This window comes from Streptomyces sp. NPDC021115 (assembly GCF_044333065.1).
Classification (GTDB): domain Bacteria; phylum Actinomycetota; class Actinomycetes; order Streptomycetales; family Streptomycetaceae; genus Streptomyces.
This window is the reverse complement of sequence record NZ_JBIRQF010000013.1, coordinates 1-227322: the sequence shown is the minus strand read 5'-3', so window position 1 is coordinate 227322 and position 227322 is coordinate 1. Positions and strand designations below refer to the sequence as shown.

The 227322-nt window shown below is 70.8% G+C and carries 206 protein-coding genes and 7 pseudogenes (1 of these 213 only partly in view); 93 read left to right on the top strand and 120 right to left on the bottom strand.

Annotated elements, in window-relative coordinates:
* From ACH4TL_RS32440 to ACH4TL_RS32395, 10 genes are all read right to left on the bottom strand, one after another.
* On the bottom strand, positions 1 to 898 hold the start of the coding sequence (locus ACH4TL_RS32440; protein ID WP_398325968.1) for an FAD-dependent monooxygenase. It extends 971 nt beyond the left edge of the window; only the first 898 of its 1869 coding nucleotides appear in the window; it begins with the start codon at positions 896 to 898; its stop codon lies beyond the left edge, outside the window.
* A 56-nt stretch (positions 899 to 954) separates the two neighbouring features.
* A complete protein-coding gene (locus tag ACH4TL_RS32435; protein WP_398325965.1) occupies positions 955 to 1962 on the bottom strand; it encodes a methyltransferase in 1008 nt (335 codons plus the stop codon).
* Between the two features lie 99 nt (positions 1963 to 2061).
* Complete coding sequence (locus ACH4TL_RS32430; RefSeq protein ID WP_398326005.1) at positions 2062 to 3771, bottom strand: class I adenylate-forming enzyme family protein; 1710 nt, start codon at positions 3769 to 3771, stop codon at positions 2062 to 2064.
* 13 nt (positions 3772 to 3784) lie between these two features.
* The gene (locus ACH4TL_RS32425; RefSeq protein WP_398325962.1) at positions 3785 to 4669 is read right to left on the bottom strand and encodes a bifunctional transcriptional activator/DNA repair enzyme AdaA; all 885 of its coding nucleotides are present in this window, start codon (positions 4667 to 4669) and stop codon (positions 3785 to 3787) included.
* A gap of 140 nt (positions 4670 to 4809) precedes the next feature.
* Entirely contained in the window at positions 4810 to 5913 is a 1104-nt protein-coding gene (locus tag ACH4TL_RS32420; protein ID WP_398325959.1) for a 3-dehydroquinate synthase II family protein, read from the bottom strand.
* The gene (locus ACH4TL_RS32415) at positions 5910 to 6728 is read right to left on the bottom strand and encodes a 2-amino-3,7-dideoxy-D-threo-hept-6-ulosonate synthase (RefSeq protein WP_398325956.1); all 819 of its coding nucleotides are present in this window, start codon (positions 6726 to 6728) and stop codon (positions 5910 to 5912) included. The genes ACH4TL_RS32420 and ACH4TL_RS32415 overlap by 4 nt, the downstream gene beginning before the upstream one ends.
* A gap of 33 nt (positions 6729 to 6761) precedes the next feature.
* Complete coding sequence (locus tag ACH4TL_RS32410; RefSeq protein WP_398325953.1) at positions 6762 to 7409, bottom strand: O-methyltransferase; 648 nt, start codon at positions 7407 to 7409, stop codon at positions 6762 to 6764.
* Positions 7410 to 7609: 200 nt separating this feature from the next.
* Positions 7610 to 8236 carry a cupin domain-containing protein gene (locus tag ACH4TL_RS32405; RefSeq protein WP_398325950.1) on the bottom strand — a complete coding sequence of 209 codons (627 nt, stop codon included), beginning with the start codon at positions 8234 to 8236 and terminating at the stop codon, positions 7610 to 7612.
* 106 nt (positions 8237 to 8342) lie between these two features.
* Positions 8343 to 8783 (bottom strand): heme-binding protein, encoded by a 441-nt coding sequence (locus ACH4TL_RS32400; protein WP_398325947.1) that lies wholly within the window; start codon positions 8781 to 8783, stop codon positions 8343 to 8345.
* Between the two features lie 81 nt (positions 8784 to 8864).
* The gene (locus tag ACH4TL_RS32395; RefSeq protein ID WP_398325944.1) at positions 8865 to 10319 is read right to left on the bottom strand and encodes an MFS transporter; all 1455 of its coding nucleotides are present in this window, start codon (positions 10317 to 10319) and stop codon (positions 8865 to 8867) included.
* Positions 10320 to 10664: 345 nt separating this feature from the next.
* Here ACH4TL_RS32395 and ACH4TL_RS32390 point away from each other — a divergent pair, with 345 nt between their 5' ends.
* The 6 genes from ACH4TL_RS32390 to ACH4TL_RS32365 all read left to right on the top strand — a co-directional run bounded on the left by ACH4TL_RS32390 (position 10665) and on the right by ACH4TL_RS32365 (position 16773).
* Complete coding sequence (locus ACH4TL_RS32390; RefSeq protein ID WP_398325941.1) at positions 10665 to 12317, top strand: FAD-binding protein; 1653 nt, start codon at positions 10665 to 10667, stop codon at positions 12315 to 12317.
* A 128-nt stretch (positions 12318 to 12445) separates the two neighbouring features.
* The gene (locus ACH4TL_RS32385; RefSeq protein ID WP_398325938.1) at positions 12446 to 13033 is read left to right on the top strand and encodes an RNA polymerase sigma factor; all 588 of its coding nucleotides are present in this window, start codon (positions 12446 to 12448) and stop codon (positions 13031 to 13033) included.
* Positions 13030 to 13845, top strand: coding sequence for an MGMT family protein (locus ACH4TL_RS32380; RefSeq protein ID WP_398425396.1), 816 nt, complete (start codon positions 13030 to 13032; stop codon positions 13843 to 13845). Before ACH4TL_RS32385 ends, ACH4TL_RS32380 begins: the two co-directional genes overlap by 4 nt.
* A gap of 30 nt (positions 13846 to 13875) precedes the next feature.
* Positions 13876 to 14430, top strand: a complete 555-nt coding sequence (locus tag ACH4TL_RS32375) for a methylated-DNA--[protein]-cysteine S-methyltransferase (protein ID WP_398325932.1) — start codon at positions 13876 to 13878, stop codon at positions 14428 to 14430.
* A gap of 202 nt (positions 14431 to 14632) precedes the next feature.
* Positions 14633 to 15865 carry a class I adenylate-forming enzyme family protein gene (locus ACH4TL_RS32370; protein ID WP_398325929.1) on the top strand — a complete coding sequence of 411 codons (1233 nt, stop codon included), beginning with the start codon at positions 14633 to 14635 and terminating at the stop codon, positions 15863 to 15865.
* A gap of 170 nt (positions 15866 to 16035) precedes the next feature.
* A complete protein-coding gene (locus ACH4TL_RS32365; RefSeq protein WP_398325926.1) occupies positions 16036 to 16773 on the top strand; it encodes an SDR family NAD(P)-dependent oxidoreductase in 738 nt (245 codons plus the stop codon).
* Between the two features lie 48 nt (positions 16774 to 16821).
* On the opposite strand, the gene ACH4TL_RS32360 is transcribed toward ACH4TL_RS32365, so the two are convergent.
* Together ACH4TL_RS32360 and ACH4TL_RS32355 are read right to left on the bottom strand one after the other, a co-directional pair.
* On the bottom strand, positions 16822 to 17580 hold the full coding sequence (locus tag ACH4TL_RS32360; protein WP_398325923.1) for a BTAD domain-containing putative transcriptional regulator: 759 nt from the start codon (positions 17578 to 17580) through the stop codon (positions 16822 to 16824).
* A 390-nt stretch (positions 17581 to 17970) separates the two neighbouring features.
* On the bottom strand, positions 17971 to 18912 hold the full coding sequence (locus ACH4TL_RS32355) for a helix-turn-helix transcriptional regulator (RefSeq protein WP_398325920.1): 942 nt from the start codon (positions 18910 to 18912) through the stop codon (positions 17971 to 17973).
* A gap of 136 nt (positions 18913 to 19048) precedes the next feature.
* Here ACH4TL_RS32355 and ACH4TL_RS32350 point away from each other — a divergent pair, with 136 nt between their 5' ends.
* On the top strand, positions 19049 to 20293 hold the full coding sequence (locus ACH4TL_RS32350) for an MFS transporter (RefSeq protein ID WP_398325917.1): 1245 nt from the start codon (positions 19049 to 19051) through the stop codon (positions 20291 to 20293).
* Between the two features lie 75 nt (positions 20294 to 20368).
* A complete protein-coding gene (locus ACH4TL_RS32345) occupies positions 20369 to 21391 on the top strand; it encodes a zinc-dependent alcohol dehydrogenase family protein (protein WP_398325914.1) in 1023 nt (340 codons plus the stop codon).
* 17 nt (positions 21392 to 21408) lie between these two features.
* On the opposite strand, the gene ACH4TL_RS32340 is transcribed toward ACH4TL_RS32345, so the two are convergent.
* The 4 genes from ACH4TL_RS32340 to ACH4TL_RS32325 all read right to left on the bottom strand — a co-directional run bounded on the left by ACH4TL_RS32340 (position 21409) and on the right by ACH4TL_RS32325 (position 30026).
* Positions 21409 to 23028, bottom strand: a complete 1620-nt coding sequence (locus ACH4TL_RS32340) for an ATP-binding cassette domain-containing protein (protein ID WP_398325911.1) — start codon at positions 23026 to 23028, stop codon at positions 21409 to 21411.
* A gap of 66 nt (positions 23029 to 23094) precedes the next feature.
* Complete coding sequence (locus tag ACH4TL_RS32335; RefSeq protein WP_398325908.1) at positions 23095 to 23484, bottom strand: ATP-binding protein; 390 nt, start codon at positions 23482 to 23484, stop codon at positions 23095 to 23097.
* Between the two features lie 114 nt (positions 23485 to 23598).
* Positions 23599 to 25956: a GAF domain-containing SpoIIE family protein phosphatase gene (locus tag ACH4TL_RS32330; RefSeq protein ID WP_398325905.1), complete on the bottom strand. Its 2358-nt coding sequence runs from the start codon at positions 25954 to 25956 to the stop codon at positions 23599 to 23601.
* Positions 25957 to 26015: 59 nt separating this feature from the next.
* Complete coding sequence (locus ACH4TL_RS32325) at positions 26016 to 30026, bottom strand: HAMP domain-containing protein (protein ID WP_398325902.1); 4011 nt, start codon at positions 30024 to 30026, stop codon at positions 26016 to 26018.
* Positions 30027 to 30380: 354 nt separating this feature from the next.
* On the opposite strand from ACH4TL_RS32325, the gene ACH4TL_RS32320 reads away from it, so the two are divergent.
* Positions 30381 to 31559: a PP2C family protein-serine/threonine phosphatase gene (locus ACH4TL_RS32320; RefSeq protein WP_398326002.1), complete on the top strand. Its 1179-nt coding sequence runs from the start codon at positions 30381 to 30383 to the stop codon at positions 31557 to 31559.
* On the opposite strand, the gene ACH4TL_RS32315 is transcribed toward ACH4TL_RS32320, so the two are convergent.
* Complete coding sequence (locus tag ACH4TL_RS32315) at positions 31560 to 32075, bottom strand: MarR family winged helix-turn-helix transcriptional regulator (RefSeq protein WP_398325899.1); 516 nt, start codon at positions 32073 to 32075, stop codon at positions 31560 to 31562.
* Positions 32076 to 32415: 340 nt separating this feature from the next.
* Between ACH4TL_RS32315 and alc the strand changes: the two genes are divergently transcribed.
* The 6 genes from alc to ACH4TL_RS32285 all read left to right on the top strand — a co-directional run bounded on the left by alc (position 32416) and on the right by ACH4TL_RS32285 (position 38493).
* Complete coding sequence (gene alc / locus ACH4TL_RS32310) at positions 32416 to 33531, top strand: allantoicase (RefSeq protein ID WP_398325896.1); 1116 nt, start codon at positions 32416 to 32418, stop codon at positions 33529 to 33531.
* Positions 33532 to 33616: 85 nt separating this feature from the next.
* Positions 33617 to 34957 (top strand): allantoinase AllB, encoded by a 1341-nt coding sequence (gene allB, locus ACH4TL_RS32305; RefSeq protein ID WP_398325893.1) that lies wholly within the window; start codon positions 33617 to 33619, stop codon positions 34955 to 34957.
* 252 nt (positions 34958 to 35209) lie between these two features.
* Positions 35210 to 36655, top strand: coding sequence for an NCS1 family nucleobase:cation symporter-1 (locus ACH4TL_RS32300; RefSeq protein WP_398325890.1), 1446 nt, complete (start codon positions 35210 to 35212; stop codon positions 36653 to 36655).
* Between the two features lie 43 nt (positions 36656 to 36698).
* Positions 36699 to 37421 carry an aspartate/glutamate racemase family protein gene (locus ACH4TL_RS32295; RefSeq protein WP_398325887.1) on the top strand — a complete coding sequence of 241 codons (723 nt, stop codon included), beginning with the start codon at positions 36699 to 36701 and terminating at the stop codon, positions 37419 to 37421.
* A 129-nt stretch (positions 37422 to 37550) separates the two neighbouring features.
* Positions 37551 to 37763: a hypothetical protein gene (locus tag ACH4TL_RS32290; RefSeq protein WP_398325884.1), complete on the top strand. Its 213-nt coding sequence runs from the start codon at positions 37551 to 37553 to the stop codon at positions 37761 to 37763.
* A 169-nt stretch (positions 37764 to 37932) separates the two neighbouring features.
* Complete coding sequence (locus ACH4TL_RS32285) at positions 37933 to 38493, top strand: GNAT family N-acetyltransferase (protein WP_398325881.1); 561 nt, start codon at positions 37933 to 37935, stop codon at positions 38491 to 38493.
* Positions 38494 to 38506: 13 nt separating this feature from the next.
* Here the strand turns inward: ACH4TL_RS32285 and ACH4TL_RS32280 are convergent, their stop codons facing one another.
* The 7 genes from ACH4TL_RS32280 to ACH4TL_RS32250 form a co-directional block, all read right to left on the bottom strand.
* Complete coding sequence (locus tag ACH4TL_RS32280) at positions 38507 to 39649, bottom strand: FAD-dependent oxidoreductase (protein ID WP_398325878.1); 1143 nt, start codon at positions 39647 to 39649, stop codon at positions 38507 to 38509.
* Between the two features lie 165 nt (positions 39650 to 39814).
* Positions 39815 to 41266 (bottom strand): MFS transporter, encoded by a 1452-nt coding sequence (locus ACH4TL_RS32275; RefSeq protein ID WP_398325875.1) that lies wholly within the window; start codon positions 41264 to 41266, stop codon positions 39815 to 39817.
* Positions 41263 to 42207 (bottom strand): nucleoside hydrolase, encoded by a 945-nt coding sequence (locus ACH4TL_RS32270; protein WP_398325872.1) that lies wholly within the window; start codon positions 42205 to 42207, stop codon positions 41263 to 41265. Before ACH4TL_RS32270 ends, ACH4TL_RS32275 begins: the two co-directional genes overlap by 4 nt.
* Before the next feature lie 149 nt (positions 42208 to 42356).
* Positions 42357 to 44141, bottom strand: coding sequence for a beta-glucuronidase (uidA, locus tag ACH4TL_RS32265; RefSeq protein ID WP_398325869.1), 1785 nt, complete (start codon positions 44139 to 44141; stop codon positions 42357 to 42359).
* A gap of 45 nt (positions 44142 to 44186) precedes the next feature.
* A complete protein-coding gene (locus ACH4TL_RS32260) occupies positions 44187 to 44996 on the bottom strand; it encodes a carbohydrate ABC transporter permease (RefSeq protein ID WP_398325866.1) in 810 nt (269 codons plus the stop codon).
* Between the two features lie 13 nt (positions 44997 to 45009).
* Entirely contained in the window at positions 45010 to 45891 is an 882-nt protein-coding gene (locus tag ACH4TL_RS32255; protein WP_398325863.1) for a carbohydrate ABC transporter permease, read from the bottom strand.
* A complete protein-coding gene (locus ACH4TL_RS32250; protein ID WP_398325860.1) occupies positions 45888 to 47180 on the bottom strand; it encodes a sugar ABC transporter substrate-binding protein in 1293 nt (430 codons plus the stop codon). Before ACH4TL_RS32250 ends, ACH4TL_RS32255 begins: the two co-directional genes overlap by 4 nt.
* Positions 47181 to 47328: 148 nt before the next feature.
* Between ACH4TL_RS32250 and ACH4TL_RS32245 the strand changes: the two genes are divergently transcribed.
* Together ACH4TL_RS32245 and ACH4TL_RS32240 are read left to right on the top strand one after the other, a co-directional pair.
* Positions 47329 to 47946 (top strand): TetR/AcrR family transcriptional regulator, encoded by a 618-nt coding sequence (locus ACH4TL_RS32245; protein ID WP_398325857.1) that lies wholly within the window; start codon positions 47329 to 47331, stop codon positions 47944 to 47946.
* Positions 47947 to 47979: 33 nt separating this feature from the next.
* Positions 47980 to 48375 carry a molybdopterin-binding protein gene (locus tag ACH4TL_RS32240; protein WP_398325854.1) on the top strand — a complete coding sequence of 132 codons (396 nt, stop codon included), beginning with the start codon at positions 47980 to 47982 and terminating at the stop codon, positions 48373 to 48375.
* Between the two features lie 44 nt (positions 48376 to 48419).
* Here the strand turns inward: ACH4TL_RS32240 and ACH4TL_RS32235 are convergent, their stop codons facing one another.
* Together ACH4TL_RS32235 and ACH4TL_RS32230 are read right to left on the bottom strand one after the other, a co-directional pair.
* Positions 48420 to 49130 (bottom strand): M24 family metallopeptidase, encoded by a 711-nt coding sequence (locus tag ACH4TL_RS32235; protein ID WP_398325851.1) that lies wholly within the window; start codon positions 49128 to 49130, stop codon positions 48420 to 48422.
* Between the two features lie 26 nt (positions 49131 to 49156).
* Positions 49157 to 49639 carry a molybdopterin-dependent oxidoreductase gene (locus ACH4TL_RS32230; protein ID WP_398325848.1) on the bottom strand — a complete coding sequence of 161 codons (483 nt, stop codon included), beginning with the start codon at positions 49637 to 49639 and terminating at the stop codon, positions 49157 to 49159.
* Between the two features lie 190 nt (positions 49640 to 49829).
* Here ACH4TL_RS32230 and modA point away from each other — a divergent pair, with 190 nt between their 5' ends.
* From modA to ACH4TL_RS32215, 3 genes are read left to right on the top strand one after another with little or no spacing between them, the layout of a single operon-like run.
* The gene (gene modA / locus ACH4TL_RS32225; protein ID WP_398325845.1) at positions 49830 to 50654 is read left to right on the top strand and encodes a molybdate ABC transporter substrate-binding protein; all 825 of its coding nucleotides are present in this window, start codon (positions 49830 to 49832) and stop codon (positions 50652 to 50654) included.
* A 23-nt stretch (positions 50655 to 50677) separates the two neighbouring features.
* Positions 50678 to 51514: a molybdate ABC transporter permease subunit gene (modB, locus tag ACH4TL_RS32220; protein ID WP_398325842.1), complete on the top strand. Its 837-nt coding sequence runs from the start codon at positions 50678 to 50680 to the stop codon at positions 51512 to 51514.
* Positions 51511 to 52608, top strand: a complete 1098-nt coding sequence (locus ACH4TL_RS32215) for an ABC transporter ATP-binding protein (protein ID WP_398325839.1) — start codon at positions 51511 to 51513, stop codon at positions 52606 to 52608. The genes modB and ACH4TL_RS32215 overlap by 4 nt, the downstream gene beginning before the upstream one ends.
* 7 nt (positions 52609 to 52615) lie before the next feature.
* On the opposite strand, the gene ACH4TL_RS32210 is transcribed toward ACH4TL_RS32215, so the two are convergent.
* The 11 genes and pseudogenes from ACH4TL_RS32210 to ACH4TL_RS32160 form a co-directional block, all read right to left on the bottom strand.
* Entirely contained in the window at positions 52616 to 53371 is a 756-nt protein-coding gene (locus tag ACH4TL_RS32210; protein WP_398325837.1) for a FadR/GntR family transcriptional regulator, read from the bottom strand.
* Between the two features lie 5 nt (positions 53372 to 53376).
* Positions 53377 to 54420 (bottom strand): D-erythronate dehydrogenase, encoded by a 1044-nt coding sequence (gene denD / locus ACH4TL_RS32205; RefSeq protein ID WP_398325834.1) that lies wholly within the window; start codon positions 54418 to 54420, stop codon positions 53377 to 53379.
* The gene (otnI, locus tag ACH4TL_RS32200) at positions 54417 to 55208 is read right to left on the bottom strand and encodes a 2-oxo-tetronate isomerase (RefSeq protein ID WP_398325830.1); all 792 of its coding nucleotides are present in this window, start codon (positions 55206 to 55208) and stop codon (positions 54417 to 54419) included. Before otnI ends, denD begins: the two co-directional genes overlap by 4 nt.
* A 34-nt stretch (positions 55209 to 55242) precedes the next feature.
* Positions 55243 to 56550: an MFS transporter gene (locus tag ACH4TL_RS32195; RefSeq protein ID WP_398325827.1), complete on the bottom strand. Its 1308-nt coding sequence runs from the start codon at positions 56548 to 56550 to the stop codon at positions 55243 to 55245.
* Between the two features lie 58 nt (positions 56551 to 56608).
* Positions 56609 to 57283, bottom strand: a complete 675-nt coding sequence (locus tag ACH4TL_RS32190; RefSeq protein ID WP_398325824.1) for an aldolase — start codon at positions 57281 to 57283, stop codon at positions 56609 to 56611.
* The gene (otnK, locus tag ACH4TL_RS32185) at positions 57280 to 58560 is read right to left on the bottom strand and encodes a 3-oxo-tetronate kinase (protein ID WP_398325820.1); all 1281 of its coding nucleotides are present in this window, start codon (positions 58558 to 58560) and stop codon (positions 57280 to 57282) included. Before otnK ends, ACH4TL_RS32190 begins: the two co-directional genes overlap by 4 nt.
* Before the next feature lies 1 nt (position 58561).
* A complete protein-coding gene (ltnD, locus tag ACH4TL_RS32180) occupies positions 58562 to 59479 on the bottom strand; it encodes an L-threonate dehydrogenase (protein ID WP_398325817.1) in 918 nt (305 codons plus the stop codon).
* 130 nt (positions 59480 to 59609) lie between these two features.
* The gene (locus tag ACH4TL_RS32175; protein WP_398325814.1) at positions 59610 to 60395 is read right to left on the bottom strand and encodes a phosphatase PAP2 family protein; all 786 of its coding nucleotides are present in this window, start codon (positions 60393 to 60395) and stop codon (positions 59610 to 59612) included.
* Between the two features lie 15 nt (positions 60396 to 60410).
* Positions 60411 to 61144 (bottom strand): annotated as a pseudogene (locus ACH4TL_RS32170) (hypothetical protein).
* Positions 61141 to 61482 carry a PadR family transcriptional regulator gene (locus ACH4TL_RS32165; protein ID WP_398325811.1) on the bottom strand — a complete coding sequence of 114 codons (342 nt, stop codon included), beginning with the start codon at positions 61480 to 61482 and terminating at the stop codon, positions 61141 to 61143. The pseudogene ACH4TL_RS32170 and the gene ACH4TL_RS32165 overlap by 4 nt, the downstream one beginning before the upstream one ends.
* A gap of 54 nt (positions 61483 to 61536) precedes the next feature.
* Entirely contained in the window at positions 61537 to 62289 is a 753-nt protein-coding gene (locus ACH4TL_RS32160) for a cytochrome c biogenesis CcdA family protein (RefSeq protein WP_398325998.1), read from the bottom strand.
* Between the two features lie 282 nt (positions 62290 to 62571).
* On the opposite strand from ACH4TL_RS32160, the gene ACH4TL_RS32155 reads away from it, so the two are divergent.
* The 10 genes from ACH4TL_RS32155 to ACH4TL_RS32110 all read left to right on the top strand — a co-directional run bounded on the left by ACH4TL_RS32155 (position 62572) and on the right by ACH4TL_RS32110 (position 74059).
* On the top strand, positions 62572 to 63705 hold the full coding sequence (locus ACH4TL_RS32155) for an FAD-dependent oxidoreductase (protein ID WP_398325808.1): 1134 nt from the start codon (positions 62572 to 62574) through the stop codon (positions 63703 to 63705).
* 146 nt (positions 63706 to 63851) lie between these two features.
* Positions 63852 to 64463 carry a hypothetical protein gene (locus ACH4TL_RS32150; protein ID WP_398325805.1) on the top strand — a complete coding sequence of 204 codons (612 nt, stop codon included), beginning with the start codon at positions 63852 to 63854 and terminating at the stop codon, positions 64461 to 64463.
* Between the two features lie 72 nt (positions 64464 to 64535).
* Complete coding sequence (locus tag ACH4TL_RS32145; protein ID WP_398325802.1) at positions 64536 to 65087, top strand: copper resistance protein CopC; 552 nt, start codon at positions 64536 to 64538, stop codon at positions 65085 to 65087.
* Positions 65077 to 67185, top strand: a complete 2109-nt coding sequence (locus ACH4TL_RS32140; protein ID WP_398325799.1) for a cytochrome c oxidase assembly protein — start codon at positions 65077 to 65079, stop codon at positions 67183 to 67185. The genes ACH4TL_RS32145 and ACH4TL_RS32140 overlap by 11 nt, the downstream gene beginning before the upstream one ends.
* A gap of 95 nt (positions 67186 to 67280) precedes the next feature.
* Entirely contained in the window at positions 67281 to 68786 is a 1506-nt protein-coding gene (gene lnt, locus ACH4TL_RS32135; RefSeq protein WP_398325796.1) for an apolipoprotein N-acyltransferase, read from the top strand.
* Between the two features lie 27 nt (positions 68787 to 68813).
* On the top strand, positions 68814 to 69230 hold the full coding sequence (locus tag ACH4TL_RS32130) for an ArsR/SmtB family transcription factor (RefSeq protein WP_398325792.1): 417 nt from the start codon (positions 68814 to 68816) through the stop codon (positions 69228 to 69230).
* Complete coding sequence (locus tag ACH4TL_RS32125) at positions 69223 to 71271, top strand: heavy metal translocating P-type ATPase (RefSeq protein WP_398325789.1); 2049 nt, start codon at positions 69223 to 69225, stop codon at positions 71269 to 71271. The genes ACH4TL_RS32130 and ACH4TL_RS32125 overlap by 8 nt, the downstream gene beginning before the upstream one ends.
* A gap of 136 nt (positions 71272 to 71407) precedes the next feature.
* Positions 71408 to 72145: a methyltransferase gene (locus tag ACH4TL_RS32120; protein WP_398325786.1), complete on the top strand. Its 738-nt coding sequence runs from the start codon at positions 71408 to 71410 to the stop codon at positions 72143 to 72145.
* A 58-nt stretch (positions 72146 to 72203) separates the two neighbouring features.
* Positions 72204 to 73529 (top strand): MFS transporter, encoded by a 1326-nt coding sequence (locus ACH4TL_RS32115; RefSeq protein WP_398325783.1) that lies wholly within the window; start codon positions 72204 to 72206, stop codon positions 73527 to 73529.
* Entirely contained in the window at positions 73526 to 74059 is a 534-nt protein-coding gene (locus ACH4TL_RS32110; RefSeq protein ID WP_398325780.1) for an SDR family NAD(P)-dependent oxidoreductase, read from the top strand. The genes ACH4TL_RS32115 and ACH4TL_RS32110 overlap by 4 nt, the downstream gene beginning before the upstream one ends.
* A gap of 49 nt (positions 74060 to 74108) precedes the next feature.
* On the opposite strand, the gene ACH4TL_RS32105 is transcribed toward ACH4TL_RS32110, so the two are convergent.
* A complete protein-coding gene (locus tag ACH4TL_RS32105) occupies positions 74109 to 74405 on the bottom strand; it encodes an antibiotic biosynthesis monooxygenase family protein (protein ID WP_398325777.1) in 297 nt (98 codons plus the stop codon).
* 110 nt (positions 74406 to 74515) lie between these two features.
* On the bottom strand, positions 74516 to 74965 hold the full coding sequence (locus tag ACH4TL_RS32100) for a cupin domain-containing protein (RefSeq protein ID WP_398325774.1): 450 nt from the start codon (positions 74963 to 74965) through the stop codon (positions 74516 to 74518).
* A 303-nt stretch (positions 74966 to 75268) separates the two neighbouring features.
* Between ACH4TL_RS32100 and ACH4TL_RS32095 the strand changes: the two genes are divergently transcribed.
* Positions 75269 to 76660 (top strand): PHB depolymerase family esterase, encoded by a 1392-nt coding sequence (locus ACH4TL_RS32095; RefSeq protein ID WP_398325771.1) that lies wholly within the window; start codon positions 75269 to 75271, stop codon positions 76658 to 76660.
* Between the two features lie 8 nt (positions 76661 to 76668).
* Here the strand turns inward: ACH4TL_RS32095 and ACH4TL_RS32090 are convergent, their stop codons facing one another.
* The gene (locus ACH4TL_RS32090; RefSeq protein ID WP_398325768.1) at positions 76669 to 77592 is read right to left on the bottom strand and encodes a VOC family protein; all 924 of its coding nucleotides are present in this window, start codon (positions 77590 to 77592) and stop codon (positions 76669 to 76671) included.
* Between the two features lie 319 nt (positions 77593 to 77911).
* Between ACH4TL_RS32090 and ACH4TL_RS32085 the strand changes: the two genes are divergently transcribed.
* Entirely contained in the window at positions 77912 to 79039 is a 1128-nt protein-coding gene (locus ACH4TL_RS32085) for an alpha/beta hydrolase (RefSeq protein WP_398325765.1), read from the top strand.
* Between the two features lie 204 nt (positions 79040 to 79243).
* On the opposite strand, the gene ACH4TL_RS32080 is transcribed toward ACH4TL_RS32085, so the two are convergent.
* The 3 genes from ACH4TL_RS32080 to ACH4TL_RS32070 all read right to left on the bottom strand — a co-directional run bounded on the left by ACH4TL_RS32080 (position 79244) and on the right by ACH4TL_RS32070 (position 83925).
* On the bottom strand, positions 79244 to 80506 hold the full coding sequence (locus tag ACH4TL_RS32080) for a YncE family protein (RefSeq protein WP_398325762.1): 1263 nt from the start codon (positions 80504 to 80506) through the stop codon (positions 79244 to 79246).
* A gap of 214 nt (positions 80507 to 80720) precedes the next feature.
* The gene (locus tag ACH4TL_RS32075; protein ID WP_398325759.1) at positions 80721 to 82376 is read right to left on the bottom strand and encodes an amidohydrolase; all 1656 of its coding nucleotides are present in this window, start codon (positions 82374 to 82376) and stop codon (positions 80721 to 80723) included.
* A gap of 55 nt (positions 82377 to 82431) precedes the next feature.
* Positions 82432 to 83925, bottom strand: a complete 1494-nt coding sequence (locus ACH4TL_RS32070; protein WP_398325756.1) for an APC family permease — start codon at positions 83923 to 83925, stop codon at positions 82432 to 82434.
* 168 nt (positions 83926 to 84093) lie between these two features.
* Here ACH4TL_RS32070 and ACH4TL_RS32065 point away from each other — a divergent pair, with 168 nt between their 5' ends.
* The 5 genes and pseudogenes from ACH4TL_RS32065 to ACH4TL_RS32045 all read left to right on the top strand — a co-directional run bounded on the left by ACH4TL_RS32065 (position 84094) and on the right by ACH4TL_RS32045 (position 88726).
* Positions 84094 to 84828 (top strand): TetR/AcrR family transcriptional regulator, encoded by a 735-nt coding sequence (locus ACH4TL_RS32065; protein ID WP_398325753.1) that lies wholly within the window; start codon positions 84094 to 84096, stop codon positions 84826 to 84828.
* Between the two features lie 67 nt (positions 84829 to 84895).
* Positions 84896 to 85423, top strand: a complete 528-nt coding sequence (locus tag ACH4TL_RS32060) for a DUF2231 domain-containing protein (RefSeq protein ID WP_398325750.1) — start codon at positions 84896 to 84898, stop codon at positions 85421 to 85423.
* A gap of 197 nt (positions 85424 to 85620) precedes the next feature.
* Positions 85621 to 86847, top strand: a complete 1227-nt coding sequence (locus tag ACH4TL_RS32055; RefSeq protein WP_398325747.1) for a right-handed parallel beta-helix repeat-containing protein — start codon at positions 85621 to 85623, stop codon at positions 86845 to 86847.
* Between the two features lie 41 nt (positions 86848 to 86888).
* Positions 86889 to 87950 (top strand): annotated as a pseudogene (locus tag ACH4TL_RS32050) (polysaccharide lyase family 1 protein); the annotation flags it as partial.
* Between the two features lie 62 nt (positions 87951 to 88012).
* Positions 88013 to 88726 carry a ribonuclease H gene (locus ACH4TL_RS32045; RefSeq protein WP_398325744.1) on the top strand — a complete coding sequence of 238 codons (714 nt, stop codon included), beginning with the start codon at positions 88013 to 88015 and terminating at the stop codon, positions 88724 to 88726.
* A gap of 16 nt (positions 88727 to 88742) precedes the next feature.
* Here the strand turns inward: ACH4TL_RS32045 and ACH4TL_RS32040 are convergent, their stop codons facing one another.
* The gene (locus tag ACH4TL_RS32040) at positions 88743 to 89702 is read right to left on the bottom strand and encodes an AraC family transcriptional regulator (protein WP_398325741.1); all 960 of its coding nucleotides are present in this window, start codon (positions 89700 to 89702) and stop codon (positions 88743 to 88745) included.
* A gap of 95 nt (positions 89703 to 89797) precedes the next feature.
* Between ACH4TL_RS32040 and ACH4TL_RS32035 the strand changes: the two genes are divergently transcribed.
* The 3 genes from ACH4TL_RS32035 (at position 89798) to ACH4TL_RS32025 (ending at position 91854) form a co-directional block, all read left to right on the top strand.
* A complete protein-coding gene (locus ACH4TL_RS32035) occupies positions 89798 to 90634 on the top strand; it encodes an NAD(P)H-binding protein (protein ID WP_398325739.1) in 837 nt (278 codons plus the stop codon).
* A 46-nt stretch (positions 90635 to 90680) separates the two neighbouring features.
* On the top strand, positions 90681 to 91109 hold the full coding sequence (locus tag ACH4TL_RS32030) for a pyridoxamine 5'-phosphate oxidase family protein (RefSeq protein ID WP_398325736.1): 429 nt from the start codon (positions 90681 to 90683) through the stop codon (positions 91107 to 91109).
* Between the two features lie 70 nt (positions 91110 to 91179).
* Positions 91180 to 91854: a phosphatase PAP2 family protein gene (locus ACH4TL_RS32025; RefSeq protein ID WP_398325995.1), complete on the top strand. Its 675-nt coding sequence runs from the start codon at positions 91180 to 91182 to the stop codon at positions 91852 to 91854.
* Between the two features lie 7 nt (positions 91855 to 91861).
* On the opposite strand, the gene ACH4TL_RS32020 is transcribed toward ACH4TL_RS32025, so the two are convergent.
* From ACH4TL_RS32020 to rpmB, 23 genes are all read right to left on the bottom strand, one after another.
* Positions 91862 to 93205: a glutamate-1-semialdehyde 2,1-aminomutase gene (locus ACH4TL_RS32020; RefSeq protein ID WP_398325733.1), complete on the bottom strand. Its 1344-nt coding sequence runs from the start codon at positions 93203 to 93205 to the stop codon at positions 91862 to 91864.
* Between the two features lie 7 nt (positions 93206 to 93212).
* Positions 93213 to 93764 carry a dTDP-4-dehydrorhamnose 3,5-epimerase gene (gene rfbC, locus ACH4TL_RS32015; protein ID WP_398325730.1) on the bottom strand — a complete coding sequence of 184 codons (552 nt, stop codon included), beginning with the start codon at positions 93762 to 93764 and terminating at the stop codon, positions 93213 to 93215.
* The gene (locus ACH4TL_RS32010; RefSeq protein WP_398325727.1) at positions 93761 to 95023 is read right to left on the bottom strand and encodes a polysaccharide pyruvyl transferase family protein; all 1263 of its coding nucleotides are present in this window, start codon (positions 95021 to 95023) and stop codon (positions 93761 to 93763) included. Before ACH4TL_RS32010 ends, rfbC begins: the two co-directional genes overlap by 4 nt.
* Positions 95020 to 95967 (bottom strand): glycosyltransferase family 2 protein, encoded by a 948-nt coding sequence (locus ACH4TL_RS32005; protein ID WP_398325724.1) that lies wholly within the window; start codon positions 95965 to 95967, stop codon positions 95020 to 95022. Before ACH4TL_RS32005 ends, ACH4TL_RS32010 begins: the two co-directional genes overlap by 4 nt.
* The gene (locus ACH4TL_RS32000; protein WP_398325721.1) at positions 95964 to 97262 is read right to left on the bottom strand and encodes a hypothetical protein; all 1299 of its coding nucleotides are present in this window, start codon (positions 97260 to 97262) and stop codon (positions 95964 to 95966) included. The genes ACH4TL_RS32005 and ACH4TL_RS32000 overlap by 4 nt, the downstream gene beginning before the upstream one ends.
* Positions 97259 to 98512 carry a DUF4910 domain-containing protein gene (locus ACH4TL_RS31995; protein ID WP_398325992.1) on the bottom strand — a complete coding sequence of 418 codons (1254 nt, stop codon included), beginning with the start codon at positions 98510 to 98512 and terminating at the stop codon, positions 97259 to 97261. The genes ACH4TL_RS32000 and ACH4TL_RS31995 overlap by 4 nt, the downstream gene beginning before the upstream one ends.
* 32 nt (positions 98513 to 98544) lie before the next feature.
* A complete protein-coding gene (locus tag ACH4TL_RS31990) occupies positions 98545 to 99606 on the bottom strand; it encodes an NAD-dependent epimerase/dehydratase family protein (RefSeq protein WP_398325718.1) in 1062 nt (353 codons plus the stop codon).
* Between the two features lie 3 nt (positions 99607 to 99609).
* Positions 99610 to 100257, bottom strand: a complete 648-nt coding sequence (locus tag ACH4TL_RS31985) for a PIG-L deacetylase family protein (protein ID WP_398325715.1) — start codon at positions 100255 to 100257, stop codon at positions 99610 to 99612.
* Positions 100254 to 101048, bottom strand: coding sequence for a glucose-1-phosphate cytidylyltransferase (locus ACH4TL_RS31980; RefSeq protein WP_398325712.1), 795 nt, complete (start codon positions 101046 to 101048; stop codon positions 100254 to 100256). Before ACH4TL_RS31980 ends, ACH4TL_RS31985 begins: the two co-directional genes overlap by 4 nt.
* Positions 101045 to 102334: a class I SAM-dependent methyltransferase gene (locus ACH4TL_RS31975; RefSeq protein WP_398325709.1), complete on the bottom strand. Its 1290-nt coding sequence runs from the start codon at positions 102332 to 102334 to the stop codon at positions 101045 to 101047. Before ACH4TL_RS31975 ends, ACH4TL_RS31980 begins: the two co-directional genes overlap by 4 nt.
* Positions 102331 to 103575 carry a glycosyltransferase gene (locus ACH4TL_RS31970; protein ID WP_398325989.1) on the bottom strand — a complete coding sequence of 415 codons (1245 nt, stop codon included), beginning with the start codon at positions 103573 to 103575 and terminating at the stop codon, positions 102331 to 102333. Before ACH4TL_RS31970 ends, ACH4TL_RS31975 begins: the two co-directional genes overlap by 4 nt.
* Before the next feature lie 2 nt (positions 103576 to 103577).
* Positions 103578 to 104828 (bottom strand): O-antigen ligase domain-containing protein, encoded by a 1251-nt coding sequence (locus ACH4TL_RS31965; RefSeq protein WP_398325706.1) that lies wholly within the window; start codon positions 104826 to 104828, stop codon positions 103578 to 103580.
* 1 nt (position 104829) lies between these two features.
* Positions 104830 to 106359 carry a right-handed parallel beta-helix repeat-containing protein gene (locus ACH4TL_RS31960; RefSeq protein ID WP_398325703.1) on the bottom strand — a complete coding sequence of 510 codons (1530 nt, stop codon included), beginning with the start codon at positions 106357 to 106359 and terminating at the stop codon, positions 104830 to 104832.
* Between the two features lie 12 nt (positions 106360 to 106371).
* Complete coding sequence (locus ACH4TL_RS31955) at positions 106372 to 108315, bottom strand: alginate lyase family protein (protein ID WP_398325700.1); 1944 nt, start codon at positions 108313 to 108315, stop codon at positions 106372 to 106374.
* A complete protein-coding gene (locus tag ACH4TL_RS31950; RefSeq protein ID WP_398325697.1) occupies positions 108312 to 110501 on the bottom strand; it encodes a bi-domain-containing oxidoreductase in 2190 nt (729 codons plus the stop codon). The genes ACH4TL_RS31955 and ACH4TL_RS31950 overlap by 4 nt, the downstream gene beginning before the upstream one ends.
* Positions 110498 to 112414 carry an asparagine synthase (glutamine-hydrolyzing) gene (asnB, locus tag ACH4TL_RS31945; protein WP_398325694.1) on the bottom strand — a complete coding sequence of 639 codons (1917 nt, stop codon included), beginning with the start codon at positions 112412 to 112414 and terminating at the stop codon, positions 110498 to 110500. Before asnB (ACH4TL_RS31945) ends, ACH4TL_RS31950 begins: the two co-directional genes overlap by 4 nt.
* Before the next feature lie 3 nt (positions 112415 to 112417).
* Positions 112418 to 113938 (bottom strand): Wzz/FepE/Etk N-terminal domain-containing protein, encoded by a 1521-nt coding sequence (locus ACH4TL_RS31940; protein WP_398325691.1) that lies wholly within the window; start codon positions 113936 to 113938, stop codon positions 112418 to 112420.
* Positions 113935 to 115332, bottom strand: a complete 1398-nt coding sequence (locus tag ACH4TL_RS31935) for a Wzz/FepE/Etk N-terminal domain-containing protein (RefSeq protein WP_398325688.1) — start codon at positions 115330 to 115332, stop codon at positions 113935 to 113937. The genes ACH4TL_RS31940 and ACH4TL_RS31935 overlap by 4 nt, the downstream gene beginning before the upstream one ends.
* On the bottom strand, positions 115329 to 116582 hold the full coding sequence (locus tag ACH4TL_RS31930; RefSeq protein WP_398325685.1) for a glycosyltransferase family 4 protein: 1254 nt from the start codon (positions 116580 to 116582) through the stop codon (positions 115329 to 115331). Before ACH4TL_RS31930 ends, ACH4TL_RS31935 begins: the two co-directional genes overlap by 4 nt.
* Entirely contained in the window at positions 116572 to 117891 is a 1320-nt protein-coding gene (locus tag ACH4TL_RS31925) for a nucleotide sugar dehydrogenase (protein WP_398325682.1), read from the bottom strand. The genes ACH4TL_RS31930 and ACH4TL_RS31925 overlap by 11 nt, the downstream gene beginning before the upstream one ends.
* A 76-nt stretch (positions 117892 to 117967) precedes the next feature.
* Positions 117968 to 119446: a sugar transferase gene (locus ACH4TL_RS31920; protein WP_398325677.1), complete on the bottom strand. Its 1479-nt coding sequence runs from the start codon at positions 119444 to 119446 to the stop codon at positions 117968 to 117970.
* Between the two features lie 561 nt (positions 119447 to 120007).
* On the bottom strand, positions 120008 to 120313 hold the full coding sequence (gene rpsN, locus ACH4TL_RS31915; RefSeq protein ID WP_398325674.1) for a 30S ribosomal protein S14: 306 nt from the start codon (positions 120311 to 120313) through the stop codon (positions 120008 to 120010).
* A complete protein-coding gene (gene rpmB / locus ACH4TL_RS31910; protein WP_398325671.1) occupies positions 120313 to 120549 on the bottom strand; it encodes a 50S ribosomal protein L28 in 237 nt (78 codons plus the stop codon). The genes rpsN and rpmB overlap by 1 nt, the downstream gene beginning before the upstream one ends.
* Positions 120550 to 120637: 88 nt before the next feature.
* Between rpmB and rpmG the strand changes: the two genes are divergently transcribed.
* Genes rpmG through ACH4TL_RS31895 form a run of 3 tightly spaced genes read left to right on the top strand, consistent with a single transcriptional unit; the run spans position 120638 to position 122228 of the window.
* Entirely contained in the window at positions 120638 to 120802 is a 165-nt protein-coding gene (rpmG, locus tag ACH4TL_RS31905) for a 50S ribosomal protein L33 (protein ID WP_009719228.1), read from the top strand.
* Between the two features lie 5 nt (positions 120803 to 120807).
* Complete coding sequence (locus ACH4TL_RS31900) at positions 120808 to 121065, top strand: type B 50S ribosomal protein L31 (protein ID WP_398325668.1); 258 nt, start codon at positions 120808 to 120810, stop codon at positions 121063 to 121065.
* Positions 121062 to 122228 carry a GTP-binding protein gene (locus ACH4TL_RS31895; RefSeq protein WP_398325665.1) on the top strand — a complete coding sequence of 389 codons (1167 nt, stop codon included), beginning with the start codon at positions 121062 to 121064 and terminating at the stop codon, positions 122226 to 122228. Before ACH4TL_RS31900 ends, ACH4TL_RS31895 begins: the two co-directional genes overlap by 4 nt.
* Before the next feature lie 23 nt (positions 122229 to 122251).
* Here the strand turns inward: ACH4TL_RS31895 and ACH4TL_RS31890 are convergent, their stop codons facing one another.
* Both ACH4TL_RS31890 and ACH4TL_RS31885 read right to left on the bottom strand, forming a co-directional pair.
* Entirely contained in the window at positions 122252 to 122695 is a 444-nt protein-coding gene (locus ACH4TL_RS31890; protein WP_398325662.1) for a hypothetical protein, read from the bottom strand.
* Positions 122696 to 122733: 38 nt separating this feature from the next.
* On the bottom strand, positions 122734 to 123909 hold the full coding sequence (locus tag ACH4TL_RS31885) for an AbrB family transcriptional regulator (RefSeq protein ID WP_398325659.1): 1176 nt from the start codon (positions 123907 to 123909) through the stop codon (positions 122734 to 122736).
* 237 nt (positions 123910 to 124146) lie between these two features.
* Here ACH4TL_RS31885 and ACH4TL_RS31880 point away from each other — a divergent pair, with 237 nt between their 5' ends.
* The 10 genes from ACH4TL_RS31880 to ACH4TL_RS31835 all read left to right on the top strand — a co-directional run bounded on the left by ACH4TL_RS31880 (position 124147) and on the right by ACH4TL_RS31835 (position 134238).
* Positions 124147 to 124824 (top strand): response regulator transcription factor, encoded by a 678-nt coding sequence (locus tag ACH4TL_RS31880; RefSeq protein ID WP_398325656.1) that lies wholly within the window; start codon positions 124147 to 124149, stop codon positions 124822 to 124824.
* Complete coding sequence (locus ACH4TL_RS31875) at positions 124825 to 126276, top strand: ATP-binding protein (RefSeq protein WP_398325653.1); 1452 nt, start codon at positions 124825 to 124827, stop codon at positions 126274 to 126276.
* A gap of 196 nt (positions 126277 to 126472) precedes the next feature.
* Positions 126473 to 127561: a spermidine/putrescine ABC transporter substrate-binding protein gene (locus ACH4TL_RS31870; RefSeq protein WP_398325650.1), complete on the top strand. Its 1089-nt coding sequence runs from the start codon at positions 126473 to 126475 to the stop codon at positions 127559 to 127561.
* The gene (locus tag ACH4TL_RS31865; RefSeq protein WP_398325646.1) at positions 127561 to 128436 is read left to right on the top strand and encodes an ABC transporter permease; all 876 of its coding nucleotides are present in this window, start codon (positions 127561 to 127563) and stop codon (positions 128434 to 128436) included. Before ACH4TL_RS31870 ends, ACH4TL_RS31865 begins: the two co-directional genes overlap by 1 nt.
* Complete coding sequence (locus tag ACH4TL_RS31860) at positions 128436 to 129203, top strand: ABC transporter permease (protein ID WP_398325642.1); 768 nt, start codon at positions 128436 to 128438, stop codon at positions 129201 to 129203. Before ACH4TL_RS31865 ends, ACH4TL_RS31860 begins: the two co-directional genes overlap by 1 nt.
* Positions 129200 to 130255: an ABC transporter ATP-binding protein gene (locus tag ACH4TL_RS31855; protein WP_398325638.1), complete on the top strand. Its 1056-nt coding sequence runs from the start codon at positions 129200 to 129202 to the stop codon at positions 130253 to 130255. Before ACH4TL_RS31860 ends, ACH4TL_RS31855 begins: the two co-directional genes overlap by 4 nt.
* Positions 130252 to 131550, top strand: coding sequence for a glycosyltransferase (locus ACH4TL_RS31850; protein ID WP_398325635.1), 1299 nt, complete (start codon positions 130252 to 130254; stop codon positions 131548 to 131550). Before ACH4TL_RS31855 ends, ACH4TL_RS31850 begins: the two co-directional genes overlap by 4 nt.
* Positions 131547 to 132653, top strand: coding sequence for an ABC transporter substrate-binding protein (locus ACH4TL_RS31845; RefSeq protein WP_398325632.1), 1107 nt, complete (start codon positions 131547 to 131549; stop codon positions 132651 to 132653). Before ACH4TL_RS31850 ends, ACH4TL_RS31845 begins: the two co-directional genes overlap by 4 nt.
* Positions 132650 to 133432: an ABC transporter ATP-binding protein gene (locus ACH4TL_RS31840; RefSeq protein WP_398325629.1), complete on the top strand. Its 783-nt coding sequence runs from the start codon at positions 132650 to 132652 to the stop codon at positions 133430 to 133432. Before ACH4TL_RS31845 ends, ACH4TL_RS31840 begins: the two co-directional genes overlap by 4 nt.
* Positions 133429 to 134238, top strand: a complete 810-nt coding sequence (locus tag ACH4TL_RS31835) for an ABC transporter permease (protein WP_398325626.1) — start codon at positions 133429 to 133431, stop codon at positions 134236 to 134238. The genes ACH4TL_RS31840 and ACH4TL_RS31835 overlap by 4 nt, the downstream gene beginning before the upstream one ends.
* A 56-nt stretch (positions 134239 to 134294) precedes the next feature.
* On the opposite strand, the gene ACH4TL_RS31830 is transcribed toward ACH4TL_RS31835, so the two are convergent.
* Both ACH4TL_RS31830 and ACH4TL_RS31825 read right to left on the bottom strand, forming a co-directional pair.
* On the bottom strand, positions 134295 to 134903 hold the full coding sequence (locus ACH4TL_RS31830; protein WP_398325623.1) for a hypothetical protein: 609 nt from the start codon (positions 134901 to 134903) through the stop codon (positions 134295 to 134297).
* 31 nt (positions 134904 to 134934) lie between these two features.
* Positions 134935 to 135330, bottom strand: a complete 396-nt coding sequence (locus ACH4TL_RS31825; protein WP_398325620.1) for a peptidase inhibitor family I36 protein — start codon at positions 135328 to 135330, stop codon at positions 134935 to 134937.
* Positions 135331 to 135564: 234 nt separating this feature from the next.
* Here ACH4TL_RS31825 and ACH4TL_RS31820 point away from each other — a divergent pair, with 234 nt between their 5' ends.
* Complete coding sequence (locus ACH4TL_RS31820) at positions 135565 to 136554, top strand: ArsR/SmtB family transcription factor (RefSeq protein WP_398325617.1); 990 nt, start codon at positions 135565 to 135567, stop codon at positions 136552 to 136554.
* On the opposite strand, the gene ACH4TL_RS31815 is transcribed toward ACH4TL_RS31820, so the two are convergent.
* Entirely contained in the window at positions 136555 to 137121 is a 567-nt protein-coding gene (locus tag ACH4TL_RS31815; RefSeq protein WP_398325614.1) for a dihydrofolate reductase family protein, read from the bottom strand.
* Between the two features lie 357 nt (positions 137122 to 137478).
* On the opposite strand from ACH4TL_RS31815, the pseudogene ACH4TL_RS31810 reads away from it, so the two are divergent.
* A pseudogene (locus tag ACH4TL_RS31810) lies at positions 137479 to 138214 on the top strand (dienelactone hydrolase family protein).
* Positions 138215 to 138492: 278 nt separating this feature from the next.
* Here the strand turns inward: ACH4TL_RS31810 and ACH4TL_RS31805 are convergent.
* The 7 genes from ACH4TL_RS31805 to ACH4TL_RS31775 form a co-directional block, all read right to left on the bottom strand.
* On the bottom strand, positions 138493 to 138723 hold the full coding sequence (locus tag ACH4TL_RS31805; RefSeq protein WP_398325611.1) for a TetR-like C-terminal domain-containing protein: 231 nt from the start codon (positions 138721 to 138723) through the stop codon (positions 138493 to 138495).
* 10 nt (positions 138724 to 138733) lie between these two features.
* Positions 138734 to 141850, bottom strand: coding sequence for an amino acid adenylation domain-containing protein (locus tag ACH4TL_RS31800; RefSeq protein ID WP_398325608.1), 3117 nt, complete (start codon positions 141848 to 141850; stop codon positions 138734 to 138736).
* 363 nt (positions 141851 to 142213) lie between these two features.
* Positions 142214 to 143629 carry a cytochrome P450 gene (locus tag ACH4TL_RS31795; RefSeq protein WP_398325604.1) on the bottom strand — a complete coding sequence of 472 codons (1416 nt, stop codon included), beginning with the start codon at positions 143627 to 143629 and terminating at the stop codon, positions 142214 to 142216.
* Positions 143626 to 144246, bottom strand: a complete 621-nt coding sequence (locus ACH4TL_RS31790; protein WP_398325601.1) for a GTP-binding protein — start codon at positions 144244 to 144246, stop codon at positions 143626 to 143628. Before ACH4TL_RS31790 ends, ACH4TL_RS31795 begins: the two co-directional genes overlap by 4 nt.
* Positions 144227 to 144580, bottom strand: coding sequence for a DUF742 domain-containing protein (locus ACH4TL_RS31785; protein ID WP_398325598.1), 354 nt, complete (start codon positions 144578 to 144580; stop codon positions 144227 to 144229). Before ACH4TL_RS31785 ends, ACH4TL_RS31790 begins: the two co-directional genes overlap by 20 nt.
* Entirely contained in the window at positions 144577 to 144981 is a 405-nt protein-coding gene (locus ACH4TL_RS31780) for a roadblock/LC7 domain-containing protein (RefSeq protein WP_398325595.1), read from the bottom strand. The genes ACH4TL_RS31785 and ACH4TL_RS31780 overlap by 4 nt, the downstream gene beginning before the upstream one ends.
* A gap of 3 nt (positions 144982 to 144984) precedes the next feature.
* Positions 144985 to 146499 (bottom strand): ATP-binding protein, encoded by a 1515-nt coding sequence (locus ACH4TL_RS31775; RefSeq protein ID WP_398325592.1) that lies wholly within the window; start codon positions 146497 to 146499, stop codon positions 144985 to 144987.
* A 604-nt stretch (positions 146500 to 147103) separates the two neighbouring features.
* Here ACH4TL_RS31775 and ACH4TL_RS31770 point away from each other — a divergent pair.
* Positions 147104 to 147550, top strand: coding sequence for an SPW repeat protein (locus tag ACH4TL_RS31770; RefSeq protein WP_398325589.1), 447 nt, complete (start codon positions 147104 to 147106; stop codon positions 147548 to 147550).
* Positions 147551 to 147592: 42 nt separating this feature from the next.
* Here the strand turns inward: ACH4TL_RS31770 and ACH4TL_RS31765 are convergent, their stop codons facing one another.
* Both ACH4TL_RS31765 and ACH4TL_RS31760 read right to left on the bottom strand, forming a co-directional pair.
* Positions 147593 to 148042 (bottom strand): hypothetical protein, encoded by a 450-nt coding sequence (locus ACH4TL_RS31765; RefSeq protein WP_398325586.1) that lies wholly within the window; start codon positions 148040 to 148042, stop codon positions 147593 to 147595.
* 54 nt (positions 148043 to 148096) lie between these two features.
* Entirely contained in the window at positions 148097 to 148645 is a 549-nt protein-coding gene (locus ACH4TL_RS31760; RefSeq protein WP_398325583.1) for a DUF2231 domain-containing protein, read from the bottom strand.
* 122 nt (positions 148646 to 148767) lie between these two features.
* Here ACH4TL_RS31760 and ACH4TL_RS31755 point away from each other — a divergent pair, with 122 nt between their 5' ends.
* Together ACH4TL_RS31755 and ACH4TL_RS31750 are read left to right on the top strand one after the other, a co-directional pair.
* The gene (locus tag ACH4TL_RS31755; RefSeq protein WP_398325580.1) at positions 148768 to 149520 is read left to right on the top strand and encodes a helix-turn-helix transcriptional regulator; all 753 of its coding nucleotides are present in this window, start codon (positions 148768 to 148770) and stop codon (positions 149518 to 149520) included.
* Positions 149521 to 149603: 83 nt separating this feature from the next.
* Positions 149604 to 150251 carry a class I SAM-dependent methyltransferase gene (locus ACH4TL_RS31750; RefSeq protein WP_398325577.1) on the top strand — a complete coding sequence of 216 codons (648 nt, stop codon included), beginning with the start codon at positions 149604 to 149606 and terminating at the stop codon, positions 150249 to 150251.
* Positions 150252 to 150327: 76 nt separating this feature from the next.
* On the opposite strand, the gene ACH4TL_RS31745 is transcribed toward ACH4TL_RS31750, so the two are convergent.
* Both ACH4TL_RS31745 and ACH4TL_RS31740 read right to left on the bottom strand, forming a co-directional pair.
* Positions 150328 to 150999 (bottom strand): DUF5134 domain-containing protein, encoded by a 672-nt coding sequence (locus ACH4TL_RS31745; protein WP_398325574.1) that lies wholly within the window; start codon positions 150997 to 150999, stop codon positions 150328 to 150330.
* Positions 151000 to 151102: 103 nt separating this feature from the next.
* Positions 151103 to 151318 carry a heavy-metal-associated domain-containing protein gene (locus tag ACH4TL_RS31740; RefSeq protein ID WP_398325571.1) on the bottom strand — a complete coding sequence of 72 codons (216 nt, stop codon included), beginning with the start codon at positions 151316 to 151318 and terminating at the stop codon, positions 151103 to 151105.
* A gap of 541 nt (positions 151319 to 151859) precedes the next feature.
* On the opposite strand from ACH4TL_RS31740, the gene ACH4TL_RS31735 reads away from it, so the two are divergent.
* From ACH4TL_RS31735 to ACH4TL_RS31720, 4 genes are all read left to right on the top strand, one after another.
* Positions 151860 to 152132 (top strand): hypothetical protein, encoded by a 273-nt coding sequence (locus ACH4TL_RS31735; protein ID WP_398325568.1) that lies wholly within the window; start codon positions 151860 to 151862, stop codon positions 152130 to 152132.
* The gene (locus tag ACH4TL_RS31730; protein WP_398325563.1) at positions 152132 to 154507 is read left to right on the top strand and encodes a heavy metal translocating P-type ATPase; all 2376 of its coding nucleotides are present in this window, start codon (positions 152132 to 152134) and stop codon (positions 154505 to 154507) included. Before ACH4TL_RS31735 ends, ACH4TL_RS31730 begins: the two co-directional genes overlap by 1 nt.
* Positions 154488 to 155027 carry a copper chaperone PCu(A)C gene (locus ACH4TL_RS31725; protein WP_398325560.1) on the top strand — a complete coding sequence of 180 codons (540 nt, stop codon included), beginning with the start codon at positions 154488 to 154490 and terminating at the stop codon, positions 155025 to 155027. Before ACH4TL_RS31730 ends, ACH4TL_RS31725 begins: the two co-directional genes overlap by 20 nt.
* 344 nt (positions 155028 to 155371) lie before the next feature.
* On the top strand, positions 155372 to 155674 hold the full coding sequence (locus tag ACH4TL_RS31720) for a hypothetical protein (RefSeq protein ID WP_398325557.1): 303 nt from the start codon (positions 155372 to 155374) through the stop codon (positions 155672 to 155674).
* Here ACH4TL_RS31720 and ACH4TL_RS31715 read toward each other — a convergent pair.
* The 15 genes from ACH4TL_RS31715 to ACH4TL_RS31645 all read right to left on the bottom strand — a co-directional run bounded on the left by ACH4TL_RS31715 (position 155671) and on the right by ACH4TL_RS31645 (position 174991).
* Complete coding sequence (locus ACH4TL_RS31715) at positions 155671 to 156612, bottom strand: NADP-dependent oxidoreductase (protein ID WP_398325554.1); 942 nt, start codon at positions 156610 to 156612, stop codon at positions 155671 to 155673. The genes ACH4TL_RS31720 and ACH4TL_RS31715 overlap by 4 nt on opposite strands.
* A gap of 204 nt (positions 156613 to 156816) precedes the next feature.
* Entirely contained in the window at positions 156817 to 159564 is a 2748-nt protein-coding gene (locus ACH4TL_RS31710; protein WP_398325551.1) for an alkaline phosphatase family protein, read from the bottom strand.
* A gap of 6 nt (positions 159565 to 159570) precedes the next feature.
* Positions 159571 to 160953 carry an ABC transporter permease gene (locus ACH4TL_RS31705; RefSeq protein ID WP_398325547.1) on the bottom strand — a complete coding sequence of 461 codons (1383 nt, stop codon included), beginning with the start codon at positions 160951 to 160953 and terminating at the stop codon, positions 159571 to 159573.
* Positions 160950 to 161891 carry an ABC transporter ATP-binding protein gene (locus ACH4TL_RS31700; RefSeq protein ID WP_398325544.1) on the bottom strand — a complete coding sequence of 314 codons (942 nt, stop codon included), beginning with the start codon at positions 161889 to 161891 and terminating at the stop codon, positions 160950 to 160952. Before ACH4TL_RS31700 ends, ACH4TL_RS31705 begins: the two co-directional genes overlap by 4 nt.
* A 174-nt stretch (positions 161892 to 162065) precedes the next feature.
* Positions 162066 to 163919, bottom strand: a complete 1854-nt coding sequence (gene asnB, locus ACH4TL_RS31695) for an asparagine synthase (glutamine-hydrolyzing) (RefSeq protein WP_398325541.1) — start codon at positions 163917 to 163919, stop codon at positions 162066 to 162068.
* 68 nt (positions 163920 to 163987) lie between these two features.
* Positions 163988 to 165229, bottom strand: coding sequence for a cytochrome P450 (locus ACH4TL_RS31690; RefSeq protein WP_398325538.1), 1242 nt, complete (start codon positions 165227 to 165229; stop codon positions 163988 to 163990).
* A complete protein-coding gene (locus tag ACH4TL_RS31685; RefSeq protein WP_398325535.1) occupies positions 165226 to 166302 on the bottom strand; it encodes a fatty acid desaturase in 1077 nt (358 codons plus the stop codon). Before ACH4TL_RS31685 ends, ACH4TL_RS31690 begins: the two co-directional genes overlap by 4 nt.
* Positions 166303 to 166321: 19 nt before the next feature.
* Complete coding sequence (locus ACH4TL_RS31680; RefSeq protein ID WP_398325532.1) at positions 166322 to 166618, bottom strand: acyl carrier protein; 297 nt, start codon at positions 166616 to 166618, stop codon at positions 166322 to 166324.
* A complete protein-coding gene (locus tag ACH4TL_RS31675) occupies positions 166605 to 167558 on the bottom strand; it encodes an acyl-CoA desaturase (RefSeq protein ID WP_398325528.1) in 954 nt (317 codons plus the stop codon). The genes ACH4TL_RS31680 and ACH4TL_RS31675 overlap by 14 nt, the downstream gene beginning before the upstream one ends.
* A gap of 18 nt (positions 167559 to 167576) precedes the next feature.
* Positions 167577 to 168497, bottom strand: coding sequence for an acyl-CoA desaturase (locus tag ACH4TL_RS31670; protein ID WP_398325525.1), 921 nt, complete (start codon positions 168495 to 168497; stop codon positions 167577 to 167579).
* A complete protein-coding gene (locus ACH4TL_RS31665; RefSeq protein WP_398325522.1) occupies positions 168494 to 169147 on the bottom strand; it encodes a hypothetical protein in 654 nt (217 codons plus the stop codon). Before ACH4TL_RS31665 ends, ACH4TL_RS31670 begins: the two co-directional genes overlap by 4 nt.
* Positions 169107 to 170252, bottom strand: a complete 1146-nt coding sequence (locus tag ACH4TL_RS31660) for an AMP-binding protein (protein ID WP_398325519.1) — start codon at positions 170250 to 170252, stop codon at positions 169107 to 169109. Before ACH4TL_RS31660 ends, ACH4TL_RS31665 begins: the two co-directional genes overlap by 41 nt.
* A 40-nt stretch (positions 170253 to 170292) precedes the next feature.
* Positions 170293 to 171588: an MFS transporter gene (locus ACH4TL_RS31655; RefSeq protein WP_398425391.1), complete on the bottom strand. Its 1296-nt coding sequence runs from the start codon at positions 171586 to 171588 to the stop codon at positions 170293 to 170295.
* Between the two features lie 8 nt (positions 171589 to 171596).
* A complete protein-coding gene (locus ACH4TL_RS31650) occupies positions 171597 to 173609 on the bottom strand; it encodes a PEP/pyruvate-binding domain-containing protein (protein ID WP_398325513.1) in 2013 nt (670 codons plus the stop codon).
* Complete coding sequence (locus ACH4TL_RS31645; protein ID WP_398325510.1) at positions 173609 to 174991, bottom strand: acetyl-CoA carboxylase biotin carboxylase subunit family protein; 1383 nt, start codon at positions 174989 to 174991, stop codon at positions 173609 to 173611. Before ACH4TL_RS31645 ends, ACH4TL_RS31650 begins: the two co-directional genes overlap by 1 nt.
* Positions 174992 to 175345: 354 nt before the next feature.
* Here ACH4TL_RS31645 and ACH4TL_RS31640 point away from each other — a divergent pair, with 354 nt between their 5' ends.
* Positions 175346 to 176635 (top strand): PAS domain-containing protein, encoded by a 1290-nt coding sequence (locus ACH4TL_RS31640; protein WP_398325507.1) that lies wholly within the window; start codon positions 175346 to 175348, stop codon positions 176633 to 176635.
* A 30-nt stretch (positions 176636 to 176665) separates the two neighbouring features.
* Here ACH4TL_RS31640 and ACH4TL_RS31635 read toward each other — a convergent pair whose 3' ends face one another.
* The gene (locus ACH4TL_RS31635) at positions 176666 to 177979 is read right to left on the bottom strand and encodes an aspartate aminotransferase family protein (protein WP_398325504.1); all 1314 of its coding nucleotides are present in this window, start codon (positions 177977 to 177979) and stop codon (positions 176666 to 176668) included.
* A gap of 85 nt (positions 177980 to 178064) precedes the next feature.
* On the opposite strand from ACH4TL_RS31635, the pseudogene ACH4TL_RS31630 reads away from it, so the two are divergent.
* Positions 178065 to 178767: pseudogene (locus ACH4TL_RS31630) on the top strand (LysR substrate-binding domain-containing protein); the annotation flags it as partial.
* On the opposite strand, the gene ACH4TL_RS31625 reads toward ACH4TL_RS31630, so the two are convergent.
* Positions 178667 to 179617, bottom strand: a complete 951-nt coding sequence (locus ACH4TL_RS31625) for an acyl-CoA dehydrogenase family protein (protein WP_398325501.1) — start codon at positions 179615 to 179617, stop codon at positions 178667 to 178669. The pseudogene ACH4TL_RS31630 and the gene ACH4TL_RS31625 sit on opposite strands and share 101 nt — an antisense overlap.
* A 144-nt stretch (positions 179618 to 179761) precedes the next feature.
* On the opposite strand from ACH4TL_RS31625, the gene ACH4TL_RS31620 reads away from it, so the two are divergent.
* The 3 genes from ACH4TL_RS31620 to ACH4TL_RS31610 all read left to right on the top strand — a co-directional run bounded on the left by ACH4TL_RS31620 (position 179762) and on the right by ACH4TL_RS31610 (position 183246).
* On the top strand, positions 179762 to 180733 hold the full coding sequence (locus tag ACH4TL_RS31620) for a LysR family transcriptional regulator (protein ID WP_398425389.1): 972 nt from the start codon (positions 179762 to 179764) through the stop codon (positions 180731 to 180733).
* Between the two features lie 14 nt (positions 180734 to 180747).
* Positions 180748 to 181545, top strand: a complete 798-nt coding sequence (locus ACH4TL_RS31615) for an alpha/beta fold hydrolase (RefSeq protein WP_398331985.1) — start codon at positions 180748 to 180750, stop codon at positions 181543 to 181545.
* A gap of 894 nt (positions 181546 to 182439) precedes the next feature.
* Entirely contained in the window at positions 182440 to 183246 is an 807-nt protein-coding gene (locus ACH4TL_RS31610; RefSeq protein WP_398331979.1) for a calcium-binding protein, read from the top strand.
* A 175-nt stretch (positions 183247 to 183421) separates the two neighbouring features.
* On the opposite strand, the gene ACH4TL_RS31605 is transcribed toward ACH4TL_RS31610, so the two are convergent.
* Positions 183422 to 184249 carry a helix-turn-helix domain-containing protein gene (locus ACH4TL_RS31605; protein ID WP_398331976.1) on the bottom strand — a complete coding sequence of 276 codons (828 nt, stop codon included), beginning with the start codon at positions 184247 to 184249 and terminating at the stop codon, positions 183422 to 183424.
* Positions 184250 to 184378: 129 nt separating this feature from the next.
* Here ACH4TL_RS31605 and ACH4TL_RS31600 point away from each other — a divergent pair, with 129 nt between their 5' ends.
* The gene (locus ACH4TL_RS31600; protein WP_398331973.1) at positions 184379 to 185209 is read left to right on the top strand and encodes a phytanoyl-CoA dioxygenase family protein; all 831 of its coding nucleotides are present in this window, start codon (positions 184379 to 184381) and stop codon (positions 185207 to 185209) included.
* 70 nt (positions 185210 to 185279) lie between these two features.
* Positions 185280 to 185594, top strand: coding sequence for a hypothetical protein (locus tag ACH4TL_RS31595; RefSeq protein WP_398331970.1), 315 nt, complete (start codon positions 185280 to 185282; stop codon positions 185592 to 185594).
* Here ACH4TL_RS31595 and ACH4TL_RS31590 read toward each other — a convergent pair.
* The gene (locus tag ACH4TL_RS31590) at positions 185581 to 186099 is read right to left on the bottom strand and encodes an SLC13 family permease (protein WP_398331994.1); all 519 of its coding nucleotides are present in this window, start codon (positions 186097 to 186099) and stop codon (positions 185581 to 185583) included. The genes ACH4TL_RS31595 and ACH4TL_RS31590 overlap by 14 nt on opposite strands.
* Before the next feature lie 11 nt (positions 186100 to 186110).
* On the opposite strand from ACH4TL_RS31590, the gene ACH4TL_RS31585 reads away from it, so the two are divergent.
* Entirely contained in the window at positions 186111 to 186410 is a 300-nt protein-coding gene (locus ACH4TL_RS31585) for a VOC family protein (RefSeq protein ID WP_398331967.1), read from the top strand.
* Between the two features lie 43 nt (positions 186411 to 186453).
* On the opposite strand, the gene ilvA is transcribed toward ACH4TL_RS31585, so the two are convergent.
* On the bottom strand, positions 186454 to 187719 hold the full coding sequence (gene ilvA / locus ACH4TL_RS31580; protein WP_398331964.1) for a threonine ammonia-lyase IlvA: 1266 nt from the start codon (positions 187717 to 187719) through the stop codon (positions 186454 to 186456).
* Between the two features lie 28 nt (positions 187720 to 187747).
* On the opposite strand from ilvA, the gene ACH4TL_RS31575 reads away from it, so the two are divergent.
* Positions 187748 to 188548, top strand: coding sequence for an IclR family transcriptional regulator (locus tag ACH4TL_RS31575; RefSeq protein ID WP_398331961.1), 801 nt, complete (start codon positions 187748 to 187750; stop codon positions 188546 to 188548).
* Here the strand turns inward: ACH4TL_RS31575 and ACH4TL_RS31570 are convergent.
* The 9 genes and pseudogenes from ACH4TL_RS31570 to ACH4TL_RS31530 form a co-directional block, all read right to left on the bottom strand.
* Positions 188514 to 189088 (bottom strand): annotated as a pseudogene (locus ACH4TL_RS31570) (glycerate kinase). The gene ACH4TL_RS31575 and the pseudogene ACH4TL_RS31570 sit on opposite strands and share 35 nt — an antisense overlap.
* A complete protein-coding gene (locus ACH4TL_RS31565; RefSeq protein WP_398331991.1) occupies positions 189085 to 190059 on the bottom strand; it encodes a 2-hydroxyacid dehydrogenase in 975 nt (324 codons plus the stop codon). Before ACH4TL_RS31565 ends, ACH4TL_RS31570 begins: the two are co-directional and overlap by 4 nt.
* On the bottom strand, positions 190056 to 190997 hold the full coding sequence (locus ACH4TL_RS31560; RefSeq protein WP_398331958.1) for a hypothetical protein: 942 nt from the start codon (positions 190995 to 190997) through the stop codon (positions 190056 to 190058). The genes ACH4TL_RS31565 and ACH4TL_RS31560 overlap by 4 nt, the downstream gene beginning before the upstream one ends.
* Entirely contained in the window at positions 190997 to 192232 is a 1236-nt protein-coding gene (locus ACH4TL_RS31555) for a CaiB/BaiF CoA transferase family protein (RefSeq protein WP_398331955.1), read from the bottom strand. Before ACH4TL_RS31555 ends, ACH4TL_RS31560 begins: the two co-directional genes overlap by 1 nt.
* Positions 192233 to 192264: 32 nt before the next feature.
* Positions 192265 to 193680 carry a GntP family permease gene (locus tag ACH4TL_RS31550; RefSeq protein WP_398331952.1) on the bottom strand — a complete coding sequence of 472 codons (1416 nt, stop codon included), beginning with the start codon at positions 193678 to 193680 and terminating at the stop codon, positions 192265 to 192267.
* A 269-nt stretch (positions 193681 to 193949) separates the two neighbouring features.
* Entirely contained in the window at positions 193950 to 194912 is a 963-nt protein-coding gene (locus tag ACH4TL_RS31545; RefSeq protein WP_398331949.1) for an electron transfer flavoprotein subunit alpha/FixB family protein, read from the bottom strand.
* 16 nt (positions 194913 to 194928) lie between these two features.
* A complete protein-coding gene (locus tag ACH4TL_RS31540; RefSeq protein WP_398331946.1) occupies positions 194929 to 195711 on the bottom strand; it encodes an electron transfer flavoprotein subunit beta/FixA family protein in 783 nt (260 codons plus the stop codon).
* Complete coding sequence (locus ACH4TL_RS31535; RefSeq protein WP_398331943.1) at positions 195708 to 196874, bottom strand: acyl-CoA dehydrogenase family protein; 1167 nt, start codon at positions 196872 to 196874, stop codon at positions 195708 to 195710. The genes ACH4TL_RS31540 and ACH4TL_RS31535 overlap by 4 nt, the downstream gene beginning before the upstream one ends.
* Positions 196875 to 196919: 45 nt before the next feature.
* The gene (locus tag ACH4TL_RS31530) at positions 196920 to 198128 is read right to left on the bottom strand and encodes a CaiB/BaiF CoA transferase family protein (protein WP_398331940.1); all 1209 of its coding nucleotides are present in this window, start codon (positions 198126 to 198128) and stop codon (positions 196920 to 196922) included.
* A 129-nt stretch (positions 198129 to 198257) separates the two neighbouring features.
* Between ACH4TL_RS31530 and ACH4TL_RS31525 the strand changes: the two genes are divergently transcribed.
* The 8 genes from ACH4TL_RS31525 (at position 198258) to ACH4TL_RS31490 (ending at position 206110) form a co-directional block, all read left to right on the top strand.
* Positions 198258 to 199211 carry a LysR family transcriptional regulator gene (locus tag ACH4TL_RS31525; protein WP_398425387.1) on the top strand — a complete coding sequence of 318 codons (954 nt, stop codon included), beginning with the start codon at positions 198258 to 198260 and terminating at the stop codon, positions 199209 to 199211.
* Positions 199212 to 199292: 81 nt separating this feature from the next.
* Complete coding sequence (locus ACH4TL_RS31520; RefSeq protein WP_398331928.1) at positions 199293 to 200090, top strand: alpha/beta fold hydrolase; 798 nt, start codon at positions 199293 to 199295, stop codon at positions 200088 to 200090.
* A gap of 176 nt (positions 200091 to 200266) precedes the next feature.
* Complete coding sequence (locus ACH4TL_RS31515) at positions 200267 to 200806, top strand: phosphonopyruvate decarboxylase (RefSeq protein WP_398331925.1); 540 nt, start codon at positions 200267 to 200269, stop codon at positions 200804 to 200806.
* Positions 200806 to 201426 carry a thiamine pyrophosphate-dependent enzyme gene (locus ACH4TL_RS31510; protein WP_398331921.1) on the top strand — a complete coding sequence of 207 codons (621 nt, stop codon included), beginning with the start codon at positions 200806 to 200808 and terminating at the stop codon, positions 201424 to 201426. The genes ACH4TL_RS31515 and ACH4TL_RS31510 overlap by 1 nt, the downstream gene beginning before the upstream one ends.
* Positions 201427 to 201466: 40 nt before the next feature.
* Positions 201467 to 202945: an aldehyde dehydrogenase gene (locus ACH4TL_RS31505; RefSeq protein WP_398331918.1), complete on the top strand. Its 1479-nt coding sequence runs from the start codon at positions 201467 to 201469 to the stop codon at positions 202943 to 202945.
* A gap of 68 nt (positions 202946 to 203013) precedes the next feature.
* On the top strand, positions 203014 to 204390 hold the full coding sequence (locus ACH4TL_RS31500) for an MFS transporter (RefSeq protein WP_398331915.1): 1377 nt from the start codon (positions 203014 to 203016) through the stop codon (positions 204388 to 204390).
* A gap of 20 nt (positions 204391 to 204410) precedes the next feature.
* Positions 204411 to 205283, top strand: coding sequence for a hypothetical protein (locus ACH4TL_RS31495; protein ID WP_398331912.1), 873 nt, complete (start codon positions 204411 to 204413; stop codon positions 205281 to 205283).
* A complete protein-coding gene (locus ACH4TL_RS31490) occupies positions 205280 to 206110 on the top strand; it encodes an HpcH/HpaI aldolase/citrate lyase family protein (RefSeq protein ID WP_398331909.1) in 831 nt (276 codons plus the stop codon). The genes ACH4TL_RS31495 and ACH4TL_RS31490 overlap by 4 nt, the downstream gene beginning before the upstream one ends.
* A gap of 82 nt (positions 206111 to 206192) precedes the next feature.
* Here ACH4TL_RS31490 and ACH4TL_RS31485 read toward each other — a convergent pair whose 3' ends face one another.
* From ACH4TL_RS31485 to ACH4TL_RS31475, 3 genes are all read right to left on the bottom strand, one after another.
* Positions 206193 to 207932 (bottom strand): pyruvate dehydrogenase, encoded by a 1740-nt coding sequence (locus ACH4TL_RS31485; RefSeq protein WP_398331906.1) that lies wholly within the window; start codon positions 207930 to 207932, stop codon positions 206193 to 206195.
* A complete protein-coding gene (locus ACH4TL_RS31480; protein WP_398331903.1) occupies positions 207929 to 208474 on the bottom strand; it encodes a hypothetical protein in 546 nt (181 codons plus the stop codon). The genes ACH4TL_RS31485 and ACH4TL_RS31480 overlap by 4 nt, the downstream gene beginning before the upstream one ends.
* 114 nt (positions 208475 to 208588) lie before the next feature.
* Entirely contained in the window at positions 208589 to 209488 is a 900-nt protein-coding gene (locus ACH4TL_RS31475; RefSeq protein WP_398331900.1) for a helix-turn-helix transcriptional regulator, read from the bottom strand.
* Positions 209489 to 209777: 289 nt separating this feature from the next.
* Here ACH4TL_RS31475 and ACH4TL_RS31470 point away from each other — a divergent pair, with 289 nt between their 5' ends.
* From ACH4TL_RS31470 to ACH4TL_RS31445, 6 genes and pseudogenes are all read left to right on the top strand, one after another.
* Positions 209778 to 210638, top strand: a complete 861-nt coding sequence (locus tag ACH4TL_RS31470; RefSeq protein WP_398331897.1) for an oxidoreductase — start codon at positions 209778 to 209780, stop codon at positions 210636 to 210638.
* Positions 210639 to 210743: 105 nt separating this feature from the next.
* A complete protein-coding gene (locus tag ACH4TL_RS31465) occupies positions 210744 to 211010 on the top strand; it encodes a short-chain dehydrogenase (protein WP_398331894.1) in 267 nt (88 codons plus the stop codon).
* A gap of 118 nt (positions 211011 to 211128) precedes the next feature.
* Positions 211129 to 211926 (top strand): SDR family NAD(P)-dependent oxidoreductase, encoded by a 798-nt coding sequence (locus ACH4TL_RS31460; protein ID WP_398331891.1) that lies wholly within the window; start codon positions 211129 to 211131, stop codon positions 211924 to 211926.
* 238 nt (positions 211927 to 212164) lie between these two features.
* Positions 212165 to 212785 (top strand): annotated as a pseudogene (locus tag ACH4TL_RS31455) (aldehyde dehydrogenase family protein); the annotation flags it as partial.
* On the top strand, positions 212752 to 213912 hold the full coding sequence (locus ACH4TL_RS31450; protein WP_398331888.1) for an FAD-dependent monooxygenase: 1161 nt from the start codon (positions 212752 to 212754) through the stop codon (positions 213910 to 213912). The pseudogene ACH4TL_RS31455 and the gene ACH4TL_RS31450, both read left to right, overlap by 34 nt.
* On the top strand, positions 213909 to 214271 hold the full coding sequence (locus tag ACH4TL_RS31445; protein ID WP_398331885.1) for an NIPSNAP family protein: 363 nt from the start codon (positions 213909 to 213911) through the stop codon (positions 214269 to 214271). The genes ACH4TL_RS31450 and ACH4TL_RS31445 overlap by 4 nt, the downstream gene beginning before the upstream one ends.
* A 25-nt stretch (positions 214272 to 214296) precedes the next feature.
* On the opposite strand, the gene ACH4TL_RS31440 is transcribed toward ACH4TL_RS31445, so the two are convergent.
* Positions 214297 to 214467, bottom strand: coding sequence for a hypothetical protein (locus tag ACH4TL_RS31440; protein ID WP_398331882.1), 171 nt, complete (start codon positions 214465 to 214467; stop codon positions 214297 to 214299).
* A gap of 865 nt (positions 214468 to 215332) precedes the next feature.
* Here ACH4TL_RS31440 and ACH4TL_RS31435 point away from each other — a divergent pair.
* From ACH4TL_RS31435 to ACH4TL_RS31415, 5 genes are all read left to right on the top strand, one after another.
* Positions 215333 to 216046 (top strand): GntR family transcriptional regulator, encoded by a 714-nt coding sequence (locus tag ACH4TL_RS31435; RefSeq protein ID WP_398331879.1) that lies wholly within the window; start codon positions 215333 to 215335, stop codon positions 216044 to 216046.
* Positions 216047 to 216155: 109 nt separating this feature from the next.
* Positions 216156 to 217220: an Ldh family oxidoreductase gene (locus tag ACH4TL_RS31430; RefSeq protein ID WP_398331876.1), complete on the top strand. Its 1065-nt coding sequence runs from the start codon at positions 216156 to 216158 to the stop codon at positions 217218 to 217220.
* The gene (locus ACH4TL_RS31425; protein WP_398331873.1) at positions 217217 to 217519 is read left to right on the top strand and encodes a putative quinol monooxygenase; all 303 of its coding nucleotides are present in this window, start codon (positions 217217 to 217219) and stop codon (positions 217517 to 217519) included. Before ACH4TL_RS31430 ends, ACH4TL_RS31425 begins: the two co-directional genes overlap by 4 nt.
* A 39-nt stretch (positions 217520 to 217558) precedes the next feature.
* Positions 217559 to 217993, top strand: a complete 435-nt coding sequence (locus tag ACH4TL_RS31420) for a cupin domain-containing protein (protein WP_398331870.1) — start codon at positions 217559 to 217561, stop codon at positions 217991 to 217993.
* Positions 217990 to 219375, top strand: coding sequence for an aldehyde dehydrogenase family protein (locus ACH4TL_RS31415; RefSeq protein WP_398331867.1), 1386 nt, complete (start codon positions 217990 to 217992; stop codon positions 219373 to 219375). Before ACH4TL_RS31420 ends, ACH4TL_RS31415 begins: the two co-directional genes overlap by 4 nt.
* A 1966-nt stretch (positions 219376 to 221341) precedes the next feature.
* Here ACH4TL_RS31415 and ACH4TL_RS31410 read toward each other — a convergent pair.
* Positions 221342 to 221661, bottom strand: a pseudogene (locus ACH4TL_RS31410) (hypothetical protein); the annotation flags it as partial.
* A gap of 312 nt (positions 221662 to 221973) precedes the next feature.
* Positions 221974 to 223170, bottom strand: a complete 1197-nt coding sequence (gene argJ / locus ACH4TL_RS31405) for a bifunctional glutamate N-acetyltransferase/amino-acid acetyltransferase ArgJ (RefSeq protein WP_398331864.1) — start codon at positions 223168 to 223170, stop codon at positions 221974 to 221976.
* 24 nt (positions 223171 to 223194) lie between these two features.
* Here argJ and ACH4TL_RS31400 point away from each other — a divergent pair, with 24 nt between their 5' ends.
* Positions 223195 to 223548 (top strand): recombinase family protein, encoded by a 354-nt coding sequence (locus ACH4TL_RS31400; protein ID WP_398331861.1) that lies wholly within the window; start codon positions 223195 to 223197, stop codon positions 223546 to 223548.
* A 375-nt stretch (positions 223549 to 223923) separates the two neighbouring features.
* On the opposite strand, the gene ACH4TL_RS31395 is transcribed toward ACH4TL_RS31400, so the two are convergent.
* Positions 223924 to 224046: a helix-turn-helix domain-containing protein gene (locus tag ACH4TL_RS31395; RefSeq protein WP_398331858.1), complete on the bottom strand. Its 123-nt coding sequence runs from the start codon at positions 224044 to 224046 to the stop codon at positions 223924 to 223926.
* A 465-nt stretch (positions 224047 to 224511) separates the two neighbouring features.
* Positions 224512 to 225231: an SDR family NAD(P)-dependent oxidoreductase gene (locus ACH4TL_RS31390; RefSeq protein WP_398331852.1), complete on the bottom strand. Its 720-nt coding sequence runs from the start codon at positions 225229 to 225231 to the stop codon at positions 224512 to 224514.
* A gap of 62 nt (positions 225232 to 225293) precedes the next feature.
* Between ACH4TL_RS31390 and ACH4TL_RS31385 the strand changes: the two genes are divergently transcribed.
* The gene (locus ACH4TL_RS31385) at positions 225294 to 225875 is read left to right on the top strand and encodes a MarR family winged helix-turn-helix transcriptional regulator (RefSeq protein WP_398331849.1); all 582 of its coding nucleotides are present in this window, start codon (positions 225294 to 225296) and stop codon (positions 225873 to 225875) included.
* A 344-nt stretch (positions 225876 to 226219) separates the two neighbouring features.
* Positions 226220 to 227035, top strand: a complete 816-nt coding sequence (locus tag ACH4TL_RS31380) for a class I SAM-dependent methyltransferase (protein WP_398331934.1) — start codon at positions 226220 to 226222, stop codon at positions 227033 to 227035.
* Positions 227036 to 227322 lie beyond the last annotated feature (287 nt).

The following is a 227322-nucleotide window of genomic DNA, read 5'->3' as shown; positions in this document are numbered from 1 at the left end:
TCCGGCGGACCATCTTGACGACCGTCTCGTCGTCCAGCTCCGCCGCCTCCCGGGTGCCCGGCGGCCGGGAGAACATCAGCGTCCACTCCTCGGAGTGGCGCCCCCAGCGCGTGGGCCCCATGGGCACGACGCCGCAGTGCTCCAGGGTGCCGTCGTCGGCGAGGCTGGAGACGCGGTTGACCACCGTGTCGTCGAAGGGGATGAACTCCGAGAAGTCGGCCCGGATGTGAAGGTTGATCCACTCCAGGAAGGTGGGGGTGCCCAGCATCCGGATGCCGAGCCGCTTGCTCACCGAGCGGCCGCCGTCGGCGGCGATCAGATACCCGGCGCGCACCCGGTAGGTACGGTCGGCGGCGCGGTCCAGGATCGTCGCGATGACGCTGTCCCCGTCGTCCCCCTCGTACGCGAATTCCACCATCTCGTGCCCGAAGCGGATCCCGCCGGGGTTGCGCTCCTCGGCATGGCGGCGGATCAGCGGCTCCAGCCAGCGCTGGCCGAGGTTGGCGTGGGGGTACGCGGAGGCCGCGGCGTACCGCTCGGCCAGGGTGCCGCCGCCGTAGGCGTCGGCGCGGTGGAGCACCTTGCGGTCGTACGGCTCGTCGCCGCCGAGGCTGGTCAGCCACGCCATGGCGCCGCAGTTGGCGGGCGGGGAGCCCTCGGCGTAGATCTCCCGGGCCAGCCCGTGGTGGCCGAAGATCTCCATGGTGCGGGCGTTGAGGATATGGGCCTTGGGCTGGATCGACGTCGTCGCGTGGCGCTCGACGAGCAGGGAGCGGACGCCCAGGTCGGAGAGGAAGACGGACGCCGTCAGGCCCGCGCCGCCGCCGCCGATGATCAGCACGGGGACGTCCAGGACCCGGGGGTCGTCGCTCGGTCGGGATGGGGGTGAGAGGTTCATCGCGTGCCTCGTCTTCGCCTTCTCGTGAATCGGGCGCGGGTGTCCGGGCCGGTGCCTCAGGCCGGGGCCGCGACCAGCAACGTGGTTTCGAGGGCCAGCGGGTGTACGGACTCCAGGCGCAGCCCGGCCGCGTTCAGGACGTCGAGGTAGCCGCCCAGCGTCCGCCCGCGCCCTCCGGCGGCCATGAGGAGATGCAGGTCGTACAGGAGCGGAAGCAGCTCCGGGGCGCCTTCCTCGGGGATGACCCGCTCCACGACCAGCAGCCGGCCGTGCTCGGGCAGCGCCTTGCGGATGTTGGACAGGAGGGTCACGGACCGGTCGTCGTCCCAGTCCTGGAGGACCCGGGAGAGGAGGTAGGCGTCGGCGCCCTCGGGCACCGAGGCGAAGATGTCCCCCTCGACGGTCTCGTAGCGGTCGGGGCCCACGGAGGCGTCCAGATGGGCGCGGGCGACGGGGATCATGTGCGGCAGGTCGAGGAGCATCCCGTGGAGATGCGGATGCGCCCGCAGGACCATCGACAGGAACTGTCCGCTGCCGCCCGCGACGTCCATGACCGTGCGGCAGCGGGAGAAGTCGTACGCGTCCAGGACGTCGGGGAAGAAGACGTTCCCCGCGTTCATGGCGCGCTGGAACTTGGCGCCCGCGCCGGGGGCGTTCGCCAGGTACGCGTGGAGGGAGGTGCCCAGGGCGTGTTCGAAGCCGGACGATCCGGTGCGGACCGCGGGCACCACCGCCCCCCACGCGGTGTGGAACTCCTCGCCGTAGAGCTGGATCATGTCGCGCATCGACAGATCGCTGTCGGAGCGGAGCACATCGCTCAGCGGTGTCAGCTCGTAGCGGCGCCCGGGTGAGCGGCCGAAGACGCCCATGGCCAGCAGCAGCCGCATCAGCCGGGCGATGCCGTCCGGTTCCGAGCCGGTGGCCGTGGCCAGGGCCGTGTCGGTGGTGTGTCCGGCGGCGATGTGGTCGGGGATCTCCAGGGCGACCGCGGCGTAGAGCGCCTGTGACTGCCAGGAGCCGGTGATGATGTCGACTACCTGGCGCGCGGCGTGTCCGTCCTGCATGACTGGCCCTTCTGATCGGGTGGAGCGGTGGTGAGGCCGTTCCGTACGGCGCACCGCGATACGCGGCGTGACGGCGGGGTGCGCGGCGTACGGCGGCGGTCAGTTCGCCCGCGGCGCGGCCCCGGGGGCGGCGGAGTCGTGCAGCAGGGCGCGGTGGCGCTCGCGGAGCTGCCGCTTGAGCACCTTGCCGGTGACGCCCACGGGCAGTTCCTCGCGGTCGGCGGCGATGAGCAGGGCGCGCAGCGGTGGCAGCCGCTTGCGGGCGAGTTCGGCGTTGACGGCCGCCAGCAGGGCGTCCTCGTCGCGCTTCTCGCTGCCGTCGCCTTCGTCGCGGTCGTGGAAGAGGACGATGCCGATGGGCGCTGACTTCCCCGGGGCCCCGGGGTCGTCGACCGCGACGACCGCGGCGTCGAGCGCCTGGGTGGCCAGCAGCAGGACCTCCTCCAGGGGGAGGCTGTGCACGGGCCCCGCGGCGGAGTGGATCACGTCGGGGGTTCGGTCGAGGTGGTAGAAGCGGCCCTGCTCGTCGCGCCGGACGACGTCGCCGGTGAGGAAGTAGCCGTTCAGCAGGGACTCCTGGCTGAGCTGGGGGTCGTCCCAGTAGCCGGGGGTGACGCTGGGGGTGCGGACGCCGAGCAGCCCGGCCTGCCCGTCGGGGAGTTCGTTGCCCTCCTCGTCGAGGACGGCGGCCTTGCGGACCACCCCGGCGGGCTTGCCGATGAGCCGCCCGTACTCGGTCGACTCGGGGACGTACACCTGCCGGAAGAGCACCATGCCCATCTCGGATGAGCCCAGGCCGTCGTTGTACTGGGAGCCGGTCATGCCGGGGCGGGAGCCGAGGCCGAGCAGGGGCCTGATGTGCCGTTCGTGCGAGGCGTCCCCCATGCCGTTCCACGCGTGGATGTTCCTGGCGGCGCGGGGGTCGATGTCCGCGACGTCGATCTCCGCGAGGGTCAGCGGGAAGCCGAGGACGAAGGTGGGGTGGAACCGGTTGATGGCCCGGACCAGGGACGGTCCGCTCGCGTCGTCCAGGATCAGGGTGGGGATGCCCAGCAGCAGCGCCATGCTGAGGTAGCTGATGCCCGCCGAGTGGCTGTGCGGCAGGGCAGTGATCATGCGGTCGGTGCGCAGGGACGGGAAGGACCACAGGCGCTCGCGCTTGCCGACGAAGAATCCGCGGTGGGTGAAGATCGGCGCCTTGGGGCGGCCGGTGGTCCCGGAGGAGTGGGAGACCATCATCAGGTCGTCGGGCCCGTGCCGGTAGGGGAAGCCGGGCAGCGGGGCGGGGGGCAGCGAGGCGGTCTCGTCCAGCTCCCGGATGTCCTGGAGCAGTGGGGTAGCGGCGGCGCCCTGCCGCGACCATGCCTCGGTGCAGCCGTCGAGCAGGTCCTTGTCGCCGACGAGGACCGTCGTCCGGGTGCGCTGGAAGTATTCGGCCGCGGTCGGGGACGCCATCCTGGGGTTGCAGTGCACGGCGGCCGCGCCGAGGCTGTTGATCGCGATGTGGTGGAGCAGCCCGTACAGCCCGTTGCGCGTGTAGATCCCGACGTGGGAGGAGGGCCGCACCCCGTGGTCGCGGTACCAGGTGGCGTACCGGATGACGGTGATGCGCATGTCGTCCAGGGAGACGCCGGGCGGATCGGTCTCCGCCCAGCCGGGGGCGGTGACATCCGGGTGGTAGAGGAGCGGCCGGTCCCGGTCCTTGGCGATCCGCCAGGCGCGCCAGAAGAAGTTGCCCGCGCCGAGCCCTCGGTCGGTGTGCAGCCGCAGTCGCTGGGCGGCTGACCGATGAGTGCCGAAGAGTAACATCACCAATCCTCTTTCACCGTGTCTGGACGGACAGTTCGCTCGGTGCGTCGCGCAGCGCCTTTCTTAGGCGCTCACTCATGGCCGTGATGCGGATGTCCAGCGGCAGGTCACGGCCCGGCCTCGGCGGCTCCGACTGGCGTACGGCGGTGGCGACCCGGTCGTCGAACTCGCGGTCGGCGCGGAAGAGATGGGCCTTGGGGAAACGATCCCTCAGCCGTCCGATCAGCTCCGGCTCGTCGCCGCCGGTGAGCACGGAGCAGATGCCCTTCTCGGTCTTCGCGACCAGCACGGGGCCGAGGGGGCTCGCCACGACGGAGAAGCTGATGGCGACGGAGTCCGCGCCGGTGCGGAAGCTGGTCGGCGTCATGCCCAGGATCTGCGTGGACACGGCGTAGAAGTTGCCCTGGGAGGTGAAGCCGGACCGGTAGATGGCCTCGGTCACCGTCTCCGCCTCGGAGATCACCCGGCGGAGCCGGTCGGCCCGGCAGCTCGCCACGTACGCCTGCGGGGTCACTCCCGTCAGCCGTTTGAAGACCCGGTGGAAGTGGAAGCGGCTGAACCCGGCCGCCTCGGCGAGGGTGTCGAGGTTCGGTGTCTCGCTCGCCCGGTGGATCAGCGCGCAGGTCCTGGCGATGGCGGTCACGGAGGAGTCGTGCTCGCTGTCCTCGCGCGGTCTGCACCGGCGGCAGGGCCGGTATCCGGCGCTTTCGGCCGCCTCCGGGTCGGTGAAGAAGACGGTGTTCGCCCGGCGCGCGGGCCGGGAGACGCAGGAGGGGCGGCTGTAGATGCCCGTCGTCCGCACCGAGTAGTAGAAGATTCCGTCCGCCTGCCGGTCCCGGCGCAGAACGGCTCGCCACCGTTCTTCGTCATCGACGTAGGACGACACTGACCCGTCCAAGACTCTTCCTCCGGGATGCGCTGTTTCGTTGTGTGGGGGGCGGTCGTTCGGAGGTACCTGTGCGGGGAGGTGGTGGGTCCCGCGGACCCGCCGGGGCGGGCCGGTCGTGCCGTGCGTGCTGACCGGCCCGCCCGGGGCGGCTACTTCTCCAGGCAGAACTCGTTGATCGGGTAGCCGACGTGGCGGTCCTCGACCGGCAGATAGCCGAGCACCTTGTCGCCGGGCTTCAGCTCGGTGCTGTTGAGCACCGTGCCGCCCGGGCCGAGCACCCGGACGTGCCAGTCGTCCTGGAGGATCAGATTGGCCGTGCGGCCGTCGGGGCCGACCGCGTCGATGGAGAGCAGCGGACGCGTCTCGATCTTGACCCGGCCGACGGTGACCAGGCGGGTCTTGCCGTGGATGTCCACGGCGGTGACCTTGCTCCCGGCCTTCAGCTCGCTGAGGTAGTTGGTGCGCTCGTTCTGGCCGACGGTGTACGAGTGGATGGCGCCGGCGTTGACCCGGAACGGGCGGGTGGGCATGTACGGCAGCGGATGGGTCTCGCTGACGCACAGGATCATGCCCTTGGAGTGCGAGCCGACCAGGATGCCCTCGTCCTTGCCGAAGTAGGTGGCGGTGTCCACGCAGGCCCGCTCGCCCATCCCGACGTGAGTGGTGGCCGTGACCTCCAGCTCGACCAGCTGGAGGTCGGGTATGCCGACCTCGGCGGCGGCCTTGAGTGCGGTGACGTCACCGACCTGCGCCGGGGCCATCAGCACGCCGTCGGAGCCGAGTTCCAGCACACCGAAGATGATCTCGGCTTCCTCCACGTCCTTGGCGACGGTGATGAGGCTGCCGTTGGCCCGGGCGGCGGCCGCGATCACGATCTCCAGCGGGATCTTGGTGGGGTCGCGGAAGAGCAGCACGCTCCACTTGTCGACGCGGCCGGACTGGCAGGCGTCCTCCAGCGTCTCGGCGTCGATGATCTCGACGAACCGGCCGAACTCCACATCGGGGTGGGCCAGCGCCAGTTCGGCGGGCTCCCCGTGCTTGGCGGGGTCGACGATGACGACATCCGCGGCGCCGAAGCTCTCGGGGAGCGTCTGGCCCTGCAGGAAGAGCACCTTCTTCACCGTCGGCGGCAGCTTCTCCAGGTCCGCCGGATCGGCGGCGAGGATTCCCTCCACGCGGGCGTGAATCGCCTCCTGGACAATGGCGTCCTTCGCCGAACCGACCGAGCGGATGTCGACCCAACTGAGCTTCACAGTGCACCTGCCATTCGCGGGGTGTGGATGGAGAGGGAAGAAGAGCCCTTGGGCCCGTGAACGATCTCGGCGACTTCCTGCACCGCGGTGCGGGGATCTGCCGAGTTGAAGACGCGACGGCCGACGGCGAGCCCGCTGCATCCGGCCGCGAGCGCCGAGACCGCGAATTCCTGAAGGCTCTGCGACGCGTCGCCACCGCCCGCCACGATGATGGGGATCGGGGAGCTCTGGACCACCTCGGCCATGCGCTCCAGCGGGGAGGCGAACACGGTCTTCACGATGTCGACGCCGAGGTCGGCGGCAATGTTGACGACGTGTGCCACCAGGGCGGGGTCAGCGGGGTCGGTGACCCGCGGGCCTCGCGGGTAGATCATCGCCAGCAGCGGCATGCCCCATCGGTGGCAGGCCGCAGCGACCGTGCCCAGGTCGGCCAGCTGGCGGGATTCGGTGTCGGAGCCGATGTTGACGTGCACGCTCACCGCGTCCGCCCCGAGGCTGATGGCCTCGTCGACGTCGCCCACGAGCACCTTGGCGTTGACGTCCGGACCGTGTGCCGTGCTGGCGCTCAGGTGGATGAGCAGCGAGCAGTCCGAGAGCAGTTCGGGGGCGAGCACCCGGGCCCGGCCCTTGTGGACGACGATGCCGTCCGCCCCTCCGGCGACCACGTCACGGACGAGGTCCTGGAAGCCGCTCACCGTCGCGATCGGCCCGTCGGAGACGGAGTGATCGAGTGGCACGAAGAGATAGCGCTCGTCGCCATGCCCGGAAAGTCTGGCCAGTCGTAGTGATTTACCCGATGAAGACGTGCTCGGCATCAGACACTCCCTTGTGCTGCCGAAATGTGTGCGTCAGGCCCTCTTGCGGACCATCGTCAATCCGTCGCCGATCGACAGAATGACGGCCTCGACGCGCTCGTCCGCCGCCACATGGGCGTTGAAGGCGTGCATCGTGGCGCCCTCTCCGTCCCGGTCGTCGACGACGGTTCCGAACCAGAAGACGTTGTCGACGAGGATGACGCCGCCCGGACGCATACGGGGAACCAATTCCTCGTAGTAGGCGATGTAGCTCTGCTTGTCCGCGTCGATGAAGGCCAGATCCACGTCCGGATCGGCCGGCAGGGAACGCAGCGTCTCCAGGGCCGGGCCGAGGCGGAGTTCGATTTTCTCGTCGACCCCGGCCTCTTTCCACGCCTCGCGGCCGAGGCTGGTCCATTCCTCGCTCACATCGCAGGTGAGAAGGTGGCCGTCGACCGGAAGGCCCTTGGCGATGCACAGGGCCGAATATCCGGTGAAAGTTCCCACCTCGATCGCCTTGCGGGCCTGCATGGCCTGCGTGAGGAAGGTGAAGAACGAGCCCTGCGGAGTGCCGATCTGCATCCGCGCCCGCTCACCGACTCCGGCGGTCCGCTGAATGAGATTCCGCTGCGACTCATCGACCGGGACGCTGTTTTCGACCATGTACGAATACAGACGCTCGGATACCGTCGTTGGTCTCATGCGAGAAGTCTTGCAGAGGCGGCACCAGAGTCCGTCTAATAACTGTCTAGAAAAGTGGAGTTAAGCGTTTCGTTTTCCTCGGGACAGAAAAAAGGGCAGCACAGACCGAATCACGGTCTGTGCTGCCCTTCCCCGGGCCTGTGAGCGGCCGATTCAGCCCGGGACAATCCAGATGCACTGCTCAGATAAGGCCGCTCAGGTCAGTAGTGCCAGGCCATGACCTCGTCGGGGAGATCCTCCAGGTCCGCCGTCTCCGACGGCTTGCGGTCCATGTACGCGGGATCGCAGCCCAGATAGCCCAGCTTACGGGCCACCGGGGCGAGCGCCCCGAAGAGAATCCGCTGGATCATCCAGGGAGGATTGGTGAACCACAGGACATCCTTGAACTCCATGGTGGTGACCGCCCGCTGCAAGATTCCGGGCATCCCCTCGGCGTTCGTCTTTCCGTCCTGCGCCAGGCCGAACAGCTGGCGCAGGACCAGCTGCTCGAACCTGTCCGCATTCCCTCGGAGTTCACAGATGTGGCGGGATTCTTCGCCCCCCGCGTTCCACCAGCGGTGTTTGAGTCCGGGCTGGATCAGAACGCTCTGCCCCGGCTTGTCCAGCACCACCTCGCGGCCCTCGATGGAAAACGCGACCCGGCCGCGGACCAGTGTGAATCGCTCCTCACTGATCGGGTGGACGTGCGCGCCCGATACGGCACCACCGGGCTGGACATACACATCCATGATGGTGCGTTCGCCACCCGTCTCTTCGGCGGGCGTCCGGATGACCACTCGCTCCCGGCAGCGCGGGTTCTCGTACACCTCTCCTGGACTTACCGACACCGCTTTCCTCCTTCACCCGCAACGTGTGGCACTTTGCCCTACATATTGCGTGACGGATGTCAGGCCGGGCACTCCGATTCTTGCGGTCGCATTCGCTTTTCGAAGGTCAGGCGATCGCGGCGGCACCGGCGCGGGCGACCTGAAGGTCCTCGTCGCCCATTCCTCCGCTGACGCCGACGGAACCGATGACCGTACCCCCCGAGGTGAGCGGAACACCACCGGAGAACAGCGCCATGCCGGGCTGGCTCGCCAGGCTGCTGACCAGGACGGTGTCCTGACGGATCATCTCGGCGAATTCATCGGTGGGGGTGCGCAGCACGAGGGCGGTGCTCGCCTTGTTCTGGGCGACGGTGGTGGCCACCGCCACGGCGCCGTCGGTACGGACCAGAGCCTGGACGTGGCCACCGGCGTCGACGACGACGATGGCCCCGCGCAGCTTCAGCTCCTCCGCCTTCTCCAGGGCCGCGGCGATGACCCGCTGGGCTCCGGCCAGGGTGATGGTCGGGGTCTGGACGACGGGGGCTGCGGCCTGCTCGACAGTGGTCACTGATGTGCCTTTCGCTGTTGTGGTCAAAGGGGGTTGGTGCGGGGAGGCGGTGGGTGGCCGGTCGGCGGAGCCGACGGCCGGTCAGGAGGTCGCGCTCGCGGCCTTGGCCTTCCCCGGTGCCATGGTCCGAAGGAACACGGCGACCAGGAGACCGGACGCCAGGGTGGCGGCCGCGCCGACGAGCACGGCCATGTGCATGCCGTCCAGGGTGTCGCTCACGGCACCGCCCGCACCGGCGGCCTGGGCGACCGCGGCCAGCACCGGGATGCCCAGGGTGAGGGCGATCTGCTGGCTCATCGTGGTCAGACCGGTGGCCAGGCCCTGCTCCTCGTTGGGCAGGCCCGAGGTCGCGATGACGGTGTAGGAGACGATGCCCATGGCGTGTCCGAAGAAGGCCACCGATACGCCTGCGAGCACGATGTAGATCCCGGAGTCGCCCTCGCCCACGGTCATCAGGGAGAGGAGGCCGATCCCCTGGATCACCAGAGCCGCGACCAGGCTCTGCTTGCCGCCGATGGAGCCGATGATCTTGGGGGCCACCAGGCCGCCGATGATCGCCGCGATGCTGGCGCCACCGAAGGCCAGACCCGAGGTGACCGCCTTGTACCCCAGCACGTCCTGGAGGTACAGCGTCATCTGGAAGACCACCGCGCTCGTCATGCCGATGACGAACAGCCCGGCGAAGTTGCCCCAGCCCACGGTGGGGCGCTTGAGGATGTGGACCGGTGCGAGCGGGTTGGGGCTCCGCAGCTCGATGAACCAGAAGGCCACCAGCAGCACCGCCGCGAGGGCCAGCGTGCCGAGCACGACCGGGTCGCCCCAGCCTTCGTGCTCCGCCGCCGAGATGCCGTAGACGAAGCTGAGAAGACCTCCGGTCACCGTGACGGCGCCGGGGACGTCGAGACGGGTACGGGCCCGCTCCCCCATGTCGGCGAGCACGCGCGGCGCGGCGATCAGGATGACGACGACGACCGGCAGGTTGATCAGGAAGGCCCAGCGCCAGCTGAACAGTCCGGTCAGCATGCCGCCCAGCACCGAACCGAACGCGAACCCGCCGGTCAGCAGGGTGCCGTTGAGACCCAGCGCCCGCTGCCGCAGCGGTCCCTCGGGAAACGAGGTGGTCAGCAGGGACATCGCAGCGGGGGTCGCCATCGCGGTCGCCAGACCCTGGCCCGCGCGGCCGGCCAGCAGCATTCCGGGGGACTGCGCGAGCCCGCCGACCAGCGAGGACACTCCGAGGAGCACCATGCCGACGAGGAAGAGATTGCGGCGGCCGAACAGGTCGGCGATCCGGCCGAACAGCAGGGTGAAGCCCGCGGCGGGCAGCATGAACCCGGTGACGATCCACTGGAGATCGCTGAGCTTGAAGCCGAGATCGGACCCGATGGTCGGCACCGCGATGTTGAGCACCGAGAAGTCGACCGCGAGCATGAACTGGGCGCCCAGCAGGATAGCCAGGATCACCCGGTGACGGGACGTCATCTCGTCCTGCGCGGGCCCTCCTCGCGCCTCACTGACGGCATCGAGATCGGTCATTGCATTCCTCTCGTCTTTGTGACGCCGCATTCCGGACCTCGCGGCACCGCTCGCGGCGGTGATGCCCGCGGTGGTGCGCAGGGGCCGGGTACTGGGCCGTTCCGCGGCCCGTGATCGAGCCGACGGAGGAGAAACACCGGCAAGCGGAAGGGGGTTGCATCGCTGCCGGGCCGAGTCTCCCGGCCCCCTCCGGGCGGGGATTCGGGAGCAATATTCCGAGTGAGCCGTCCGTCGGGCGGCAAGTAGCGTCGCCGCGGCCGCCACATCGCGCTGTACGGCTACCGGCGCACAGCCTTCACGACGGCGGCCGGAGAGGTCATCGCAATGACGGACAACAGGGGTGGGATGAAACGGCGACGTTTCCTCTACGGGGGTGCCTCCGTGGGAGGAGCGATGGTGCTCGGCGGCACGGCCGATACGGCGGCCGCCGCCGAGAACGCTCACGAAGCGGTGGGGACCCCGGTCACGATCACGCCCGCCGACCGGAACTACCAGGATCTGGTCAGAGGCTGGAACCAGCGGTACATCGGCAAGCCCGAGGCGGTCCATCTGGTCTCCTCGACCGCCCAGGTGGTGGCCGCCGTGCAGCAGGCGGTGCGGGAGAACAAGCGCATCTCGCTGCGCAGCGGCGGCCACTGTTACGAGAACTTCGTCTTCCACCCCGAGGCCCAGGTCGTGGTGGACTTGTCGGAGATGCGCTCGGTTACCTACGACGCTGAGCGCAAGGCGTTCGCCGTCGAGTCCGGGGCCCGGCTGCTGGACGTGTACGAGCAGCTGTACCGCCACTGGGGCGTCGCCGTTCCGGCCGGGATCTGCTTCGCGGTCGGGGCGGGCGGCCATGTCAGCGGCGGCGGCTGGGGGATGCTGTGCCGCCGGGACGGGCTCGTGAGCGACCACTTGTACGCGGTCGAGGTCGTCGTGGTGAACGCGGCGGGCACCGCCCGCGCGGTGATCGCCACCCGCGAGGAATCGGACCCCAACCGCGACCTGTGGTGGGCGCACACCGGCGGGGGCGGCGGCAACTTCGGCGTGGTGACCCGCTACTGGTTCCGCAGCCCGGACGCCACCGGCAGCGACCCCGCGGACCAGCTGCCCCGTCCCCCGGCCGAGGTGCTGCTCAGCGCCGTCTCCTGGCCGTGGAGCTCACTCTCCCGGGAGGACTTCACCACCCTGGTGAAGAACTACGGCGCCTGGCACGAGGCGCACAGCGCCCCGGGCGGCCCGTACGCCGGGCTGTGCAGCTACTTCGCGCTGAGTCACCGCTCCAACGGCTCCATCGGGCTGATCACCCAGATGGACGCCACCGTGCCGAACGCGGAGAAGCTGCTGGAGGACTATCTGGCCGCCGTGGCCAAGGGTGTGTCCGTGCCCCGCGAGGCGCTCACCACGCAGATGGGTGAGCACGGGCCGATGCCCGAGTTCGCCAAGCCGCGCACCCTGCCGTGGCTCCAGGCCACCCGCTATCTGGGGGTCACCAACGCGACGGTGAACGACCCCACGCTGAAGGGCGACTTCAAGTCCTCGTACATGCGCCGCAACTTCCCCGACAGCCATGTCGCCGCGCTCTACAAGCACCTGACGCGCGACGACATCGACAACCCGACCGCGGCGGTCATGCTCAGCTCGTTCGGCGGCCAGGTGAACGCTGTCGAGGAGGACGCGACGGCCTCGGCGCACCGGGACGCGGCCTTCAAGGTGGCCTGGATGCTCTGGTGGACCGATCCGGCCGACGAAGCGAAGTCCCTGGCCTGGATACGGGAGTCCTTCCAGGAGGTCTACGCCGAGACCGGCGGCGTGCCGGTGCCGAACGACGTCACCGACGGCTGCTACGTCAACTACCCGGACATCGACCTCGGCGACCCGAAGTACAACACCTCGGACGTGCCGTGGCACGACCTGTACTACAAGGGCAACTACCCGCGGCTCCAGGCCGTCAAGAAGAAGTACGACCCGCGGAACGTCTTCCGCCACAGCCAGTCGGTCCGGCTGCCCGACTGACCGGCCCGCTCAGGCCACACCCGTAACACCTGTCGCACGGACAACGCTGACACCGCACCGGCCGCCGGATCCGGCGGCCGGTGCGGGCTTGTGCAACCATTGCGGAGGTCCCGGTGTTTCTGTAGCTGATGGACGATATGGCGGAGCAGCTGACCGAGCGCCTGGCGTCAGATCTGGATGACGGCTTCACGGAGCTGGTCCGGGTCCACGCCTCGGCGGTGCGTGCCTTTCTGTTCCGGGTCTCCGGGTCGGCCACCGAGGCGGACGACCTGGGCCAGGACACCTTCTTACGTGCCTACTCGGCGCTCCAGAGCTATTCACCGGAGCGTCGGCGCACGTTGAAACCCCGGGCATGGCTGATGACGATCGCGGCGAACGTCTGGCGCAATCATGTGCGCACCAGCGTCCGTCACCCGGTGTCGGCCGCCCGCGCGGAGGACACCTGCGGCAGCTGGCCGGACGCGAGCCCGGGACCGGAGGAGCGGGCGGCGACCTCCGCCGACCGTACGGTTCTGGTCAAGGCCCTGGCCGAGTTACCCGAGAAGCATCGTGTCGCGGTGGTGATGCGCCATGTCGTCGGCATGAGTTACAGCGACATGGCGGAGGCGCAGGGCTGCCCAGTGGGTACGGTCAAGGCACAAGTATCAAGAGGTATCGGCACACTTCGTGAGATCTTGACACCCGACGCGGCGGTGTTGGGGGAGGTGACCAGATGAATTATCCGAATGACGAGGAAGAGCGGTCCTCGGAGGGACAGTTGGAGCATGCCTTGGCTGATCTTGCGGACCCGGCCCCGGCGGACTTCGCCCTGAGGGTACTCCAGCGTGTGGGAATTCCGCGAGACCGCTATGACACCTACAGCCACCTCGACACCGCGGCGGGCGGCCTCTTCGTGGCCTACAGCCCGGACGCGGTGACCGGCTCGGCCGTCGACACGACGGTGACCGGCTCGGAGGGGTTCGAGCGGTTGCATCACGCCCGCACCGGCCGGACCGCCATCCGCGCCACGGTGTCCTTCCCCGGGCTGCGTCCCGCCCTGCGCACGGGCCGGGCGAAGCGGCTGCCGATCGACCTGGGGGGCCTGACCGATCTGGAGCGCACCGTGCTCCACGCGGTCCGCTCCATCCCCTCGGGCCAGCTGCGGCCGATCACCTGGCTCGCAAGGGAGGCGTCGCTGTCCTCGGCCACCGGGCCGATCGTGGAGGCCCTGGCGAAGAATCCGGTGCCCGTTCTGATCCCCTGCCACCGCGTCACCTATGAGAGCGGCGCGCCGTGCGACGCGGCCTACGCGGAGCGCGTCGGGGATGCCCTGCGGAGCGCGGAGGGCATCGACATGCACCGACTGGAGGAGCTGACCCTGCGCGGGGCCGTCTTCCTGGGCAGCGACACCACGCGGATCTACTGCCATCCGACCTGTGCGCACGCCCGCCGGATCACCCGGCCGCACCAGGTGCCGTTCCGTACCGCCGGGGATGCCCGGCAGGCGGGCTACCGTGCCTGCAAGAGCTGTCGTCCCGCCACGGTCTGAGCCGTCCGGCCCGGAGAAGGAGGAAGATCCATGCAGTCCGAAGTCCGTGCCCCGGTGACGTCCGTGGCGCTCGCCGAGGAGCCGAGCGCCTGTGGCCGGCTCGTCCTCGCGGCCACGGATGAGGCGTTGCTCGCCTGCGTGTACGACACCGCGGAGGCCGTGCGCCGGCGTGCCGTCCGCGCGGGCGGCAGCGGGGTGGAGTTCCGCTCGGAGGCGGACGCCACACCGGGGCAGTCGGCCGTGCTGGCCGAGGCGCGCACCCAGATCGCCGCGTATCTGGCCGGGAATCGCCGGTCGTTCTCCGTTCCGCTGGATCTCTCGCTCGCCTCCGAGTTCACCGCGCGGACGGTGCTCGCGCTGGAGTCGTTCGTGCCCTACGGCCGCACCGCCACTTACGGCGAGCTGGCCGCCGTGCTGGGCCGCCCGCGCGCCGCGCGGGCGGTGGGGATGGCGCTCGGCTCCAATCCGCTGTGCGTCGTGCTGCCCTGCCACCGCATCGTCGGGGCGAAGGGTTCGCTGACCGGATACGCCGGTGGTGTCACCGCCAAGCGTCTCCTGCTCTCGACGGAGGGGGTCGCGGTCTGACCGGGAGTTCCGCGGCCGTAGGCCGCTTCCCCGCGCGTCTGCCCCGGGCACGTCTCCCCCGGAGGCGCCGGTTCCTCGCGCCGATTCCCGCGGCGCCGCCTTCCTGAGGATGCAACCCTTTGCGGCCGTCCGGTGTTTTCCGGGGTATGGCGCATGAGGTCCTCTCCGGCGCCGAGCGGTGAAGCGGGAAGGGGAACCCGTCATGACTGCATCTGCGGACCTGGAGCCCGATTGGTGGGGTGCCGATCTGCTGGGCGCACCGCCGGGCAGCGCCCTGTGGGCCCAGGCCGGGCACGGCGTCACCTACTCCACCTTGCGGACCCAAGTCGCCCAGATGAGACGGCTCTTCGATGCCTATGGGATCCGCTCCGGACACACCGTCGCCCTCCAGGGTGCCCATAGCTTCAGCCAGCTGTGGGCGCTGTTCGCCCTGTGGTCCTGCGGCGCGCAGGTCATGCTCATGGGGCCGCATGTGCGCGGCAAGGAGCTGGCCCGCCAGCTGGACTGGTGCAGGCCCCAGTTCCATGTCTCCTTCGACGCGCCGGGCCACGGCAGGGAGACCTTCCACGACGAGTGCGAGGTCTTCGTCCGCCGCCTCCTCAGAGGCCGTCCCGCCACCACCGATCACTGTCTGATCCAGTTCACCTCCGGAAGCACCGGGTTCGCCAAGGCCATCGGCCGGACCCCCGAGTCGCTGCTGACCGAGCTGGAGCGGTTCAAGACCGTGGGCGGCATGCCCGAGCCCGGATCCCGGGTCCTGGTCCTCGGCCCGCTCGCGCACTCCTTCAGCCTGGTCGGCGGCGTGCTGTACGCGACGAGCACGCGGAGCACGATCCTGCTGGCGCCCAACGCGGGCCGCCGTGCCGTGCTCCGCACGGCCATCCGCTCGGGGGCCGACACCATCCTCGGAGCGCCCGGGCACTTCACCGCGCTCACCCAGATCGACCGCCCCCTGCGGATCCCCCGGCTACGGCTGGCGATCTCCGGCGGTGAGCAGATGGCCCACCAGGTGTACACCCGCTTCGCCGAGCGCCACCGGGTGCGGATCGGGCAGGCGTACGGCACCACGGAGACCGGGATCATCGCCACCGACCCCACCGGCTGGTACGGGCCCGACACGGTCGGAATGCCGGTGCCCGGACTGGAGCTGCGGCTGGTGGACGGGGAGTTGCAGGTACGTCTCGACCGCTCCCCGTATCTGCCGCAGGCGGGTCCTCCCGGCCGCTTCCTTCCCGACGGTGAGCACACCCTGACCGGCTGGCTGCGGACCCGTGATCTGGTGGAGCAGGATCCGGCGAGTGGAGCGCTGCGGGTGCTCGGCCGCTTCGATCCGCTGGCCGACCGGCGTGCGCTGACCCGCGGTCTCGACCACACCCTGCTCGCCGACCGCACCCTGGTCCGGCACTTCGAGCGGAACGGCCAGCCCGTGGGCTGACGGACCCGGCCCCCTCTTCGACCGACTCTTCGGCCAACTCTGGGTTACTTTTGGTAACCTCCACACAAACCCACACTTAACGGAGTGCAACTCCCTCGGCGCATACGGTGTTCATAGAGTGACCGCACACTGCCGACGCAGCCAGGGAGAGCTTTTCGATGGAGTCCACCTTGACCGGCAAGACCGTTGTCATCACGGGCGCCGGCAGCGGGATCGGTCGCGCCACGGCGCGCGTTTTCGCTGACCACGGAGCACATGTGCTGGCCGTGGGAAGGACATCCGAAAAGCTCAAGGCCACCGCGAAGGGGCGGTCGTCGATCATTCCGCTGACCGTGGACATCGCCGACGCCGACGCCCCTCAGGCGATCATCTCGCGGGCGGTGGCAGCCTTCGACGGGATCGACGCCCTGGTCAACAGCGCCAGCGTCTTCCGGCCGACACGGCTCGGCACGATCACCCCATCGGAGTTTGACCATTTCATGGCGGTGAATCTGCGGGCGCCGCTGCTGATCACTCAGGCCGCGCTGCCCTTTCTGGAGCGTGCCGAAGGCACCGTGGTCAACATCAGCGCGGCCATCGGCCAGCGCGGCTGGCCGGGCCTGTCCGTCTATGGCGCCACCAAGGCCGCGCTCGACTTCTTCACCCGCTCCTGGGCGGGCGAATTGGCGGAGCGCGGCATCCGGGTGGTTTCCGTGGCACCGGGACCGGTCGAGACACCGATCCTGGAGAACAACGCGCTGGACCATGAGGCGGTGATGACCATCCACCAATGCCAGGAGCAGATACCGGCGGGCCGGTTGGGCACTGCGGAGGAGATCGCCTGGTGGATCCTGAACTTCACGGATCCGCTGGCCAGTTATGCGACGGGCGCCATCCTCCCCGTGGACGGCGGATACACCGCCGTATGAAAGGGCCGGGCCGTGGAGCGGACAAAGAACCGAACGGATCCGGTCAGCTCACACGCCATTGATCGGGGAGGAGTTGAGAATGTGGTATTGCAGACGGCTTATCGTGTGCCCGGGCTCGATACCCAGTTCGGATACGAGCCCGACGCGCAGCCGGTGGAACACTTCCAGTGCCTGCGCCCGGCGCCCGGCCTTCTCCAAGGCACGCATATATTGCGAGTGCAGCCCCTCATGGTAGGGGTACTCGGCGACGAGTCCGGCAAGATCGGCGGTGACCTCCAGATGGCGCCCGCTTCCGATCTTCGCTTCGGCGAGCGTCTCCAAGGCCCCCAGCCGGGACTCCTCATACTGCCGCCGCCGGGAATCCAGCACCCTCCCGACAACGACATCGGCGAACGCGGGACCTCGCCAGATCTCCAGGGCATCGCCCAGAGAACTGAGCCCGGTGGAAAGATCGCCATTCATCAGCGCCCTGCGTCCCGAGTCCACGAGCCCTTGATAGACGTGGTAGTCGAGTCTGGCGAACGACTCGCTGAACATGTAGCCCCCGGAATGCGTGGAGAGGGCCTCTTTGATGATGACCTTGATAGGAAGCCGGGTGGCCTGACCGAGGGCCTTCCGCGACTGAAGTATGTAGGTCTGGACCACTCTCAACGCGCTGGCCGGAGGGCTGTCCCCCCATAACTCACGCACGAGCGACGGAAGCGACACCACCTGATCGGGGTGAGCCACCAACATCGCCAGCACGGTACGAGGCTTGGGGGCCAACGGCAGGCTCTCGAAGCCGTCGCCGTCGGCGATGCGCATCATACCGAGAACTTCTATGCTCTTTCCCCCTGAATTCCCCATCCAAGCTCCCCTGCCGTTGCATAGAGCGCAATGCTTTTCAGAGGCCTGCCCGGGCAGGCATAAGATTCACTCCCCTTAGCAAGGGACGTTACGACCGCCAAGTGCAGGTGTCAACTAACATGGCCGACCATGAACACGGTAACGCGTTTTAGGATAAAAAAATCTGAATCGGTTTCCGGCCACTCCACCGCTCTCACCTGCACGGTCACTCGACCCAAAGCCGTATTGGGCAACAGAATCCGCGCATCAACTCACAGCTGCCAGGAGCCGAATCGAGTCAACTTGTGAACAAAATTCGAGCCTCAGCAAATGAAAATACATACCCTACCTCTCCCCGAGGTAGGGAAACGCTTAGAAAGGCCGGGCAGGCGGTGTCGCCGACCAGCTGGCGAGGAGCTTGAGCCGGTCCTCGTCGGCGGTCCCGGGCTGGGCTGTATAGATCGTCAGCGAGTGCGCCTCGTGGGCGGACATGGGGAGATTCAGCGGCTGATAGGTGAGTTCCAGGGGGCCTGCGTCGGGATGGTGAAAGCGCTTGACGCCACCATGGTGGATACGCACATTGTGGGCGGCCCACCGCGTGCGGAACTCGGTGCTGACCGTGGACAGCTCGCCGACGAGTTCACGCAGCGCCTTGTCGTTCGGAAATCGCCCGGCCTCGGCGCGCAGCAGTGCGACGGTGATGTTGGCGCCGCCGTCCCAGTCCTCGACGAAGTCGTGTGACCCACGGTCGAGGAAGTAGAACCGGGCGAAGTTGGGGCGGCCGCGCTCGTCCAGGGTGGCGCTGGTGAACATCGGCGCGAAGAGGGCGCGGGCAAGGGCGTTGGTGGCCACCATGTCCAGGCGGCCGTTGCTGACGAACGCCGCGGACAGGGTGATGGAGTCGAGCAGCCACTGGACGCGGGGCGGAATCTCGACGGCCTTGCGGCGGCGCCGGGTCGCGGGAGTGGGCTGGGCGGCCTTGGCCAGGTCGAACAGATAGGTGCGTTCGTCCTCGCCCAGCTGAAGGGTGCGGGCCACCGCGTCGAGCACCTCCTCGGACACGCCGCCGATATGGCCCTTCTCCAGCCGGGTGTACCACTCGGTGCTCACCCCCGCGAGGACCGCCACCTCCTCACGGCGCAGCCCTGGCACCCGGCGCCGGCCGCTCGTGGGCAGCCCGACCTGCTCCGGGGTGAGCTGGGCGCGCCGCCGGGAGAGGAAGTCACGGATGTCGGCGCGGTTGTCGGACCGGCCGGAGCGGTCGGAGGGCTCGGAGCGGTCGGCGTGGTGGGAGGGGCCGGAGGGGTGTTCCATGCTTTCCACGCTACGGCCCGGACCCCGGCGGAGGGGGGTTGAGCTGGTACCCCCATAAACGCAGCCTCCCGCGCCTGCGACAGGGGCGGTTTCGTGGGATGCGCACCCCGATTCCGATCCCCTGCGGAGAAGAAGAATGACAACGCGAGGAGGAACCCTCCACGCTCCCGACGCCCCTGCCGACGCGACCGTCGGTGACCGCGAGCCCGCGCCCACCCGGCTTCCGCTCGTCGTGTACGTACTCGCCCTGGGCACCTTCCTGATGGGCACGACCGAGTTCGTGGTGGCGGGCCTGCTTCCGGAGATCGCGAACGACGTGCGGATCAGCGTGGCCCAGGCCGGGCTGCTGATCACCGTCTTCGCGGTCGGCATGATCGTCGGCGCACCGCTGATGGCGATGCTGACGCTGCGGCTGCCGCAGAGGTCGACGCTGGCCCTGGCCCTGGGCGTGTTCGCCGTCGGGCACATCGTCGTGGCCCTCGGCTCCAGCTTCACGCTGCTGCTGGCGGCGCGGTTCCTGACGGCGCTGGCCACCGGCGCCTTCTGGGCGGTGGCCAACGTGGTGGCCGCCCAGGCCGCCGGACCCGCCGCCAGCTCCCGTGCCCTGGGCGTCGTGGGCGCCGGGGCGATGCTCGCCAATGTGGTGGGCGTGCCGCTCGGCGCGTTCGCCGGGCAGCTCATGGGCTGGCGGGGGCCGTTCTGGGCGCTCGCCGTCCTCGCCGTGGCAGCGATGGCGCTCATCGCCCGCCATGTGGCGCGGGATGCCGACGGCCACCAGGCGATCTCGGTCCGGGCCGAACTGTCCGCGCTGCGCTCGGGGCGCCTGTGGCTGGCGCTGGCGGCCTGCGCGACCACGACCGGCGGCGTGCTGTCGACGTACTCGTACGTCTCGCCGCTGCTGACCGACCGGGCCCAGCTGGCCGCCGGTCTGGTGCCGCTGGTCCTGGTCGGCTTCGGCTCCGGCGCCCTGGCGGGCTTCCTCGTGGGAGGCCGTCTGGGAGACCACCGTCCGCACGCGACGACGATCACAGCCGCCGCGACGACCACTGTCCTGCTCCTGGCGCTCTGCCTGCTCTCCGGCTACGCGGCGCCCACGATCGCGCTGATCGCCCTGCTGGGGCTGTTCGGGCTCGGCGCCAACCCGGTGCTGATCTCCCTGGGCGTCCGCTTCGCGGGCCGGGCCCCCACCCTGGGGTCCGCGCTGACCGTGTCGGCGTTCAACCTGGGCACCGCCATCGGCAGCTGGATCGCCGGGCTGGCCCTCGGCTCCCCGCTCGGGGCCACGGGTCCCGCCGCCGTCGGCGCCGCCATCGCCGCGCTCACGCTGATCCCCACGACCGCCATCGCCGTCGTCCAGCGACGCCGCTCCGCGGCCACCTGACCCGCACCTCACCTCGTACAGAACCACCCCGGCCGCCATGCGAGCGGCCGGCCGAACACCCCAGGAGTTACCCTCATGCGCGCTGCCGTTCTGCACGCTCCCGGCGACGTCCGGGTCGAGGACGTCACCGACCCGAAGATCACCGCCCCGACGGATGCGATCATCCGGCTGTCGGCGGCCTGCGTCTGCGGCTCTGACCTGTGGCCCTACCGCGGCGTCGAGTCCATCGACGGTCCCACGCCGATGGGGCACGAGTACGTCGGCGTCGTCGAGGAGGTCGGCGGCGAGGTCACGAGCGTCACGCCCGGCCAGTTCGTCATCGGCTCGTTCGTCGCCTCCTGCGGCAGCTGCGAGATCTGCCGCTCCGGCTACCCCTCCTCCTGCGTCCACCGCGTGTTCATGGCCCAGGTCGGCACCCAGTCCGAGCGCGCCCTGATCCCCCACGCCGACGGCACCCTCGTCGCCCTGCCGGGCACGCCCGACGCCGACCTGATGCCGAGCCTGCTGGCCGCCTCCGACGTGCTGGGCACCGGCTGGTTCGGCGCGGTCGCCGCCGAGGCGGGCCCCGGCAGGACGGTCGCGGTCGTCGGCGACGGCGCGGTCGGCCTGCTCGCGGTCCTGGCCGCCAAGCAGCTCGGCGCGGAGCGGATCATCGCGATGAGCCGCCACGAGCCGCGCCAGCGGCTGGCCCGCGAGTTCGGCGCCACCGACATCGTCACCGAACGCGGCGACGCCGGGGCGGCGAAGATCCGGGAACTGACCGGTGGCCTGGGCGCCCACTCCGTCGTCGAGGCGGTCGGCACCCAGGAGTCCATGGAGCAGGCCATCCGGTGCACCCGCCCCGGCGGGCACGTCGGCTTCGTGGGCCTCAACCACGGCGTCACCCTCAGCGGCCAGGAACTCTTCTTCTCCCAGGTCCACTTGGTCGGCGGCCCGGCCCCGGTGCGCCAGTACCTGCCCGAGCTGATCGACCTGATCTGGCAGCGGAAGATCGACCCGGGCAAGGTCTTCGACCTCACCGTGCCGCTCGACGAGGCGGCCGAGGCGTACCGGGCCATGGACGAGCGCCGCGCCATCAAGGCCATGCTCACCGTCTGACCGACCTCGCGCGCTCCTCAGCGGTGCCGTTCGACTCGGCGCTCGTCCCACACCGGTTCCGGTGTCTCGCGGATGACGCCGTCCGAGCCGAATACCAGGTAGCGGTCGAAGGAGCGCGCGAACCAGCGGTCGTGGGTGACGGCCAGCACCGTGCCGTCGTACGCCTCGAGGCCCTCCTGGAGCGCCTCCGCCGATTCGAGGTCGAGGTTGTCGGTCGGCTCGTCCAGCAGCAGTGCGGTCGTTCCGGCCAGTTCGAGGAGCAGGATCTGGAAGCGGGCCTGCTGGCCACCGGAGAGGCGGTCGAAGAGCTGGTCGCCCTGGCGTTCCAGCTCGTACCGGCGCAGGGCGCTCATCGCCCGGCCGCGGTCCCGGGCGTGCTCGGTCCACAGGATCTCGACGAGGGTGCGGCCGGTGAGCTCCGGACGCGCATGGGTCTGTGCGAAGTGGCCGGGCACGACCCGCGCGCCCAGTTTCCACTCCCCCCGGTGCGCGACGTCCCCGCCCGCCAGGAGCCGCAGGAAGTGGGACTTGCCCGACCCGTTCGACCCCAGCACGGCCACCCGTTCGCCGTAGAAGACCTCCAGGTCGAAGGGGCGCATCAGCCCCTCCAGCTCCAGCCCCCGGCAGGTCAGCGCCCGGACCCCGGTCCGTCCGCCCGCCAGGCGCATCGTGATGTCCTGCTTGCGCGGCGGCTCCGGGGGCGGGCCCGCCTCCTGGAACTTCCGCAGCCGGGTCTTCGCCGCCTGATAGCGCGAGGCCATTTCGTCGCTGCGCGCCGCGTACCGCTGCATGTCCAGCACCAGACGCTTCAGCTGGGCATGCTTCTCGTCCCAGCGCCGCCGCAGTTCCTCGAACCGTTCGAACCGCTCCTCGCGGGCCGTGTGGTACGTGGCGAAACCGCCGCCGTGGACCCATACGTCGCTGCCCGCCGGGCTGGGTTCGACGCTGACGATCCGCTCGGCGGCGTGCGACAGCAGTTCCCGGTCGTGGCTGATGAACAGCACGGTCTTGGGCGTTTCCCGGAGCCGTTCCTCCAGCCACTGCTTGCCCGGCACGTCCAGGTAGTTGTCCGGCTCGTCGAGCAGCAGGACATCGTCCGGTCCGCGCAGCAACGCCTCCAGCACCAGCCGCTTCTGCTCGCCCCCGCTGAGCGTGCGCACCTCGCGCCACTGCGCCTTCTCGTACGGCACTCCGAGCGCGGCCGTGGTGCACATGTCCCACAGCGTCTCGGCCTCGTAGCCGCGCGCCTCGGCCCAGTCGCTGAGCGCCTGCGCGTACGCCATCTGGGCCGCCTCGTCGTCCCGCTCCATGATCGCGAGCTCCGCCGCGTCGACCGCCAGGGCGGCCTGCCGTACGGAGGGCTGTGCCACCGAGACCAGCAGATCACGTACCGTCCGCTCGTCCCGTACGGAACCGACGAACTGCGGCATCACCCCCAGGGAACCGCTCACGGTGATCGTCCCGTCGTGCGGCTCGATCTCCTGGGACAGCAGCCTCACCAGGGTCGTCTTTCCCGCCCCGTTCGGCCCCACCAGGGCGGCGACCGCGCCGTCGCCCACCCGGAACGAGACGTCGCCGAGCAGCAGGCGCCCGTCCGGCAGGAAGTAGCTGAGATGCGCGGCCTCCAGGTGTCCCATGGCTCGGCATTCTCTGGTCACCCGCTCATGATCAGCAAGGCATTTTCTTCCCTGCCCGAGCGGCACCTACCTGAGCGGCACCAGGGCGGACACGCGCTTGCCGCCGCCGGGGAGCCCGGTCACCGTCACCTCGGCCGCCAGACGGCACACCAGGGGCCAGCCGTGGCCGCCGGGCATCCGCGGGTCGGCCGGGTGCGCGGTGGGCCGCCGGTCGCTGGCGTCCTCCACCGTGACCTCCAGGGCGTCGTCCCGCACCGCGCATCCGAAGACGGTGATCCCGCCCGCGTGCCGCAGGGCGTTGGTGGCCAGCTCGGAGACGACGAGCAGCGCGTCGGCGAGGGCCGCGGCGGGTACCGGGGGCCGCTGCCCGTCGAGCAGCTCCCGTACCGCATCGCGCGCCACCGCCGCGGTGCCCGGGCTCGTCCGCAGCGCGGTGTGTCCGTGGACGGTGGCCATCCGGCCTCCTCCCCTTCCGATGCGCTCATTTCCGTCGCTCGTCGCCGTACCTTTCCCCGGCGCTTTCCCCCGCGGGGCGGGGCTCACGCCCCGCGCGGTCCGCGCCGCACCCGTTCAGCTCACATCGATACCGATGAGGCAGGTGTCGTCGTCGGTGTCGGAGCGCGCGTGGGTCAGCAGGACGTCGAGGTGCTCGCCGAGTTCCGGGGTGGCGGCGCCGACGGTGGCCAACAGCTGTTCGAGCGCCTTCTCCACCGAGCGGTCCCGGCGCTCGATCAGCCCGTCGGTGTACATCAGCATCCGGTCGCCGGGCGCCAGGCGGAGCCGGCTCTCCTCGTACTCCGCCTCGGCGACCGCGCCCAGCAGGATGCCGCGGGGCAGCGGCAGGACGGCGGCGGTGCCCTCGTGGATGAGGACCGGCGGCGGGTGTCCGGCCCGCGCCCAGTCCAGCACCCGGGTCGGCGGATCGTAGATGCCGCAGACCACGGTGGCCGTGACCTGTTCGGTGAGATGGTGGGCCACGGTGTTCAGCCAGCCCAGCAGCCGGGCCGGGCCCGCCCCCGTGGCGGCGAGGCCGCGCAGCGCGTTGCGCAGGACCACCATGCCCGTCGCCGCCTCGATGCCGTGGCCCGCCACGTCGCCGACCGCCAGCAGCACCTTCTTCTGCGGCAGGAGGACGGCGTCGTACCAGTCGCCGCCCACCAGATCCCCCTCCTCGGCCGGGCGGTAGCGCACCGCCACGCGCAGCCCCGCGATGTCGACCGGCGCGGGCGACGGCGGCATGATGGCCCGCTGCAACTGGAGGGCCAGCCGGTTGCGTTCCGCCGACTCCTGCTCGGTGTCGGCGAGCCGGTCCCGGGTGGCCGCGAGCGCCACCTCCGTCCAGTGCTGGCCGGAGAAGTCCTGGTAGGTCCCGCGCACCGCGAGCAGATGCCCGGCCGCATCGGTGACCGGCTCCGCGACGACGCGGATGTGGCGGACGGCTCCGTCGGCCCGCTGGAGGCGGAACGCGGTCGAGGCGGCGTGGCGGTGGTGCAGCAGGGTGCGCAGGAAGCGGCCGATGGCCACGGAGTCATCGGGATGCGCATGGTGGTGCAGCCGCTCCACCGGCACCGGGGGCGCGGTGGGCGGGAGGTCGAAGAGCGCGAACAGATGCCTGTTCCACAGGATTTCGCCGCTGACGGCGTCCTCCTGGAAGCCGCCGATCCGGCCGAGCCGCTGGACGTGTCCGAACAGGGCGGCCAGCCGCGTCGTCTCGTCCTCCAGCCGCCAGCTCAGCAGCACCGCGTCCCCGTAGCGGCCGATGCCCACGGAGACGAGCCCGGTACGGGACACATCGTCGACCAGGAGGCGCAGGGCCATCCGTTCCGCGCGGAACGGCTCGCCCGTCGCGTGGACCCGCAGCACGTGCTCGTACAGGCCGCCTTCGCGGGCGGTGCGGGGGTACGCCTCCAGCAGCCGCAGGCCCGTGATCACGGCGGTGGGGCGGCCCGCCGGATCGGCGAAGCGCTCGTTGGCGTACGCGAGGGAGAAGTCGGCCACCCGGCCCCGGTCGTCGAGCACCGGGCGCAGGACCAGTGCCGGATCGAGCAGGCCGTCGGCGAGGGCCGTCGCGGGACCGGCCGGGAGCACCGGGTCCGCAGGGTCCCCCGGATCCGCCGGGTCCGCGGCGGTGCCGGTGGCCGTCTCGTCCGCGCCGGTCAGCACATGGGCGCACAGCCCGGCCAGCGCGTCCAGCTGGCGGCTGACCGGGCCGGGCAGCGGGGGCCGCGGTCGGGACCAGCACACCTCCAGCACCCCGAGGACGCGGCCGCCCACCTCGGCCGGAATGACGGCACGGGCGCCGTCGCCGCCCCGGTGCCTGCCGATGCCCGCCGCGTCGGCGGGCATCGCCGGGAGCCACTGCGCCCGCCGTTCGGCCAGGGCGCGCTGGGCGGGCACCCCGAGGCCCGGCGGTACGTACCGCCATCGCTGGCCCTCACCGTGCGGAAAGCCCGCGTGCCCGGCGAGGGCCAGCGCGCCGCCGGAGGCCACGGCCCACAGGGCCACCGCGCTCACTCCGAGGGGGGCGAGCGCCTGTTCGAGCAGCGTGTCCGCCACGGTCTGGGCGTCGCCGGTGAGCGACCCGGCCTCGGCCGTTCGCAGCCGCAGCACATCGGCGGAATCGTGGGGTGTGCCTCCGCCGGACCCCCGCGGTGACGCGCCGGGCAGGGCCCGGGCGACCGTGTCCCCGGCGGCTCCGTTGACCACGTCGGCGGCCAGTTCCACGAGCGGCAGCCCGGCGGCGCCGGCCAGCTCCTCCAGGTGCCGGGCGGCCCGCGTCGGGCCGCCGTGGCCGCGTTCGACCAGGATTCCGGTGGCGATGCCGATCAGGGCCCGCGCGTCCGCGGCCTCCCGCGCGGCGGTGAGTTCGCCGCGCAGCCGCTCGACGGTGGCCGCGAGCGCGTCCAGGCGCCGTTCGCTCCCGCTCACCGGGGCGGACCCACTCACCGAATCGGGCCCGCTCACCGGTTCAGACCGTTCGTGCCCGCTCACCGGTTCAGCCAGCGGCGCACACAGGCCACCAGCTCATCGGCGTCCAGCGGCTTGGTGATGTAGTCGCTGGCGCCGGCGGCCAGCGTCTCCTCCCGGTCGCCCGCCATGGCCTTCGCGGTCACGGCGATGATCGGCAGATCGGCGTACTCGGGCATCGCCCTGATCGCCGCGGTGGCGGCGTAGCCGTCCATCTCGGGCATCATGATGTCCATCAGCAGCAGCTCGACCGCCTCGTGCCGGGACAGCAACTCCAGCCCCGCACGCCCGTTCTCGGCGTGCAGGACACGCATGCCGTACAGCTCCAGGATGCCGGTGAGCGCGTACACGTTACGGGCGTCGTCGTCCACGATCAGCACCACCCGCCCGGCGAGGTCGCCGTCCCCGCCCGCGCCGCCCGCCGCGGGCAGCGCGGCGGCGGTCGGCGCCGGGGGCAGGGCGGCGGCGGGCCGGTCGGCCGTCAGATGCAGGATGATCCGCTCACGCAGCTCGTCCAGGCTCGGCGACAGCTCCCATGGCGCGCCCCGGAGGCGATCCGTCAGCCGCCGGTTCCAGCGGGGGTCCAGCCGCCGGGTGTGGTGGGCCAGGACCGGCACGCGCCGGGCGGCCGGGACGCCGTCCAGCGCGTCGAGGAAGCGCAGGGCCGTCTCGTCAGGCATGTCGAGCCCGACGACGACGCAGTGGCACGGCTCGTCGGCGAGCGCGGCGGCGGCCTCCAGGGGATCGGCCACGGCCCGCACCCGTACCCCGCCGGTACCGCTTTCCGCGAGCTCGGCCACGGCGCTCTCGGCCAGCAGCGCCAGCAGCCCGTGCGGCTGCTCCTCGACCACCAGCAGCTGACGCTCCGGCACGGCGCCGTCGGCATGCGGCGCCGCGGCGGACTCCCGCTCGTCCTCGCCCCACGGTGCGGGGCCGGGGCGGGAGGAGCTGCCGACGGGCAGATGGAAGGTGAAGGTGCTGCCCTCGCCCAGGGTGCTGGCGGCGTGTACCGCCCCGCCCAGCAGATGAGCGATCTCCCGGCTGATGGACAGGCCGAGACCGGTGCCGCCGTACTTGCGGCTCGTGGTGCCGTCCGCCTGCTGGAACGCCCCGAAGATGGCCTCCAGCTGGGGTTCGGCGATCCCTATGCCGGTGTCCACCACGCGGAACGCCAGGACGGGCCCCCGGCCGCGGGCCTCCCGCGGCAGATCGGATTCGGCGGCGGGCGCGATACGCAGTTCCACGCAGCCGGACTCGGTGAACTTCACCGCGTTGGACAGCAGGTTGCGCAGCACCTGCCGCATCCGGGAGTCGTCGGTGACGAGTTCGTCGGGGACGGCGGGCGAGACGCTGATGCGGAAGTCGAGGCCCTTCTGCGCCGTCATCGGGCGGAAGGTGGCCTCCACGTAATCGAGCAGCCGCTGGAGCGGCACCCGCTCGGGCTGGATGTCCATCTTGCCCGCCTCGACCTTGGAAAGGTCCAGGATGTCGTCGATGAGCTGGAGCAGATCGGATCCCGCCGAGTGGATGACGCCCGCGTACTCGACCTGCTTGGGGGTGAGGTTCCGGGACGGGTTCTGCGCGAGGAGCTGGGCGAGGATCAGCAGGCTGTTGAGCGGGGTGCGCAGCTCGTGGCTCATGTTGGCCAGGAACTCCGACTTGTACTTGGAGGCCAGCGTGAGCTGCCGGGCCCGTTCCTCCAGCTCCTGGCGGGCCTGTTCGATCTCCCGGGTCTTGGTCTCGATGTCGCGGTTCTGCGCGGCCAGCAGGGCGGCCTTGTCCTCCAGTTCGGCGTTGGAGTTCTGGAGTTCGTCCTGGCGCGCCTGCAACTCCTGGGAGCGCGCTTGGAGTTCGGCGGTCAGCCGCTGGGACTCCTCCAGCAGCTCATCGGTCCTGGCGTTGGCCACGACCGTGTTGACGTTGACCCCGATGGCCTCCATGAGCTGATCGAGGAAGTCCCGGTGGACCGGGGTGAACCGGCCGACCGAGGCCACCTCGATGACGCCGAGGACCTGGTCCTCGACCACGATGGGCAGCACGAGGAGGCTGGACGCCTCGGCCGCGCCGAGGCCCGAGGAGACGGTGACGTACCCGGGCGGAAGCTGCTCGACGGCGATGGTGCGGCGGCTGCGGGCGGCCTGCCCGACGAGCGACTCGCCGAGCCGGAACGCCACCGGCCGGTCCCCGGCGCCCCCCACCTCGCCCGCGGGCAGTCCGTACGAGCCGAGCAGCCGCAGCTCGATCCCGTGCGGGGTGTCGTGGGCGAGGTAGAAGCCGCCGTACTGGGCGCCGACCAGCGGGGTCAGCCGGTCCATGACCAGCTCGGCGACGACCGCCAGATCGCGCCGGCCCTGCATCAGCCCGGAGACGAGGGCGAGGTTGGTCTTGAGCCAGTCCTGCTCCTGGTTGGTGCGGGTGGTCTCGCGCAGGGACTCCACCATGGCGTTGATGTTGTCCTTGAGCTCGGCGACCTCGCCGGAGGCGTCCACCGTGATGGAGCGCGTCAGGTCCCCCTCGGCCACGGCGCTGGTGACCTCGGCGATGGCCCGGACCTGGCGGGTCAGGTTCCCGGCCAGCTCGTTGACGTTCTCGGTCAGCCGCTTCCAGGTCCCGGAAACGCCCTCGACCTCGGCCTGACCGCCGAGCCGCCCTTCGCTGCCCACCTCGCGGGCCACGCGGGTGACTTCGGCGGCGAACGAGGACAGCTGGTCCACCATCGTGTTGATGGTGGTCTTCAGCTCCAGGATCTCGCCCCGCGCGTCGACATCGATCTTGCGCGTCAGATCGCCCTGTGCCACCGCCGTGGTGACCTGCGCGATGTTGCGGACCTGGTTGGTCAGGTTGTTCGCCATGGAGTTGACGTTGTCGGTGAGGTCCTTCCAGGTGCCCGCCACATGGGGCACCTGTGCCTGACCGCCGAGCATCCCCTCGGTGCCGACCTCGCGGGCCACCCGGGTCACCTCGTCCGCGAACGCCGACAGGGTGGTCACCATGGTGTTGATCACTCCGGCGAGCGCGGCCACCTCGCCCTTGGCTTCGACGGTGATCTTCTGCGACAGATCGCCGCGGGCCACCGCCGTCGCCACCTGGGCGATGGACCGCACCTGGCTGGTGAGGTTGGACGCCATGACGTTGACGTTGTCGGTGAGGTCCTTCCAGGTGCCCGAGACGCCCCGGACGGTGGCCTGACCGCCGAGGTTGCCCTCGGTGCCGACCTCGCGGGCCACCCGGGTCACCTCGTCGGCGAAGGCCGACAGCTGGTCGACCATGGTGTTGATGGTGGTCTTCAGCTCCAGGATCTCGCCCCGCGCGTCCACCCGGATCTTCTGCGACAGATCGCCCTGCGCCACGGCGGTGGTGACCTGGGCGATGGACCGCACCTGGGCGGTGAGGTTGTCGCCCATCACGTTGACCGACTCGGTGAGGTCCTTCCAGGTGCCCGAGACGCCCTGGACATCGGCCTGGCCGCCGAGGCGGCCCTCGGTGCCGACGTCCCGGGCCACGCGCGTGACCTCGGCGGCGAACGAGGACAGCTGGTCCACCATCGTGTTGATGGTGGTCTTCAGCTCCAGGATCTCGCCCCGCGCGTCGACATCGATCTTGCGCGTGAGGTCCCCCTGCGCCACCGCCGTGGCCACCCGGGCGATCGACCGCACCTGGGCGGTGAGGTTGCCCGCCATGGCGTTGACGGAGTCGGTCAGGTCCTTCCACGTGCCGTCCACCCCGGGCACCGCCGCCTGGCCGCCGAGCCGGCCCTCGGTGCCCACCTCCCGGGCCACCCGGGTCACCTCGGAGGTGAACAGCGACAACTGGTCGACCATGCCGTTGAAGACGGTGGCGATCTCGCCCAGGAGTCCGTCCCGGTCGGTCGGCAGATGGGTGCCGAAGTCGCCGTCCCTGACCGCCGTGAGGCCGACCAGCAGCTGCCGCAGCTCCGGCTCCGCGACCGTACCGGCAGCGCGGCCCCCCGGCGTACGCGCCCCTGTCGTACGCGCCCCCGTGCGCTGCCCCGCGCCGGAACTCACCACCATGGTTCTCCGCCCCTCGAGTAGTGGTCCCCGCCCACCGGGTTGCCCGGATGAGTGCCGGTGAGCCTTCGGCCCGGGAGTGATCAGGCGCTCCGAGCCGTCATACTGCCACAGTTGCCGCCCGGCAACTATTGGGGAATGGGCCCCTCCCACCCAAAGGCTGACACGTTCGAGCGCACCCGCGACAGCCATGGGCGAAGGCCGTCGCGAATGTGATATCGGAGCCCCGGACCGGCGGTCATGGCATCACGAGGATCATTGCCGTACGACAATTGTTGTCGCCGTGGTGCATAGAATGCGCTCGCGGTGATCACGGACATCGCCGCACCCCAGGCGCGTTTCGAGAAGCAGGACGATGTGGACAACATTTCTACGGTCGAGCGGGCGTTGCGCACAGCCCCACCGCACGCGCTGCTCGATGTCATCACGGCCGCCCTGGCCGAGCAGTGCGGCGCCGAACGCGTAGAGCTCCGCCTGGCGGACTACGGCATGCGGTCGCTCCAGACCGTGAACCCGGGGGCCTTCGACGCCGATCCGGTCCCCATCCAGGGCAGCCCCCAGGGCCGCGCCTTCGGGTCGCAGGAGCCGTGCGTCATCCGGCTCGGCCGGCAGGACGCGGTGACGGTGCACCTGCCGATGACCATCCGCGGCGACCGGATGGGGGTGCTGTCCGTGACGCTGCCCGCCGAGCACGACGCACGGAACCAGATGCAGCACCTCCAGGCGGTCTGCGAGGCCCTGGGGCATGAGATCCTCGTCGCCGAGCGCGACACGGACCTCTACCTGCTGGCCCGGCGCGCCACCCGGCTGACCCTGGCCGCCGAGATGCAGTGGCAGTTGCTGCCCGGCCGCTCCTGCGCGCGCCCCGAATTCGCGCTCGGGGCACATCTGGAGCCCGCGTACGCGATCTTCGGCGACAACTTCGACTGGTCCGCCTCCGCCGACCATCTGACGCTCACCATCACCAACGGCATGGGCGAGGGCATCGAGGCGTCCCTGCTGACCAGCCTCACCGTCAGCGCGCTGCGCAACGCCCGGCGCGCGGGCCTGAGCCTGTGCGATCAGGCGAGCCTGGCCGACCAGGCGGTGTACGCCCGGTACCGGGGCGAAGCCCATGTGTCGGCGCTGCTGCTGCGGTTCGGCTTCGCGACCGGGGACGTGGAGGTCGTGGACGCGGGTTCGCCGCGGATGTGGCGCCAGCGGGAGGGTGCGGTGGAGCCCGTACGGTTCGACGCGCAGTTGCCGCTGGGCATGTTCGAGGACACCGTCTACGTCGCCGAGCACTTCACCGCCTGCCCCGGCGACCGGTTCCTGTTCGGGAGCGACGGGGTGTACGAGTCGCTGGCGCCGTCGGGCGAGAGCTACGGGGATCGGGCGCTGGCCCGCGCCCTGGGCAACACCCGGCTGCTGCCCCCGGCCCAGGTGCCCCAGGCGGTACTGCGCCAGCTCGCCGACTTCCGCTCCGGCACCCCGCTCGACGACGACGCGCTGGTGGTCTGCCTCGACTGGTACGGGCGGCGCGACCAGCAGGGCTGATCAGGCGAGCCGCATCGCCGCGTCCGCCCCGTCCGTGGCGTCCCCCCGGCGGACCGGCGCCGTCGCGTCCACGGCCTCCTGGAACCCGTGCAGCCCCTCCAGCAGCGCCTTGCGCGCGGTCGGGGTCATGGCGGCGATCGCGGTCAGCAGGGCCTCCTCCCGGCGGGCCCGCAGTTCGAGCAGATACGCCTTGCCGTGACTGGTCAGCCGCAGCTCCAGCTCCCGGCGGCTGACCTGGCTGGGCGCGCGCTCCACGAATCCGAGGGCCTGGAGGCGGTCGCACAGGCGGCTCACGGACGAGGGCGCCGAACCCAGCAGCTCCCCGAGCGTGCGGAGGTTGATGCCCTCCTCGCGGTCGAGGCTGTACAGCACGCGCAGCTGTGACGACGAGACGGGGGACGAGGAGACGGCGTCCCGCCCCCGCTCCCACAGCACCTCGAGCAGTTCGATCACCTCGCACGCCATCCGAGCGGCGTCGCGGGACCGACGGTGAGAGGGTGCCGGATTCACGCCCATAACAGTGCACTCCGAATCAGCGTCTTCGGCCCCTTGGTGCCGACCTTGCGCCTTGCTCCCGCTGCAACCTTATCCCCGGTCCGGCACCCATCCCCCTCGGACCCAGTCATGGACAAATCACCCTATGAGCGACATGAGGGATAGACGTCAAGTGTTCACGACGGCTTCGCCGCCCATGGGACGACATGGTCATCAGATGCCCACCAGGGGGTTGACTCCGGCATGGCATCGGGGTTGTCATTCCATACAGCAGAAATAACTATCCACATTGCGGAAATACTCGGACGCCTCTCCAGGCACCCCGGATTCCCCCACCGGACCGTCGAAAGGTCATTGACGCATGGCACCGGCCACTCATTTCTCCGGCGACGCCCAGCCCTACGCGGGCGGCGACCCCTACGCCGACTATCGCAGCGCCGAGGTCCCGTTCGACCACCTGGTCGACCTGGCCGACCGCCGCCTGGGCGGCAGCGTCATCGCGGCGAACGACGAGTTCTTCGCCGAGCGGGAGAATCTGCTGATCCCCAGCGCGGCGGTGTTCGATCCGGAGCGTTTCGGCCACAAGGGCAAGGTCATGGACGGCTGGGAGACCCGGCGGCGCCGTGGCGCCGGCACGGACACCCCGCATCCGACGGAGGACGATCACGACTGGGCGCTGGTCCGGCTGGGGGCGCCGGGGGTGATCCGCGGGCTGATCGTGGACACCGCGCACTTCCGGGGCAACTATCCGCAGGCGGTCAGCGTGCAGGCGGCGTCCGCGCCGCTGTCCGCTTCACCGGCCGAGCTGCTGGCGGACGACACGGAGTGGACCGAGATCGTGCCGCGCACCGCGGTGGGCGGCCACGCGGCCAACGCCTTCGCGGTCGACGTGGAGCGGCGCTTCACCCACCTGCGGGTCGTCCAGCACCCCGACGGCGGGATCGCGCGGCTGCGGGTGTACGGGGAGGTCACCGCTGATCCGGAGTGGCTGGCCGCGCTGGGCACGTTCGACGTGGTGGCGCTGGAGAACGGCGGTGCGGTGGAGGACGCGTCGGACCGCTTCTACTCGTCCCCGGCCAACACCATCCTGCCCGGCCGGTCGCGCAAGATGGACGACGGCTGGGAGACGCGGCGCCGCCGCGACCTCGGCAACGACTGGGTGCGCTACCGGCTCACCGGACAGTCGGCGATCCGGGCCGTCGAGATCGACACCGGCTATCTGAAGGGCAACTCCGCCGGCTGGGCCGCCCTCTACGGGCAGGACCAGGAGACGGGCTCGGACGAGTGGTTCGAGATCCTGCCGCGCACCCGGCTCCAGCCGGACACGGTGCACCGCTTCCTCGTGGACGCGCCGACCGCGACCCACGTACGGATCGACATCTTCCCCGACGGCGGCATCGCCCGGCTGCGGCTGCACGGCTCGCTGACCGACACCGGCGCCAAGAACCTCGCCGAGCGCGCCGCCGAACTGTCTTGACCGCGCGGCCGCCGCGCGCCGTCCGCCACCCCCCGCCACCAGCAGAGACAGCATCAAAGATCACGGCAGAAACGGCAGCAATGAGATGACCGAACTGGATCTGGTGTTCCGCGCGCCCCGGGTGATCACCGCCGCCGGAGAGGTGTCCCGGTGCGTAGGCGTCGCCGACGGCAGGATCGTCGCCATCGAACCGCTGGACGCGGCCCTGGAAGGGGACCGTGTCGTCGAGCTCGACAGCGACGTGGTCCTCCTCCCGGGCCTGGTGGACTCCCACGTGCACGTCAACGAGCCGGGCCGCACGGAGTGGGAGGGGTTCGCCAGCGCGACCCGTGCCGCGGCCGCCGGTGGCATCACGACCATCATCGACATGCCCCTGAACAGCATCCCGCCGACGGTCGACGTCGACGCGCTGGCGGTCAAGCGCAAGGCCGCGGAAGAGACCTCCTGGGTCGACGTCGGCTTCTGGGGCGGTGCGGTGCCCGACAACCACGACGCACTGCGCGCACTGCACGACGCGGGGGTGTTCGGCTTCAAGTGCTTCCTGCTCCACTCCGGTGTGGACGAATTCCCCCCACTGGGCCCTGACCAGCTGGAGCGGGCGCTGCGCCAACTCGCCTCCTTCGGCGCCATGATGATCGTGCACGCCGAGGACGCCCACGCCATCGACCGGGCCGCCACGCCGCACGGGGAGAGCTACCGCGACTTCCTGCGCTCCCGGCCGCGCGGTGCGGAGAACCTCGCCATCGCGCAGGTGATCGAGCTGGCGCGCTGGACCGGCTGCCGCGTGCACATCCTCCATCTGTCCAGCTCCGACGCGCTGCCGATGATCAAGTCGGCGCGCAGCGAGGGTGTGCAGCTCAGCGTGGAGACCTGCCCGCACTACCTCTCCTTCACGGCGGAGGAGATCCCCGACGGGGCGACGCAGTTCAAGTGCTGTCCGCCGATACGGGAAGCCGGAAACCGCGAGCTGCTGTGGCAGGGGCTCGGCGACGGGGTCATCGACCAGGTGGTGTCCGACCACTCCCCCTGCACGGAGGAGCTGAAGCGGCTCGACATCGGCGACTTCGGCATCGCGTGGGGCGGTATCGCCTCGCTCCAGCTGGGCCTGCCCGCGGTGTGGACCGAGGCCCGCCGCCGCGGATACGCGCTGACCGACGTCGTGCGCTGGATGGCGGAGAACCCGGCCCGGCAGGCCGGGCTGATCCACAAGGGACAGATCGCACTGGGCAGCGCGGCGGACTTCTGCGTCTTCGCTCCGGACGAGGCGTTCGTCGTGGACGTGGCGAACCTCCACCACAAGAATCCCGTGTCCGCCTACGTCGGCCGCCCGCTGGCCGGGACGGTGCGCGGCACCTGGCTGAACGGCGAGCCGGTGGACATCGCGGACGCGCCGCGCGGACGGCTGCTGAGGCGAGGGATGGCCTGACGGACGCCCAGGGGGCGTCTCGCCCCCTGGGCGCGTTCCGCGCCTTTCGCCGAAGTCGGCGTCACCACATCCTCGCCACATACCGATAGCAATTTCCCGACCTACGGACACCGTAATGATGGGCGGCCGGTAATGAGTGCAGACATTCCTGTGGAGCCACTGCGGGTAACACCTTCCGAGCGGATCGCGGATACGATCGAAAGCGCTCCGGACGATCGCGGAGCCGACCCGGCGGCAGCGGCCAGCGGTGCGATGTCGCCGAGTCCCCGCCTGTACAACAAGGACCTGGCGCCCACTCAGGTGGAAGGCCGCCGCTGGCGGAGCTACAACGTCTTCACCCTCTGGGCCAACGACGTCCACAGCCTCGGCAACTACACTTTCGCCATCGGGTTGTTCGCCCTCGGGCTCGGCGCCTGGCAGATTCTGCTCGCGCTGGCGATCGGGGCGGCGCTGCTGTTCGGGATCCTCAATCTCGCCGGTTACATGGGGTACAAGACCGGGGTTCCGTTCCCGGTCATGAGCCGTATCAGTTTCGGCGTCCGCGGCGCCCAGATTCCGGCCCTCATCCGCGGGGTGGTCGCCATCGCGTGGTTCGGCATCCAGACGTATCTGGCGTCGCACGTGCTGAACGTCCTGCTGATCGCGCTCTACCATCCGTTCGCCGGGCTGGCCGAGCACTCCTTCCTGGGGCTCTCCGCGCTCGGCTGGCTGTCCTTCGGGGTGCTGTGGGTCGTACAGATCATCATCGTCACGTACGGCCTGGAGATGGTCCGGAAGTACGAGGCGTTCGCGGGCCCGGTCATTCTCGTCACCCTGTCCGCCCTCGCGATCTGGATGTTCGTCAGGGCGGGCGGCTCCATCGCCCTTTCGGCGCCCAATGAATTGACGGGCGGCCAGATGTGGCGGGAGATCTTCGCGGGTGCGTCCCTGTGGGTGTCCATCTACGGTACGTTCGCGCTGAATTTCTGTGATTTCACCCGGTCGTGTACCAGCAAGCGGGCGATCACGGTCGGCAATTTCTGCGGCATTCCGGTCAACATCATGCTGTTCGGTCTGATCAGCATCGTCATCTCCGGCGCCCAGTTCCAGATCAACGGAAAGACGGTCAACAGCCCCGCGGACATCGTGCGGGACCTGCCCAACACGCTGTTCCTGGCCCTGGCCTGCCTGTCGCTGATCATCCTCACCATCGCGGTGAACCTGATGGCCAACTTCGTGGCTCCCGCCTACGCGCTGGCCAATCTCTTCCCCAAGCACCTGAACTTCCGGCGGGCGGGCGTCGTCAGCGGCGTCATCGGCATCCTGATCCTGCCGTGGAACCTCTACAACAATCCGACCGTCGTCAACTACTTCCTCGGCGGCCTGGGCGCCCTGCTCGGCCCGCTGTTCGGAGTGGTGGCCGCGGACTACTGGCTGATCCGCAAGGGGCGCATCAACGTGCCCAAGCTCTACACCATGGACGCCTCCGCGCCGTACCACTACCGCCGGGGCTTCAACCCCCGCGCGATCGCGGCCTTCGCCCCCGCGGCCGTGCTGGCGGTCCTGCTCGCCCTGGTCCCGGCGTTCACCCCCGCCGCGCCGTTCGCGTGGTTCATCGGCGCGGGCACCGCCGCCGTCGCATACTTCGTCATATCCCCCCGTCATCACGTCCACGAGGACGTCCCGGGAGCCGAGATAGCCGTCCCCTGCGCGGACTGAGCCCACCCCCACCACCCGCGACGCCCGTCCGGAGGCACACCGCATGCGCATCCTCGTCGTCAACGTGAACACCACCGAGTCCATCACCGAGGCGATCGCCGCCCAGGCGAGAGGGGCGGCCTCGGCCGGCACCGAGATCGTCGGCCTGACGCCGCGCTTCGGGGCCGAGTCCGTGGAGGGGAACTTCGAGAGCTACCTCGCGGCGATCGCCGTGATGGACCGCGTCCGATCCTACCCGGAGCCGTTCGACGCCGTCATCCAGGCGGGGTACGGCGAACACGGCCGGGAGGGCCTCCAGGAACTCCTGGACGTACCGGTCGTCGACATCACCGAAGCGGCCGCCAGCACCGCGATGTTCCTCGGCCACCGCTATTCGGTCGTCACCACCCTGGACCGGACGCTCCCGCTGATCGAGGACCGGCTCATGCTGGCCGGACTGCACACCCGGTGCGCCTCGGTCCGGGCCAGCGACCTGGCCGTACTGGAGCTCGAAGAGGACCCGGAGGCCGCCGTCGAGGCGATCGTGAGCCAGGCCGAGCGCGCCGTGCGCGAGGACAAGGCCGAGGTGATCTGCCTGGGCTGCGGCGGCATGGCGGGCCTGGACCAGCGGATCAGGGAGCGCACCGGAGTCCCCGTCGTCGACGGCGTCAGCGCCGCCGTGGCCATCGCGGAGTCGCTGGTCAGGCTCGGCCTGTCCACCTCCAAGGTACGCACCTACGCACCGCCCCGCCCCAAGGCGGTCACCGGCTGGCCGTACGGGGCCTGACCCGGTCGCGGCGCGCCACGCGGCGCAACTTCTGCACCAACTGGTCACACGGCCTTCACCTCATCGCATTTTCCGTCTGCCCGGGTGGGGCTACACGCATGAAAGGAGCGGTCTCACAGAGGAGTTGTCGTGGTTTTCATCCCCTTCCTTCTTCCGCCCGGACTGATGTTCCTGATACTGGGCCTCGGTCGCTATGAGGAGTGGCTGCTCAAGCAGCCCGCGCCCGCAGGGCCGACGGCCCAGACCCGCAAGCGTCATCTGTCCCTCGTCCCGCACACCGGCCCACGGGCCCCGGCGGTCGGGAACGCTTCGGCGCCACGACGGGGCGCCGAAGCGGCCTGACGAGCCGAAACGATTCGCCAGCATCGCCACCCCGAGGTGACCTCGGGGGAAGTTGCCGGCGGGCGTCCACGATGGTCTGGCCGAGCGCCAGATCACTCGTGGACCCGACGCCGAGCTGATCAAGCATGTGATCCGCCGAGAGCGACCATCAGCTGAGATGATGGGCCGGATGACCTCCAACTCGGCCGCACAAAGACCTACTTGGTGGCCCGCCCGCCTGGAAACGGCCCGCCTGACACTGCGGCCGGTAGCGGCAGCGGACCTGCCGTCCATCGAGCGGCTGTGGCGCGACGAGCGGGTTCGCCGCTATCTCGGTGGCCCGGTGTCCGAGGACAAGATCGCACTCCGACGCCGCCATCTCCCCGGGATGCCCGGGGCCTTCGCCACCGAGGACCGCACGTCGGGGTCGTGCATCGGGCTGGTCACCGTCGAGCCGGACTCGCCCCGGGATGGCACCGAGGTCTCGTACACCTTCCTCCCGGAGTGGTGGGGGCACGGCCTGGCCCGGGAAGCGGTCGCCGCCGCGGTCGAGTGGGCTCGGGATCTGCCGGGCGGAAGCCGAGTGGTGGCGGTGACACAGAGCGCGAACGCGGGCTCCCGACACCTGCTTGAGGCGATCGGCTTGTCCGCGGACCATGAGACGGTCGAGTACGGCGAGCCGCAGACGGTCTATGTGGCAGGGCCACGTCGGGGAGCAGTGAGCGCCACGACGAGTGGCCTCGGCCCGTGACCGGATCCGCTCGTCACCGCGGATCAGCCCAGGTCTCGTGTCCGGTGAACGCGGTGATCAGGCTGTGCGGTGCCCGGTCGCCGAACATCAGGTCGTACAGCTCGGCGCCCTCGGTGGCGGCTTCGGTGCCGCGGGGGAACATGGCCTGCTCGTACTCGGAGAGGGCGGTCCCGGTGTCGTCGGGGTGGGCGGCGAGGGCCTGGGCGAGTTCGGCGGCGTCGTGCATGGCCAGGTTGGCGCCCTCGCCGTTCGGGGGTGCGAGGTGGGCGGCGTCGCCGAGCAGGGTGACTCCGGGAACGCGGTCCCATCGGTGTCCGATCGGCAGGCCGTGGAGGGGGCGCAGGAGCGGCGGGGTATCGCTTTCGGTGACCAGTGCTGTCAGTTCCGGTGCCCAGCCGTCGAACTCCGCCGCGATCCGGGCGGTGGCCGCGCGCTCATCCGTGAAGTCGATGGCGGCGAACCAGTCCTGCGGCTCGACGAGCGCCACATAGGTGTGCAGGGTTCCTCCGCTCTCGCGGTGCGCCTGAATTCCCCTGCCGGGCGCGAGCGCGAGGAGCGATCCGCCGCCCACCGCCTTCGCGGCGGCGGGGTGGCGGGTGTCGGCGTCGTACAGGTAGGTCTCGACGAACGACGTGCCGGTGTACGCGGGCGTGGCGGCGGAGAGCAGGGGGCGGACCCGGGACCATGCTCCGTCCGCGCCGACCAGCAGGTCAGTGGTGACAGAGGTGCCATCGGCGAACGTCACCTCTTGGCGGCCCCCGCCGAGCGCACGGGTACGGCTGACCTTGTGGCCCCAGCGGACCGTGCCGTCCGGGAGCGAGTCGAGCAGGATGCGGCGCAGTTCGCCGCGCTGCACCTCGGGGCGGCCGCCTGTGCCGTCGTCGGGCTGGTCGAGCAGGACGGTCCCGTTCCGGTCGAGGATCCGCATCGCCTGGCGGCCGTCCAGGACGAGGGTCTGGAACTCGTCCATCAGGTCCGCCGCCCGCAAGGCCAGTTGGCCGTTGTAGTCGTGGATGTCGAGCATGCCGCCCTGCGAACGCGCCGTCGGCGAGGGCTCCGCCTCGTAGACCGTGGACGGGATGCCGTGGACGTGGAGGACACGGGCGAGGGTCAGGCCGCCGAGTCCGGCGCCGATGATCGTGACCGAAGTGGTCATGGTGGGTCCTTCCTGGTCGCCGACCGCTGGGCGGCAGCGGTCGGGACGGTGCGGGGATGGTGGCCGGTGCCGTGATGGCTCCGTGCCGACCAGTCCCACCGTCCCGGCCGCCCCCGACAGATCGCCGATAGATCGCTGCTCATCGCCGACAGTCGGCCGACACCGTCACGGTGCCGCTTCCGCCGCCACCGGCTTGGGGATGAGGAAGGACGTCGCGAAGGCGGCGGCTATGAGTGCGGCTCCCGTGAGGACGCCCGCGCCGTAGCCGGTGGTGGACGTCTTGTCCGCGGGCTCGGCGGCGGTCTGCGCCGCGTAGATCAGGGCGAAGCTGAGGCCCGCGCCGAGGTTGAAGGCGCCCGCGTTCAGGCCGGGCAGGAAGCCGGGGTTCTCCTTCGGGGAGAGCACGATGCCGAGGCCGTTGAGGACGATGTTGCCGACGCCCGCGTAGGTGATGCCGATGAGGAGCGACGCCGCCAGCAGCAGCGGGCGGGAGTCGGCCCGCAGGGTGAGGAGCATCAGGGCGAGGGTGGCGGCGGAGCCGATGAGGCCGAGGCGCAGGATGCGGCCGTAGCCGTGGGTGGCGGCGAGGCGGCCGGCGATCGGGCCCATGGCCAGGCCCGCGAGCGCGTACGGGATGAGGGTCCACCAGGCGGACTGTTCGGCGGTCATGCCGAAACCCGCCTGTGCGTCCTGGGCGAAGGCGGGGATCAGGCCGTTCATGACGGCGAACACGCCGGTCATGGTGAGCACCGTGGTCAGCAGCAGCGCCCAGGTGGAGCGCTGCCTGAGGTGGTGGGTGGCGACCAGCGGGTGGCTGCCGCGGTCCTCGGTGCGCCAGAACAGGGCAAAGGCGACGGCGGTGACGACGAACAGGGCGCCGACGAGCGGCCAGTCGGCGTCGGCGAGCTTCCCGGCCTCGTTCAGGGCGATCAGGGCCGCTCCGACCGAGACGACCAGGAGGGCGACCCCGGCCCAGTCCATGCGGCCTTCGGTGTCCTCGGCCACGGACTCGGGGGTGAGGGTGGCGACCAGGAGGGTGGCGAGTGCGGCGACGGCGGCCATGGCCCAGAAGATGGCCTGGAAGCCGTGGTGGTCGGCGAGGTATCCGCCCGCGAGGGAGTCGACGCCCGCGACGCCTCCGTTGACGGCGGTGATGACGCCGAGGAGGGTGCCGTACTTCTTCGGCTCGTGGACCTCGTTGCGCAGCATGATCAGGCACAGCGGCACGGTGGGCCCGGACACGCCCTGGATGACGCGGCCCGCGAAGAGCACGGGGATGCTCTCGGCGAGAGCGGCCATCACGCAGCCGACGGCCATGAGGGCCAGCATTCCGGCCAGGACCCGGCGACGGCCGATGAGGTCGCCCAGGCGGGGCAGGAAGAGCGAGAAGAGGGCCGCCGAGGTGAAGAACGCGGTCTGGGTCAGCCCGACTTCGGCCGAGGTCGCGCCGAGCGAGTCCTGGATGCTCTTCAGGGCGGGGCTGAGCATGCTCGCGTTGAGCTGGAAGGCGAAGCAGCCCGTCAGCAGCGCGGTGACCAGGACCCAGATCCGGACGGGGCGCGGGCCGCCCGGTGTGGCGGTCCGGGCACCGGCCGCTTCGGTGGAGGGGCGGTTCATGCGCGTACGTCACCGATCCGTTCGAGAGCGTCCACGATCAGGTCCCAGAAGCGCTGGTGGTCGAGGGTGACCCCGACCTGGGTGCGGCAGTCGTCGGGGGCGGGTGCGCGGAGGTCGGTGACGGTCATCCCGAGGGTGAGGGTGCCGGTGAGTTCGATGTCCACCGGGGCCTTGCGGACCGTCATGACGGTGGGGTCGATGACGTACGCGACGGCGCACGGGTCGTGCACCGGCGGGTGCTCGAAGCCCTGTTCCTTGAGGTACATGGCGCCGAAGAAGTCCAGCAGCTCGTTGACGAAGACGGCGGGCGCGGTGCCGACGCGGGCGATGCGGTCGACGACCTCCGGGGTGGCGAGGGCCTGGTGGGTGAGGTCGAGGCCGACCATGGTGACCGGCCAGCCCTCGTTGAAGACGATGTGGGCGGCCTCGGGGTCGATCTTGATGTTGAACTCGGCGACGGGGCTCCAGTTGCCCGTGTGGTAGCCGCCGCCCATCAGGACGACCTCGCGCACGCGCTCGGCGATGCGCGGCTCCTTGCGCACAGCCAGGGCGATGTTGGTCAGCCCCGCGGTGGGGACGATGGTGATCTCGCCGGGCTCGTGGGCCATCACGGTGTCGATGATGAGGTCGACGGCGTGGCGGGGGTCCAGGGACAGCGTGGGCTCGGGCATCGCCGGGCCGTCGATGCCGCTCTCGCCGTGGATGTCGGCGGCCGTCTCGACGGTACGCACCAGGGGGCGGGGGCAGCCCGCGGCGAAGGGGACGCCGGTGATGTTCGCGATGCGGGCGACCGAGAGGGCGTTGCGGGTGACCTTCTCCAGGGTCTGATTGCCGACGACGGTGGTGACGGCGACCAGTTCGACGCCGGGATTGCCGTGCGCCAGCAGCATGGCGATCGCGTCGTCGTGCCCGGGGTCGCAGTCGAGGATGATCTTTCTCATCGGGTTCTCTCTGGAATCGTGCTGAGTGTCGAGGTCCGCAGTCGAACGCTCGGCCGCCTGACGGAGGACACCGTAACGCGGTGAGGCCCGCCGCTCCTCACGCGTCACCTGGGGCGATGCCCGCCGGACGGGGCCGGAGGCCGTTGCCCTCAGTCGGCCTTTCGCCAGCGGGCGCGCAGGCTGAAGGCGGCGCTCTTCGGGCGGCGCTCGCGCGTGAAGACGCCCTTCTTGTTGCCGTCGACGCGGAAGACGCCGGGGGCGGTGGCGAAGTCGGCGAAGTGCCAGATCTGCTCTCCCACCACGGCGTCGACCCGGTCGAACACCCGGTGGTACACGTCGAGCAGCTCCGTCTGGTACTCCTCGGTCCACGGGCTGGGCACGGCGCTGTGCAGGCCGGGGTAGGTGTCGGCGCCGTACTCGGTGATGACGATGGGTTTGTCGTGCCGCTCCGACCACTGCCGCAGTTCGGCCTCCAGCTCGGTCTCGGCCGCCACCAGGTCGTCGGGGCCGAAGTACCAGCCGTAGTAGCGGTTGAGGAGTACGACGTCGAACAGGTCGGTGACCGTGCACTGGTCCGGTGAGCCCATCAGCGCGTTGACATAGGCGACGGGCCGGGTCGGGTCGAGGCGCCGGGTTTCGGCCGCCAGCGGGGCGAAGTAGTCGCGGGCCTCGGGCTGGACGTTGTCGGGTTCGTTGGCGATGGACCACAGGACGACGCTGGGGTGGTTCTTGTCGCGCGCCACGAGCTCCCGGATCGCCTCCAGATGGGTGCGCCGGGCGCGTTCGCCGATGGTATCGGAGGAGAACGTGGTCACCTTGCCGGACTTGAAGACGCCTCCGCCGATGTTGAGGTTGAGGCCGACCGCCGCGGTCTCGTCGATCACGACCACACCGTGGCGGTCGGCGTAGTCGAGGACCTCTTCCGCGTAGGGGTAGTGCGAGGTCCGGAACGAGTTCGCGCCCGTCCACTCCAGCAGCGCGAAGTCGTGCACCATCAGCACGTCGTCATGGCCCCGGCCGCGCACCGCGGCGTCCTCGTGCTTGCCGAATCCCTTGAAGTAGAAGGGGCTTCCGTTGATCAGGAACTGCCTGCCCCGCACCTCCACGGTGCGCACGCCGACCGGCTGGCGGTAGTCGTCGACGACGTCGCCCGCGGCGTCCACCAGGGTGGCCCCGAGTTCGTAGAGGTAGCCGTCGCCGGGCGCCCAGGGGTGTACGTCGGGCACGCGCAGGGTGCCGACCGCGCCGGTGGCGGTGGCCACCTCGGCGCCGGAGGCGTCGCGCAACGCCACCCGGACCGCGTGCGCCTCCCCGGTGCCGTCCACCCGGTAGTCGACCACACCGGTCGTGCCCTCGAAGCTCGTGGCCACGGTGATGTCGCTGATGTGCGTACGGGGTGTGGTGTACAGCCAGACGGGCCGGTGCAGGCCCGCGTAGTTGAAGAAGTCGTGGAAGTACCGCTGGGTCCGGCGGCCGTCGGGCCGTTCCTCGACGCGGCCCGGCGGTATCGACTCCCACGTCAGTTCGTTGTTGACCACGACGGTGACACGGTGCTCGGCCCCCGGCCGCAGGTGTGCGGTGACATCGGCCTCGAACGGGGTGTAGCCGCCTTCGTGTGCGACGACCTCGGTGTCGTCGACCCAGGCGGTGGCGCGATGGGTGGCCGCGTCGAACCGCAGGACGGCCCGCTCCCCCGCCCACCGGGACGGCACCCATACGCTCGTCTGGTACCACGCGTCGCCCACATGGTCGCGGACGGCCGCGTCGGGAAAGATGTCGTTGTAGCTGGCCGGTACCGGCACGTCCACGGCCGCCGCGAGCGGCGAGCGCCACCAGCCTTCGGCGCGGCCGGTTCCCTCCGGGTCGAGCCGGAGCCTCCACAGGCCGCCGAGTGAGCGGCGTTCGCGGGTGGGACCGTCCTGCGGACGAAGCATCGTTGGTTTCTCCTGTTCTGCGCACGCGTGGTCGCGTGGTGTCCGTTACTTGATGCCGGTGTTGGCGATGCCCTGGACGAAATGTTTCTGGAGGGCGAGGAAGAGCAGCACGATCGGGGTGACGACGGTGACCGCACCGGCGAGCAGCAGGCCGTAGTTGGTGCTGTTGGCACCCACGGAGAACAGCGCCAGCGCGACGGGCAGGGTGTAGTGCTCCTCGGTCTGCGCGATCACGAGCGGCCACAGGAAGTTGTTCCACTGCGCGAGGAACGTCAGGATCGCCAGGGTCGCGAGCGACGGTCGGCAGAGCGGGAGTATCACCCTGAGGAACGTCCGGACCTCACCGGCGCCGTCGAGGCGGGCCGCCTCGACGAGGGAATCCGGGATGTCCCGGATGAACTGCCGCATGAGGAACACGCCGAGCGGCGTCACGAGGAAGGGCAGGATCAACCCGAGGTAGGAGTTGCTCAGGCCCATGTTGCTGACCAGGACGAAGAGCGGCACGAAGGTGGTGACGCCCGGGATGATCAGCATGGTGAGCACGAGGCCGAACAGAACGCGTTTCCCGGCGAATTCGATTTTCGCGAACGCGTACCCCGCCATCGAGCAGAACAGCAGATTCCCCGCGACGCAGGCTACGGCGACCAGCACGCTGTTGAAGAAGTACAGCCCGAAGTTCTGCTTGGAAAGCAGCTGGTCGAAGTTGACGAGCGTCGGCGCGTCGGGGAGCCAGGAACTCGGATGCGCGACGATTTCACCCGTCGGCTTGACCGACCCGAGGAACATCCAGGCGAAGGGGGCCAGCGTCGCGAAGAGGCCCAGGATCAGGGCGCCGTAGAGCACCATACGGGACATCGGAATACGCATGTCAGGCCTTCGCTCGGAAGATGCGGAATTGAACGAGGCTGAGCAGCGCGATCGCGGTCACCAGTACGTACGAGGCGGCGGAGGCCAGGCCGTAATTCCCGAAGCCGAACTGCTGGTACGCGTAGTAGCTGATCGAGGTCGTGCTGTCCAGCGGGCCGCCGCTCGTCATCACGAACGGTTCCTCGAAGAACTGGAGGTAGCTGACGCTCAGTAGCACGGCGACGATCAACGTGGTCGGCCTGAGCAGCGGCAGGGTGATGCTGCGGAAGGCGCGCCACCGGGTGGCGCCGTCGATGCGTGCCGCCTCGTGCAGTTCGGCGGGGATCGCCTGGAGACCCGCGAGGAAGATCACCATGGGGATGCCGAAGTGGCGCCACACGGCCATCAGGATGAGCGCGGGCATCGACCAGTGCGGGTCGTTCAGCCAGTCGGGGCCATGGATTCCTATCACGGCGAGAAGGGAATTGATCATCCCGTCCGGCTTGTAGAGATATCGCCACACCACCGCGATGGCCACGATGCTCGTCACCACGGGGGCGAAATACGCGACCCGGAAGAGCGCCTTCGCGCGCTGGATCCCCGAGTTGAGCGCGACGGCGAGGGCCAGGGCGATCACCATCGTCAGGGGGATTCCCACGGCGACGAAATAGAGGGTATTGAGGACCGCGCGGCGGAACGTGGGATCCGAGAACAGGGCGCTGTAGTTGTCGAGACCCACGAAGTTGACGAGGAAGGGCGTCCGCACGTCCCGGCTGGTGATGTCGGTGACGCTCATCGACAGGGAGGAGACGACGGGCCAGACGCCGAAGGTGGCGAACAGCGCGATGAACGGCGCGCAGAAGCCCCATGCGATCGCGGTGCGTCGGAGCGTGGAGGCGGTCATCGCTGGCTTCCGGTTCCGATCGTCGCGGCCTTGGCCTGGATCCGTTCCAGGACCGCCTTCGGTGAGGAGATGCCCTTGGCGACCTTTTCGATCTCGTCGTCCAGGACCGCGGTGACCTGCTTCCACCTGGTGGTCACCGGCCCCGGCTGGGCGGTCCCCAGCTGCGTCCGGAAGACGCCCAGGGCGGTGTCGGTCGCGAGCCTTCCCTCGTTCCAGGCCGACTGCACGGCGGGAAGGTCGCCGGACAGCTCATGCCATGTCTGCTGGTTGTCGGGCCGGGCCGTCCAGCGGATGAACTTCCAGGCGCCTTCACGGTTCTTGGCGCCCTTGAACACCGCCCAGTGCCCGCCGCCGATGTAGCTGGCATTGGACTTCGGTCCCGACGGGAGCGGCGCGATGCCCACCTTGTCGTCGACGAACGACGCGCCACCGGCGGACTTCAGCAGACCCTGCTCCCACGGCCCGGAGATGAGTGCGGCGGTGGTCCCGGCGACGAACTCCGGCTCGATCTCTCCGAGGCTCACCGGGCCGTTCCGGCTCACGGTCTTCGAGGTGAAGAACGACCGGTAGAGCTCCAGCCCCTTGAGCGCTTCGGGGGTGTCGAAGGTGAACGCGGTGTTGTCCTCGTTGGTCAGCCGGGCCCCGGCCTGCCACATGAAGGGCAGCACGCTCTGCCAGCTCTGCGCCGCCCCGGTGGGCAGCGAAAGGCCCCATCTCGCGCCTTCCTTCTGGAGGGCCTTGAGGAAGGGGCGGTACTCGTCCCAGGTCTTCGGCGCGGACACCCCCGCGGCCCGCGCCAGGTCCTTGCGGTAGAAGAGGGAGCGGGTCTCCACGTACCAGGGGACGCCGTACGTGGCCCCTTCGAAGGCGCTGCTGCGGGCGGCGCCGGGATAGAAGGCCGAGGCGTCGACGAGCTTCCGCGGGACCTGCTCCAGCCCGCCCGTGGTCGCGAACGTCGCGAGGTCGGACGCGCCCACCAAGGTGGCGTCAGGGGTGTCACCGGACGCGATCGCCGTCTCGACCTTCTTGCCGTAGTCCTGCCACGGCACGGCCGTGACCTTCACCTTCGCCTCAGGATTCGCCTTCTCGAACCGGGCGGCCAGCTTGGGCAGCAGTTCGCCCTCCGTGCCCATGGCCCACACGGTGATGTCGCCGGTCGCCGGTGAGTTGTCGACGGGGGCACCCGCGGACCCCGGCCCCCGCGCGGTGCCGGGCCGGCCGCAGCCGGTCGCGAGCAGCGCGGCGGCCAATCCGACGATGAGCGTCTTCGCGGCCTGTGATCTGAACATCCTTGCCCATTCCTCTCCACCCGAGGGACGCGTGAGCGGCCCTTTCGCACGTCGTGGTGTAGGTGAGCGAGACCGTACAGCGAAACCCGAACAGGTGCCATACTTTCGACAGGGAGACGTTCGATCCCCACGCCATAGGGTTGGTGCCATGACCGAAGAGATCCGCCCCGTCGCCCGGCGGGGCCCCTACGCCAAGAGCGCGCGGCGCCGAGCCGAGATCATCAGCTCCGCCACGTCCGTCTTCTCGGCGCGCGGCTACCGGGGCGGGTCCCTGCGGGAGATCGCGAAGCAACTCGATCTCAGCCTGACCAGCGTCGTGCACCACTTCCCCAGCAAGAGCGCGCTCCTGGTGGCCGTCCTGGAGAACGCCGACCACGCGAGCGGCGACTCCTTCGACTCGGACAGCCGGGAGAAGGGCGTGGCGTACGCCGTCCTCCAGTACGTTCGCCGCAACCTCGACCGGCACGAGATGCTGCGGCTGCTCGCCCTCATGGCGGCGGAGTCCTCAGCGCCGGACCATCCCGCGCACCAGTGGTTCCGCGACAGGTACGAGAAGGTCGTCGCGGCCGTCGCGATCGCCATCCGGCGGGACCAGGACGCGGGCCGCATCTCCAACAGCAGGGATCACCACGAGATCGCGGAGTCCCTGGTCGCTCTGTGGGACGGGCTCCAACTCCAGTGGCTCATAGACCCCCGACGCGACCTCGCGGCCAGGATGACCGCCTCGCTGGAGGATCTGCTGGGTCAGCCGACGATCACAGCGTGAGCACGGCCAGGCCGCGGAAGTATCTTGGCGTGCATGCAGTCATACACGATCGGCCAGGCCGCACGGTTGCTCGGCGTGAGTCCGGACACCGCTCGGCGCTGGGCGGACGCGGGCCGGGTGGCCACCCATCGCGACGAGGGCGGGCGGCGGCTCATCGAGGGGAAGGACCTGGCCGCGTTCTCCGTGGAGCTGGCCAAGAGCGGGGGCGGTGAGGAGGACGTCTCCCGCACCTCGGTCCGCAACGCCTTCCCCGGCATCGTGACGGCCATCAAGCTCGGCGATGTCGCCGCCCAGGTGGAGATCCAGGCCGGGCCGCACCGGCTGGTGTCCCTGCTCACGCGCGAGGCCGTGGAGGAGCTGGGGCTGGCGGTCGGTGTGGAGGCCACCGCCCGGGTGAAGTCGACGAACGTGCACATCGACCGCGGCTGAGCACGGCGGTGGCCTCGGCGGCCTCGGCAGGGGGATCGCGCGGGTCAGCCGAGGCTGAGAAGTGCCTCGTAGAAGCCGCCGAACCCCCGCTCGCGGTCGACGAGATGGACCTCCAGGATCCAGTGGCAGCGGCGTCCGGCCTTGTCGGTGCGGCGCATCGGGGTGTGATTGGCGGGCGTGATGTACGACTCCAGGTCCGCGCCGTCGATCATCTCGTGCGGGAACTCGCCGACCAGGTGACCGGCGTGCCAGCCGCCCAGCTCCCACCCGGCTTCCGCGGCCACGCGGGCGACCTCGGCGTGCAGCCGGTCCCCGGTGATGTCCGGGTCGGCGTCGAAGAAGCGCCTCCCCGCGGCGAAGACCTTCGGCAGGTCGTCGCGCAGCCGGTGCTTGACCGGGTCGTCCCCGAACACGAAGGTCCGGCCGAAGTCGGCCTCGTACTCCTCGAAGATCGGCCCGAAGTCGGCGAACACGATGTCGTCCGCACCGATCACCCGGTCCGGCGGATTCTCCCGGTAGGGCAGGAGCGTGTTCTGCCCGGATCGCACGACCCGCTTGTGCCAGTGCCGGACCGTGCCGAACAGCTCGTTCGCCAGGTCCCGGATCCGGTCGCTGACCGCCCGCTCCCCCTCGCCCGGCGCCACCAGGCCGCGCTCCTCGATCTCCGCGAAGAGCCGCTCGGCCTTCGCCTGCGCCTCCAACAGGCGCGCCGCGCGTGTGGGTTCGTCATGTGCATCCGCATGTGCATCCGCCATGCGGTCGAACGTAACACCTAGATCATTCAGGTCCACGCGGTGTAGCCGCCGTCCACCCGGATCGCGTCGATGCCGCTGATGTGCCGGGCGCCGCAGCGGTCCTGGGGCAGGACGAGCTGGGGGCCCGCGCGGTCGAGCGTGGTGTCGTCGATGGTGACCGCGAGCAGGACGGGGGCCCGGCCGAAGTCCGGGTCGATCTCGGCCCAGGACAGCATCGTGTGGTGGCCGTCAGCGCCGCGCACGGCGATCAGGAAGCGCAGCCGGTCCTTGCGCTTGGCCGGGTCGAAGACGGGTCCCGCGGAGAGCAGGACGTCGTGCAGGAGCGGTCCGGTGAACAGATGACGCCGGATGCCGCTGGTGGCGCACTCGAAACTGACCCGCACCTCGTGCTGGGGCCAGGCGAGCAGCTCGGACACTGTCATCCGGACCGGGCGGGACAGATCGCCGGTGAGGACGAGTTCCGCCACCGGGCCGACGGCCGTACCGGCAGCGGCGAGGATCTGGCTCACGGGCTACCACCTCCTGGACGACCCGTACCCGAACGCCCACCCCGCGCAAACGCACATGCCAAGCTCTTGGCCCGAAGATCCAGCTCATGCGAAGGTACGGCATGGTATGCCCTGGCATCTGCGACAGTATGATCAACGCGGTCGCCGAGAGACCGTAAATGTGTCCGTCAGGACCAGAGGGAGTGGACCCGTGAAGACCCGTTCCGCGCACCGGACCCGCCGGACCCTGCGAGTGGCAGCCGCGGGCGCCGCCGCTCTGCTGGCCCTGAGCGCCTGCTCGTCGTCCGACGACTCCTCGTCGAAGAAGTCGGACTCGTCCGGTTCCGCCTCGGACAAGGTGTCCGGCACGGTGACCGTCTTCGCGGCCGCGTCGCTGAAGGAGAGCTTCACCGAGCTGAAGCAGACCTTCGAGAAGCAGCACCCGGGCGCGAAGGTGAATTTCAGCTTCGGGGGCAGCGACGCCCTCGCCGCGAGCATCACCGGCGGCGCCCCGGCCGATGTGTTCGCCGCCGCCAGCCCCAAGACGATGAAGATCGTCACGGACAAGGGCGACGCGTCCGGCGAGCCCGCCACCTTCGTGCGCAACCAGCTGGAGATCGCCACCCTGCCGGGCAATCCCGACAAGGTCTCCTCCCTCAAGGACCTCACCAAGTCCGGGCTGAAGGTGGTGCTGTGCGACAAGACGGTCCCGTGCGGCTCCGCCGCCCAGAAGGCCCTCGACGCCAGCAAGCTCAAGCTCACTCCGGTCTCCTACGAGCAGGACGTCAAGAGCGCCCTGAACAAGGTCCAGCTCAAGGAGGCCGACGCGGCCGTCGTCTACAAGACCGATGTGAAGGCGGCGGGTGACAAGGTGGAGGGCGTGGAATTCCCCGAGTCCCAGAAGGCCATCAACGACTACCCGATCGCCCAGCTGAAGAACGCCCCCAACGCCGCAGCGGCCAAGGCGTTCATCGCGCTGGTGCGGTCCCCCGAGGGCCAGAAGGTCCTCGGCAAGGCCGGGTTCCTCAAGCCGTGACGTCGCAGGACAAGGCAAGGACCGTGGAGAGTCTTGAGGGTGCTCCGCGGCGCGGCCGCGTTCGTGGGCGCGGCCGCGTCCGCCGGGGTGCCCCGCTGCCGCTCCTGGTGCCCGCGCTGATCGGCCTGGCGTTCCTGTTCGTCCCACTCGTCGCCCTCCTCGTAAGGGCCCCCTGGCGCAGCCTCCCCGACCTGCTGACCAGCGCCGAGGTCTGGCAGGCGCTCCGGCTCTCCCTGGTCTGCGCCACGGCCGCGACCGCGGTGAGCCTGGTCATCGGTGTGCCGCTCGCCTGGCTGCTGGCCCGGGTCGAGTTCCCCGGGCGCGGCCTGGTGCGGGCCCTGGTGACGCTGCCGCTCGTCCTGCCGCCGGTGGTGGGCGGCGTGGCCCTGCTGATGGCGCTCGGCCGCAACGGGATCGTCGGGCAGTGGCTGGACTCCTGGTTCGGCATCACGCTGCCGTTCACCACCACGGGCGTCGTGGTGGCCGAGGCGTTCGTGGCGATGCCGTTCCTGGTCATCAGCGTCGAGGGCACTCTGCGCGCCGCCGACCCCCGCTACGAGGAGGCCGCCACCACCCTGGGCGCCTCCCGCTTCACCGCCTTCCGCCGGGTCACGCTCCCGCTCATCGCCCCCGGGATCGCGGCGGGCGCCGTGCTCGCCTGGGCGCGGGCGCTGGGCGAGTTCGGCGCGACGATCACGTTCGCGGGCAACTTTCCGGGACGTACCCAGACCATGCCGCTCGCCGTCTACCTCGCCCTCCAGAACGACCCGGACGCGGCCATCGCCCTCAGTCTGGTCCTGCTGGCCGTGTCCATCGCGGTCCTGGCCGGGCTCCGTGACCGCTGGATGACCACCTCATGAGTGACACCGAGAAGAAGACGACGACGCCCACTCCGCATGCCGCTGGCCCGAGTGGCGCGGGGCTCGACGCCCGGCTCGTGGTCGAGCGCGGGGCGTTCCGCCTCGACGTGGCCCTGACCGCCGCGCCCGGTGACGTCGTCGCGCTCCTCGGTCCCAACGGCGCGGGGAAGACCACGGCGCTGCGCGCGCTCGCCGGACTCGTCCCGCTCAGCGGCGGCCACCTCCGGCTCGACGGCGCGCTGCTGGACCACACGCCCCCGGAGTCCCGCCCGGTCGGCGTGGTCTTCCAGGACTATCTGCTCTTCCCCCACCTCTCCGCGCTCGACAACGTGGCCTTCGGGCCCCGCTGCCACGGCGCCTCCAAGGCGGAGGCCCGCGCCCAGGCCGCCGAGTGGCTGGACCACATGGGCCTCGCCGACCGCGCCGGGGCCAAACCGCGCCACCTCTCCGGCGGCCAGGCCCAGCGCGTCGCCCTCGCCCGCGCCCTGGCCACCCACCCCCGGCTGCTGCTCCTCGACGAACCCCTCGCCGCCCTCGACGCCCGCACCCGGCTCGACGTCCGCGCCCGGCTCCGCCGCCACCTGGCCGAGTTCGAGGCGGTCGCCGTGCTGGTCACCCACGACCCGCTGGACGCCATGGTGCTGGCCGACCACCTGGTCGTCATCGAGGACGGCCGCATCGTCCAGGAGGGCGCCCCGCCCGACATCGCCCGCCGCCCGCGTACGGACTACATCGCCCATCTGGTCGGCCTCAACCTCTACCGGGGAGCGGCCGAAGGCCACACGGTGCGCATCGACGGAGGGCCCGGAATCACGACCGCGGAGGAGCTGACGGGCCCGGTCTTCGTCGCGTTCCCGCCGAGCGCGGTGACCCTGCACCGCGACCGCCCCACCGGCTCCAGCGCCCGCAACCTCTGGCGCTGCGAGGTCACCGGTCTGGAGACCAACGGCGACCAGGTCCGCGCCGACCTCAGCGGTGAGCTGCGCCTCGCCGCTGACCTCACCACGGTCGCCGCGGCCGAACTCGGACTCCAGCCGGGGGCCACGGTATGGGCGACGGTCAAGGCGACGCAGACGCACGCGTACCCCGCCTGACCACCCGTCACGGTGCGGCGTCGAGATCCACTTCGAGGTTGTCGGTCTCGGTCCAGAATCCCGCGTCCGCTTCGTGCAGCCGGGACGCGGCGTGCTTCAGGTGGAGGAGCGCCGCGTCGCGTGCGGCCTCGGCGTCGCGGGCCTCGACGGCGGCCAGTATGGAGTGGTGCTCCTGCCGGACGGCTTCGAGGAAGTCGCTGCTGCGCGCCTCGTTCGCGCGCGTGACCCGGATTCCGCTGCGCAGCACCTCGCCGAGGTAGCGCACCGTCGAGACCATCACCGCGTTCCCGGTCGATTCGGCGATGGACCGGTGGAAGGCGAGATCCTCCTCCACACCGTCGCCACCGGCCGCGACCGCGGTGTCGATGGCCTCCAGCGCCTGACGCATCCGGGTGAGGTCGGCCGCGGTGGCGCGGGTGGCCGCGAGGTACGCCGCCTCGCCCTCGATGGGGCGGCGCACCTCCACGATCAGCCGCACCTTGGACTCCGTGTCCTGGGCGGTCTCGGCCTCGAGGTCGAGCGGCCGTATGCGCCGGGGCATGACGAACACGCCGCGCCCCTGGCGCGGCTCGACCAGGCCCGCGCTGCGCAGCCGGGAGACGGCCTCGCGCACGACGGTGCGGCTGACGCCGAGCTGCTTGACCAGCTCCACCTCGGTCGGCAGCTTGTCGCCCTCGGCCAGCCGCCCGGACTCGATCTCCTCCGAGAGCATGGCGGCGACCCGGTCCGCGAGCCGTAGGGGACCGCTCACCTTGGAAAACATGGTCTTCAGTCTATCGGCACGGGCGGCTCCGGCCGCCTGGATGCGCCGGGCACGACCGCGTCGGCGTGATCGGCGGCGTACTGACGCACCACCGACGCGAAGTCCGGGTCGGGCTCCAGACCGAGCGCGGCGGCGCGCGCGTTGTCGAAGGCGGCGGGCCACGAGCCCACGATGGCCTCGACACCGGGATCGGGCGCGATCGTCACCAGGTCGGCGACGGCGTCCCCGGCCACCCGGCGCAGCGTGGTCAGCATGTCGGCGACCGAGACCGTGAGCGCCGGAAGGTTGACCGGCACCCCGCCGTCGAGCCGCCCAGGACCGGCGCCGCGCTCGGCCTCCGCGACGCGCAGGATTCCTTCGACGGCGCGCCGTGGCGAGGCCAGGGCCACCCTCAGCTCGGGGCGGACCGGGCAGGTCGCCGGGAGGCCCGCGAGCGGTTCCCGGATGATGCCGGACAGGAAGCCGGAGGCGGCCGCGTTCGGCTTGCCCGGCCGTACGGACACGGTCATCAGGCGGGCGACGCGTCCGTCGACGAATCCGCGGCGCGTGTACTCGGCGATCAGCTGCTCGCAGACGAGTTTCTGCACCCCGTAGCTCGACCGTGGCGTGGGCAGGGTCGCCTCGCTGACCACCGGGGGCAGCGGCAGGGCGGGGTCGGAACCGTAGACGGCGACGCTGCTGGAGAACAGCACCAGCGGCGTCGGGCCGCCCGCGGCCGACTGGGCCCTGGCGGCTTCGAGCAGTGCCCGGGTCGTGTCCACGTTGGCGCTCATGCCGAGATCGAAGTCGGCCTCGCATTCGGCCGACACCGCGGAGGCGAGGTGGATCAGCACATCGACCGGCCGCGCGAAGATCTCATCGAGCCGGTCGGTCAGGTCGCCCCGCACGATGTCCACGAGGGGGTCGGCGGTTGGGAAACCGGATGGCACGACGCGGTCGGCGAGCACCAGCCGTTCGATCGGTACGCCCCGGAACGTCCGCGTCGTGAGCAGGGCGTCCGCGACCTGTCGTCCCAGAAAGCCGAAGCCACCCGTGATGACGATCCTCATGCGTTTCCTCCTCGGTAGTGGTCGAGCCAGCCGAGCCCGTCGCTCGTACCGGCCGCGGGGATGTACTCACAGCCGATCCACCCGTCGAAGCCCAGTCCGTCGACGACGCCGAAGAGGTGGCGGATATCGAGCTCACCCCGGTCGGGCTCATGGCGGTCGGGCACGCCCGCGATCTGGAGATGGCCGACCCGGCCGGTCGGCAGGTCGCGGCGCAGGGTCGTGGTGAGGTCGCCTTCGACGATCTGGCAGTGGTAGAGGTCGAGCTGCACCTTGAGGTTCGCGGCCGCCACGTCCCGTACCGCGGCGTGCGCTTCGGCCTGGCGGTTCAGGAAGTAGCCGGGCATGTCGCGTCCGTTGATCGGCTCGATCAGGATGTCGACACCGGCCGCGGCGGCCCGTTCCGCGGCCCAGGCGAGGTTGGCCAGATAGGTTTCGCGGTGCCCGGCCGGATCGGTCGGCCCCACCAGCCCGGCCATCACATGCACCCGGGGGCAGCCAAGTTCCGCGGCGTACTCCAGGGCCCGGTCGATCCCGGAGCGCGTCTCCGCCTCGCGTCCCGGCAGCGCCGCGGTCCCGCGCTCCCCGGCATCCCACGCACCGGGCGGTGCGTTGAAGAGCACCTGCCGCAGGCCGTGGTCGTCCAGGCGGCGGCGCAGCGCGGTGGCGTCGTACGCGTAGGGGAAGAGGTATTCGACGGCCTCGAAGCCGTCCGCCGACGCGGCGGCGAAGCGGTCGAGGAAGTCGTGTTCGGGGTACATCATGGACAGGTTCGCGGCGAACCTCGGCATGCTGGCTCCTGTGTACGGGCCGGGTCCTTCCCGGTCAGCGGTTGACGACCTGCCTCTTGGTGGTGAGCACCGCGGCGGCGCCCACGACGAGGCTGAGTGCCAGGACGTACATGGGGATCGACGCCGAGCCGGTGGCGTCCTTGAGCGATCCGATCATGTACGGACTCACGAATCCGGCGAGGTTGCCCACCGAGTTGATCATGGCGAGCCCGGCCGCGGCCGCGGTGCCGCCGAGGAACGCGGTGGGCAGCGACCAGAACAGCGGAGCGCAGGTCAGCACCCCGGCCGCGGCGACGGACAGCGCGATGAGGGACAGCGCGGTCGATCCGCTCCAGACGGCGGCCAGCGAGAACCCGACCGAGCCCATGAGGCTCGGGACGACCAGGTGCCAGCGGCGCTCGCGCCGCTTGTCCGCCGACCGCCCGAACAGGTTCATCGCGACGAGCGCGGCCAGGTACGGCACGGCGCTGAGCACCCCGATCGCGAGGTTGTCCTCGATGCCGGTGGACTCGACGAACGAGGGCATCCAGAAGGTCAGGGCGTACTGGCCCATGACGAAGCAGAAGTAGATGAGGCACATCAGCCACACCTTGGGCTCGCGGAAGGCGTCCCACACACGGCCGTGCACGCTCCGGTGCGCGGTGTCGTCGGCTACCGCCCGCTCCACGACGGCCTTCTCCTCATCGGTGAGCCACTTCGCGCTCCGTACGTCGTCGTCGAGGTAGAACAGCGTGACCACGCCGACGGCGAGTGCGGGAAGCGCCTCCAGCAGGAACATCCACTGCCAGCCCTGCCAGCCGCCCACCCCCTGGAACCGGTCCATGATCCAGCCCGAGAGCGGATTGCCGAAGATGCCCGCCACCGGGATGGCCGACATGAACATCGCGATCACCCGGGCCCGGCGGTACGAGGGGAACCAGTAGGTGCAGTAGAGGATCACCCCCGGATAGAACCCCGCCTCGGCGGCGCCGAGCAGAAACCTGAGCACATAGAACGTCGCCTCATCGGTGACGAACACGAACGCCGCCGAGACCAGACCCCAGCTGATCATGATGCGGGCGATCCACTTGCGGGCCCCGACGCGTTGCAGCATCAGGTTCGACGGCACCTCCAGGAGGAAGTAGCCGATGAAGAACAGACCGGCCCCGAGGCCGTACGCCGCCTCGCTGAACCCGAGGTCGTCGGACATCTGGAGCTTCGCGAAACCGACGTTGACCCGGTCCAGGTAGGAGACGACGTAACAGAGGATGAGAAAGGGGACGATGCGCCGTACGACCTTGCGGAAGACGGCGTTCTCACGGACGAGGCCGGGGGACTCGGCCGCCGCTGTGGGATGGGACATGATGAATCCTTAACGCGGCTCAGGGGATTCTCTGCGGGGCTCGGTGGGGACGGCCGGGTCACCACGCGGCGCCGAAGGCGGACCTCAGCTCCTCGATGGCGTCGGCGGTGAGCGGTTCGGGCCGGCGATCGGTCAGGAGCCAGAGGCGTGCCGTCTCCTCCAGCTCTTCGAGGACGGCGAGGGCGGCGGCCGCGTCGGGGCCCCAGACCACGGGGCCCAACCGGTCGAGCAGCACGGCCCGGATCGGGGTGCGCCGCGCCGCGTGGTCGGTGATCCGGGCGGTCACCAGATCGGCCACGCGCGGATCGCCGGGCCGGTGGTACGGGATGAGCGGCACGTGCCCGACCTTCATCACGAAGTACGGCGTGAGGGGCGGGAGTACGTCGTCCTGGCTCCACACCCCGGCCAGGGTGAGCGCGACCAGGTGGGTGGAGTGGGTGTGGATGACGAATCGGGCCGTGGGGTCGGCGTCGTAGATGCGCCGGTGGAGCGTCAGGGTCTTGCTCGCGCGGTCGCCCGTGCGCTGCTCGCCCCGGGCGTCGACCAGCGCGAGGCGGTCGCGCTCCAGGAAGCCCAGGGCGGCGTCGGTGGGCGTGATCAGATGGCCTTCGCCCACCTTGGCGCTGATGTTCCCGGCGCTGGCGTGGACGTAGCCCCGGTCGAACAGGCTCGTGCCCACCCGGACGATCTCGTCGCGTGCCTCGTCCACGGCGGTGTCGCGGAGCTCGGTCATCGGGCCTCCCGGTCCAGCAGGGCGAATGAGTCGGTGAAGAAGCCGGGGCCACCGAAGTTGCCGGACTTCAGGGCGATGTGGAGCGTGTCCCCGCCGGGCAGCGCCGCCGCGCACCAGGGCACCCCGGGATCGATCTGCGGTCCGATCCGGAGTCCGGTGATGCCGAGCGCCCGGACGACCGCGCCCGAGGTCTCACCTCCGGCGATCACGATCTGGCGGACACCGCGCGCCACGAGGCCCTCGGCGACGCGGGCCAGGGTCCGTTCGACCAGCTCCCCCGCCTCGGCGGCGCCGAGCCGGTCGTGGACGGTGCGGACCGCCTCGGGGGTCTCGGTGGAGCAGAACAGCACGGGTCCGTCGGCGAGATGCGCCGCGCCGAACGCCAGCGCCTCACCCGCCACGTCCTCCCCGGCCGCGATGCGCAGCGGATCCACCCGGAACGCGGGGCGCCCGCCCCGCAGGAACTCCGCGACCTGTTCGTTGGTGGCGGCGGAGACCGATCCGGAGATGATGGCCCGGTGGCCGCCGGGCGGCGGCAGTTGCGCGGCGGCGCTCGACGGCTCGAACCCCCAGTTCGCTGGCAGCCCGATGGCCAGCCCGGAACCGGCGGTCACCAGGGGCATTCCGCGGACCGCCGCGCCGAGGCGCAGCAGGTCGTCGTTGGAGACGGCGTCGGCGATGGCGATCCCGGTGCCCTGCCGCCGCAGCTCCTCGACCCGGGCCCGGATGGCCTCGGCGCCGTCGGCCACGGTCCTGTGGTCGATCAGGCCGACCGGTCGGGCGGTCTGCGCGCCGAGGACCGAGACGAGATCGGGGTCGGTCATCGGCGTCAGCGGGTGGTGGCGCATACCGCTCGCGCTGAGCAGCACATCGCCGACGAAGAGATGGCCCTTGAACACCGTGCGCCCGTTGTCGGGGAACGCGGGTGTCGCGATCGTGAAGTCGGTGTCCAGCGCGTCCATCAGGGCCTCGGTGACCGGTCCGATGTTGCCCGCCGGTGTCGAGTCGAAGGTGGAGCAGTACTTGAAGTAGATCTGTTCGGCGCCCGCGGACCGCAGCCAGGCAAGGGCCCGGAGCGACGCCTCGACGGCGTCGGCGGCCGGTACGGTCCGCGACTTGAGCGCGATGACCACGGCGTCCGCGTCCACGGCCGGTTCGGCGCCGTCCGGCGGTACGTCGATCAGCTGGACCACGCGCATGCCCGCGCGCACCAGATTGTTGGCGAGGTCCGTGGCGCCGGTGAAGTCGTCGGCGACGCAGCCGAGTCGGATGCCCATCTCAGCCCTCCACCGGCGCGGGCAGGTCGATCCCCGGGAAGATCTTGATGACCGCGCTGTCGTCCTCGGAGCCCAGTCCGGACGCGGACGCCTGGAGGAACATCTGGTGGGCGGTGGCGGTCAGCGGGAGGGGGAACCGCTCCGGCCGCGCGGAGTCGAGCACCAGACCGAGGTCCTTGACGAAGATGTCGACCGCGGAGAGCGGGGTGTAGTCACCGGCGAGCACATGCGCCATGCGGTTCTCGAACATCCAGGAGTTCCCGGCGCTGTGGGTGATGACCTCGTAGAGCGTCTCGGCCGGAACCCCGGCCTTCAGCCCCAGGGCCATCGCCTCGGCGGCCGCGGCGATGTGCACGCCCGCGAGCAGCTGGTTGATGACCTTGACCTTGGAGCCGATCCCGGCCCGCTCGCCCAGCCGGTAGACCGTGCCGCTCATGGCCTCCAGTACGGGGTCGGCGACCGCGTAGGCGGCTGCGGAGCCCGACGTCATCATGGTCAGCTCACCGGTCGCCGCCCGCGCGGCACCGCCGGAGAGCGGAGCGTCCAGGTAGAGCACGCCCCGCTCGGCCAGGCGGCCCTCCAGCGCGGCGGACCAGCCGGGGTCGACGGTTGAGCACATCACGAAGACGGCCCCCGGGCGGAGCCGGGCGGCGGCCCCTCCGGCGCCGAACAGCACCGACTCGACCTGCGCCGCGTCGACCACCACGCTGACCATGACGTCGACGGCGGCCGCCAGCTCGCCGGGCGAGGCGAAGGCGGTCCCGCCGTCGCGGGCGAAGCCCGCGGCCACCTCCGGCCGCAGATCGACGACCCCCACCTCGTAGCCCGCCCTCCGCAGGCTGCGGGCCATCCCGAGCCCCATGGCCCCGAGTCCCACCACACCCACGCGCGGTCGCGCACGCCTGTCCTGGTCGCTCATACCCGTCCTCATATGTGCTGCGTATGGGGCGTGCCGCCGGTTCGTCGTGCCCGTCCGACGGCGTGATCAGGTCATATGATGACCTGATCACGCGGCCCTCGCTACTGTGATGCCCCTCACATATTTCTGGTCAGCGCATCGCGGTGCGTACGGGCCGCTCCGCCGCGGCGTACCAGAGCAGAGCCGCGCACAAGAAGGCCGCTACCGCGAAAACCAGCGATCGCGCGACGGAGTCATCGCGCGCACCGGCGGCGAGCGCGACGGCCGCCGGGAGCGCCAGGGCGGTGGGCGGCAGCGCACGGGGACGCGGCGTGACGTCCGGTGCGGCGGCGGGAGGCAGCAGCCGGGCCGCGAGGCCGTAGCAGGCGCAGGCCAGCAGGGTGGCACCCAGTACGTCGCTGGGACGGTGGTGGTACGTGGCCTGGACGGCGGCGGCGGTGAAGGCGAGCCACAGCGTGCCGACCGTGATGGCCTGGGGGCGGACGCGCGGGGAAGCGACGAGGACGGCGCCGAGTGCCAGCCCGGCGGGGATGGCCACATGTCCGCCGGGGAAGCTGGCCTCGGTGAGCGAGACGCGCGCGTGCACCAGATCGGGGCGGGGCAGGAGCTTCTTGCTGAGCGCCTCGGTGCCCCCGAGCGTGACCACGGCGACCCCGATCGCCGCGCATCCGCGCCACCAGCACCGCCGCACCAGCGTGACGGCCACGATGACGGCGATGCCCGCGACCAGGGTGGGCATGGCGGTGTCGTCCAGCGGCGGCAGCGCCGACGAATCGTACGCCGACCCCGACCAGTCGTAGATCCAGGCCGGTTTGGCGCCGTTCCCGTTGAACAGGGCGTTCTCCGCGCGCTGCCCGAACGGGGTGCAGACGGCGATCAGATAGACCGCCAGGAGCCCCGAAAGGTAAAGGAACATCGCTATCTCTGGGTCCTATTCGAGGAGCGCCCGGCTCTGCCGACGCTGGGCGGTGATCGCCAGGACGGGGAGGGGTGCGATCAGGAGGAGGAGCACGACCAGGCTCGGCAGGGAGTTCATGAACCAGTTCGGCGACCGGGACGGCAGGCCGCCAGCACGGCGCACGCGGTGCACAGCGTCCCCGACAGCACCAGGTCACGGGCCGTGATCGGGGCGCCGAGACCGTAGTAGCCCAGGCCCTGCACTCCCTCGTCGCCGAAGAGCACCGTGGAACTGCCGTACGCGGCACCGGCGCAGACCATCGCCGCCGCGGCAGGCAGGGCGATCCACGCCTTACCGCGCAGCAGGGCGACCAGGCAGACCAGCGGAAGCAGCCCGTACGGCAGCAGCCGGGTCTGTGTGCCGGGCCCTTGCGCCCACGGATACCAGCCCGCGAAGCGGAAGGCGATGGCATGCCGACCGGGATCGATGTGCAGCGCCCAGTGCCATACGTCCTGCACATACGGCACCAGCGCCAGCACGGCGAGGGCGAGGGCGGCCAGATGGACACCGTCCAGCCACCACGGCCGGGCCGGGTCGTCGACGGCGGCCCGGGCACGGGCCTGCACCCCGGCGCGCACCAGGGCGGCTATCTCCCGCGGCGGGGGCCAGGAACGGCCGGGATACGCCTCGGCCAGGCAGGCCAGCAACTCGTCTCCGTGCCGGGCACGATGGGACTCGGGATACGCCGCGAGCAGCAGACGGTTCACGCCCGGGCCACCCCGGCATCCCCCCGGCGCCCGATGACGACGGCCGCCGCCTGCTGCATCCGCAGCGCCTCCCGGCCGAGCACCTCGCCGCCGTCCTCGGTGAGCCGGTAGTAGCGCCGCGCCCGCCCGTCCACGATCTCCTCATGGCCGGCGGCCACCAGCCCGGCCCGCTCCATCCGCTCCAGCGCGCCGTAGAGCGTGCCGACAGCGATCCGGAGCCGCCCGTCGGTGGCCTGCTCGGCGGCCTTGATGATGCCGTAGCCGTGCAACGGGCCGTCCATGAGCGCGGCGAGGATGAAGTACTGCGGTTCCGTCAGGGACGGATTCTGACGCGCCATGCGTCGAGCACATATCGAGCACCGAAATATATCCGCGGTCCGAAGTCCGCTGGCTCAGATGCCGATGGTGTACCCGGCCGTCCACGACTGCATCTCGCTGATGAGCAGGCTCCAGACGCCGGTGACCATCAGCAGCCCGGTGGCGATCATCATGCCGCCACCGGCGCGCATCACCCACTGGTAATGGGTCTTGACCCAGGCGAAGATCCCCATGGCCTTGCGGAACGCCAGTCCTGCCACCAGGAACGGCACGCCCAGGCCCAGGCAGTACGCGACCGTCAGCAGCGCTCCCCGTCCGGCGCTGGCCTCGCTGAACGCCAGCGCCTGGACCGCCGCGAGCGTGGGGCCGATGCACGGCGTCCAGCCCAGCCCGAACAGCACTCCCAGCAGCGGCGCCCCGGCCAGGCCCGCCACGGGCTTGCGGTGCAGACGCCACTCACGGCGCACCCCGGGGAGCTTCCCCATGAAGGACAGGCCCATCAGGATGGTCAGCCCGCCCAGGACGCGGATGAGGACGTCCTGGTGTTCCAGCAGGGTGTTGCCCGCGTAGCCGAACGCGGCGCCGAAGGAGACGAACACGGCGGTGAACCCGCTCAGGAACAGCGCCGTCCCGGCCAGTATCCGGCCGCGACGGGCCTCGGCGAGATCCGCCCCGGTCACGCCGGTCACGTAGGAGAGGTAGCCGGGCACCAGGGGCAGAACGCACGGGGAGAAGAAGGACACCAGCCCCGCCAGCGCGGCGACCGGGATGGCCAGCAGCACCGATCCGGTGAGCACGGTGTGGCCCGGATCGAGCGCGAGGATCATCGTTCGGCCCTCCTTCGGGGCGTAGCGGGACAGCACGCCGATGCGGTGAAGGTTCCGGAACACCGGCCTGCGCACGAAGACGATACCGACGCCCGGCAACCGCGAAGTGACCGGCATGGTCGCGGCCTTGGAGTCCGGAGGGTCCTCGGGGGAAGGCCACGTGTCGGTCGCGTATCGGTGGCTGTCGGTCCGTTGTCGGTGGTTTCCCGGCGGGGCCTGCGACCTTTCACCCAGATCCTGCCGGGTGTCCGTCCGGCAGGCGTGCGACAGCAAGGAACCACCATGACCACTGACGTCACGATCATCGGTGCCGGACTCGGCGGCCTCACGCTCGCCCGCGTCCTGCACGTTCACGGCATCCGGGCCACCGTCTACGAGGCGGAGACCTCCGCGACGGCGCGTACCCAGGGCGGGATGCTCGACATCCACGAGGACACCGGACAACCGGCCGTGCGGGCGGCCGGACTGACGGACGCGTTCCGCGGCCTCGTCTTAGCGGGCCGCCAGGCGATGCGGGTCCTGGACCGGGACGGGAGCGTCCTGTTCGACCAGGCCGACGACGGTACGGGCGGCAGCCCCGAGGTACTGCGCGGCGAGCTGCGGCAGCTGCTCCTCGACTCGCTCCCGGACGGCACCGTCCGATGGGGGCACAAGGTCAGCGGGGCCCGTGCCCTCGGCGGCGGCCGCCACCAGGTGACCTTCGCCGACGGCACCACCGTCACCACCGGCCTGCTGGTCGGCGCGGACGGCGCGTGGTCCCGGGTCCGGCCCCTGCTCTCCGGCACCACCCCCGAGTACATCGGCATGTCGGCCGTCGAGACCTACCTGTTCGACGCCGACACCCGCCACCCGGCCAGCGCGAAAGCGGTCGGCGGCGGGTCGCTGTTCGCGCTCGCGCCGGGCAGGGGATTCCTGGCGCACCGGGAGAACGGCGGCACGCTGCACACCTATGTGATGCTCGCCCGGCCGCGGGACTGGTTCGCGGACATCGACTTCACCGATCCCGCCGCCGCCACCGCGCGGATCGCGCGGGAGTTCACCGGCTGGGCACCGGAGCTCACCGCGCTGATCGCCGACGGTGACACCGCCCCGGTGTCGCGCCCCCTCTTCGCCCTGCCCGCCGAGCACCGGTGGGAGCGGGTGCCGGGGACGACCCTGCTCGGGGATGCCGCCCACCTCTCGCTCCCGAACGGCGAGGGCGCCAACCTGGCGATGTACGACGCCGCCGAACTCGGCCGGGCCCTCGCCGCACACCCCGACGACATCGAGACCGCGCTCACCGTGTACGAGCAGGCCATGTTCCCCCGCAGCGCCGCGGCCGCCGCCGAAGGCGCCTACGTCCACGAGCTGTTCTACGGAGCCGACGCACCCCACGGCCTGATCGACATGTTCGCCGGAGGCGGGCGGACCCCGTGAGCCTCCGGCCGAGCTGAAGCCCCCTCCCCTGCGGCCGGTGTCGGGCCAGGACTTCCGGGCCGATACGCTGCGATTCCGCGACCCCCGCGTCCGCCAATGCCACGGCGGGGCGCGGGACATGGCCGGACTTCGAGGACTGTGACGCGATGCGAGCTGTACGGCGCGGGCCGACGCCGGGCCCCGGGCGCCCCCTGGGGGGCGGCCGGGCCGCGGTGCTCGGCGCGCTGACCGTGTTGCTTCCGCTGCTCGGGCAGGCCGGTGGCGCGTCGCCGTGGGGTTCCGTCCTGGCCTGCTGCGGGTCGGCGGCGTTCCTCGGGCTGCTGCTGTGCGTACGGGACGTCCGCTCCCCCGAACGCGTGCTGGCCGCGCTCGGCGGTGCGCAGGCCGCCTTCCATCTGACCTTCACCCTGCCCGGTTTGTACCCGGCCGCGCCCGGCCATCCGTCCTGGGAGGTTCCGGCCGGGCACGCGGTCACCGTCGTGCTCGCCGTCCGGCTGCTCGGGGTGACGGACGCCGTACTGCGGCCGTTGCGGACCCTGGCCACGGCCGCGCGGCAGCGGCTCAGCCTGCGGCTGCCCGGGCCCGTACGGGCCGTACGGCGGCTTCCGTCGGTCCCGCTGGTTGCTCCGGGGCGTACCACCGTCGCCTTCCGGGCGCCGCCGTGCCGGGGTGAGCGCGCTCCGCCGTACCGCCGGGTGATCCCGCGTGTTCCGCTTCCGCTCCGGCCGGTGCCGGGCGGCGGTGCCCACCTGGTCTGAACCGGCGTGGCGGCCGCCGCGTGCCCGGCCGCCGATCCCGGCCGCCGTGCGGCCGGGCGTAAAGGCACCTGCATGTTCACCACGCCCCTTCCGCGCACCGCGGTCCTGGCCGGGCTGCTGGTGTGCGCCGCGCCGGTCGCGGTCGCCACCGCGCCACCGGCCGCGGCCCATACCGAGCTGACCGGCAGCACACCGGACGACGGCACCCGGCTCGCCACCGCACCCGGCCGGGTGGCCCTGACCTTCAACGATCCGATGGACGCCCGCTACAGCCGCGTCGCGGTCACCGGCGCCTCCGGCCGCTCCCTCACCGCGGGCGCCGCGACGGTCGCCGGACGCACCGTGACCCAGGCGCTGGCGGCCGACGCGCCACCCGGCCGCTACACCGTCGGCTACCGGGTCGTCTCCGCCGACGGCCACCCCGTCTCGGGCAGCCTCACCTTCACCGTGGCCACCGCGCGTACGGTCCCCTCCGGCCGGGACTCCGAACGGGCCGAGCCGTCCGGGGACGTCTCCTCGGGACCCGGTGCGCTTCCGCTGGCCGCGGGGGCGGCCGTGGTGCTCGCGGGATCGGGCGGCGTCGCGTACGTGCTGCACAAGAGGAGGTCCCGCCATGGCGGTTGACCCCGTATCGCGTACCCTCCTGCGCCGCCCTCCGCTGCTGGCACTGGCGGCGGTCGCGGCCGCGACGGGCACGCTGCTGGCGGCCGTACGGTTCGGCGGCGGCATCCCCGAGGCCGTACCGGGGCTGCCGGACGCCGGGCCGGTCACCGCGTGGGGGCTGCCGCTGGCCCGGGCCGCCGCCGATCTCGCCGCGGTGTGCACCGTGGGCGCGCTGCTGCTGGTCGCCCATCTGGCGCCCGGCGACCGGCGGCTGAGCGGGCGGCGGCTGCGGGCCCTGACCGGCGCGGCCGTGGCGGCGGGAGGATGGCTGCTGGCGACGCTGGCGGCCCTGGTGTTCACCGCCTCTGACCTGCTGGCCCAGCCGCCCGCCGAGGTGCTGGATCCCGCGGTGCTGGCCGATGTCGCCACCAACGCGCCGCAGGGGCGCGCCCTGGCGCTCACCGCGCTGGCCGCGCTGCCGCTGGCCACCTTTATGCCCGGGGTGACCACCCGGGGCGCGGCCACGGCCGGTCTGTACGTGGCGCTGGCGGGGCTGGTGCCGCCCGCGTTCGGCGGCCACTCGGCGTCGGCGGGCAACCATGACACCGCCGTGATCAGCCTCGCCGCGCACGTCCTCGCGGCCACGGTGTGGATCGGCGGGCTGGCCGCGGTCACGGCCACCGCCCTGCGGGCCCCGTCCGACGCGGCGGCGGCCGTACGGCGCTTCAGCCCGCTCGCCGCGTGGTGCCTGGGCACGGTCGCCGCCACCGGTGTGATCAGCGGGCTCATCCGACTCGACTCCCCCGGGCAGCTGTTCACCACCCGCTACGGGCTGCTGCTCCTCGCCAAGACCACCGCGCTGCTCGCCCTCGCGGCCTGCGGCGCCCGGCACCGCCGGCGTACCCTGCCCGCGCTGGAGGCCGGGCGGCGCGCCGCCTTCGCCCGGCTGGCAGCGGCCGAACTCCTGCTGATGGCGGCGACCGTCGGGCTCGCTGCCGGGCTGTCCCGCAGCCCGGCCCCGGCGCGGGAGCCGGAGGTCTACGACCCGGTCCGGGAACTGCTCGGCTTCCCGATGCCCGCCCCGCTCGGGGGTTTCCCGTGGACGCCGCTGTTCACCGAGTGGCGTCTCGACGGGGTTTTCGCGTTCGGCACCGCCGTCGCGGCCCTCGCCTATCTGGCGGGTGTGCGCAGGCTGCGGGCACGCGGTGACGCATGGCCCGTGGGCCGTACGGTGGCGTGGCTCGCGGGTCTCGCGGTCATCGTGGCCGCGACGATGAGCGGGCTGGGCACGTACGGCAAGGTGCTGTTCAGCGTGCACATGGGCCAGCACATGACGCTGGCGATGAGCGCGCCGATCCTGCTGGTCCTGGGCGCGCCGGTCACCCTCGCCCTGCGCGCGCTGCCCGCCGCCCCGAAGGGCGGCCGACGCGGTCCGCGCGAGCTGCTGACGGCGGTGCTCGGCAGTGGCTACGTCAAGGTGATCTCGCATCCGGCCGTGGCCGGGGTGCTGTTCATCGGGAGTGCCTTCGCGGTCTACTTCACCCCGCTCTTCGCCGTTCTGATGCGCAGCCACTACGGCCATCTGGCGATGCTGGCCCACTTCCTGGTCGTCGGGCTGCTGTTCTTCTGGGTGATCATCGGGGTCGATCCGGGGCCGCATCGCATCCCGCATCTGGCCAAGCTCTTCGTGATGATCCTCACGATGCCGTTCCATTCCTGGTTCGCCATCTCGCTGATGAGCTCGACCGATCTCATCGGCGGCGACTGGTGGGCGCCGCTCGACCGGTCCTGGGGTCCCCCGCTCGCCGACGACCAGTACGACGCGGGCGCCATCGCCTGGGCCACCGGCGACATCCCGGTGCTGGTCACCACGATCATCCTGGCCGTCCAGTGGATCCGCTCCGACGCCCGGGAGGCGCGCCGCGTCGACCGCCGGATCGGCCGCGGCGACGCCCACGACCCGCTGGCCGCGTACAACGCCTACCTGGCGGGCCTTCACGCCCGGGACGCCCGGATGGCGCGCGCCGCGGGCGCGGGTGGTAAAAGCGTGAGATCCACTCGCGCGAGCGATATGCGAACGGCCGACGGAGAGGCCCCACCGATGGAGGACGAGCGTTGAACACACAGGCGGCGTCGAGCCGTGCGCTTCCGGCGCGCATACGGACGTGGCGTCACGGCACGTGGCGTCACGACCGCGCCTGGCGGGGTCCGGCCATGGCGGTCACCGGTGGCCTGCTCCTGGTCACGGCCTTCCCGCCGATCGGTCTGTGGCCGGCCGCCGCCGTCGGCCCGGCGCTGCTGCTGGCCGCGCTCCGCGACCGGCGGCCGCGCGCCGCCTTCACCCTGGGCGCCCTCTTCGGACTCGCGTTCTTCGGCCCGCTGTTGTGGTGGCTGACGAATCTCGGTGTGCTGCCCTGGGCGGCGTTGAGCATTGCCCAGGCCGCGCTGCTCGGCCTGCTCGGCTGCGCCGTACCGGTCTTCGCCCGGCTGCCGGGATGGCCGCTGTGGGCGGCCTGCTGGTGGGTGACGGCCGAGGCGGTACGGTCCCGGGTGCCGCTCGGCGGCTTCCCGTGGGGGCGGCTCGCCTTCAGCCAGGCCGAATCCCCCGCGCTCGGCTGGGCGTCGGTCGGCGGCGCCCCCGCCGTGAGCGCCGTGGTCGCCGTGGTGGCGGGCTGTCTGGCCGCGCTGCTGACCGGCCGCCCCGGCAACCGTCGCCCCACGGCCGGGGGACTCGCCGGACTCGCGGCGGCCGTGGCCGTGTGCGCCTGCGGAACGTTGCTGGTCCCCGCCCCGGCCGCCAAGGGCCCGGGTGCCAAGGCGCGCGTGGCCGTCGTCCAGGGCAATGTGCCGCGCGCCCGAAGCCTCGCTGAACAGGCCCGGGTCGAACAGGTCGCCACCAATCACATCGCCGCCACCCGGCAACTCGCCCGCGACATACGGGCCGGGCGCACCCCGCGGCCGGATCTCGTGCTGTGGCCGGAGAACGCCACGGACACCGACCCGCGCACCGATGTCCTGCTCCGCGACCAGATCTCCGACGTCGTCGCCGACCTCGGCGCGCCGATCGTCGTCGGGGCGATCCTCGACGCACCGGGTGACCGGATCCGTAACGCCGGGCTGCTGTGGCGCCCCGGCAGCGGCCCCGGCCGGTACTACACCAAGCAGCATCTGGTGCCGTTCGGCGAGTACATCCCGCTGCGCGACGTCTTCGGCGGGCTCGGCGACCTCCAGCTCATCCCGCGCGACTTCATCCCGGGCACCGGTCCTGTACGGCTGGACGCCGGGCGCGTACGGCTCGCGGAGTCCATCTGCTACGAGGTGGCGTACGACGGTCAGGTCCGCGACGCGGTCCGCACCGGCGCCAACCTGATCGCCGTCCCCACCAACAACGCCACCTACATGCGGGACGACAACCCCGCCGAGCCCGAGCAGCAGCTCGCGATGTCCCGGCTGCGGGCCGTCGAGCACGACCGGTCGGTCCTGGTGGCCTCCACCACCGGCATCAGCGCGATGGTCGCCCCCGACGGCACGGTCATGGACTCCACCGGGCCCTGGACCCGTGACGTGCTCACCGGCACCGTGCCGTTGCGCACGACGACCACGCTCGCCACCCGTCTCGGCGCGCTACCGGAAGCGGCCTTCGCGGTCGCCGCCTGCGCGGCCGTGGCCTGGGGCTGGCGCAGGCGCGCGGGCGACCGAGCAGATACAGTCTCCACTTAATTCAGCCAAGGCTGTACCGTTGCCCGCATGGACACCTTGCATGAGGGCGGCGCCGCGGTGGCCGTCGATGCCGCGGCGCTGGCCCGGGTGGGCACCGCGCTGGCCGATGAGAACCGGCGACGGCTGCTGCTGGCGCTGATGGAGGGGCCCGCTCATCCGTCGGATCTGGCCGAGCGGCTGGGCATGACCCGGGGGAACGTGTCGAACCACCTGTCGTGTCTGCGCGGCTGTGGCCTGGTGCGGACGGTGGCGGTGGGGCGCCGGGTGCGTTACGAGCTGGCCCACCCCAGGCTGGCGCATGCCCTGGCCGACCTGGCCGCGCTGGTGCTGCCGGTCGACGCCGCCGGTTCCGCCGAGCCGGTCTGCACCCCGGACGACTACGACTGCGCGGCCGACGGGCGGACGGGTGCGGCACACGGCGGCGAGGCGATACGTCATGGCTGACGCGTGCTGCGGGACCGACGCGCCCGCCGCCGCCCCCGGTGCGGCGGCGGGCGCCGAGGCCGCCCCGGCGGCGGTGTGGCAGGTCCGGGAACTGCAAGCGGCCACCGCCTCCGGTGCGCTGCTGCTGGCCTCCCTCCCGCTGCCCGGCGTCTGGGCCACGGGCGCGGTGCTGGCGGCGCTGCTGACCGGCGCGGCCACCTTCGTACCCGGCACCGTGCGGGCCCTGCTGCGCGGGCGCCTCGGGGTCGGGCTGCTGATGACCATCGCCGCGGTCGGTGCGGTGGTGCTGGGCGAGTACGGCGAGGCCGCCACACTGGCGTTCCTGTTCTCCGTCGCCGAGGGTCTCGAGGGCTACGCGGTGGCCCGTACCCAGCAGGGCTTGCGGGCCCTGCTGGACCTGGTGCCGCCCACCGCGCGGGTGCTGCGCGACGGCGCCGAGACCGAGGTGGCCCCGGCCGACCTGCGCGTCGGTGACGTGCTGCTGGTGCGGCCCGGCGAGCGGATGGCCACCGACGGCGTGGTGGCCGACGGCCGCAGCGCGCTGGACACCTCGGTGGTCACCGGCGAGTCGGTGCCGGTCGAAGTCGGCCCCGGCGCCGAGGTGTTCGCGGGCACCGTGAACGGCTCCGGCGTGCTGGAGATCGCCGTCACCGCCACCGCCGAGGACAACTCCCTGGCCCGCCTCGTGCACATCGTGCACGAGGCCCAGGAGCGCAAGGGCGCGAGCCAGCGCCTGGCCGAGAAGTTCGCCAGGCCGCTCGTCCCCGGCGTCCTGGTGCTCGCCGCGCTCGTGGCGGGCCTCGGCAGCCTGCTCGGCGACCCGGGCGTGTGGATCGAGCGGGCCCTGGTGGTCCTGGTCGCGGCCGCGCCCTGTGCCTTCGCCCTGTCCGTGCCCGTCGCCGTGGTCGCCGCGATCGGCGCCGCGTCCAAGGCCGGAGTGCTGCTCAAGGGCGGTGCGGCCGTGGAGGCGCTGGGCCGGGTCACGGTGGTGGCCGTCGACAAGACCGGCACGCTCACCCGCAACGAACCCGCCGTGATCGAGGTCGTGACCGCGGCGGACACCGACCGCGACCGGGTGCTGACCGTGGCCGCTGCGCTGGAGGCGCGCAGCGAACACCCGCTCGCCGCGGCGATCCTCGCCGCCGTCGACACCACGGCCCTGACCGCGGGCGGCGACGTCGAGGCCGTGCCCGGCAACGGGCTGCGCGGCACCGTCGGCGGACGCGCGGCCCGGCTCGGCAAGCCCGGCTTCATCGACCCCGGCCCCCTCGCCCCGGAGGTGACCCGGCTCCAGGACGCCGGTGCCACCGTGGTCCTCGTCGAACACGACCGCACCCTGCTGGGCGCCGTCGCCGTCCGCGACGAGGTCCGCCCCGAGGCAGCCGACGCGATCGCCGCACTCGAACGGCAGGGCGTCACCGTGGTGATGCTCACCGGCGACAACGCCCGTACCGCGGCGGCGATCGCCGCCGACGCCGGGATCACCGACGTCCGGGCCGAACTGCTGCCCGAGGACAAGGCCCGCATCGTCACGGAGCTGAAGGCACGCGGGCCGGTCGCGATGGTCGGCGACGGCATCAACGACGCCCCCGCCCTGGCCACCGCCGACGCGGGCATCGCCATGGGCGCCATGGGCAGCGATGTCGCCATCGAGGCCGCCGACATCGCGCTCATGGGCGAGGACCTGCGGCGCCTGCCGGACGCCACGGCCCACACCCGGGCCGCCCGCCGCGTCTTCACCCAGAACCTCGTGATGTCCGGCGCCATCCTCGTCACCCTGGTGCCGCTGGCCGCCACCGGCGTCCTCGGCCTGGCAGCCGTCGTCGCCACCCACGAGCTGGCCGAAGTCCTCGTCATCGGCAACGGCATCCGCGCCGGACGCCGGAAGCGTCTGCCCGCCCACCCGCCGCTGCGCACCACGGCAGCAGTGGCCCCCGCCCCGGTCGGCAAGGTGCTGCTCCCCCTCGGCACCGGCTCCGGCGCCGCCCAGGCCCCGGCATCCGCCACCGGCTGCTGCGGCGACTCCTGCGGCTGCGGTTGACCGGTGAGATTCGGCCGTCCGGCACCGGTCCTGGAACGCCGTTGACGGAGGATTCGGCGGCGTGGATGATCCGTTGATGTCGCGTCGGAACTCGTGACGCGCGCCCGGCCGCCCACGAGACCCGACGGGAGTGCTCATGCTCAATGAGTTCAGTTACGACGTGGGGCAATGGGACCTGGCCCGTTTCCGGGAGCGTCCGCCACAGGACACCTTCACGGTCTTCGACCGCGAATGGCATCTGCTCCCGGACGTGTGGCCGGGAAACGCGGTCGCCACGAAGCTCTTCACGTCCTGGCTGCCCTACGAGGAGGCCGACAGCTTCCTCGAAGTCGGCTGCGGCGCAGGGGTGACGGCCGTCATCGCGGCGATGCGGGGCTGTTCACGGGTCTGCGCCCTCGACATCAACCCGGCGGCAGCCGAAACGGCCCGGCTGAACGCGGTGCGGCACGGGGTGGGCGACAAGGTCACCACGCTGACCAGCGACCTGTTCTCCGGGCTCGACGAGGGCACGACGTTCGACCTGATCTACTGGAACTCCCCCTTCGTCGAGGCGCCGGTCGAGCACGACTTCCGCAGCCAGATCGACTACGCGGCCTTCGACTCCGGCTACAAGATGCACGGCGCGTTCTTCGCCGGGCTCGCCCGGCACATGTCCGAGACCAGCCGCGTCTTCCTGGGCTTCAGCGAGACCCTCGGCAATCCGCAGCGCCTCCACGAGCTGGCCGCGCGGTCGGGGTTCACCGCGTCCGTGTACCGCGGGGAGGAGATCGCCCTCCCCACGGACTTCGCGGGCCCCCGCGACAGCGAGGGCGAGGGCCTGACGTCGCTGGTGTACGTGCTCTACGAGTTCCAGCGCACCGCTCCCGCCGCCTAGCTCCGCCCCGCGTCGAACAGACGATCCACTGGCCCGTGCCTTACTCAGGGAACTGATCGTGACCTCTTCGGCTTCCCCCTCCACGGCTTCGGAGGAGTCGGCCACCGTACCGCTCAAGCGGTACCGGCCCTTCGTGCTGCTCTGCGCCGAACAGGCCACCAGCTCCCTGGGGCGGCAGGTCACCGCGCTGGCGCTGCCGCTGCTGGCCGTGACCGGCCTGGACGCGGGCCCGCTGGGGGCGTCGGCGCTGATGGCGCTGACGTATCTGCCCGGTGTGCTGCTGAGTCCGTTCATCGGGGTGCTCGTCGACCGGGCCCGGCTGCGCCGTCTGGTCGTGCTCAGCGCCCTGCTCCAGGCGGTGATCGTGGGAACGGTCCCGCTCGTCCACGCGGTCGGGCGGCTGAGCTGGCTCCATCTGTACGCGGTGGCCATCGCGTCGGGCGCGCTGACCTCGGTCCTCAGCGTCTCGCTCCAGTCGGCGCTGCCCCGGATCGTCCGCCCCGGCCAGCTGCTCACCGCCAACTCCGCCCTGACCGGCGCCCGTACGGCGGGACAGATCGGCGGCCCCGCACTGGGCGGAGTGCTCGTCGGACTGGTCGGGGCCTCCCCGGCGCTGCTGGTGGACTGCGCGGCCTACGCCGTGCAGGCGGTGTTCCTGTGTGCACTGCCCGCCGCCCTGAACATCCCGGCCGACCAGGCGGGCCCGTCCTCCCGGAGCCGCCTCGGCGCGATCCGGGAAGGGCTCGACGTGATCCGCGACGAGACCCTGCTGCGGCGTCAGGCGTTCGCGGCCGCCGGGCTCAACCTGGGTGGCGGGGCCGGAGGGGCGCTGTTCGTGCTCTACGCGACCCGGGACCTGGGGCTGCCGCCCTGGCAGCTGGGCACGGTGTACACGGCGTACACCGTGGCCACCAGCGGGGGTGTGCTGCTGGCCGGCCGGGTCGGCAGGACGGTCGGGCTCGGACGCGCCACGCAGTACTGCGCGGTGGGCGCCGCGGCCGCGCTGTTCCTGATCCCGGCGGCCTCACTCGGCTTCGCCTTCCCGGTCCTCGTCCTCTACGAACTGTGCTTCGGGCTGCTGGCCACGGTGTGGGCCATCGCGATGACCACCGGGCGCCAGCTCATCACGCCCCCCGCCCTCCAGGGCCGGGTCAACGCCTTCCTCCAGGCCGTGCTGACGGGGACGATGCCGGTCGGCGCCCTGCTCGGCGGGGTGCTCGCGGCCCATACGGGCATGGTGCCGGTGCTGGTCGGCGCCGCGGCGGTGGCGTTGGTCTCCGCGATGAGCCTGTGGTACCCGCCCGGCCTGCTCGACTCCGTCGACGAGGCGGCCCACGGCACACGGCAGCCACAGCCGGCGGCGGAGCGGAAGGGGGCCTCATGACGGGCCGGGGCGCGCGAGACGGGAGCCGTACCACGGTGGGTGGCACGGTGCTGGTCACCGGGGCGAGCAGCGGTATCGGACTGGCCACGGCGCGCCGACTGGCGGCCGCGGGCCATGGCGTGGTGCTGCTGGCCCCGGTGGTGCTCGCCGCGTCCCTGCTGCGGGCCTTGGACGACACCGGCGGACAACTGATCCTCATCGGCTCGGTCTTCGGCCACCGGCCCGCTCCCGGTCACGCGGTCTACGCCGCCGCCAAGCACGGGCTCGCGGGTTCGCGGAGTCACTCGCGCTGGAGAAGCGCCCGCCCGGCGGGCGCCGCGTCACCCTGCTCTCGCCCGGCTCCACCAACACCGAGTTCGCCTCGGTGCTCGCGGGCGACCCCCGTGCCCCGCGTACACGACGTGGCGGCCTGGCCCTACCACCCGCTGCACGCCGAGGACGTCGCGGCGGCCATGGAATGGGTCCTGCACCAGCCCGCACACGTGTCGATCCCCCAGCTCCTCATCGACCCGGCCGACGCGGCGTACTGAGGTCAGTGGTCCGATCGGCCGGGACCGGTCGCGGTCCCGGCCGCCGACGTCATGGTGCGAGGACGGAGTGCACGTGCTCGACCTGCGGCGGAGCCGCGAAGTGCGGTCCGGCCAGCGCCCGCCAGCGGGTGAATCCCTCGGAGCCGCGGAAGGTGACGGTGTGGTGCTCGACCGTCTCCCACCGGACCATGAGCCGGTAGCGCGAGGGGTGTTCGACGCTGCGGTGCAGGTCGACTCCGTCGCAGCCGTCGGCCTCGAGGAAGAAGGGCAGGGCCTTGGCGACGGCCTCCTCGAACTCCTTCTCCTGGCCCGGGTGGATCTCGATCTGGGCGATCTCGGTGATCACGGTGGTGTTCCTGCTCTCGGGTCGCGGCGGCGGTCAGTCGCGGGTCGGTGTCGACCCGCGCGGTGACACGGTTTCGACGAGGGTACGCGTGGCATTTCAGGCGGCAGGCGTCAGTGGCTGTCCGGCAGCAGTCGGAAGTCGTCGAAATCAAATCCGGGCGCGACCACACAACTCACCAGCACCTCTTCGTCGCCGACCGGGTGAGCAGCCTGCCAGTGTCCAGCCGGTACGAGAGCCTGCGGCCGCTGCCCGCTCGCGAGGTCGGGGCCGAGCAGGACCCTTTCAGGCTCCTTCGCGGGCGTCTCCCCGGAGCCGCCCAGCAAGAGCAGCAAGGGGCCACCACGGTGCCACAGCCACAGTTCCGACGAACGAACGGTGTGCCAGCGGGACTCCTCGCCGGGAGGCAGGAGGAAGTAGATGGCCGTGCAGATGGACCTCCGCCCCGGGTAGCCCTCCGGCTGCGTCTCGGTGGGACTGCGCCACGTCTCCTTGTACCAACCGCCTTCGGGGTGTGCACTCATCTGAAGCAGGCGGGCCGTCTCGGGCATCTTCTCGTTCATGTGGGCTTCCCTCTCTCCGAGTGAACTTCCGCTTCCTCAGCTCAACACCTGATCTCTTGCGCCGGGGATTGATGCGCATGACGCATCGACAGATCTCCGTCCGAATTCTGGACACCCTTCGGACACGGCTTGGAGACTCACCCGTGACAGGGCGTCCCCCGCCACCTGCCTCACCCCGGAACGACGCCCCTCTGCCGCGCGTCGGCGCTCGCCACACCGTACGGCTCATTCCCGGTTCACCGCACCAGGCATTCGGCTCGACACCCGGCCCTCGCGGGCCGCCCGACACCTTCCGGAGGACCCATGAGAGACATCACCAGACGTACGGCGCTCACCTTGGCCGCCGCTGGTACCGTCAGCGCCTCGACGGTGACCACCGCGGCCACCGCGGCCACCGCGGCGGCCGATGCCCCCGCGCCGGGACGGCCGGCGGCCTCCGGGGCGGGTCCCGCTCTGCGGACCGCCCTGATCACACGGGTGACGCCCAGGAACAACTGGCGGGTGACCGCCGTCGCCATCCGCTACGCGCGCCCCCTCGACATGCGCGGCGGCGTCATCCCACCCTCCGCGTTCCAGGTCACCGCGGACATCGGCGGGCGGAGCGCGGCCCGAACGGTCATCCGGGCCTACCCGAACACCGTGGCCGGGACGGAGAACCACCCGAAGGCGGGACGGCCGGGCAGATACCTCATCATCGAGCTCGACCCGGACGACGCCAACGCGCCGGCGTCCGGCACCGACCCTCTTCCGCTCGATCGCGCCTACGCCGTCCGGCAGGTGGCCGACGTGCGGACTCCCGGCGGCGACCTGGTGCTCCCGGCCGGTCCGCTGGCGGTCCGGAACGACGACGTCATCACCCCGGTGGCCGACGACTTCAGCGCGGGATCGTTCACCGACTCCACGGGATTCGAGCTGGCCTTCCGGCTCTATCAGCCGGAAGGGTTCGTACGGCGTCCAAGAGCGGCCACCCGGTATCCGCTCGTCGTCACCCTGCACGGCGGCGGCGAAGTGGCCGACAACAACATGACCCAGCTCACCGCCAATCGCATCGCCGTCACCTTCGCCGAGCCGGAACGCCAGCGTCGGCACCCGGCGTTCGTGCTCGCCCCCCAGATCCCGCTGCCCCGTCCCGCGGACGGACCCGACAACACGGACTGGACCGACCCCAAGGTCCGAGCGGCGCTGGTCGAACTCATCGACACCTTCACGACGCAGCGCCCCGTCGACGCGGACCGGCTCTATCTCGTCGGCCTGTCCTCGGGGGCGCGAGGCATCTTCAACCTGCTCCCCAGGCATCCCCACACCTTCGCCGCGGCCCTGGCCACCGCCGGCTGGGGCGAGGCGCCGGCCATGGACGGCATCACGCACATCCCGATCTGGGCCGATCACTCCATCGACGACCCGGTGGTCCCCTACCGGGAGGGACGGTTCGGCAAGCCCGGCACCTGGACGCTGATGAACGCGCTGGAGAGCGCCGGTGCACGGATCACCCGCGGGGAGTGGGCCAACGACCTGCCCAAGGCGGAGTTCGAAGCCCGGTCCAGGGCCCTGCTGAAACAGGCACGCCGAGCCGGCAGCCATGTGCTGTTCACCAGCTACACGCCCGGGACGACGCCGGTGAGCCCGCACTTCGCGTGGGCACAGACATATGAGAACGACGTCGTCCTCGACTGGCTCTTCGACCAGTCCCGTTAGGTCCTGACTCAGCTTCGGGGTGCGTGCCGGCCGGTCATGAGTTCGGCGAGGTCTTCCGGGTGGAGGAACGAGGGTGGTGGCGGCGGGCCCCAGTTGAACAGGCCCGCCGCCCCTTCCAAGACCTCGGGTTCCCAGATCTCGTCCTCGGGGATGCAGTCCATGTCCGAGTAGTACTCGGAGAAGTTACCGGCCGGGTCCTTGAGGTACCAGAAGAAGTTCGATCCGGCGTGGTGGCGGCCCAGGCCCCACACATGGCGTTCGGGATGGTCTTCGAGCATCGCGGTGGCGCCCCGCCCGACCTCGTCGATGTCGTCCACCTGCCAGCTGGTGTGGTGCAGGTACGCGACCGGCGCGGCCATCGCCAGCACATTGTGGTGGTCGACGGAGCACCGCATGAACGCGCCCTTGTCGCCTATGTAGTCGCTGATCCGGAAGCCGAGGCCGTCGGTGAAGAACGCCGTGGTGGCGTGGAGATCGGTCGTGCCGATGACCGCGTGCCCGAGCTTCTTGGGCCGGACCGCCCCGTCCCGGAGCACGCCGGGCGCGCGGCCCTTGCGCTCCACCCGGCCCGGGCCGTTGTAGGGGGTGGCGGGCACCGGTCGTGCCACGGTGCGGGGCGCGACTTCGATACGGGCCACCACCTCCGTGATCGGCTCGGTCGCGCGGAGGACATGGGCGTCGAAGTCGTGGGGAACACCGAGCCGTCGCAGGTTCGCCGCGACGCGGGCGATGTCGTCCGCGTCGTCCACCCCGATGCCGATCTCCACCAGCCGACGGGTGGGGGTGCGCACGAGGCGCAGCTGCTCCCCGCCGTCGCGGGTGGCGAACACTCCCCCACCGCGGTGTTCGAGACCGAACGCGTCGTAGTAGGCGGTCGTCGCGTCGAGATCGGGAACGCCGATGGTGACGCTGGTCAGTGTGTGCAGGCTCATGGCGTGATGCCTCCGGGGACTCGCGAAGTACCTGGTCGAGCTCAGCGATTCCGGCAGGGTACCGGTGAACACGAGATCGCCGGGATAGCGCGTGATGACGGGATAGCGCGTGATGATGCGCGGAGCGACCGTGCCGCCGCGCGAGCGGCACGGCGAGCCGAGCTGTGCGTCACACCCCACGGGGTGGGGGTCGAGCTTGTCCCCCCATAAACCCGACCTGCCACGCCTGGCGCAAAAGCGGTTTCCTGTGATCGAGCCTCGGTCACGACACCACAGACCGTCGCGCCTTCCTCCGCCGATCGACTATGAGGTCCACTCCATGGAACGTCGCAAAGCGCTCGGACTGATCGCCGCCACCGGCACCGCCACCGCCGCCTCCTTCACGGCTCCGCCCTCCTTCGGTGCGGAAACCGGCCGCACCGCGGGCGCCACGGGACAGGACAAGGCCACGGCAAAGGGCGGCTACACCTTCGCGCTGGACAAGAGCGTCAAGCGGACCTCGGTGCGGTTCAAGAACCGCTACGGCATCGAGGTCGCCGCGGACCTCTACGTGCCGAAGAACGCCAGGGGCAAGCTGCCCGCCCTGGCGGTCAGCGGCCCCTTCGGCGCGGTCAAGGAACAGTCCTCGGGGCTCTACGCCAACGAGTTCGCCCGCCGCGGCTACGTCGCCCTCGCCTTCGACCCCTCCTTCACCGGGGAGAGCGGCGGCAGGGTCCGCGACGTGGCCTCGCCCGACATCTGCACCGAGGACTACAGCGCCGCCGTCGACTTCCTCGGCCTGCAGAAGATCGTCGACCGCGAGCGGATCGGCGCGCAGGCCGTCTGCGGCTTGAGCGGTATGGCGCTCACCGCGGCGGCCGCGGACAGCCGTATCAAGGCGGTCGCCACGGCCTCGATGTACGACATGTCCCGCAGCATGTCCCGCGGCCACGAGGACTACTACACGCATGAGCAGCGCCAGAAGGTCGTGGACCACCTCAGCCGGCAGCGCTGGATCGACGCCGAGAACGGCACCTACGCGCGGCTCTCCCACGAGGTCCCCTTCGACGAGAGCGGCAACGTCGCCCCCTCGAGCCGCGTCCTGCCCAAGACCCTCCCGGCGGACGCCGACCCGATCACGAAGATTTTCTTCGACTACTACCGCACCGAGCGCGGCTACCATCCGCGCTCGATCAACTCCACCACCGCGTGGACCGGGACCACGCCGATGTCGTTCTTCGCCTTCCGGCTGATGACGAACATCGACATGCTGGCGCCCCGCAAGGCGCTCCTGGTGGCCGGCGCCGACGCGCACTCCCGCTACTACTCCGAGGACGTCCAGGCGACGGCCCCCGACACCGTCGACCTCGTGATCGTCCCGGGCGCGGACCACGTCGACCTGTACGACCGCAAGGACCTCATCCCCTTCGGCAGGCTCGACGCGTTCTTCACCAAGAACCTCGCCTGAGTCGGAAGCGCCCCGACAGGCCGGTACCGCCAACGGCCTGTCGGGGAGCCCCCACGGCAGAGGCGGCCTCTCGGGATTCGCGTGGTACGGGTCAGCTGCCGGTCGGGAGCAGGATCTTGCCGATGGTCCGGCCCTCTCCCAGCAGGCGGTGTGCCTCGACGGTGTCGCCATCCGGATGTTCTGTTACGACATCACGGACGAGCCTTACGAGGTCGACGGTCCGGTCCAGTCGGCTGCCACATGACCGATGCGCACCCGCTGCGGGTGGTCGCCGACCGCGACGGACGCGGTCTTCTCGCCCGTCGCGAAGTCGATCGCGGTGACCCGGTCGGCACCGCTCTCGGAGACGACGCAGGAGGTTCCGTCGCCGCTCACCGTCGCCCAGTACGGCTTCGAGGTCGGCACCAGGGGGCCTTCCTGAAGTGATTCCCGGTCGACGACGGTCGCGTAGTCGTCCATCGTCCCGGCCACGCACAGCTTCTTGCCGTCGGGGCTCATCGACAAGCCGTGGTGGCGGGAGTCGTTGACCCAGGTGGTGCGGTCCTCGCTGGTCGCCGGATTCTTCGGGAGGGTCTTCGCGCGGGTGATCTTGTCCTTGGCCACGTCGTACTCCAGGAACCCGTTGAAGAAGGAGACCTGGAAGTAGAGCTTGGACTCGTCGGGAGTGAAGGCGACGGGCCGGACGGCATCGGACAGGTCCTTGCGGCCAAAGGCGTCGAGCCGTTCTCGCATGTCGATGACCTTGACCTGCCGGTACGTGGTCGTGTCGACCACGGTGATGCGCCGGTCACCCTTCGTCCAGTCCATCGACGGATCGTCCAGGGCGGTGTTGACCTCGCCGATCGACATGTTCCACAGGTACTTGCCGCCATCGGTGAAGACGTTCTCATGAGGCTTGTCACCAGCGGAGAACGAACCGAGTTGCTCACCCGTCTCGATGTCGAGGACGTGCACCGTATTCGACGTCGAAGCCGACACCGCCACGCGTTTGCCGTCGGGCGACACGGCCATGTGGTCCGCGCGGAATCCCGACACGGGAAAGCGCCAGTTGATTTTGCCCGTCGCGACGTCGATCGACACCACGTCGGCGAAGCTGGGCCGGGAGACGACGATGGACGAGCCGTCCGGGGTCGAGTACATGTCGTCCACGAACTGGTCGTGCCCCTCCCCAGGCCCCAGCCGGATCCCCAGGAAGAAGGCGAGCTTGATGGGGTTGAGGTAGATCTCGGTGAGCCGCTGGTCCTTGTCCGGTATGACGTTGATCCGGCCGATCCTGGCCAGGTCACCGCTGGACTTGATGACGTCGGCGGTGCCGTCCCAGTTGTTGCCCACGAACATCACCTCCCGCAGGCCGGCCGCATCGGCCTGCGCGGAGGCACTCACCGCCGTGGTACCGGTCACGGCCAGCGCAACGGAAGCGGCGAGAGAGAGAACCATCCGGGTGGAGCCACGGTGCTCGGAAGGCATGGTCACTCCATTCGAAGCGGGGGTCTGTCATCGTCGGGGCGCCACCTACTGGAAAGTAATGAAGGTGGATACCTCTCACAAGAGTTCTGACGACAAAAAATGACAGCCACTCAACTTCCACACCCGGGGGGCGGTACGCAACGCGTCGGCGTCGAGTGACCGATCACGCGCGGCGCCCGGCGTCAACCGGGGTCGCGGTCGCGGAAGACGGGAGTCACGCATCGGCCGCCGCGTGGACCCGCTCACCCCCCACGAAGGTCTGGAGCACCCGGCAGTCGGCGATCTGCTCGGGAGGCCCGTCGAAGGGGTCGCGGTCGAGGACGACCAGGTCGGCGAGGCGGCCGGGGGCGATGGTGCCCGTGTCGTCCGCGTGGTTCACGTACGCGCTGCCCGCGGTGTACGCGGCGACGGCCGCCTCCAGGCCGATGCGCTGCTCGGGAAGGAAGGGCGCGGTGCCCTCGGGGGCGTCCGGCAGGCGGCGGTTGACCGCGACATGGATGCCTGCCAGTGGGTCCGGGCTGCTGACCGGCCAGTCGCTGCCCGCGGCGAGCGTGGCCCCGGCCCGCAGCAGCCCGCCGAAGGGGTACTGCCATCCACCGCGCTCGGCGCTGAGGAAGGGCAGCGTCAACTCGTCCATCTGGGGCTCGTGCGCGGCCCACAGGGGCTGGATGTTGGCGGTGGCGCCGAGCGTGCGGAAGCGCGGGATGTCGGCTGGGTGGACCACCTGGAGATGTGCCAGATGGGGGCGGGTGTCACGGTGGCCGTTGGCGGTCCGCGCGGCCTCCACCGCGTCCAGCGCCTCCCGTACGGCCCGATCGCCGAGCGCGTGGAAGTGGACCTGGAAGCCGTGGGCGTCCAGCGCGGTGACGTGGCTCTTCAGCTCCCCCGGATCGACGAAGCTGATGCCGGAGTTGTCGGAGGCACAGCCGCAGCCGGTGAGATAGGGGCCGAGCATCGCCGCGGTGTGGTTCTCTGCGACCCCGTCCTGCATGATCTTCACGGTCGTGGCGCGCAGCGCCCGGCCGCGCTCGGTCGCCTCCCGGCGGGCGAGCAGCTCCGGGATCTGCTCGGCGCCCCGCGCCCGGTCCCACCACAGCGCGCCGACCACCCGCGCGGTGAGCAGGCCGTCGTCAAGGGCGGCGTGGTACGCGGGCGTCGGGTCGGCCATATTGGCGTACGAGCCCACGATGGCGTCCTGCCAGGCGGTCACCCCGAATGCGTGCAGTACGGACTGGGCGCGCAGCAGCGCGGCGGTCTGCTCGGCGAGGGTGACCTCGGGCAGCAGCGTGCCGACCAGGGAGGCCGCGCCCTCCTGGAGCATGCCGGTGGGGTTGCCGCGCTCGTCCCGCTCGATCCGGCCGTCCACGGGATCGGGGGTACCGGCGCCGATCCCCGCGAGCTGGAGGGCGCGGGTGTTGACCCAGGCGCCGTGGTGGTCGCGGTTGGGCAGATAGACCGGCCGGTCGGGGACGATCGCGTCGAGCATCGCGGCCGTCGGCGTGCCACCGGGGAAGGCTTCCATGGACCAGCCGCCACCGGTGATCCACCCGAGGTCCCGGTGCTGATCGGCGTAGGCGGCCACCCGCCGCAGATACTCCCGCGCGTCGGTGGAGTCCCCGAGATGGCACTGTCCGAGTTCGATACCGGCGCCCAGCGGATGGACATGGGCGTCCTGGAAGCCGGGCAGCAGCAGCCGCCCGGCGAGGTCCACCACCTCGGTGCCGGGACCGATCAGTTCGCGCACCTCCTCCCGGCCGACGGCGATGACACGCTCCCCGCGTACCGCGAGGGCGGTGGCGCGGCCGCGCGCCGGATCGACGGTGTGCACCGGGCCACCGGTGAAGACGAGATCGGCGGTGGTGTCGGACATCAGACGCACTCCAGGGATCGGTGGTTGGTCATGCAAGGGCAGGAGGGAACAAGGATCAGGAAGCGGTCCCGGCAGGGTGGTCCACCGGCAGCCGCAGCCGCTCCCCGTCCGTGCCGCGCCCGGTGACGAAGTACGGCGAGCGCCGCCGGTACTTGGCCCATGCGGCCATGGCCAGGCCGGAGGCCACGATCGCGCAGGGCAGGGAGAACATGAACCACCCGTTGTCCGGGCTGAGTTCGAAGTGGTCGGCCCCGGTGAGGTACGAGTAGCCGAGATAGCCGCCGATGGCGAACAGCGCCAGCCCGGAGGCGGCTGGTATCCCCACCGCGAGCAGCGCCTCGCGCACCCCCGCGCGGAGGGCGGAGCGGAAGCGCACGGCGCAGGCGATCGCCGTCAGGCCGTAATAGAGGGCGACGACGAGTCCGATGGAGTTCACGGCCGCCAGGATCATGTCGTTCAGCTTGGGGATGGCCAGGGCGAGCAGGGCGACGGCGGTCGCGACGGCCATGACGAGGACGGTGCCGATCGCCGGTGTTCCGTACCGGGGGTGGACACGGGTCCACACCGGCCCCATCGTGCGGTCCCGGCCCATGGCCAGCAGCCCGCGCGCGGTGGGAATGACCGACGACTGGACGGAGGCCACGGCCGAGAACACCAGGGCGAGCAGCGGCACGCTGGCCCACGGTTCGGCGGCCAGCTTCGCGCCCAGATACGGAAGCGCCTGCGGGCCGTTGCGGATCAGCTCGGGCAGGCTCATCTCCCGCTGGAAGGCGACCGAGGCGAAGAGGAACAGGCCGAGCATGGCGAAGAGGGCGATGAAGCCGCCGCGGGCCGGGTTGCCGACATCCTTGGTCTCCTCGGTGAGGCTGAACGCCGCGTCCCAGCCCCAGAAGAAGAACACCGCCAGGACCAGGCCCTGGGCGAACGCCGTGCCGCTCCCGATCGCGAAGGGGTCGAACCACGACAGCGACAGCTCGTGCTCACCGGTGATCAGGGCCCAGCCGCAGAAGGTCAGCAGTACGGCGTATTCGAAGATCAGCAGGCCCGCCTGCAAGCGGGTGGCGCTGCGCACCCCGGTGACGGCCATGGCGGTCACGGCGGTGAGGACCACCAGCCCGATGACGGTGCTCGTGGCGGTCGAGTTCGGGTCCAGCGCGATCCCGGCGACGCTGCTGACATGCGCCTTGTTGACGAACTGGACGATCACCGAACCGGTGACGGCGCTGGTGTACGCCAGGAAGACGATCACACCGACGACGTTGACCCAGCCGGTGAGGAAGCCCGGCCAGGGCCCGAGGGAGGTGCCGACCCACACATAGCCGCTGCCGCAGTTCGGCTCGGACCGGTTGAGCCGGGCGTACGCGCAGGCGATGCCGAGCATGGGCAGGAAGGCCAGCAGCAGGAGGACGGGGGCCTGGAGCCCGACGGTCGCGGCGAGCGTGCCCATGCCGATGGCGATGCTGGTGGTGGCCGCCGTACTGGAAGCGGCGATGGCGACGCCGTCGACGACGCCGAGCGAACGGCGCAGCTCGGCGGGGTGCTGGGACATGACGGGCTCCTCACGGAAGGAGGGACGGGGAAGAGCCGTACGGATGCCGCGCATCGAACAACGGCCGCCCGTCTTGCGTCAATGGTGTTGACATAAGACCGCGGGCGCCCTTCACTGCCTGGAACAACGGCTGAACACCAGCGACACGGCGGCAGAGAGGGGTTCACCATGGCCGGTGGGGCGGGAGACCGGGTCTCTCATGAGCGCAGACGGCGCCGGCCCACCCGCTCGGGCACGCTGCTGTCCGCCGAGCTGATCGTCGACTGCGCGCTCCGCCTGATCGGCGAACACGGCCCGGAGGCGCTCAGCGTGCGCCGCCTCGGCGCGGCCCTGGGCTGCGATCCGAGCGCGGTCTACCGCTACTTCCACAACACCGACGATCTGCTGCTCACCGTCGCCGACCGGATCATCGGCGATTCGATGGAGGGCTTCGCCCCCGGCCCGGACTGGGTGGCCTCGCTGCGGGAGATGGCCCTGCGGGTCCGCGACTCCTACCGCACCCATCCGCGCGCCGCGGTGCTGGCCTCGCACCGGGTGACCCGCCGGGAGAACGAGTTCCGGGCGGTCGAGACCGGTGTCGGCATCCTGGTACGGGCGGGCTTCGAGCCCGCCCGCGCCCTCCGCCTCTATCTGGCCTTCATCGACACCGTCCTCGGCCACGCCGCCCTGGACGCGGCCGCCCTCGCACTGCCTCCCGCCCAACGGGAGGGCGACAGCCAGGCATCCACCCGGGCGTATCAGTCGGTGTCCGCCGAGACCTATCCGCTGCTGGCCGCCATACGTGAGAACCTGCACGCGCTGGCGGAAAGCTCCTTCGAACCCGCCCTCGAACTGATGCTGTCCGCCCTCGCGGCCCAGGCCCCCGCCCGTCCGGGGGCGCAGACGGCTCTCAGAGGAAACTGAGAACTTCCTGTGCCAGGCTGACGCGCCCGACCGCCGCCCTCATGGCCGAACCGCTGGAGAGCCACCGATGAGCCTGATCAACGGCCTGCCCGCGCACGTTCTGTTCGTGCACTTCGTCGTCGTGCTCGTTCCCCTGACAGCACTGGCCCTGGTTGTCTGCGCCATCCGGCCGAAGGCGGCACAACGGCTCGGCGTGGTGCTGCCACTGCTCGCCCTGGTCACGCTCGCGATCGTGCCGTTCACCACGCAGGCCGGGGAGTGGCTGGAGGAGCACGTCGACAGCAACGCCCTGGTGCGCCGGCACACCGAACTCGGCGACGGTCTGCTCCCCTGGGTCGGGGGCCTCTTCGTCCTGGCCACCCTCGTGTGGTGGACGGCCCGCCGGGCCGCCGCCTCCGGATCCGGCACGCCGGGCGGCACCGGCAGGTCGACCGCACCGCTGCGCATCGCGGCCGCGGTTCTGTCGGTCGCCGTGGCCGCGGGAGCCGTCGTGGACGTCTACCGCATCGGCGACTCCGGGGCCAAGGCCGCGTGGCACGGCCAATTCTCCACGACCTCGTCGGGCGGCGGCGACGGCGACGGCGACAAGGGCTGACACACCGCCGCGCCCTCGCGTTCGCTCTGCTGAACAGATTTCAGATGACCGCCGTATTGACGCAGTCACGACACATTCCTAACGTCTCAGAAAGCGCTTTCTCCGCGCTGTGTCAGCCCGCTCAGTTCAGCACTCCGAACAGCACCGCCCGGCCGGAAGGCCCAGACCCCCGCAACCGAAGAATCTGGAGACAGGCGATGCAATCGAGAGCCGCAACAGCATCGATCGGCTTACTGGCAGGCGTGCTCATCACGCTGTCCGGCACCACGGCGCAGGCCGTTTCCGTTCACGGCGAACACGGCGCCACGCCCGCGAACGTGAGCGCCGTGAAGGCCGCGAGCACCGTCCTCTACGTCGCGCCGGACGGCAAGGACAGCGCGGCCGGAACGCAGTCCGCCCCGACCACGCTCACCTCGGCGATCAGCCGCATCTCGTCCGGCGGGACGATCTACCTGCGCGGCGGGACGTACAAGTACTCCTCCACCGTCACGATCCCCGTCGGCAGCAACGGAACCTCCAGCGCCCGCACCACCCTGTCCGCCTACCCGGGCGAGACTCCGGTGCTGGACTTCTCGGCGCAGAGCGAGAGTTCGTCCAACCGGGGCATTCAGCTGAACGCCGACTACTGGCGTCTGTACGGGCTCACCGTCCAGCACGCCGGGGACAACGGCATCTACGTCGGCGGCAGCAACAACGTCGTCGAGCGCACGGTGACGGCGTACAACCGCGACACGGGGCTGCAACTCGGCCGGATCGCCAGCAGCACCCCCACGTCCCAGTGGCCGTCCAACAACCTGATCGTCAGCTCGGAGTCGCACGACAACAAGGACTCCGGCGGCGAGAACGCCGACGGCTTCGCCGCGAAGCTCACCACCGGCACCGGCAACGTCTTCCGCTACGACGTGGCCCACAACAACATCGACGACGGCTGGGACCTCTACACCAAGACCGACACCGGCGCCATCGGACCGGTGACCATCGAGTACTCCCTCTCCTACGGCAACGGCACCCTCAGCGACGGCACCCAGAACAAGAACGGCGACCGCAACGGCTACAAGCTCGGCGGCTCGGACATCAAGGTCAACCACACGGTCCGGCACAACATCGCCTACAAGAACGGCCACCACGGTTTCACCTACAACAGCAACCCCGGCACGATGGCCGTCTCCGACAACGTCGGCATCGACAACGTCGAGCGCAACTTCTCCTTCGACAAGGGAAGTTCGGTGTTCCGGAACAACGCCTCGTGCCGCAGCGGCAGCGGCTCGAACGACAAGGTCGTCGGCGACGCCGACACCTCGAACCAGTTCTGGCTCGGCTCGAACGGATCGCGCTGCTCCTCCTACGCCGGTGCCCTGGGCTGGTCCTACGCCGGGGACGGCCGCCTCGTCGTGACCCTCGGCGGCAAGGTGGTGACGCTGTGAGCGGGCGGCAACGCGCGGTGCGACTCCGTACGACGCTCGCCATGGTGGCCCTCGGGACCGCGGCCGGTGCGCTTCTCCCGGTGCCCGCGGCATCGGCGGCGGCCGGTGGCGCCACCGGATACGCCACCCAGAACGGCGGGACCACCGGCGGAGCGGGCGGGCAGACGGTCCGGGCCACCACGGGAACCGCGATCCATACGGCCCTGTGCAACCGGGCGAGCAGCAGCACGCCGATCACCATCGAGGTCCAGGGGACCATCAATCACGGCAACACCCAGAAGGTGTCCGGCAAGAGCTGCGACACCGCCGACGGGGTGATCGAGCTCAAGAAGGTCAGCAACGTCACGATCATCGGAGTCGGCAACGGCGCCGTCTTCGACCAGCTGGGCATCCACCTCCGTGAGGCCAGCAACATCATCGTCCAGAACGTGACCGTCAAGAACGTCAAGAAGTCGGGCTCCCCCACGTCCAACGGCGGTGACGCCATCGGCATGGAGCGCAACGTCCGCAACGTGTGGATCGATCACACCACCCTGGAGGCGTCGGGCGGGGAGGCGCAGGGGTACGACGGCCTCTTCGACCTCAAGGACAACACCCAGTACGTGACCCTCTCGTACAGCGTCCTGCGCAACTCCGGCCGCGGCGGTCTCGTCGGGAACAGCGAGGACGACCGCTCGAACGGCTTCATCACGTACCACCACAACCGGTACGAGAACATCGACTCCCGCGCGCCCCTGCTGCGTGGCGGAATCGCCCACATGTACAACAACCACTACGTGAGCCTCAACGAGTCCGGCATCAACTCCCGCGCCGGAGCCCGCGCCAAGGTGGACAACAACTACTTCGAGGACTCCAAGGACGTCCTGGGCACCTTCTACACCGACGTGGCCGGTTACTGGCAGGTCGGCGGCAACGTCTTCGACAACGTGACCTGGTCCAAGCCCGGCAGCGAGAACCACCCGGCCGGGCCCGTCCCGCAGTCCAACACCACGGTCGGCATCCCCTACTCCTACAGCCTCGACCCGGCCGCCTGCGTGCCGGGCATCGTGAGCCGGACGGCCGGCGCCGACAAGGGCCTGCGGGTGTCGGACGGCACCTGCTCGTCGTAGACCCCCGCACGCGGAGCTGGGAGCGGGCACGAGGGAAGCGATGACAGTATCGGGGCATGGCTGAACAGATCATCGCCGCGTGTGACGGCGCGTCCAAGGGGAACCCCGGGCCCGCGGCCTGGGCATGGGTCATCGCAGGCGCCGGGAACGAGGTGGACCGCTGGGAAGCCGGTCCCCTGGGCACCGCCACCAACAATGTGGCCGAACTGACCGCATTGCAAAAGCTGCTGGAGACCACCGATCCGTCCCTGCCGCTACAGGTGCGCATGGACTCCCAGTACGCGATGAAGGCCGTCACCACCTGGCTGCCGGGGTGGCGAAAGAAGGGATGGAAGACCGCCTCCGGCTCACCGGTGGCCAACCGGGACCTCGTGGTGCGCATCGACGAACTGCTGAACGGCCGCACCGTCGACTTCGTCTACGTCCCCGCGCACCAGGTCGACGGCGACCCCTTCAACGCCGCCGCGGACCGCGCCGCCAGCCACACGGCCCGCACCCAGCAGGCCGCCGGAACCTCGCTCGGATCCGCGCTGCCGCCGCCGGAGCCCCAGACAGCCACCCGCTCAGCCGGCCGCGGCCGACCGTCGCGCCCGCAGACGGCGGCCAAGGGGCGAGCGAAGACCGCCCGCCCGAGCGGTGGTTCGATCAAGGCGAAATTCCCCGGCCGGTGCCGCTGCGGCCAGCCCTACGCGAAGGGCGAGCTCATCGCGAAGAACCCTGACGGCTGGGGCCACCCCACCTGCGTGCCCCAGTCCAATACCGCCGGATAGGACACCGGCAGGCGGGTCACCTCCGACCGCAGGCAGTGGTCGCGGTGCGTCGGAACTCGCTCGGGTTGATGCCTCGGACCCGTTTGAACGCCGCGCTGAACCCGAACGGGTCGGAGTACCCCACGGTCCCGGCGATGTCCGCGACGGTCGCGGTCTCCCGCTCGATCAGGAGGTCTGCCGCGAGTGTCATGCGCCAGCGGGTGAGGTAGGTCAGCGGCGGTTCGCCGACCAGGTCGGCGAACCGTTTGGCCAGCGTTGAGCGCGACACTCTGGTGTGCTCGGCCAGCGTGGCGACCGTCCAGGAGGCCGCCGGTTCGGCGTGGAGCAGGCGCAGCGCGTGGCCGACCACCGGGTCGCGCTGGGCGGCCCACCAGGCCGGGGGTTCGCCGCCGGGCCGGTCGAACCATTCGCGCAGCGTGCAGACCAGCATCCAGTCCAGCAGCCGGTCGAGCACGACCTGCTGGCCCGGGGTGTCGAGGGCGACCTCGGCGGCGAGGTGGTCCAGCACCGGGGCGGACGTGTCCCCGGCGTCCACCCGCAGCACGACGGGCAGCGCGTCCAGCAGGCGGCGGCTGATCTCGCCGCGCACGGGGTACGCGCCGACGATCAGGGTCGTCGCACCGGCGCGGTCGTCACCGGGGTGCCCGCCGTCGTCGTTCCAGCCGAGCCGGTGCCGGGTGCCGCCCTGCTCGGGCGTCGCGCAGTGCTCGCCGCACGCGAGGGGTTCGGCCCGGGTGCCGGCCTCGTCGACGAAGGTGAACGTGGCGGGGCCGCGTACGACGATCGTCTCGCGGGCGCGCAGCGGCTCGGGCGGACCGTGCTCCGGCACGATCCAGCCCGACCCGGTGAGGACGGTGCACAGGGTCAGCGGCGCGCCGTCCACGAAGTGCAGCGCCCAGGGCGGGGACAGGGTCGAGCTGCCGAACAACGAGCCGTGGGCCCGCACTCCGCGGATCAGGTCACTGAACACGTCCATCTCAGCGAGGTTAGACGAAGAGGTTGGACGAATACACAGGCGATCCGGCTTCTCGCCTATGGGTTCGTCCGATCCGGCCGTGTTCAATCGGCGTCATGAGCAACGACACCACTCTCGTCCTCGGCGCAACCGGCAAGACGGGCCGACGCGTTGCCGCCCGGTTGCGGCTGCGCGGCACGCCGGTGCGTACCGCCTCCCGGTCGAGCCGGACCCGGTTCGACTGGTCCGACCCCGGCGGCTGGGACGCGGCCCTGCGGGACATCGCCGTCGCCTATGTGGTGGCGCCGCCCGTGCCGGGCCCGGCGCACGAGTTCGTGGCCCGGGCCGAGGCCGCCGGAGTGCGGCGGCTGGTCCTCCTCTCCGGGCGCGGCGCCGACACCTGGGGCGACTCGGCGTTCGGACTGGACATGCGGTCGGCCGAGGACGCCGTGCGCGGCTCGGCGCTGGAGTGGACCGTCCTGCGGCCGTCGAACTTCGCGCAGAACTTCGACGAGGACGTCTTCCACGCCCCGCTGGTCGCCGGGGAGTTGGCGCTTCCGGCCGGTGCGGTTCCCGAGCCGTTCATCGACGTGGACGACGTGGCCGACGTCGCCGCCGCGGTGCTGACCGAGCCCGGTCGGCACGCCGGACGGGTCTACGAGCTGACCGGACCGCGCGCGCTCACCTTCGGTGAGGCCACCCAGCTGATCTCCCGGGCGTCCGGACGGCCCATCGCCTACCGGCGGATCTCCCCTGTCGAGTACGCCGCGACGCTGGTCGAGGAGGGCCTCAGCGAGGACGCCGCCCACCATGTCGCCGAGATGTTCGTCCTGATGGAACGCGGGGTGATCGCCGCGACGACGGATGACCTCGCCACCGTGCTGGGACGGCCGCCCCGGACCTTCGAGGACTACGTCGTGCGGGCCGCGGCGGCGGGAGCCTGGCGGGGATGACCGCCCCGACAGCGGCCAAAACCAATCCCCTACCGGAAGGGCTGTGATGAACACCGACGCCAGTTCGCTGACCGCCCAGGACCTCGAATTCCTCCGACGCCCCCTGCACGGGTTCCTGTCCGTGGCCGCGGGGCCACTTCCGCCACAGCCCCGGCCGGTGTGGTTCGAGGCCACTGCCGAGGGCACGATCCAGCTGTTCACGGCCCCGGACTCGCTCAAAGTGCGGCGGCTGCGCCGCGATCCCCGCGCCTCGATCGTGGTCGCCGCCCCGGTGGGTGAACGCGAGCGCTGGCTGTCGGTCGCCGGTCGCATCACGGTGGAACGCGACGGAGCACATGATCTGTGCACCCGACTGGCCGCGCGCTACTGGGACCTCGACGACCCGGCCCGCGCCGACGACCTCGCCGGGATGCTGGCCGAGGACCAGGTGCGTCTCGTCATCTATCCGGAGACCGTACGCCGTTTCATGAATTGACCCCTGCGACAGCCAGTAGGATGACGAAGAGAGGCTGGTCGGACACGACGGGGGGCTCGCCTTGGATCGCCTGGCCGAAGCGGACCTGGAAGTCGGCCCGAACCCGGTGCTGCCCCGGGCGTTGCACACGTGGCTCGGACCGATCGCGGCCCTCGCCGCGCTGGTGGTGGGCGTGCTCGGGGTCCTGTACGCGGGCCACGGCGTGCCCGGCAGCGTGGACAGGTGGGTCATCCGGCCGACGGCGGACAGTGTGCGGCCGCCCTGGAGAAGCGTCGCGCTGGCCATGGACTTCTTGGGGGAACCCGCCGGAGCGGCGGCGCTGATCGTGGCCGCTGTGACCGGCTGCCTGCTGCTTCGGCGTCCTCGCGCGGCGGTGTTCGTCGTTGCCGGTGCGGCCATGAGCGTGGGGGCGGCGACGCTGCTCAAGCATCTGGTGGGACGCACCATCCACGGTGAAGGCAACCTGTCCTATCCGAGCGGGCACACCGCCTTCCTCACCGCGCTCGCCCTCATCGGGGCGCTGCTCGCGACCGGCCGGTCCGGCCTCGGCAGGACGGCAGGTACGTCACTCGTGCTCGCCTCGGCGCTCGTGGCCGGTGCCGCGATGGGATGGGCGCAGGTCGCCCTCGGCGCGCACTATCCGACCGATGTCCTCGGCGGCTGGTGCACCGCGCTGGCGGTGACTCCGGCGACCGCATGGCTGGTCGACCGGATGGCCGACGCCCGTCAGCGCGGGCGTCGCTGACGTCACGTCACGCCAAGCGGCGGAATACGGGTTTCACCGGTCGCCCGGCCAGCCACGGGGTGGGGTCACCGGCGTCCAGCGCCTTCCGGTACACCGCACACGCCTGGGCCACCACCTCGACGGTGTGATCGATGTCGGCGTCACTGAGCGCGCTGCTCACCACGAACGACGGGGCCAGCACCCCGCCCGCGAGGAGGCGGCGCAGGAACAGGGTGCGGTACTGCTGCGACGGCTGCCCGTTCGCGTCGAGGGTGGCGAAGACCAGGTTGCTGGCCCGGCCCCGTACGACGATGTGCTCGCCGACGCCCATACCGGCCGCGGCGGCGCGGACACCGGCGGCCAGCCGCTCGCCGAGGGCGTGCAGCCGCGCGGTGATGCCCTCTTCGGCGTAGGTGGTCTGCACGGCCATCGCGGCGGCCAGCGCATGGGTTTCCGCACCGTGGGTGGTGGACAGCAGGAACACCCGGTCGCCGGAGTGGCGCAGGCCCCCCAGCTCCATCAGCTCGCGGCGCCCGGCCAGCGCGGAGACGGCGAATCCGTTGCCCAGCGCCTTGCCGAACGTGGAGAGGTCGGGGACGACGCCGTACAGGCCCTGGGCGCCCGCCTCGGACCAGCGGAAACCGGTGATCATCTCATCGAAGATCAGTACGCAGCCGTGCCGGTCGGCCAGTTCGCGCAGCCCGGCGAGATACCCGGGCGCCGGCTCGGTGTGGGAGGCGGGTTCGAGGATCAGGCAGGCGACCTCGTCCTCGTACCGGGTGAGCAGTTCCTCCGTGGCGGCCAGGTCCCCGTACGGGAACGCCACGGTGAGCTCGGTGGTCGCCGCCGGAATGCCCGCGGACATCGGCGTGGTGCCGATGAACCAGTCGTCGACGGAGAAGAACGGATGGTCGGCGCAGATGGCCACCCGCGGGCGCCCGGTGGCGGCGCGGGCGAGGCGCACCGCGGCGGTGGTGGCGTCGGAGCCGTTCTTCGCGAACTTCACCATCTCGGCGGTCGGCACCGTTGCCAGGAAGCGTTCCGCGGCCTCGACCTCCACGATGGACGGCCGGACGAAGTTGCTGCCGCGGTCGAGCTCCCGCCGCACCGCCTCGGTCACGCGGGGGTGGGCGTGGCCGAGGCTGACCGACCGCAGGCCGGATCCGTACTCGACGTAGCGGTTGCCGTCGACGTCCCATACGTGGGCACCGCGGCCGTGGCTGATGACCGGGGCCAGGTTCTCGGGGTACTGGTCGTCGCCCTTGGCGTAGGTGTGCGCGCCTCCGGGGATCATGGCGTGCAGCCGCTCGTTCGCCGCCCTTGACCGCGGCAGGAGGAAATCCGCGTTCTCTTCGGTGTGTTCCGTGGCCAAGCCGACTTCACCCTTCCTTGTGCTTCAGGACCTCGGCGAGGCTCGGCGCCTCCCGGTCGCGCTGGGACATCGAGACGGCCGGCAACGGCCAGGGAATGGCGAGCTCCGGGTCGTCGTAGGCGATCGTCACGTCCTCGGAGGGATCGTGCGGGCGGTCGATCCGGTACGAGGTGTCGGCGGTTTCGGTCAGCGCCTGGAAGCCGTGCGCGCAGCCCGCCGGGATGTACAGGGTCGCCTGCGTCTCGCCGGACAGTTCGTAGCAGGCGCGGCCCAGATACGTCGGTGAGTCCGGCCGCAGGTCCACGACGACGTCGAAGATCCTCCCGTACGAGCACCGCACCAGCTTGGCCTCACCGGCGCCGGAGCGCAGGTGCAGGCCGCGCAGCACGCCCCGGACCGAGCGGGACACGCTGTCCTGGACGAAGGCGTGCGGGTCGAGGCCCACCGAGCGGACCACGTCGGCGTCGAAGGTGCGGCAGAAGAAGCCGCGTTCGTCGGCGTACGGCGTCGGCTCGAACAGGAACGCGCCCGCGATCTGCGGGACTTCGGTCGCCTTCATGGAGCCTCCCGCAGGGCGTGGGCGTGGCCGGCCGCAGGGAACAGGGCCGTGGTCAAGTCGCTGAACTGCTGGGCGAGTTGCTCTGCGGCCAGCTGGTTCCGCTCGGTGAGGGTCCGCCGTAGCTCCGCCGCGTGCTTCTCCAGGTCCCGGAACTGTTCGAGCAGCCGGTCGGCGTCGACCTCACGTGCCGGGTGGCAGTACGCGCCGAGGCCCATCCGGTCCATGAGCGCGTCGCTCTTCGCCGCATAGCAGAGGGCGAGCACGGGCGTTCCGGTCTTCAGCGCGCAGATCAGGTTGTGGTAGCGGACGGCCACCACGGTGTCGGCGGCCGCCATCTCGCTCATCAGGTCGGCCAGTGAGGCCGGTTCGGCCGCGGTGACCAGCGGTGAGTCGACCGCGTCGAGGATCGCGCCGACCACCGGCACATCGCACTGGTCGCCGGTGAGCAGCCGGACCGGCCTGCCGTCCTCGACCAGCGCGCGCACGAACCGGATCGTCCCGTCGAGGTAGCGCCGGTGGATCTCCTCGGCGCGGGCACGGTCGTCGTTGCCGCCGTGGAAGTCCATGACGCCGAGGCAGACCGGTCCCGGCGCGCCCGAGGGGGACGTTTCCCCAAGCTCTCCGACAAGCTCCGAGCAGGGGATACCCCATTCCCCCGGCGTCGGCAGGGCGAACGCGAGGTCCGGGTAGACCTCGTCGCGCGCGGTGTCCACGCCCATCGCCCGCATCGCGTCGCGGGACGGGGCGTCCCGGTACGAGCGGTACGCGGCCAGCCGCGCCGACCAGCGCACCAGGGCCCGGGTCGGCCGGTTGCCGATCTCGGCGGCGCCTACGCTGACCAGCGCGACCCGGGTGCGCAGCAGCCGGCCGCTCGCGCAGAGCAGGAACAGCGAGTACGGGAAGCCCCACGGCCGCAGCGGCAGCGTGGCCTCCAGGACGCCCATGCCCGGCACGATCACCACGTCGTGCCGACGCACCCAGGCGGCGGTGCGGAAGACATCGACGAGTTTGCCCAGACCCTTCGACGCGATCGCGCCCGCACGCGACGCGGTCCGGTACTCCGCGCGGTTCCAGTGCAGCCGCGTCGCGGGAATCCCGAACTTGGCCGTCACCGCCTCGGGTCCGCCGCACAGCGCGTCCACGACCGCGTCCGGATGCTCGGCGCGGAGGTATCCGAGCAGGGCTTCCAGCGATCCGTCGTTGCCGAGGTTGCCGGAGCCGAGCAGGCCGAACACTCCCACACGTGTCGCCGTCCTCATGCCCGCCTCCCCTCACGTCCGGCGACGAGGGCGTCGACGGAGACGGTCAGCTTGGCCGGGTCAACCGGGGCGCGGTCCTCGACCCGCTCACCGGCGCCCGGCCTGACCCGGCTGGTCATCCACGCGGCCAGGTGGCGGTAGCACGCGCGCCGGTCGGCCGCCGACAGCGGGGCCCGCCGGATCGCCGAGGCGAAGCCCCAGACGTACTCGGCGAGCAGCCGGGGCGTCGGGTGCAGCGGGCCCGCCCGGCGCGGGTCCAGGTTGACGCACCGGGCGCGCTTGGACGGGTTCGCCCGCTCGGCGCGGGTGGGGTGGTCGCGGCGGAAGTACAGCAGCTCCGGCACCTGGTGGAAGCGCCCGTGCAGGGCGATCTCGGCGACGAACGTGCGGTCCGCGTGGTGGTAGCTGTCCATCGGCCGCACCCGGCGCAGCGCGGCGGCCCGGATCACCCCGTAGAAGTCGTCACCGCCGGGCTCGAACAGCATGCTGCGGAAGCGCTCCGCGGGGTGCGGTGAGTCGGTGGCGAGCGTGTACTCGTACGGGACCTTCACCTGTCCTTCGCCGTCGATGACCGCCTGGTCGGCGTGGGCGAGGATCACGTCCGGCCGCTCGTCCAGCGCCTCCACGCAGGCCCGCAGCAGATCACGCGCGTACAGGTCGTCGTGCGAGGCCCACTTGAACAGCTCGCCGCGGCACTGGGTGAACACGTAGTTGTGGTTGGGCGTGGCGCCGACGTTCCGGGGCAGCCGGAGGTACCGGACGCGCGTGTCCTGCGCGGCGTACTTGCGGCAGATGTCCTCGGTCCCGTCGGTCGAGGCGTTGTCGGAGATGACCAGCTCGAAGTCCTCGTAGGTCTGGCCGAGCAGGGCGTCGAGCGATTCGGCCAGGTACTCCTCGCCGTTGTACACGGGCAGGCCGATGCTCAGCCTGGGTTGGGCGCTCATGGGGTCCTCACTTCGGGAATGGGGTGGTGGTGGCGCTCGCGCAGGGCGGACCGCAGGTGCAGCCACCACACGGCGGAGCCGCTGACGGTCGCGGCGGCGACGCCCCAGGCCGAGCCGACCGTGCCGCCGACGGCCGCCCCGCCGAGCCCGCCGCCGACGTAAGCGGCGGAGGCGAACAGCTGGCAGCGCAGGCTGCGCCGGGCGGCGCCGAGCGCGCGCAGCCCGGCCGCCGCGCCGGTGCCGAGACCGGCGCCCGCGACGCCGAGGGTGATCGGCACGATGAGCTGTGCGGCGGAGTGCCAGACGTCGCCGAGCACGAACGCGCCGAACCGGTCCGGCATCAGCAGCAGCGCCCCGCCCCAGAGCAGCGCGCCGACGGCCTGCCCGCCGCCCAGCAGGAGGCAGAACGCGCCGAGGCGGTGCGGGGTCCGCCGCAGCACCCGTGCCGCCTCCGGCACGGTGACCAGCGAAAGGCCCATCAGCACGGCGAGGAACGGGCCGAGCAGCAACTCGGCGCCGCGCACCGCGCCCACCGCGCCGACCCCGACGATCGCGCCGAGCCCGTACGCCCGCAGCTGGCTCGCGCCGCTGAGGCAGGTGTTCTCGACCAGGTACCGGTAGCCGAGGTCGCGCTGCTCGCGAAGCCATTCGCGTGCCCCGGTCACCCGGGGCCGGATGCCGGACTGGAGGTAGCCGTACCCCGCAGCCACCGTGGCGGACGCGCCCCAGGCGAGGACGAACGCGGCCACGCTGCCTACGCGGGCCGCCACGACCATGGCCGGGACGAGCGCCACGCCCCACACGACGTCGTTGACGAACGCCTTCCGCCCTGTGCCCGCGGCGAAAAAGGAGAACCGCCAGGCGTCCTGGAGCAGCAGCCCCGGCAGCATGACGCCGAGGCAGACGAACGCGGGCCCCACCTGCCCGCCGAGGGCAGGCCCGACCACCAGACACGCCGCGCCGATGGCCGCACCGACGCCGAGTGCGGTACCCGTCGACCGGGCCACCGCCCCGCGCCAGGCCGCGTCCGGCACGCCGCTGAAGCGCACCACGAGCGGATCGGTGGCCAGCCCGCGGGAGACGTTGAGCACCACGCCGTAGGTCACCCAGGCCAGGCTGAACACACCGAACGCGGTCACGCCGAGCGAGCGGGCCACGTAGATGCCCACCGCGAAGTTGGACATGCTGGAGGCCGCCTGGTCGGCCAGTCCCCAGGACAGCCGCCCGACGAGGGCCCGCTTGGCGGACCGTGGGCCCGTCGTCGTCTTCTCCCCCTCGGTGGTCATCGGCGTCATGCCTTGATCAGCCCGGCGCCGTGCAGGGCGGCGGCCGCGGCGGCGACGGTGTCGAACGGCAGCCCGGACCGCTCGGCGACGTCCAGCAGGCTGTGCTCGCCGTCGGAGAGGTTGAGCACCCAGAGCATGGCCATCTGGGCCTGCTTGGTGTCGCTGCGGCCGCCGAGCGCGTCGTACAGCCCGCGTCGGCCCAGCTGTGGTTCGCCGTAGGGGTTGAGGTTGACGTACCGCCGGTTGCGGTCGAGGACGGCGAACGCCTCGCGGCAGACCGCGAGGGTGTCCTCCATCGCCTCCGGGGAGACGAAGTCCAGGTCGTCCGCCGAGGTGTGGTACTCGGGGTAGCCCGCGTACGGGGTCCGGGTGAGCGAGCCCACGCCGAGATCGAACCCGGGCGAGCAGTACTGCCGCTCGTCGTAGCCGTAGGGGGTGAACTCGTTGACCTGGTGCGGGCGTTCGGAGGCGGTCAGCACATGCCGCATCACCCGGTCGATCTCGGCGTCGCCGCGCCTGCTCTGCTTGTACGTCAATGAACCGGGGTCCCCGGCACAGGCCAGCACCAGCCCATGCTTTACCCGGTCGGCCCGCTCCGCGTTGCGGGCAAGCCAGGTGATCGCCCCGATGGTGCCTGGCGCGAAGATGAACCGGTAGGTGTAGTACGGCGTCTGCTCGGCCAGCGCCCGCGCCAGGAACGTCGCCACCGCGATACCGGCCAGGTTGTCGTTGGCCAGCGACGGGTGGCAGACGTGGCAGGAGACGATCACCTCGTCCGGCACCTGACCGGGGACCACGTGCTCGGCGTAGGTGAGGTGGCCGTCGGCGAGGGTGGAGTCGATACGCACCTCGTACTCGCCGTCCGGCAGCGCGTCCAGGGTCTCCTGGGCCAGGCAGAACCCCCATTCCGGCTGGTAGTAGCTGGTGCGGTACGGCACCCAGGCCGGGTGGTCCGGCAGGGTGTGCAGGTGTCCGCGCAGCTCGGCCAGCGGCATGGTCCGCGACACCGGCACGCTGTAGCCGAGGACGTGCAGGCTGGACGCCCGGAAGTCGACGACCCGCTTGCCGGTGGCGTCGACGACGTACGCGTCCCGGATGTTCCACTCCTGCGGCACCGTCCAGTCGAGCACCTGCGTCCCGGTCGGCACCTCGTGCACCTGGAGCGGGATGTACTCGCCGACGATGTCCAGGGTGGCGCGCACACCGTCGCCGGTGATGCTCCGGCAGAGCGGGTACATCCGCTCCACCAGCGCGTGCATCTCCTCGCCGGCGCCTTCTTCTACCTGCGTGCTCACCGGCGCCACCGCAGGGTGTCGTCGACGGTGCCGGCGTCGGACGCCGCGCGCAGCACGGCGAGGCGGGTGAAGCGCTGCTCGAAGTCCTCCCGGGTCAGCCCGTGTTTCCGGTAGGCGTCGGCGAGTTCGAGCGCGCCCTGCTTGACCGTCCACTCGCAGTCGAAGCCGGGGATGGCCGTGCGGAAGCGGGAGAAGTCGACCCGGTACGAACGCGGATCGGCACCGTTCTCCCCGGTGATCCTCACCTTCGCGCCGGACACCGCCTCGGCGACCTGCCCGGCGATCTCGGCGACCGTGACGTTGTTGGTCTCGCTGCCGATGTTGAACGCCCGGTCGTGCACCGCTTCGCGCGGCGCGGTCAGCGCGGCCGTGAAGGCCCGTGCGATGTCGACGGCGTGCACCAGCGGGCGCCAGGGGGTGCCGTCGGAGAGCACCAGCACCTCACCGGACAACAGCGCGTGGCCCACCAGGTTGTTCAGCACGATGTCGGCACGCAGCCGGGGCGAGTAGCCGAAGGCGGTGGCGTTGCGCAGGAACACCGGGCTGAAGTCGCCGTCGGCCAAGTCGTGCAGGTCGTCCTCCACTCGCACCTTGGACTCCGCGTACGGCGTCACCGGGCGCAGCGGGGCGTCCTCGGCCACCAGGTCGTCGCCCCCGGCGGCGCCGTAGACCGAGCAGGTGGACGCGTACAGGAAGCGCCGCACCCCGGCGTCGCGGGCCAGCCGGGCAAGACGTACGGACGCGTGGTGGTTGATGTCGTGGGTGAGCTCCGGCGCCAGCGATCCCAGCGGGTCGTTGGAGAGCGCGGCCAGGTGGATCACGGCGTCGACCCCGGCCACGTGTTCGGCCGTGACGTCGCGCAGGTCCAACCGGTGCCCGGGGGCACCGCCCACAGGCGCGTCAGCACCGACTGGGGGAGGGTCCGCGGGCCGCGGGCCCAGCACACAGTCGGCGAACAGCCCGGCGTCGAGGCCGACGAGCTCGTGCCCGGCGGCGGCGAGGACCGGGGCCATGACGGTTCCCAGGTAGCCCTGGTGTCCGGTCAGCAGTACGCGCATGGTTCAACCCCCCAGGTTGAGCGTGAGTTTGGTGACGGCGAACGCTTCGGCGTATCGCTCGTGGCATTCGATGCCGCGGATCCGCGCCAGGCCGAGAAACGCCTCGCGGTCGTACCAGGGCCGGTGCCGCTGCGAGGGGTAGTGCTCCTGGAGCAGCCGCACCTTCTGTTCGGCGATCTCCGGCGACAGCGGCTGGTACGCCGACGGGCGGCCGAGGTCGCCGTCCCACTTGACGATCTCGTAGCCGAGCACGAGGTGGTCGCGGAAGGCGGTGGGTATCAGCCGCGCCAGGCCGCGGTGGTCCTGGTGCGCGTCGTCGGTGCGCGGGGCCAGGATCAGATCCGGGTCGGTCTGTCCGCGCAGTTCCTCGACGGCCGCCTTGGCCTCTTCCCAGTGCGCGGGCAGGCGGCCGTCCGGCAGCTTGTGCACGGTCAGCCGCAGGTCGGCTCCGGGGCAGAAGGCGGCGAGCGCGGCCCGCTCCTCCTGCTCCCGCTCGCTGCCGCCGCCGGAGAGCACCAGCGCGTCGACACGGATGCCCGGCCGCGCGAGGCACATCGCGAGCAGTGTGCCGCCCGCGCCGATGGCGATGTCGTCGCAGTGTGCGCCCACCGCGACGATCCGGTCCGGGCGCCCGGCCCCGAGCCGGATCACGCGCCCACCCCCGCGTTGTCGTGTTCCCACACGGCCCACGGGCGGTCGCCCCTGGCGTAGGCGGCGTCGAGCGCGGCCCGTTCCTTCACGGTGTCGGTCGGCTTCCAGAAGCCGCGGTGCTGGTGGGCCACCAGCCGTCCTTGCTTGGCCAGTTGGGCGCATCCGTCGGCGACCAGGTCCCCGTTCTCCGGAATGTGGTCGAAGACCTCCTGGCGGAGCACGAAGTAGCCGCCGTTCTCCCACAGCGGCAGTTCGCTCACCGCGGTGATGCCGCCCACGAGGCCGTCCTCGCCCAACTCCACGCAGTGGAACGAGGACTGCGGCGGCACCACCATCATCGACGCACCGGCGTCGCGCGCGGTGAACCGGTCGATCATCTCCGGCAGCGGGGCGTCGGTGAGCACGTCGGCGTAGTTGGCGAGGAACATCTCGTCGCCGTCCAGGTGGTGCCGCACCCGGCGCAGCCGCTCCCCGATCGGCGACTCGACGCCGGTCTGCGCGAACGTGATCGTCCAGTCCGAGATGTCGGTGGACAGCAGCTCGGTCCGCCCGCCCCGCAGCACGAAGTCGTTGGACGTCGTCTCCTCGTAGTTGAGGAAGAAGTCCTTGATGTGGTGGGCCCCGTATCCGAGGCACAGGATGAACTCGGTGTGCCCGAAGTGCGCGTAGTAGCGCATGACGTGCCAGATCAGCGGCCTGGGGCCGACCATCGCCATCGGCTTGGGCACATCGTCCGCGGCACCGCTGCGCATCCGCATCCCGTAACCGCCGCAGAACAGAACGACCTTCATGCTGTGCCCTTTCCGGACGCGACCTCGGCAATGCTCAGTTCCGGGATGGGAAAGACCAGTCGGCCGCCCCATTCGTGCACGAAGGACAGCTGCTCGGTCAGCTCGGCGCGCAGGTTCCACGGGAGGACGAGCACATAGTCCGGCTTGTCAGCGGCGATCTGCTCGGGCGGCAGGATCGGGATGCGCGTGCCCGGGGTGAACCGGCCGTGCTTGTAGGGGTTGCGGTCGACCGTGTACGAGAGCAGGTCGGGCCGGATGCCGCAGTGGTTGAGCAGGGTGTTGCCCTTGCCCGGGGCGCCGTAGCCGACGACCGTCTCGCCGCGCTCGGCCGCTTCGATGAGGAACCGCAGCAGATCCCGGCGCACCTTGGCCACCCGGGCGGAGAACTCGGTGTACCCGGACAGCTCCTGCAACCCGGCGGCCTTCTCCCGGGCCAGCACGTCGGTCACGCTTCCCCAAGCTCTCGGCTCCGCTCGAGCAGGGGATACCCCATCCGTCGGCTCACCGGCCACCTCCGTGGGCCGGGCCCACAGCCGGATGGAACCGCCGTGGGTGGGCAGCAACTCGACGTCCACGAGCGCGAGCCCGCCGCTGGCAAGCGCCCGGATCGCGGACGCGACCGTGTAGTACTGGAAGTGCTCGTGGTAGATCGTGTCGTACTGGTTCTCCTCGATCAGGGTCAGCAGGTGCTGCACCTCGATGGAGACCCAGCCGTCGTCGGCGACCAGGGCGCGCAGTCCCCGGGTGAACCCGACCACGTCGGGGATGTGCGCGTACACGTTGTTGGCCACGACCAGGTCCGCCGGGCCGTGTTCGGCGCGGACGGCCGAGCCGGTGTCCGGGGACAGGAACTCCGTGAGCGTGGGCACCCCGGCGTCCCGTGCCGCGGCGCCGACGTTCACCGACGGCTCGATGCCGAGGCAGCGGATCCCGCGGTCCACCACATGCCTCAGCAGGTAACCGTCGTTGCTGGCGACCTCGACCACGAAGGAGTCGGTGCCGAGACCCAGCCGCGCCGCGGCGCCGTCGACGAACGTGCGCGCGTGCTCCACCCAGGAGGTCGAGAAGGAGGAGAAGTACGCGTACTCGCTGAACGTCTCCTCCGGCGTGATCAGCGGAGGTATCTGCGCGAGCCAGCAGTCGGTGCAGACCCGAAGGTGCAGCGGGTACGCGGGCTCCGGCTGATCCAGTTGGTCCGCGGCGAGAAAGCTCTCACACGGTGGCGTCGCCCCGAGGTCGACGACGCTCGCCATCGCTTCCGAGCCGCAGAGTCGGCATTGTGTCATCTACTGTCCCCATCCCCCCTGCTCGCGCGGGAGTCCCCGCCGCGAGGCAGTGCTGACCGACCCGCGATCGCGGTGCGGTACTCCTCCACCAGGCGCTCCAGCCCGACGGCCGGGCTGAAGCCCTGTTCGTAACGGAGCCGGGCCGCCCGGCCCATCTCCCGGCCCGGACCCGGCTCGGCCGCGATGCGGCGCATGCCGGACGCGAGCGAGGCGGGATCGCCCGGCTGGTGCAGCAGCCCGGTCACGCCGTCCTCGACGAGTTCGACGAAAGCGCCGTGGCCCGCGGCGACGACCGGGACCCCGGCCGCCATCGCCTCCACGACCACCAGGCCGAACGCCTCCAGCCACGTCGAGGGAGCCACCACGGCGACCGATCGCGCGATGGCCTCGGCGCACTCCGCCGGGTCCAGCAGGCCGACGTAAGCCACGTCGTCGCGGCCCGCCGCCCAGGCGGTCACCTCTCGCTCCAGCGGCCCCGCCCCGGCGATCACGAGCGGTACGCCCACACCGCCGCTCGCCGCGATCTCGTCCCACGCGGCCATGAGGAGCGTCACGCCCTTGGCCTCGGCGAGCCGTCCGAGATAGAGCAGATGCTCTCCCCCGCCCGCTCGGCGGACGCCCGGGTCGGGGACGAAGTTGTGCTTCACCGTCAGCCGCTCGGCGGGCATACCGGCCCGCGCCAGGACGTCGCGCTGCGCCGCGGAGATGCAGAAGAACCGCTCCACTCCGGACCACCATCGCCGCCGGTTGACCGACAGGCTGACCGCGAGCGGCACCGTCGCGAGGCGGGAACTCCGGTAGCAGCCGTGCCGGACGGCGGGCAGCGGCACCGCAGAGCCGACGCACTCGGTGCACGGTCGGCCGTCCCGTTGCAGCGTCCCCGGTGGGCAGACCTGGGTGTAGTTGTGCAGCGTGGCGACGGCGGGCACCCCGGCGTCGGCGCAGGCGGCGAGCACCGCGGGCGACAGCAGCGGGAAGACGTTGTGGACGTGGACCACGTCCGGCCGCTCGGTGCGCAGCCGGGCGGCCAGCTCCTTGCGGACCGCCGGGTTCCACGGTACGAGGAGCGGCACCGCGGCCTTGCCGGGGAGGGACCGGGCGGCGATGTCGTCGCTGCGCCGCTCGAACACCTCGACCCGATGGCCGGCCGCGCGCAGCAGCTCCACTTCCTGGTCGACGACCCTGTTCTCCCCGCTCGGCTGCGCCGAGGCGTAGCGGTTGTGCACCACGAGAACGTGCAAGCTCACGTGACCTCCGATTTCCGGGCCCAGCGCGGGATGTGTCGTCCGGGGACTTCGGGCGTCGCGGGGACTTCGGGCTTCGCGGGAGGCGCGGCCGCGGCGGGTGCCGCCAACAGCGAGGCGGCCAGGGCCAGATGCAGCAGATACGGTGAGGCGTCGCCGAGACCGGCCTCGGTGTACGACGCGATCGCGCAGTAGCTGATCAGGAAGATCGCGCAGGCCCGCTGGAGCGACGGTGGCCGCAGCAGCGCGACGCCGCCCAGCACGATGACGATCGCCGCGACAAGGACGACGCCGACCAGGCCCTGCTCGTTGTAGACGGCCAGCCAGCTGTTGTCTATCGGCAGCCCGCCGAACGACTTGTCGCCCAGGCCGACGCCGAACAGCTTCTCCCCGGTCGTCCGGGGCGCGGCCAGCAGGGCGTCCCAGACCTTGGCGCGGCCGGTGAGGCTGGAGAAGTTCTCCTTGCTCTGTCCGCGCAGGAACCATGCCTGGAGCAGGGAGGCGAACCCGACCGCGGCCACCGTGGCGCACAGCACCGCCCAGGTGAAGAAGCGGCGGGCCGCGGCGCTGGTGAGGAGGAGCGAGCCGATCGCCAGCGCCAGGCCGAGGAACAGGCCGAGCGTGGCCGTCCGGGTGTGGGTCAGCGCGAGCAGGACGAGTGACGGCACGATGACCACCAGCGCGCTCGTCCTGTCGGTCCGGCGGCCCAGTACGAGCAGCACGGTGAGCCCGATGATCACCGCGGCGTACTGTCCGATCTGCGGCGGGGTGAGCGGCCACAGCGCGCCGACCAGCCGCCCGCCGTAGAGGTCGGGCAGGGCCGCGCCCGGTGAGACGACCAGGCCGACGGCCACCGAGCCGAGCACCGCGAAGTACATCCGGATGTGGTGCCGGACGAACGTCAGGCTGCCGTCCCACCAGCGGCTGAGCAGCCACAGCGTGCCGACGAAGAGCGCCAGCCGGAAGCAGCGGAACAGCGCGCCGAACCCGGACTCCAGGTGCGCGCTGGAGATCACGCTCGTCACCAGGAGCAGGGTGAGCAGGAATACGTACGCACCGGGTCGGATGCGCAGCCGGAGATTGACCACGAGCGCCAGCGCGAACGCGGCGACCAGCGCACCCATGGTGACCATCTGGATGAGGGAGCGGGGCAGCGGGACGATGGTCTTCGCCCCGGCGGAGCCGAGCGTGTTGAGGACCAGCAGCCCCCAGACCGTCCCGACGATCTTCGGTGTGTGCTCTCCACTCATCTCAGCCACCGTCCCGTGCGCGGAAGGTGCTGCCCGCGTCCTGCTGGTACGGCGTGATCTGCCACTGTGCGAAGTCGAGCACCCGGCTCGGGTCGTGGGCGACGAACTGCCACGGTCCGACGTAGGCGTTGTCGTGCCAGCGGTTGTGCTGCTTGTGGGTGATCGCCTCGGCCACCCCTTCGCCCCGGTACGGGGACCAGTCCGGATAGGTGCCGTAGTTGGCGAGCACCGCCATGCGGTCGCACTTCACGGTGCACTTGACGACGGACTCGTCCAGCACGAAGCGGTTGTCGTGGATGTCCACCCGCTGGGTCTTCCACCGGCAGTCGGCGTAGAGGGGTGCCTTGGCGATGGCTGGTTTCGCGCAGCGGTCGGTGTCCCGGACCAGCAGCGTGCAGTCACCGGAAGAGGTGTTGGCCGGGCTGTTGCAGAACCGGTCGGCGTTTTCCCACAGGGTGATCCCGGACCAGTTGTTCTCCAGCACGTTCCGGTAGATCTCGATCTTGTCCGTGCGGGCCTTGATCCGTGGTTCGCCACCGGACTCGGACACATAGACGGTCGCGAGCGGGAAGCTGTCGCCGCGGTCGGCTGCCTTGCGGCCCTCGATCCAGTTGTTCCGCCGGATCGTGTTCTTCCTGATGACGGCGTTGTAGCTGGTCTCGTAGATCAGCGCGGCACCGTCGTTGGCCTCCAGCACGTTGTCCTCGATGCGGAAGTCGTTGTTGTTGGTGTCCGCCCACAACCCGGTTCCGCGGTTGCCGTGCACCCAGTTGCCGCGTACGTCGGCGCCGTCGACGGCCCAGAACTTGATGCCTCCGGTGCAGCCGCAGCCCTTCCGCCGCCGCTCCCAGTCCCCGGTGTTGTTGCCCACGATCTCGTTGCCCTCGACCACCAGGCCGCGGAGGCGGCCCTTGGCCTTGTACGCGTTCATGCCGTACTGGCCGTTGCCGCGCAGGCAGCTGGTGCGGACCCGCTGGCGGGCACCGGCCATCAGCCCGGCGCCGGAGTTGTCCTCGATCGTCGCGTGCTCGATCACCCATCCGTCGGCCGAGTCATGGTTGACCACGCCCTCGTCGTGCGGCGCGACGAAACCCCGCACGGTCAGGTAGCGGATGGTGACGTCGCGGGCGGTGCCGCCGAACGCGTACTGGTTGGTCTTCCGGCCGTCGAGGACCGCGCCCGGCGCGCCGAGGTAGCGGTCCCCCTTCTTGGGGATGACCTGGGCGTAGCGGTCCGGTTCGAGCCGGTGCTTGCCCGGCCGGAGCCAGAACGTGGTGTCCGGGGGGCTGCTCTTGGTCTTCGCGGCCAGGTCACCGGCCTTCGCGGGGTCGACCGTCACCGCGCCCGCCGGTGCCTTCGCCGGTCCGGCCGCGGGCTTGGCACACACCCGGGCCACGGACCGGGCCGCGGACGCGGGTGGCTGGGCGGTCTGCTGCGCCGCCGGGGCGCCCGACGTGCTCATACAGCCGGTCGCCGCCAGCAGGACGAGCGCCGACGCCGGTAACGCCCGGTTCCGCCACTTGATCACCACCCGTCCGTCCCCCTAGCCGTGGAACCTGAGTACGGTGGTGAACCCCTGCGTGCCGTCGGCGAAGCCGGTGCCGACCAGCGTGGTGGTGGGTTCCTTGCGCCCGAAGCCGGCGGAGTACCAGCCCAGCGGCGGTCCGGTCTCGCCGCGGTGTGCCCGCCAGGACAGCTGCCCGGGCAGGTCGAGCACCGCGGAGCGGTCCTCGCCGTCCCGGGTCCAGGTGAGCTGGGCCCGGTGGTCCACCAGGTCCGCGGTGATCGCCGGGCCGAGGTGGAACGCCAGGTGTACGTCCCGGCGCGGGCCGCGCACCTCGTCGACGACCCTCAGCTCCGCGTCCGCTGCCGTCAGTTCCACCCGGCGGCGGTGTACGGAGCCCTGGTAGCCGTCGTGCTCGGCACACCAGCGGGCCACGCCCGCACCGGACGGGTCAGCGACCAGGACGCGGCTCTTGGCATGACGGGTCCACAGGAACGGGCCGCCGGAGACGGACTGGTCACGGCCGTCCAGTCGCAGGGTGTTGTGGCCGAGGGTCGACCGGAAGTAGTGCCGCCACTCGGGCTGCCCGTGGTAGCAGTACGTCCCCGGGTCGGCGAGCACGTCGACCCCGTCGTGCCGGACCTCCACGGACAGCGCGTCCGCGTGGGCATGCGCGGCGATGGACAGGAAGCCGTGCGGACCGCCGTCGCAGCGGCACCAGATCTCTCCCGGACCGCGCAGGATCGTGAGCCCCGCGTCGGCGAAGTGGGCCGGTCGGCCCGGCGGGCGGGTCACCGGCAGTTGAGCGGGTTTGATGAGCGCGGCCAGCAGCGGGGTGCGCACATCGGTGCCGGTCGCCTCCGGCCACCAGGCGAGCCGGCCGAACACCGCGTCCCCGGTGGCCAGCAGCGAGGCCCAGCGGTCGGTGTCCGCGCCGTCCACGACCAGGCCGTGCCCGTCGTCGGCGTCCCCCTGGCGCGGCGGCCGCAGCCGGTTGTCCACGACGGCCGCGAGCGCGTCGGTCATCCGCAGCAGCACCAGCCGGACCGTCGCGGGCACCGGCACACCGGCGGCATCCGCCTCGGCCACCGCGGCCAGGCCGAGTTCCAGCACCAGTCCGTGATACTCGGTGGCCAGCTCGCGGTTGAGGCCTGAGCCGAAGGTGTTGCTCCGCAGGTGCCGCTCCAGCGACCGCAGCGCGTCGGCCCGCAGGCGCGCCGAGGAGGGGAACCACCCGAACGCGCAGGCCGCGGCGAACTGCCCGGCGGCCTCGGCGATGACGTGGTTGTTCGCCGAGGACCCCCGGCTCGGGAAGGCGGCCAGCCAGCGCTGGTGGTGCCAGATCTGGTTCAGCGCCACCGGGTTGTCCTCGAACAGCCCGGCCGCGCCCGGCCAGCTGTCGAGGAGCCGGCGGATCCACACCCAGGACAGCAGCCGGATCCCCAGCTCGATGCCGCTGGTCCAGTGCACCCCGCGCAGCGGCGGGTTGGCCGACCACCACGACCGCAGGTGCTCGGCCACCCGCTCGGCGTACCGCTCGTCCCCGGTGAGCGCGTAGGCGGCGGCGAGCCGGGTGAGGTACTGATGCCGGGACGGCTCCCAGATCTGCTTGATGTCCCCGACCGCGTCCTCGTCGCGGTACGGCACGTCGAAGGCGTAGCCCGACGGAGCCCGGCGCCCGGTCTTCGGGTCGTACCACCAGTCCGGGTCGACCAGGTCGTCGCGGTCCACCCCGAAGTACTCGGCGTGCCCGGCCATCAGCCGGTCCGCCTCGGCGATCAGGCGTTTCGCGGCGTCCGGTGGCACCGCTTCGATCGCCCCCGCGGGCAGTACCGCGGTGAACCGGGCGCCGGTCACGGTCGGGCAGTCCGGGGGCGCCGACCGCCACCGCCGCCTGCGCACCGCGTCGCCCACCCGGCCGCCGACCTCCCGCGGCCCCATCCGGGACAGCCGCCGCAGGTACCAGACGGGAGTCATGGTCATCGCGCCCTCGCCAACGTCACCGGCGCACCGCCGGCCAGACCGGCCCGCACGGCGAGGGTGGCCGCCGTGGTGGCGACCAGCGACTCCAGCGGCACCGGCATCGGCCCGCCGGTCCGTACGGCCTTGATGAACGCGGCCAGCTGGGCGTTCTGGCCCTTGTCCCGGGCCTTGGGCAGCCGCGAACTGACCCACCGCTTGCGGTCGTGGACCGAGGCGCGGACGAAGTCGTCGAGCCGCAGCACCTTGCCGTCCGCGATCAGGTCCAGCGTCTCCTTGGGGAAGTCCGGCGAGCCGGTGGTGACGTAGGCGATGGTGGCGGTGGACCCGTCGGGGTAGCGCAGCACGACCTGAAGGTCCTCGTTGCCGGGCGTGGCGGCCGCGTACACCGAGACCGGGTCGGCCCCGAGCAGCCAGCTCGCCGTGTCGATGAAGTGTCCGCCCTCGCCCGCGAACCGCGAGCCCTCGGTGCCCTGCTGGAGGTACCAGCTGCCGTGGTCGAGGCGGCCCGCGTTGACCAGGTAGCGGAGGTTTGCCGGTCCTGTCCTGGCGCCGAACCGCTTCCTGGCTTCCTGGAGCAGGGGCGCGAACCGGCGGTTGAAGCCCACCTGGAGCCGGTCGTTGCCGGACTCCTCCACCGCCGTGAGCACACCGGCCAGCTCGTCCTCGGTGAGGGCCAGGGGCTTCTCCACGAACACCGCCTTGCCCGCCCGCAGCGCCCTCATGGTCAGTTCGGCGTGCGAGCTGTGGCGGGTGACCACGAACACCGCGTCGATGGACTTGTCGCCGAGCACGGCGTCGAGGTCGGTGGTCGCCTCGGCGAAGCCGAACTTCCGCTTCGCGTTGGCCGCGGACAGCGCCGTCGTGGTGACGACCGTGGACAGCTCGACGCCGTCGCGCCCTTCCAGGTGCGGCAGCAGCATCGACGTGGCGTAGTTTCCCGCGCCGATGAACGCCAGCCGCACCGACGCGTTGGCGAGACGGACCGGGGTGGCCGCTCCGCCGCCGCGCCGCACCGCGGGCACGGTCACCGCCGGGGCCTGCGTTTCCCCCACTCGGTCGGGATGGCCGGGGTACCGGAACAGCACGGCCACGGCCTTCAGGTCGCCGTCCTTCAGCCGCTGGTACGTCTCGACGGCGTGGTCGAAGTCGGCGATGTGGGAGACCAGGGGCTCCACGTCGACGCTGCCGCGGGCGAGGAGGTCGAGGAAGCACGCCAGGTTGCGGCGCTCGGTCCAGCGCACATAGCCGATCGGGTAGTCGCGCCCCTCCAGCTCGTACTCCGGGTCGTAGCGCCCGGGGCCGTAAGAGCGGGAGAACCGGACGTCGAGCTCCTTCTCGTAGTACGCGTTCCACGGCAGGTCCAGGCTGCACTTGCCGATGTCGACGACCCGGCCGCGGTCCCGGCTCAGCCGGGCGGCCAGCTCGACGGGCTGGTTACTGCCGCCACCGGCGGCCAGATACACCTGGTCCACGCCGTGCCCGCCGGTGAGTTCGGCGACGGCGGTCTCCACGGCCGCGGAGGCGGGATCGCCGCAGGCCAACGCGCCCAGGCGCTCGGCGAGCTCGCAGCGCACCGGGTCGGGGTCGGCCCCGACGACGCGGACTCCCGAGGCGGCGAGGAGCTGCACCACCAGCTGCCCGATCAGCCCGAGGCCGATGACCAGCGCCACGTCGCCGAGCCGTGACTCGCCTTGGCGGACGCCCTGCAACGCGATCGACCCGACGGTGCCGAAGGCCGCGTGCCGCGGCGCGAGGCCGTCCGGCACCGGTGCGTAGAGGTTCTTCGGCACCCAGTTCAGCTCGGCGTGCAGCGCGTGCTCATTGCCCGCGCAGGCCACGAGGTCGCCGACCTTCACGTCGTCGATCCCGGCGCCGACCTGCTCGACCACCCCGCACAGCGAGTAGCCGAGCGGCGTGTAGGAGTCCAGCTTGCCCATCACCTTGCGGTAGGTGGCGGGCACCCCGTTGGTGGCCACGCTCTGCACGACCTTGGCCACCTGATCGGGCCGGGAGCGGGCCTTGCCCAGCATCGACATGCCCGCCTCGGACACCTTCATCAGCTCGGTCCCGGTGGATATCAGCGAGTAGGCGCTGCGCACCAGCACACCGCCCGGCTTGCACCCCGGCACCGGCACGTCGAGCAGCGCCAGCTCGCCGCTCTTGTAGTTCTGCACTACCTGTTTCACCCAAACTCCCCAGAAGTCGCGCCGCGATACCAGTACTCGAGGGTCAGCACATGCCACAGATGCTTGGAGAAGTCCCGCTGCCCGGCGGCGTCCTCGGCGACCATCCGCGCCAGCGCGTCACGGCGCAGGAAGCCGGAACGGACGAGCACGCCGTCGTGCACCACCTCGCGCACCAGCGGTGCCAGATCCCGGCTCATCCAGGCCCGCAGCGGGGCGCTGAACAGGCCCTTGGGCCGGTACACGATCTCCCGGGGCAGGATCGAGGTGGCCGCCTCCTTGAGGACGGCCTTGCCCTGCCGTCCGACGATCTTGCGGTCGCCGGGCACGGCGAACGCCGCCTTCACCACCTCGACGTCCACATACGGCACCCGCACCTCGGTCGACGCCGCCATGCTGGAGCGGTCCGTGTACGTGAGGTTCAGGCCCGGCAGGAACATCCGGGCGTCGCCCAGGCACATGCGGTTGACGAAGTCGTCGAGGTCGTTGTCCCGGTAGACGTCCGCGTGCTCGGTCAGCACGTCATCGACCGTGCCTGCCAGGTCCGGATCGATCAGCGCGAGCAGCTCGTCCTGGTCGTACATGGTGTAGCTGCGCCGGAACGCGGTCTCCTCCGGCAGATCGGCGAAGGAGAGGAATCGCTTCGCGAAGCGCACCGACCGGTACCCCCGGCGGCTCGTCGCGACCGGCAGCCGTTCCACGGCCGCGGACACGCCGCGCCGTAGCGGCCGCGGGACGCGCTGGTAGCGCAGCGCGATCAGGTTGGCCAGGTGTTTGCGGTACCCGGCGAACAGTTCGTCGGCGCCCATCCCCGAGAGCATCACCTTGACCCCGGCCTCCCGGGCGGCCGAGCAGATCAGGAACGTGTTGATCGCGGCGGGGTCACCGATCGGCTCGTCCAGGTGGTACGTCATCCGCGGCAGCAGGTCGAGCACGTTCGGGGCGATCTCGATCTCGTGCAGGTCGACGCCGAACCGCGTCGCCACCCGCCGGGCGTAGCGCAGGTCGTCCGGCATCGCCTCGAACCTGGCGTCCTCGGCGCGGAACCCGATCGTGTAGGCGGAGATCCCGGGCTGGTGGCGGGCCGCCAGCGCGGTCAGGTAGCTGGAGTCGAGACCGCCGGAGAGGAAGGTCGCCACCGGCACGTCGGAGAGCAGATGGCGCCTGGTCGACTCCTCGACGATGGCGGCGAGGTCCGGCTGCTCGCCGCCGCGGGCCCGCTCCCGGCCCTCGGCGGCGACATCCTTCAGGTTCCAGAACCGGCCGCGCTCCACCCGGCCGTCGGGCCGGAATCTGAGCCAGCTCCCGGGCGGCAGCTTCTCCGCCTCGCGGAACGCGCAGCGCGAGTCCGGCACCCAGTAATAGAGGAGCGAGGCCACCAGTGCCGCATGGTCCACCTCCAGCGATCCCCCGGTCGCGGCGGCGAGCGCCTTGAGCTCGGAGGCGAACACCAGGCCGCCGCCGCGCCGCAGCAGGAACAGCGGCTTGATGCCCAACTGATCGCGGGCGAGCACCAGTTCACCGGTGCGCTCGTCGAAGATCCCGAACGCGAACATGCCGCGCAGCCGGGGCAGGCAGTCGGTGCCCCAGCGCCGCCAGGCTTCCAGCAGCACCTCGGTGTCGGAGGTGCCGCGGAAGCGCACCCCGGCGGCGGCCAGCTCGGCGCGCAGCTCGGGCGCGTTGTACAGCTCGCCGTTGTACGTCAGGACGAGGCCGCCCGAGACCATCGGCTGGGCGCCGGTCCCGGACAGGTCGATGATGGCCAGCCGTCGGTGCCCGAGGTGCACTTCGCCGTCACCGGCGGGGTGGCTGTACCGGCCCGTCCCGTCCGGACCGCGATGGGTGAGGGTATCGGTGAGCCGGTCGGTCACGGCCTTTCCGTCCGGCCATCGGTAGGTGCCTGCGATGCCACACATGTCCTACCGCGCCTCCTGGTCGCTGTCCGGGACGCGTGCGGCCCACATCGGCGGCCGCTCCGTCCGTGATGGGCCCGTCCCCTGTCGCAGGGCGAGCCGCTCGCTGTGGCCCCGCAGCGCGATGTGCAGCCCGTCCCACAGCGTGCCGTCGGTCCGGTCACGCGGATCGGGGTCGATCAGCACCACACCGACCACCGGAATGCGCTGGTCCGCGAGTTGCCGCGCCACGGTGTGCAGCCATGCGGCGCTGCCGTGCCCGGCACGCACGACGAGCACGGTCTGCGTACCGAGGTACTGGAGGTCGGTCCACGCGGTGCCGGGCGCGACCGAGCCGACGCCGAACCGGCGCTCCTGATCCGACACGGCGGCGGCATCCTCGCCGCTGACCACCTTCGGGCCCCCTGGCTTCGGGCGGCGGCCCGTGAGCTGCGGGCCGGGCAGACCGTCGACGATGACCACGGGCCCGTCCGCCTCCAGTGCCCTGGCGAGGTCGAGGGCGATCGCGCTCGTGCTGCGCGCACAGCCCAGTTCCAGCAGCGACACCGGTTCCGCCGAGCCGCGCACGGTGCGGGCCAGGGACGCGGTGAGCCGGGTCCGTGCCGCCCGGTTCCGTCGGCGCTGCCACAGCCTGCCGGACCGGCGGGGCAGCTCCGCGATGACCGAGGCGCCCAGGTTCGCCGCGATGTCCCGGCGCAGCACGGGGCGGTCCGCCACCACCGCGCCGACCGCGGACACCGCGAGCCCGAGGGCCAGCCCGAGGACGAGCCCGACCGCGGCGTTGGTGGCGGCGGTCTTGAGCAGGGAGTGGGGCACCGCGCGCGGGGCGTCCACGATCTGTGTTCCGGCGATGACCTTGGGCGTGCCGGTGCGTGCCTCCGCTGCGCGCTGGTCGAAGTCGGCCATCCGCGAGTTGAGTTCGGCGCGGCGGGCGAAGAGCGACTCGGTGCTCGCCGACGCCCCCGGGTCGCTGCCCGGCGATCGGCCGCCGATCGCCTTGTTGACCTCGGCGAGTTCGCGCCGTACGCGGTCACGCTGGTCGAGCAGGGCCTTGGACTCGGCTTTCGCGGCCTCCCGCATCCGCCGCACATGGTCCGCGACGAACGCGTCGGCGAGCGCCCTGGCCCGGGCCACCGCTTCCGCGTCGCTGTCCCCTGTCACATCGATCTGGAGCAGGTTGTTGGTCAGACCGGTGCCCCGGTAGTCCCGCATGAAGTCCTCCGGTTTTTCAGGGGACTTGAGGGATTTCAGGGCCGAGTCGGCGATCCGCGTGGTACCCAGCAGCGCGACGTCGGTGCGGATCAGCGTTCCGGTGTCGTTCGGCTGGTCCTCCTCGTGCGCGACCAGCACTTTGGTCACCGCGGTCGGCGGCGACGGCAGCAGGACCGCCATCGCCGCTCCGGCCAGCAGTCCGAGGAGCGCCATGGCGCACCAGAGGCGGCGGCGCCTGCGCACGGCCACCACCAGCGCCTGCAGGTCGAGGAGCGGAGTGGCGGCCGACGACTCCGGGGTCGTGCTCGTCGTCACGCTGAACCTCCCGTCGCGTGGCCGCGAACCGCGAGCGTCAGGGTGGTCTCGTCCGCGGGATGACCGGAGGTCCGCGTCGGACGGGCCCGGACCGGACCGGCGAGGACGATGCCGACGACCTCGTGCTTGCCGTCCGCACACGCCTCGGCGATGCCGGCCAGCTCGCCCGCGGTCCAGCTGCCCGCGCTGAGCACGACCAGGGCACCGGACTCGGCGCCGCGGTCCGGCACCAGCGGCTGGGACACCGGCACTTCCACCATCCGCAGGACGGGGTATCCCCTGTTCGCAGCGGACGGGGAGGGATCGCCCTTGGACTCGGTGACGAGCTGCTCGGCGGCCCGGCGGGCGATCCCGTCGCCTTCGGGTACGACCACCAGCAGCCGCCGGGCGGCCGGCAGCCGGTCCCGGAGGCGGGCGCACACCCGCCGGTAGCGGATCTGTCTGCTGGCCTCGTCGCCTGACGCCTGCGGCGTCGGTATGTCCCATCGGACGTCGACGCCGAGCAACCGGCGGATCAGGGCTCGCGGGCCGCTGCCCTCCGGCCGGTGCGCGGGCCGTTCGCCAGGTACGTCGACGGTGCCCAGCAGCACCGAGCCCAGCGCCGCGGCGATCTCCGGTTCGGTACGCAGCCGGCGGCTCCTCCGTGCGGCGGTGAGGTGGCCGATGACCGCGAGCAGGAAGAACAGCAGCGCTCCGGCGGCGATGAGCTGCGTCCTGGTGGGCGCCGCCTGGCCGTCCGGCCGGGCCGCGGGACCCATGACGACCATGCTGGACTTGTTGCTCACCGGGTCGGCCTCGTCCAGCTTCTTCATGGACTCCTGGAGCGCGATGCGCAGCTTCTCCAGCTCGGTGCGGCCCTGCACGCTCTCCACGGTCCGCCCCGGATCGGCCGCGTCGGCCAGCTCGGTGATGCGGCGGCCGGTCTGCACCACCAGCTTCCGCAGGTCCTCGGGCCGGGCCGACGCCTCGGAGTCGGTGTCCTCGCCCGCGAGCCGCGCGGCGAAGGTGACGAACTGCTGGGCCATGCGGTCGGCGAGCCGCTGCGCGCGCTCCGGGGTGTCGGCCGTACCCGAGATCTCGATGATGTTCCCGTCGGTGGCCGTGGCGCTCACCCGGTCCCGCAGTTCACTGCCGCTGACTCCGGCCCAGCCGAGCGAGGCGGCCGCGCGGTCGACCACCACCGAACTGGTCGCGATCTGCGCCTGGGTCAGCAGCTCGCGCTGCTCCCACGCCCCCGGCAGCAGTACCGATGCCGACGTCGTGTAGCGCGGCGGAAACAGCAGGGAGGTGCCGTAGCCGACGAGCGCCCCCAGCACGGCGAGGACGGTGAGCAGCCGCCAGCGCCGACGGATCATCCGCCCGATCGTGACCAGGCGTATCGTGTCATCGCTCAACGCCGCGGCCTCTTCCCCGCCCGGCCCGGGTCGGCCGCCGACGCGTAGGCGGCGAGCAGCGACGCTTGCGAGTTCTGCCAGGAGAGCGGCCCGCTGATCCGCTCCTGGCCGATCTTGCCCATCCGGGCCCGCTTCTCCGGATCGTCGAGGAGCAGCGCGATGAGCCGCGCGAACTCGGCCTCGTCGTCGGCGGACGCGTAGACGGCGGCGTCGCCGGCGGAGACGCGCGCCTCCTTCAGGTCGAACGAGACGATCGGCCGGCCCATCGCCATGTACTCCAGCACCTTGTTCATGGTCGACACGTCGTTGAGCGGATTGCGCGGGTCGGGGGAAAGGCACACGTCCGCGGTGGACAGGTAACGCACCAGGTCGGCGTCCGGTATGCGCCCGGTGAACCGCACCTGCTCGGAGAGCCCGAGCCGCCGGGACAGCTCCACCATGGCGTCGAAGGCGTCGCCGGAGCCGACGAACACCGCGTGCCAGTCGGTCCGCCCGAGCTCGTCGCGCAGCTTCGCGAGGGACCGCAGGGCGTAGTCGACGCCGTCCTGGGGGCCCATGACGCCGAGGTAGCACAGCAGATGGGGCTTGCCGTGCTTCAACTCCGGCTCCGGCGGCACGGGTTGGAACCGTTCGACGGCGGGCGCGCTGCGCACCACGAAGACGTCCTCCGGCCGCTTGCCGCCCCGGCGCAGGGCGACGTCCCGGTAGCTCTCGTTCGTGGCCAGCACGACGTCCGCGGTGCGGTAGGTACGCCGTTCCAGCGCGCACACGGCGCGGTAGAGCAGATCCTCGCCGCGGTCGAACCGGGAGAGGTACAGCTCGGGCACCAGGTCGTGCTGGTCGAAGACGAACCGCGCGCCGCGCCGCTTCAGCCACAGGGCAGGCAGGAACAGCAGGTCGGGCGGGTTGCACGCGTGGACCACATGGACCGGGCCGACCTTGCGGGCCAGCCGGGCCGTGTGCCACAACGCCGATCCGTACTCCCGCAGATAGCCGGCCGGTCCTCCGGTGGCCGCGCGCAACGGGTAGCGGTGGATCCGCACCCCGTCGATCACGGCCTCCGGCTCCGTGTCCCGCTTGCTGCCCCGGGGGCAGATGACGTGCACCGTCCAGCCCGCGTCGCGCAGTGTCGTGCACTCCTGCCACACCCGCCGGTCGAACGGCACCGACAGGTTCTCCACCAGGATCAGCGCACGCCGGCCCGTCCGGTCGCCGCCGGCCGTGTCATCGAACGATGTGTTACCAAGCAAGGCCCACGTACCCCGGTTCGGTCCGGCGCGCCTCGGCGTCGGGAAGGCGGATGAGGTCGACTATCACCGGGCCGTCGCCGCCGTGGGGCAGCGCCGACAGTACGGCCGGGTCCCTGGTCCCGGCCAGGCACACCTCGGCGTGTTCGAGCACCTCGTCGACGGAGTCCGCGAGCAGCTGCGCGAGGTGCGGCAGCCGGGTCTCGATGTACTCGCGGTTGGCGCCGAGCAGCCGGGAGAGGCTCACGTTGGCGTCGTAGATCTTGAGGTCGTACCCCTTGCCGAAGAGCCGCTCCGCCAGCTCGACGAGCGGGCTCTCGCGGAGGTCGTCGGTGCCCGGTTTGAAGGACAGCCCGAACAGGCCCACCCGGCGCTTGCCGGTGCGCTCGACCAGCTCCACCGCGCGCTGGAGATGGTCGGAGTTGGAGGGCAGTACGTGGGCGAGGATGGGCACCGAGACATCGGCCCGCTGCGCCGCGTGCACCAGGCTGCGCAGGTCCTTGGGCAGGCAGGAGCCGCCAAAGGCGAAGCCGGGCCGCAGGTAGGCGGGGCTGATGTTCAGCTTGCGGTCGGCCAGGAACACATCCATCACCTGGTGCGAGTCCACCCCGAGCGCCTGGCACACCGCGCCCAGTTCGTTCGCGAAGCCGATCTTGAGACCGTGGAAGGCGTTGTCCGCGTACTTGATCGCCTCGGCCGTCGGGACCGGCACCCGGAACACCTCGCCGGGCAGGCCCTCGTACAGCGCCGCCACCGCGTCGCCGCTCGCCGGGTCGAGCTGGCCGATGACGGTCTTGGGCGGGTCGAAGAAGTCCCGCACGCTGGTGCCCTCGCGCAGGAACTCCGGGTTGACCGCGACCCCGATGTCCACTCCGGCCGTGCGGCCGACGTACTTCTCCAGGATCGGCACCAGCAGGTTCAGGCAGGTGCCCGGGAGCATGGTGCTGCGGAACACGACGGTGTGCCGCCCGCCCCGCTCGGCCAGCGCAGCACCGATCTGCTCGGTGACCCGCTCCAAGTACGTGGTGCACAGGCTGCCGTTGGGCTCCGACGGCGTGCCCACGCAGACCAGCGACACCTCGCTGCCCATGACCGCCTCGCGGACGTCGTCGGTGGCGCGTAACGCTCCGGTCCGCACGACCTCGGCGATGAGCTCGCCGATCCGCTCCTCGACCACCGGGGCCTTGCCGTCGTTGACCAGGTCGACCTTCACCTGGTTCACATCCACCCCGATGACCTGGTGCCCCATGCTGGCCAGGCACGCGGCCGATACGCAGCCCACGTAGCCGAGCCCGAAAACGCTGACTCTCATGACCCGTTCCTCCCCCCGGGCAGGCCCTTGCGGCCTGCCTTCCACGCGCCGTCAGGACGGCGCCCCCCGCCACGCATCAGTAGGCCCCCTGCCCCTGGAGCACCGCACGCAGGGTCTTCCACAAGATCACCGTGTCCAGGGCGAGCGACCAGTCCTCCACGTACCGCAGGTCCAGCCGGACCGCCTCTTCCCACGGCAGGTCGCTGCGTCCGCTGATCTGCCACAGGCCGGTGAGCCCGGGCTTGACCAGCAGCCGCCGCCGGATGTCCGGGCCGTACGCGGCGGACTCCTCCGGCAACGGAGGCCGCGGGCCGACGAGCGACATCGATCCGGTGAGCACGTTGAAGAGCTGCGGGAGCTCGTCGAGCGAGTACCGGCGCAGCACCGATCCCACCCGGGTCACCCGCGGATCCCGGCGGAGCTTGAACAGCAGCCCCGCGCCCTCGTTGCGGTCGGCCAGCTCGGCACGTGCCCGGTCGGCCCCGGCGACCATGGTGCGGAACTTGAGAATGGTGAACTCGCGGCCGTCCTTGCCGACCCTGCGCTGGCGGTAGAACGCCCCGCCCCGGCTGTCCACCAGCACGAGCAGCCCGACCAGCACCATCAGCGGCGCGAACAGCACCAGCAGGACCGCGGCGCCCAGCCGGTCGACGACTCCTTTGACCGCCCGGCGGCCCCCGGTGAAGGTCGGCATGCTGACCCGCAGCAGCGGTATCCCGAGCACCGCGTCGATGTGCAGCCGCGGCCCTGCCACCTCCATCAGCACGGGGGCCACGACCATCTCGGCCTCGCTGCCTTCGAGGTTCCAGGCCAGCCGCTGCAACCGGTCAGGTGACCAGTGCGGGTCCGGGGTGACCGCGACGACACGGTAGCCGTCGCGGCGGACGTGGCCCGCGACGTCCGTCAGCCGGCCGACGACCGGCACTCCGTCCAGTTGGTCACCGTCGAGGCCGAGGCCGTCCGTCGTGCACACCGCGTCCACCCGCCAGCCGAGGTGCGGGAACTTGCGGGTCCGGGTGATCAGGTCGCGCACGGTGGCCGGGCTCCCGGCGGCGAGCACCGGTCGCAGGCACCATCCTTCCTTCCGCTGTTTGTGCAGCCACAGGCGCAGCAGATATCGCTCGGTCATGGTGACGAGCGCGATCGCGGGGATCGCGACGAAGATCCAGAGCTTGATGTTGCGCGAGGTGAGGGCGATCCCGCCGAGCGCCAGCACGACGGTCGCCGTGAACAGTGAGCGTCCGAGCCGGCGGAATTCCTCGGCGCCCTGGCCGAGCACGGCCGGAGCCCACGAGCGGCTCACCGCGAGCGCCCCCAGCACCAGCAGCTCGGTGCCGAAGGCGAGAATCCCCCATTTCTCATGCCAGTTGGCCGCGTCCCGGGCCCCGAAGAAGTTGCCGATCGCCGCCACCACGAAGGCGGTGGCCACCGTATCGCTGGTGATCACGGTACGGCGGTACCGCTGCTCCCAGTCGGACGCGGGCTGTCTGATCGCCCCGTCCGCCAGCCGCCCGCGCGCCGGCGGAAACGGGTTGAGTAATCCCCCTTGCCGCACAGAACCCCCCAGGTCCCCAGTGGTTCGACGTGTTCGCCTAGCACTGTTCCTCCCCCTCGGGAGGCCCCCGCCTCCCGCGCCGCGCTGTTCCTCCCCGTGGGAGGCCCCCGCCCCCCGCGCATGACATGCCGGCTATGCCAGAACTACGTGAACAACCCCACCCTGGCGGCGGCAGACTCGCATGTCCGGCCAGAGTTTCGAGGTGCGCGAAAGCCCGTCGATACCTCGGGTGCTCCCCACACCCAAGGGCCCCCTCTCGGGCTCCAAGAATTGGTCAACCCACGTCTGGCCGCCGGCGACGCGACTGCTGGCTTCCCCTAAAGCCACATGCATAGATCATTATTTGTCGCCGGTGTCCAAACATGTGAAGCACGGGTCAATCTAGACCATCGGGGCCCCGCTGAAGAGGGGATGTGTGGAATTTGTGCCCAAACCTTGAAGCCAAATCCACCGATCAGTGACCGCCCGCGGGTCCGACGACCGCGAAGACGTGCCGCGTGACCTGCGACAACGGGAGTTCTCCGGGCCGTCGGCACCAGCAACGCCGAGCCTGACGAGGGGTCACCAACTGCTCTTGGCCACACCGGGGAGTTCGCCCGCGTGGGCCATTTCGCGCAACCGGACGCGCGAGAGACCGAAGGCACGCAGATACCCACGGGGGCGACCGTCGACGGAGTCGCGGTTGCGCACCCGGGTGGCGCTGGCGTCGCGCGGCTGACGGCGCAGTTCCCGCTGGGCGTCGAGGCGTTCCTCATCCGAGGTCCCGGGATCGGCGATGACCGCCTTCAACTCGGCCCGGCGCTCGGCGTAGCGGGCCACGATCACCCGGCGCCGCTCGTTCTTGGCGATCTTGCTCTTCTTGGCCATCAGACCTTCCCTCCCCGGGCGCGGATGCGGGCCACGGCGGCCTCGACGCCGATGGCGTCCACGGCCTTGATCGCCCTGGCACTGAGCGTGAGCCGGACGTGGCGCCCTTCACTCGGCAGCCAGTAGCGCTTGCGCTGGATGTTGGGGTCGAAGCGGCGCCTGGTTCGCCGGTGGGAGTGGGAGACGTGGTTGCCGAAGCCGGGTTGCCGGCCGGTGAGCTGACAGTGGGCGGACACGGTTCCTCCTGGTTCTCGTTGCCTTACGGGGTCGCAGCACCGTAACCCTAGATGAACATGAAAACCAATTCCATGTATGGTGATGTGCATGGCCCGGAACGAACTACGCCCGATCATCAAGCTGCGGTCCACCGCCGGCACCGGCTACACGTACGTGACCCGCAAGAACCGGCGGAACGACCCCGACCGCATGACCCTCCGCAAGTACGACCCGGTCGTCGGCCGCCACGTCGACTTCCGCGAGGAGCGCTGACCGCCATGAAGCCCGGCATCCACCCCGCCTACCGGCCCGTCGTCTTCCGCGACAGGGCCGCCGACTTCGCCTTCCTCAGCCGCTCCACCGCCACCAGCGACACCACCGTCGAATGGGAGGACGGCCACTCCTACCCGGTCATCGACGTCGAGATCTCCTCGGCGAGCCACCCCTTCTACACCGGCACCCAGCGGGTCCTGGACACCGCGGGCCGCGTCGAGCGGTTCGAGCGGCGCTACGGACGCGGACGGAGGGACCGGTGAACACGCACGAACCCCGGCTGGCCGTCGCGATCGTCGGCGGACTGCACGCCGACGCCCGCCGCGCCGCCGTCGAGGAGGTCCTGCGTACGGTGCCCGGCTCCGTCGCCCTGCACCATGACCTGTCCGCCGCCACCGACAGCGCGGTGCACCGCACCGTGCGGGACGCCACGGGGCTGCTCGACACCGGTGAGGCACCCCTGGTCAACGACTGCGCGTGCTGCGCCCTGCGCGAGGACATGATTCCCGAACTGCTGCGGGTGGCCGCCGGAGGCGCCCACCGGCTGGCGGTCGTGGAGCTGTGGGACTCGGTCGAGCCACAGGCCATGGCCGCCGTCATCGCCTCCGCTGGCCCGCCCCTGACGCTGACCGGGGTGGCCACCGCCATCGACCCGGCGCTGATGGTGCCGTACCTGTCCAACGGCGACGACCTGGCCGACGTCGGCCTCGCCGCTGCCCCGACCGATCAGCGCACCGTCGCCGACACCTTCGCCCGGCAGCTGGAGTACCCCACGCTGATCGCCATCGCCGAGGAGACCACAGGTGAGGAGCCCGCGGACGACGGTGACCACGCGCTGCTCACCCAACTCACCCCCGGCGCACGGCAGATGCGGCTCGACGAGAGTGGCCTGGGGCCCGCGCTCCTCCGGGGCTTCGATGTCGGGGCGGCGGCCGTCCGTCAGCATCCGGCGTGTGCGCTGCTGCCCCAGGACACCGACGAACACGGCGTCAGCACCCTCGTCTGGCGCCGGAGGCGCCCCTTCCACCCGGGTCGGCTCCACGCCGCCCTGGAGTACCTGTGCTGCGCCGCCGCCCGCAGCCGCGGCCGCTTCTGGCTGGCCGACCGGCCCGACACCCTGCTCTCGTGGGACGCGGCCGGTGGCGCGCTGTGCGTGGAGTCCACCGGCCCCTGGCTGGCCGCACTCCCGGACGCCGCCTGGGAGATGGTCCCGGCGGAACGCCGCGTCGCCGCCTCCCTGGGCTGGCACCCGGAACACGGCGACCGCTGCCAGCACCTCACCTTCACCTCGCCCGGCCTCGACCGCGGCAGTCTGCTCCCGCTGCTCGACTCGTGCCTGCTCACCGACGACGAGTACGCGGCGGGCCCGGAAGGCTGGAAGCACCTCTCCCCCGCCTTCGACGACCTGCTCGACCCCGCGGCGTGAAGCGCGCGTCGGGCCCCGCACCGTCAGCCGGCCGCGGGGTCCGGGGGTTCGACGTGAGCCAGCTCCGGCGTGTCGGTGCTGCAGTAGACCAGCCCGTCGTGGTCCACGTCGCAGGGTGTGACCGTGCCGTCGTCGTACACGAGCCAGGCAAGCACTGGACGACGTTCGAGACGCTCGGCGCCGTCGGTGCCGTACGTGCCGCCGAGGCGGTAGCAGACCGTCCAGCCCATTCCCGGCAGGGCCGCGACCACGTGTGGCCGTCGCTCGTACGCCAGGAATCCCGGGTGACGGTCAGCACGGACGACACGGCCCTTGTCCCCTTGGGCCGCGTCGCCCGTGCCGTATATGTAGCCGACCAGTTCCGCCCCGTCGGGCAGCCACTCCACGACGTCGTACGCCTCGACGCATCCGTTCGCGCGGTCGACGAGCGCGACCCATCGCTGTCCCATGCGGGCGGTGGCTTCCACGGGCGGTCCTTTCGGCGGCCGGACGGTTGGTCAGTACGTCATGCGCGGCCCGGCGCGAGTCGCCGGGTGAGCAGCGGGGTCACCAGGACGACGGCCAGCAGGCGCAGGCTCTGGACGGTGGAGACCAGGGCGACGTTCGCGTGGGAGGAGACCGCCGTGGCAAGGACCGCGTTGATCCCTCCGGGGGTGGTGGCGAGGTAGGCGTCGGTGAACGGGGTGTTCGTCACGCCCGCGAAGAGCCACGCCAGCCCGGCGCAGCCGAGGCAGACGACCGCCATGCAGACCAGGATCGGGGTCAGCAGGCGCCGCACGCTGACGAGCGTCCGGCGGGTGAACCGTACGCCGACGTCGAGGCCGACCAGGACGAAGATGACGTTCTGGAGCACACCGACGGGCGCGAAGCCGGGCACGGCGCCGCTGAGCGTCGCCGCCAGGGCGACCAGCATCGGGCCGATCAGCAGCGGCGTGGGCACCCGCAGCCGTCGGCCCGCCCAGGAGCCCGCGAGGGCGATGACGGCGAGGGTGAACAGGCCGGTGAGCTGGTCCGAACCGGCGACGATGTGAAGGAGGCCGGAGACCGCGGCCGGGTGGCCGGACGACGCCGAGGAGGAGGCGGAGGTCATCCAGTGGGCGGCCAGTGGCGCGGTGGTGGCGACGAGGCCGACCCGCAGGTACTGGGTGAAGGCGACGAGCCGCACATCGGCGTTCAGCTCGTCGGCACAGGTGACGATCGCGGCCGAACCACCGGGCACCATGCCGAGGACGGCACTGGGCCGCCCGATGCGGCCACGGCGGGCCAGGAGCCGGGCGACCGCGACGCTCAGCGCGATGGTGGCCGCGGTGACCACGGTCAGCGGCAGCGCGACCGGCGCGGCGGAGACGAGGGCCGACGGGGTGAGGTAGCTGCCCATGAGGGCGCCCACCAGCGCCTGCGAGGCCCGGTTGGCCGGTGCCGGGAGCCGGTCGCGGACCACTCCGCACAGCGCCGGGACGGCGCCGACCAGCAGGGAGGACAGCAAGTAGGGGGCGGGAACGCCGAGGGCGTCCGCCGCGAGACCGGCGGCGTAGCCTCCGGCGATGATCAGGGCCCAGAGCCCGGTGGGAGCTGGGCGGGAGACGGGGAGTTCGGAGCTGCGCGGGGCGGGCTTCGGCGCGGTACTGGCGGTGGGGGACGGGCGTTCGTCCGTGCGCCGCGGCGCGGAAGTCGGTGCCACGATGGGCGCCTTTCGTCGGATGGTGCGGGTCCGTTGGACTCGACGCCTGTGCGAAGCAGGCACTCTCCACTGTGTCGCTTACGGCCTGTGCGCACACTGAGAGCGCTGAGTGAGCGCTGTGGAGACCCTGAGAGCCCGCTGAGAGACGCGCGGCCGACCTGCGGTCCGGCCTCTAGACTCGCAATTGAGGATCAGTCTCCCGGCCGACCCGTCGGTACTGTCATGGGGTGATGTGGCGTGCGTGTGCTGGTTGTCGAGGACGAGCAGAACATCGCCGCCGCCGTGGACCGCGGCCTGCGCGCCGAGGGGTTCGGCGTCGACATCGCGGAGAACGGCGAGAAGGCCCTCGGCCTGATCAGGCACAACGACTACGCCGTGATCGTGCTCGACCTGATGCTGCCGGGCCGCAACGGCTATGACGTCTGCCGGACCCTGCGCGCCGCCGGCCTCACCACCCCGGTGCTGATTCTCACGGCCAAGGACGGGGAGTACGACGAGGCGGACGCCCTCGATCTCGGCGCGGACGACTATCTGACGAAGCCGTTCTCGTTCGTGGTGCTGCTGGCCCGGATCCGCGCGCTGCTGCGCCGCAGCGCCCCGCAGCGGTCGCCCGTCCTCCGTGCGGGTGATCTCTGGCTGGATCCGGCGGCGCACCGGTGCGGACGTGGCGAGGAGCGCCTGGACCTGACGCCGCGCGAGTTCGGGCTGCTGGAGTTCATGCTGCGCAACCCCGACACGGTGGTGAGCAAGACCGAGCTGCTCGCCCAGGTCTGGGACGCCTGGTTCGAGGGCGACCCCAACATCGTCGAGGTCTACGTCGGCTATCTCCGGCGCAAGATCGACACTCCGTTCGGCCGGTCCGCGATCGAGACCGTACGCGGTATCGGCTACCGGCTGGACGCGAAGGGCGGCTGAGTGTCCCGACGCCTTCGCCCCGGGCGTCCGGCACTCGGCCGGGTGCGACGGCTGACCCGGAAGCTGAGCCTGCGGACCCGGGTCACCATGTGGGCCACTCTGGTCGTCGCCATCGCGATGGTGGCGGCCGGCCTCGGACTGCTGTTCGGCCTCCAGCGCTCCATGTGGGGCGACCGGGACGGCACCGGCCGCCAGCGGCTGTCCGACGTCACCGCCCTCGTCCGGCACGACCGGTTGGGGGCCCTCATCCCCTCCAACGGAGGGGACGCCGATGTCGTCGAGGTGCTGGACACCCACGGGAAGGTGCGGGCCAGCTCCGACTACGAGACCCGCCCGGGCAGCCCCAGCGGCTTCCCGGTCCCCCTCCCCCCGCGGGTGCTCGACGGACGTCCCGCCACCCTGCGCGACCTCAGCATCGGCGACGGGGGCGACTTCCGCGTACTGGCCCGGCCGATCCGTATCGACGGCCGCCCCGCCACCATCGTCGTGGGGGTGTCCCTGGCCCAGGCCGAGCACACCCTGTCCAGCCTGACCACCGGCCTGGCGATCGGAGTGCCCGCGCTGACCGCGCTCGTGGCGTGGACGATCTCGCTCACCGCAGGCCGCACCCTGCGCCCGGTGGAGACCCTGCGCCGCCAGGCCGCGGACATCACCGCGACCGATCTGCACCGCCGCCTCGACCTGCCCGCCTGTCAGGACGAGATCCACGCGCTCGGCGTCACCCTCAACGACATGCTCGCCCGCCTCGACGACGCCTCCGCCGCACAGCGCCGCTTCGTCGCCGACGCCGCACACGAACTGCGCAGCCCGCTGACCGCCCTGCGGGCCCAGCTCGAGGTCATGGCCAGCTACCCCGACCCCGACCGGGACCCGACGGTGGCCGCCACCCTGCTGGAGGACACCGTACGGCTGCACGACCTGGTCGAGGGACTGCTGGCACTGGCCCGCAGCGAGGACCCCGCCCGGTCGCGGTCACAGGCCGCACACGTCATCGACCTGGACGAGGTGGTGCTGGCCGAGGTCCGCAGGCAACGCTCCCTGGCCCGGGCGGACATCGACGCCCGGCGGGTCTCCGGCGGGCGAGTGCGGGGCGACGCCGAGGCGCTGCGCTGCGTCGTACGCAATCTGCTGGACAACGCCCGCCGCCACGCGGACCAGCGGGTACGGGTCGCCCTGGGCGAGCGCGGGAGCACCGTCGAACTCACCGTCAGCGACGACGGGTCGGGCATCCCGCCCGCGGACCGGCTGCGGGTCTTCGAGCGCTTCACGCGACTCGACGAGGCGCGGTCCCGAGAGGCCGGCGGTTCCGGTCTCGGTCTCGCCATCGTCGGCAAGGTCGTCACCGCGCACGGCGGCACCGTCCACGCCGACCAGGACCCCGCACCGGACGACGGCGGCCTCGGCGGGGCACGCCTGGTGGTCCGCCTGCCGGCAGCGCTCCCGTCCGACTGACCAGCCGGACGAGCGCCACAAGGCGAGAACGAGGCCGGGCGAAACGGCCATCTTGCCCGGTGCATGCCAATTATGCGAAACTCCGGAAATCGATGCCTGCCCGCGAGCCGTTCGGCGAACCGGGCACGACCCACGCTCAGCCGGCTGATCTCGACAGCAAGGGAGTGGCGTGTTAGGCGCACTGAGGTTCAGGCATGTGTCCGTGGCGGCGACGGCGGCCGCCCTCGCGTTCCTTCTCCCCGCATGTGGCGGCGACGGCCAACCGGGCGGAAACGGCCCCGCCGCTTCCGCGTCGCTCGACCCCGACGCGGACTTACGCAAGCAGCGGCTCACCGTCTCGAACTGGGACGGCTACATGCCGAAGGACCTTCCCGCCCGGTTCGAGTCGGCCGTCGGCACGCCCATGACCGTCGCCAAGCACAGCACCAACGAGGAGATCGTCGCCAAACTGACCGCCTCCGCCGACAGTGGCATCGACGTGGCGTTCGTATCGGGCCAGTACGCGCAGGCGCTCGCCGCGCAGGGGCTGCTCGAACCCATCCACCACGATCTGGTCCCGCACCTGAAGAACCTGGACCCGCTCGCCGCCCGGCTCGCCCATGACAAGGGCAACATCTATTCCGTCCCGTACACGTGGGGCACCACCGGGCTCTGCTACCGCAAGGACCTTCTCGGCTACACCCCCGACAGCTGGAACGACCTGCTGAAGCCGCGCGCCGCGGTCAAGGGCAAGGCCACCATGCTGAAGACCGAACGCTGGCTCTTCCTCCCCGCGCAGAAGACGCTCGGCTACTCGGTGAACACCACCGACGAACAACAGCTCGCCCGGGTCAAGGAGTTGCTGCTCACCGCGAAGGACGGGCTCCTCGCCTACGACGACACCACGTTCGGCGACCGGCTCACGTCCGGGGAGGCCGTGCTGGCGGAGGCATGGGACGGCTGGTGCCCGACCGACGACAAGAGGATCGGCTTCGTCGTCCCCAAGGAGGGCAGCGACCTCTGGACGGACACGATGGTCATCCTCAAGTCGTCGAAGAACAAGGAGGCGGCGCACGCCTTCATCGACTACGTCCTCGACGCGAAGACACACTCCTGGGTCGCCTCGAACATCTTCTACAAGGTCCCCAACACCGCCGCCATGGCCGAACTCGACCCGGCCCTGCTGAAGAGCCACCCCGCCCTCGCCATGCCTCCCGGGCAACTGCTCAAGGGTGAGTCCGTCGTCGACCTCGGGGACGCCGCGACGGCGTACACCCGGATCGTCACGGAAGTCACCGCGGGCTGATGGCCCACCAGGGGAAGGCGGTCACAGGACCGCATATGCGGGCCCGTCTCGTCCTGCTCGGCCCTGGCCTGTCCTATCTGGCCGTCCTGCTCCTGCTGCCGCTGGCCCTGCTGATCGGCTACACGGCCTTCCGGCGGGGCCGGTTCGGCGGAATCGCGTACGAGGACGGAAGCACCGGCGAGAACTTCGCGCGGATCACCGACCCCCTCTACACCGGCGTCCTCACCGACTCGCTGCGCATCGCGGCCGTCACCACGCTGCTCGCGCTCCTCCTCGGCTACCCGACCGCGTACGCGATCAGCCGACTGCCCCGCAGATGGCGCACGGTCGCCCTGGTCCTGGTCGTGCTCCCGTTCTGGACCAACTTCCTGATCCGTACCTACGCCTGGATCGTGCTGCTGTCCAGCCACGGTGTGGTCAACTCGGCCCTCACCGGCATCGGGGTGATCGACCGGCCGCTGAAGCTCCTCTACACGGAACCCGCCGTCGTCCTCGGACTGCTCTACGCCTATCTCCCGCTGATGGTGCTGCCGCTGTACTCGGCGATCGAACGGGTCGACCCCCGGCTGCTCGAAGCCTCGGCCGATCTGGGCGCCCGCCCGGCCCGCACGTTCTGGAGCGTGACGCTCCCGCACACCCTGCCCGGCGTGCTGACCGGCTGCGTCTTCGTCTTTGTGCCCAGCCTCGGCAACTTCGTGGTCCCCGAACTGCTGGGCGGCGGGCACACGGTCATGGTCGGCAACCTGATCAGGGACCAGTTCCTCAACGCACGGGACTGGCCGTTCGGCTCGGTGCTCGCCCTCGCCCTCATGGCGTTCCTGGTCCTGCTGCTCATGGCGCAAGCCTGGGCCGGGCGCCGGCTGGGCGGCCGCTGATGCGCCGGGCGACGCTCCTCCCGCTGTGGTTGACGTACGCGTTCCTCTACACGCCCGTCGCGGTGCTCGTGGTGATGTCCTTCAACCGCTCGGACAGCCCCTACCAGTGGTCCGGGTTCAGCACCGCCTGGTACGCCACGCTGGCCGGCGACGACGAGGTCCTGCGGGGCCTGGCCAACACGCTGACCGTGGCCGCGGGCGCGACCGCGCTGTCCACCGTCCTCGGCACCCTGCTCGCCGTGGGGCTCGCCCGCCACGCGAGCCGGTCGCGGCTGCTGCCCGCCCTGTCGGTGCTGCCCGCCGTCCTGCCGGACATCGTGCTCGCGATCGGCCTGCTCGCCTTCTACGCGCTCGTCTCGGCCACCCTCGGCCTGCACTCGGTGCTGCTCGCCCACACCGTCTTCGGCCTGGCCTTCGTCACGGCCGTCGTGCGCACCCGGATCGCCCACGTCGACCCCTCCCTGGAGGAGGCTTCGCGCGACCTCGGCGCGGGCGAGGTCGCCACGTTCCTCCGCATCACCCTGCCGACCCTCGCCCCCGGCGTCGTGGCGGGCGCGCTGCTGACGTTCACCGTCTCGCTCGACGAGTTCGTGATCGCCTTCTTCACCGCGGGGCCGAAGGACCCCACCCTGCCGATCGTCATCTACTCGATGATCAGGTTCGGCGTGACCCCGGAGATCAACGCGCTCGCCACCCTGCTGCTCGCGGTCAGCTTCACCGTGGTCATCGCCGCCCAGCGCGTCAGCCGATTGGCGGAGGCGCTGTGATCCGTATCCATGCCGTCACCCGGCGGTTCGGCGAGGTCACCGCCCTGGACGGGGTGAGCCTGGAGATCGAGGAGGGCGAGTTCTTCGCCCTCCTCGGCCCGAGCGGCTGCGGGAAGACGACCCTGCTGCGCGTCCTCGCCGGATTCGAGACCCCGGACAGCGGCACGGTCGCCCTGGACGGCCGGGACCTGCTGGGCGTGCCCGCGCACCGGCGGCCGGTCAACCTCATGTTCCAGTCGTACGCGCTGTTCCCGCACATGAGCGTCGAGAAGAACATCGCGTACGGGCTGGCGCGGGAAGGGCTCCCCCGGGCCGAGATCCGCGAACGGGTCGCGGCCGTACTCGCCACCGTCGGGCTGACCGCGCACGCCCGCAGACGGCCGCATCAGCTGTCCGGCGGGCAGCGGCAGCGGGTCGCCCTCGCCCGTGCCATCGTCAAACGCCCCCGTGTGCTGCTGCTCGACGAGCCGCTGTCGGCGCTCGACAAACAGGTCCGCGCCGAGATGCAGCTGGAACTCAAGCGCCTCCAGCACCAGGTGGGCATCACCTTCCTCGTCGTCACCCACGACCAGGAGGAGGCCATGTCGCTCGCCGACCGGATCGCCGTCCTGGACGCCGGGCGCGTCCAGCAGGTCGACACCCCCGTCGAGCTCTACCAGCGCCCCCAGGGCCGGTTCGTCGCGGGCTTCGTCGGCGCCAACAACGTCTTCTCCGGACGGCTGCTGCCCACCGGTGGACTCGACGTACCCGGCGTCGGTGTCCTGCCCGCCCCGGCCGGGAAGGCGGCGGGGCTGGTCGGCGTACGTCCGGAGAACATCCGGCTCGCCGCCGGGGACGCGGACGCTTGCCTGCACGGCACGGTGCTGGACATCAGCTACTTCGGCGGCTCCTCGAGGATCGCGGTCACGGTCCCCGGCCTGGACCGGCCGGTCCTGCTGACCGTCCCGGGCCCGGCCACGGCGACCTCCGGGGCCCGCGTCGCGCTGTCGTGGGACCCGGAGAGCGCGGTACTGATCGAGACGACGGTCGAGACGACGGGAGACAGCCCTTGAGCGGACCCCTGACCATCCTCTTCGCGCCGGAGAGCGCGTACGGCCCGACCAACAACTGCGTCGGCATCGGCGACGTACTGCGCCGAAGGGGCCACCGCGTGGTGTTCGCGGCGGAGGCGTCCTGGAAGGGCAGGCTCGCCCCGCTCGGCTTCGAGGAGGAGCTGGTCGACCTGGCCCCGCCGCCCGAAATCCCCCAGGAGGCGGGCCAGTTCTGGAAGGACTTCGTACGGGACACCGCCCCCGAGTTCCAGAAGCCCACGATCGAACAGCTGGGCACCTGGGTCAGGCCGGTCTGGGAGGAGCTGATCGCGGGCGCCCGGTACTGCGAACCTCAGCTCAGGAGAATCGTCGCCCGGGTCCGACCGGACGTGATCGTCGAGGACAACGTCGTCTGCTTCCCCGCGCTGACCACGGCGGACGCGCCCTTCGTACGGATCGTCTCCTGCAACCCGCTGGAGGTGAAGGGCGAACGCGTTCCCCCGCCCTTCTCCGGCTACCCCGCCGGTGACCGCACGGGCTGGGCCGGGTTCCGCGCCGCGTACGACCGCACCCACCGCGGGCTGTGGACCGAATTCAACACCTGGGTCGTGGAGCAGGGCGCGAGACCGCTGCCCGACCTGGAGTTCATCCACGACGGCGAGCTGAACCTGTACGTCTACCCGGAGATCGCCGACTACGCCGAAGCCCGCCCGCTGGGTGCTGCCTGGCACCGGCTGGACTCCTCGGTCCGCGAGACCGACGAGGAGTTCACCCTGCCGCCGCAGGCGGCCGAACGGCCCGAGGGCAGCGCGCTGATCTACTTCAGCCTGGGCTCCCTCGGCTCCGCCGACGTCGGCCTGATGCGCCGGATCATCGCCTCCCTGGCGCGCACCCCGCACCGCTACATCGTCTCCAAGGGGCCGCTGCACGACGAGATCGAGCTGCCTCCCACGATGTGGGGCGCGGAGTTCCTTCCGCAGACGCGGATCCTCCCGCTCGTCGACCTCGTCATCACCCATGGCGGCAACAACACGACCACCGAGAGCCTCCACTTCGGCAAGCCCATGATCGTGCTCCCGCTGTTCTGGGACCAGTACGACAACGCCCAGCGGATCGCCGAACTCGGCTACGGCGTCCGCCTCGACCCGTACCGCTTCACCGACGCGCAACTGCACGGCGCCCTGGCGGAGTTGCTCGGCGACACCCGCCTGCGGCACAGGCTGACGGAAGCCGCCACGACCATCCGGGCCCGCGACGGGCTGCGCACCGCCGCCGACCTCATCGAGCGGCAGGGCCACGAAAGGCAGGGAACATGAAGCGGTCCTTGACGCTCGGCCTCGGCGTCGCCGTCCTCGCGGCGCTCTCCGCCTGCGCGGACGGGCCCTCGTCGTCCTCCGGCGGTGGCCCGGGCGCCCGGGCCACGCTCCGACTCGCCGTTCCCTCGGCCGTGATCGCCCCCAAGGAAGAGGTCGCCACCCACGCGGTGGGCGACGCCGAGGGCTATCTGGCCGACGAGAAGCTGAAAGTCGACGTGATCAACACCGACGGGTCGGTGGCAGCGGTCCAGGCCGTCGCCTCGAACAGCGCCGACATCGCGCCGGCCGACGCGGGAGCCATCCTCGCCGCACGGGAGAAGGGCGTCCCGGTGAAGGCCATCGGGGGCCTGGTACGGAACTGGCCGTGGCGCATGGCCGTCCGGCCCGGCAGTGAGGTCAGCAGCCCGGCCGACCTCAAGGGCAAGAAGATCGGGGTCATCAGCCTCGCCTCCGGCTCGGCCATCTACGCCCGCGCGTACGCGAGCGACGCCGGACTGGACGCGGCAAAGGACGTCGATCTGCTGCCGGTCGGCGTGGGCGCACCGGCCCTGGCCGCCCTGGAGAACGGCAAGGTCGACGTGCTCGCCCTGTACACCCAGGCGTACACCACCCTGGAGAACGCGGGCACCGAGCTGCGCTATCTCGACAACTCCGGCGCGTTCGACGGCATCCGCTCCCTGACCTACGTGGTGACCGAGAAGGCCCTGAAGGCGAAGAAGGACGTGCTGACGCGCTACTTGCGCGCCTCCTACAAGGCGCTGCTCTTCTCCGCCGTCAACCCCGAGGCCGCGATGCGTGACGGCTACCGGGCGTTCCCCCAGCTGCTGACCGGCAAGAGGGCCGACGACCGCATCGCCGACGACACCAGGACCCTCCAGGCGTGGATCAGGACCGCGGTCCCCGCCGCCGGTGAGCCCGGGACCTTCAAGGACTGGGGTGCGATCAGCGACAGGGAGTGGGACAAGACGATCGCCTACACCAGGACCGCCGGTCAGATCACCGAGGACGTCCCCCTCCCGGCGCTGTGGGACGGCAGCCTGCTGAAGGGCGCGAACGGCTTCGACCCGGCGGCCGTGATCACGAAGGCCAAGGCCGCCGGGTGACGCGGGACCGCTGGATCGAGGTCACCGGACTGCACAAGACCTACCGGCCGCGCAGGTCCGAGCCGACCCACGCGCTCTCGGACGTCACCTTCACGGTCCGACGCGGCGAGTTCGTGTCGGTCGTCGGCCCGTCGGGGTGCGGCAAGACCACCCTGCTGAAGATCCTCGCCGGGATCGTCCCCAGGAGCCGGGGGACGGTCCGCGTCGCCGACCGCGACGTGACGGGGCCGCTGCCCGAGGTGGGCATGGTCTTCCAGACGCCCACCCTGCTGCCCTGGCGCACCGTACTGGCGAACGTGATGGTGCCCGTGGAGGTGCGGAAGCTCGACGCCTCGGTGTACCGGGAGCGGGCCGAGCGGCTGCTCGCGATGGTCGGCCTCGACGGCTTCGAGGGCAGACATCCGCATGAGCTGAGCGGCGGGATGCAGCAGCGCGCCGGAATCTGCCGGGCCCTGGTGCACGACCCGGCCGTGTTGCTGATGGACGAGCCCTTCGGCGCGCTCGACGCCCTGACCCGCGAGTCGATGAACGTCGAGTTGCTGAGGATCTGGCGGGAGAGCGGCCAGACCGTCGTGTTCGTCACCCACTCCATCCCCGAGGCGGTCTTCCTCTCCGACCGGGTGGTGGTTCTCAGCCCCCGCCCCGGCCGCATAGCCGAGATCGTCGACATCGCGCTCGAACGCCCGCGCACACTCGGCGCGATGGCCTCGGACCGCGCCGGAGTCTTCGTCGAGCGGATCCGCAGGCATTTCCACGCCACCGGGGTGATCGGCTCATGAAGCCACTCCGCGGGTGGCGGCTACTCGTGGACCTGCGAGAGCGCCCCGAACTACTGCTCGTTCCCGCCGTCTTCGTCGTCACCGTGCTGGCCTGGGAGTTCGCGGTCCCCGCCGCCGGGATCGACGACTACGTACTGCCGCGCCCCTCGCAGATCGCCGAAGCCCTCCGCACGCAGCTGGCGGACCCGTTGTTCTGGGGGCATCTGAAGGTGACGGTCCTGGAGTCGGGTTACGGCTTTCTGCTCGGAGCGGCGGCGGCGCTGGTGCTGGGCACCGCGATCTCCCAGGTGCGGCTGATCGAGCGCACCTTCATGCCGTATGTCGTCGCCTTCCAGACGGTGCCCAAGGTGGCGCTCGCGCCGCTGTTCGTCGTCTGGTTCGGCTTCGGCATGACGAGCAAGGTCGTCATGGCGGCGGTGATCTCGTTCTTCCCCGTGCTGGTCAACGTCATCGAGGGGCTGCGCTCGGCCGACGCGGACCGCATCCAGATGCTCACGGTGTTCGGCGCCGGCAGGTTCCAGGTGTTCCGGATGGTGCGGCTGCCGAGCGCGCTCCCGTTCATCTTCGCCGGTCTGGACATCGGGATCGTCTTCTCGATCCTCGGCGCCGTCGTCGGCGAGTTCATCGGCGCGAAGGAGGGCCTGGGATACCTCCTGCTCCAGACCAACTACACGTTCGACATCGCCGGGACGTTCGCCGTGCTGGTGGTGCTCTCCGTACTGGGCCTGATCGCCCACTTCATCATCCGGTTCGCGAAGAAGCGGCTCGTCTTCTGGGCCGAGGAGAACCGGGTGATCGGCGCATGACGCGCGCCGTTCCCGGTCGGCCGACCGGGAACGGCGCGTCGGCACGAGTGCCGCGATCAGCGGACGTAGAGCTTCGTGGGCTTCGGGGAGGCCGACGTGTACAGGCTGCGGAGCTTCCGGATGTCGGAGGGCTTGAGCTTGACGCAGCCGTTGGACTTGTAGTCGCTGTCCCCGTCCCAGCGGTAGGGCTCGGAGCTTCCGGCACTGCCGCTGGGCAGCATCTCGCTGTGGATGAACAGCTCGGTGCGGGCGTGACCGCTGTGGCACTTGTGGTCACTGATCCACCAGGAGATGCCGTTGATACCGCGCGATCCGCCGTTGTGGTGGTTGTAGAACTTCTGGATCTCGTACGTGCCGTTCGGCAGCCACCCGGCGTTGCTCGCACAGGTGTCCTTGCTGCCGTTGCCGGACCCCGCGCGCCAGCTCCCCAGGGTGCGGGGACGGCTCGGGTCCGACGCCTTGACGAGCACGAGGCTCAGCCGCGAGTTCTGCGGGCTGGAGCCCTTCGTGAACTGCAGGTAGCTGTGGTCGGCGGCCGCCGCGACGGCCCCGTGGCGCGCCCCGGCCTCCGCGTGGAAGGAGGCGTAGGCCGGGCCGGTGAGGGCCAGAGCGCTCCCCAGCACCGCGGTCGCCGCGGCGAGGACGGTGCGATGACGTACGAACATGGTGATCGATTCCCCTCGCTGTGCGGTCCGGTCAGCCACAGGAGCCGCTGATCCACTTGTGCGACTTCACCTTGTAGTCGCCGACCAGGTTCCCGCCCGAGTGCTTCCGGGTGCAGCCGACCCGGTGCCCGTAGTTCTTGTTGAGGTAGAACGCCACGCCGGTCGCGCTGGACGTTCCGTTGTTGTAGACCGACTTCACGGGCCTGCCCGCGGCCCAGGAGCACTTGTAGGTGCCCGAGGTCCAGTCGGGGTCCGCGACGTCCCACTTGCACTCCTGGCCCCCGTAGTTCGTACTGCTGTAGGCGCAGAAGAACCCCTCGGGGCATACGTGCTGGGCCTCGGTCGCCGAGACCGTTCCGGGAAGGGCGAGAACGGCGACGACCGCAGCCGCGTTGGCGGCCACCAGGGCGAGACGTGTGGTGCGCATGGCTGTCTCCTTCGTCCGTGGGGATGTGGACGGCCGCCGGCCTCCGTGTCCGGCGGCACTGACACGAGGTTCGCCGAGCCCGGCGGCCCCGCGCACGGCCTTTCCATCCAGGTGAAATGTCGCTGTACACCCATAGCGGGAGCCTTGCGTGGTATTGGCAGAAACAGCCCTCACGATCCGGTTGTGCGTCGCGGTAGACATGTCACGCGGGATGAGGGACAGGCAGGTAGCACCGTGCTCAGGATCCATTTCAGCGTCGAGGACCTCGCCCGGATCACTCTGGCGCCGGGTGCCGATCCGATGTGGGAGACGCTGCTCAGCCTCTACCGGCTGAGGCACAGACAGGGAACGGTGGTCTTCGGCCAGTGGAAACGGCGGCTCCGCCTGGGCGCGGGCCCGGAGGTGCGGCTGCTCTCGACCCTGGCCCCACCCGTCGGCTACGCCGTCGACTTCCTGACTCCCGCGGGTGCCGGTCAGTCCCTTACGGAGGGGCTGGAGGCGCTGCGCAGAACGCCCCGCACCCGGCTGCGCGGCGACCTGGAGGAGCTGCTCGTACGGCACCCCGGCCAGCCCTTGCCGGGCTGGGCGCACGAGCTGGCGGAGGGCACGCCCGAGTCGGTGACCCGGTTGGCGAACGCGGTCGGCGGGTACTTCGGCGCCGCGCTGGACCCGGTGTGGCATCGCGTCCAGTCCCAGGTGGCCCGCGACCGCGCCGCCCGCCTCCGCACGCTGACCGAGGGCGGCTGGGAGAAGGTGCTCGCCACCTTGCACCCCTCCGCCCGCTGGAGCTACCCGGTCCTCGAACTGGCCTTCCCCGCAGACCACGACATCCATCTGGGCGGGCGCGGGCTGACTCTCCAGCCGTCCTTCTTCTGCTGGGGCGCTCCCACGACGTTCCTCGACATCGGCCTGCCGCCCACGCTGGTCTATCCGGTCGAACGCGACCTCGACTGGGCCGCCCCGCAGGGAACGCCCGGGCGCTACGCGCTGGCCGCCCTGCTGGGCACGACCCGGGCCCGTGTCCTGGAGGCCGTCGCCGTGGGGGCGTGCAGCACCACCGAACTCGCCCGGCGGATCCGGGTGCCCCTCCCCACCGCGAGCCAGCAGGCCTCGGTCCTGCGGGACGCGGGTCTGGTGCGCAGCCAGCGCCACCGCAACGCGATCATCCACATGGTCACGCCGCTGGGAGCCGCGCTCCTCGACGGCGGCCCCGTCAGGAACTGACTAGCGCGCCACGCGGTGGTGGAGGTAGACGACTCCCGAGCTGAAGGTACGGGTCTCGACGAGTTCGAGATCCACCCGGCGCTCGCGCCGGGGAAAGAACGGAATGCCACCGCCGACCAGCACCGGGTAGACCATGGCCCGGTACTCGTCGATCAGCCCCGACGCGGCCGCCTCGGCGGCGAGGGTCGCGCCGCCGATCGCGATCTCGCCCTCCCCCGGCTCGGCCCGCAGCCGCTCGATCTCCTCCGCCACGCCGCCGGAGGCCAGGCGGGCATTGCCCCGCACCGCCGACAGCCTGGAGGAGAACACCACCTTCGGGAGCGGCTTCCAGAGCGCGGTCCACTCGCGCTCCGAGTCGCCGAGCGATGGATCCTGATCGGCGGTCTCCCAGTACAGCATCGTCTCGTACAGCCGTCGCCCCAACAGGTGAACGCCGACCTCGCGGATCTCGTCGATCCAGAAGCGGAAGACGTCCTCGTCGGGCGCCGTCCAGTCGAAGCCGCCGTCCGGCCCGACGATGTAGCCGTCGAGTGAGACGCCCATCGAATAGGTCACGCTGCGTCGCATCAGGAGTCCTCCTCGGGAACGGGTTCGACAGTACGACCCCTGAACGCCGCAAGACTCATCGCGACTCGCGCGATTCCCCGCGAGTTCGGCGAGGGCCGCGGCGGTGTTCGGTCCGGCCACGTCGATGTAGCGCAGCTTGTACTCGGCGGGCACGGCCAGGCCGGTGAGGTAGGCTCTGCGGCCATGAATACCGGGACGGCATCGCGCCACACACGGATTGGTGACCCGGTGCTCTTCTGAGCGCTGTACGGGCCGGTGCGGGCCCGCTGTTCGATCGAGGGTCTTGCGCTGCTGCGCGGGCTCCGCCTCCGTCGTGTTGATCACAGAGTCGATACATCAACCACGACAGGAGAATTCATGCCCACCAAGACGCTGCAGATCCCCACCGCGGACGGCCGGGCCGACGCCTTCGCCGCCTTCCCCGACCGTGGGGAGCGGCACCCGGGGGGTGCTGATGTACGCGGACGGCTTCGGTATCCGGCCCGTGCTGCGGGAGATGGCCCGCGAAGTGGCCGGGCACGGGTACTACGTGCTCGTCCCCAACCTCTTCTACCGGCACGGCCCGGCACCGGTGATCGAACTTCCCGCGCACATCGGAGAAGAGGTCCGGCCCGCGCTCATGGCCCAGCTGATGCCGTTGATCGAGGCGCACACCGCCGAACGCGTACTGCGTGACGCCGACGCCTACCTCAGGTTCCTCACCGCCCAGCCCGAAGTCGCCACCGGGCCGGTCGCGGTGACCGGCTACTGCATAGGCGGCCTCCTGGCGATGCGCACCGCCGCGGCCCACCCCGGCCAAGTGGCCGTCCTCGCCGCATTTCACGGTCCCGTGGGCGCGGCCGGGCCCGAAACCCTCGCCGAGATCACCGCCCGGGTCCACTTCGGCCACGCCGAGAGTGACCTGACGCCCGAGGCCCTGGGCGAACTCAACCGGGCCTTGGACGCCGCGAAGGTCGACTACACATCCGAGATCCACCCCGGCACCGTCCACGGGTTCACCATGTCCGACACCGATGCCTTCGACCCCGTCGGCTTGCAGCGCCACTGGGACCGCCTGCTTCCCCTCCTCGACCGGCTCGGAAGCCGAACCTGAAGTACACGGTTGCGATCAGCGGATTGTTCGGCTGGCCACACCGATGCCGGCATGGCCAGCCGCCCGGCCAGGTGAGTGGCTGAGCGGGACCAGGTGCGCGCCGAAGAGGTTCGTTGCCGTCAACGGCGGCACCGCGCCCGCCATCGAAGTCCGCCGTTCGCCCGTCGGTCAGCGGACGGCCGCCTTCAACGCCGCCTCGATCGCATGGGTCAGGGATTCCGGATACTCATCGTCGCTGCTGCCCCGCAGGGCCAATACGCGGAATGCGAGTGGAGCGATCAGCAGGTCGATGCCGAGTTCCAGATCCAGTCCCGGGGGAGTTCGCCGCGGTCGATCGCGCCCTGAAGTATCGCGCGCCCCGCCGCTCGCCGCGGTGCGGTCACTCCGGTGTAGAGCCCCTCCGCCAGCGCGTCGTCATGACTGGCCCCGGCGAACAGTCCGGCCGCGGTCCGGGCAAGCAGCGGACTGGCCAGTTGACTCGGGGCGATCCACGCGGTGCGACCCGCCAAGCACTCCGGACTACGCGCGGGTCAGCCGGACCCGCTGGTCCCGAGCAGCCTGCCGGGAGCCGAGGAGGAGGCCGCTGCGCCGGAGGGAGGAGAGGTAGCCGTCGAGCAGCGTGTCGTCGACGGGCGGGCACGAGTCCTGCCAAGCCGGCCAGACCTGGTCGGTGCGGGTGCGCCCGACTTCGGGGAAGACGGTGTCGAAGTACAGCTCCTTGACGCTGTGGTCGGCCTCGTTCGCGGGCGTGACGAAGAGTGGCACGAACGGCGCGATGGGGGCCTCGGGGTTGCGGCGCGCATGATCGACGAGAGCGGCGGTCCAGTCCGCGTAGCTGACGTCCTCGATGGCGTATCCGGCGGCGCGCATGCGGTCGACCATGTCGCTGAGCCGCGCCGGCCGGGGGTTGGTCAGGTGGACCACTCCCCCGAGGTGCGGGAGCCGGGTGGCGATGCCGACGATCGCGTCGGTGACGGTGTCGACGGGCACGAGGTCGAGGGGGAGCGGGACCGCGGGGGCCGACCCCATGTGCGCGATGGCGTCGAAGACCGCGCAGATGGCGCTGGAGGTGTTCCAGGCGCCGGTGCGGCTGTGGCCGGTGATTTCGTAGGGCCGGTGGATGGTGACGGGTAGCCCCGCCTCCGCCGCGTGGCCGAGCATGCGCTCGGCCACCCACTTGGTTTCGGGGTATCCCATGCTGATCAGCTCGGGATGGCTGAGCGGGGTGCTCTCGTCGACGTACCGGACGCCCCCGGCGCCGCTTCCGGAGAGCACCGCGGTGGTCGAGACGTAGTGGACGGGAATCCGTCGCCCTGCCGCCAGGGCCAGGAGGGAGCGGACGGCTTCCACGTTCGACTCCCTCAACTCCTCATAGGGATAGAGGAAGTTGACGTGGGCGGCGCCGTGCACGATCAGGTCGGTGTCCTCCGCCAGGCCGTCGAGGACACCGGGTGCCATCCCCAGCCCGGGGTGGCCGAGTTCGGCCGGCAGCGGACGGACCCGCCCGGGTTCGCCGAGACGGAGACCGAACCGCCGCATCGTGGCGTGGATCCGCCGCATCGCCTGCGAGCCGTCGGCGGCGCGCACCGGGCAGTGGATGGTCGCGCCGGTGTCCCGGAGCAGCCGTTCGAGCAAGAACGCGCCGACGAATCCGGTGGCTCCGGTGAGCAGGATGTGACGGGCCCGGGTGGGCTGCGGGGCAGCGACCGGAGCGGCCGGGCCGACGCCGACGTTCAGCTCGATGCGGGCCTCGGCTTCGTAGTCGGGCTGTGCCTGGTCGTCCGGCCCGGACGGCAGGGTGCCGGTCGCCGCGCGGTACGCGGCCAGGGCCGGAGCCGCCAGCAGGCGCTGGAGCAGCGGCGCGAAGTGCTCCGAGGTCAGGCCGAGGGCGGCGATGGTGCGGGAGACGGCCTGGGCCGCGAGGAGGGAGTTGCCGCCCTCGGCGAAGAAGTCCGTGCTGTCGGACACCGGTGTGCCGAGCACCTCCGCCCAGATCTCCGCGACGGGGTCGCCCGGCCGGGCGGCGGGCGGCTGCCCCGACTCGCGGTCCGGGGCGGCGGCCCGGGCGCGCAGCGCCGCGTAGTCGGTCTTGCCGTTCCCGGTGAGCGGCATACGTTCCAGCGGGTGGATGGGGGCGGGTATCGCGTGCGCGGGCAGCCGGCTCGCCAAGTGCGCGCGGAGTTCCGTAGGTCCCACGGGCCGGGTGGCGTCCGCAGACGTGACGAACGCGCTGAGCCCCTTGCCGATGCCGTCGTTCCCCCGGACGAGCACCGCGGCGTCGGCCACACCGGGGTGGGTACGCAACAGGGCCTCCACGGCGTCGAGTTCGACGCGGAAGCCGCGGACCTTGACCTGCCGGTCCACCCGGCCGCGGAATTCCAGCAGCCCGTCACTGCCCCGGCGGGCCAGGTCACCGCTGCGGTAGAGACGCTCGGTCTCGCCGGTGCGGTGACGCACCATGACGAAGGCACGGGCCGTCTCCTCGGGCCGGTCGAGGTAGCCCAGGGCCAGCCCCGCCCCGCCGATGCAGATCTCGCCGTCCTCCCCGGGGCCTGCCGGGCTGCCGTCGGCCCGCAGAAGATGGCAGGTGCTGGCGGCCACCTGCCATCCGATCGGGACCGAGGAGGCATCGGGCGCCACATGGCCGACGTCGTAGGCACTCACCATGATGCCGCCCTCGGTCGGGCCGTATCCGTTGATCAGATGCCGCGGCCGTCCCGTCGCGCACACCGCCGCCACCAGCCCCGGGTCCATGGCCTCACCGCCGACCAGCACCATGTCCAGGGCGCCGAAGATCCCGGGCTCGGTCCGCACCGAGTGGTGGAACAGGCTGGTGGTCATGAAGGCATGCGTGATGCGCTCGGCGCGGAGCAGCGAGCCCAGCGCCCGCGTGTCCAGGAGTTCGTCCCTGCCCGCCACGACGAGGCAGCCGCCGCCCAGCAGGGTGGCCCACATCTCGAAGAGGGAGCCGTCGAAAGAGAGGCCGAAGGTCTGCAGGACACGCTTCCCCGAGCCGGGGCACCAGGGCGCGCCGCCCTCGGCCAGCCGGGCCACGGCGCGGTGCGGGAAGGCCACGGGCTTGGGCCGTCCGGTAGTACCGGAGGTGAAGAGCACATACGCGCAGGTCTCCGCCGAACGTTCCGTGAGGGACGGGAAGTCCGGCTCGTGGTCCACGGTGGGCCGCGTCCGCAACAGTGCGTCGAACTCTTCCCAGTTCACCGGTTCGTCGCCCGCCGCAGCCACCGGCTCGTGGCCGGGAAGGGCGATGGCCAGTCGTACACCGGCGTCGGTGAGCATCTCCGCGGCTCGGGCCGACGGGTACTGCGCGTCCACCGGGACGCACACGGCACCGGCCCGCAGGATGCCGACAATGGCGACCGTCGCCTCCCAGGAGCGCGTGCCGAGGACCGCGACGGCGTCCCCGGGGCGTATGGCCCGGCTCACGAGGGCCTCGGATATGGACCGTGACCAGTCGTCGAGCTCCTGATACGAATATGTTCTGCCGCCGTGCTGTACCGCCGGGGCGTCGGATCCGCGCAGCATCTGCCGGGCCAGCAGACCGGGAAGCGAGGCACTCCGTGGGGTAGGGGAATCGTGGCTCTCCCGGCTCTCGCCGGTGTGCTTGTTCGTGTGCATGAGGGCTCCACAGAGGCCGGCCTGAGGCATGGGGGTGCGTCAGGCCGCTGGTTCAGGAAAGTCGAGACGTCAGATGACAGACGTCAGATGTCAGATGTCGGATGTCAGGCGGAAATCAGCCCGTCGCCGGGCATAACCCTTCGCCCGAACCGGCGCTGCGTGCCCTGAATCGGTGGGAGACGTTCTCCGGGTGCTGTTGGTCCGTCAAGGGACTCGACGCCCTCCCGTACGGGGGCCGGTGAGGATTCCGGCCACACACGCCCTTCTGTCTTCCTGACCATCTCTGCCCACAACAGCATCAGTTGAAGACAGAACTTTGACGTGCTCAAGGCCACAGCCCCTGAAGGCCACAGCCCGGACGCCTCAGCCCTTCGTCCACCGCTTCACGCCGCGCCACCAGGACAGCCAGGCGGGGGCGGTCGAGAAGGCGGGCCTGATCTCGGGCTCCTCCGTGGGGAGCTCGGTACGCAGCGCTGTCGGCGGTGTCGGACCGGATGCCGGTGCCCGGTGGCTGGGAGTGAACTCGACCGGCAGCCCCTTGAGGCGGCGGTACATCAGCGAGGAGGTCCACTCCAGGGCGTCGTTCGGGACGGACAGCCGCACATCGGGCAAGCGGGTGAGGAGGGTGTCGATGGCCGTGTCGGCGATCGCCCGGCCGATGTGCTGGCCGGGGCATTCGTGCGGGCCGCCGCTGAAGGCGAGATGGGAGCGGTTGCCGTGCACGGAGACCTGCGGATCGGGGCGGATCGCCGGATCGACGTTCGCCGCGCCGAGACCGAGCAGGATCATGTCACCCGCCGCGATGGGCTGTTCGGCGAGCACGGTGTCGCTGGTGGCCCATCGTCCCAGGAGCGTCATCATCGGTGGCTCGTCCCACATCACCTGCTCCATCGCGTCCGGCAGCGTCATGTGCCCGCCGGCCAGGTTCGCGCGGAAGCGGTCGTCGGTGAGCAGCGTCCGCAGTGCGTTCGCGATCAGGTTGACCGTGGTCTCGTTGGCGGCGGTGAGGATGAGCCGCAGATGCTCGCGGACCTCGTCGTCGCTGAGGCCGGAGGGGTGCTCGATCAGCTTGGAGGGGAAGTCGTGACCGGGGTCGGTGCGCTTGCGCTCGACGAGTTGCTGAAGGGTCCGGGTGATGTAGTCGTTGCTCGCCGCCGCGGTGTCCGTACCGGTGAGCGCGTCCTGGACGGCGGCGGCCAGGGCCGGCCCGTACCCGTCGGGCATGCCGAAGAGCTGTGTCATGACCCGCAGCGGAAGCTGGGCGGCGAACTGGCTCACCAGGTCGGCCCGTCCGCTGCGCTCGAACCCGTCGACGAGCTGATGGGTGAAACGCGTGACGTGGCGCCGGATACCGCGCGCCTCGAAGCGGCCCAGGCTGTCGGTGACCGCGCCGCGCAGCCGCTCGTGTTCCTCGCCGTCGACGAAGACGCACAGCGGCTGCCAGGCGGTGATGGGCGCCAGCGGATGGTCGGCCGCCACCCGCCCCTCGGCCAGGTCCCGCCAATACCGGGAATCACGGGAGAAGACAGTGGGGGTGCGCAGGACATCGAGGTTCTCTCGATGCCCCAGGACCAGCCAGGCCGGCAGGTCGCCGTGGACGAGTACGGGGGCGACGGGACCGTGCGCGGCCCGCAGCTTCTCGTACACGCCCATCGGGTCGGCCTGGGCCTCGCCGCTGTACAGGCGGTGCAGTGCGTCCGGAGTCATGCCGTGGGCCGGGCAGCCGGGCGGCGGAGTCGCCGGGCTGCCGGTCGTGTGCTCGGGGGTGTTGGCGGTCACGTGGACTCCGAGGTCGTCGCAGAGGTTCGCAGATAGCGCATCAGGGAAATCAGCACGTCCCGGCTCGACGGTCGCTCGCGCGCGTCGCACACCACGATCGGCACGCTCTCCGGAAGGTCGAGGGCGCCGCGCACCTCCTCCGTGAGATAGGAGGTCGCGTCGGGGAAGGAATTGATGGCGATCACGAAGGGCACCTCGGCCTCTTCCAGACGCCCGATCACATCGAAGCTGACTTCCAGACGCCGGGTGTCGACGAGCACGATGGCTCCCAGCGCACCCTCGAACAGGCCGTTCCACAGGAACCAGAAGCGCTGCTGGCCGGGTGTGCCGAAGAGGTACAGCACCAGCTCGTCGTTGAGCGTGATCCGGCCGAAGTCCATCGCCACGGTGGTCACGCTCTTGCGCTCCACTCCGGCGATGTCGTCGATCCCGGCGCCCGCCTGCGTCATGGTCTCCTCGGTGGTCAGCGGCCTGATCTCGCTCACCGAGCGGACGAAGGTGGTCTTTCCGACGCCGAAACCGCCCACGATGACGATCTTGACCGCGGAGGAGGCCGATGACGGCAGCCGGTCCTCGCGCCGGGGCTCCGTGACCGTGTCAGAGATTCTGGAGACCATCGATAACCGCCTCTATCAGTGCGATGTCGGGACGCGACGAGGCGGGCATGCGGGCCTCGACCCGTCCGTCGGCCAGCAGATCGGCGAGGAGCACGCTGATCACACTGGCGGGCAGGGCCAAATGAGCGGAGATTTCCGCGACGGACACCGGAGACCGGCACACCCGGAGGATGGCGGCCAGCTCCGGCTGGATGCCGGCCTTCGGCTCCTCCCGGGACACGATCAGGGTGACCAGGTCCAGGTCGGCCTGCTCCGTTGATTCCGCCCGGCCCCCCGTGATGACGTAGAGCCGCTCGGGTCCGCCCTCGTCCCAGTCCCGGTCGGACGTGCTCACGGCGCCTGCCCGTCACTCCGCGGCGGGCTGGTGAGATGCGCGCCGATCCGGGCGACGAGGTCACGCATGCACTGACCGACCAGTCCGGCGTCCACCCCCTCGTCGGCGAGCACCGCCAGATGGGCACCGGCGCCCGCGGCCATCAGGTACATGAAGCCGCCGCTGACCTCGATGACGACCATCCGCATCCGCCCGTCGCTGTGCGGGAACTCGGAGGCGACGGCCACGGACAGGCTCTGCAGGCCCGAACCGATGGCGGCGATGCGGTCCGCGGTGTCCATGTCCGTGTCGTACCGGGCCATGCACAGGCCGTCCGACGACAGGACCACGATGTGGCGGGTCTGGGGAACACTCTCCGCGAGATCCCTGAGCATCCAGTCCATGTCCCCGTGCTGCTGCATCGGTCACTCCCCCTTGTCTGACGTGTCACTGTTGGCCCGGGAAGGTGCTGCCCTGGGCTTGTCCGCTGAGAGACCGCTCTGCAACTCGGCCATCCAGACGCCGGGCGCGGGTTCCTCGTGCGCTGTCTCCGCCGGTCCCGGCAGAGGCGTGGTCCGCTTCGCGGGTCCGGTCGCCGGACGGCGGCGGCGCCGCTGGGGCAGCCCGCTGGCCGTCCGTTCGGCCTCGGCCGGCGCCTCTTCCCCGGTACGGTCGTCCCCGCGTACCGGGGTGGACCGCTCCGCTTCCACGGCTTCGTGTGTCTCCACTGGCGCACCGGCGTCCGGGAACGCGGAGCGCGCGGCGAGAACGTCGGTCGCCGCCCGGGAGGGCGCACCCTGCGCGCCGGTCGGCCGGTCCGCCGGCCGGGGCCCGGACGAGGCGCCGATACCGTGCGCCCGCCCCGCTGCGGGTGCGGTGGTGAGCAGGCTCTTCGGCACGGTCAGCACCGCGCGCACGCCTCCGTACACGGACGGCGGGAGCGCGACCTTGAAGTCGTATGCCTGCGCGAGACGGCCGACCACGGCGAGCCCCAACCGCGGCGACTCCCCCAGGTCGTTCAGGTCGATGCCGGCCCGTGCTTCCTTGAGCATCCCCTCGGCCCGCGACCGCGCCTCCTCGCTGAGACCGACACCGCCGTCCTCGACCTCGATGGCGACGCCCATGTGCACCTCCACCGCCGTCAGATGGACGCGGGTCTTGGGCGGCGAGTACCGGCTGGCATTGTCCAGCAGTTCCGCAAGTGCGTGGATGAGCGGCTCGACCGCGGTACCGACAACGGCGACCTCGGCCACGGTGTGCAGTTCCACCCGCTGATAGTCGAGGATCCGGGACATGGCGCCGCGCAGCACGCTGTAGAGGGGCACCGGCTTGCTCCACTGACGGCCCGGCCGCGCCCCGCCGAGTACGGCGATGCTGTCGGCCAGCCGACCGATCAGGGCGGTGCCGTGGTCGAGCCGGAGCAGGTCCGCGAAGAACGCCGGTTCCTGGCCGTGCCGGTCCTCCATCCCCCGCAGGTCCGTCGCCTGCTGGTGCACGATGGCCTGAACCCGGCGCGCGATGTTCACCACCCCGCGCTGCGCCGAGTCACGCATGCTCTCCTCCGCCTGCACGGCCTCGACGACGGACCGCAGCAGTGCCTGGTGCGCCGCCTGGGACTGCGGGCTGAGTGCCTCGTCCTGAGCGGAGACGGACAGCAGGACGTCCTCGGCGAACTCGCCTTCCTGAAGCCGGGCGACGGCCGCCGGCAGATGCTGCTCGGCCAGCCGGATCGTCGCCGCCTCCTGCCGCCGCAAGTCCTGGAGCAGGGCTGCTTCCCGCGCGGCGTACTCGGTCCGCAGCGCGGCGACGGCCCGGCCGCGGCGGACCGCAACGGCCGAGACGAGAGCGACGATCGCCGTGGCGACGACTCCGCACCAGATGGGCGGCGCCTTCCCTCCGGCCGGCGCGATCGTCGCGATGACTGCCGTGACCACGGCCATCAGGGCAGCGGGAGCCGACCACGCCGCGGCAAGGCCGGTCGAGGGGCCTCCGGGTGACGACGCAGTACGAACCATCAGCATCCTCAATCATCGAGAAAATCCAGAACCAACCGGATATGTGGCACAGGCGACAATCTTCGAACTCATTGCGCGAACCAGCCTATTACCGAGTCAAGTTCAGGCAATGAGTTCACACCCCGAGCCATTCAATTGACATCATATTCACACGTGATCTCCAATCACGCACAGCCTCTGACCTGGTCGACAGATGCCACGGGGGGCCTGCATTGTGTGGCGAATAGCGACCCGATGGGCAGTGTGTCCGCCTAGCGGGCGAAGAATTCAGCATCAATTACCCGGATCGACGCACGCGCGGTTACCGGAATGCATATGGGCGGTCACGGTCCGCATGGTTTTCCGGGGCGGCGCCCGCGATCCGCAGGAAGCGTCCGATGATCAGGCCGTACAGGGGCGGTCCCGGCCGGGCGATGCCGGAGGAGACCAGCAGGACGCGCCTGACCGGCGACATCGGGATGGCCACGCTGATTGAGCCCGCTCCTGGTGGCTACCCGGCGCTCAACGCCTCGGAAGGAGGATCGTCATCATGACCACGCATGGCTCCCGCATCGAAGAGCATCCCGACCTGATGGAGCTCAGGGCCCGCTACGAGCGGGCCGCGACGACTCCGCAGGCCCGGGCCGTAGAGGGGCTGACCCTGCTGGCCGGGCTCTACCTGGCCGTCTCCCCGTGGGTGGTGGGCTTCTTCGACACCGGGACAGGTCTGACCATCAACAACCTCATCACCGGACTGGCGGTCGCGATCCTGGCGCTCGGCTTCGGCTCGGCCTACGAGCGCACCCACGGGCTGGGCTGGGTCGTGGCCGCGATCGGCATCTGGACGATCATCACACCCTGGGTCGTCTACGGGCCGTCGGCCACCACCACGGGCACCATGGTGAGCAATGTGGTCACCGGTGCGGTGATCTTCCTCCTGGGGCTGGCGACCTCGGCTTTCGGGATGAAGGGCGGAGCCCGGGCGCAGCAGGGGTGAACGGCCGGGGCCCCGCGGGCACCTTCTCCTCTTCGTCGCGTGTCAGCTGCCCCCGATACCCAGGGCGGTGAGCAGAACCAGGACCAAGGTGACCACCGCGAGCAGGCCGTGTGCCACCACCACCGCTACGGGGAAGTGCCGTTCGGCAGGGACGGTGGCTTCGGCTCCCGGGCCCGCGGCGGCCGCCCCAGCGGTGGCGCGGTCGCGGTAGACGGGGATCCAGCGGGCCAGCATCACGAATCCCAGCAGCGCGACCGGAAGCAGGAGAACGAACGCGGTCCAGGCCAGGGCGCTCTTGTCGGCCACGATGTAGATGATCCACACCACCAGTCCGATGGCGGCCAGGGCGAAGTGGCCGAAGACGGCGGGGGCGGGCAGGCGGCTGGTGCCGGTCTGCTGCTGGCGGATGCCGCCGCGTTGGACCCAGGTGCCGAGCATGTAGAAGCCGCCGAGGGCGGTGACCACCCAGGCGATCAGTGCGGCGATGTCCATGAGGGAACTCCCTAGGGGAACAGTAGTGATGGCAGGAGGTGCCGGAGGGCCTGGTCACACAGCTGAGCTGGAACTCCTCGGGCCGCTGTCGGTCGCGTATCCCTCGGCCTGGGTGTTCTCGTCGGCGACGCGTACGCCGTAGCGGTAGGCGAGCTTGCCGCCCAGGAATCCGGAGACGCCCAGGGCGGTCACGCTCATCGCGGACAGGACCAGCGGGCCGATGCCCACGCTTCCGCCGTCGCTGTAGGTGCTGTGGCGCCACAGGAAATTGACGGCGTAGGCGGCGGTCACCAGCAGGTTCAGCGCCATGTGGACCAGGGCGGTGCGGAAGGCCGGGGTGGCTGGGGGGATCGCGAACAGGTCGAGGAATCCGACCATGGCCGCCAGCAGGGCACCGATCACACCGACCGCGATCAGCCACTCCGAGGACTGGGTCAAGAAGCCCGGACGGTGCACGACGTGAGAGGCGATGTCGAATACCAGGCTGGTCACCCAGGCACCGATCGGCACGGTCACCAGGATCGGGTGGAACGGATGGCCGTACGGGCCGGCGAGCGAGGCGCTGACCGGACGCTTCGCCTGCATCTGTGGCTGATCAGCCATCGCAACCTCCCAGTAGTTTCACCAACAAATCTTGGTTCTATTGGGAGTCGACGTCAAGATACCGCAGGTCGTCCGGCTGAAAGAACTCTTGTGCCCATGCCGATGGGAGTTACTGTGGTCAGGTGACTTCTGATCCTTCCTCGCAGGCCGACGCGGCCGACCGCGCCATCGACTCCGTCAGCGTCCTGAGCGAGGACTCGCGGCGGGGCATGTTCCTCTACATCCGCCGCGCGGGCCGCGCCGTCACCCGCGACGAGGCCGCTGCCAGCGTCGGGATATCCAGCAAGCTCGCCGCGTTCCACCTCGACAAGCTCGTCGACGCCGGCCTGCTCCGTGCCCGCTACGAAACCCCGGGCGGGATCCGCAAGGTCGGCAGGCGGCCCAAGGTGTACGAGCCCACCGACGCCCAGATCACCGTGAACATCCCCGACCGGCGCCACGAACTCCTGGCGGACCTTCTCCTGGACGCCGTCCTGACCGAGGGCGCCGGCGAAAGCGCCGCGCAGGCAGCCATGCGCGCCGCGGAACAGCGCGGTCGGCAGATGGGCCGGACCGTGCGGGACGAGACCCGCCCGGGCCGCCTGGGCCCCGAGCGCGGGCTGACCGCCTGCGAGCGCCTGCTGGATCAGTACGGCTACGAACCCGTCCGGGAAACCCCCACCCAGCTCCGGCTGCGCAACTGCCCCTTCCACCCGCTGGCGGCCAAGGCCCCCGACCTCGTGTGCGGTATGAACCAGGCTTTCCTCTCCGGCTGCCTGGGCGGCCTCGAGGTCAACGGGGTGCAGGCCGTCCTGGCCCCCGAGCCCGGGGAATGCTGTGTGCGCCTCGGCCCGAGCGACCCCGAGCGTGCTGACCACGTGGTTCAAGACCGCTGACTCTGGGCCGCCTACGCAGCCGAGGTCAATCTCGGGAACAGCTCATGAGCCTTCGGGGTTCCGCGTCCGGCTACCGTGGTGCCATGGCGTTGCTGTCCCACCTCCACCGTTTCCATCAGAAGCATCCGTGGAGTCACAACGACCACTACGGCCCCTGGACCGCCGACCGTGTGGCCGCGTCCGGGGCCCGCAACGTCCTCGACATCGGATGCGGCACAGGGAATCTCGCCGCACTGCTCCGCCGCCGCGCCGCCGCCGTGACCGGGCTCGAACCCGACCCTGCGACCGCCCGTGCCGCAGCGGAACGCTTCGCCGACGACCCTGCGGTCACCATCGTCCAAGCCGGCTTCGCAGACCGCGACCGGCAGCGACGCTGGGACGCCATCACCCTCGTCGCTGTCCTGCACCACCTACCACTGGTGCCCACCTTGCGGGAACTGCGCGGCTGTCTCATCCCGGGCGGACGCCTCGTGATCGTCGGCTGCTACCGGGAGGACGGACCCGCCGATCTGCTCGCCGCCCTGCCGGCCGCACTCGCGAACCCGGTCATGGGACTGGCCAAGCACCCGGCCCGCGCCGCTGTGCTGCCCTTGCACATGACAGCGCCCACCACCGACCCGCAGGAGACCCTGAGCGACATCCGGTGCGCGGTGGCCCGAGAGCTGCCCGGAGCCCGGATACGCCGTCGCCTGTTCTGGCGGTACACCCTGGTCTACGACGCCCCCGCCTGACCACCCGCAGGTCCCTCGATACGCGCCCCGCCGTCGGTCCCGGCACCTGGGCACCGGCCAACAGGCAGTTGGTCCCTCACATGAGGAGCACGAACATCACCGCCATACCCAGCGCCATGGCGCCGTGGCAGCCGAGGCCGAACGCGTCGCTCTCGACCGTCGCGGACGGGCGCTGGTGGTCGGTGGCATAGGCACGCTGGGCGACGGCGAATCCCCGCGCCAGCCACCACAGGGCGAGCATGAGCAGCACTCCGGCCAAGAGCCCGGAGGTCGTTCTCGGGCCGGTTCCGGCGAGCGTCATGGTCACGGTGCCGGAACCACCGGACATGTCCATCCCGGGCATGTCCGCCATGTCGTGGGAGCCGCCGTGCCCCGCCATCGAGGTGGACGAGACCATCGCGGCGGCCATCCAGGCCATCGCGCCCATCATCGCCACGTGCGGAAGGGCGCCCCGTAACGCGCGCGCACGGGAAACGGGAGCGGGCCGGGCCACAGCAACCCCGGCGAACCACACCCCGCCCAGCGTGAACAGCGTGACCTGCGGCCAGACAGGGAGGTCCATGCCCCAGGGCCAGACCATCGCCGCCATGGCGATGGCCATCACCGCGTGCAGCAAGTGCCCGACCCTTTCCGCCGCACCCGGCCCGGCTCCGACGTGCCTGGGCGCGCCCGCACGCCATATCCCGGCGAGTGCCGGTACCACGAACAGCACGGTCAGAACCCAGCGCAGACCCCCCGCGGCGATCATCGGACCACCCCTCGGTCGGACCCCGGGCCGTCCGGGCCTGCCCCGGACTCGCCGGCCACGCTCGGCGTGGGTGTGTGCCTGTCGGGCATCGCCAGTCCCTCCCTCAGGCGGTGGCGAGGCCCGCGACGCCGTACCCCGCTTCGGTGATGGCGGCTCGCACCTGCTCGTCGTCGAGCGTTTCGCCGCGCACCGTCACCTCGTTCGCGGGCAGATCGACGCTGACCTCGCCGACCCCGGACACCTGGGTGACTTCCTCGGTGATGCTGGCGACACAGTGGCCACAGCTCATGCCGGTGACGGTGTAGCGAATCTCGTTCATGGTCATGGCTCCTGATATGCAGAGATGGAATGGTTCGCGGCCTTCATGCAGGTATACGCGTGTACGTACGCCGATGTTCACCTCAGCCGTCGACCGCCCGTGCCCGTTTCCCGCGCCAGTCGGCCAGGCGCCCCCGCGCGATGTCGATGCCCAGGAGCGGCAGGTACGAGCCGGCCGCAGCCGTACCAAGCCAGTAGTCGGATCTCCCTGGGAGGGAGTTCCGAGGGCTCTTCGTGACCTACGCCACACAGCGCGGGACCGGCATCCGAGGGGAGGTCGTCGGCACGCACCTGGCTGCTCGTGGGCCCGGGCACGGGAAGCCCTGATCGCGCAACTCACCACCTCGGAAGGGCTGTTCCCGGTCCCCGGCGTACATCCCTCACAGCCCATCTGTCGGCCGGCGGGCCCGTCCGGTTCCCGGCCGGAGCGGGTTTGCCCTTGTGTGACAGCGCGCCGCACACGGTGAGCGGTCCGCGGCCCCGGCCCGTAAACGTGGGCGGACCCCGTCCGTTTCCGTCAGAGCCTGCCCGTGGGAGTGCCGATGCCGTTGACCGATACCGCCTCGCCACCGCGACCCGCGGACGACGGGGCTGAGCCGCTCGGTGCCCGGGTGCGCCGGGCGCTGCCGCCTCCCGCACTGGCCGGGTTCCTCGTCCTCCTGGTGGTGCTGATGGCCGCCTCGTACGCCGTGGGGCGGGCCGCCGGGCCGGTGGCGCCGGGCATCCACCGGGGCGTACCGCAGGACGACGGGGGCGGGGGCATGGACACCCACGGCCTGGGCCCGCTGGACCACCACCCGGGGAGGGGACTGTGATGAGCGAGCGGCCGGACACCGCATCCGAATCCCCCGCCGCGCCCGCCGCGCCCACCCGCATCACCGATCTGCTGGTCGGTGGCATGACGTGTGCGGCCTGCGTGAACCGGGTGGAGAAGAAACTGGGCCGCGTCGAGGGCGTGTCCGCCTCCGTGAACCTGGCCACCGGCACGGCACGGGTCTCCCACCCGGACACCGTGACCACGGACGAGCTGATCGCCACCGTCGAGCGGGCCGGTTACACCGCCGAACTACCGGCACCGCCCGCCGAAGCCGCGGACGAGCCCGAGGGGCGGGAGGGCGAAGAGGCCGGTGACGTCGAACGGCTCTTCTTCACCACGCTGCTGGCGGTGCCGGTGATCGTGCTGTCGATGGTTCCCGCCTGGCAGTTCGACCGATGGCAACACGTGTGCTTCGCCCTCGCCACGCCCGTCGCGACCTGGGGCGCGTGGCCCTTCCACCAGCGGGCGCTGCGCAATCTGCGGCACGCAGCGGCCACCATGGACACCCTGGTGTCACTCGGTGTCCTCGCCTCGTTCGCCTGGTCGGCGTACGCCCTGTTCTGGGGCGGCGCGGGCCTGCCGGGGATGCGCATGCCGTTCAGCCTGCTGCCCTCCGCCGACGACGGCGTGCCCCACATCTATCTGGAGGCGGCGGTCGCCGTCCCGCTGTTCGTCCTCCTCGGCCGCCATCTGGAGGCGCGGGCCCGGCACCACAGCGGGTCGGCGCTGCGGGCGCTGGCCGAACTCGGTTCGAGCGACGCGGAGTTGAGGGAGCCCGGTGGCAACCGCCGCGTCCCGGTGGCCGAGCTGACCACGGGGCAGGAGTTCGTGGTGCGCCCCGGCGAGAAGGTGGCCACGGACGGTGTGGTCGTCGAGGGCGGGTCGGCACTGGACCTCTCCCTGGTCACCGGCGAGAGCGTGCCGGTCGAGGTGACACCCGGCACCGCCGTGGTCGGCGGCGCCGTCAACTCCGGCGGGCTGCTGGTCGTGCGCGCCACGGCGGTCGGCGCCGACACCCAACTCGCCCGTATCACCCGGTTGGTGACCGAGGCACAGGCGGGGAAGGCCCGGATGCAGCGGCTCGCCGACGCGGTGGCGGGAGTCTTCGTCCCGGTGATCGTGGCCATCGCCGCCACCGTGCTGAGCTTCTGGCTGGGCGCCGGAGCGGCGGGTGAGTCGGCCGTCACCACGGCCGTGGCCGTGCTCGTGGTGGCCTGCCCGTGCGCGCTGGGGCTGGCCACGCCGACCGCGTTCCTGGTGGCCAGCGGACGCGGGGCACAGCTCGGCGTGCTCGTTCGCGGCCCGGAGGCGCTGGAGCGGCTGCGCCGCGTGGACACCGTGGTCTTCGACAAGACCGGCACCCTCACCACCGGCCGCATGACGCTGGCCGACGCGACCGTGGCCGAGGACGGGCCGGGAGCAAAGGGGGTGCTGCGGCTGGCCGCGGCCGTGGAGCAGGGCTCCGAACACCCCATCGGCCGGGCGGTGGTGGCGGCGGCCCGCCGCGACGAGGACGAGGACACCCGGCTGCCGGAGGTGACGGAGTTCCGGGCCACGCCCGGCGACGGCGTGGCCGGCCGCGTGGAGGGTCACCGGGTGCGCGTACGCCGCCCCCGCCCGTCGGAGCCGCTGCCCGACACGTTGCGCCGGGCGCGCGAGGACGCCGAACGCGCCGCGCACACCGCCGTGATCGTGGAGCTCGATGACCGGCCCGCCGCGCTGCTGGCCATCGGGGACACCTTGCGGCCCACCAGCCGCGAGGCGGTGCGCGAAGTGCGCGCGCTGGGCATCGAGCCGGTGCTGGTGACAGGCGACGGCGCCGCTCCCGCCCGGGCGATGGCCGAGCAGGCGGGCATCGACACGGTCCACGCCGGGGTGGCCCCGGAGGAGAAGGAGCGGATCGTCGCCGCCCTGCGCGCCGAGGGCCGGTGTGTCGCGGTGATCGGCGACGGGGTCAACGACGCCGCCGCGCTGGCCTCCGCCGATCTGGGGATGGCCATGGGCAGTGGCACCGACGCCGCGATCGGCGCGGCCAATATCACCCTCGTACGCGACGACATGCTCGCCGTGGTCGACGCCATCCGGCTCACCCGGCGCACGCTCGCCACCATCCGCGCGAATCTCGCATGGGCCTTCGGCTACAACGTGGTCACCGTTCCGCTGGCCGCGACCGGCTGGCTCAACCCGATGGTCGCGGCGGCGGCCATGTCCGCCAGCTCCGTCCTCGTCGTCGTCAACAGCCTGCGGCTGCGGTCCTACGACCCCGGCAAGCAGCGGGTGACCGCCACCGCGGATCACCCCTCGTCACCCGCTCCCCTCGCCACCGAGCGCGGCACCGTACGGAAGGATCGCGATGTCCTCAGCGACCGCTGACCACCCCCCGGCGGACGTCGACCGCCCCGGCCCGGGACGGCGCCTGCGGGCGGCGCTGGTCCGGGGGGCGCGGGCGGCCCTGATCCCGGTGGGAGCCTGCGTCCTCACGCTGACGCTGCTCACGGCCTACGCGGCGACCGGGGCGGCGGGCGAACCCGTGCCGAAGATCCAGGTCAGCACCGGCTGGATCCTCCAGCCCGCCGGGCAACCGGCCGCCGCGTTCTTCGAGATCCGCAACACCGGGGACATCGACGACACACTGCTCTACGCCGACTCCCCGGCACTCGGGGTCTCCATGCTCCGCAAGCCCGACCGGAAGCAACCGGGCACCGCGCAGCGGGCGCGCCGGGTGGCGGTGCCCGCCCGGAGCACGGTCCGGATGGCCGAGGGAGGAATTCACATCGCCGTCCTCGACCCGCCCGCGCTGAGGCCGCTCGCGAGGGTCCCGTTCAACCTGTGGTTCGAGGGCCGGGGCCGGGTGAAGGCCATGGCGGTGCTGATGCCCCCGGACGGGAGCTGAGGAAAATTAGTCCTTCCTTAACTGAACGCTGGAGCAGCGCTGTCCCTGCTCTGAACCAGTGGCGCCTAGGGTGGTCTGCGACCTCACGACCTCACCCCTGTTCACCGTGACTTTGACGTCCCTGACTGCGAGGGAACCGGAGAAGGTCGAAGCGCACCGCGTCGTGACATCGGCTACCAGGAGGACATGTGCGGCCCGATCCAGGAGCCCGAAGCCCGTCGGCACCGTCAGCGCACCACCACGGGGACGACGACGCAAGCGTCCAGGACCGCTCGGAGAGCCGCAAGACCACAGCTCTCACCGCGGCCGCTGCCGCTCTGGTCCTCATCGGGTGTTTCCTGGCCATGTCGACGATCATCGACTCGGCTTCCTCCTCCTCCGGCAAGAGGTGGCCCTCCGGAGGAGAAGTCTCGATCACCGCCCCTCCGGGCCAGGAGGACGACCCCGCCCCCTCATCCGCCCCTGAGGGAACCCCCCCGGCCGACTCCACCGCTTCCACCGCCCCTCAACCGCCGCCCACCAGCGGCACAGCGAGCCCGTCTCAGAGCGACGACGACAAGCTCGAAGACGGCCATGAAGACGAAGACGACGAAGACGACGAAGACGACGAAGACGGAGACGACGACCATGAGATCGGCGACGATTAGTTCCGATCTGGATCGGTGGCCTTCGGGTTGGCCAAGACGCGGACCACGATCTTCCCCCGCGTGTGTCCGCGCTCGGCGTATGCGTGCGCTTCCGCGATCCGTTCGAGCGGGTAGGTCCGCTCGATGCGCGGTGTGTAGCGGCCTTGCCGGCCGAGTTCGCCCGCTTCGGCGAGGAGCGTGGCGTCGTTCTCCGCGTTGGCCACACGCGCACCCAGGCGATGCGCGTTGGTGTGGTCGGCGACCGTCGACACGCGAGCAGGGTCGCCCACGATCGCGATGAGATCGGCCAGGGAGCCGGAGGCCGCGGTGTCGAGTGCGATGTCGACACCGTCCGGAGCCAGGGTGGCGAGGCGTTCCGCGAGGCCGGTGCCGTAGGTGGTGGGAACGGCTCCGAGAGAGGTGAGGAACGCGTGGTTGCGCTCGCTGGCCGTCCCGATCACGGTGGCGCCCTGAGCCACCGCGATCTCGACCGCGGCACTGCCCACGCCTCCGGCGGCGCCCTCGATGAGAAGGGTGCGCCCCCGCAGGGGACCGAGCGCCTTCAGCCCGCCCATCGCGGTCACGGATGCCAGACCGGCGCCGGCGGCCTCCTCGTCGGTCCACGTGGTGGGCGCGTGGGCCCAGGCCGAGAGCACGGCCAGCTCCGCTGTCGCTCCGGTGACGCCGCCCAGCCCGAAGACACGGTCGCCGATGCTCACCCCCCGCACGCCCTCACCGGCCTCGTCGACCACGCCGACGGCATCACGCCCGGGAATCGCGGGCAGGTCCACGGGCAGCATCTCGCGCACCGCACCGGAACGCACCTTCCAGTCGACGGGGTTGACGCCGGCCGCCGCGACGCGGACGCGGATCTCGCCGGGCCCGGGATGCGGGTCCGGCACCTGCTCGACCACAAGGGTCTCCACACCGCCGTACTCGTGATAGCGGACTGCGCGCATGCCGTTCTGCCTTTCCCTACGGCCTGAACCGGCCGTCCGTGAGAGCAGTGAGGTGAACGTTCGGCGGGTGCCGACGCCCGCCACGCTAAGAGCTGACGTCAACGTCAGCTGCAAGTCGGGCGGGCCGCCCGAACAGAGCAGCACGCAAGGGACCCCTGACCGGCGATGGTGCCGACCAGGGGCCACTCGGCACGTGGGTCTGCGTCAGCCGTCGTTCTCCGCCGACGGGATGGCAGCGCCCGGCACGTCCTGCGGAGCGTAGATCTTCTTCTCACCCGGGTACGGCTTCGCCCAGTTGTGGGTCTCGTACCACGTGAGATGGTTCATCTGGGCGGGGGGAGCGTAGTCCGGAACGGCGTTGGGGCCGGTCAGCCGCTGCTTTCGCTTCCACTGGTCCCACTGGGTGGCGACATCCTTCATGTCCGCCGGTACCGAGGGCGACGGCACTGCCGCTGCCTTCAGGTCCTGCGCCGCGGGGGTGTCCAGACCGCAGGACGGCGCGGTCTTCACACCGGCGGTCAGCGAGGTCCGGTTGGGCAGCGCCTTGAACGGCGTGAAGTCCGGGCTCCGGGTGAACGCCGAGGCCATCGGGGTGGCCGCGGTGTCCTTCTGGTTCATCGGCTGGATCCCGAGGATCTGCTCGATGGTCCGCATCATCGTGATCTGGGAGTAGTAGCGGCTGTCCACCGTGCCGTGCTTGGCCCAGGGGCTGATGATCTGGACCGGGGCACGGTGGCCGTCGACGTGGTCGAGACCCGCCTGGGAGTCGTCCTCGACGACGAAGATCGCCGAGTCCTTCCAGTACTTGCTGTGCGAGATCTCGTCGACGATCCGGCCCACGGCGAGGTCGTTGTCCGCGACCTGGGAGGCGGCGCTCACCGGGCCACCGGTGTGGTCGCTGGAGAGCCAGAACATGTTCAGGTTCGCCGGTCCGTTCTTCTCGAAGTCCTTCTTCCAGATCTGTGCCCGGTAGATGTCCGGGACGCTGGTGTCGAACTTCGGGAAGCCGTGCACCGAGACGTCGTTGAGCGACGGGATCGGCGAGGTCGAGTTCAGGGGGTAGGCGGTGTCCTGACCGGTCGCCGCCATGTTCTTGCTGTCGCAGTACAGGTTCTGCCAGCTGGCGTCCGACGGCTTCGTCAGGAACTGCTGGAACTCACCGAAGTCCCGGACGGACTTGCCGGCCGCCTGCGCACCGGTCCAGATGAAACCGGTCTTCTGGTGGCCGAGGGCGTCGTCCTCGGTGTCGTAGCTGCGGGCGTACTCACCGGCCGATGACTCGGTGTACTCCGGGTCGTCGGCCTGCATCAGCCAGTTGTGGCCCTCGGCGGAGTTGGTGCCGATGTCGTACGTGTTGTCGTACAGGCCGAACTGCTCGGCCAGGGCGTGCTGGTTCGGCGTGACGTTCTCACCGAACTCGGTCAGCGACGGGTCGCCGTTGCCCTGCGGCATGTCGCCGTAGACCTGGTCGTAGGTCCGGTTCTCCTTGACGAGCAGGAAGACGTGCTTGATCGTCGAGGGGTCGCCGAGCTTGACCGGGACCGGCACCGGCTTGGCCGGGGTGCCGTCGGTCTTCTTGAGCGACTCGCCGTTCCAGCCGTTCTGCTCGAAGACCTTGCCGGTGGAGGACCGGATCACGCTGTCGTCCGGCAGCGTGAACTTCTGCACGCTCGACGTCGTGTCGTGGGTGCCGTGACCGCCGGAGGCCTTGCGGCGGGCGTCGATGCCACGGGTGTTGGAGACGTACACCTGGTTGCCGGAGGTGGTGATCTCCGAGGGGAAGTAGTCCGTGGGGAGCAGGCCGACGTAAGAGACCGGCTCCTGCGCGGAGGTGTACTTGTAGACGGCGACGGCGTTGGCGCGGCCGAGGGTCACCAGCAGGTGGCCGTCGTCGGTGAGGGTCACCGCGTCGGGCTCGTAGCCCACCCGGGCCTTGGCCCACGGCTGGGTGGAGATGGTCTGGACGACCTTGTTCTTCGCCGCGTCGATGACCGACACGCTGTTGTCGGCGGTGTTGGTGACGAACACCGCGCCGTTCTCGGCGTACACGGCGGTCGGGTGCAGACCGACCTCGATGCTGGAGACGGCGGCGTCCTGGTGCGCCAGGTCGATGACGCTGACCGTGCCGCTGGTGGTGGCAGCGGTCTTCTGGTCGGCGAGTACCTGCGTGCCGTACGAGTTGATCGTGGGCTCGCCGGGCTTGGCCGGACGACCGCCCTCGTTGCTCACGTAGAGCTTGTCGCCGGCGACGACCATGCCGCGCGGGGCGTTGCCCACGTTCCAGCTCTGCTCGACGGTCCCGGTCGCGGCGTCGATGGCGACGACCCGGTTCTGGCCGTTGACCGCGGAGTACGCGGTCTTGCCGTCGGCCGAGAACGCCACCGCGCCCACCAGGGCGTGCTTGGCCCCCTGCGCCGGGATGCTGACGGTCCTCGGGTCGGAGACGCCGCCGTCCGCGTTCACGGTGAACACGGTGTAGCCGTCCGGCTGGCCCAGCCACAGCTGCTTGCCGTCGGGCGAGTACGTCGGGCCTTCCTGGCCCACGTTGTTGCTGCTGATGCGGGGGTTCGACGACGCGGCGTTGCTGACGAGCTGTTGCGTCTTCCAGTTCTTCAGGTCCACGATGGCCAGGGCCGCGCCACCGTCGGTGACCGAGGCGGCCATGTGCGTGCCGTCCGGGCTGACCGAGGACGACATGATCTTGCCCTGGTCGATGACGAGACGGTCGCCGTACGGGGCGATGTACTGGTCGCTGGAGACGACCCGGCCGTTCTTGGTGACCTGGCCGACCTGGTCCGTGCCGAACTGGTGGGTCTGCGCGAGCGCCGTGCCGGCGGCCACGAGGGCGACGGCGGTGGTGCCCGCCGTCAACAGCGGTATGCGGCGGCTGATGCGTCTGCTGATGAGGTTGATCCGGGCTTCCTCGACGAGTCTGCGGCGAGTCACCTGCATGGAGCGTTATCCCTTCGGGGTGGTGTCCAGCAGTTCGACGTTGCCGTCGAACTGCCACAGCGGGTTCGGTGCGTCCCCGTCGGGGGTCCGCACCAGGAAGTAGCCGTTCACTTCCTTCGGTCCATCGCCATCGGCCATGAACCGCCCGTCCGGAGTGACGTCGAGTTGGTAGATGGCCTGCCCTGTGGCCTCGACGCCGGGAAGATGCCAGGTCACGACGCAGCGCCAGTCGTTGCCCGGGCCTTCCGCCGCGACCCTGGTGCTCCCCTTGTTGCACGACGCCGTGGCCTTCAACTGGGCCTCGGTGACGGCGGGCCGGTGGAGTTCGCCGGTCTGCATGCGGTACAGGTGCGCGAACGCCGTGGCGAGCGAGCGCTGCACCTTGTCCTGCTCGATCCCGGAGCCCGTCGCCGAGGTCGTCGCGGCGACGACCGCGAACGACGCGGCGGCCACCCCGACGAGCGGCAGGACTCCGACGGTGATCGCGCGGCGGCCCGAACCGTCGTGGGCCAGGTTGGTGAAGTCGCGCCGTACGAAGAGCACATACGCCAGCGCCGTCGCGACCACCGCCCACACGAGGCTGACGACGATGCCGATCAGCAGCGGACCGAGTTGCCGGGGGCTGGTGAACAGGCCGTTCCAGGAGATGAAGGCGTAGCTCGGCAGGGCGACGCGCACGGCCGCCGGAAGCGGCAGCATCTGGGCGACCGCCATCGTGAGCGAGACGAGCACGGGCACCAGCAGCCCCATCGGGGACCGTCCCAGCGTGACCGACCCGAGGAGGCCGAGTGCGGCGAGCGCCAGGGTCGGAGCGAGGACGCAGACCCAGGAGAGCAGGACCGAGACGGCGGCGTCCGACGGTGCCAGAAGGTGGCCGTCGAGACCGACCAGCGGCTGGTTGCCGACCGCGAGGAGGCCGCCGACGGTGCTGGAGACCGCGAGCCCGGCCACGAGCAGCAGCAGGACGGTGAGACTGGCCACCGCCTTCGCCACGAAGATCCGCCGGGGCGAGCGGACCGCCACGAGCAGATGGCGCCAGGTGCCGAGCCGGTCCTCGGAGGCGAACACGTCACCGGCCACGACCGACGTCAGCAGCGGGAGGGCCCAGGTCCCCGCGAAACCGAGCATCACCAGCGGTCCGGCCCACCCGGAGGCGAGCATCCAGCGCCCGAAGAGGGTGTCGACGGGAAGCGTGCTCTGCTGGCCCACCCCGGCGACGAAGAGGGCGGGAGCGATCCAGCAGGCGAGGACCAGCAGGCGGATCCGCCACTGGGAGACGAGCTTGACGAGCTCGAAGCGACAGGCGCGGGTGACGGGAACGGGGACGCGAGGGCCCCCGGTCACCTCCTCGTGTCCCTGTTCCCGGCCCTGGGTGAGGGTCGCGGTCATCTGTCCGCCTCCTGCTGCTCGGTGAGGGTCAGAAACGCGGCTTCGAGCGGCGACACCACGGGAGTGAGCTCCCGCGGCGCCACGCCCTTCTCCACGAGCCGCACCACGAGTTGGTCGAGGGCGGGCACCAGGGCACGTACGACGAGCGGTTCGGCGCCCTGCCGCATCCCGGCGTCGTCGACGATCCGGACCCCCGGCACGTCGTCCGCCAGCCGGCGCGCGGCCTGCGGGTCGGAGGTGAGCAGCCGGTAGTCGAGTTCACGGTTCTCGGTGGCCAGCTCGCTCAGCGGACCGGAGAAGACGACGCGTCCGGCGGCGAGGATGGTCACCTCGGAGCACAGCGCCTCGAGATCGTCCATGTTGTGGCTGGAGAGCACGACGGCGGTTCCGTCGGCCGCGAGCCGGCCCAGGACACCGTGCACGTGCTTCTTGCCCGCGGGGTCGAGGCCGTTGGACGGTTCGTCGAGCACGAGCAGCCGGGGCTTGGTCAGCAGCGCGGCGGCGAGCCCGAGCCGCTGGCGCATGCCGAGGGAGAAGCCGCGCGTACGGTCGTCGGCGACGTCGGTGAGACCGACCTCGGCGAGTACGTCGTCGATCCCCGCCGTGCGCGCGTCGTGGCCGCGGAGCGCGGCCAGCGCGGCGAGGTTCTGCCGTGGGGTGAGCGAGGGGTAGAGAGCGGGGCCGTCCACGAAGCCGGCCACACCGTCGGGGGCGTCGAGCGCCCGCTCGACCGGTGTGCCCAGGACCTCCAGGCGACCGCCGTCGGCCACCGCGAGCCCCAGCAGCAGACCGAGCAACGTCGTCTTTCCGGCGCCGTTCGGTCCGACCAAGCCGTGGATCTGTCCCTGCGTCACATCGAGATCGATGCCGTCCAGGGCGACGACATTACCGAAGCCCTTCGTGATACCGCGGGCCCGGATTGCGCGGAGTTCTTCCATAGGTCCCTTCCTTCGAATACCTCAAGGAACCTATGGATTGATCATGCCGCTCATAGGGGTGGAGAGTTGAATGTATGCAGAACTTGAAATGACTTGACATTCTCGACCAGCAACTTTGCCATTACTTGAGCAAAGGCGGACGCTTTCATGATTGAATTACCACGGTGACGTTTCTCAGAGTTCCAGCGTGATGTCGTACCGGCGCAGCCATCCGTCGAGTCCGAGGATCAATTCGGCACTCGGCCGGACGTCCTTCCGCCCGCCGACGGCGGTTGCCTGCTTCAGCGCCTCGGTGTCCACCAGCGGACGTACGGGCGCGTCCCGGTCTGCCGCCAGGCGTGCCAGCTCCGTCCGCAACGCCTCGGCATAGCGGGGATCCTGGGTGCTGGGGTACGGGCTCTTGACCCGGTCGGCGACGATGTCCGGCAGGACGTCGCGCGTCGCGGCGCGCAGCAGGGATTTCTCGCGCCCGTCGAACGTCTTCATCGCCCAGGGCGTGTTGAAGACGTATTCGACCAGCCGGTGGTCGCAGAACGGCACCCGCACTTCCAGGCCGACGGCCATGCTGGCCCGGTCCTTGCGGTCGAGGAGGACCTGCATGAAGCGGGTCAGGTGCAGATAGCCGACCTCGCGCATCCGGCGCTCCAGCCCCTTCTCACCGTCCAGATGCGGCACTTCGGCCAGTGCTTCGCGATAGCGCTGGTTCTCGTAACCGGGCAGGTCCAGTTCGGACAGCAGTCCGGCATCCAGCAACGTGCTCTCGTGTCCCCCGTTGCCACCGGAGAACGTCGCGGTCACGTGGGCCGCGATCCACGGAAAGGTGTCGGCGTGTACGGCCTCGGGGAGGTGGAACCATCGGTAGCCGCCGAAGATCTCGTCCGCCGCCTCCCCGGAGAGGGCGACCGTCGAGTGTTCACGGATCGCCTTGAACAGGAGGTAGAGGGAGGTGTCACCGTCACCGAAGGTGTTGGGCAGGTCACGAGCGCGCCGGATGGCGGCCCGGTGGCCGGGGTCCATGAGTTCGGCGGTGTCGAGGACGATGTCGTTGTGGTCGGAGCGCACATGGTCGGCGAGCGCTCGCGCGTACGGGCCGTCAGGGGTGCCGCGCAGATCGTCGGCCTGGAAGTTCTCGGTGTACTCGGTGAAGTCGACCGCGAAGGAGCGCACCGGGCCGCCTCCGGCGGTGGACAGGGCGCGGGCGGCCAGTGCCGTGAGCGCCGAGGAGTCCAGGCCGCCGGAGAGGAGCATGCACAGCGGAACATCGGCGATGAGCTGGCGGGCCACGATGTCATCGAGGAGTTCGCGGATGCGCGCCACGGTCGTGTCGAGGTCGTCGGTGTGCTCGCGGGCCTCGAGGGCCCAGTAGGTGCGGGCGGCCAGGCCACGTCGGTCGACGCGGACGGTGTTGCCGGGCAGTACCTCGCGCATCCCCTTGTACACGGCGTGGCCGGGGGTCTTGGTGAAGGTGATCAGCTCGGCCAGACCCTCGGCATCGACCGCGGGGCGCACGGCGGGGTGGGCGAGAACGGCCCTCGGCTCGGAGCCGAAGATGACGCCGTCAGGGGTGGGGTAGTAGTAGAGCGGTTTGACACCCAGCCGGTCACGCACCAGAAGGAGCTGTTCTTCGCGCGGGTCCCACAGCGCGAAGGCGTACATGCCGTTGAGACGCCGGGTGAAGACCTCACCCCACTGGAGGTAGGCGTGCAGCACCACCTCGGTGTCGCTGCTGGTACGGAAAGAGTGGCCCAGGGACTCCAGTTCCTCTCGTAATTCGCGGTAGTTGTACACCTCACCGCTGTAGGTGGTGACGAGCAGGGTCCGGCCCTCGTGCTCGACGGACATGGGTTGCCCGCCGCCCTCGACGTCGATGACGGCGAGGCGCCGGTGTCCCAACGCGGCGTGGGTGTCCAGCCAGATACCACCGGCGTCCGGGCCCCGGCAGGCCACGGTCTCCGTCATCGCCGCGAGGGTCCCGCGCACGGTGGTGAGGTCGTGGTCGTAGGAGATCCATCCGGTGATTCCGCACATGACGGCGGCTCCTCCTCCCCGACCGCTGCTGGCCGGAACGATGAGTCACGTGATCGAAGGGAAACCACCTAGGGACCGAGCGTCACGTCCATACGGGCGAAGCCGCGTGTCACCAGCTGGTCCCGGTAGGTGGGCGGGCCTGCGAGGGCCATGCGCGAAAAGCGTCGCAGGAGGACCGGCACGGCGATTTCGGCCTGCATTCTGGCGAAGGCGGCGCCCAGGCAGTAGTGCGGGCCCAGTCCGAAGGAGAGCGGCCGGTTGTCCTTCCGGGTGATGTCGAACGTCGCCGGATCGGTGAACCGGCGGGGGTCGCGGTTGGCGGCGGCCAGGACCAGCAGCGCCCTGCCGCCCGCGGCGACGCGGTGACCGTAGAAGTCGATGTCCGTCTCGGCGGCCCGCGTCAGGACGTGATTCGGCGGGTCGTACCGCAGGGTCTCGGTGAGGAAGGCGGAGGCGAGGGCGTCGTCGGTGGCCATCCTCCGGCCCTCGGCGGGATGCCGCAGGGCGAGCCGCACCGTGTTGCCGATCAGGTCGCTGGGGCTCTGCACTCCGGCGATCAGGAACATCACCAGGCTGGCGACGAGTTCCTCCTCGGTGAGCGCTCCGTCGGCATCCCGATCGCGCACCATCACGCTGACCAGGTCATCGCCCGGCCGACGCCGGCGTTCGCGGACGAGGTCGTCGAAATAGGCGACCAGTACGTCCATCCCCGCGTCGGCGGGCCGCAGCTCGTCGCGGTCGAAGACGGGCTCGAAGGCGGTCGTGGTCGCGGTGATGGCGGTGCGCAGCGCCATCTGGTCCGCCTCGGGGATGCCGAGCAGTTCCCCGGTGACGGAGATCGGGACGCGGGTGGCGAAGGACTCCACCAGGTCCAGCGGGCCGCCGCCGTCGAGGGTGGCGAGCCGGGCCGTCCACAACTCGGCCCATTTGGCGGCCAGTTGCCGCCGCTCGGCGACCTCGCGAGGCGCGTAGGCCCAGCCCGCGAACCGTCGCATGCGCTCGTGGTCGGGTGAGTTGCTGAACATCATGATCTTCGTGAAGCACTGCCACGAGGAGTGGTCGATCATGCCGGTCACCTGGTGCACGGCGGCATCGGTGACCAGGAAGCGGGAGTCGCGCAGCGCGGCGGCGATCTCGTCGTAGCCGAGTACGAGCGTTCCGGAGGGGCCCAGCGGGATCACCGGCCCGAGTTCCCACAGGGCGTCGTACAGGGGGTAGGGGTTGTGCTTCCCCGCTGGGGTGAACAGCTCCGAAAGGGCCTCGGCGGGTCCCATGACCGGCTCGGTCAGCTGGTGCTCGGTCGCTGTCACGGCGTCGCCTCCGTCTTCTGCTTCTTCGCTTCCCGGAAGTCGGTGTAGAACCCCGCCTCGGTGTCGTACAGGTGAAGGCCGCGCAGGATCCGCCACAGATTGCCGAGGCTCAGCCGCTCCTCCCGGACCATTCCCGGATGGGCTTCCTTCAGGGCGAGTTGGGCCTTGGGGAGGTTGTAGAACGGGATCGCCGGGGCCACGTGGTGCGCGGTGTGGGTGGAGATGTTGTGGGTCAGGAACGACAGCGCCCTCGGATACGCGTAGTCCGTGGTCAGGAGCAGCCTGCTGGCGTTGCGTGTCCAGTGCTGCGAGGTCAGGAAGGGGACGTCGCCCGCGCTGTGGTGCATGAGCGTGGTGGCGCTGAACCACAGGTGGGTCATCAGCCAGGGCAGGACGAAGTAGCACAGCAGGCCCCGTACGCCGGTGAACACCACGAGGGACGTCAGGCCCACGACGGCGACGGGCCCGGTGAAGGCGATGGACCGCCACACGTCGCGGCGCATCGACCGCTTGGGGAAGTAGCCCGGCCTGAACCCCGACACGAACCAGTACCGGACGGTGCCTCCCCAGAAGGCCCACGTGCGGGTGGACGCGTAGACGGCCTTGGCCAGGGGCGACAGCCGCTGGTAGGCGGCCGGGGGAAGGGGCCGCCAGTCGGTGTCGAGTTCCAGGCTGTTGGTATGCGAATGATGCAGATTGTGCACGTGCCGCCAGGAGTGGTACGGGTACAGCAGCGGGAGCAGCGCGAAGCTCCCGGCGGCGGTGTTCAGCCGTCGGGACCGGGAGAACGATCCGTGCCCGCAGTCGTGAGCGATGCAGTGCATGCCCCAGCCGCCGAGGCCCGCCACGAACCACAGCGGGATGTCGAGCAGCCAGGAGGGGGAGAACGCGACTCCGGCGATCGCCCCGGCGTAGAGGGCGAGGCTCACGGCGAGCCCGAGCACCCCGCGAGCCGTGCGCGGAGTGAAGTACTCACGCGGGATCGACCGCGTCAGGTGCTGCCCCTCCAGCGCGCGCGTCTTGTCCAGGAACTCCTCGAACCGCCGGTCCGGGCTGGTCGGCATGGTGCTCATGGCCACGGTGTCCTCGCTCTCAGCGGCTGCTCTCCTCGGCGAGCCGCCGGCCGAGATGGGCGGCCACGGCGTCGATGGACGAGTGCTCGTACAACAGGGCGGGCGAGAGGCGGAGTTCGACGAACTTCTCCAGCTTTCCGCACATCTGGATTCCGGTGCGGGAGTCGAGTCCGTAGTCCTCGAAGGACCGGGTCGTGTCGACCGTGGCGGGGTCGACGGACAGCTTGTTCACCATGTAGTCGACCATCCACGCACGGATGGCCTCCTCGGTGACCGGGCCGTCGGACGCGCGCTCGTTCTTGTTACGCCGAAACACGGTGAGCTCCTGTCGTTCTCTGTCGCTTCTGAGCGATGCGTGCGGCTGAGGGCTCGCGCAGGCTCCACACGATGTGCAGCCTGCCGAGGACGGTGAGAGCCCAGCCGCTGAGGTCGGGCTCCCACCACCGGGTGGCGTGGCGGTAGGACCCGGGAAAGGCGTGGTGGTTGTTCTGAAGGCCCTCGCCGAAGGTCAGGACGGCGACCCACCAGTTGTTGGTGCTCCGGTCCCCGTTGTCGAACGGCCTGCTGCCGAAGGCGTGGCAGAGGGATCCGACGCACCACGCGGCCTGATTGGCGACGAAGATCCGGGCGAGGCCGCCGAAGACGAGGCCGGAGAGGGCGGACCCGGCCGTGTGCCCGACGGCGAAGCCGATCGCGGCCGGGAGGACGAGTCCGGCCATCACCCACGCCGGGTAGAGGCGGTGGTGCAGGATCAGGCGCCGCTCACGCAGCATGTCCGGCGCGTACACGGACCACTTCGACGACTCCTCGCTGAGCATCCACGGCATGTGCGCGTACCACAGGCCGCGCATGCGGGCTTTGAAGCCCGTGCCGTGCAGGTTCGGCGAGTGCGGGTCGCCCTCGCGGTCGGCGAACTTGTGATGCCGCCGGTGGGTCGCCACCCAGAACAGCAGCGGGCCCTGCGCGGCCATGGAACCGGCGGCCATCAGGACGTCCTGGAACCACGGTGAGGTCTTGAACGCCTTGTGGGCGAGGTACCGGTGCAGCCCGATGGTGACCCCGCCCAGGTGCACGCAGTAGAACAGGCCGAACAAGACCACATCGGTCACCGTGAACCGCCCGGTCACCAGCAGGTACGCGGCCACGACGGTACCGATGAGCGGAAGGACCATGGTGGTCAGCGCGGAGAACCTCTTGATCCGCAGGCTTCTCGGGTCGAGCCGGACGATGCCCGCCGGGGCGCTGGGAGCCGACATGGTTCGGTGTTCCTCCTCTCAGGTTTCCCGGGCCGCGGTCGCCGCGGTCTCCCCGGTCGTACGTGCCGGATAGCGGACCTCGGACACCAGTCCCGCCCGGTCCAGGAGGCCGATGACCCCGCCGGTGATGTCGAGCTGCCAGAAGCGGTGCCGGTTGTGCGCCAGCGACGGCTGGGAGTGGTGGTTGTTGTGCCAGGACCCGCCCACGGAGACCGGCGCGAGCACGGCGAGGTTCTGACTGGAGTCCCGGGTCCGGTACGGGCGGCGGCCCAGCGTGTGTCCCAGCGAGTTGACCGTCCACGTCACATGGTCGAGGACGAACATGCGGGCGAACCCGCCCCACAGCAGCCCGCCGAGCGCGTCCGCCGGCCGGCCGGTCACCGCCCAGCCCACCACCGCCGGCAGGGCCAGCCCCAGGGCGATCCACCAGGCGTAATAGCGATCCACCGTGCAGACGTGGCGATTGCGCAGCAGGTCGGGGACGAACTTGGCCCAGCCCTCCCGCCGGACGGTGAACAGCCAGCCGACATGGCCGTGCCACAGACCGCGCAGGGCCGCCAGCCGTCCCTCGCCCCGCGGGCGCGGCGAGTGGGGATCGCCGTCCCGGTCGGCGAAGGCATGGTGCTTGCGGTGCACCGACACCCAGAACATGATCGGCCCCTGCGCCGCCATGCTCCCCGCGACGCCCCACAGGAACGTCAGCACCGGGCCCGCGGAGAACGAGCGGTGGGAGAAGAACCTGTGCAGCCCGCCCTCGACGCCCAGTGAGGTGACGAGGTACATGCCGAGGAACAGCGCGAAGTGCAGCCACGACCAGCCTCGGTGGACCGTGAAGACGATCGCGGCCGCGAAACCGGCCGTGGATCCGCCGACCGTGGCGCAGGCGAGCACGAGCGCGGAGCGGTCCCTCGGCGGCGCGGTACCGGCTTCGGCGTTCATGGCCCGGCTCCCCGGTCCCCGGCGAGATCGCAGGGCACGAGAGCGCTGCCCAGGGTGCCTTCCAGGTACGCCCCCCGCGCGGCCGCCCGGCGGATCTTCCCGCTGGTGGTCAGGGGGATGGTGCCGACCCGTACGAGGTGCGCGCCGGCCGGCCGGACACCGTGTTCGGCGGCGACCGCCGCCAGCAGACGGCCGCGTAAGGCGTCCAGCTCGACCGCGGTCCGACGGCTGTCGCGCACCTCGGCGACCACGACGATCTGTTCCTCGGACATGCCCCGGTACCCGAAGGCGACGGACCGGTGTACGGACGGGTGGGCACGGTCGACCGTGCGCTCGATGTCCTGCGGGTAGAGGTTCCGGCCCGCCACCACGAGCAGACCGCTCATCCGGCCGGTGACGAACAGCTCGCCGTCGCGCAGATAGCCGAGGTCACCGGTGCGCAGATACGTTCGCGGACCGGCTCGACCGGCGGGTATCGCTCCGAACGTCGAGCGGGTCAGATCGGGTTTGCGGTGGTACCCGGCGGCGACACCCGGCCCGTGCACCCAGATCTCCCCGATCTCGCCGTCGGCCAGCACCCGGCCGGAGTCCGGCTCTACGACCAGCACCTCATGGCCCTCCGGCGCGCCCCCGCAGCCGACAATGGGCACGCTGTCGCCCTCCGTGCCCACCACCCGGCCACGCGACAGCTCCTCCCGGTCCACCCACTCGACGCTGGGGGGGCGTCCCGGACGCCTTGGCCGTCACCAGCAGCGTGGCCTCGGCGAGCCCGTAACACGGGATCAGGCTCGTCCCCCGGTAGCCCCGGGGCGCGAACCGCTCCCGAAACGCGTTCAGGGTGTCGAGCACGATCGGCTCGGAACCGCAGAAGACGTGCCGGAGCGACGACAGGTCCACACCGGCCAGATCCTCCTCGTCCACCGCGTCCGCACACAGCTGGAAGGCGAAGTTCGGCGCGACGGTGATGGTCACCCGGTGTTCGGTGATCGCCCGGAGCCAGCGGGCGGGCTGCTGGACGAAGTGCTCCGGCGTCATCATCAGCAACGGCCAGCCGCCGTGCAGCGCCAGCATGATGGTCCCGATGAGCCCCATGTCGTGATACGGCGGTAGCCAGGTCAACCCGACGCGATCGTCCTCCGCGCCGATGTACCGGCCGATGGCGTGGCAGTTGCTCATCAGATTGGCGTGCGTCAGCTCCACGCCCTTCGGATCGCCCGTCGAGCCGGACGAGTACTGGATCAGCGCCGTGTCCATCGGCCGCACGGGACCGTCCGGCGCCGTCGAGGGAGGTTCGTCGTCCAGCGGAATCAGCCGCGGCACCCTGTCTCCACCGGCCGCCATCCCGGCGAATCGCCGCTCATGGCGGGAATCGGCCATGATCGCACCGGGCGCACAGTCCGCCACGATCGAACGCAGCCGGGTCAGGGCCCGCCGGTTGGTCGGCGGAAACGCCGGGACGGCCGTCGCACCGGCCTGGAGTATCCCCATCAGCCCCGCCACGAACCGCAGCCCGGGCCGACCGGCCAACACCACGCGATCACCGCTGTGTCCCCCGGACCTCAACCGCGCCGCCACCGCGTCGGAGTGCCGCTTCAGATCGCGATAGGTCCACGATTCAACGCGGTCACTCGTCCCGTCGGCCAGGAAGCGGAACGCTGTGCGGTGAGGCGTGAGGCGTGCCCTGACACCGAGGATGCCGGTGAGCGTCGCATCGGGCCGGGACAGGTACAGCGCGATCTGTGAGCATGCCTCCACCGAACCCCTCCCCGACCAGGCGCGGCGGTAGCGTAACCCTTCAACTCCCCTTTGACCACAGGGCAGATGGCCGACCGACTTGCCGATGGGTTCGCCGTGGCGGGCGGGGGCGGCGGGGCCGTCCGATCAGCACGGCCAGGTGCACCGCGAGCATCACCGCGGCGGTCACGGCGGCGCTGTGCCACAGCAGCGCGTCCATCCGGCCCGCCGAGAGGTACGCGCCCGCGGCCACCGCCGCCAGTGCGCACACCGCGCGGTCGATGATGCTCTCCACCGACAGCAGGGTGGCGCGCGGAGCGCCCGGCGGCACCGCGTCGTTCACCAGTTTGCGCTGGATCGGATACGCGAAGCCGGTGACCGCCGAGAACAGGCAGAGCAGCGCCACCGCCGCCATCGGCCCGCCGAGGGTGATCCCGGCCAGGGACACCGCCATCGCCAGGCTCAGAACGGACACGATCGTCAGCGGTCGCAGCTTGCGGCCCAGCCACTGCGGCCGGGCCGCGCCCACGGCCTCGGCCACCGTCACCGCCGCCAGCACACCGCCGTGCGAGGGCTCCGGGATGCCCTGGGCGAGCAGGATCGGCTGGAACAGGTTCACCTGGCAGATCCGGGAGAGCGTGAAGACCGCCACGCCCTGCACCATCACCAGGGCCAGCCACGGGGAGCCGCGCAGGTGGCGCAGCGCCCGCCCGGCCTCCCGCCACACCCCCGACCGGCGTGTCCCGGACTCGGCGCTTACCAGCCGGGGCAGGGCCATGGCGCAGGCCAGTGACGCCCCGGCGCTGACCGCGCTGAGGAGGTACGGGGTGGGCCGGGACAGCGCCATCAGGGGTCCCACCAGCGGCCAGCACATCACCTTCGCGGCCAGCCCGAGCGCCCGCGCGGTGCCCTCGGCGCGCAGATAGTGGTCGTCCGCGCCCTCCGCGCGCAGCGCGTCGTAGAGGTAGGCGCTGGCCGCCCCTGAGGTGAGGGAGCGGCCCGCGGCGATGGCGAGGAAGTGGACCAGGAAACCGGTGTAGTCGGGAGAGAGGACCGGTGCCAGGTTCGCCGCGGTCATCACCACGGCGCCCGCGCGCAGACAGTTGCGGGCGCCGATCCGGTCGGCCACCAGGCCGGTCGGGATCTCGAACAGGCAGAACGCGATGTAGTAGAGGGACTGGATGCCGAAGATCTGCGCGTCCGAGAGCCCGGCCTCCCGCTGGTAGGTGTAGAAGACCGGCATCCACCACAGCAGGTTGAACAGCAGCTGGAAACCGTTGTTGAGGGCGATGATCCGGCGGGCCCCGGCGGTGAGCGGGGTCCGTTCCTCCGCCGGGGAGCGGCGGAGGAACGGCACACGGCCCTTCACAGCGCGTACGGGCGGAGCTGGACCAGCTTGAAACCGCCCTCTTCGGTCATCAGCCACTCGATGTCCAGCGGGTCGTCCGGATCATCCGGGTCGTCCGCGAAGTGCGACTGGAGCAGCCGCCCGGTGAGCGCGAGATCCGCCAGCCGCGCCCGGGCCGGGGACGGCAGGTCCTCAGCCGAAGAACCGAGGTCCACGGTGCGGCCCCCGCCCTCCACGGTGTTGTAGAGGTACTGCAACGGCAGCGCTGTGCCGTCGACGACGCTCTCGGGCGAACCGGGCGTGCAGTTGATGTAGACGTTGCGGAAGTCCTCGCGCCGGGTGGGGTTGCAGGTGACCAGCACCCCGCCGAGCTCGGCCGGGGTGTACTCCTGCACGATGACGCCCATGTAGGTGTCGTCCAGGGAGATGCCCGCCTCGTGACGGAGCCGGACACTGCGCGGCGACACCAGCGAGGCCCACACCTGCCGTACGGCGTCCAGGAGTTCGTCCGTGCCGTGCACCGTGGTGATCGATTCGTAGACCCCGGCGGCGGAAAAGCCGGGCAGGTCCTCGGCGTTGGAGGAGGACCGCACCACCAGCCGCTTGCGGCACACCTGGTCCGCGAACGGGCCGGTGATCCGCGCGGCCACGTCCTCCGGCACCGGGGTGCCGCGCACCAGCTGCTGGAGGCTCAGGCACAGCGGGTCCAGCACATCGGTGGCTCCCAGCTCCAGCGCCATCTTCAGCTTGCCGATGCCCTGTTGCAGAGCGGGCGAGGAGGTCAGGAAGCGGTGCTGGAGGGCGAACGGCAGCGCCACGCCGTCGGGCGCGGTGACGGTGTCCGCCACGAACTCCGAGGCCGCCCGGCGCAGCGCCTCTGGGTCGGCGGACGCGGTCAGCCGGGGGGCGAGATGGCCGTACAGATCCTTCCGGGGCGGCCGGGCGCGGCCGTAGAAGGCGGTGAGATCGGCGGTGCGGCTGTCCAGCACATGGTGGAGTTCACCGAGGTTGGCGGCCTTGGTGCCGTAGCGGTCGCGGTCCTCGCGGCGCAGCCGGCGCAGTTCCAGGACGGGGACGTCCTCCAGCAGCGGCGGCTCCAGCCGGATCCGCTGCTGGTGCCAGGCGGGCTCGTCCAGCTCCGGGGCCTCGGGCAGCCGGACCAGGCTCACCCCGTCGTCCTGGACCCGGTAGGACACCCACGCCCCGTCCAGCTCCTCCGACTCCACCAGCCGGGCCATGTCGCGCACGATGGCGTTCGGGATGCCCCAGCCGGAGGCCAGCACATTGGTGTGGGACAGCGGGGTGATGGGGGCGGCGTTGATGAATCCGGCCACCCGTGGCACATCGTCGGGCAGACGGTCCATGGCCACGATGTCCGACCAGCCGAGGCCCGCGGCGTGCGCGCGGTACTCCTCGGGCGAGGCGAACCAGCGCAGCCGGCCGATGGCCTCCCCGGTGTTCAGCGGGGTGCGGGGGCGGCTGACGAACAGCTCGTGGCTGAGGATGCGCGGCAGTGTTACGTCGCTCACGGGGGCGAGTGCCGCCTCCTGGCCGTGGTTGGCAGGCTTCAGCAGCAACGGCAGCCGCCCGTCGACCCGCTCCCGGACGAAGTCGTAGAACTCCTGGAGCAGGGGGCCGTCCATGGTGTCGGCCTCGGTGGTCTCCAGCACCAGGAACGGCCGGTCCCTGCCCTCGGCGTCCTCGTCGGCGTGCAGCGACAGCACACCGAGCAGGAAGCGGCGGCCGGGGTCGGTGTACACCGAGGCGTTGAACGCGTCGAGCCCGGCGTCGAGTTCGTCCAGCCCCATCCCGAGGATGCGGGTGGCCACATAGTTGACGTGGAAGGGGTGGACGGCGGTGTCCAGCAGATGCCAGGTGTGCTCGGTGCGGTCGACCACCACCTTCAGATACGGGTGTCCGGCCAGCACTCCGGACAGCGACCGGAACAGCGGCAGCGACAGGTTCTCGCCGACCACGGTGGCATCGGCGCCGGGCGCGGTGGCCGGGCCCGGAAACGCGCTGATGGTCATCACGGCCTCCCGGTGGCGGGGACGGGCGGCAGGGCGGTGGGCAGGGCGTCGTTGAGCCTCTCGAAGTCACGTATCACCGTGACCGGATCGTCGGCCGTCAGCAGACACAGCGCCGCCATGGTGTTCGCGCCCGCCGCCGGGTCGTAGACCGGCACCGGGGTGCCGTCCGGCAGCGAGTGCTCGGCCACCTTCGTCAGCCGCGCCCCGGTGGAGATCAGTCCGGAGCGCTGGACGGCGTCGAAGTCCCACAGCCGCCGGTCCGGCCACGGCGCGCCGGAGCCGTCCACGGCCAGCACCACCAGCGAGCCGGCCGCGCCCTTGGCGTCCGCTGCGCCCAGCACCGAACCGGGCCCCGGATCGGGCCAGTCGACCTCGCGGCCGAGCAGCCGGTCGATGAGCATGCCGATGACGTCCACCCCGAAGACCTCCTCGATCTGGGGGACGGTCATCGCGCCACCGAACCGGGCGGCGGTCTCGATGACCCACATCCGTCCGTCGGCGCCCAGCTTGATCTCGGTGTGGGTGCCGCAGGTGCGCAGGCCGAGCGCGTCCACGGCGGCCGTCGCCAGCTCCACCACCTTGCGCTGGGCGTCCTCGGGGAGCAGGGCGGGGGTGATCCCGGCGCGCTCGGTGAACGGCTCGACGGTGGGCATCCGCCCGCTCAGGCACACCGGGTGATGGACGCCGTCGGCCACGACGCCCTCGACGCTCACGTAGTCGCCCCAGCCCGGCTCCTCGAACCAGCCCCCGGCCGTGCCCGTCACGATCTCCTCGACGAGGAAGTCCGCGTCGGCCCCGGCCACATGGAGCTCGGCGTAGCCCTGGCGGGCGGAGTCCTCCATCACCTCACGGGCCCGGGCCCAGGCGGGCGCGATGTCCTCCGGGCCGCGCAGGATCTGATGGGCGGTGGACCCGGCGCTCCAGGCCGCCTTCATCAGCATCGGGTACGGCAGCTCGGCCGCGGCCTCGTGCAGATCGCGCTCGGTGGCCACGGAGCGGAACCGTGGCTGGGACACCCCGTGCGCGTCCCAGGTGCGGCGCATCATCCGCTTGTCCCGGGCCAGCACGCAGTGCGCTCCGGCCCCGGCGAGACCCAGCCGCTCACAGGCGTCGGCCACCGCCACCACGGCGTACTCGGACGGGGTGAACACCGCGTCGGCGCCGACGGCCTGTGCCCGGGCCGTGATGAGCGCGACGAGGTCCTGGGACGCGGTGTCCACGGGGGCGACCACCGAGGCGCACAGCCGGTCGACCGCCTCGTGGGCGGAGGGCGGAAGGGGACTGAGCACGAGCAGATGCGCTTCGGCCTTCGCGGCGACCCGGGACAGCGCGTATTCCAGCGGCGGCCCGCCCTTGGCGTAGACAAACAGCACCTTACTCACAGACAACGACTCCTCGGTTCAGAGTTTCTCGATGGCTCAGCGAAAACCGGTGGGCTGGCACGTCCGCCGCGATCCGGGCCCGTCAAGCGAAGCAGTCGGGCATGACGCGTACCCCCGGGATCGGGGGTGGGCGCTCAGGCAAATGCCTGAGTGTCACGAGAGGTTCACGGTGAGCGAGGCCACCGGGCATGGGTTTCAGCCCTTTTCAGCCCCTTTTGCGTTCCGGCTGGTTACGGCGCATGTGAGCGCGGGGCCTGGGCATTCCTTCGCCATGCCTTCGGCGGTACGTGCCCGGGGGCCGGACCGGAAAGGCGGCTGGTGTCCGATATGGGCCTGAGTACGCTGCTCGAGCGCATGCCCGTGTCCTGGTGGGAAGCCGATGAGGGGCTGCGCATCGTCAACTGCGGCGGGGGCGCCTTCCACGACCCCGGCATCGCACAGCGGTTCGTCGACAGTCTCGGCGGCACGGCCGGCGCCGCGCGGGAAGGGGTGGCCGCCGAGGGGCGGGAGTCGGGGATCGACCGCCGCCAGGTCCGGTTCGGCGGGCGGCTGTTCGACGTCACCTGCTGTCCCGGCCGACTGGCCGGTGACGGCCGGGGCGGGACCAGCGGGCTCGCGGTGGACATCAGCGCCCTGGAGCTCGGACGCCACGGCTACGCCGCGTTCACCGACTTCGCCGCCTTCGCGCCCGCCGCGGCGTTCATCCGCGACGCCCACGGCCGCTACCTGTGGGCCAACCACGCCTACGCCCATCTGTACGGCACCACCCCCGACGCCGTGATCGGCAGCAGCGTCACCGATGTCGACGCCCCCGAGGACGTGGCGGCCTTCCAGACCCTGGACCGGCAGGTGCTCGGCTCGGGCAAACCGGTGCGGCACACCATCGGCTACCACCGCCCCGACGGCTCACCCGGGCGCGCGGTCGGCCACCGCTTCCCGGTGGCCGAGGGTGGCCGGACCTGTGTGGCCGGGATCTACATCGACATCACCGACTACACCCTCGCCCTGAGCCAGCGGCGCGCCGCCGAGGAGGACCTCCAGGCGCTCAGCGAACACAGCGGCCTGCCCTGCGCCCTGCTCTCGCCGGGCGGCCGGATCCGCCGGGTCAGCCCCTCGGCCACGGAACTGCTCCGGGTCCAGGTGTCCGATCTGCTCGGCGCCCCCGCCCACCGCTATCTGGCTCCCGCCGACGATCTGGCCGGACTGCGCCACGCCTGGCGGGATCTGGTGAACCGGCGACGGCGCCGGTTCCAGACCTCCGCGGTCTTCCTCGACGCCCGGGGCGACGAGTGGCGGGCCCGGGTGCTGCTCACCGCCGTCAGCAACGGTTCACGGCGGGCCCGCGGCGTCTGGGCGGTACTGCCCCACCACACCCTGCCGCACCCGCCGCTGCCACCGCTCACCGCGGCGCAGTTGCGCATCCTCACCCTGCTGTCCGCCGGGCACGGCAACAACGAGATCGCCGCCTCGCTCCGGCTCTCCCGGCAGACCCTGGACTACCACCTCGGCCGGCTGCGGGAGTTGCTGGCGGCACCCACCCGGCTGGCGCTGGTCAGCCGGGCGTACGTACTGGGCATCCTCGATCCGCAGGCGTGGCCGCCGCGCTCGGCCATCGGCTGCCCGCCCCGCCTCCGGCAGGAATGACGGCCCCGCACTCACATGACGGCCCCGCGCTCAGAGGTCGCGCACCGCGTCGGTGAGCGCTTCGTCCAGGATCGCGACCCCGCGGGATATCTCGTCGTCGGTCGCGGTCAGCGGGGGCGCAATGCGGAAGGTGCCTCCCATGCCGGGCAGCTGGACGATGTTCATGTGCAGGCCGAGTTCGAAGCAGCGGCGGGTGACGGCCGCGCCGAGGCGGTCGGCGCCGCCGGTGCCCAGGACCTGGTCACCGGCGAGTTCGACGCCCAGCAGCAGGCCGCGGCCCCGGACGTCCCCGACGGCGTCGTGGCGGGCGGCGAGGGCGTCGAGGCCACCGCGCAAGGTCTTGCCGAGTCGCTGTGCGCGCTCGTCGAGGCGGTCGCGGACGAGGACATCGAGAACGGTGTTGCCGACGGCGGCGGGCAGCGGGTCGCTGACGTGCGTGGTGAAGAACAGGAACCCCCGGTCGTGCGCCTGCTGCTCGATCTCCGGGCTGGTCAGCACGGCGGACAACGGCAGTCCCGCGCCGAGGGTCTTGGAGAGGGTGAGGATGTCCGGGACGACGCCGTCGTGTTCGAAGGCGTACCAGTCGCCGGTGCGGCACAGCCCGGTCTGTGCCTCGTCGAGGATCAGCAGCATGTCCCGCTCCCGGCACTTCTCCGCCAGGGCGGCGAGGTAGCCCGGCGGGAGTTCGACGACGCCGCCGGAGCTGAGGATCGGTTCGACCAGGCAGGCGGCGAGGCTGCCGACCGACTGGGCATCGATCAGGTCGAAGCCCAGATCGAGCTGGCGGCGCCAGTCCAGCGAGCCGTCGGCGCCGGTGATGTCGGGGTGGAAGCGGTCCGGGACCGGCAGGGCGAAGTTGCCGGGCGCGGCGGGCCCGTAGCCCTTGCGCCCGGCGCTGTACGTGGCGTTCGCCGCGGCCTGGGTCATGCCGTGCCAGGACCGGGCGAACGAGACGATCTCGTGGCGGCCGGTGACGAGTTTGGCCATCCGCACCGCGGCCTCGTTCGCCTCCGCCCCGGTGGTCAGGAGCAGTGCCTTCTCCAAGGGGGCGGGCAGGGTCCCGGCGAGCCGTCGGGCGAGATCGACGACCGGGCGGCTGAGCATGCCGCTGTGGAGGTGGTCGAGGTGGGCGATCTGCTCGCGCACCGTCGCGACGATCTCGGGATGGGAGTGCCCGAGGATCGCGCTCATCTGGCCGGAGGTGAAGTCGAGCAGTTCGCGACCGCTCTCGGTGAACACCGAGGTGCCCGCGGCGCGGTCGATGACCTCCGGGGTGAACGCCGCGCGGCCGGAATAGCGGATGAGGTGGCGCTCCACGGCGCCGATGGCTGTCTCGGGAGGCATGTCCCCGACCTTAGGGACGCATCGCTGCGCACGTCCATCGCACAGTTCCGACCCTCCTGTTCGGCCGAACCGTACAATCGGCCGCGTGCTCAACTCGGGGCGGTTGCGCCTGCTCAGCCTGCTGGAGACCCTGGGCACCGTCCGCGCGGTCGCCGAGGCGCTGCACCTGAGCGCGTCGACGGTGTCCCAGCAACTGGCGGTGCTCGAAACCGAGACCCGGTGCCGGCTGCTGGAGCGGACCGGGCGGAAGGTGCGGCTGACGCCCGCCGGTCTGCTGCTGGCCCGGCGGGGCCGGGAGATCCTGGACCGAATGGCCGAGGCCGAGGCCGAGTTGCACGCCCTGAACGACGGACGTCGAGATCATTCCGCTGGGCACCGATCCGATCGTGCTGGTGCTGCCGCGCGACCACCCGCTCGCCCGCGCCCGCGGCACGACGGTGAACCTCGCGAGCTGCGCGGAGGAGACGTGGGCGTGTGACCAGCCGCAGTCGTACATGGCGGAGCTGACCGCGCGGCTGTGCCGCGAGTCGGGCTTCGAGCCCCGGGTGGCATGCCGGTTCAGCAACTATCTGATGCTGCTGCGGCACGTCGAGTCGTGCCGGTCGATCACCCTGCTGCCCGCCCTGGCCGTCACCCCGGAGCACGCCGTGGCCACCCGTCGGCTCAGCACACCGGTACACCGCAACGTCACCGTCGTGGTGCGGCGCGGCACGACGCAGCGTGCCGCGGTGAACGCGGTCGTCGCGGCGCTGCGCGACCACCCCGAGATCCCGGCTCTTTCCGCGCCGGACGAGCGCCCCGCTTTCTGAAAGTGTCCACGCGCCGGCCCGCGTCCGCCTCGCGGGCGGCGTAGAGGGTGAGCTGCCGGGCGGCCGTGAGCGATGTCGCCATGTCGGCGAGGTAGTTGCCGATGGACTGGTGTTTCCAGATCGGCTTGCCGAAACGACTCGCGTTCCCGCGCGTAGGCGAGCGCGTCCTCCAGCGCGCCGCCCGGCCGACACCGAGCGCACGGGCAGCGACCTGGAGGCGGCCGGTCTCCAGGCCCTTCATCATCTGGGCGAACCCCTCGCCCTCGACGCCGCCGAGCACCGCGTCCACCGGCGCGCGGTGGTTCTCGAAGGACAGCTCGCAGCTCTCCACGCCCTCGTACCCCAGCTTGGGCAGATCGCGGGAGACGGTAAGACCTGGTCCGTGCTCGACCAGCAGGATGGAGATGCCCCGGTGCGCGGGGGACGCCTGCGGGTCCGTCTTGCACAGCAGGGCGATCAGCTCCGAGCGGCGGGAGTTGGTGATCCAGGTCTTCGTACCGTTGACCACATACCCTTCGTCGTCCTTGCGGGCGACGGTGCGCATGGCCTGGAGGCCGGAGCCGCCGCCCGGCTCGGTCAGGGCCATGGCCCCGGCGAGGCTCATCCAGCCACGGGCCAGTTCCTCGGCGACGAGGACGTAGCAGGGAGTCGACACCGGTGCGCCGCCGTACTCCTCCGGGACGGCCAGGCCGAAGATCCCGAGGTCCTTCATCTGCCCGATCAGCGCCTCGGGGTAGGTGTCGGTGTGCTCCAGCTCCCGTACGACCGGCCTGACGTCCGTGCGGACGATTGCCTGTTCGTCCTCCGACAGGATGTCGAGAGTGCTCATGGTTGGTCTCCTGCGGTCTCGTATCCGTCAGACGTGAGTGACCCGGCCTGCAGTAACATCATGCGCAGTCATGGACAGCTACACTAAATAACAATCGGTGATGTCGCCATGCGGGAAGGGGATGGCGATGGAGGGAAAGCCCCGATGGACGTCAAGCAGCTGAAGGCGCTCATCACGGTCGCCGAGGTGGGCAGCGTGACGCGCGCCGCGGAGCTGCTGCACCTGGTGCAGCCCGCCGTCACCCGGCAGATCCGCACCCTGGAGGAGGAGCTGGGAGTCCCCCTCTTCCAGCGCACCCGGCAGGGCATGCGGCCCACCGAGGCGGGCGAGATCATGGTCGACCGGGCGCGCCGGGCCCTGAACGAACTGGAGCGGGCCCGCGCCGAGGTGCGGCCCAGCCCCGGAGAGGTGACCGGCATCGTCACCCTCGGCCTGCTGGAGAGCACGCTGGACCTGCTCGCCGAACCGCTGGTGTCGGCCGTCGGCCAGGCCCATCCGGGCGTGGAGCTGCGTCTGATGACCGGCTACTCCGGCCATCTCCAGCAGTGGCTCGACGACGGCGACCTGGACCTGTCCTTGCTGTACAACCTGGACAGCACGCCGTCGCTCAACACCCGCCCGCTGGTGCGGGAGCGCCTGTGGGCGGTGGCCCCGGTGTCCGCCGGGCTGCGCTCCGACCGTCCGGTGGCGTTCGCGGAGGTGGCGGCGCACCCGTTGGTGATGCCCGCCTCCGGCCACGCCCTGCGCGCCCTGATCGACTCCGCGGCCTCCCGGTCCGGGAAGGCGATGGACATCAGGGTGCAGACCAACTCCATGCGCGTGCAGAAACAGCTCGTTCTGGCCGGACACGGCTGGACCATCCTGCCCGGCCTCGGCATCGCCGACGACATCAGGGACGGCACCCTCAGCGCCGCCCCTCTGTCCGAGCCCGACGTATGGCGGTCGATCGTCCTGGCGACACCGCGCTACGGACGCGTACCGCCGGCCGTCGAGTCCGTCGCCCACGAACTGGTCCGCCGGATCGACGCGGCCGTTTCGCAGGGGCGGTGGCCGTCCGCCCAGGTGCACGCACGTGACGAACCGAACATGGACGGGCCGGACCACACGACCCCCTGACCGCGAGGAATCCTGTGACACACCCCGATGAACCAACCGACGGCTTCGCGCACACCGACGACGGAGTCGCGGTGGCGTACCAGCACCGCGGCTCCGGCCCGCCACTCGTGCTGCTGGCCGGTCAGGCGAACAACCACCACTGGTGGGACGGCATACGCGAGGACTTCCACGGCACCCACTCCACGATCACGCTGGACTGCCGCGGCACCGGCGCGAGCGACAAACCGCGGTCGGGCTACTCCACCGAGCGCTTCGCGGAGGACGTGGTGGCCGTCCTGGACGCCGCGGGCGTCGAGCGGGCCGATGTGTACGGCACGTCCATGGGCGGCCGGATCGCCCAGTGGGTCGCGGCCCGCCACCCGGAGCGCGTCCGGCGCCTCGTCCTGGGCTGCACCTCGCCCGGCGGACCCCGGGCCGTCGAACGGGACGCCTCGGTGCGACGGGCGCTGGCCCAGCCCGACCCGGACGCCGCGCGGCAGGCCCTGATCGACCTGATGTACAGCCCCGGCTGGCTCGCCGGACACCCCGGCCCGTACCGCACCCTCGGCGACCCCCACATGCCCGCGCACGCCCGACGCGGCCACCTGACCGCCAGCAACGGGCACGACGCCTGGGACGCGCTCCCCTCCATCGGCGCACCCACGCTGCTCCTCCACGGCGACCAGGACCGGCTCACCCCGCCCGACAACCTCCCCCTGCTCGCGGCCCGCATCCCCGACGCCCGGACCCACCTCTTCCCCGGAGCCCGGCACGCCTACTTCGAGGAGTGCCGGGAGGCGGCCGGCGCCCTGGTCCGCGATTTCCTCGGCTGAGGAACGTCGCAGCGCCCGCATGGGGCGAGCCGCACGACGAGGTGGAGGCCGTCGCCCTGGCCGACGACAACCGTTACGGCCTGGGCGCGGGCATGTGGACACTGCCTGGGCAACCTGGTCGAGTGGTACGACTGGTTCGCCTGCGCCACCTTCAGCATCCACTTCGCATCCGCCTTCTTCCCGGGAAGGCAACCAGACGGCCCAACTGCTCTCCACCGCCGTGGTGTTCGCCGTCGGTCACACCCACCATGCAGTCCGGCACCACCCCGCTCAGCTCCTACGTAGAAAAGTGGCACCCGGAGCCGGTCGCCACTCACGACCCCATGACCGCGGACCCAGCCGCCGCCGTGTCCGCCCTCCTGGACCTGCCCGAACCCGCCGCGCGGGCCGGTGACCCGCTCCCTCCGCTGTGGCAGTGGTTCCACTTCCTGCACTGGCCCGCCCAGCACGAACTGGGCCCCGACGGCCACCTGCGTGACGCCCGATTCCTGCCGCCCCTCCCCGACCGGCAACGCATGTTCGCGGGCGGACGCTGCGACGTCCTCCGCCACCGGTGCCCAGCTGCGGACGGCCACCCACCGCGACGCACGCCACGCCACCGCCGAGGTGACCTTCGCTTGACCACGCCCACCGATGAGCGGGTGGCCTTGTCACCCAGGTTTGCACCGGCGGGCGGTGTCGGCGGAGGCATGGACGGGACTCATCGGAATTCCCTCCGCCCGCAGAGCGCCCATTCCGAAAACGCGGAGGAAATTCCCGGCGTCGTGGAGATGAACGCGAAATGGGAATCAAAAAGAACGGCGAACAGGACACGGAAGTGGCACAACCCCGCGCGGATTTTCCACGTCGAAACGGGTGATCGGAAATCAGATCCACTCCCCACGGAGGTTTTTCGTGCCCACCTTTGGCCCGCGCTCCCGCCGCGTCCGCCCGGTCGGCGTCGCCGCCTTACTGGCCGCCGCGGCCAGCACCGGACTCTTCGCCTGGAACGCCCAGGCCGCCACCGCGTCGGCCGCCGCGTCGCCGGCCACCGTGACCGTCACCGACGGAGCGATGGCCTACACGGTGGCCGACGGCCAGACCAACAAGCTCACCATCAAGCGGGTCAGCGAGACCGACACCACGCTGACCTTCGGCATCGACGACGTTGTCAAGATCACCGCTGGCACCGACTGCACCCACCCCACCCCCACCGACCTGACGTATGTGACCTGCACCGTGCCCGTCCCCGACCCGGACCACGGCGGCGACCAGGGCAACGTCGAACTCGGCGACGGCAATGACAGCGTCAAGATCTCCGGCGGCGATGTGAACGTCGACGGCGGGGCCGGGGACGACACCATCACCGGCGCTTCCATCGCGGTGGGCGGCGACGGCCGCGACACCATCAGCCACGCCACGAACGCGAACGGCAACGCCGGCAACGACACCATCACCGACTCGTTCGCGGTGTGGGCCGGGGACGGCGACGACACCGTCATCGGCGATGGCGTGGCCAACGAGATCTACGGCGGCCCCGGCAACGACTATCTCGACGGCGCCGGCAACGATGACTCGATCGACGGCCAAGAGGGCGACGACACCATCAAGGGCGGACCGGGCAACGACTACCTCTTCGGCGGCCCCGGCCAGGACAGCATCGACGGCGGCTCCGGCAACAACGTCATCGACCAGGACGGGTCCATCCCCGAGGGGTTCTGAGGGAACCTCAGGGATGTGAACTACAAGTCGGCCCGGGTCGACGCCCCGGGCCGTTCCGCCGCCGAGCGGGCAGACGGTCGACTCGACCGGTTCCGCCCGTGCTTCGTCGGCGGCCGGGGCCGGGAAGCTCAGCAGATGTTTCTCGGTGCCTCTCGGTGCCGAAGTGGTCCCGTCCTCAGGCGCCGGGGCCGGGCGCTCCCTCGCGGATCGCCCGCGGCGAGGCGCCCAGTTCGCGGCGGCAGACCTTGTTGAACGCCTGGAGGTCCGCGATCCCCACCGACGCCGCGATCGTCGCGATCGGCAGCGTCGTCTCCCGCAGCAGGTGCCTGGCCCGCTCCATGCGGCGGTGCCGGATGTGGGCCACCACCGTGTCCCCGGTCTCGGCCCGGAAGAGCCGGGTGAGGTGGTTGTGCGAGACGCCCGCCCCGCGCGCCACGTCCGGCACGGTGAGCGGCTCGGCGAGACGCGACTCGACGTACGCGATCGCGGCGGCGACGGCGGGGTGGCCGCCGCCCGTGCCGGTGGGGACGGACAGCTGCGCCACGCGCCACAGCACCGACCACACCTCGGCGACCGCCTGCGCCGGTGCCCTGGGGACGGCCGCGATGGCCTGGAGCAGGAGGCTGGAGAGCAGGGCGGTCTGGGCCCCCGCGTTCTGCACCACCGGCACCGTACGGGCCGTCCCGCGGTCGGGTAGCCGCAGATGGGCGTACAGGTGCTCGGAGCGCCCGCGATAGCGGTAGCGCACCAGGACACCGGGCGGGACGAGGCTGACGTAACCGGGCCGCACGGTGTACGCGACGCCGTCGACCGTGAGCTCGGCGGTGTAGCGGTAGAGGTGCAGCTGCCACAGGTCGGGCAGGCGGAAGACGTCGCGGGGGCGCCGGGTGCCGTGGACGCCGACGCCGAGCCCCTCGATGTGCGGGGGCGAGTCGAGCCGGACCGGGACCCGCTGCGGCTGGGACGTGAGAGCTGCTCCCGTCGCGCCCGTCATACCCCTCATGCCCGTCATGGTGAAAAATTACCAGTAGTAGTGAGCAAGGCCCACGCGTCCCGGGTCGGCCGCGTTCTAGCGTCGTGGAGACGAACCACGAGTAACCACCCGCTCCCGCTCTCCCGACCGGAGGAGAACATGGCCGCCCGATCCGCTCGCGAACAGCTCCTGACCTCGGCGCGCATGGCCCGGTTCGTGGCCCACGGCTTTCTGCGCCTCGACTCCGTCGTCCCCGACTCCCTCAACGACCAGGCCCTCGATGTGCTCACCGCGGGCGTACCGGCCGTCCCCCACGGCACCCCGGTCGCCGAGGCGTTTCCCGAAGGCTCCTTCGCGCGCAGCCTGCTCGACCTCCCGGCCGTGGCCGGTGCGCTCCACAGCCTGGTCGGCCCGGACCCCACCATCGACCACCACGCCGTGCACATCCGGCAGCCCCAGGAGGGCCGGGCCCAGCCGCTGCACGGTGACGCCATCATCGATGTCCGGCCGGACGCCTTCGACGTCCAGCTCATGTACTACCCGCGCGAGGTGACGCTGGAGGCCGGCGGGACCCTGATCGTGCCGGGCAGCCATCTGCGGCGCACCAACGAGAGCGACACCGGCCGGTACCAGAACCTGCTCGGCCAGCAGCGGCTGGTGTGTCCGGCGGGCACGGTGCTGATCCTGCACCACGGCATCTGGCACGGCGGCCGGCGCAACGACAGCGGTGCCCCGCGCTACATGTTCAAGATCCGCTTCAACCCGACCGTCCCGCAGGTCCGCCTGTGGAACACCGACGACCTCGGCGACCCGGCGGTGGCCGAGGAACTGCGGACCCGGTTCCCGTGGTACGAGCAGGCGACCGGGCGGCTGGAGCTGCACAACCGGATCAGGCTGTGGCGGGCGCTGACCGGGGATCCGTCCTTCGATCTGGACCACTGGGTGACCCGGGTGACCAACCGCCCCGGCAGGGCCACCGTCGACGCCTGAGCGCCGTCCCGCCCGCCGCCTTCGCCTCCGCCCCTCCCTCGCCGTCGCCTCACACCAGGAGCCGTCCACCGTGACCACACAGCCCACGACCGCCGAGCCCGCCCTCACCAGCACCGTCCGGCAGCAGGTGCTCGTCCTCTACCTGAACAACTCCTCCCTCGACAGCGGCGTCATCGGCTGGGCGCGCTACGACGGCACGGGCACCACGTCACCCACCGCCGGGGACGGGGACGAGCCGCCGTACGCCACCGGCGTGGCGGCGCTGCTCGACGGCTGGCGGCTGTTCCAGGCGTCGCAGCTCATCCCGCCCTACCCGGGCCACGAGTACGACGTGTCCTTCCTCAAGCACGAGTTCCTCTTCGAAAAGCTCGTCAACACCAAGTGACGCTGATGGCGCCGGTGGCGATGGCGAAGACGACGTAGGCGAGGGAGACGAGGACGCCCCAGCGCGGGGCGTGCTTCTGGAAGTCGCCCAGTTCGGTCTTGACGAGCCCGATGAGGACCCACAGGGGCGCGCTGGTCGGCCCCGTCATGTGGAGGATCTGGCCGCTGGCACCGGCCCGGGCGATCTCGTTGGCGTCGATGCCGTAGTGCGCGGCGGACTCCGCGAGGACGGGAACGACACCGAACCAGTAACCGTCGTTCGACATGAAGAAGCCGAGCGGCAGAGCGAGGACCGCGGTGAACAGCGGGATGAGGTTGCCCCAAGCCTCAGGGACGATCGACAGAGCCGCGTCCGCCATCGCCTTGATCATGCCGGAGTCGGTCATGATGCCGGTGAAGACGCCGGCGGCCAGCACGAGGATCATCACCGGGACCGCGTTGGCCGCCTGGCGCTTGATGAGGTCCTGCTGGTCGCCGATGCTGCGGACGTTGACGAGCAGGGCGATGACGAAGGCGCATGACGCCGGTCACCTTCAAAGGCGGCCGCCGCGCGCTGTCCTTCGGCCAGAGCAAGATCAATCTGCATCAGGCCGGAAACGAGTTCGAGCCCAAGGCCCAGCGCACCACCCCGGGAAGTGCCGATCTGTGTCTCATCGTCGATGACCCCATCGACCGCGTGCTGGACGAACTGGCCGACCTGGCAGTGGCGGTGGAGGAAGGACCGGTTGAGCGGACGGGAGCCACCGGGCCGATCATCAGCGTGTATCTGCGAGACCCGGACCACAACCTGATCGAACTCAGCAACTACCTCAGCTGACGCGAACGCTTCGGTAAAGCTCCGGGTCAAGTAGACCCGGGCGTCAGGTCAGGAACGTGAAGAGCGGGCTGTCCGGCGGGACGCGTTCGATACGGTGCGGGACCTTTTCCATGCGGTCCAGCAGCGGTTCGAGGCCGTCGGGCGCACCGAGTTCGATGCCCACCAGTGCGGGGCCCGTCTCGCGGTTGTTCCGCTTCACGTACTCGAAGAGGGTGATGTCGTCCTCCGGTCCCAGCACGACGTCGAGGAACCGTCGCAGTGCGCCCGGTTCCTGCGGGAACTCGACGAGGAAGTAGTGCTTGCGTCCTTCGAAGAGCAGCGCACGTTCGACGATCTCGGCGTATCTGCTCACGTCGTTGTTGCCGCCGGAGACGACGCACACGACCGTCGCGCCGGGCTCCAGGCCCGGATCGCGGTCGAGCGCGGCGGAGGCCAGGGCGCCCGCCGGTTCGCTGATGATGCCGTCGGCTTGGTAGAGGTCGAGCATCTCCGCACAGATCCGGCCTTCCGGCACAGCGAGCATGCGAGGCGGCTGCTGGGCGACGGCCGCGTAGGTGTGTCGGCCGACAGTGCGTACGGCCGCGCCGTCGACGAAGGGGTCGATGTCCGGCAATGTCACGGGGCCTCCGGCGGCCAGGGCCGCGGCCATACTCGCCGCGCCCTGCGGTTCGGCGCCGATCATCTGGACGGTCGGGTGCGTCTCATGGAGCCAGGCGGTGGCGCCCGCGAGCAGGCCGCCACCGCCCACGGGGACGATCACCGCGTCCGGAGCGCGGCCGAGCTGCTCGACGGCTTCCCTCACCACGGTGCCCTGCCCTGCGATGGTGCGCGGGTCGTCGAAGGCGGGTACGAGGGTGGCTCCGGAAGCATGGGTGCATGCGAGCGCCGCCGCGGCGGCGTCGTCGTAGGTGTCGCCCTCGACGATCATGCGGACGTGCTCGCCGCCGAGTGTCCTCACCCGGTCCCGTTTCTGCCGGGGGGTCGTCCTCGGCAGGTACACCCGGGCGGGCACGCCCAGGGAGGCACAGGCCAGTGCGACGCCCTGGCCGTGATTGCCGGCGCTCGCGCAGACCACACCTCGCCGGCGTTCGTCCGCGGACAGCTGTGCGATGAGGTTGTAGGCGCCGCGTGCCTTGTACGACCGTACGGCCTGCTGGTCCTCCCGCTTGAGCCACACGTCGAATCCGTACCGCGCGGAGAGCCGCTCGCTGCGGTGCAGGGGGCTCGGCCGGATCACCTCCGCGCACCGTCGTGCGGCCGCGACCACGTCCGATGCGCCCACGCCACCGGTCCCGCTGTGCTCAGTCACCCGTTTCTCCTGTCGTATCGTTGGGCGCATGGCAGCCCGAGGTAAGTCCGCCACGGTGGCGAACGAAGGGTCGAAGCAGGCTCCGCTGCTCGTCCTGGGAAAGATCTCCGAGATTCTCAACGCTTTCACACTGGCCCGGCCTTCTCTGAGCCTGCGCGAGATCCAGCAGCAGACCGGGCTGCCTGCCTCGACCGTGCAACGCCTGGTGACGAACCTGGTGGCGCACGGGTTTCTCGACCGCTCCGAGGATACGTTCCGGATCGGGGTGAAGATGGCCTACTGGGCGGCTGCCGCGGCGAAGGACCTCGACGTCCTGGAGGTGATCAACCCCGCCCTGAAGGACCTTCGCGATCGGACCGGGGAGACCGCGTGCTTCTTCCGCTCCGAAGGCACCCAGCGGGTGTGCATCGCGGTCGCCGAGACATCGCACGCCCTTCGCCGGGAGATGTCGGTGGGGAAGATCGCCCCCATCACCGTGGGGTCGTCGGGGCGGGTGCTGCTGGCCTGGGATCCGGATCTCGCCGAGCGCGTGCTGCGGGAAGAGCTTCCGCAGCTGACCGAGAGCACCGTGACCGACCGGGACGAACTGCGCGGGCTGGTCCAGCAGACGCGTTCCGAGGGCTATGCCATCACGGTCGGCGAACGCATCGACGGTGCGTCGGGCCTCGCGGCCCCGGTGTTCGACTCGGCCGGGGATCTGGTCGGGGCACTCATGGTCCACGGGCCGACACTGCGCATGCCCTATGAGCGGTGCGTCGAATGGGTCGATCTGGTGGTGGAGCATGCCGAGCAGATCACCCGAGCACTCGGCGGCCGGTATCCGGCCTGAGCCGCAGCCGTTGTCCGATGGCCCGGCCCGCCGCTTCCATGGCTGCCTCGTCGCTCGCCACCATGATGTCCATGAGCTCCTCGCGCAGGGGCCCGAGACCCGGGCCGACGGACCCCACCACGGCGAATCGCGCGGTGCCGGTCGAGCGGGCCAGCACGGCCGACACGATTGCCGCTTCCGCGTAAGGGGTGGTGACGTCGGTCAGGACCGTCACCGGGGTGCCGCGCAGGCCGCCGCACTCGTCGATCGCCCGCAAGGCCCCGAACCCGCCGTCGCTGGTGGCGGAGCCGCCGGCGGCCACGACGATCTCGGCGACACCGTGACGGGCGGCGTCGGCCATCAGCATCCCGACGCCGTACGTGTCGGCGGCCACTGTCCGAGGGGTTCGGCGAGGACGGCGAGGGTTCCCTCGCCGCCGTCGGCCACGGGGACGAGCACCGGGATGGCCGGGGTCTGCGCCAGTCCCCGGCCGATCGCCGTGGCCACCTGCGGTGCGGTGTACGTGCCCTTGAAGCTGTCGGGCGCCACGACGACCTTCATCGCCATGCCTCCGGGTTCACCGCGTGGGCCGGCATCTCGCCGCGCCCCATGGCGACCGCGTTGTTCGCGCAGACTTCGGCCATGGTGGCGCGGACGGAGCGGGTGGCGCTGCCGACGTGGGGCAGGAGGGTGGTGTTCGGCAGGTCGGCGAGGCCATCGGCGAGCGCGGGTTCGTCCTCGTACACATCGAGTCCGGCACCGGCGATCTCGCCCGAGCGCAGCGCCTCGACGAGTGCCTTCTCGTCCACCACGGGCCCGCGGGAGGTGTTGACCAGGCAGGCCGTCGGCTTCATGGCGCGAAGGGTCTTCTCGTCCACGAGATGGTGTGTGACGTCGGTCAACGGGACGTGCAGCGAAAGGAAGTCGCTGGTGGACACCAGGTCGTCCCACTCGGCGAACCGCACCCTGCCGGCGAGGTGTCCGAGCCGCTCTGGAGGTACGGGTCCGCTGCGTGCGGTGTAGCGCACGGTCATGCCGAACCCGAGGGCGCGTTCAGCCGTCGCCCGGGCGATCCGTCCGAAGCCGACGAGTCCGAGCGTGGCCCCGCTCACATCGCTTCCGAGCAGCAGCTCGGGCTGCCAGCCCTGGTACTTCCCCGCGCGGAGGAAGCGGTCCGCCTCCACGCAGCGGCGTGCGGTGGCCAGCAGGAGAAGCATCGCGATGTCGGCGGTGGCGTCGGTGAGGACACCGGGCGTGTTGCCCACGAGGATTCCGCACTGTGTGGCGGTTGCCACGTCGACGTTGTCGTATCCGACCGCGTAGTTGGAGATGCCCTTGATCTTCGCGTGCTCCAGTACGGCTCTGTCGAACACGTCTGTCAGCTGGGCGACGACGATGTCGACGTTCCCCGAGGAGCATTCCCGGCGCAGTTCGCCCGCGGACAGTTGCCGTTCGGGTACGTACACCTCACCGGCCGTCCGGAGAATGTCCATTCCGGGAGCCGGGATGGGGGTTGTCACCAGGAACTTCATCGGCACGCCCGCGCATCCGGTGCCGCCACGGCCCACTCGAAGGCGGTGGTGCTGGAGTGCGCCGCCTGACCTGCCCGGGAGCGGTTCGGCTCGTCCAGTTCTGCCAGCAACCCGTCGGCCAGCCCGACCACGGCGCCGAAGGTGTCCGGCGTCAGCCAGTCGGGACGCAGTGCGAACAGCAGGTCTTCCGTCGCGGCGTTCCCGCTCGCACCGGGGGCGAACGGGCAGCCGCCGAGGCCGCCGAGCGCGCCGTCCAGTTCGCTCGCTCCGGCGGCCACCGCGGCCAGGGAGTTGGCGACGCCCATGCCCCACGTGTCGTGTCCGTGGTAGACGATCCGCCGCGCGGGCGATCGCGTTGCCACGGCGGAGACCAGGCTGGTCACCTGAGCCGGCACGGCCTGCCCGAGGGTGTCGCACAGCACGATGTCCTCGGCGCCCTCCGCACGGGGGTCGTTGGCGATCCGGAGCACGGTGTCCTCCGGGACGACTCCGTCGAACGGGCAGGTGAACGACGTGGAGACGCAGAGCTGAATGCGTCCGCCGGCCGAGCGGGCGTGCTCGATCGCCGCCGGCATGGCCGCGAGGCTGTCCTCGGTGGACCGGCCGATGTTGGCCTGGTTGTGGCGGTCGGATGCCGACAGGCAGTACTGGAAGTTCACCGCGCCCGCCATCGCCGCCTTCTCGACGTGCCGTGGGGTGGCCACCCAGACCCAGGACCGGGCGAGCTCGTCCGGATTCAGGTGTGCGATGACGTCCAGCGTGTTGGCCATGGGCGGGACGAGGGCCGGGTTGGCGAGCGAGCCGATCTCCACGCTGGGGATGCCGAGGGAGAGGAGTTCGCGGACGATGGCCACCTTGCGGTCGGTGGACAGGGGCTTGCCGGTGAGCTGGAGGCCGTCGCGCAGCGTCACATCGCGCAGAGTCACAGGCGTACTCATTACTTCTTCTCCATCTCCATGATGATCGCGTCGGTCTCCTCGTCGTCCTTGCCGAGCAGGTCGGTGAGCACCTGTCGGGTGTGTTCGCCGAGGTCGGGGCCGAGGGATCGGACGGGCAGGGACTTCTCGCCGAGGACGGGGACGATCCCGGGGAATCCCACTTCCTGGGGCTCCTCCGCCGCTATGCGGACCGGCAGCGGCTGGATCATGCCGCGGACCGCGAATTGCTGGTCGGCGCAGATGTCCTCCGCGCTGTAGATCGGGCCCGCCGGGACACCTGCGGCGTCGAGGGCTTCGAGCACCTCGTCACGAGGAAGCGTCTTGGTCCACGCGTTGATCGCTTCGTCGAGTTCGTCACGACGGGCCCAGCGTTCCGCGTTGGTCTGCAATCCTGGATCGTCGGCGAGATCGGGACGACCGATGGCCCGCATATAGCGCCGGAAGATCGCGTCGCCATTGCCGGCGATCACCACGCTGGGCCCGTCCCCGCACTCGTACGCGTTGGTGGGGGCGATGCCCTCCATCCTGCCGCCGACCCGCTGCCGCTCCAGACCGTAGGCGAGGTAGTCAGGGACGAGTGATTCCATCATCGAGAAGACGGCCTCGTACAAGGCGACATCCACCGTTCGCTCCGACAGCGGCGACTTCGTGGGTACCCGTTCGCGCTGGAGGAGCGAGATCACGGCGCCGAACGCCGCGTACAGGCCCGCGATCGAATCGCCGATGGACACTCCGACCCGGGAGGGCGGGCGGTCGGCTTCCCCGACCAGGTGGCGCAGACCGCCCATGGCCTCGGCCACCGCGGCGAATCCCGGGCGGTCCGACAGCGGCCCTGTCTGGCCGAACGCGGAGATGCGGGCCAGCACGATATCGGGGTTGGCCTCCTCGAGTGCCGCGGGGCCGAGTCCCCAGCGCTCCAGCGTGCCGGGGCGGAAGTTCTCGATCACGACATCACATCGCCGCACCAGTTCCAGTACGGTCGTCCGGCCACGGTCCGTCTTCAGGTCCAGCACCACCGACTTCTTGTTCCGGTTGATGGTGCGGAAGAACATCGAGACATCACCGGCGTAGAGCCGCCAGTTCCTCAACTCGTCGCCTGTGTGTGGGCGTTCGATTTTGATCACCTCGGCGCCGAAGTCCGCGAGCAGCCGTCCGGCGGTGGGGCCCGCGATGTAATTGCCGAGTTCGAGCACACGCACTCCGTGCAGCGGCAACTGTGTGCTGCGATTCGTCATGGTGTCCTAACGTCAGGTGGGTGGTGAAGGGGTCAGAGGATGGCGCCCAGCGCGAGGATCGGGCCCATCGCGACGACGGAGGCGACGGAGACCCCGACCGAGCAGGTCTTGAGGGTGCCGCGGGTGGTCTGGCCCATCAGAGACTGGAGCAGCCAGAAGGTGTTGCTGGTCAGGTGCACGAAGAACAACGATCCGGCTCCGGCAGCCAGCGCGATCAGTACGGGATCGATGCCCAGTGTGGGGGCCACCGGCGCGAGCAGGCCGGCGGCGGTGATCGCGGAGATCGTCACCGAGCCGACCGCGACGTGCAGTACGGCAGCCACCAGCCAGACCATCAGAAGCGGGGCCCAGGTGTTGGCCTTGAAGTATTCCCCGAGGATGTGCCCCAGCCCGCAGGCGGCGATCACCGCTGCGAGGCAGCCTCCGACGCCGTTGAGGAGGAGGATCTGTCCGCTGTCGCGCATGCCCTTGCTCAGCGCGGCGTCCACCCGGGGCTGTCCGAGATGGCGCCGGGCGACGAGACAGGTGGCGACCAGGCCGAGCAGGAGGGCCACGACCGGGCTGGAGAGCAACTGCACGAAGGGGTTGTGCCACGCCGCCACCTCGGCGAGGGCTCCGGCGGCGATGAGGAGAAGGGAGACGAGGAGGGGCGAGAAGAGGAGGAGGAGTCCGGGCTGCGGCTGCGTGCGGGCCTTCACCTCCACCGCTGTCATGGTTCCGCCGGCAGGGGTGTTCCGGCCGGCGGGGTGCGCGTCGTCGGCCGTACCGCCGTCCGCGGGCGCGCTCGGCGCCGGGCCGGAAACGTCCTCTTCATCGAGTGCCGGGGTCCACCAGCCGCGGGTCAGCGCGAAGTTCATGACGGCGATGGCGATGGACACGGTCGGAATCACGACGATGAGTCCGTACAGCAGATAGGTGCCGAGCGGCACGTCGAGGAGCGCGGCGAGCGCCAGCGCTCCGGCACCTGGGACCGTGAAGACGATGCCGCACTCCAGCCCTATGGCCAGGGCAGTGGCCATGCGGGCGGTTCCGTATCGGCCGAGCTTGGCGGCTATGCCCTTGGCCAGCGGCCCGGTGATCACCAACAGCACGTCCAGGTAGATGGACTGGAGGAAGGTCGCGATCGTCAATGCCATCGCGTGGGGGATCCGCTTCGGGCCCGCGGCGCGCAACAGGGTGTCGACGAGCCGCTCGATGGCTCCGAGCTCGCGCAGGAGGGCTCCGATGAGCACTCCGAACGCGATCAGGAGTCCGATGTCGGCCATGACGTCGCCGAAGCCCTTGGTGATGGTCTTCACCGTCTTGTCGACCCCGAGGCCGGTCGCGAGACCGAGATAGCAGGCGCCCAGGACCAGGGCGACCACGGGGTTCATCCGTAGCCGCACGATCAGGAACACGATGGCGATCACGGCGATGGCCGTGTTGAGCAAGATTGCGGTATCCGACATGCCTACCGTCCGGTTTGTGCGGAGTGGGGCGTATGTGAAGCCGACGGCTCGACCCGATGGCCCGCATTATGAGCATGAACCCACAATGCGGGTCAACAGTCTGGAAACATGCGTCTGCCGAACGGTGTGCAGGCAGGAACGGCAGCCGCGAGCGCGTGCCGCTCGTGAAATCGACGCCCCGGGCCCCGACTACCGCGGTCTCAACGCCGTCCAGGAGTCCCTGCCGTAGGTGCCCGAGCTCGGGGACGACAGCGTCGAACTGACGACGATCAGACCTTGCGGTCCTCGATCTCCTCGGTGAGCTGCGGGACGATGTCGAAGAGGTCGCCGACCACTCCGTAGTCGACCAGGTCGAAGATCGGGGCCTCGGCGTCCTTGTCGACGGCCACGATGGTCTTCGAGGTCTGCATACCCGCGCGGTGCTGGATCGCGCCGGAGATGCCCGCCGCGATGTACAGCTGCGGGGACACGCTCTTGCCGGTCTGGCCGACCTGGTTGGTGTGCGGGTACCAGCCCGCGTCCACCGCGGCGCGCGAGGCACCCACGGCCGCACCGAGGGAGTCGGCCAGCGCCTCGATGATCGCAAAGCTCTCCGCACCGCCCACCCCGCGGCCACCGGAGACCACGATCGCGGCCTCGGTCAGCTCCGGGCGGCCCGTCGACCCGCGCGGCGCACGGCCCGTCACTTTGGTGCCGGTCGCCTTCTCGGAGAAGGACACGTTCAGCGCCTCGACCGCAACGGTGACCGGGGAAGCCTCGACGGCGGCCGAGTTCGGCTTGACGGTGATGACCGGCGTGCCCTTGGACACGCGGGACTTGGTGGTGAAGGACGCGGCGAACACCGACTGGGTGGCCACCGGGCCATCGTCGCCGACCTCCAGGTCGACGGCGTCGGTGATGATGCCGGAGCCGATGCGCAGCGCCAGACGGGCTGCGATCTCCTTGCCCTCCACGGAGGACGGCACCAGCACAGCGGCCGGGGACACCTGTTCGTAGGCGGCCTGGAGGGCGTCCACCTTCGGGACGACGAGGTACTCGGCGTATTCGGCGGCGTCGTGCGTGAGAACCTTCACCGCGCCGTGTTCCGCGAGCGCGGCGGCGGTACTCCCCGCGCCGGGACCCAGCGCCACAGCGACCGGCGAACCGATGCGACGAGCGAGCGTCAGCAGCTCCAGCGTGGGCTTGCGGACGGCACCATCCACGTGGTCGACGTGGACGAGGACTTCAGCCATGGGTTCGTGCCTTCCTTCAGATGAATTTCCGGCTCGTGAGGAACTCGGCGAGCCGCGTGCCGCCGTTGCCCTCGTCCTCCACCACGGTGCCGGCTGTCCGTGGCGGTCGGGCCGTCGCCGATTCCACGACGGTCCGGGCACCGACCGGGCCGACCTCATCCCTCTCGATGTCGAGGTCGGACAGGTCCCAGGACTCCACCGGCTTCTTCTTGGCCGCCAAGATGCCCTTGAAGGACGGGTAGCGCGCCTCGCCCGACCGGTCGGTGACCGAGACCACGGCCGGGAGCCGCGCCTCGAGCTGCTCGCCTGCGGCGTCGCCGTCGCGACGGCCCCTGACCGCCCCGTCCTCGACCGACACCTCGGACAACAGGGTGACTTGCGGCACCCCCAGTCGCTCGGCCAGCAGCGCCGGCACCACACCCATCGCACCGTCCGTCGACGCCATACCGGAGATCACCAGGTCGAAGCCCGTCTTCTCGATCGCCTTGGCCAGCACGAGCGAGGTGCCGATGACGTCGGTGCCGTGCAGGTCGTCGTCCTCGACGTGGACGGCCTTGTCGGCGCCCATGGACAGGGCCTTGCGCAGCGCGTCCTCGGCACCCTCCGGACCCACCGTCAGGGCGGTGATCTCCACGTCGTCGCCGGAGTTCTCGGAGATCTTCAGCGCCTGCTCGATGGCATACTCGTCGAGCTCGGAGAGCAGACCGTCCACGCCGTCCCGGTCGGCGGTCAGGTCATCGGCGAAGTGCCGGTCGGCTGTGGCGTCGGGCACGTACTTCACACACACGACGATGTTCATGCGTCGAGACCTCCGCGCTTCACGAGCTGGCTCGCGATCACGTTGCGCTGGATCTCGTTGGTGCCCTCACCGACGATCATCAGCGGTGCGTCCCGGAAGTAGCGCTCGACGTCGAACTCGGTCGAGTAGCCGTAACCACCGTGGATGCGGACGGCGTTGAGCGAGATCTGCATGGCCGTCTCGGACGCGAAGAGCTTGGCCATGCCCGCCTCCATGTCCACCCGGCGGCCCGCATCCGCCTCGCGCGCCGCGTAGAGCGTCAACTGGCGCGCCGCGGTCAGCGACGTGGCCATGTCCGCCAGGTAGTTGCCGATCGACTGGTGCTGCCAGATCGGCTTGCCGAACGACTCCCGCTCCTGCGCGTACGCCAGCGCGTCCTCCAGGGCCGCCCGCCCGACTCCCAGCGCCCGGGCGGCGACCTGGAGGCGGCCGGTCTCCAGGCCCTTCATCATCTGGGCGAAGCCCTTGCCCTCGGCTCCGCCGAGCACCGCGTCCGCCGGGGCGCGGTAGTCCTCGAAGGACAACTCGCAGCTCTCCACGCCCTTGTAGCCGAGCTTGGGCAGGTCGCGGGAGACCGTGAGTCCCGGGCCGTGCTCGACCAGCAGGATCGAGATGCCCTTGTGCACAGGGCTGGCGTCCGGGTCGGTCTTGCACAGCAGCGCGATCAGCTGCGAGCGGCGGGAGTTGGTGATCCACGTCTTCGCGCCGTTGACCACGAGATCATCGCCGTCCCGCCGGGCGACCGTGCGCATCGCTTGCAGGTCCGAGCCTCCGCCCGGCTCGGTCAGGGCCATGGTGGCGCGGATCTCGCCGGTGGCCATCCTCGGCAGGTAGCGGCGCTTCTGCTCCTCGGTGCCGAAGTGCAGCAGCAGCTTGGCGACGACGGTGTGCCCGCCCATGGCTCCGGCCAAGCTCATCCAGCCCCGGGCGAGTTCCTCGGTGACGAGGACGTAGCAGGGGGTCGACACCGGCGTACCGCCGTACTCCTCCGGGATGGCGAGGCCGAAGATGCCGAGTTCCTTCATCTGCTCGATGAGGGCCACGGGATAGGTGTTGGTGTGGTCCAGTTCTCGCGCGACGGGTTTGACGTCCTTGTCGACGAAGTCGTGCACCGTCCGGACGATGAACCGCTCGTCCTCGGACACGATGTCGAGAGTACTCATGGCAGGAGATCTCCTTGTTTCGGTCTCTGGTGGGGCACTGAGGGGTCAGAGGGCGCCCTCGGCCCGTAGCGCTGCGATACGGGCGGTGTCGTAGCCCAGTTGGGCAAGGATCTGCTCGGTGTGCTCGCCGAGGGCGGGGACGGCGTCGTTGCGCGGAGTGGTGCCTGCCAGGTCCACTGGCGGCAGCAGGGCGGCCACCGTCTCTCCGCCGGGTATCCGCACCTGGCGCCAGCGGCCGCGGCCGGTCAGCACGGGATGTTCCAGGAACTGCTTGACGTCGTTGACCGGTGCGTTGGCGATGCCGATCGCGTCCAGCTGTTCCATCACCTCACCGCTGTCCGAGGCCGCGATCCGCTCGGCGAGGATCGCGTTCAGTTGGCGGCGGTGGCTGACACGGGCGGATCCGGTGGCGAAGCGGGTGTCGCCGATCATGCCGGGGGTTTCGAGGAAGTGCTCGCACAGGGCGGCCCATTCGCGTTCGTTCTGGACGGAGAGCAGTACGTCCTTGCCGTCGGCCGCGGTGTAGGTGCCGTAGGGAGCGATGGTGGCGTGCTGGGTGCCGGCCCTGGGCGGCTGCGTACCGCTGTACGCCGTGTAGTAGGCGGGCTGGCTCATCCACTCGGCCAGCGCCTCGAACAGCGAGACCTCGACCGCCCGGACCGAACCGCGGGTGGCCCTGGTGAACAGCGCGGTGAGGATGCCGCTGTAGGCGTACATACCGGCTGCGATGTCGGCGATGGACACGCCCACCCGCGCCGCCTCCTGAGCGCTGCCGGTCAGGGAGACCAGGCCGGTCTGGCATTGCACGAGCAGGTCGTACGCCTTGCGGTCCGCCCATGGCCCGCTCGTTCCATAGCCGGAGATCGAGCACGGGATCAGCGACGGGAACCGCGCCGCCAGGTCTTCGGCGCCCAGGCCCATGCGGGCGGCGGCGCCGGGGGCCAGGTTCTGCACGAACACGTCCGCCTCCGCGAGGAGTTTCTCCAGGATCTCCCGCCCCTGCTCCGATTTCAGGTCCAGCGTCACCGACTCCTTCGAGCGGTTGAGCCACACGAAGTAGCTGGACTCCCCGTGCACCGTCGTGTCGTACCGGCGGGCGAAGTCTCCGCCCCCGGGGCGCTCCACCTTGATCACCCGCGCTCCGAGATCGGCGAGCTGACGGGTGGCGAAGGGAGCGGCCACCGCCTGCTCGATGCTCACGACGGTGATGCCCGACAGTGGCAGGCCGTCGGCGGACACTGTGTGTTCGGCCATGCGTTGCCCTCCGGAGATGTGGGTGATCCGAGCCGGAGTAACATCATGAGCACTCATGAGTCACTGAGTGAAATAGCTATCCGTGATGCCACCATGCGGGCTGCGGATGGCGAGGAAGGAAAGGCCCCGATGGACGTCAAGCAGCTGAAGGCGCTCATCACGGTCGCCGAGGTGGGCAGCGTGACCCGTGCCGCGGAGCTGTTGCACCTGGTGCAGCCCGCCGTCACCCGGCAGATCCGCACCCTGGAGGAGGAGCTGGGAGTCCCCCTCTTCCAGCGCACCCGGCAGGGCATGCGGCCCACCGAGGCGGGCGAGATCATGGTCGACCGGGCGCGCCGGGCCCTGAACGAACTGGAGCGGGCCCGCGCCGAGGTGCGGCCCAGCCCCGGAGAGGTGACCGGCATCGTCACCCTCGGCCTGCTGGAGAGCACGCTGGACCTGCTCGCCGAACCGCTGGTGTCGGCCGTCGGCCAGGCCCATCCGGGCGTGGAGCTGCGTCTGATGACCGGCTACTCCGGCCATCTCCAGCAGTGGCTCGACGACGGCGACCTGGACCTGTCCTTGCTGTACAACCTGGACAGCACGCCGTCCCTCAACGCCCGGCCACTGGTGCGGGAGCGCCTGTGGGCGGTGGCCCCGGTGTCCGCCGGGCTGCGCTCCGACCGTCCGGTCGCCTTCGCGGAGGTGGCGGCGCACCCGTTGGTGATGCCCGCCTCCGGCCACGCCCTGCGCGCCCTGATCGACTCCGCGGCCTCCCGGTCCGGAGAGACGATGGACGTGACGGTGCAGACCAACTCCATGCGCGTGCAGAAACAGCTCGTCCTGGCCGGACACGGCTGGACCATCCTGCCCGGCCTCGGCATCGCCGACGACATCAGGGACGGCACCCTCAGCGCCGCCCCTCTGTCCGAGCCCGACGTATGGCGGTCGATCGTCCTGGCGACACCGCGCTACGGACGCGTACCGCCGGCCGTCGAGTCCGTCGCCCACGAACTGGTCCGCCGGATCGATACGGCCGTGTCGCTGGGGCGGTGGCCGTCCGCCCAGTCGCCCTCGTCGCACGCACCGGACACAGACGTGTGACGGCGGCACCGCCGCGCCCCGGCGGCCTTCCGCCGTGGCATCGGCCGAAGATTCCCACGACCTCCCCGCGCAAGGATTCCTGTGGTCTACACCCATGATCGAACCGACGTCTTCGCCCATGCCGACGACGGGGTCGCGGTGGCGTACCAGCGCCGCGGTGCCGGACGTCCGCTCGTCCTGCTGGCGGGTCAGGCGAACAACCATCACTGGTGGGACGGCGTACGCGAGGACTTCCACGACACCCACAGCACGATCACACTGGACTACCGGGGCACCGGCGCGAGCGACAAACCGCGGTCGGGCTACTCCACCCGGCGCTTCGCGGAGGACGTGGTGACCGTCCTCGACGCTCTGGGGGTCGAGCGGGCCGATGTGTACGGCACCTCCATGGGCGGCCGGGTCGCCCAGTGGATCGCGGCCCGCCACCCGGAGCGCGTCCGGCGCCTCGTCCTGGGATGCACCTCGCCCGGCGGACCCCGAGCCGTCGAACGCGACGCGTCGGTGCGACGGGCCCTGGCCCAGCCCGACCCTGACGCCGCACGCCAGACCCTGACCGAGCTCATGTACAGCCCCGGCTGGCTCGCGGAGCACCCCGGCCCGTACGGCACCCTCGGCGACCCTCAGATGCCCGCGCACGCCAGACGCGGCCATCTGATCGCCAGCAACGAGCACGACGCCTGGGACGTGCTCCCCTCCATCGGTGCGCCCACGATGATCCTCCACGGCGACCAGGACCGGCTCACCCCGCCCGAGAACGTACCGCTGCTCGCGGCCCGCATTCCCGACGCCCGGACCCACCTCTTCCCCGGAGCCCGGCACGCCTACTTCGAGGAGTGCCGTGGCGCGGCCGGCGCCCTGACCCGCGAGTTCCTCCGCTGAGGATCAGGGCGACGTACAGCGGGCCTCACGCCCCCACCCGGCCCGCCGAGCCGGGGAAGGCGCCTTCCATCATGCGGGCGCGTCATGCGGGCATCACACAATTCTATTGTTCTTCCAGCTCCATCAGCACTCATGATGTGTGGCACCCGAGCCCCGAGCGGACGGAGTCGCCACTGATGAGCCAGCCCCGAGCAACCGCACCCCCCTCCTGGCAGGAGGACGTGTTCACCGCACTGAAGAAACACGACATCCAGCAGATCGCCTACGTCCCGGACGCGGGCCACTCCCACGCCATCCGCGAGGCACAGCGGGATCCCGCCATCCACGACGTCGTGCTCACCACCGAGGAGGAGGGCGTCGCCGTCGTCAGCGGAGCGTGGCTGGGCGGGCAGCGCGCCGTCCTGCTGACGCAGAGCAGCGGCGTCGGCAATTGCGTCAACATGTTCTCGCTGCTGCAGATGGGCCAGTTCCCCTTTCTCGCGCTGGTGACGATGCGCGGGGAGCACGCCGAGTTCAACCCGTGGCAGAGCCCCATGGGCCGCACCACCCAGCAGGCCCTGGAGCTCATGGGCATCACCGTCCTGCGCGCCGATGCCCCCGAAGACGTCGGGGAGACCGTCGAGGCCGCCCTGGAGTCGGCCTTCGGCGCCGGTGAACGCGTCGCCGTACTCCTGGGGCAGAAGCTGATCGGCCGCAAGAAGTGGGAGCGCAAGTGATGGCCACCACCACCGCCACCGCCTCGTCCACCGCGCCGGATGCCCGGCTCGACCGGCGGCGGTTCGTCGCCGACCTGGTCGCCCGCCTCCCCGAGGACGCCCTCGTCGTCACCGGCCTCGGCTCGCCGAGCTACGACGTCTTCGCGGCCGGTGACCGTCCGGGCACCTTCTACCTGTGGGGCGCGATGGGCGCAGCCGCGCCGCTCGCCCTGGGAGTCGCCCTCGCCCAGCCGGACCGTCCGGTCCTCGTCGTCACCGGGGACGGCGAACACCTCATGGGAATCGGCACGCTGGCCACCATCGGCGCCCAACTGCCACCCAACCTGACCGTCGTGGTCCTGGACAACTCCCACTTCGGCGAGACCGGCATGCAGCCCAGCCACACCGGGCTCGGCACCGACCTCGTCGCGGTCGCCCGGGGCTTCGGCATCCGCGACGCCCTGCGGATCACCGACCTCGCGCAGGCCGCCGACCTCGCCACCCGCATCGGGGCGCGCTCGGCGACGACGTACGCCCAGGTGCTCATCGCCACCGATGAGCCGCCGCGTGCCCTGCCGCCGCGCGACGGCGCCGCCAACAAGAACTCCTTCCGCGCCGCCCTGGGCCTGAGCACGTTCTGAGCCGCCCAGCGCGACGGGGCCGCCGAATCGAGTAACCCCTATGCAGCGCTACGACATGTTCATCGACGGAGAGAGCCACGAGCCCTCCACGAAGAACTGGTTTCCCACCGACAACCCCTACCTGGGCGCACCCTGGGCCGAGGTCGCCCGGGGCGGGCCGCGGGACGTCGACACCGCGGTGCGAGCCGCCCATCGCGCCCTGGGCACCGGCCCGTGGGCCGAACTGACGGCCAGCGCGCGGGGCGCCCTGCTCCACCGCCTCGGCGACACGGTCGCCGCCCATGCCCGCTCGCTGGCCGAGACCGAGGTCCGGGACAACGGCAAACTCTTCACCGAGATGTACGGGCAGGTGAGCTACCTGGCCCAATGGTTCCACTACTACGGTGGCCTCGCCGACAAGATCGAGGGGACCGTTCCCCCGATGGACAAGAAGGGCTACTTCGCCTACACGCGGAAGGAACCCGTCGGCGTCGTCGCTGTCATCACCCCCTGGAACTCTCCGCTCCTGCTGCTGGCCTGGAAGATCGCGCCCGCGCTGGCCGCCGGGTGCACGGTCGTGGTCAAGCCGTCGGAGTTCACCTCCGCCTCCACCCTGGAGCTCGCCCGTCTCTTCCACGAGGCCGGACTACCGCCGGGTGTGTTCAACGTCATCACCGGCTTCGGCCAGGACGTCGGTGCCGCTCTCGTGGAACACCCGCTGGTCCGCAAGGTCAGCTTCACCGGCTCCGACGCCACCGGCCGCCGGATCAACGAGGCCGCCGCCCGCGATTTCAAGCACGTCAGCCTCGAACTCGGCGGCAAGTCGCCCAACATCGTCTTCGCCGACGCGGACCTGGAAGCCGCCGTCAACGGCGCCGTGTCCGGCATCTTCGCCGCGACCGGACAGACCTGCATCGCCGGCTCCCGGCTCCTGGTGCAGGACAGCGTGCACGACGAGGTGGTCGACCGGCTCCTGGAGCTGGCGGGCACCGCCCGCATGGGCGACCCGATGGACGAGGAGACCCAGGTCGGGCCGATCACCACACCGGCCCAGCACGCCAAGGTGCTGGACTACATCCGCGTCGCCCGCGACGAGGGCGCCGAACTCGCCCTGGGAGGCAAGGCCGCCACCCGGCCCGAGTGCGGCCACGGCTGGTTCGTGGAACCGACCGTCTTCACCCGCGTGAGCAACAGCATGCGCATCGCCCAGGAGGAGGTCTTCGGACCCGTCCTCGCGGTCATCCCCTTCCGCGACGAGGAGGAGGCCGTCGCCCTCGCCAACGACAGCCGTTACGGCCTGGGCGCGGGCGTGTGGACCCGCGACATCGGCCGCGCCTTCCGGATGGCCGAACGCGTCCACTCCGGCACCCTCTGGGTCAACACCTACCGCGCGGTGAGCTACCTGGCGCCCTTCGGCGGCGTCAAGGACTCCGGTATCGGCCGGGAGAACGGCATCGGCGCCATCACCTCCTACCTGGAGGACAAGAGCGTCTGGATCAACACCGGCGCCCCCACCGGCAATCCCTTCGTCCTGCGCTGAAGCACCGTCCCGAGCCGAAGGGCCATCGAGCCGCACCACCCCGAGCGACACGAGCAACGGAGCTTCCCATGTCGCAGAGCCGCACTTGCCCACCCTCCGCACCCGACCGCACACACGTCACCACGAACGTCATACGCGGCTGTCTGGGCAACCTGGTCGAGTGGTACGACTGGTTCGCCTACGCCACCTTCAGCATCTACTTCGCCTCCGTCTTCTTCCCCAAAGGCAATCAGACGGCCCAACTGCTCTCCACGGCCGTCGTCTTCGCCGTGGGGTTCTTCATGCGCCCGCTCGGCGGCTGGCTGCTCGGCGTCTACGCCGACCGGTACGGCCGTCGGCGTGCACTGACCCTCTCGGTCACGCTGATGAGCGCCGGATCGCTGACCATCGCCCTGGCACCCGGCCACGACACCATCGGCATGGGGGCTCCGGCCCTGCTGGTCCTGGCCCGGCTGGTCCAGGGCCTGTCCGTCGGCGGCGAGTTCGGCTCCAGTGCTTCCTACCTCTGCGAGGTCGCGCCCCCGGGACGGCGTGGCTTCTACTCCAGCTTCCAGTACGTCTCCATCGTGCTGGGCCAGCTCATCGCCCTGCTCGTGGCGATCGGTCTTCAGAATCTGCTGACCGAGGACCAGCTGCACAGCTGGGGCTGGCGCGTCCCCTTCGTGATCGGCGCCGCGGCCGGTCTGGTGGTGGTGTACCTGCGCCGCACCATGGAGGAGTCCGAACACTTTCAGCGGGAGCAGGCCCGCACCGCCGCGCAGGACCCCGCGTCCCGCGAACGCAAGGGCCTGATCGCCCTGTTCGCCGAGTACCCCCGCCAGCTCATCGCGGTCTTCGGCCTCGCCATCGGCGGCACCGTCGCCTTCTACACCTACACCACATATCTACAGAAGTACCTGGTGAACACGGCCGGGATCCCCAAGTCCACGGTCACGGTGATCGGCTTCGCCGCCCTGTTCGTCTACATGCTGCTGCAACCGGCCGTCGGCGCCCTGTCCGACCGCATCGGCCGCCGCCCGGTCATGTTCGCCTTCTCCGGCGGCTGCATGCTGCTGACCGTACCCCTGATGACCCTCCTCGGCCGCACCGGCAACCCCTGGGTCGCGTTCCTCTTCATGACCGTCGCCCTGACGTTCGTCAGCGGCTACTCCGCCCTGGCCGCCGTCATCAAGGCCGAGATGTTCCCCACCAAGGTCCGGGCCCTCGGCGTGGGCCTCCCCCACGCCCTGGTCACCGCCACCTTCGGCGGCCTCACCGAGCCGATCGCACTGGCCCTGAAGGACACCGGTAAGGAAACCGTCTTCTTCTGGTACGTCACCGGATGCGTCGGCCTGACCTTCCTGGCCACCCTCGTCGTCAAGGAACCCTCTCGGGCCTCCCACTTGGACACCACGCAGACCTCCCCGGCCGCACCGCAACCGCCGAAGACCGCCCCACTCACCTGAACCACGAGGTCACACCCACCATGCAGCCCGCCACCACGCCCCTCAGCTCCTACGTCGAAACGTGGCACCCCGAGGCGGTCACCGCTCACGACCCCATGGACCCGGGCCCCACCGCCGCCGTCTCCGCCCTCCTGGACCTGCCCGAACCCGCCGCGCAGGACGGTGACCCGCTCCCTCCACTGTGGCAGTGGTTCCACTTCCTGCACTGGCCCGCCCAGCACGAGCTGGGCCCCGACGGCCACCTGCGTGACGCTCGCTTCCTGCCGCCCATCCCCGACCGGCAGCGCATGTTCGCGGGTGGACGCTGCGACATCACCGAGCCGCTGCGCCTGGGCGAACCGGCCGAGCGGGTCAGCAGCCTGGGCGCCGTGACACCCAAGCACGGCCGCAGCGGAGAGCTGCTGTTCGTGACCGAGCGCCAGGAGTTCCGCCAAGCGGGCCGGGTCCGCATGGTGGAGGAACAGGACATCGTCTACCGCTCCGGCCACAGCGGCGGCGGACCGCACCCGCCCACCGTCGACGACCGCCCCGCCCCCGATCCCGAGGGCCCGTGGCATCTGGGCCTCCGGCCCGACCCCACCCTCCTGTTCCGCCTCAGTGCCCTCACCGCCAACGCCCACCGCATCCACTACGACGCCCCCTACTGCCGCGACACCGAGGGCTACCCCGGCCTCGTCGTCCACGGCCCGCTGCTCGCCCTGCTCATGCTCGACGTGGTGCGCCGCAACGCTCCCGGGCGCCGGGTGCGCTCGCTGTCCTTCCGCCTGCGACGGCCGGTGTTCGCGGGCGAACACCTCCTCGCCGAGGGCACACCCTCCGGCACCGGCGCCCAACTGCGTACCGCCACCCACCGCGACGCACAGCACGCCACCGCCGAGGTGACCTTCGCATGACCACGCACATCGATGAGGGTGTGGCGGCAGCCCGGGCCCTGCTCTTCGTGCCGGGCCACCGCCCGGACCGCTTCGACAAGGCCGCCCGCTCCGGCGCCGACCTCGTCATCGTCGACCTGGAGGACGCCGTCGCCACCGACGACAAGGAGCAGGCCCGGCAGGCCGCCGCCGACTGGCCCGGCCTCGGCGACCGGACCGTCGTACGCGTCAACGCACCCGGCACCCCGTGGTTCGAGGCGGACCTGCGCATGGCCGCCGACCACGGCTGCCCGGTGATGGTCCCGAAAGCCGAGGACCCCGCCGTCCTCGCAGGTGTCGCCGCCCGTACCGCCGGGCGCTGCCCGCTGATCCCGCTCATCGAGACGGCCCTCGGCGTCGAACGGACCTTCGAGGTGTGCTCCGTGCCGGGCGTCGTACGTGCCGCCTTCGGCAACGTGGACTTGGCCGCAGAGCTCGGCACAGCCTACGACGACACCCTCGCCCTGGCCCACGCCCGCTCCCGCCTGGTCCTCGCCTCAGCGGCAGCGGGCATCTGCCCGCCGGTGGACGGCGTCACCACCGCCGTACGGGACCCACAGGCGCTCGCCGCCGACACCGCCCACGCCCGTCGGCTGGGCTTCTCGGGCAAGCTCTGCATCCACCCGGCGCAGACCGGCCCCGTCGCCGAGGGTTTCGCCCCCTCCGAGAGCGAACTCCGCTGGGCCCGAGCCGTCCTGGGCGCCGGAGAAGCCGTCACAACGGTGGACGGCCACATGGTCGACAAGCCGGTACTGGAACGGGCCCGAAACACTCTGGCGCGCGCCACCAAGCCGTCCACCGCTCCATAGACGCGCCCGTCCTGGCCCGATCCGCTTGCGACCTCGCGCAACAGGCCGAGGAAGCCTCCACCAGCCCAGTCCGCCGGGCGCGTCAGGGGCGGGGGATGTTACGGAGGTTCGCCCGGGCGAGGTCGAGCATCTTGCCGACACCGCCGTCCAGGACGATGCGGCCGGCCGAGAAGGCGAAGCCCTTGACCTGGTCGCCGGTGATGTGCGGCGGAATCGACAGCGCGGCCGCGTCCGTCACCAGCTCGATCAGGCACGGGCCGTCGTACGCCAGGCCCTGCTTCAGCACATCGCGCACCTGCGCGGGGTCCTCGGCGCGGATGGCGTGGATGCCCGCGGCCCGGGCGATGGCGGAGTAGTCCACGGGTGCGTGGTCCGTTTCGTGATCGGGCAGGCCGTCGACCATCATCTCCAGCTTGACCATGCCGAGCGAGGAGTTGTTGAAGACGATCGTCTTGACCGGCAGGTCGTGCAGCCTGACGGTCAGCAGCTCGCCCATGAGCATGCTCAGGCCCCCGTCCCCGGACAGGGAGATCACCTGGCGGTTTCGGTCGGCGAATTGCGCGCCGACCGCGTGCGGCAGGGCGTTGGCCATGGTGCCGTGGAGGAAGGAGCCGACCACGCGGCGGCTGCCGTTAGGGGTGAGGTAGCGGGCGGCCCACACGTTGTTCATGCCGGTGTCGACGGTGAACACAGCGTCGTCGTCGGCGAGTTCGTCGATAATGGCCGCCGCGTACTCCGGGTGGATCGGAGTGTGCTTCTCCACGTCGTGGGTGTAGGCCGCCACAACGTGTTCGAGCGCCCTGGCATGGCGCTGGAGGCTGTGGTCGAGGAAGGAACGGTTCTCCTTCTGCCGCACCAGCGGCAGGACCGCCCGGAGCGTCTCCCCCACGTCGCCGTGCACACCGAGTTCCAGTACGGTCCGCCGTCCGAGGTTCCCGGCGTCATGGTCCACCTGCACGGTGCGGGCCTGCGGCAGGAAGTCGTCGTACGGGAAGTCCGTGCCCAGCAGCACGACCAGGTCGGCCTCGTGCATCGCGTCGTAGCAGGCGCCGTACCCGAGCAGGCCGCTCATGCCGACGTCGTACGGGTTGTCGTACTGGATCCATTCCTTGCCGCGCAGTGAGTGCCCGACCGGCGCACCCACACGGCTTGCCAGCTCCATGACCTCGGCGTGTGCCCCGCGGACCCCGGCGCCGCAGAAGAGCATGACCTTCTCGGCGGCATCGATCCGCCGGGCGAGCGCTTCGACCTGCTCCCGCGGCGGCAGGACCTTCCCCCGGGTGGTCACCAGGTCGGTGGCGACAGGCGCGTCCGGCACCGGGGCGTGGGCGACGTCGCCCGGCAGGACCAGCACGGACACCCCGCCGTGGCCGAGCGCCCGCTGGATGGCGATCCGCAGCACCCGGGGCATCTGCTGCGGGGTGCTGATCATCTCGCAGTAGTCGCTGCACTCGGTGAACAGCCTCTCCGGATGGGTCTCCTGGAAGAAGCTCGTACCGATCTGACGGGCCGGGATGTGCGAGGCGATGGCCAGCACCGGAGCGCCGGAGCGGTGGGCGTCGTACAGCCCCTGCACGAGGTGGGTGTTGCCGGGTCCGCAACTACCGGCGCAGACGGCGAGCCGCCCGGTCAGCTGCGCCTCGGCGGCCGCGGCGAACGCGGCCGCCTCCTCATTGCGCACATGGACCCACTCGATGCCATCGGTGCGGCGCACCGCGTCCACCACCGGATTGAGACTGTCGCCCACGACACCGTAGATCCGCTCCACGCCTGCCTGCCGGAGGAAGTCCACCAGCTGCCGGGCAACGCTCGTGTGCCTCATCTCGGGCCTCCGAATATCGCTTGGTTCCGATCGACCAGCGCACGCGTACCCGGACGGGGGCGTGTATGTGTCGAATCTGCCGTACGACCTTTGTCACACGTCATGCGATGGCCCCTGCCGGCGGCCGGGCCGCCCCGGGCCCGGGGTGCGTATCCCTGGCCGCGCAACGCGCCCCGTAGCTCTCCCGACAGAACACGAGCCCTCGCCTCTGTGACGATGCACGCTTGGCGCAGTGCCTCCAGCTTCTCCTGTTGCACCTCCGCTGAAAGGACCAGCCGTCCCGCGACATGAAGGTGCTCAGCCAGTTCGTCGGAGACCTGCCGCAGGTTCACGGCGAACGCGGCACGCGGGTTCGGCGGCAGCGGCAAGGGCGCCAGAACAACGGTGACCGCCGACTCCGCGGCCGTCTCCCACAGCCGAGCCAAGGCGTAGGCGTTCGGGGCCGGATTCGCGAAGACCAGCAGGGCCGACACGCCTACCTGGACATTGAGAGCGCCGCCGATCCGCAATGCCATGCCGACCAGGAGCGCGACCGCGAGCACGAGCCCCATCGTGAGGGCTGACGGGGCCAGCCGGTGGAGCAGAAGGATACCGAGGCTCAGCCCTGCCACGACTCCGACAAGTCGGGTGACCGAAACGCTGAGCGGGACCCTGGCCTATGGGTGGTGCGGGGAGCGGGGTGCGCCGGGTGGCGCTTCGGCCGCGTCCGCGGGTGTCGGGCGGGTGCTCCAGCTGGCGAGGATGCGGAGCTTGTCGAGGTCGTTGTCGGTCCGCCCGGCGTAGATGAACAGAACCTGGTCCTGGTCACCGGGGAGGGTGAGGGCTTCGTAGGTGATGTCGAGGCGGCCGACGACGGGGTGATTGAACCGTTTGGTGCCCCAGGTGCGTTCCACGACACTGCGCTCGGCCCACCAGGTGACGAACTCGGGGCTGGCTGCCTTGAGCTCGGCGACGAACCGGGCTGTCTGCGCGTCGTTGGGGTAGCGGCCGGCTTCGGCGCGCAGGACACCGACGACTTCGGAGGTGACCTGTGCCCAGTCGAGGTAGAGCTCGCGGGCGGCGGGGTCCGTCAGCATCCATCGCAGGAGGTTGCGGTCGTCGGCCGGGCGCTGGTTGAACGGGGTCAGCAGCGCGTCCAGCAGGGCGTTGGAGGCCAGGACCTCGTTGCGGCGGCCGAGGACGAAGGCGGGCTGGTCGTGCAGGCCGTCCAGGATGCGCATCAGGTCCGGGCGCACCTGCTGGCGCGGCGCGGGCCCCCTGACCGCGGTGTGCCGCGGCTGCGGGCGCAGCAGGTCGCGCAGGTACTGGGTCTCGGCCTGGGTCAGCCGCAGCGCCTCGGCGATGGACAGGATGACGCCCTCGGAGGCGCTGGTCAGCCGGCCCTGTTCGAGGCGGGTGTAGTAGTCGACGCTGACGCCGGCCAGCTGCGCGACCTCTTCGCGGCGCAGCCCCGGTACGCGTCGGCCGGTGTGATTGGGCAGTCCGACCTGTGAGGGCCGCACCGCGTCACGCCGGGTGCGCAGGAACTCTTTGATCTCCTCGGCCTTCTTCGCCATGCACTCCAGTGTTCCCCGGCCCGGGCGGTGGATCCACCGGTGAAGGGGGGCAGGTCTTTCCCGGTCAGGAGTGGCCCCCGCTGTGGCCTTGGCCTGCTGCTTCATGCCGTGTCTCAATGGTTGGGCGGTCACCCCGGCGACATCGGGAGGGCTCCTCAGCCCCTTGTCGGTGTCGTGCGCTGCCCCATCGGGCCGGGAACCGCTTCGCCCTCGCCACCACCCCTATTGATCACTTTCCGTGACCGGATGTGTGTGGCGTGCCCACGTACGAATGAGAGAGATCCTTTTCATGACTCACGACCAGAAGGTCTGGTTCATCACCGGCTGCTCGACCGGTTTCGGCCGTGCCCTGGCAGAGGAAGTCCTCGCTGCCGGCGACCGGGCGGTCGTCACCGCCCGCAACGCCGACCAGGTCAAGGACATCGTCGCCGCGCACGGCGACAACGCCCTCGCGCTGGCGCTGGACGTCACCGATCCCGCCCAGGTGCGGGCCGCGGTCACCGCGGCCGAGGACACTTTCGGCGGCATCGACGTGCTGGTCAACAACGCCGGCATCGGCTACTTCGCCGCCGTGGAGGAGAGCACGGACGAGGAGATCCGCCGGATCTTCGAGATCAACGTCTTCGGGCTCTCCGACGTCATCCGCGCCGCGCTGCCCGGTATGCGCAACCGCCGCAGCGGCACCATCGTGAACTTCTCCTCCATCGGCGGCCTGCGCGCCTTCCCCGCGGTCGGCTACTACGCCGCCACGAAGTTCGCCGTCGAGGGTCTCACCGACGCCCTGCGCCAGGAGGTCGCGCCGCTGGGCATCACGACCCTGCTGGTCGAGCCCGGCCCCTTCCGCACCGACTGGGCCGGCCGTTCCGCCAACGAGACCCTGCCCGAGCGGGAGATCGCCGACTACGCCGAGACCGTCGGCGCCCAGCGCGCCGCGTTCCGCGCGGACACCGGCAAGGAGCCCGGCGACCCCCACGCCGCCGGGCGGGCCATCATCACCGCCCTTGCGGGTGACACCCACCCGCAGCGGCTGCTCCTGGGCGCCCCGGCCTACAGCATGGCGATCGAGCAACTGGAGTCGATGCTCGCCGAGGCCCGGGACAACGAGGCCCTGACCCTCTCGGCCGACTTCGGTGCCGCCCCCGCCGCCTGACCCACCCCAAGGCGCGCCGGCCGGCGATGGCCCCAGCCGTCGCCGACCGGCGCACCGGGCGGACACCACCGCCCTCCCTGTCCCTGCCGACGACAGGAGCCGCACATGACCGCGCGCACCCATCACGACAGCCTCCGCCAGGAGGTCGGCACCGTCCACGGCATCCAGATCGCCACCATCAGCCCCGGCGTCATCGACACCGGGTGGGCCGACAAGGTCACCCACGAGGAGGGCAAGCAGATCGCCAAGAACCTCAACCAGGGCGCCATCAGCCCCCAACGCATCGCCGACGCCGTCGTCTACGCCCTCGACCAGCCCGCGAACGTCACCGTCGACGACATCGTCATCCACCCCGCCCACCAGGACTGGTGACCACCGAGACCGACTGGATACCCGCTCCAGGCCGGACCGGGCGGGCACCCCCTGCGGCCGCCCGCCAACTGGACCACCGACCCCACAACTGCCACACCACCACCGAACGGAGCACCCCGTGAACAGTCCCGCATCCGCCAGGCCGCTGGCCCTGGTGACCGGAGCCTCCGCCGGCATCGGCTACGAACTCGCCGCCCTCTTCGCGATCAACGGCTTCGACCTGATCGCCACCGGCCGCAGCGACAGGACCGAGCAGGCAGCCGCCGATCTCGCCCGGCACGGAGTCCAGGTCACCCCCGTCCGCGCCGACCTCGCCCAGACCGAGGGCGTCGAGACGGTATGGCAGGCCGTGGAGAAGACCGGCCGCCCCTTGGACGTGGCCGTCCTCAACGCCGGACGCAGCATCGGCGGTGCTTTTCTCGACACCGACCTCGACGACGAGCTCGCCCTGATCGACCTGAACGTCACCTCCGTCGTCCACCTCGGCAAACACGTCGCCCGCCACATGGCCGCCAACGGCAGGGGACGGATCCTGATCACCTCGTCGCTGTCCGCCACCCTGCCAACCCCCTACGAAACCGTCTACGGGCCCTCACGCGCGTTCACCCGCATGTTCGCCCTCGGCCTGCGCGAGGAGCTGAAGGAACACGGCGTCAGCGTCACCACCCTCATGCCCGGCGCCACCGACAGCGACTTCCACGCCCGCGCGGGCATGAACTACACCGCCTTCGGCCCCGGCATGAAGAAGAACAGTCGCAAGGCGGTGGCCCGCCAGGGCTTCCTCGCCCTGATGGAAGGCAAGGCCGAAGTCGTCGGAGGCGACACCGCCACCAAGCGCGCCGCCCTCAAGCACCGCTTCCTGCCCGAGACACTCAAGGCCGCACGACACGCCCGCAAGGCCAAACCCCGTCCTTGAGCCAAGCGCCCGAGGATCCGCGGGTCACCGTTCCTGGAGCCCCGGAGCCGTTCGGCCGAGCCCCCGCGCGGGCCGCAGCCCAGCAAGAACGAGGCGGTGGCCATCGGCGAGGAGGTCACGGGCGGCCCGGGGGCCCGGCCTGACCGGCGGGTGGTGTGCGGTTTCCCGCAGTCGAGAGCATCTCGCAGCCGACCAGCGGGGCCGCGTCCGCGCTCAATGCCCCGGCAGCCCTTGTCCCATGCATTTCCTGGCGGCTCCCCGTGCACGCACCGGCACCCCGCAGGCAACGGGCCGGGAGAGGGTCGCAGGAAGTCCCGTCCCCAATCGATGCCGGAGCGGGCGCCAGATCGCCAGGAGAGTACTGATGGACCATCGCTACGCACAGCTGTACGTCGGTGGAGAGTGGGTGACGCCCTCCACCAGCCACGTCATCACTCTCGTCAACCCGAGCACCGAGGCACCGCTCGGCAGCGTGCCCGAAGCCCGGGAGGCGGATGTCGACGTCGCGGTCGACGCGGCGCGGCGGGCGTTCGACGAGCCCGGTGGGTGGGCCCATTGGGCACCGGAGGACCGCGCCGATGTGATGGAACGCTTCGCCACGGAGCTCGAGGCGCGGGCGGAACGCATCGCGCGGCTGGTCAGCAGCCAGAACGGCATGCCGATCAGCTCGGCCCGGCAACTGGAGGTCGGGTATCCGACCGCCGTGCTGCGTTACTACGCCGGGCTGGCCCGTACCACGGCCTTTTCCGAGGTCCGTGCCGGGCTGCTCGGGGGCTCGATCGAGGTCCGCAGGGTTCCGGTCGGAGTCGTCGCGGCGATCGTGCCGTGGAACTATCCACAGGTGCTGTCGATGTTCAAGATGGCGCCTGCCGATGGCGGTCGGCTGCACAGTGGTCCTCAAGCCCTCTCCGGAGGCTGCCCTCGACGCGTTCCTACGTCTGCCTGGACCTCCCCTACAACTACCGCCGCTGGGAGTTCATGCTCTTCCCCGGCGAGGACGCCGAGGCGATGCTCCGGCCCGAGAAGGTGCGCGAACTGCTGACCGGACACGTACCGGACCCAACCGCCCTCAACATCATCCGGGCCAGGGTCTACACCCACCACTCACGCGTGGCGAGCCGCTTCGTGGAGGGCCGAGTCTGCCTCGTCGGAGACGCCGCCCACCTGATGCCGCCATGGGCAGGGCAGGGCATGAACACCGGCATCCGCGACGCAACCAACGTGGCCTGGAAACTCGCCGCGGCGGTCACCGGTCGCGCCCACCCCCGCATCCTGTCCACCTACGACACCGAACGACGCACCCACGCCAAGGCGATGGTGGACCTCTCGAACACCCTCGGCCGGATCCTGTCCTCGACCAGACCGTGGATGGCCCGTCCACGCGACACCCTCTTCCGGAGCCTCAATCTGGCCCCGTCGGTGCGCGACTGGCTCCTACAGATGCGCTTCAAGCCGATGCCCCTCTACAGACGGGGCGTCGTCCTGCACCGCGGCCGGCCCACCGCGAAGAACACGACGGTGGGCCGGATGCTCATCCAGCCCGAGGTCGAGACCGCCGACGGCCGCGCCGTCCTCCTCGACGACGCGCTCGGCCCCTGGTTCACCCTCCTCGGCTACGGCACCGACCCGCTGATCCATCTTGATGCCTCATCCCGCGCCTTCTGGGACCGCATCGGCACCCGCTACGTCACCGTCGTGGAATCCCGCTCCGGCCGCTCCCGCGGCGAGCGCCTCCGCTCCGGTACGGACTCGGTCGTGGTGGAGGACATCGACGGCTCCCCGCGCGACTGGTTCGCGGACCAGCCCGGAACGGTGGCTGTGGTCCGCCCGGACCGCTATCTGGCGGCAGTGGCCGACCCTCTCGAACTCAGCACCGTGAGCGGGGAGTTCGAGAGGCTGCTCGCCCCGTCCGGGACCCCGGAGGACAGCGTGGACCAGCCTGCCTCTCGTCTCAGCTCCTTGCCCACCGCCCGGGGGGCTTCATGATCGTCGAAGAGCGCGAGTACCTGCTCAAGCCAGGCGCGGCAGCCCAGTACGCCCGCCTGTGGGACGAATTCGGCAGGGAACCACAGACCCGCATCCTCGGCGACCTGCTCGGTTTCTACACCGCTGAAGTGGGCGAGCTGAACACACTGACCTACCTCTGGCGCTACGACAGCTTCGAAGACCGCGCCAACAGGCGCGCCGAACTCGCCGCCGACCCCGACTTCGCCGTCTTCCGCCGCAAGGTCAAAGACTTGCTGATTCGCCAGAGAAGCCGGATCCTCACGCCGGCCCTGCCATGGACGGCTGAGGCGCGGGGCCCCGGAGACGCAGGTCAGCAAGGGTGCGGTGGACCGCAGTGAGTACGGCTCGGCCCCATTCCGGGAGTTACGCCGAACGTTGCGCGGTCCCCGCCTCGATCGCCCGCCTCAGGAACGGGAACGCCTTCTCGACCTCGCGCGCCCAGTAGGGCCACGTGTGCGTACCGGCGTAGGTCTCGAAGACCACGTCGAGCTCAAGGCGGGTCACCCGCTTGACGAACTCCTGATTCTGGAGCAATTGGGAAGCCTCGAACCGGACCGAGACGTCAGAAGGATCGGTTCCAGGTGGATCCAGTGGACCGATCCTTCCATTGCCGCAGGACACGTACAGCTTCGTGCCACGTAGGTGCTCAACGAGATCTGCCGGATTGTGCGCTGCCCCCACGGCGCGCTGCGCCGTTGGATCACCGAAGAGGCTGAGCGCGTCGCACCCGTTCGGGGTGATATGTGTCTGTAGGAGCCACGTCGGGTACGGATCGGAGGAAACCGGCTCGACGGTCGGATGGAGCGTACCGCTGAAGGACGCCGCCGCTCCACCAGGTGGAACGTTTCCCAGCCCGGCTTCTTGCCCGCACCACGGGCCCACCAGTCCGTGTAGAAACCGAGCTCTCCGCCGTCCGGCATGACGACCAGCACGTCGCGCTTACGGACGAGGCGGAAGTTCTGTGCGATCACGCTCGCGCCGTTGTCGGCCTGGACTCCGACGAGGCGCGGTTTTCGCGCATCGCGGCCGCTTGCCAGAGCGACACCCTGCGACATCGTGGCGGCGACTCCGGTCGTCGAAGCAACCCCGAAGAAGCACCTCCGATTGAGCGTCGTCATCGTACGACCTCCTCCACGACGGACTGGATCGCTCCCTCTCGCATGAGTCGATCCCGACACCGGAGCGTGTCCCGCTCGAAGGTGATCGCCGCTGAACGGCCGCCGCAAGTCGATCCAGGCCATGGCCGCTCGACTGCCGCACGGCATTGAGCAGAACCTTCAGCGGTTCGTGAACCAGTCACCTGGGCCCCCGTGCGTCACCGCGCGCCCCACCAATCCCGGGGTGGGCAGCCCGCTAACCTGTATACAGAGGCGTGTGCGGCGGATCGGCAAGGAGTTTCATGGCCCGGGCGACTGGTAAGAGCGAAGCGGTCTATGAGCAGCTCAAGGGTGACATCGAGTCCCTGCGGCTGCGGCCGGGGGCCAAGCTGAGTGAGATTCAGCTGGGTGAGGAACTGGGTGCCTCGCGTACGCCGGTGCGGGAGGCCATCCGGCGGCTGGCTCAGGAGGGGCTGGTCGATTTCGTGCCGGGTGAGGTGGCCCGGGTGGCCGCCATCTCACTGGGCGGCGTGCGCGCGCTGTTCGAGTTCCGGATGCTGCTGGAGCCCCGGGCCGTCACGGCGGTCGCGACGGCGGGGGCGTCGGATGAACGCGTGCTGGGTCCGTTCCGTGAGCTGCTGGAGCGGCTGGAGGAGTTCGACGCCTCGTTCCGCACGCTGGACACCGCCGCGCAGGCCCGGTCGTACCAGGAGTTCTACGACCTGACCGAAGGCTTTGATCAGGCGGTCATCGCGGCGTGCCGCAATCCGTATCTCGCCCGCACCATCCGTGATCTGCGCAGCCAGACCGTACGTCTGCGGAACATCTCGCACAGCGGTCCGCGGCGCATGCTGACGTCGCTGGAGGAGCACCGCGCGATGCTGAAAGCGATGACGCAGGGAGACGCCCGAGCGGCGAAGGCGGCCTGCCTGCACCACCTGGCGCAGACCCTCCAGGCGCTCATCGACAGCCTGACGAGCGAGGATCTGGCCTTCGGGTCCGACGTCCAGGTCTGACGTCCGTCCGGACGCCGCGGGAACCATCCGCACTCACCCTGCCTGTGGTTTCCGCGGAGCGGGTGCTGTATACATAGCTGAATACATCAGCTGACGCGAGGACCGTCTCATGCCGTACACCGTCGGAGCCGCCGACCTGCTGGGGTTCGCCGCCGCCGCCTCCGAAGCCCACGGCGTTCCGCCCGCGGACGCTCATCTGCTCGCGGACACTCTGGTGACGGCGGAACTGTGGGGGCATCCGTCCCACGGGATGCTGCGCCTGTCGTGGTACCTCGGCCGTATCGCGAGTGGCGCGACGGCGGCGGTCGCCACCCCCGATGTCGTGAGCGACAACGGCGCCGTTCTCGTCGTGGACGGCCGCGACGGTCTCGGCCAGGTGCTCACCGACCGCGCCGTGGCCTGGGGTGTGGAGCGCGCCGGGCGGCACGGGATCAGTGCGGTCGCGGTGCGCGGCTCGGGCCACTTCGGGACGGCCGCGTACTTCACCCGCAAGGCCGCCGAGCAGGGCTGTGTGGCGCTGCTGGCCACCAACGCCAGCCCGGCGATGGCGCCGTGGGGCGGACGGGAGAAGCGGGTCGGCACCAACCCCTGGTCGGTCGCCGCGCCGGGTGGCCGCTACGGCACGGTCGTGATGGACATCGCCAACACCGCCGTGGCGCGCGGGAAGATCTACCACTCCAAGGAGCGCGGGGAGCCGATACCCGAGGGTTGGGCGGCCGACGCGGACGGCGTGCCGACCACCGATCCGCGCCAGGCCATCGAGGGCCTGATCCTGCCGATGGCGGGCCACAAGGGCTATGCCATCTCCTTCATGTTCGACGTGCTGGCGGGTGTCCTGACCGGCAGTGCCTTCGGCACCTCGGTCGTCGGCCCCTACCAGCCGACCGGCCGCAGCGGCGTCGGCCATCTCCTCATCTGCGTCGACATCCGGTCGATGGCCGATCCGGCCGAGTTCGAGCGGCGGATGGAGTCCCTGATCGAGGAGACCAAGGCCACCCCCACCGCCCCGGGCACCGCCGAGATCTTCGTCCCGGGCGAGCCGGAGGTCCGTACCGCCGAACGCCTCCGGGCCGAGGGCATCACGGTCGCCGACGACACCTGGGCTGCCCTGGCGAGCATCGCCGACGCCACCGGTGTCCCCCTGCCCACCCCCCTCGTCGAGGAGCTTCCATGATCGCGCTGACCGTTTCGCTCCAGGTCGTCCCCGGCTGCCGGGACGACTTCCTCGCGGCCATCGAGGAGAACGCCGAGCGTTCCTTCACCGATGAGCCCGGCTGCCGCTATTTCGACGTCGTGTGCGATCTGGCGGACGACCACCACTTCGTGTTCCACGAGATCTACGACGACGAGGCCGCCGTCGAGGCCCATCGCGCGGCCCCGCACTTCAAGGTCTGGCGTGAGGCCGCCGGGAAATACGTCGTCCCCGGCAGCCAGGTCAACACGCTCTCCCGCCGCCTCTTCCACCACTCCTGACCGCACTCCCGCCCTCCCCGAGAACGGAAGCCCGTAGCCATGTCCACCAAGCCCGCGGCACCCAACCTGCTCATCCACCCCGACGAGGTCGAACGCTTCGACCGCGGCGGAGGCGTCGCCACCCTCCCCTACGTCGGCAAGTGGAACTCCGAAACGGCCGTCATCACCACCGGCCAGACCGTCTTCCAGCCCGGTACGGGGCTGCCTCTGCACAGCCACAACGTCGAGGAGTCGGTCCTGATCCTCGAAGGCGAGGCGACCGCGGAGATCGACGGCGAGTTCTTCGACCTGGAGGCCGGCCAGGCGACCTGGGTCCCAGCCGGCGTCCCGCACCGGTTCTTCAACCGGGGCGCGGGCGTCATGCGGATCTACTGGGTCTACGGCGGCCGGGACGTCACCCGCACCATCACCGCCACCGGCGAGACCTTCGCGCACCTTTCCGAGCACGACAAGGGAGGGGCACCCACCGCATGAGCGGCACCATCACGACCGTCAACCCGGCAACGGGAGAGGCGATAGCCACGTACGAAGGCTGGGACGCGGAGCGCATCGAGGCCGCCGTGGCCCGGGCGCATGCCGCATACCGCGCCTGGGCCCTCGTCCCGGTCGCCGAGCGGGCGGCCCGCGCAGGCCGCCTCGCCCGCATCTTGCGTGCGCGCAAGGACCGCCTGGCCTCCCTGGCCGTCACGGAGATGGGCAAGCCGACGGGAGAGGCGGAGGGAGAGGTCCAGAAGTCGGCCGTGACGGCCGAGTACTACGCCCGGCAGGGGCCCGGCATCCTCGCCGACGAGCGTGTCGAGGTCGACGGAGCGAATGCCTGGGTGGCGTACGAACCGGCCGGGCTGGTGCTGGCGGTCATGCCGTGGAACTTCCCCGTCTGGCAGGTCATGCGCTTCGCCATCCCCTCGCTGGTGGCGGGCAACGGCATCCTGCTCAAGCACGCGTCCAACGTCACCGGCAGCGCGCTGGCCCTCCAGGACCTCTTCGTCGAAGCCGGTTTCCCCGAGCACCTGGTGACCACGCTCGTGATCGGCGACGGCGCCGTTCCCGAGGTCACCGCCGGGCTCATCGAAGACGACCGCGTCGCCGCCGTCACCCTGACCGGAAGCAACCGGGCGGGCGCGGCCGTCGGGTCCGCGGCCGGGCGCGCGGCGAAGAAGTCCGTTCTGGAGCTGGGTGGTTCGGACGCCTTCGTGGTCCTCGACGACGCCGACACCGCGGCCGCCGCGGCGGCCGCGGTGCGAGCCCGCTTCGCCAACTCCGGGCAGAGCTGCGTGTGCGCCAAGCGCTTCATCGTCAGCGCCACCGTGGTGGACGCCTTCACCGCCGCGTTCGTGGCCGGTGTCGAAGCGCTGCGCGTCGGTGACCCGCGCGACCGTGACACCCAGGTCGGCCCGCTCGCCCGTGACGACCTGCGGGCGGCGATCCAGCGGCAGGTCGAGGAATCCCTCGCGGCCGGGGCCCGTCTGCTCACCGGGGGCAAAGCCCTGCCCGGCGACGGCTACTTCTACCAGCCGACCGTCCTGGCCGGCACCGGTCCGGGGATGGCGGCCTTCGACGAGGAAACCTTCGGGCCGCTCGCCGCCATCGCCGTCGCCCGGGACGACGAGGACGCCGTCCGGCTCGCGAACGCCACGGCGTACGGACTCGGCCTGAGCGTATGGACGGCCGACCCCGCCCGTGGCGTCGCCCTCGCCCGCCGCGTCACCAGCGGGGCGGCCTTCGTCAACGCGATCGTCGCCTCCGATCCCCGCGTGCCCTTCGGCGGCACCAAGCGCAGCGGCTACGGCCGCGAACTGGCAGCCGCCGGTATCCGCGAATTCACCAACACCCGCACCTATTGGGTGACTGCCTGACCGCTTGACGCTGCACTTGCCGAAAAACCCATCCGACCTGTTGAGAGCCGATGTGGGGGCGCAGACAACCTCATCGGAGGTCGCTCGAACCCCTGCCCTCACGCGGCTGTCGATCGTCGCGGACTCGCCCTGCGCCACCAGCTCATGGCGCCGGAGCGGCAACTTGGCGAGAAGAGGGTGCGGTTCGCCCCGAGCGACCGGGCGTTCCTGGCGGCGCTGCTGCACCGGCTGCTACGGGATGTGCTGCGCAGACTGCGCTTGGTGGTGCGTCCCGGCACGGTATTGCGCTGGCACCGCACCCTGGTCGCACGTCGCCACGCGGCGTGTCGGGCTCGAATGATCGTCGCTGCTAGTCAAAAGGCCACGGCCTCCGCGACGTTGGGTGAGCCCGGCTACCTAGGGGATGTGAGCACCCGGGACGATCCCCTCCACGCCGCGCCTGCGGTTGGGTGAATCAAGGAACGAGACATCGCCGCAAAATTAAACAGTCGAAAATTCAGATGCAGTTCGCTGCGCTGATACGTACGATCACTTTGGCCGCAACACGACAAGGGGGAACCGTGAAGCGCGTCCGAGTCATTTCCAGCATCGCTCTCGCTACGCTCACGCTACTGCCGCTGACCGGCACTGCGTCCGCTTCCGAGTCGTCCAAAAATCCTCGCTCAGGGCTTACCAAGTGACCATCACCGAGCATTCCAAGAGCTGGGTATCCTCGAAGGGCAAGACCGGGCCCGCAACGAAGTCGGCAAGCGCGGCAACTCATTTCTTCACTCCGCAGGACCCAGATTGCAGGGCGAACAGCCAGCATGGCCATTTCACCGCCCAGGTGAAGTACGGGTCCTCAAGCATACGGTTCATGTGGAGCCACAAGCTCAACCGTAGGACGGCTTCACGATCACGCTGATCTGACCATTCGGCAGTCGTGTGCTCGCCCCATGGGGTGACAGTGTCCCGCCCACGTGAAGATGGTGTGGTGCCAACACGAAAGGGAGGCGAGATGTCCCGCATCGAAGGACTCGCCGAGAAGGTGCTGCACGACCTTCATTGGGTAGGCCTTACAGAGGAACCAACTACTACATACTCCGAGTCGAGCATGGAAGAAGGGTACGTGGACGTACTGGTATCCGACAGCTCGGGGATGGGTCTCGGGTTCGCCGTAGACGTCCGTGGAACGGATGCGAGCATCCTCTACCAGCTCGCCGACAGAATCCCGGAGGCGTACGTCCAGCTCTGCTCCGTGGGCCTTCCAGTGGTTCCCGGTAGTCACCGCCCAGCCAGGCCTCGGTTGACACAGAACGAAGTCATCTGGGAAGACCCTGATGAATCAGGCACCTGGCAATGCCGAGTCGGTGCTTACCCCGGACCAATCACCGGCAGTTCGCCTTCTACCTGAGCTGTCCAGTGAAGGTCAGCTTCGTCAAACAGCCTTCCGCGGGACTGGCGAAGCGGTGCTTGGTCCCCGCCGACCTGACCGGGACCAAGCACAACGCTTGCGGGCGCATGCCCTGACTGTCACGTCCTGGTGCAGCTGCTACGTGGTGACCGCCCGCCGTCCGGAACCGGCAGCCGCCCGGGCTGTGGCCGGGAAGGCGCCAGCGGCCCACAGCCCCGATCGCGAAGGCGAAGATCGGCGGACCCTGACCCGCGTCCAGGTGGTACAACGCCGCGTCGGCCCGGCCGGCTCCTCCCGGCTGCTCCAACGTGACGAGCGGGCGCGGCTCTACAACATCGCTTCAAGCGGGCCTTCGCGATTGCCGATGCCCGCCCGAACCTGCTGCGCGGTGAACCCGCCGCACCCGTCACCCGACGCGGGCCGCTGGGCGTGACGCTTATCGTCCAGCTCTCCTCGACGTGACCGTTATCAGCCTTATCGACGGGTGGTTCTTGCGCAGGTCCACGCGCAGGCGTGCGTATACGCGAAGGAGCCCCGGCAGCTGCGGATGGAGTGCAGGCGCCGAGGCTCCGACGCCGCGGAGGCGCAGGCCAGGTCATTGCCGCCGCCCTTGATCCCGCGGGCGAGGTCGAAGTGGTCCGGGTAGCGGTCTTCGGTCGCACCGGTCATGAAGTCGTCGTCGGCGATCGTCCGGGCCCCGTCGGCCAGAGCAGGGACGGCGGAGGGGTCGATGCGGGGGAACAGCAGCGCGGCCGCGCGGCCGCTGGTCGCCTGCTCCATGCCGAGGTGGTGAGCTGGTCGGGGAACACCTGAACCTTGCACTCCCTCTTGCCACCGGGTTCCCACAGTGGCTCGCGGCGGCCGGCCAGCAGCGCGTCGGTGACGTCCTGGTGCGACGGCGCGGGCGACAGGCGCGAGCTCGATGCCGCAGTCGCCGCCAACAGAAAGCAGTGCGTCATCGCCACTCCGGCCTAGCGCGGCCCTGGTTGCCTCCAGCGAGCGGGTCAACACATCGAGGTGGCGTACGCCGTCCAGGTCTTGTCCGGGGCGGGGGTCGATTTCGACGACAGTGCGTCGAGCTGCGGGGAGCAGCGCGCTCAGCTGGTATGCGCCCTTAGCCAGCCGTTGAGGATTGCGTGCAGCCGACCCTTGGCACTGGGGAATCACGAGAACGGTATGGGATCCGTTGCTGCGGTCGAGCCCGGTCATGTCGTGTAGTCCGCGTTGATGCGGATGTAGCCGGCGGACAGGTCGCAGCCGTAGACCGTGGCTTCGGCCTTTCCGATGCCGAGCGTAACGACGATGTCGACCTCGTCCCGGCGCATGATGCCGACGAGTTTGTCGAGGGTGTCGGCCTCGGGCTCTTGGGGGTACACCTCGATGTCGCCGAATCTCACGGTGACGTTGCCCGGCGCGATGTCGGTGTCGTCGGTGTTCTTGCCGATGGCCATCAGTACTCGACCCCAGTTGGGGTCGGCGCCGTGGACGGCGGTCTTGACCAGCGGGGAGTTCACTACGCTCTTGGCGATGCGTTTGCCCTGTCCGTAGTCGCTGGCCTGGGCAACCGTGACGCGCAGGAGCTTGGTGGCGCCTTCGCCGTCACTGGCCAGCTGCTGGGTGAGGTCCAGGCAGAGGTCGGCGAGGGCTTTGGAGAACTGCGCCGGATCGGCTGGTCCTGCGGCGCCGTTGGCCATGACCGCCACCGTGTCGGAGGTGGAGGTGTCGGTGTCGACGCTCAGACAGTTGAACGTGCGATTCACCGCTGCGCGCAATGCGCCGTCCAAGTCGGCCGGGGACAGGTCCGCGTCGGTGAACACATAGGCCAGCATCGTGGCCATATTGGGTTCGAGCATGCCGACACCCTTGGCGATGCCCACGATGCGGGCCTGCCCGACGGTCCGTACAGCGGTCTTCGGGCGGGTGTCGGTGGTCATCATCGCGCGTGCCACATCCAGCGGTCCGGCCACGAACGCCGCGAGGCCGCGCTTGGCGGTCTCGTCGAAGTGTGCACGAATGGTGCCCATCGGCAGTGGGCGTCCGATGACGCCGGTGGAGCCGATGAGCACCTCGTCCTCCGGGATGCCCAGAATCCCGGCGACTCGGCGGACGACCTCGGCAGCGTTCTCCTCACCCCGGCGCCCGGTGGCGACGTTCGCGTTCTGCGCCAGCGTCGTCACGGCACGCAGGTTCTGACCCGGGGCATGTGCACGACTGAGGACTACGGCCGGACCCGCGAAGAGGCTCTGGGTGAACATCGCGGCGCTGGTGGCCGGCCGGTCCGACGCGATGATGGAGATGTCGTCGCCGTGCTCGCGCAGTCCGCCGTGCCCTGTGTAGGCCCGGAAGCCTATCGGCCACGCCACGGGGCCAGCATCTTGAGTCAATGCATGATCATGCGTCATGCAGCATATATTTACGCCTTGACGATGGACTGTCCATCCACTTTCGAGCGCCCATCCCGAACCCACTCCACCTCGCCACGCAGTCAGGAAACCCACGCACTCACCGAAGCCGGATGTATCCGGATCTTCGCCGACAAGAAGTCCGGCAAGAACGCCGAACGCGAGGAACTGCGTAAGGCCCTCGACTACCTGCGCGAGGACGACACCCTCGTCGTCCCGTCGCCGGACCGACTCGGCCGCTCCCTCCAGGACCTCATCGCGATCGTGTCCGGCCTGCGCAAGCGCGACATGTCCGCGAACTCATCGTCCAGGGCACAAACGAGGGCCTGGGCGCCACCCGCGCCCGAGGTGCCCGCCTCGGCCGACCGCCGGCCTTGACCAACGAACAGGTACGTCACGCACGCGGACACGGCGAGGAGGCCGGGGCGGGGTCGGGCTGCCGTAGGCGTCCCCGGCGCCGTCCCTGCTTGTCTTGGGGAGGACCTGGCTGACGTGGACGGTGGAGATCAGTCAGGAACAGTTGATGGTGCAGTACTTCCTTCAAGCAGGGCTCCAGCACCGTAACTTCGCCCTTGGCGTCCTGGCTCGCCTGATGCCAGCACAGCCGACAGGAGCCCTTCTTCAGCCGCACCGTTCGCCTGGCAGCCACTGCACTCGGCGGGTTCCTCATTGCGGCGGAAACTCCGGCATGCGCCGCAGGTCCGGCCGGGCAGCACGCCCCAACCGAAGCAGGTCGGGCAACTGGTCGGCGGTTTACACCTTCCCGCCGGCAGGACATAGGCCGCCGGGGCGGCGGACCTTGTCCGGCTCGGGGATCAGCAGGTCACCGATCTCGCAGCCGAGGACGACGCAGATGACGTCCAGGTCCTCCAGCATGCTCGGCGTACGCGGTGAGGCCCCCGCGCAGATGCCGTTCGCCGGCGATGAGGAGACAGTCGGTGCATTCGGTGCGGGCCGTGCGTATCCATCGTTCGGCGAACGTTTCCTGGTCCCGCAGTGCGCTCAGAGGCTGCGCGGGTGCGCGGCGAACGTCACGAGACGGCAGTCGGGAACAGCGCGGACAGGGCCGGCGCCACAGCCGCAGGGGCCAGGCACTGCGCACGCGCCCGAGGGCGCGAAGCTCGGTGAGTTTCGCGCCCTCTGATAATCAAGCGGCAACCGTCGTACGCAGCCTCGCAGCTCAGCACATCTTGTAGTCGGCTCGGCCGGAGGCGTACGAGCAGGCGCCCACGGTGCCCCCGGAGGACTTACGCGAGGTCGCCTTGTCGCTGGTGTTGTTGGTGACCTCGGGACACCGAATTCCCGCATTGAGGTGTCCCAAAGCCACCGCTGGCAGTGCGGCTATCGGCTCTTGTGGGCGCCGCCGTTGATGTTGAGGACTTGGCCCGTGATGTGGCGGGCGGCCGGGGAAGCGAGGAAGGCGACCGCGCCGGCGATGTCGGCCGGGGTGCCGGGGCGGCCGGTGGCGGTGTTGGCGATGAGGGTGGTGCGGCGTTCGTCGGAGAGCTGGTCGCGGAAGAACTCGGTGTCGGTGATGTAGCCGGGCGAGACGACGTTGGCGGTGATGTCGCGGGGGCCGAGCTCATCGGCGAGGCTCAGGTTCCAGGTTGCGAGGCCCGCCTTGGAGGCGCCGTAGGAGTCGGCCCCCTGGTCGGCCGCGATGGAGCCGAGGTGTATCACCGCGCCGCCAGGGGCGAGTCGGTCGTCGAGAGCCTTGGTGGTGAGGGCGGCGCTGACGAGGTTCGCGTTGAGGTTGGCGCGGAAGTCACGGGCGTAGGAGGCGAGATCGGACTTGCCGTCCGCGTCGAAGACGATGTTGCCGCCCGCGTTGTTGACCAGTACGTCGACGCGCTCGGGGAGTTCGGCCACGAGCCGAAGGAGGGCCTCGGGGTCGGTATGGTCGCAGACCAGGGGGCGGACGCCGGTTTCGGCCGCGAGGGCGTCAAGGGGGCCGGAGCGCCGGCCGGTGACGATGACGGTCTCGTTCTGGTCGGCGAAGTGGCGGGCGATGGCGCGGCCGATGCCCGTGCCGCCGCCGGTGACCAGGATGGTGCGTGACATACGATGAGCCCCTAGATTCAGGTCTAAATTCAGATCTAAACGTAACACTGAGGAGGGTCGGCATGACAAGAGAACCCCGCAATCCGGAGAGCACGCACTACCCGACGGACGGCGCGTCCACGTACCCCGTGCAGGACATCGCAGCCTCCTGGGAGCGCGAGCGGCCCGGCACGCCCGTCGCGTCGATCGGGATCGTCACGCCCATCTGGCGACTGGCCAAACTGCTCGGCGACGACCGACGGCGGGTCCTCGCGCGGGCCGGGGTGGATGCCGCGACGCTCGACCTGCTGAGTGTTCTGCGGCGGAGCGGCGAGCCGTACACGCTGAGCACACGCGAACTCGGCCGTCGGTCGCTGGTCACCGCAGGCGCCGTCTCGCAGCGCGTCGCCCGCGCCGAACGCGACGGGCTCGTCACCCGCCGACCCGGGGAAGGGCGGCCGCGCACGGTCCTGGTCTCCCTGACCCAGGCTGGTCACGACCTGGTCGAAACCACCGTGGACCACGTTCTGAGCCGGGAGGCCGAACTGATCGACGGCCTGACGGGCGAACAGCAGGACCAGCTCACCGAACTGCTCCGGGTGCTGCTCCAGGATGTCCAGCGCCGACTCGGCGACGACCGTATTTCCCATGTCGGCGAGGAGTGACAGGCCTACCGCAGGGCCCTGCCACCAGCGAAGACCTCGTACGTCTGCCTGCCCTGCCGCACCTCGCACAAGCGGTGCCCGCCCGCGCCGTGGTCTGCCAGACGTAGCCAGCGCTGTCGGCGAGCGCCCGGCTGGCTCTGTTCACGACATGCGGCTCTGGTCCACTTCGTGTGGTCGCGTACACAGGGTGACTGTTGATCTTCGCCTCATGGTGGTTCTAGTGGTCGTAGACGGTCAGTGCTGGCGGGCCGCGCATGAAGTGGCTCCCCTCATCAGGCCCCTTGGAATCGACCTTCTAGGGTGGCGCGGTGACTGATGAGCAGGAGTGGGTGCGGCCGTCGGGAGTGTGGGCCACGGCGGTGGGGGTGGCCAGGGTGCGGGCGCTGGAGACCGAGCGGGAGAACGCGCTGTTCCGCGACCCGCTGGCACAGGCCTTCGCCGCCGCCGGCGGCCTGTGGCCCTCCTCGCCGCCGCTGCCCGATGACGAGGCCGCGCGACGCCGTCGGCTGGCCGTGTCGTTCTCCATCGTCATCAGGACGAAGTTCCTCGACGGCCTGTTGCGGCAGGCCTCCGCGTCCGGGGTCCGGCAGGTCGTGCTGCTCGGCGCCGGCATGGACAGCCGGGCCTTCCGGATGGACTGGCCCGAGGGCACCCGGCTGTTCGAGGTCGACACCGCCGCGCCACTGGACTTCAAGGCTTCGGTGCTGCGCCGGGAGCGGGCCGTCGCGCGCTGCGAGCGGATCACTGTCGCGGTGGATCTGCGTGAGGACTGGCCGGGCGCGCTGGCCGCGGCAGGGCACGACCCGGCGGTGCCGACCGCGTGGATCGCCGAAGGACTGCTGATCTATCTGCCCGAGGACGCGGTGGAGCTGCTGCTGGCCCGGATCGGCGCGCAGTCGGCGGCGGGCAGTCGGATGGGGCTGACGCTGGGCTCGCGCGGCGTGATCGAGCGCTTCGGCGCGGACGCCGTGCCGGGATCGGCGGCTTCCATGTGGGTCTCGGAGATGCCCGACGACCCGGTGGGCTGGCTGGCCGGGCACGGCTGGGAGGCCGACAGCCACACCCTGCGCGAGCGCGCTGCCGCCTACGGCCGCCCGATCAACACCCCGCCGCAGCGCGTGGAGCGGCCCGGCGGACTGATCTCGGCGGTCCGCCGGTAGAGCGCCTCCCGGTCAGCCGGAACACCCTGTTGAGGCTGATCGCCTCGCTTCCGGACCCCGCCACCGCAGTACCCCGCGTGGGGTATGTGCCGTCCCGGTCGCGGATCAAGTAGCGCAATCGGGGCGCACGCCCGCAGATCCCGCCAGGCCGCCTACGACCTGCGGCGACGCATTTCTGAACGGCACAAGTACTACTGATCTTTTCGTAAGTTCGGTGGGTGTGGTGGGTGGATGGTCAGGCCGGTATGGGCGAGGAATGACCATGGCAGTCGGGGGTTGGCGTTGAT

Coding starts and splice junctions, on each gene's coding strand:
- denD (WP_398325834.1), bottom strand. CDS start 54,420: ATGAGGATCGTCATCACGGGTGGCTTCGGCTTTCTGGGACGACAGGTC.
- ACH4TL_RS32240 (WP_398325854.1), top strand. CDS start 47,980: ATGCAGTCATACACGATCGGCCAGGCCGCACGGTTGCTCGGCGTGAGT.
- ACH4TL_RS32430 (WP_398326005.1), bottom strand. CDS start 3,771: ATGTTACTCTTCGGCACTCATCGGTCAGCCGCCCAGCGACTGCGGCTG.
- ACH4TL_RS32055 (WP_398325747.1), top strand. CDS start 85,621: ATGCAATCGAGAGCCGCAACAGCATCGATCGGCTTACTGGCAGGCGTG.
- uidA (WP_398325869.1), bottom strand. CDS start 44,141: ATGCTTCGTCCGCAGGACGGTCCCACCCGCGAACGCCGCTCACTCGGC.
- ACH4TL_RS31515 (WP_398331925.1), top strand. CDS start 200,267: ATGAGCCAGCCCCGAGCAACCGCACCCCCCTCCTGGCAGGAGGACGTG.
- ACH4TL_RS31525 (WP_398425387.1), top strand. CDS start 198,258: ATGGACGTCAAGCAGCTGAAGGCGCTCATCACGGTCGCCGAGGTGGGC.
- ACH4TL_RS32110 (WP_398325780.1), top strand. CDS start 73,526: ATGACGGGCCGGGGCGCGCGAGACGGGAGCCGTACCACGGTGGGTGGC.
- ACH4TL_RS32140 (WP_398325799.1), top strand. CDS start 65,077: ATGGCGGTTGACCCCGTATCGCGTACCCTCCTGCGCCGCCCTCCGCTG.
- ACH4TL_RS31500 (WP_398331915.1), top strand. CDS start 203,014: ATGTCGCAGAGCCGCACTTGCCCACCCTCCGCACCCGACCGCACACAC.
- ACH4TL_RS31825 (WP_398325620.1), bottom strand. CDS start 135,330: ATGCGCACCACACGTCTCGCCCTGGTGGCCGCCAACGCGGCTGCGGTC.
- ACH4TL_RS31420 (WP_398331870.1), top strand. CDS start 217,559: ATGTCCACCAAGCCCGCGGCACCCAACCTGCTCATCCACCCCGACGAG.
- ACH4TL_RS31860 (WP_398325642.1), top strand. CDS start 128,436: ATGCGCCGGGCGACGCTCCTCCCGCTGTGGTTGACGTACGCGTTCCTC.
- ACH4TL_RS32145 (WP_398325802.1), top strand. CDS start 64,536: ATGTTCACCACGCCCCTTCCGCGCACCGCGGTCCTGGCCGGGCTGCTG.
- ACH4TL_RS32175 (WP_398325814.1), bottom strand. CDS start 60,395: ATGTTCCTTTACCTTTCGGGGCTCCTGGCGGTCTATCTGATCGCCGTC.
- ACH4TL_RS31530 (WP_398331940.1), bottom strand. CDS start 198,128: ATGGCCGAACACACAGTGTCCGCCGACGGCCTGCCACTGTCGGGCATC.
- ACH4TL_RS32325 (WP_398325902.1), bottom strand. CDS start 30,026: ATGGTGGTGAGTTCCGGCGCGGGGCAGCGCACGGGGGCGCGTACGACA.
- ACH4TL_RS32005 (WP_398325724.1), bottom strand. CDS start 95,967: ATGAGCGCCCAACCCAGGCTGAGCATCGGCCTGCCCGTGTACAACGGC.
- ACH4TL_RS31965 (WP_398325706.1), bottom strand. CDS start 104,828: ATGAGTGGAGAGCACACACCGAAGATCGTCGGGACGGTCTGGGGGCTG.
- ACH4TL_RS31505 (WP_398331918.1), top strand. CDS start 201,467: ATGCAGCGCTACGACATGTTCATCGACGGAGAGAGCCACGAGCCCTCC.
- ACH4TL_RS32315 (WP_398325899.1), bottom strand. CDS start 32,075: ATGGGCGTGAATCCGGCACCCTCTCACCGTCGGTCCCGCGACGCCGCT.
- allB (WP_398325893.1), top strand. CDS start 33,617: ATGACCGAACTGGATCTGGTGTTCCGCGCGCCCCGGGTGATCACCGCC.
- ACH4TL_RS32335 (WP_398325908.1), bottom strand. CDS start 23,484: ATGGCCACCGTCCACGGACACACCGCGCTGCGGACGAGCCCGGGCACC.
- ACH4TL_RS31475 (WP_398331900.1), bottom strand. CDS start 209,488: ATGGCGAAGAAGGCCGAGGAGATCAAAGAGTTCCTGCGCACCCGGCGT.
- ACH4TL_RS32250 (WP_398325860.1), bottom strand. CDS start 47,180: ATGTTCAGATCACAGGCCGCGAAGACGCTCATCGTCGGATTGGCCGCC.
- ACH4TL_RS32285 (WP_398325881.1), top strand. CDS start 37,933: ATGACCTCCAACTCGGCCGCACAAAGACCTACTTGGTGGCCCGCCCGC.
- ACH4TL_RS32095 (WP_398325771.1), top strand. CDS start 75,269: ATGAGAGACATCACCAGACGTACGGCGCTCACCTTGGCCGCCGCTGGT.
- ACH4TL_RS31715 (WP_398325554.1), bottom strand. CDS start 156,612: ATGCGCGCAGTCCGCTATCACGAGTACGGCGGTGTGGAGACCCTTGTG.
- ACH4TL_RS31725 (WP_398325560.1), top strand. CDS start 154,488: ATGTCCTCAGCGACCGCTGACCACCCCCCGGCGGACGTCGACCGCCCC.
- ACH4TL_RS32295 (WP_398325887.1), top strand. CDS start 36,699: ATGCGCATCCTCGTCGTCAACGTGAACACCACCGAGTCCATCACCGAG.
- ACH4TL_RS32090 (WP_398325768.1), bottom strand. CDS start 77,592: ATGAGCCTGCACACACTGACCAGCGTCACCATCGGCGTTCCCGATCTC.
- ACH4TL_RS32370 (WP_398325929.1), top strand. CDS start 14,633: ATGACTGCATCTGCGGACCTGGAGCCCGATTGGTGGGGTGCCGATCTG.
- ACH4TL_RS31800 (WP_398325608.1), bottom strand. CDS start 141,850: ATGCACACGAACAAGCACACCGGCGAGAGCCGGGAGAGCCACGATTCC.
- ACH4TL_RS32160 (WP_398325998.1), bottom strand. CDS start 62,289: ATGATCCTCGCGCTCGATCCGGGCCACACCGTGCTCACCGGATCGGTG.
- ACH4TL_RS31600 (WP_398331973.1), top strand. CDS start 184,379: ATGGCCGCCCGATCCGCTCGCGAACAGCTCCTGACCTCGGCGCGCATG.
- ACH4TL_RS32435 (WP_398325965.1), bottom strand. CDS start 1,962: ATGCAGGACGGACACGCCGCGCGCCAGGTAGTCGACATCATCACCGGC.
- ACH4TL_RS31535 (WP_398331943.1), bottom strand. CDS start 196,874: ATGAGTACTCTCGACATCGTGTCCGAGGACGAGCGGTTCATCGTCCGG.
- ACH4TL_RS31620 (WP_398425389.1), top strand. CDS start 179,762: ATGGACGTCAAGCAGCTGAAGGCGCTCATCACGGTCGCCGAGGTGGGC.
- ACH4TL_RS32120 (WP_398325786.1), top strand. CDS start 71,408: ATGCTCAATGAGTTCAGTTACGACGTGGGGCAATGGGACCTGGCCCGT.
- ACH4TL_RS32045 (WP_398325744.1), top strand. CDS start 88,013: ATGGCTGAACAGATCATCGCCGCGTGTGACGGCGCGTCCAAGGGGAAC.
- ACH4TL_RS32040 (WP_398325741.1), bottom strand. CDS start 89,702: ATGGACGTGTTCAGTGACCTGATCCGCGGAGTGCGGGCCCACGGCTCG.
- ACH4TL_RS32345 (WP_398325914.1), top strand. CDS start 20,369: ATGCGCGCTGCCGTTCTGCACGCTCCCGGCGACGTCCGGGTCGAGGAC.
- ACH4TL_RS32260 (WP_398325866.1), bottom strand. CDS start 44,996: ATGTCCCGTATGGTGCTCTACGGCGCCCTGATCCTGGGCCTCTTCGCG.
- ACH4TL_RS31470 (WP_398331897.1), top strand. CDS start 209,778: ATGACTCACGACCAGAAGGTCTGGTTCATCACCGGCTGCTCGACCGGT.
- ACH4TL_RS32380 (WP_398425396.1), top strand. CDS start 13,030: ATGAATTATCCGAATGACGAGGAAGAGCGGTCCTCGGAGGGACAGTTG.
- ACH4TL_RS32165 (WP_398325811.1), bottom strand. CDS start 61,482: ATGGCGCGTCAGAATCCGTCCCTGACGGAACCGCAGTACTTCATCCTC.
- ACH4TL_RS31760 (WP_398325583.1), bottom strand. CDS start 148,645: ATGGCTGATCAGCCACAGATGCAGGCGAAGCGTCCGGTCAGCGCCTCG.
- ACH4TL_RS32210 (WP_398325837.1), bottom strand. CDS start 53,371: ATGTTTTCCAAGGTGAGCGGTCCCCTACGGCTCGCGGACCGGGTCGCC.
- ACH4TL_RS32385 (WP_398325938.1), top strand. CDS start 12,446: ATGGACGATATGGCGGAGCAGCTGACCGAGCGCCTGGCGTCAGATCTG.
- ACH4TL_RS32415 (WP_398325956.1), bottom strand. CDS start 6,728: ATGCCGAGCACGTCTTCATCGGGTAAATCACTACGACTGGCCAGACTT.
- ACH4TL_RS32340 (WP_398325911.1), bottom strand. CDS start 23,028: ATGGGACACCTGGAGGCCGCGCATCTCAGCTACTTCCTGCCGGACGGG.
- ACH4TL_RS31605 (WP_398331976.1), bottom strand. CDS start 184,249: ATGAGGGGTATGACGGGCGCGACGGGAGCAGCTCTCACGTCCCAGCCG.
- ACH4TL_RS32150 (WP_398325805.1), top strand. CDS start 63,852: ATGCGAGCTGTACGGCGCGGGCCGACGCCGGGCCCCGGGCGCCCCCTG.
- ACH4TL_RS31720 (WP_398325557.1), top strand. CDS start 155,372: ATGTCGACGATCATCGACTCGGCTTCCTCCTCCTCCGGCAAGAGGTGG.
- ACH4TL_RS32030 (WP_398325736.1), top strand. CDS start 90,681: ATGAACACCGACGCCAGTTCGCTGACCGCCCAGGACCTCGAATTCCTC.
- ACH4TL_RS32065 (WP_398325753.1), top strand. CDS start 84,094: ATGGCCGGTGGGGCGGGAGACCGGGTCTCTCATGAGCGCAGACGGCGC.
- ACH4TL_RS31540 (WP_398331946.1), bottom strand. CDS start 195,711: ATGAACATCGTCGTGTGTGTGAAGTACGTGCCCGACGCCACAGCCGAC.
- ACH4TL_RS31485 (WP_398331906.1), bottom strand. CDS start 207,932: ATGAGGCACACGAGCGTTGCCCGGCAGCTGGTGGACTTCCTCCGGCAG.
- ACH4TL_RS32300 (WP_398325890.1), top strand. CDS start 35,210: ATGTCGCCGAGTCCCCGCCTGTACAACAAGGACCTGGCGCCCACTCAG.
- ACH4TL_RS31925 (WP_398325682.1), bottom strand. CDS start 117,891: ATGAGAGTCAGCGTTTTCGGGCTCGGCTACGTGGGCTGCGTATCGGCC.
- ACH4TL_RS32195 (WP_398325827.1), bottom strand. CDS start 56,550: ATGTCCCATCCCACAGCGGCGGCCGAGTCCCCCGGCCTCGTCCGTGAG.
- ACH4TL_RS31845 (WP_398325632.1), top strand. CDS start 131,547: ATGAAGCGGTCCTTGACGCTCGGCCTCGGCGTCGCCGTCCTCGCGGCG.
- ACH4TL_RS32360 (WP_398325923.1), bottom strand. CDS start 17,580: ATGATGCGCATCGCCGACGGCGACGGCTTCGAGAGCCTGCCGTTGGCC.
- ACH4TL_RS31510 (WP_398331921.1), top strand. CDS start 200,806: ATGGCCACCACCACCGCCACCGCCTCGTCCACCGCGCCGGATGCCCGG.
- ACH4TL_RS31775 (WP_398325592.1), bottom strand. CDS start 146,499: ATGGCCGTGGTCACGGCAGTCATCGCGACGATCGCGCCGGCCGGAGGG.
- ACH4TL_RS31765 (WP_398325586.1), bottom strand. CDS start 148,042: ATGGACATCGCCGCACTGATCGCCTGGGTGGTCACCGCCCTCGGCGGC.
- ACH4TL_RS31560 (WP_398331958.1), bottom strand. CDS start 190,997: ATGAGTACGCCTGTGACTCTGCGCGATGTGACGCTGCGCGACGGCCTC.
- ACH4TL_RS32130 (WP_398325792.1), top strand. CDS start 68,814: ATGGACACCTTGCATGAGGGCGGCGCCGCGGTGGCCGTCGATGCCGCG.
- ACH4TL_RS31400 (WP_398331861.1), top strand. CDS start 223,195: ATGGACTGTCCATCCACTTTCGAGCGCCCATCCCGAACCCACTCCACC.
- ACH4TL_RS31900 (WP_398325668.1), top strand. CDS start 120,808: ATGAAGCCCGGCATCCACCCCGCCTACCGGCCCGTCGTCTTCCGCGAC.
- ACH4TL_RS31555 (WP_398331955.1), bottom strand. CDS start 192,232: ATGACGAATCGCAGCACACAGTTGCCGCTGCACGGAGTGCGTGTGCTC.
- ACH4TL_RS31675 (WP_398325528.1), bottom strand. CDS start 167,558: ATGTCGGCTCCCAGCGCCCCGGCGGGCATCGTCCGGCTCGACCCGAGA.
- ACH4TL_RS31445 (WP_398331885.1), top strand. CDS start 213,909: ATGATCGTCGAAGAGCGCGAGTACCTGCTCAAGCCAGGCGCGGCAGCC.
- ACH4TL_RS32035 (WP_398325739.1), top strand. CDS start 89,798: ATGAGCAACGACACCACTCTCGTCCTCGGCGCAACCGGCAAGACGGGC.
- ACH4TL_RS31745 (WP_398325574.1), bottom strand. CDS start 150,999: ATGATCGCCGCGGGGGGTCTGCGCTGGGTTCTGACCGTGCTGTTCGTG.
- ACH4TL_RS31670 (WP_398325525.1), bottom strand. CDS start 168,497: ATGAACGCCGAAGCCGGTACCGCGCCGCCGAGGGACCGCTCCGCGCTC.
- otnI (WP_398325830.1), bottom strand. CDS start 55,208: ATGCCGAGGTTCGCCGCGAACCTGTCCATGATGTACCCCGAACACGAC.
- ACH4TL_RS32355 (WP_398325920.1), bottom strand. CDS start 18,912: ATGGAACACCCCTCCGGCCCCTCCCACCACGCCGACCGCTCCGAGCCC.
- ACH4TL_RS31390 (WP_398331852.1), bottom strand. CDS start 225,231: ATGTCACGCACCATCCTGGTCACCGGCGGCGGCACGGGCATCGGCCGC.
- ACH4TL_RS31625 (WP_398325501.1), bottom strand. CDS start 179,617: ATGAGCACTCTCGACATCCTGTCGGAGGACGAACAGGCAATCGTCCGC.
- lnt (WP_398325796.1), top strand. CDS start 67,281: ATGGCGGTCACCGGTGGCCTGCTCCTGGTCACGGCCTTCCCGCCGATC.
- ACH4TL_RS31550 (WP_398331952.1), bottom strand. CDS start 193,680: ATGTCGGATACCGCAATCTTGCTCAACACGGCCATCGCCGTGATCGCC.
- ACH4TL_RS31685 (WP_398325535.1), bottom strand. CDS start 166,302: ATGAGCACCATGCCGACCAGCCCGGACCGGCGGTTCGAGGAGTTCCTG.
- ACH4TL_RS31575 (WP_398331961.1), top strand. CDS start 187,748: ATGGCAGCCCGAGGTAAGTCCGCCACGGTGGCGAACGAAGGGTCGAAG.
- ACH4TL_RS31415 (WP_398331867.1), top strand. CDS start 217,990: ATGAGCGGCACCATCACGACCGTCAACCCGGCAACGGGAGAGGCGATA.
- ACH4TL_RS31585 (WP_398331967.1), top strand. CDS start 186,111: ATGACGCCGGTCACCTTCAAAGGCGGCCGCCGCGCGCTGTCCTTCGGC.
- ACH4TL_RS31490 (WP_398331909.1), top strand. CDS start 205,280: ATGACCACGCACATCGATGAGGGTGTGGCGGCAGCCCGGGCCCTGCTC.
- ACH4TL_RS31750 (WP_398325577.1), top strand. CDS start 149,604: ATGGCGTTGCTGTCCCACCTCCACCGTTTCCATCAGAAGCATCCGTGG.
- ACH4TL_RS32375 (WP_398325932.1), top strand. CDS start 13,876: ATGCAGTCCGAAGTCCGTGCCCCGGTGACGTCCGTGGCGCTCGCCGAG.
- ACH4TL_RS31710 (WP_398325551.1), bottom strand. CDS start 159,564: ATGCAGGTGACTCGCCGCAGACTCGTCGAGGAAGCCCGGATCAACCTC.
- ACH4TL_RS31435 (WP_398331879.1), top strand. CDS start 215,333: ATGGCCCGGGCGACTGGTAAGAGCGAAGCGGTCTATGAGCAGCTCAAG.
- ACH4TL_RS31650 (WP_398325513.1), bottom strand. CDS start 173,609: ATGACCATCAGCGCGTTTCCGGGCCCGGCCACCGCGCCCGGCGCCGAT.
- ACH4TL_RS31395 (WP_398331858.1), bottom strand. CDS start 224,046: ATGCTGGAGGACCTGGACGTCATCTGCGTCGTCCTCGGCTGCGAGATC.
- asnB (WP_398325541.1), bottom strand. CDS start 163,919: ATGTGCGGAATCACCGGATGGATCTCCTACGACCACGACCTCACCACC.
- ACH4TL_RS31735 (WP_398325568.1), top strand. CDS start 151,860: ATGCCGTTGACCGATACCGCCTCGCCACCGCGACCCGCGGACGACGGG.
- ACH4TL_RS31770 (WP_398325589.1), top strand. CDS start 147,104: ATGACCACGCATGGCTCCCGCATCGAAGAGCATCCCGACCTGATGGAG.
- ACH4TL_RS32080 (WP_398325762.1), bottom strand. CDS start 80,506: ATGCCTTCCGAGCACCGTGGCTCCACCCGGATGGTTCTCTCTCTCGCC.
- ACH4TL_RS31545 (WP_398331949.1), bottom strand. CDS start 194,912: ATGGCTGAAGTCCTCGTCCACGTCGACCACGTGGATGGTGCCGTCCGC.
- ltnD (WP_398325817.1), bottom strand. CDS start 59,479: ATGAGCGACCAGGACAGGCGTGCGCGACCGCGCGTGGGTGTGGTGGGA.
- ACH4TL_RS32280 (WP_398325878.1), bottom strand. CDS start 39,649: ATGACCACTTCGGTCACGATCATCGGCGCCGGACTCGGCGGCCTGACC.
- ACH4TL_RS32245 (WP_398325857.1), top strand. CDS start 47,329: ATGACCGAAGAGATCCGCCCCGTCGCCCGGCGGGGCCCCTACGCCAAG.
- ACH4TL_RS31705 (WP_398325547.1), bottom strand. CDS start 160,953: ATGACCGCGACCCTCACCCAGGGCCGGGAACAGGGACACGAGGAGGTG.
- ACH4TL_RS32000 (WP_398325721.1), bottom strand. CDS start 97,262: ATGACGCCGATGACCACCGAGGGGGAGAAGACGACGACGGGCCCACGG.
- ACH4TL_RS31640 (WP_398325507.1), top strand. CDS start 175,346: ATGCCCGTGTCCTGGTGGGAAGCCGATGAGGGGCTGCGCATCGTCAAC.
- asnB (WP_398325694.1), bottom strand. CDS start 112,414: ATGTGTGGCATCGCAGGCACCTACCGATGGCCGGACGGAAAGGCCGTG.
- rpmG (WP_009719228.1), top strand. CDS start 120,638: ATGGCCCGGAACGAACTACGCCCGATCATCAAGCTGCGGTCCACCGCC.
- ACH4TL_RS31465 (WP_398331894.1), top strand. CDS start 210,744: ATGACCGCGCGCACCCATCACGACAGCCTCCGCCAGGAGGTCGGCACC.
- ACH4TL_RS32395 (WP_398325944.1), bottom strand. CDS start 10,319: ATGACCGATCTCGATGCCGTCAGTGAGGCGCGAGGAGGGCCCGCGCAG.
- ACH4TL_RS32350 (WP_398325917.1), top strand. CDS start 19,049: ATGACAACGCGAGGAGGAACCCTCCACGCTCCCGACGCCCCTGCCGAC.
- ACH4TL_RS31730 (WP_398325563.1), top strand. CDS start 152,132: ATGAGCGAGCGGCCGGACACCGCATCCGAATCCCCCGCCGCGCCCGCC.
- ACH4TL_RS32255 (WP_398325863.1), bottom strand. CDS start 45,891: ATGACCGCCTCCACGCTCCGACGCACCGCGATCGCATGGGGCTTCTGC.
- ACH4TL_RS31990 (WP_398325718.1), bottom strand. CDS start 99,606: ATGCGCGTACTGCTGACCGGACACCAGGGCTACCTGGGAACCGTCATG.
- ACH4TL_RS31995 (WP_398325992.1), bottom strand. CDS start 98,512: ATGCACGCGCTGGTGGAGCGGATGTACCCGCTCTGCCGGAGCATCACC.
- ACH4TL_RS31980 (WP_398325712.1), bottom strand. CDS start 101,048: ATGAAGGTCGTTCTGTTCTGCGGCGGTTACGGGATGCGGATGCGCAGC.
- ACH4TL_RS31740 (WP_398325571.1), bottom strand. CDS start 151,318: ATGAACGAGATTCGCTACACCGTCACCGGCATGAGCTGTGGCCACTGT.
- ACH4TL_RS32270 (WP_398325872.1), bottom strand. CDS start 42,207: ATGAGAAAGATCATCCTCGACTGCGACCCCGGGCACGACGACGCGATC.
- ACH4TL_RS32390 (WP_398325941.1), top strand. CDS start 10,665: ATGAAACGGCGACGTTTCCTCTACGGGGGTGCCTCCGTGGGAGGAGCG.
- ACH4TL_RS31425 (WP_398331873.1), top strand. CDS start 217,217: ATGATCGCGCTGACCGTTTCGCTCCAGGTCGTCCCCGGCTGCCGGGAC.
- ACH4TL_RS31565 (WP_398331991.1), bottom strand. CDS start 190,059: ATGAAGTTCCTGGTGACAACCCCCATCCCGGCTCCCGGAATGGACATT.
- ACH4TL_RS32410 (WP_398325953.1), bottom strand. CDS start 7,409: ATGAGACCAACGACGGTATCCGAGCGTCTGTATTCGTACATGGTCGAA.
- ACH4TL_RS32070 (WP_398325756.1), bottom strand. CDS start 83,925: ATGTCCCAGCACCCCGCCGAGCTGCGCCGTTCGCTCGGCGTCGTCGAC.
- ACH4TL_RS31495 (WP_398331912.1), top strand. CDS start 204,411: ATGCAGCCCGCCACCACGCCCCTCAGCTCCTACGTCGAAACGTGGCAC.
- ACH4TL_RS32010 (WP_398325727.1), bottom strand. CDS start 95,023: ATGAGGACGGCGACACGTGTGGGAGTGTTCGGCCTGCTCGGCTCCGGC.
- ACH4TL_RS32085 (WP_398325765.1), top strand. CDS start 77,912: ATGGAACGTCGCAAAGCGCTCGGACTGATCGCCGCCACCGGCACCGCC.
- otnK (WP_398325820.1), bottom strand. CDS start 58,560: ATGGGCATCCGACTCGGCTGCGTCGCCGACGACTTCACCGGCGCCACG.
- ACH4TL_RS32155 (WP_398325808.1), top strand. CDS start 62,572: ATGACCACTGACGTCACGATCATCGGTGCCGGACTCGGCGGCCTCACG.
- ACH4TL_RS31700 (WP_398325544.1), bottom strand. CDS start 161,891: ATGGAAGAACTCCGCGCAATCCGGGCCCGCGGTATCACGAAGGGCTTC.
- ACH4TL_RS31815 (WP_398325614.1), bottom strand. CDS start 137,121: ATGCGACGCAGCGTGACCTATTCGATGGGCGTCTCACTCGACGGCTAC.
- ACH4TL_RS31835 (WP_398325626.1), top strand. CDS start 133,429: ATGAAGCCACTCCGCGGGTGGCGGCTACTCGTGGACCTGCGAGAGCGC.
- ACH4TL_RS31385 (WP_398331849.1), top strand. CDS start 225,294: ATGACAAGAGAACCCCGCAATCCGGAGAGCACGCACTACCCGACGGAC.
- ACH4TL_RS32075 (WP_398325759.1), bottom strand. CDS start 82,376: ATGTCCGACACCACCGCCGATCTCGTCTTCACCGGTGGCCCGGTGCAC.
- ACH4TL_RS32235 (WP_398325851.1), bottom strand. CDS start 49,130: ATGGCGGATGCACATGCGGATGCACATGACGAACCCACACGCGCGGCG.
- alc (WP_398325896.1), top strand. CDS start 32,416: ATGGCACCGGCCACTCATTTCTCCGGCGACGCCCAGCCCTACGCGGGC.
- rpsN (WP_398325674.1), bottom strand. CDS start 120,313: ATGGCCAAGAAGAGCAAGATCGCCAAGAACGAGCGGCGCCGGGTGATC.
- ACH4TL_RS31865 (WP_398325646.1), top strand. CDS start 127,561: ATGGCCCACCAGGGGAAGGCGGTCACAGGACCGCATATGCGGGCCCGT.
- ACH4TL_RS31955 (WP_398325700.1), bottom strand. CDS start 108,315: ATGACCATGACTCCCGTCTGGTACCTGCGGCGGCTGTCCCGGATGGGG.
- ACH4TL_RS31830 (WP_398325623.1), bottom strand. CDS start 134,903: ATGTTCGTACGTCATCGCACCGTCCTCGCCGCGGCGACCGCGGTGCTG.
- ACH4TL_RS32275 (WP_398325875.1), bottom strand. CDS start 41,266: ATGAACCGCCCCTCCACCGAAGCGGCCGGTGCCCGGACCGCCACACCG.
- argJ (WP_398331864.1), bottom strand. CDS start 223,170: ATGACGCATGATCATGCATTGACTCAAGATGCTGGCCCCGTGGCGTGG.
- rfbC (WP_398325730.1), bottom strand. CDS start 93,764: ATGAAGGCGACCGAAGTCCCGCAGATCGCGGGCGCGTTCCTGTTCGAG.
- ACH4TL_RS31635 (WP_398325504.1), bottom strand. CDS start 177,979: ATGCCTCCCGAGACAGCCATCGGCGCCGTGGAGCGCCACCTCATCCGC.
- ACH4TL_RS32100 (WP_398325774.1), bottom strand. CDS start 74,965: ATGAACGAGAAGATGCCCGAGACGGCCCGCCTGCTTCAGATGAGTGCA.
- ACH4TL_RS31430 (WP_398331876.1), top strand. CDS start 216,156: ATGCCGTACACCGTCGGAGCCGCCGACCTGCTGGGGTTCGCCGCCGCC.
- ACH4TL_RS31780 (WP_398325595.1), bottom strand. CDS start 144,981: ATGCAGCAGCACGGGGACATGGACTGGATGCTCAGGGATCTCGCGGAG.
- ACH4TL_RS32060 (WP_398325750.1), top strand. CDS start 84,896: ATGAGCCTGATCAACGGCCTGCCCGCGCACGTTCTGTTCGTGCACTTC.
- ACH4TL_RS32125 (WP_398325789.1), top strand. CDS start 69,223: ATGGCTGACGCGTGCTGCGGGACCGACGCGCCCGCCGCCGCCCCCGGT.
- ACH4TL_RS31790 (WP_398325601.1), bottom strand. CDS start 144,246: ATGGTCTCCAGAATCTCTGACACGGTCACGGAGCCCCGGCGCGAGGAC.
- ACH4TL_RS31975 (WP_398325709.1), bottom strand. CDS start 102,334: ATGACACAATGCCGACTCTGCGGCTCGGAAGCGATGGCGAGCGTCGTC.
- ACH4TL_RS32215 (WP_398325839.1), top strand. CDS start 51,511: ATGAGTGACACCGAGAAGAAGACGACGACGCCCACTCCGCATGCCGCT.
- ACH4TL_RS32190 (WP_398325824.1), bottom strand. CDS start 57,283: ATGACCGAGCTCCGCGACACCGCCGTGGACGAGGCACGCGACGAGATC.